General features: G+C 44.9%; 230 protein-coding genes, 8 tRNA genes, 2 other RNA genes and 4 pseudogenes (2 of these 244 cut by a window edge). 105 read left to right on the top strand and 139 right to left on the bottom strand.

Annotated elements, in window-relative coordinates; genetic code table 11:
* The 5 genes from H5T41_02630 to H5T41_02610 form a co-directional block, all read right to left on the bottom strand.
* On the bottom strand, positions 1 to 209 hold the start of the coding sequence (locus tag H5T41_02630) for a hypothetical protein (protein ID MBC7107676.1). 247 nt of this gene lie to the left of the window's left edge; 209 of the gene's 456 nt are visible here — the first part of the coding sequence; it begins with the start codon at positions 207 to 209; its stop codon lies beyond the left edge, outside the window.
* A gap of 317 nt (positions 210 to 526) precedes the next feature.
* Entirely contained in the window at positions 527 to 763 is a 237-nt protein-coding gene (locus H5T41_02625) for a hypothetical protein (GenBank protein ID MBC7107675.1), read from the bottom strand.
* Positions 764 to 1,032: 269 nt separating this feature from the next.
* A complete protein-coding gene (locus H5T41_02620; GenBank protein ID MBC7107674.1) occupies positions 1,033 to 1,251 on the bottom strand; it encodes a hypothetical protein in 219 nt (72 codons plus the stop codon).
* A 267-nt stretch (positions 1,252 to 1,518) separates the two neighbouring features.
* Positions 1,519 to 1,797 (bottom strand): DUF3795 domain-containing protein, encoded by a 279-nt coding sequence (locus H5T41_02615; GenBank protein MBC7107673.1) that lies wholly within the window; start codon positions 1,795 to 1,797, stop codon positions 1,519 to 1,521.
* A 249-nt stretch (positions 1,798 to 2,046) separates the two neighbouring features.
* Entirely contained in the window at positions 2,047 to 3,825 is a 1,779-nt protein-coding gene (locus H5T41_02610; GenBank protein ID MBC7107672.1) for a chloride channel protein, read from the bottom strand.
* Between the two features lie 783 nt (positions 3,826 to 4,608).
* On the opposite strand from H5T41_02610, the gene H5T41_02605 reads away from it, so the two are divergent.
* Both H5T41_02605 and H5T41_02600 read left to right on the top strand, forming a co-directional pair.
* A complete protein-coding gene (locus H5T41_02605; protein ID MBC7107671.1) occupies positions 4,609 to 4,800 on the top strand; it encodes a hypothetical protein in 192 nt (63 codons plus the stop codon).
* Positions 4,801 to 4,939: 139 nt separating this feature from the next.
* Positions 4,940 to 5,203 (top strand): cupin domain-containing protein, encoded by a 264-nt coding sequence (locus tag H5T41_02600; protein ID MBC7107670.1) that lies wholly within the window; start codon positions 4,940 to 4,942, stop codon positions 5,201 to 5,203.
* A 123-nt stretch (positions 5,204 to 5,326) separates the two neighbouring features.
* Here H5T41_02600 and H5T41_02595 read toward each other — a convergent pair whose 3' ends face one another.
* From H5T41_02595 to H5T41_02585, 3 genes are all read right to left on the bottom strand, one after another.
* The gene (locus tag H5T41_02595; protein MBC7107669.1) at positions 5,327 to 5,515 is read right to left on the bottom strand and encodes a hypothetical protein; all 189 of its coding nucleotides are present in this window, start codon (positions 5,513 to 5,515) and stop codon (positions 5,327 to 5,329) included.
* Between the two features lie 555 nt (positions 5,516 to 6,070).
* Positions 6,071 to 6,637 (bottom strand): flavin reductase family protein, encoded by a 567-nt coding sequence (locus H5T41_02590; GenBank protein MBC7107668.1) that lies wholly within the window; start codon positions 6,635 to 6,637, stop codon positions 6,071 to 6,073.
* Between the two features lie 272 nt (positions 6,638 to 6,909).
* Entirely contained in the window at positions 6,910 to 7,128 is a 219-nt protein-coding gene (locus tag H5T41_02585) for a hypothetical protein (protein MBC7107667.1), read from the bottom strand.
* A gap of 514 nt (positions 7,129 to 7,642) precedes the next feature.
* Here H5T41_02585 and H5T41_02580 point away from each other — a divergent pair.
* Positions 7,643 to 8,725: an ATP-binding protein gene (locus H5T41_02580; GenBank protein MBC7107666.1), complete on the top strand. Its 1,083-nt coding sequence runs from the start codon at positions 7,643 to 7,645 to the stop codon at positions 8,723 to 8,725.
* Positions 8,726 to 8,999: 274 nt separating this feature from the next.
* Here H5T41_02580 and H5T41_02575 read toward each other — a convergent pair whose 3' ends face one another.
* The 4 genes from H5T41_02575 to H5T41_02560 form a co-directional block, all read right to left on the bottom strand.
* Positions 9,000 to 10,562 (bottom strand): hypothetical protein, encoded by a 1,563-nt coding sequence (locus tag H5T41_02575; protein MBC7107665.1) that lies wholly within the window; start codon positions 10,560 to 10,562, stop codon positions 9,000 to 9,002.
* A 4-nt stretch (positions 10,563 to 10,566) separates the two neighbouring features.
* On the bottom strand, positions 10,567 to 10,902 hold the full coding sequence (locus tag H5T41_02570; protein ID MBC7107664.1) for a hypothetical protein: 336 nt from the start codon (positions 10,900 to 10,902) through the stop codon (positions 10,567 to 10,569).
* Positions 10,903 to 11,086: 184 nt separating this feature from the next.
* Positions 11,087 to 11,590, bottom strand: coding sequence for a YkgJ family cysteine cluster protein (locus H5T41_02565; GenBank protein MBC7107663.1), 504 nt, complete (start codon positions 11,588 to 11,590; stop codon positions 11,087 to 11,089).
* A gap of 364 nt (positions 11,591 to 11,954) precedes the next feature.
* Positions 11,955 to 12,029 (bottom strand) — tRNA-Ile (locus tag H5T41_02560).
* Between the two features lie 149 nt (positions 12,030 to 12,178).
* Here H5T41_02560 and hmgA point away from each other — a divergent pair.
* The 5 genes from hmgA to H5T41_02535 all read left to right on the top strand — a co-directional run bounded on the left by hmgA (position 12,179) and on the right by H5T41_02535 (position 17,528).
* Entirely contained in the window at positions 12,179 to 13,327 is a 1,149-nt protein-coding gene (gene hmgA / locus H5T41_02555; protein MBC7107662.1) for a hydroxymethylglutaryl-CoA reductase (NADPH), read from the top strand.
* 64 nt (positions 13,328 to 13,391) lie between these two features.
* Entirely contained in the window at positions 13,392 to 14,372 is a 981-nt protein-coding gene (locus tag H5T41_02550) for a D-glycerate dehydrogenase (GenBank protein MBC7107661.1), read from the top strand.
* A gap of 1 nt (position 14,373) precedes the next feature.
* Entirely contained in the window at positions 14,374 to 15,702 is a 1,329-nt protein-coding gene (locus H5T41_02545; GenBank protein MBC7107660.1) for a glycerate kinase, read from the top strand.
* Positions 15,703 to 15,730: 28 nt separating this feature from the next.
* Positions 15,731 to 17,386 (top strand): phenylalanine--tRNA ligase subunit beta, encoded by a 1,656-nt coding sequence (locus H5T41_02540; GenBank protein MBC7107659.1) that lies wholly within the window; start codon positions 15,731 to 15,733, stop codon positions 17,384 to 17,386.
* A gap of 55 nt (positions 17,387 to 17,441) precedes the next feature.
* A tRNA-Ser gene (locus H5T41_02535) sits at positions 17,442 to 17,528 on the top strand.
* 117 nt (positions 17,529 to 17,645) lie between these two features.
* On the opposite strand, the gene H5T41_02530 is transcribed toward H5T41_02535, so the two are convergent.
* Positions 17,646 to 18,647 (bottom strand): arsenic resistance protein, encoded by a 1,002-nt coding sequence (locus tag H5T41_02530; GenBank protein ID MBC7107658.1) that lies wholly within the window; start codon positions 18,645 to 18,647, stop codon positions 17,646 to 17,648.
* A 379-nt stretch (positions 18,648 to 19,026) separates the two neighbouring features.
* On the opposite strand from H5T41_02530, the gene H5T41_02525 reads away from it, so the two are divergent.
* The 3 genes from H5T41_02525 to H5T41_02515 all read left to right on the top strand — a co-directional run bounded on the left by H5T41_02525 (position 19,027) and on the right by H5T41_02515 (position 20,571).
* On the top strand, positions 19,027 to 19,923 hold the full coding sequence (locus H5T41_02525) for a hypothetical protein (GenBank protein ID MBC7107657.1): 897 nt from the start codon (positions 19,027 to 19,029) through the stop codon (positions 19,921 to 19,923).
* A 151-nt stretch (positions 19,924 to 20,074) separates the two neighbouring features.
* Positions 20,075 to 20,338, top strand: coding sequence for a hypothetical protein (locus H5T41_02520; protein MBC7107656.1), 264 nt, complete (start codon positions 20,075 to 20,077; stop codon positions 20,336 to 20,338).
* The gene (locus tag H5T41_02515) at positions 20,335 to 20,571 is read left to right on the top strand and encodes a hypothetical protein (protein MBC7107655.1); all 237 of its coding nucleotides are present in this window, start codon (positions 20,335 to 20,337) and stop codon (positions 20,569 to 20,571) included. Before H5T41_02520 ends, H5T41_02515 begins: the two co-directional genes overlap by 4 nt.
* Here the strand turns inward: H5T41_02515 and yjjX are convergent.
* The 8 genes from yjjX to H5T41_02475 all read right to left on the bottom strand — a co-directional run bounded on the left by yjjX (position 20,556) and on the right by H5T41_02475 (position 27,700).
* Positions 20,556 to 21,521 carry an inosine/xanthosine triphosphatase gene (yjjX, locus tag H5T41_02510; GenBank protein ID MBC7107654.1) on the bottom strand — a complete coding sequence of 322 codons (966 nt, stop codon included), beginning with the start codon at positions 21,519 to 21,521 and terminating at the stop codon, positions 20,556 to 20,558. The genes H5T41_02515 and yjjX overlap by 16 nt on opposite strands.
* Entirely contained in the window at positions 21,518 to 21,715 is a 198-nt protein-coding gene (locus H5T41_02505) for a DUF2116 family Zn-ribbon domain-containing protein (GenBank protein MBC7107653.1), read from the bottom strand. The genes yjjX and H5T41_02505 overlap by 4 nt, the downstream gene beginning before the upstream one ends.
* Positions 21,716 to 21,765: 50 nt before the next feature.
* Positions 21,766 to 22,356, bottom strand: coding sequence for a tRNA (pseudouridine(54)-N(1))-methyltransferase TrmY (gene trmY, locus H5T41_02500; GenBank protein MBC7107652.1), 591 nt, complete (start codon positions 22,354 to 22,356; stop codon positions 21,766 to 21,768).
* Positions 22,353 to 23,693 carry a signal recognition particle protein gene (gene ffh / locus H5T41_02495; GenBank protein ID MBC7107651.1) on the bottom strand — a complete coding sequence of 447 codons (1,341 nt, stop codon included), beginning with the start codon at positions 23,691 to 23,693 and terminating at the stop codon, positions 22,353 to 22,355. The genes trmY and ffh overlap by 4 nt, the downstream gene beginning before the upstream one ends.
* A gap of 283 nt (positions 23,694 to 23,976) precedes the next feature.
* Entirely contained in the window at positions 23,977 to 24,846 is an 870-nt protein-coding gene (locus H5T41_02490) for a coiled-coil protein (GenBank protein ID MBC7107650.1), read from the bottom strand.
* A gap of 324 nt (positions 24,847 to 25,170) precedes the next feature.
* On the bottom strand, positions 25,171 to 25,527 hold the full coding sequence (locus tag H5T41_02485) for a winged helix-turn-helix transcriptional regulator (GenBank protein MBC7107649.1): 357 nt from the start codon (positions 25,525 to 25,527) through the stop codon (positions 25,171 to 25,173).
* Positions 25,528 to 25,647: 120 nt separating this feature from the next.
* Positions 25,648 to 26,004 (bottom strand): helix-turn-helix transcriptional regulator, encoded by a 357-nt coding sequence (locus H5T41_02480; protein MBC7107648.1) that lies wholly within the window; start codon positions 26,002 to 26,004, stop codon positions 25,648 to 25,650.
* Positions 26,005 to 26,098: 94 nt separating this feature from the next.
* Complete coding sequence (locus H5T41_02475; protein ID MBC7107647.1) at positions 26,099 to 27,700, bottom strand: DUF2075 domain-containing protein; 1,602 nt, start codon at positions 27,698 to 27,700, stop codon at positions 26,099 to 26,101.
* Between the two features lie 297 nt (positions 27,701 to 27,997).
* On the opposite strand from H5T41_02475, the gene H5T41_02470 reads away from it, so the two are divergent.
* From H5T41_02470 to H5T41_02460, 3 genes are all read left to right on the top strand, one after another.
* Positions 27,998 to 29,356 carry an adenylosuccinate lyase gene (locus tag H5T41_02470; GenBank protein ID MBC7107646.1) on the top strand — a complete coding sequence of 453 codons (1,359 nt, stop codon included), beginning with the start codon at positions 27,998 to 28,000 and terminating at the stop codon, positions 29,354 to 29,356.
* 93 nt (positions 29,357 to 29,449) lie between these two features.
* Positions 29,450 to 29,542 (top strand) — tRNA-Ala (locus H5T41_02465).
* A gap of 367 nt (positions 29,543 to 29,909) precedes the next feature.
* Complete coding sequence (locus H5T41_02460; GenBank protein ID MBC7107645.1) at positions 29,910 to 31,097, top strand: PQQ-like beta-propeller repeat protein; 1,188 nt, start codon at positions 29,910 to 29,912, stop codon at positions 31,095 to 31,097.
* A 147-nt stretch (positions 31,098 to 31,244) separates the two neighbouring features.
* Here the strand turns inward: H5T41_02460 and H5T41_02455 are convergent, their stop codons facing one another.
* From H5T41_02455 to H5T41_02440, 4 genes are all read right to left on the bottom strand, one after another.
* A complete protein-coding gene (locus H5T41_02455; protein ID MBC7107644.1) occupies positions 31,245 to 31,595 on the bottom strand; it encodes a hypothetical protein in 351 nt (116 codons plus the stop codon).
* A 908-nt stretch (positions 31,596 to 32,503) separates the two neighbouring features.
* Positions 32,504 to 33,205 (bottom strand): class I SAM-dependent methyltransferase, encoded by a 702-nt coding sequence (locus tag H5T41_02450; GenBank protein MBC7107643.1) that lies wholly within the window; start codon positions 33,203 to 33,205, stop codon positions 32,504 to 32,506.
* 173 nt (positions 33,206 to 33,378) lie between these two features.
* The gene (locus H5T41_02445) at positions 33,379 to 33,981 is read right to left on the bottom strand and encodes a MarC family protein (GenBank protein MBC7107642.1); all 603 of its coding nucleotides are present in this window, start codon (positions 33,979 to 33,981) and stop codon (positions 33,379 to 33,381) included.
* Positions 33,982 to 34,424: 443 nt separating this feature from the next.
* The gene (locus H5T41_02440) at positions 34,425 to 34,649 is read right to left on the bottom strand and encodes a transcriptional regulator (GenBank protein MBC7107641.1); all 225 of its coding nucleotides are present in this window, start codon (positions 34,647 to 34,649) and stop codon (positions 34,425 to 34,427) included.
* A gap of 136 nt (positions 34,650 to 34,785) precedes the next feature.
* On the opposite strand from H5T41_02440, the gene H5T41_02435 reads away from it, so the two are divergent.
* The 3 genes from H5T41_02435 to H5T41_02425 are packed head-to-tail and all read left to right on the top strand — an operon-like array spanning position 34,786 to position 35,521.
* Positions 34,786 to 35,031: a hypothetical protein gene (locus H5T41_02435; GenBank protein ID MBC7107640.1), complete on the top strand. Its 246-nt coding sequence runs from the start codon at positions 34,786 to 34,788 to the stop codon at positions 35,029 to 35,031.
* Positions 35,032 to 35,068: 37 nt separating this feature from the next.
* Positions 35,069 to 35,221: a hypothetical protein gene (locus H5T41_02430; GenBank protein ID MBC7107639.1), complete on the top strand. Its 153-nt coding sequence runs from the start codon at positions 35,069 to 35,071 to the stop codon at positions 35,219 to 35,221.
* 6 nt (positions 35,222 to 35,227) lie between these two features.
* A complete protein-coding gene (locus H5T41_02425) occupies positions 35,228 to 35,521 on the top strand; it encodes a hypothetical protein (GenBank protein ID MBC7107638.1) in 294 nt (97 codons plus the stop codon).
* A gap of 253 nt (positions 35,522 to 35,774) precedes the next feature.
* Here H5T41_02425 and H5T41_02420 read toward each other — a convergent pair whose 3' ends face one another.
* Positions 35,775 to 36,467: a cysteine hydrolase gene (locus H5T41_02420; GenBank protein ID MBC7107637.1), complete on the bottom strand. Its 693-nt coding sequence runs from the start codon at positions 36,465 to 36,467 to the stop codon at positions 35,775 to 35,777.
* Positions 36,468 to 36,514: 47 nt separating this feature from the next.
* Between H5T41_02420 and ffs the strand changes: the two genes are divergently transcribed.
* Positions 36,515 to 36,826: signal recognition particle sRNA (ffs, locus tag H5T41_02415), an RNA gene on the top strand.
* Here ffs and H5T41_02410 read toward each other — a convergent pair.
* Together H5T41_02410 and H5T41_02405 are read right to left on the bottom strand one after the other, a co-directional pair.
* On the bottom strand, positions 36,821 to 37,834 hold the full coding sequence (locus H5T41_02410; GenBank protein MBC7107636.1) for a methanogenesis marker 2 protein: 1,014 nt from the start codon (positions 37,832 to 37,834) through the stop codon (positions 36,821 to 36,823). The two genes, ffs and H5T41_02410, sit on opposite strands and share 6 nt — an antisense overlap.
* Before the next feature lie 114 nt (positions 37,835 to 37,948).
* Positions 37,949 to 38,530, bottom strand: coding sequence for a hypothetical protein (locus H5T41_02405; GenBank protein MBC7107635.1), 582 nt, complete (start codon positions 38,528 to 38,530; stop codon positions 37,949 to 37,951).
* 168 nt (positions 38,531 to 38,698) lie between these two features.
* Here H5T41_02405 and nrdD point away from each other — a divergent pair, with 168 nt between their 5' ends.
* Together nrdD and H5T41_02395 are read left to right on the top strand one after the other, a co-directional pair.
* On the top strand, positions 38,699 to 40,804 hold the full coding sequence (gene nrdD, locus H5T41_02400; GenBank protein ID MBC7107634.1) for an anaerobic ribonucleoside-triphosphate reductase: 2,106 nt from the start codon (positions 38,699 to 38,701) through the stop codon (positions 40,802 to 40,804).
* A 151-nt stretch (positions 40,805 to 40,955) separates the two neighbouring features.
* On the top strand, positions 40,956 to 41,231 hold the full coding sequence (locus H5T41_02395; protein ID MBC7107633.1) for a hypothetical protein: 276 nt from the start codon (positions 40,956 to 40,958) through the stop codon (positions 41,229 to 41,231).
* A gap of 9 nt (positions 41,232 to 41,240) precedes the next feature.
* Here H5T41_02395 and H5T41_02390 read toward each other — a convergent pair whose 3' ends face one another.
* The 9 genes from H5T41_02390 to H5T41_02350 all read right to left on the bottom strand — a co-directional run bounded on the left by H5T41_02390 (position 41,241) and on the right by H5T41_02350 (position 51,504).
* Positions 41,241 to 42,848 (bottom strand): site-2 protease family protein, encoded by a 1,608-nt coding sequence (locus H5T41_02390; protein ID MBC7107632.1) that lies wholly within the window; start codon positions 42,846 to 42,848, stop codon positions 41,241 to 41,243.
* Positions 42,849 to 42,927: 79 nt separating this feature from the next.
* Positions 42,928 to 43,305, bottom strand: coding sequence for a hypothetical protein (locus H5T41_02385; protein ID MBC7107631.1), 378 nt, complete (start codon positions 43,303 to 43,305; stop codon positions 42,928 to 42,930).
* A gap of 62 nt (positions 43,306 to 43,367) precedes the next feature.
* Positions 43,368 to 43,964: a DUF1614 domain-containing protein gene (locus H5T41_02380; GenBank protein ID MBC7107630.1), complete on the bottom strand. Its 597-nt coding sequence runs from the start codon at positions 43,962 to 43,964 to the stop codon at positions 43,368 to 43,370.
* Between the two features lie 158 nt (positions 43,965 to 44,122).
* Positions 44,123 to 44,425: a hypothetical protein gene (locus H5T41_02375; protein MBC7107629.1), complete on the bottom strand. Its 303-nt coding sequence runs from the start codon at positions 44,423 to 44,425 to the stop codon at positions 44,123 to 44,125.
* Between the two features lie 10 nt (positions 44,426 to 44,435).
* A complete protein-coding gene (locus H5T41_02370) occupies positions 44,436 to 45,527 on the bottom strand; it encodes an ATP-binding cassette domain-containing protein (GenBank protein ID MBC7107628.1) in 1,092 nt (363 codons plus the stop codon).
* A complete protein-coding gene (locus tag H5T41_02365; protein ID MBC7107627.1) occupies positions 45,527 to 46,846 on the bottom strand; it encodes an ABC transporter ATP-binding protein in 1,320 nt (439 codons plus the stop codon). Before H5T41_02365 ends, H5T41_02370 begins: the two co-directional genes overlap by 1 nt.
* A gap of 4 nt (positions 46,847 to 46,850) precedes the next feature.
* Entirely contained in the window at positions 46,851 to 47,720 is an 870-nt protein-coding gene (locus H5T41_02360; protein ID MBC7107626.1) for an ABC transporter permease, read from the bottom strand.
* 115 nt (positions 47,721 to 47,835) lie between these two features.
* On the bottom strand, positions 47,836 to 48,858 hold the full coding sequence (locus H5T41_02355) for an ABC transporter permease (protein MBC7107625.1): 1,023 nt from the start codon (positions 48,856 to 48,858) through the stop codon (positions 47,836 to 47,838).
* 219 nt (positions 48,859 to 49,077) lie between these two features.
* Entirely contained in the window at positions 49,078 to 51,504 is a 2,427-nt protein-coding gene (locus H5T41_02350) for a PKD domain-containing protein (protein ID MBC7107624.1), read from the bottom strand.
* A 333-nt stretch (positions 51,505 to 51,837) separates the two neighbouring features.
* Here H5T41_02350 and H5T41_02345 point away from each other — a divergent pair, with 333 nt between their 5' ends.
* Complete coding sequence (locus tag H5T41_02345) at positions 51,838 to 52,161, top strand: divalent-cation tolerance protein CutA (GenBank protein ID MBC7107623.1); 324 nt, start codon at positions 51,838 to 51,840, stop codon at positions 52,159 to 52,161.
* On the opposite strand, the gene H5T41_02340 is transcribed toward H5T41_02345, so the two are convergent.
* Positions 52,127 to 52,792, bottom strand: coding sequence for a DUF115 domain-containing protein (locus H5T41_02340; protein MBC7107622.1), 666 nt, complete (start codon positions 52,790 to 52,792; stop codon positions 52,127 to 52,129). The two genes, H5T41_02345 and H5T41_02340, sit on opposite strands and share 35 nt — an antisense overlap.
* An 8-nt stretch (positions 52,793 to 52,800) precedes the next feature.
* Positions 52,801 to 53,943, bottom strand: coding sequence for a DUF373 family protein (locus tag H5T41_02335; protein MBC7107621.1), 1,143 nt, complete (start codon positions 53,941 to 53,943; stop codon positions 52,801 to 52,803).
* A 399-nt stretch (positions 53,944 to 54,342) separates the two neighbouring features.
* Between H5T41_02335 and H5T41_02330 the strand changes: the two genes are divergently transcribed.
* Both H5T41_02330 and H5T41_02325 read left to right on the top strand, forming a co-directional pair.
* Positions 54,343 to 55,353 carry a zinc ribbon domain-containing protein gene (locus H5T41_02330; GenBank protein MBC7107620.1) on the top strand — a complete coding sequence of 337 codons (1,011 nt, stop codon included), beginning with the start codon at positions 54,343 to 54,345 and terminating at the stop codon, positions 55,351 to 55,353.
* A 10-nt stretch (positions 55,354 to 55,363) separates the two neighbouring features.
* Positions 55,364 to 55,999: an MBL fold metallo-hydrolase gene (locus H5T41_02325; GenBank protein MBC7107619.1), complete on the top strand. Its 636-nt coding sequence runs from the start codon at positions 55,364 to 55,366 to the stop codon at positions 55,997 to 55,999.
* 65 nt (positions 56,000 to 56,064) lie between these two features.
* On the opposite strand, the gene H5T41_02320 is transcribed toward H5T41_02325, so the two are convergent.
* Genes H5T41_02320 through H5T41_02300 form a run of 5 tightly spaced genes read right to left on the bottom strand, consistent with a single transcriptional unit; the run spans position 56,065 to position 57,956 of the window.
* Positions 56,065 to 56,724, bottom strand: a complete 660-nt coding sequence (locus H5T41_02320) for a translation initiation factor IF-6 (GenBank protein MBC7107618.1) — start codon at positions 56,722 to 56,724, stop codon at positions 56,065 to 56,067.
* An 18-nt stretch (positions 56,725 to 56,742) separates the two neighbouring features.
* Positions 56,743 to 57,006 carry a 50S ribosomal protein L31e gene (locus H5T41_02315; protein MBC7107617.1) on the bottom strand — a complete coding sequence of 88 codons (264 nt, stop codon included), beginning with the start codon at positions 57,004 to 57,006 and terminating at the stop codon, positions 56,743 to 56,745.
* 7 nt (positions 57,007 to 57,013) lie between these two features.
* Complete coding sequence (locus tag H5T41_02310; protein MBC7107616.1) at positions 57,014 to 57,169, bottom strand: 50S ribosomal protein L39e; 156 nt, start codon at positions 57,167 to 57,169, stop codon at positions 57,014 to 57,016.
* A 2-nt stretch (positions 57,170 to 57,171) separates the two neighbouring features.
* A complete protein-coding gene (locus tag H5T41_02305; GenBank protein ID MBC7107615.1) occupies positions 57,172 to 57,501 on the bottom strand; it encodes a DNA-binding protein in 330 nt (109 codons plus the stop codon).
* A gap of 14 nt (positions 57,502 to 57,515) precedes the next feature.
* Positions 57,516 to 57,956 carry a 30S ribosomal protein S19e gene (locus H5T41_02300; GenBank protein MBC7107614.1) on the bottom strand — a complete coding sequence of 147 codons (441 nt, stop codon included), beginning with the start codon at positions 57,954 to 57,956 and terminating at the stop codon, positions 57,516 to 57,518.
* 248 nt (positions 57,957 to 58,204) lie between these two features.
* On the opposite strand from H5T41_02300, the gene H5T41_02295 reads away from it, so the two are divergent.
* A complete protein-coding gene (locus tag H5T41_02295) occupies positions 58,205 to 58,750 on the top strand; it encodes a UbiX family flavin prenyltransferase (GenBank protein MBC7107613.1) in 546 nt (181 codons plus the stop codon).
* A 95-nt stretch (positions 58,751 to 58,845) separates the two neighbouring features.
* On the opposite strand, the gene H5T41_02290 is transcribed toward H5T41_02295, so the two are convergent.
* Positions 58,846 to 62,103, bottom strand: coding sequence for an MMPL family transporter (locus H5T41_02290; GenBank protein ID MBC7107612.1), 3,258 nt, complete (start codon positions 62,101 to 62,103; stop codon positions 58,846 to 58,848).
* A gap of 225 nt (positions 62,104 to 62,328) precedes the next feature.
* On the bottom strand, positions 62,329 to 65,211 hold the full coding sequence (gene leuS, locus H5T41_02285; GenBank protein MBC7107611.1) for a leucine--tRNA ligase: 2,883 nt from the start codon (positions 65,209 to 65,211) through the stop codon (positions 62,329 to 62,331).
* Positions 65,212 to 65,484: 273 nt separating this feature from the next.
* On the opposite strand from leuS, the gene H5T41_02280 reads away from it, so the two are divergent.
* Both H5T41_02280 and H5T41_02275 read left to right on the top strand, forming a co-directional pair.
* Entirely contained in the window at positions 65,485 to 65,931 is a 447-nt protein-coding gene (locus H5T41_02280; protein MBC7107610.1) for a hypothetical protein, read from the top strand.
* A gap of 92 nt (positions 65,932 to 66,023) precedes the next feature.
* Positions 66,024 to 66,833: a hypothetical protein gene (locus tag H5T41_02275; GenBank protein ID MBC7107609.1), complete on the top strand. Its 810-nt coding sequence runs from the start codon at positions 66,024 to 66,026 to the stop codon at positions 66,831 to 66,833.
* A 210-nt stretch (positions 66,834 to 67,043) separates the two neighbouring features.
* Here H5T41_02275 and H5T41_02270 read toward each other — a convergent pair whose 3' ends face one another.
* From H5T41_02270 to H5T41_02255, 4 genes are read right to left on the bottom strand one after another with little or no spacing between them, the layout of a single operon-like run.
* Positions 67,044 to 67,940 carry a pyruvate synthase subunit beta gene (locus H5T41_02270; protein ID MBC7107608.1) on the bottom strand — a complete coding sequence of 299 codons (897 nt, stop codon included), beginning with the start codon at positions 67,938 to 67,940 and terminating at the stop codon, positions 67,044 to 67,046.
* Between the two features lie 2 nt (positions 67,941 to 67,942).
* A complete protein-coding gene (porA, locus tag H5T41_02265; GenBank protein ID MBC7107607.1) occupies positions 67,943 to 69,130 on the bottom strand; it encodes a pyruvate ferredoxin oxidoreductase in 1,188 nt (395 codons plus the stop codon).
* Positions 69,127 to 69,414, bottom strand: coding sequence for a 4Fe-4S binding protein (locus H5T41_02260; protein MBC7107606.1), 288 nt, complete (start codon positions 69,412 to 69,414; stop codon positions 69,127 to 69,129). Before H5T41_02260 ends, porA begins: the two co-directional genes overlap by 4 nt.
* 2 nt (positions 69,415 to 69,416) lie before the next feature.
* Positions 69,417 to 69,968 (bottom strand): 2-oxoacid:acceptor oxidoreductase family protein, encoded by a 552-nt coding sequence (locus H5T41_02255; GenBank protein ID MBC7107605.1) that lies wholly within the window; start codon positions 69,966 to 69,968, stop codon positions 69,417 to 69,419.
* A gap of 177 nt (positions 69,969 to 70,145) precedes the next feature.
* Between H5T41_02255 and H5T41_02250 the strand changes: the two genes are divergently transcribed.
* Together H5T41_02250 and H5T41_02245 are read left to right on the top strand one after the other, a co-directional pair.
* Positions 70,146 to 70,592, top strand: coding sequence for an exosome subunit (locus tag H5T41_02250; protein ID MBC7107604.1), 447 nt, complete (start codon positions 70,146 to 70,148; stop codon positions 70,590 to 70,592).
* Between the two features lie 145 nt (positions 70,593 to 70,737).
* Positions 70,738 to 70,825: transfer RNA gene (locus tag H5T41_02245), tRNA-Leu, on the top strand.
* A gap of 35 nt (positions 70,826 to 70,860) precedes the next feature.
* On the opposite strand, the gene H5T41_02240 is transcribed toward H5T41_02245, so the two are convergent.
* Positions 70,861 to 70,998, bottom strand: a complete 138-nt coding sequence (locus tag H5T41_02240; GenBank protein MBC7107603.1) for a hypothetical protein — start codon at positions 70,996 to 70,998, stop codon at positions 70,861 to 70,863.
* Positions 70,999 to 71,003: 5 nt separating this feature from the next.
* Positions 71,004 to 71,480, bottom strand: a complete 477-nt coding sequence (locus H5T41_02235) for a hypothetical protein (GenBank protein MBC7107602.1) — start codon at positions 71,478 to 71,480, stop codon at positions 71,004 to 71,006.
* A gap of 46 nt (positions 71,481 to 71,526) precedes the next feature.
* Between H5T41_02235 and H5T41_02230 the strand changes: the two genes are divergently transcribed.
* Complete coding sequence (locus H5T41_02230; GenBank protein ID MBC7107601.1) at positions 71,527 to 72,030, top strand: hypothetical protein; 504 nt, start codon at positions 71,527 to 71,529, stop codon at positions 72,028 to 72,030.
* Between the two features lie 88 nt (positions 72,031 to 72,118).
* Here H5T41_02230 and H5T41_02225 read toward each other — a convergent pair whose 3' ends face one another.
* Positions 72,119 to 72,319 carry a hypothetical protein gene (locus tag H5T41_02225; GenBank protein ID MBC7107600.1) on the bottom strand — a complete coding sequence of 67 codons (201 nt, stop codon included), beginning with the start codon at positions 72,317 to 72,319 and terminating at the stop codon, positions 72,119 to 72,121.
* A gap of 221 nt (positions 72,320 to 72,540) precedes the next feature.
* Here H5T41_02225 and H5T41_02220 point away from each other — a divergent pair, with 221 nt between their 5' ends.
* Complete coding sequence (locus H5T41_02220) at positions 72,541 to 72,696, top strand: hypothetical protein (protein MBC7107599.1); 156 nt, start codon at positions 72,541 to 72,543, stop codon at positions 72,694 to 72,696.
* Positions 72,697 to 73,121: 425 nt separating this feature from the next.
* On the opposite strand, the gene H5T41_02215 is transcribed toward H5T41_02220, so the two are convergent.
* Positions 73,122 to 73,640, bottom strand: a complete 519-nt coding sequence (locus H5T41_02215) for a hypothetical protein (GenBank protein MBC7107598.1) — start codon at positions 73,638 to 73,640, stop codon at positions 73,122 to 73,124.
* On the bottom strand, positions 73,600 to 74,724 hold the full coding sequence (locus H5T41_02210; GenBank protein MBC7107597.1) for a hypothetical protein: 1,125 nt from the start codon (positions 74,722 to 74,724) through the stop codon (positions 73,600 to 73,602). The genes H5T41_02215 and H5T41_02210 overlap by 41 nt, the downstream gene beginning before the upstream one ends.
* Before the next feature lie 330 nt (positions 74,725 to 75,054).
* Here H5T41_02210 and H5T41_02205 point away from each other — a divergent pair, with 330 nt between their 5' ends.
* From H5T41_02205 to H5T41_02185, 5 genes are all read left to right on the top strand, one after another.
* Positions 75,055 to 76,353, top strand: a complete 1,299-nt coding sequence (locus H5T41_02205; protein MBC7107596.1) for a transposase — start codon at positions 75,055 to 75,057, stop codon at positions 76,351 to 76,353.
* 192 nt (positions 76,354 to 76,545) lie between these two features.
* Entirely contained in the window at positions 76,546 to 76,821 is a 276-nt protein-coding gene (locus tag H5T41_02200) for a hypothetical protein (protein MBC7107595.1), read from the top strand.
* Positions 76,822 to 78,047: 1,226 nt separating this feature from the next.
* Positions 78,048 to 78,434, top strand: a complete 387-nt coding sequence (locus tag H5T41_02195; protein MBC7107594.1) for a hypothetical protein — start codon at positions 78,048 to 78,050, stop codon at positions 78,432 to 78,434.
* A 48-nt stretch (positions 78,435 to 78,482) separates the two neighbouring features.
* Complete coding sequence (locus H5T41_02190) at positions 78,483 to 79,715, top strand: 2,3-bisphosphoglycerate-independent phosphoglycerate mutase (GenBank protein ID MBC7107593.1); 1,233 nt, start codon at positions 78,483 to 78,485, stop codon at positions 79,713 to 79,715.
* Between the two features lie 147 nt (positions 79,716 to 79,862).
* Positions 79,863 to 80,204, top strand: coding sequence for a hypothetical protein (locus tag H5T41_02185; protein MBC7107592.1), 342 nt, complete (start codon positions 79,863 to 79,865; stop codon positions 80,202 to 80,204).
* 31 nt (positions 80,205 to 80,235) lie between these two features.
* On the opposite strand, the gene H5T41_02180 is transcribed toward H5T41_02185, so the two are convergent.
* The 3 genes from H5T41_02180 to H5T41_02170 all read right to left on the bottom strand — a co-directional run bounded on the left by H5T41_02180 (position 80,236) and on the right by H5T41_02170 (position 83,276).
* Complete coding sequence (locus H5T41_02180; protein ID MBC7107591.1) at positions 80,236 to 80,676, bottom strand: hypothetical protein; 441 nt, start codon at positions 80,674 to 80,676, stop codon at positions 80,236 to 80,238.
* A gap of 67 nt (positions 80,677 to 80,743) precedes the next feature.
* Entirely contained in the window at positions 80,744 to 81,130 is a 387-nt protein-coding gene (locus H5T41_02175) for a hypothetical protein (GenBank protein MBC7107590.1), read from the bottom strand.
* 217 nt (positions 81,131 to 81,347) lie between these two features.
* Complete coding sequence (locus H5T41_02170; GenBank protein ID MBC7107589.1) at positions 81,348 to 83,276, bottom strand: U32 family peptidase; 1,929 nt, start codon at positions 83,274 to 83,276, stop codon at positions 81,348 to 81,350.
* Between the two features lie 227 nt (positions 83,277 to 83,503).
* Here H5T41_02170 and H5T41_02165 point away from each other — a divergent pair, with 227 nt between their 5' ends.
* The 3 genes from H5T41_02165 to H5T41_02155 are packed head-to-tail and all read left to right on the top strand — an operon-like array spanning position 83,504 to position 87,567.
* Complete coding sequence (locus tag H5T41_02165; protein ID MBC7107588.1) at positions 83,504 to 84,043, top strand: hypothetical protein; 540 nt, start codon at positions 83,504 to 83,506, stop codon at positions 84,041 to 84,043.
* Positions 84,024 to 85,787, top strand: a complete 1,764-nt coding sequence (locus H5T41_02160) for a type II/IV secretion system ATPase subunit (GenBank protein MBC7107587.1) — start codon at positions 84,024 to 84,026, stop codon at positions 85,785 to 85,787. The genes H5T41_02165 and H5T41_02160 overlap by 20 nt, the downstream gene beginning before the upstream one ends.
* Positions 85,774 to 87,567 (top strand): hypothetical protein, encoded by a 1,794-nt coding sequence (locus H5T41_02155; protein MBC7107586.1) that lies wholly within the window; start codon positions 85,774 to 85,776, stop codon positions 87,565 to 87,567. Before H5T41_02160 ends, H5T41_02155 begins: the two co-directional genes overlap by 14 nt.
* Here H5T41_02155 and H5T41_02150 read toward each other — a convergent pair.
* Positions 87,536 to 87,955 (bottom strand): formylmethanofuran dehydrogenase subunit E family protein, encoded by a 420-nt coding sequence (locus H5T41_02150; protein MBC7107585.1) that lies wholly within the window; start codon positions 87,953 to 87,955, stop codon positions 87,536 to 87,538. The genes H5T41_02155 and H5T41_02150 overlap by 32 nt on opposite strands.
* Positions 87,956 to 88,239: 284 nt before the next feature.
* On the opposite strand from H5T41_02150, the gene H5T41_02145 reads away from it, so the two are divergent.
* The 3 genes from H5T41_02145 (at position 88,240) to H5T41_02135 (ending at position 91,704) form a co-directional block, all read left to right on the top strand.
* Entirely contained in the window at positions 88,240 to 88,791 is a 552-nt protein-coding gene (locus H5T41_02145; GenBank protein MBC7107584.1) for a DUF2085 domain-containing protein, read from the top strand.
* 293 nt (positions 88,792 to 89,084) lie between these two features.
* Positions 89,085 to 89,729, top strand: a complete 645-nt coding sequence (gene psmB, locus H5T41_02140) for an archaeal proteasome endopeptidase complex subunit beta (protein MBC7107583.1) — start codon at positions 89,085 to 89,087, stop codon at positions 89,727 to 89,729.
* Between the two features lie 64 nt (positions 89,730 to 89,793).
* Positions 89,794 to 91,704 carry a beta-CASP ribonuclease aCPSF1 gene (locus tag H5T41_02135; protein ID MBC7107582.1) on the top strand — a complete coding sequence of 637 codons (1,911 nt, stop codon included), beginning with the start codon at positions 89,794 to 89,796 and terminating at the stop codon, positions 91,702 to 91,704.
* On the opposite strand, the gene H5T41_02130 is transcribed toward H5T41_02135, so the two are convergent.
* From H5T41_02130 to H5T41_02115, 4 genes are all read right to left on the bottom strand, one after another.
* Positions 91,705 to 92,637, bottom strand: coding sequence for a 4-demethylwyosine synthase TYW1 (locus tag H5T41_02130; protein ID MBC7107581.1), 933 nt, complete (start codon positions 92,635 to 92,637; stop codon positions 91,705 to 91,707).
* Between the two features lie 22 nt (positions 92,638 to 92,659).
* The gene (locus H5T41_02125; protein MBC7107580.1) at positions 92,660 to 94,111 is read right to left on the bottom strand and encodes a replication factor C large subunit; all 1,452 of its coding nucleotides are present in this window, start codon (positions 94,109 to 94,111) and stop codon (positions 92,660 to 92,662) included.
* A 972-nt stretch (positions 94,112 to 95,083) separates the two neighbouring features.
* Positions 95,084 to 95,902, bottom strand: a complete 819-nt coding sequence (locus H5T41_02120) for a recombinase family protein (GenBank protein ID MBC7107579.1) — start codon at positions 95,900 to 95,902, stop codon at positions 95,084 to 95,086.
* Positions 95,895 to 96,737 (bottom strand): recombinase family protein, encoded by an 843-nt coding sequence (locus H5T41_02115; GenBank protein MBC7107578.1) that lies wholly within the window; start codon positions 96,735 to 96,737, stop codon positions 95,895 to 95,897. Before H5T41_02115 ends, H5T41_02120 begins: the two co-directional genes overlap by 8 nt.
* A 237-nt stretch (positions 96,738 to 96,974) precedes the next feature.
* Here H5T41_02115 and H5T41_02110 point away from each other — a divergent pair, with 237 nt between their 5' ends.
* On the top strand, positions 96,975 to 97,400 hold the full coding sequence (locus H5T41_02110) for a hypothetical protein (GenBank protein ID MBC7107577.1): 426 nt from the start codon (positions 96,975 to 96,977) through the stop codon (positions 97,398 to 97,400).
* 178 nt (positions 97,401 to 97,578) lie between these two features.
* Here H5T41_02110 and H5T41_02105 read toward each other — a convergent pair whose 3' ends face one another.
* The 6 genes from H5T41_02105 to larB all read right to left on the bottom strand — a co-directional run bounded on the left by H5T41_02105 (position 97,579) and on the right by larB (position 104,969).
* Positions 97,579 to 98,928: a hypothetical protein gene (locus H5T41_02105; GenBank protein ID MBC7107576.1), complete on the bottom strand. Its 1,350-nt coding sequence runs from the start codon at positions 98,926 to 98,928 to the stop codon at positions 97,579 to 97,581.
* A gap of 118 nt (positions 98,929 to 99,046) precedes the next feature.
* On the bottom strand, positions 99,047 to 100,717 hold the full coding sequence (locus H5T41_02100; GenBank protein ID MBC7107575.1) for a TCP-1/cpn60 chaperonin family protein: 1,671 nt from the start codon (positions 100,715 to 100,717) through the stop codon (positions 99,047 to 99,049).
* A gap of 199 nt (positions 100,718 to 100,916) precedes the next feature.
* Complete coding sequence (locus H5T41_02095; protein MBC7107574.1) at positions 100,917 to 101,765, bottom strand: radical SAM protein; 849 nt, start codon at positions 101,763 to 101,765, stop codon at positions 100,917 to 100,919.
* Entirely contained in the window at positions 101,758 to 103,026 is a 1,269-nt protein-coding gene (locus tag H5T41_02090) for a hypothetical protein (GenBank protein MBC7107573.1), read from the bottom strand. Before H5T41_02090 ends, H5T41_02095 begins: the two co-directional genes overlap by 8 nt.
* Positions 103,027 to 103,124: 98 nt before the next feature.
* A complete protein-coding gene (locus H5T41_02085; GenBank protein MBC7107572.1) occupies positions 103,125 to 104,099 on the bottom strand; it encodes a GNAT family N-acetyltransferase in 975 nt (324 codons plus the stop codon).
* An 84-nt stretch (positions 104,100 to 104,183) separates the two neighbouring features.
* Positions 104,184 to 104,969: a nickel pincer cofactor biosynthesis protein LarB gene (gene larB, locus H5T41_02080; GenBank protein MBC7107571.1), complete on the bottom strand. Its 786-nt coding sequence runs from the start codon at positions 104,967 to 104,969 to the stop codon at positions 104,184 to 104,186.
* Positions 104,970 to 105,116: 147 nt separating this feature from the next.
* On the opposite strand from larB, the gene larE reads away from it, so the two are divergent.
* Complete coding sequence (larE, locus tag H5T41_02075) at positions 105,117 to 105,941, top strand: ATP-dependent sacrificial sulfur transferase LarE (GenBank protein MBC7107570.1); 825 nt, start codon at positions 105,117 to 105,119, stop codon at positions 105,939 to 105,941.
* A gap of 259 nt (positions 105,942 to 106,200) precedes the next feature.
* Here the strand turns inward: larE and H5T41_02070 are convergent, their stop codons facing one another.
* The 3 genes and pseudogenes from H5T41_02070 to H5T41_02060 form a co-directional block, all read right to left on the bottom strand.
* On the bottom strand, positions 106,201 to 107,532 hold the full coding sequence (locus H5T41_02070) for a TldD/PmbA family protein (GenBank protein MBC7107569.1): 1,332 nt from the start codon (positions 107,530 to 107,532) through the stop codon (positions 106,201 to 106,203).
* Complete coding sequence (locus tag H5T41_02065; protein MBC7107568.1) at positions 107,529 to 108,974, bottom strand: TldD/PmbA family protein; 1,446 nt, start codon at positions 108,972 to 108,974, stop codon at positions 107,529 to 107,531. Before H5T41_02065 ends, H5T41_02070 begins: the two co-directional genes overlap by 4 nt.
* A gap of 707 nt (positions 108,975 to 109,681) precedes the next feature.
* Positions 109,682 to 109,795 (bottom strand): annotated as a pseudogene (locus tag H5T41_02060) (hypothetical protein).
* 917 nt (positions 109,796 to 110,712) lie between these two features.
* On the opposite strand from H5T41_02060, the gene H5T41_02055 reads away from it, so the two are divergent.
* Positions 110,713 to 111,198 (top strand): hypothetical protein, encoded by a 486-nt coding sequence (locus tag H5T41_02055; GenBank protein ID MBC7107567.1) that lies wholly within the window; start codon positions 110,713 to 110,715, stop codon positions 111,196 to 111,198.
* A gap of 875 nt (positions 111,199 to 112,073) precedes the next feature.
* Here H5T41_02055 and H5T41_02050 read toward each other — a convergent pair.
* Positions 112,074 to 112,178: transfer RNA gene (locus H5T41_02050), tRNA-Ser, on the bottom strand.
* Between the two features lie 138 nt (positions 112,179 to 112,316).
* Here H5T41_02050 and H5T41_02045 point away from each other — a divergent pair.
* From H5T41_02045 to H5T41_02035, 3 genes are all read left to right on the top strand, one after another.
* A complete protein-coding gene (locus tag H5T41_02045; protein ID MBC7107566.1) occupies positions 112,317 to 112,541 on the top strand; it encodes a MoaD/ThiS family protein in 225 nt (74 codons plus the stop codon).
* A 372-nt stretch (positions 112,542 to 112,913) separates the two neighbouring features.
* Positions 112,914 to 114,191: a DNA primase gene (locus H5T41_02040; protein ID MBC7107565.1), complete on the top strand. Its 1,278-nt coding sequence runs from the start codon at positions 112,914 to 112,916 to the stop codon at positions 114,189 to 114,191.
* Positions 114,188 to 115,726 carry an ATP-binding protein gene (locus H5T41_02035; GenBank protein ID MBC7107564.1) on the top strand — a complete coding sequence of 513 codons (1,539 nt, stop codon included), beginning with the start codon at positions 114,188 to 114,190 and terminating at the stop codon, positions 115,724 to 115,726. The genes H5T41_02040 and H5T41_02035 overlap by 4 nt, the downstream gene beginning before the upstream one ends.
* On the opposite strand, the gene rimI is transcribed toward H5T41_02035, so the two are convergent.
* From rimI to H5T41_02010, 5 genes are all read right to left on the bottom strand, one after another.
* On the bottom strand, positions 115,723 to 116,160 hold the full coding sequence (gene rimI / locus H5T41_02030) for a ribosomal protein S18-alanine N-acetyltransferase (protein MBC7107563.1): 438 nt from the start codon (positions 116,158 to 116,160) through the stop codon (positions 115,723 to 115,725). The two genes, H5T41_02035 and rimI, sit on opposite strands and share 4 nt — an antisense overlap.
* A 10-nt stretch (positions 116,161 to 116,170) precedes the next feature.
* Positions 116,171 to 118,150, bottom strand: coding sequence for a hypothetical protein (locus H5T41_02025; GenBank protein ID MBC7107562.1), 1,980 nt, complete (start codon positions 118,148 to 118,150; stop codon positions 116,171 to 116,173).
* 313 nt (positions 118,151 to 118,463) lie between these two features.
* A complete protein-coding gene (gene tpiA, locus H5T41_02020; GenBank protein MBC7107561.1) occupies positions 118,464 to 119,144 on the bottom strand; it encodes a triose-phosphate isomerase in 681 nt (226 codons plus the stop codon).
* Entirely contained in the window at positions 119,134 to 120,276 is a 1,143-nt protein-coding gene (locus H5T41_02015; GenBank protein MBC7107560.1) for a fructose 1,6-bisphosphatase, read from the bottom strand. Before H5T41_02015 ends, tpiA begins: the two co-directional genes overlap by 11 nt.
* 182 nt (positions 120,277 to 120,458) lie before the next feature.
* Positions 120,459 to 120,689 (bottom strand): ferredoxin, encoded by a 231-nt coding sequence (locus H5T41_02010; GenBank protein ID MBC7107559.1) that lies wholly within the window; start codon positions 120,687 to 120,689, stop codon positions 120,459 to 120,461.
* Between the two features lie 196 nt (positions 120,690 to 120,885).
* Between H5T41_02010 and aspS the strand changes: the two genes are divergently transcribed.
* The 3 genes from aspS (at position 120,886) to H5T41_01995 (ending at position 124,103) form a co-directional block, all read left to right on the top strand.
* Positions 120,886 to 122,190, top strand: coding sequence for an aspartate--tRNA(Asn) ligase (gene aspS, locus H5T41_02005; protein MBC7107558.1), 1,305 nt, complete (start codon positions 120,886 to 120,888; stop codon positions 122,188 to 122,190).
* Between the two features lie 99 nt (positions 122,191 to 122,289).
* Positions 122,290 to 123,510 carry a DUF2029 domain-containing protein gene (locus H5T41_02000; protein ID MBC7107557.1) on the top strand — a complete coding sequence of 407 codons (1,221 nt, stop codon included), beginning with the start codon at positions 122,290 to 122,292 and terminating at the stop codon, positions 123,508 to 123,510.
* A 59-nt stretch (positions 123,511 to 123,569) separates the two neighbouring features.
* Entirely contained in the window at positions 123,570 to 124,103 is a 534-nt protein-coding gene (locus H5T41_01995) for a RusA family crossover junction endodeoxyribonuclease (GenBank protein MBC7107556.1), read from the top strand.
* A 218-nt stretch (positions 124,104 to 124,321) separates the two neighbouring features.
* Here H5T41_01995 and H5T41_01990 read toward each other — a convergent pair whose 3' ends face one another.
* Entirely contained in the window at positions 124,322 to 125,512 is a 1,191-nt protein-coding gene (locus tag H5T41_01990) for a DUF438 domain-containing protein (GenBank protein MBC7107555.1), read from the bottom strand.
* Between the two features lie 265 nt (positions 125,513 to 125,777).
* On the opposite strand from H5T41_01990, the gene H5T41_01985 reads away from it, so the two are divergent.
* The 3 genes from H5T41_01985 (at position 125,778) to H5T41_01975 (ending at position 127,591) form a co-directional block, all read left to right on the top strand.
* Entirely contained in the window at positions 125,778 to 126,017 is a 240-nt protein-coding gene (locus H5T41_01985; protein MBC7107554.1) for an Lrp/AsnC ligand binding domain-containing protein, read from the top strand.
* A 276-nt stretch (positions 126,018 to 126,293) separates the two neighbouring features.
* Positions 126,294 to 126,737: a hypothetical protein gene (locus H5T41_01980; GenBank protein ID MBC7107553.1), complete on the top strand. Its 444-nt coding sequence runs from the start codon at positions 126,294 to 126,296 to the stop codon at positions 126,735 to 126,737.
* A gap of 221 nt (positions 126,738 to 126,958) precedes the next feature.
* Positions 126,959 to 127,591, top strand: coding sequence for a LysE family transporter (locus H5T41_01975; GenBank protein MBC7107552.1), 633 nt, complete (start codon positions 126,959 to 126,961; stop codon positions 127,589 to 127,591).
* A 106-nt stretch (positions 127,592 to 127,697) separates the two neighbouring features.
* Here the strand turns inward: H5T41_01975 and nadA are convergent, their stop codons facing one another.
* Positions 127,698 to 128,606 (bottom strand): quinolinate synthase NadA, encoded by a 909-nt coding sequence (gene nadA / locus H5T41_01970; GenBank protein MBC7107551.1) that lies wholly within the window; start codon positions 128,604 to 128,606, stop codon positions 127,698 to 127,700.
* A gap of 91 nt (positions 128,607 to 128,697) precedes the next feature.
* Positions 128,698 to 129,633: an aldo/keto reductase gene (locus H5T41_01965; protein MBC7107550.1), complete on the bottom strand. Its 936-nt coding sequence runs from the start codon at positions 129,631 to 129,633 to the stop codon at positions 128,698 to 128,700.
* Positions 129,634 to 129,822: 189 nt separating this feature from the next.
* Between H5T41_01965 and H5T41_01960 the strand changes: the two genes are divergently transcribed.
* The 3 genes from H5T41_01960 to H5T41_01950 all read left to right on the top strand — a co-directional run bounded on the left by H5T41_01960 (position 129,823) and on the right by H5T41_01950 (position 132,012).
* Positions 129,823 to 130,071, top strand: a complete 249-nt coding sequence (locus H5T41_01960) for a ferredoxin family protein (GenBank protein MBC7107549.1) — start codon at positions 129,823 to 129,825, stop codon at positions 130,069 to 130,071.
* On the top strand, positions 130,068 to 131,186 hold the full coding sequence (locus H5T41_01955) for a 2-oxoacid:acceptor oxidoreductase subunit alpha (GenBank protein MBC7107548.1): 1,119 nt from the start codon (positions 130,068 to 130,070) through the stop codon (positions 131,184 to 131,186). Before H5T41_01960 ends, H5T41_01955 begins: the two co-directional genes overlap by 4 nt.
* A 79-nt stretch (positions 131,187 to 131,265) precedes the next feature.
* On the top strand, positions 131,266 to 132,012 hold the full coding sequence (locus H5T41_01950; GenBank protein MBC7107547.1) for a 2-oxoacid:ferredoxin oxidoreductase subunit beta: 747 nt from the start codon (positions 131,266 to 131,268) through the stop codon (positions 132,010 to 132,012).
* Between the two features lie 181 nt (positions 132,013 to 132,193).
* Here the strand turns inward: H5T41_01950 and H5T41_01945 are convergent, their stop codons facing one another.
* Complete coding sequence (locus H5T41_01945) at positions 132,194 to 132,805, bottom strand: superoxide dismutase (GenBank protein MBC7107546.1); 612 nt, start codon at positions 132,803 to 132,805, stop codon at positions 132,194 to 132,196.
* Positions 132,806 to 132,924: 119 nt separating this feature from the next.
* On the opposite strand from H5T41_01945, the gene H5T41_01940 reads away from it, so the two are divergent.
* From H5T41_01940 to H5T41_01915, 6 genes are all read left to right on the top strand, one after another.
* A complete protein-coding gene (locus H5T41_01940) occupies positions 132,925 to 133,497 on the top strand; it encodes a 2-oxoacid:acceptor oxidoreductase family protein (protein MBC7107545.1) in 573 nt (190 codons plus the stop codon).
* 147 nt (positions 133,498 to 133,644) lie between these two features.
* Positions 133,645 to 134,304, top strand: coding sequence for an acetate--CoA ligase family protein (locus tag H5T41_01935; GenBank protein ID MBC7107544.1), 660 nt, complete (start codon positions 133,645 to 133,647; stop codon positions 134,302 to 134,304).
* Positions 134,305 to 134,320: 16 nt separating this feature from the next.
* The gene (locus H5T41_01930) at positions 134,321 to 134,734 is read left to right on the top strand and encodes a dihydroneopterin aldolase family protein (GenBank protein MBC7107543.1); all 414 of its coding nucleotides are present in this window, start codon (positions 134,321 to 134,323) and stop codon (positions 134,732 to 134,734) included.
* Between the two features lie 133 nt (positions 134,735 to 134,867).
* A complete protein-coding gene (locus H5T41_01925) occupies positions 134,868 to 135,413 on the top strand; it encodes an NTPase (GenBank protein ID MBC7107542.1) in 546 nt (181 codons plus the stop codon).
* Positions 135,410 to 136,516, top strand: coding sequence for a tRNA (guanine(10)-N(2))-dimethyltransferase (locus H5T41_01920; protein MBC7107541.1), 1,107 nt, complete (start codon positions 135,410 to 135,412; stop codon positions 136,514 to 136,516). Before H5T41_01925 ends, H5T41_01920 begins: the two co-directional genes overlap by 4 nt.
* Before the next feature lie 44 nt (positions 136,517 to 136,560).
* Positions 136,561 to 137,916, top strand: coding sequence for an adenylosuccinate synthase (locus tag H5T41_01915; protein MBC7107540.1), 1,356 nt, complete (start codon positions 136,561 to 136,563; stop codon positions 137,914 to 137,916).
* On the opposite strand, the gene H5T41_01910 is transcribed toward H5T41_01915, so the two are convergent.
* The gene (locus tag H5T41_01910) at positions 137,913 to 139,178 is read right to left on the bottom strand and encodes a UbiD family decarboxylase (protein ID MBC7107539.1); all 1,266 of its coding nucleotides are present in this window, start codon (positions 139,176 to 139,178) and stop codon (positions 137,913 to 137,915) included. The two genes, H5T41_01915 and H5T41_01910, sit on opposite strands and share 4 nt — an antisense overlap.
* Before the next feature lie 167 nt (positions 139,179 to 139,345).
* Between H5T41_01910 and H5T41_01905 the strand changes: the two genes are divergently transcribed.
* Complete coding sequence (locus tag H5T41_01905; GenBank protein ID MBC7107538.1) at positions 139,346 to 141,052, top strand: glutamate--tRNA ligase; 1,707 nt, start codon at positions 139,346 to 139,348, stop codon at positions 141,050 to 141,052.
* A 14-nt stretch (positions 141,053 to 141,066) separates the two neighbouring features.
* On the opposite strand, the gene feoB is transcribed toward H5T41_01905, so the two are convergent.
* The 7 genes from feoB to H5T41_01870 form a co-directional block, all read right to left on the bottom strand.
* On the bottom strand, positions 141,067 to 142,974 hold the full coding sequence (feoB, locus tag H5T41_01900) for a ferrous iron transport protein B (GenBank protein MBC7107537.1): 1,908 nt from the start codon (positions 142,972 to 142,974) through the stop codon (positions 141,067 to 141,069).
* Positions 142,974 to 143,642, bottom strand: a complete 669-nt coding sequence (locus H5T41_01895) for a metal-dependent transcriptional regulator (GenBank protein ID MBC7107536.1) — start codon at positions 143,640 to 143,642, stop codon at positions 142,974 to 142,976. Before H5T41_01895 ends, feoB begins: the two co-directional genes overlap by 1 nt.
* A gap of 99 nt (positions 143,643 to 143,741) precedes the next feature.
* The gene (locus H5T41_01890) at positions 143,742 to 144,785 is read right to left on the bottom strand and encodes a radical SAM protein (GenBank protein MBC7107535.1); all 1,044 of its coding nucleotides are present in this window, start codon (positions 144,783 to 144,785) and stop codon (positions 143,742 to 143,744) included.
* Positions 144,770 to 146,167: a cysteine--tRNA ligase gene (locus tag H5T41_01885; GenBank protein ID MBC7107534.1), complete on the bottom strand. Its 1,398-nt coding sequence runs from the start codon at positions 146,165 to 146,167 to the stop codon at positions 144,770 to 144,772. The genes H5T41_01890 and H5T41_01885 overlap by 16 nt, the downstream gene beginning before the upstream one ends.
* Before the next feature lie 34 nt (positions 146,168 to 146,201).
* A complete protein-coding gene (gene cysE, locus H5T41_01880) occupies positions 146,202 to 146,846 on the bottom strand; it encodes a serine O-acetyltransferase (protein MBC7107533.1) in 645 nt (214 codons plus the stop codon).
* Positions 146,847 to 146,856: 10 nt separating this feature from the next.
* On the bottom strand, positions 146,857 to 147,771 hold the full coding sequence (gene cysK / locus H5T41_01875) for a cysteine synthase A (protein ID MBC7107532.1): 915 nt from the start codon (positions 147,769 to 147,771) through the stop codon (positions 146,857 to 146,859).
* Between the two features lie 147 nt (positions 147,772 to 147,918).
* A tRNA-Cys gene (locus H5T41_01870) sits at positions 147,919 to 148,007 on the bottom strand.
* A 292-nt stretch (positions 148,008 to 148,299) separates the two neighbouring features.
* Between H5T41_01870 and H5T41_01865 the strand changes: the two genes are divergently transcribed.
* The gene (locus H5T41_01865) at positions 148,300 to 149,166 is read left to right on the top strand and encodes a hypothetical protein (protein MBC7107531.1); all 867 of its coding nucleotides are present in this window, start codon (positions 148,300 to 148,302) and stop codon (positions 149,164 to 149,166) included.
* 135 nt (positions 149,167 to 149,301) lie between these two features.
* Entirely contained in the window at positions 149,302 to 150,483 is a 1,182-nt protein-coding gene (gene aksA / locus H5T41_01860) for a homoaconitate hydratase (GenBank protein ID MBC7107530.1), read from the top strand.
* Here the strand turns inward: aksA and H5T41_01855 are convergent.
* Both H5T41_01855 and H5T41_01850 read right to left on the bottom strand, forming a co-directional pair.
* Positions 150,473 to 151,246 carry a dihydroorotate dehydrogenase electron transfer subunit gene (locus H5T41_01855; GenBank protein MBC7107529.1) on the bottom strand — a complete coding sequence of 258 codons (774 nt, stop codon included), beginning with the start codon at positions 151,244 to 151,246 and terminating at the stop codon, positions 150,473 to 150,475. The genes aksA and H5T41_01855 overlap by 11 nt on opposite strands.
* Positions 151,233 to 152,144: a dihydroorotate dehydrogenase gene (locus H5T41_01850; protein ID MBC7107528.1), complete on the bottom strand. Its 912-nt coding sequence runs from the start codon at positions 152,142 to 152,144 to the stop codon at positions 151,233 to 151,235. The genes H5T41_01855 and H5T41_01850 overlap by 14 nt, the downstream gene beginning before the upstream one ends.
* A gap of 118 nt (positions 152,145 to 152,262) precedes the next feature.
* Here H5T41_01850 and H5T41_01845 point away from each other — a divergent pair, with 118 nt between their 5' ends.
* Positions 152,263 to 153,474 carry a cysteine desulfurase gene (locus tag H5T41_01845; GenBank protein MBC7107527.1) on the top strand — a complete coding sequence of 404 codons (1,212 nt, stop codon included), beginning with the start codon at positions 152,263 to 152,265 and terminating at the stop codon, positions 153,472 to 153,474.
* On the opposite strand, the gene H5T41_01840 is transcribed toward H5T41_01845, so the two are convergent.
* From H5T41_01840 to H5T41_01820, 5 genes are all read right to left on the bottom strand, one after another.
* Positions 153,456 to 153,809 carry a hypothetical protein gene (locus tag H5T41_01840; GenBank protein MBC7107526.1) on the bottom strand — a complete coding sequence of 118 codons (354 nt, stop codon included), beginning with the start codon at positions 153,807 to 153,809 and terminating at the stop codon, positions 153,456 to 153,458. The two genes, H5T41_01845 and H5T41_01840, sit on opposite strands and share 19 nt — an antisense overlap.
* Positions 153,810 to 153,885: 76 nt before the next feature.
* Positions 153,886 to 154,365, bottom strand: a complete 480-nt coding sequence (locus H5T41_01835) for a hypothetical protein (protein ID MBC7107525.1) — start codon at positions 154,363 to 154,365, stop codon at positions 153,886 to 153,888.
* Positions 154,366 to 154,371: 6 nt separating this feature from the next.
* Entirely contained in the window at positions 154,372 to 154,851 is a 480-nt protein-coding gene (locus tag H5T41_01830) for a hypothetical protein (protein MBC7107524.1), read from the bottom strand.
* A 126-nt stretch (positions 154,852 to 154,977) separates the two neighbouring features.
* Complete coding sequence (gene thpR / locus H5T41_01825; protein ID MBC7107523.1) at positions 154,978 to 155,535, bottom strand: RNA 2',3'-cyclic phosphodiesterase; 558 nt, start codon at positions 155,533 to 155,535, stop codon at positions 154,978 to 154,980.
* 1 nt (position 155,536) lies between these two features.
* Positions 155,537 to 156,064 carry a macro domain-containing protein gene (locus H5T41_01820; GenBank protein MBC7107522.1) on the bottom strand — a complete coding sequence of 176 codons (528 nt, stop codon included), beginning with the start codon at positions 156,062 to 156,064 and terminating at the stop codon, positions 155,537 to 155,539.
* 121 nt (positions 156,065 to 156,185) lie between these two features.
* Here H5T41_01820 and H5T41_01815 point away from each other — a divergent pair, with 121 nt between their 5' ends.
* A complete protein-coding gene (locus H5T41_01815; protein MBC7107521.1) occupies positions 156,186 to 157,121 on the top strand; it encodes an NAD(P)/FAD-dependent oxidoreductase in 936 nt (311 codons plus the stop codon).
* An 8-nt stretch (positions 157,122 to 157,129) separates the two neighbouring features.
* Here H5T41_01815 and H5T41_01810 read toward each other — a convergent pair whose 3' ends face one another.
* Positions 157,130 to 157,879 carry a PrsW family intramembrane metalloprotease gene (locus H5T41_01810; GenBank protein ID MBC7107520.1) on the bottom strand — a complete coding sequence of 250 codons (750 nt, stop codon included), beginning with the start codon at positions 157,877 to 157,879 and terminating at the stop codon, positions 157,130 to 157,132.
* Between the two features lie 177 nt (positions 157,880 to 158,056).
* Complete coding sequence (locus H5T41_01805) at positions 158,057 to 158,233, bottom strand: 4Fe-4S binding protein (GenBank protein MBC7107519.1); 177 nt, start codon at positions 158,231 to 158,233, stop codon at positions 158,057 to 158,059.
* A gap of 255 nt (positions 158,234 to 158,488) precedes the next feature.
* Between H5T41_01805 and hisD the strand changes: the two genes are divergently transcribed.
* The 3 genes from hisD (at position 158,489) to H5T41_01790 (ending at position 162,306) form a co-directional block, all read left to right on the top strand.
* On the top strand, positions 158,489 to 159,736 hold the full coding sequence (gene hisD, locus H5T41_01800) for a histidinol dehydrogenase (GenBank protein ID MBC7107518.1): 1,248 nt from the start codon (positions 158,489 to 158,491) through the stop codon (positions 159,734 to 159,736).
* Between the two features lie 1,094 nt (positions 159,737 to 160,830).
* Positions 160,831 to 162,036: a glycosyltransferase family 4 protein gene (locus tag H5T41_01795; GenBank protein MBC7107517.1), complete on the top strand. Its 1,206-nt coding sequence runs from the start codon at positions 160,831 to 160,833 to the stop codon at positions 162,034 to 162,036.
* A gap of 33 nt (positions 162,037 to 162,069) precedes the next feature.
* Positions 162,070 to 162,306 (top strand): cytochrome B5, encoded by a 237-nt coding sequence (locus H5T41_01790; GenBank protein MBC7107516.1) that lies wholly within the window; start codon positions 162,070 to 162,072, stop codon positions 162,304 to 162,306.
* A gap of 127 nt (positions 162,307 to 162,433) precedes the next feature.
* On the opposite strand, the gene H5T41_01785 is transcribed toward H5T41_01790, so the two are convergent.
* From H5T41_01785 to H5T41_01755, 7 genes are all read right to left on the bottom strand, one after another.
* On the bottom strand, positions 162,434 to 163,546 hold the full coding sequence (locus H5T41_01785; protein ID MBC7107515.1) for an SPFH/Band 7/PHB domain protein: 1,113 nt from the start codon (positions 163,544 to 163,546) through the stop codon (positions 162,434 to 162,436).
* A gap of 40 nt (positions 163,547 to 163,586) precedes the next feature.
* Positions 163,587 to 164,078, bottom strand: coding sequence for an NfeD family protein (locus tag H5T41_01780; protein ID MBC7107514.1), 492 nt, complete (start codon positions 164,076 to 164,078; stop codon positions 163,587 to 163,589).
* A gap of 119 nt (positions 164,079 to 164,197) precedes the next feature.
* Entirely contained in the window at positions 164,198 to 164,785 is a 588-nt protein-coding gene (locus H5T41_01775) for a hypothetical protein (GenBank protein ID MBC7107513.1), read from the bottom strand.
* The gene (locus H5T41_01770) at positions 164,782 to 165,783 is read right to left on the bottom strand and encodes a hypothetical protein (GenBank protein MBC7107512.1); all 1,002 of its coding nucleotides are present in this window, start codon (positions 165,781 to 165,783) and stop codon (positions 164,782 to 164,784) included. The genes H5T41_01775 and H5T41_01770 overlap by 4 nt, the downstream gene beginning before the upstream one ends.
* Positions 165,784 to 165,785: 2 nt before the next feature.
* Entirely contained in the window at positions 165,786 to 166,529 is a 744-nt protein-coding gene (locus H5T41_01765) for a zinc ribbon domain-containing protein (GenBank protein MBC7107511.1), read from the bottom strand.
* 32 nt (positions 166,530 to 166,561) lie between these two features.
* Positions 166,562 to 167,674 carry an SPFH domain-containing protein gene (locus tag H5T41_01760; protein ID MBC7107510.1) on the bottom strand — a complete coding sequence of 371 codons (1,113 nt, stop codon included), beginning with the start codon at positions 167,672 to 167,674 and terminating at the stop codon, positions 166,562 to 166,564.
* Positions 167,675 to 167,677: 3 nt separating this feature from the next.
* Positions 167,678 to 168,208: a hypothetical protein gene (locus tag H5T41_01755; GenBank protein MBC7107509.1), complete on the bottom strand. Its 531-nt coding sequence runs from the start codon at positions 168,206 to 168,208 to the stop codon at positions 167,678 to 167,680.
* Positions 168,209 to 168,516: 308 nt separating this feature from the next.
* On the opposite strand from H5T41_01755, the gene H5T41_01750 reads away from it, so the two are divergent.
* Positions 168,517 to 169,446: a radical SAM protein gene (locus H5T41_01750; protein ID MBC7107508.1), complete on the top strand. Its 930-nt coding sequence runs from the start codon at positions 168,517 to 168,519 to the stop codon at positions 169,444 to 169,446.
* On the opposite strand, the gene H5T41_01745 is transcribed toward H5T41_01750, so the two are convergent.
* Positions 169,406 to 170,368, bottom strand: a complete 963-nt coding sequence (locus tag H5T41_01745) for a prenyltransferase (protein ID MBC7107507.1) — start codon at positions 170,366 to 170,368, stop codon at positions 169,406 to 169,408. The two genes, H5T41_01750 and H5T41_01745, sit on opposite strands and share 41 nt — an antisense overlap.
* A gap of 497 nt (positions 170,369 to 170,865) precedes the next feature.
* Complete coding sequence (locus tag H5T41_01740) at positions 170,866 to 171,672, bottom strand: site-specific DNA-methyltransferase (GenBank protein ID MBC7107506.1); 807 nt, start codon at positions 171,670 to 171,672, stop codon at positions 170,866 to 170,868.
* A gap of 393 nt (positions 171,673 to 172,065) precedes the next feature.
* Here H5T41_01740 and H5T41_01735 point away from each other — a divergent pair, with 393 nt between their 5' ends.
* The 7 genes from H5T41_01735 (at position 172,066) to H5T41_01705 (ending at position 179,037) form a co-directional block, all read left to right on the top strand.
* Positions 172,066 to 173,658, top strand: coding sequence for an FMN-binding glutamate synthase family protein (locus tag H5T41_01735; protein MBC7107505.1), 1,593 nt, complete (start codon positions 172,066 to 172,068; stop codon positions 173,656 to 173,658).
* Between the two features lie 338 nt (positions 173,659 to 173,996).
* Positions 173,997 to 174,512 (top strand): nitroreductase family protein, encoded by a 516-nt coding sequence (locus H5T41_01730; protein MBC7107504.1) that lies wholly within the window; start codon positions 173,997 to 173,999, stop codon positions 174,510 to 174,512.
* 140 nt (positions 174,513 to 174,652) lie between these two features.
* On the top strand, positions 174,653 to 174,913 hold the full coding sequence (locus tag H5T41_01725) for a sulfurtransferase TusA family protein (protein ID MBC7107503.1): 261 nt from the start codon (positions 174,653 to 174,655) through the stop codon (positions 174,911 to 174,913).
* A gap of 27 nt (positions 174,914 to 174,940) precedes the next feature.
* Positions 174,941 to 175,309 (top strand): DsrE family protein, encoded by a 369-nt coding sequence (locus tag H5T41_01720; protein MBC7107502.1) that lies wholly within the window; start codon positions 174,941 to 174,943, stop codon positions 175,307 to 175,309.
* Between the two features lie 26 nt (positions 175,310 to 175,335).
* A complete protein-coding gene (locus tag H5T41_01715) occupies positions 175,336 to 176,493 on the top strand; it encodes a cysteine desulfurase (protein MBC7107501.1) in 1,158 nt (385 codons plus the stop codon).
* A 2-nt stretch (positions 176,494 to 176,495) separates the two neighbouring features.
* Complete coding sequence (gene nifU / locus H5T41_01710) at positions 176,496 to 176,933, top strand: Fe-S cluster assembly scaffold protein NifU (GenBank protein ID MBC7107500.1); 438 nt, start codon at positions 176,496 to 176,498, stop codon at positions 176,931 to 176,933.
* On the top strand, positions 176,878 to 179,037 hold the full coding sequence (locus tag H5T41_01705) for a thioredoxin domain-containing protein (protein MBC7107499.1): 2,160 nt from the start codon (positions 176,878 to 176,880) through the stop codon (positions 179,035 to 179,037). The genes nifU and H5T41_01705 overlap by 56 nt, the downstream gene beginning before the upstream one ends.
* A gap of 160 nt (positions 179,038 to 179,197) precedes the next feature.
* Here the strand turns inward: H5T41_01705 and H5T41_01700 are convergent, their stop codons facing one another.
* The 7 genes from H5T41_01700 to H5T41_01670 all read right to left on the bottom strand — a co-directional run bounded on the left by H5T41_01700 (position 179,198) and on the right by H5T41_01670 (position 186,378).
* Positions 179,198 to 179,968: an ECF transporter S component gene (locus H5T41_01700; GenBank protein ID MBC7107498.1), complete on the bottom strand. Its 771-nt coding sequence runs from the start codon at positions 179,966 to 179,968 to the stop codon at positions 179,198 to 179,200.
* Positions 179,965 to 181,434, bottom strand: a complete 1,470-nt coding sequence (locus H5T41_01695; protein MBC7107497.1) for an energy-coupling factor ABC transporter ATP-binding protein — start codon at positions 181,432 to 181,434, stop codon at positions 179,965 to 179,967. The genes H5T41_01700 and H5T41_01695 overlap by 4 nt, the downstream gene beginning before the upstream one ends.
* A complete protein-coding gene (locus H5T41_01690; GenBank protein MBC7107496.1) occupies positions 181,431 to 182,297 on the bottom strand; it encodes an energy-coupling factor transporter transmembrane protein EcfT in 867 nt (288 codons plus the stop codon). Before H5T41_01690 ends, H5T41_01695 begins: the two co-directional genes overlap by 4 nt.
* 5 nt (positions 182,298 to 182,302) lie before the next feature.
* A complete protein-coding gene (locus tag H5T41_01685) occupies positions 182,303 to 182,815 on the bottom strand; it encodes a DUF4430 domain-containing protein (protein MBC7107495.1) in 513 nt (170 codons plus the stop codon).
* Positions 182,812 to 184,452, bottom strand: coding sequence for a PQQ-binding-like beta-propeller repeat protein (locus tag H5T41_01680; GenBank protein ID MBC7107494.1), 1,641 nt, complete (start codon positions 184,450 to 184,452; stop codon positions 182,812 to 182,814). Before H5T41_01680 ends, H5T41_01685 begins: the two co-directional genes overlap by 4 nt.
* A gap of 141 nt (positions 184,453 to 184,593) precedes the next feature.
* Positions 184,594 to 185,178 (bottom strand): DUF4443 domain-containing protein, encoded by a 585-nt coding sequence (locus tag H5T41_01675; GenBank protein MBC7107493.1) that lies wholly within the window; start codon positions 185,176 to 185,178, stop codon positions 184,594 to 184,596.
* A 3-nt stretch (positions 185,179 to 185,181) separates the two neighbouring features.
* On the bottom strand, positions 185,182 to 186,378 hold the full coding sequence (locus H5T41_01670; GenBank protein ID MBC7107492.1) for a methionine adenosyltransferase: 1,197 nt from the start codon (positions 186,376 to 186,378) through the stop codon (positions 185,182 to 185,184).
* A gap of 182 nt (positions 186,379 to 186,560) precedes the next feature.
* Between H5T41_01670 and H5T41_01665 the strand changes: the two genes are divergently transcribed.
* Entirely contained in the window at positions 186,561 to 187,091 is a 531-nt protein-coding gene (locus H5T41_01665; protein MBC7107491.1) for a CBS domain-containing protein, read from the top strand.
* Positions 187,092 to 187,099: 8 nt separating this feature from the next.
* On the opposite strand, the gene H5T41_01660 is transcribed toward H5T41_01665, so the two are convergent.
* From H5T41_01660 to H5T41_01645, 4 genes are all read right to left on the bottom strand, one after another.
* Complete coding sequence (locus H5T41_01660; GenBank protein MBC7107490.1) at positions 187,100 to 188,320, bottom strand: hypothetical protein; 1,221 nt, start codon at positions 188,318 to 188,320, stop codon at positions 187,100 to 187,102.
* 118 nt (positions 188,321 to 188,438) lie between these two features.
* Positions 188,439 to 189,368, bottom strand: a complete 930-nt coding sequence (gene rnz, locus H5T41_01655; GenBank protein MBC7107489.1) for a ribonuclease Z — start codon at positions 189,366 to 189,368, stop codon at positions 188,439 to 188,441.
* Between the two features lie 7 nt (positions 189,369 to 189,375).
* On the bottom strand, positions 189,376 to 190,458 hold the full coding sequence (locus H5T41_01650) for an MFS transporter (protein MBC7107488.1): 1,083 nt from the start codon (positions 190,456 to 190,458) through the stop codon (positions 189,376 to 189,378).
* A 60-nt stretch (positions 190,459 to 190,518) separates the two neighbouring features.
* Positions 190,519 to 190,734: a hypothetical protein gene (locus H5T41_01645; protein MBC7107487.1), complete on the bottom strand. Its 216-nt coding sequence runs from the start codon at positions 190,732 to 190,734 to the stop codon at positions 190,519 to 190,521.
* 88 nt (positions 190,735 to 190,822) lie between these two features.
* On the opposite strand from H5T41_01645, the gene H5T41_01640 reads away from it, so the two are divergent.
* From H5T41_01640 to H5T41_01615, 6 genes and pseudogenes are all read left to right on the top strand, one after another.
* Positions 190,823 to 191,479, top strand: a complete 657-nt coding sequence (locus tag H5T41_01640; protein MBC7107486.1) for a ribulose-phosphate 3-epimerase — start codon at positions 190,823 to 190,825, stop codon at positions 191,477 to 191,479.
* An 83-nt stretch (positions 191,480 to 191,562) separates the two neighbouring features.
* Positions 191,563 to 191,742, top strand: coding sequence for a hypothetical protein (locus H5T41_01635; protein MBC7107485.1), 180 nt, complete (start codon positions 191,563 to 191,565; stop codon positions 191,740 to 191,742).
* Between the two features lie 319 nt (positions 191,743 to 192,061).
* Positions 192,062 to 193,096, top strand: coding sequence for a flap endonuclease-1 (locus tag H5T41_01630; GenBank protein ID MBC7107484.1), 1,035 nt, complete (start codon positions 192,062 to 192,064; stop codon positions 193,094 to 193,096).
* A gap of 123 nt (positions 193,097 to 193,219) precedes the next feature.
* A pseudogene (locus tag H5T41_01625) lies at positions 193,220 to 196,561 on the top strand (isoleucine--tRNA ligase).
* Positions 196,535 to 196,645 (top strand): annotated as a pseudogene (locus H5T41_01620) (zinc-ribbon domain-containing protein). Before H5T41_01625 ends, H5T41_01620 begins: the two co-directional pseudogenes overlap by 27 nt.
* Positions 196,646 to 196,738: 93 nt before the next feature.
* A complete protein-coding gene (locus H5T41_01615; GenBank protein ID MBC7107483.1) occupies positions 196,739 to 197,467 on the top strand; it encodes a DUF835 domain-containing protein in 729 nt (242 codons plus the stop codon).
* Here H5T41_01615 and H5T41_01610 read toward each other — a convergent pair.
* From H5T41_01610 to H5T41_01600, 3 genes are all read right to left on the bottom strand, one after another.
* Entirely contained in the window at positions 197,464 to 198,282 is an 819-nt protein-coding gene (locus H5T41_01610; GenBank protein ID MBC7107482.1) for a DUF126 domain-containing protein, read from the bottom strand. The genes H5T41_01615 and H5T41_01610 overlap by 4 nt on opposite strands.
* On the bottom strand, positions 198,279 to 199,448 hold the full coding sequence (locus tag H5T41_01605; protein ID MBC7107481.1) for an aconitase X catalytic domain-containing protein: 1,170 nt from the start codon (positions 199,446 to 199,448) through the stop codon (positions 198,279 to 198,281). The genes H5T41_01610 and H5T41_01605 overlap by 4 nt, the downstream gene beginning before the upstream one ends.
* Positions 199,449 to 199,521: 73 nt before the next feature.
* Positions 199,522 to 199,638 (bottom strand) — tRNA-Arg (locus H5T41_01600).
* Between the two features lie 177 nt (positions 199,639 to 199,815).
* On the opposite strand from H5T41_01600, the gene H5T41_01595 reads away from it, so the two are divergent.
* Positions 199,816 to 201,417: a hypothetical protein gene (locus H5T41_01595; protein MBC7107480.1), complete on the top strand. Its 1,602-nt coding sequence runs from the start codon at positions 199,816 to 199,818 to the stop codon at positions 201,415 to 201,417.
* A gap of 86 nt (positions 201,418 to 201,503) precedes the next feature.
* On the opposite strand, the gene H5T41_01590 is transcribed toward H5T41_01595, so the two are convergent.
* The 8 genes from H5T41_01590 to H5T41_01555 form a co-directional block, all read right to left on the bottom strand.
* Complete coding sequence (locus H5T41_01590; protein ID MBC7107479.1) at positions 201,504 to 201,656, bottom strand: 30S ribosomal protein S27ae; 153 nt, start codon at positions 201,654 to 201,656, stop codon at positions 201,504 to 201,506.
* A 12-nt stretch (positions 201,657 to 201,668) separates the two neighbouring features.
* Positions 201,669 to 202,013, bottom strand: a complete 345-nt coding sequence (gene rps24e / locus H5T41_01585; GenBank protein ID MBC7107478.1) for a 30S ribosomal protein S24e — start codon at positions 202,011 to 202,013, stop codon at positions 201,669 to 201,671.
* Positions 202,004 to 202,498, bottom strand: a complete 495-nt coding sequence (locus H5T41_01580; protein ID MBC7107477.1) for a DUF359 domain-containing protein — start codon at positions 202,496 to 202,498, stop codon at positions 202,004 to 202,006. The genes rps24e and H5T41_01580 overlap by 10 nt, the downstream gene beginning before the upstream one ends.
* A 28-nt stretch (positions 202,499 to 202,526) precedes the next feature.
* Entirely contained in the window at positions 202,527 to 202,712 is a 186-nt protein-coding gene (locus tag H5T41_01575; GenBank protein ID MBC7107476.1) for a DNA-directed RNA polymerase, subunit E'', read from the bottom strand.
* Positions 202,709 to 203,272 (bottom strand): DNA-directed RNA polymerase, encoded by a 564-nt coding sequence (locus H5T41_01570; GenBank protein MBC7107475.1) that lies wholly within the window; start codon positions 203,270 to 203,272, stop codon positions 202,709 to 202,711. Before H5T41_01570 ends, H5T41_01575 begins: the two co-directional genes overlap by 4 nt.
* 118 nt (positions 203,273 to 203,390) lie before the next feature.
* Positions 203,391 to 205,529 carry a sodium-translocating pyrophosphatase gene (locus H5T41_01565; GenBank protein MBC7107474.1) on the bottom strand — a complete coding sequence of 713 codons (2,139 nt, stop codon included), beginning with the start codon at positions 205,527 to 205,529 and terminating at the stop codon, positions 203,391 to 203,393.
* Positions 205,530 to 205,782: 253 nt separating this feature from the next.
* A complete protein-coding gene (locus H5T41_01560) occupies positions 205,783 to 206,472 on the bottom strand; it encodes a KaiA-binding protein (protein ID MBC7107473.1) in 690 nt (229 codons plus the stop codon).
* A 22-nt stretch (positions 206,473 to 206,494) separates the two neighbouring features.
* Entirely contained in the window at positions 206,495 to 207,193 is a 699-nt protein-coding gene (locus H5T41_01555) for a hypothetical protein (protein ID MBC7107472.1), read from the bottom strand.
* A gap of 220 nt (positions 207,194 to 207,413) precedes the next feature.
* Here H5T41_01555 and H5T41_01550 point away from each other — a divergent pair, with 220 nt between their 5' ends.
* Together H5T41_01550 and H5T41_01545 are read left to right on the top strand one after the other, a co-directional pair.
* Positions 207,414 to 208,118: a phosphatidate cytidylyltransferase gene (locus tag H5T41_01550; GenBank protein ID MBC7107471.1), complete on the top strand. Its 705-nt coding sequence runs from the start codon at positions 207,414 to 207,416 to the stop codon at positions 208,116 to 208,118.
* 3 nt (positions 208,119 to 208,121) lie between these two features.
* Positions 208,122 to 208,703, top strand: a complete 582-nt coding sequence (locus tag H5T41_01545) for a thymidylate kinase (protein ID MBC7107470.1) — start codon at positions 208,122 to 208,124, stop codon at positions 208,701 to 208,703.
* Here the strand turns inward: H5T41_01545 and H5T41_01540 are convergent.
* Together H5T41_01540 and H5T41_01535 are read right to left on the bottom strand one after the other, a co-directional pair.
* Positions 208,666 to 209,856 carry an MFS transporter gene (locus H5T41_01540; protein ID MBC7107469.1) on the bottom strand — a complete coding sequence of 397 codons (1,191 nt, stop codon included), beginning with the start codon at positions 209,854 to 209,856 and terminating at the stop codon, positions 208,666 to 208,668. The genes H5T41_01545 and H5T41_01540 overlap by 38 nt on opposite strands.
* Before the next feature lie 165 nt (positions 209,857 to 210,021).
* Positions 210,022 to 210,984: a cation transporter gene (locus tag H5T41_01535; GenBank protein ID MBC7107468.1), complete on the bottom strand. Its 963-nt coding sequence runs from the start codon at positions 210,982 to 210,984 to the stop codon at positions 210,022 to 210,024.
* Positions 210,985 to 211,105: 121 nt separating this feature from the next.
* Between H5T41_01535 and H5T41_01530 the strand changes: the two genes are divergently transcribed.
* Positions 211,106 to 212,050, top strand: coding sequence for a deoxyhypusine synthase (locus H5T41_01530; protein MBC7107467.1), 945 nt, complete (start codon positions 211,106 to 211,108; stop codon positions 212,048 to 212,050).
* The gene (locus H5T41_01525; protein MBC7107466.1) at positions 212,047 to 213,045 is read left to right on the top strand and encodes an isocitrate/isopropylmalate dehydrogenase family protein; all 999 of its coding nucleotides are present in this window, start codon (positions 212,047 to 212,049) and stop codon (positions 213,043 to 213,045) included. The genes H5T41_01530 and H5T41_01525 overlap by 4 nt, the downstream gene beginning before the upstream one ends.
* Here the strand turns inward: H5T41_01525 and H5T41_01520 are convergent.
* Both H5T41_01520 and H5T41_01515 read right to left on the bottom strand, forming a co-directional pair.
* Complete coding sequence (locus tag H5T41_01520) at positions 213,023 to 213,583, bottom strand: hypothetical protein (protein MBC7107465.1); 561 nt, start codon at positions 213,581 to 213,583, stop codon at positions 213,023 to 213,025. The genes H5T41_01525 and H5T41_01520 overlap by 23 nt on opposite strands.
* A 231-nt stretch (positions 213,584 to 213,814) precedes the next feature.
* Complete coding sequence (locus H5T41_01515; GenBank protein ID MBC7107464.1) at positions 213,815 to 214,039, bottom strand: hypothetical protein; 225 nt, start codon at positions 214,037 to 214,039, stop codon at positions 213,815 to 213,817.
* Positions 214,040 to 214,309: 270 nt separating this feature from the next.
* On the opposite strand from H5T41_01515, the gene H5T41_01510 reads away from it, so the two are divergent.
* Complete coding sequence (locus tag H5T41_01510) at positions 214,310 to 215,440, top strand: DUF2117 domain-containing protein (protein MBC7107463.1); 1,131 nt, start codon at positions 214,310 to 214,312, stop codon at positions 215,438 to 215,440.
* Positions 215,441 to 215,516: 76 nt separating this feature from the next.
* Here the strand turns inward: H5T41_01510 and H5T41_01505 are convergent, their stop codons facing one another.
* The 3 genes and pseudogenes from H5T41_01505 to H5T41_01495 all read right to left on the bottom strand — a co-directional run bounded on the left by H5T41_01505 (position 215,517) and on the right by H5T41_01495 (position 216,290).
* Entirely contained in the window at positions 215,517 to 215,711 is a 195-nt protein-coding gene (locus H5T41_01505) for a hypothetical protein (GenBank protein ID MBC7107462.1), read from the bottom strand.
* Between the two features lie 75 nt (positions 215,712 to 215,786).
* A pseudogene (locus H5T41_01500) lies at positions 215,787 to 215,864 on the bottom strand (hypothetical protein).
* Positions 215,865 to 216,205: 341 nt separating this feature from the next.
* A tRNA-Leu gene (locus H5T41_01495) sits at positions 216,206 to 216,290 on the bottom strand.
* Positions 216,291 to 216,423: 133 nt separating this feature from the next.
* Here H5T41_01495 and H5T41_01490 point away from each other — a divergent pair.
* The 8 genes from H5T41_01490 to H5T41_01455 all read left to right on the top strand — a co-directional run bounded on the left by H5T41_01490 (position 216,424) and on the right by H5T41_01455 (position 224,073).
* Positions 216,424 to 217,614 carry a hypothetical protein gene (locus H5T41_01490; GenBank protein ID MBC7107461.1) on the top strand — a complete coding sequence of 397 codons (1,191 nt, stop codon included), beginning with the start codon at positions 216,424 to 216,426 and terminating at the stop codon, positions 217,612 to 217,614.
* On the top strand, positions 217,611 to 218,720 hold the full coding sequence (locus H5T41_01485; protein ID MBC7107460.1) for a hypothetical protein: 1,110 nt from the start codon (positions 217,611 to 217,613) through the stop codon (positions 218,718 to 218,720). The genes H5T41_01490 and H5T41_01485 overlap by 4 nt, the downstream gene beginning before the upstream one ends.
* A 392-nt stretch (positions 218,721 to 219,112) precedes the next feature.
* Positions 219,113 to 219,404, top strand: an RNA gene (rnpB, locus tag H5T41_01480) — RNase P RNA component.
* Positions 219,405 to 219,487: 83 nt separating this feature from the next.
* Positions 219,488 to 219,817: a cupin domain-containing protein gene (locus H5T41_01475; protein ID MBC7107459.1), complete on the top strand. Its 330-nt coding sequence runs from the start codon at positions 219,488 to 219,490 to the stop codon at positions 219,815 to 219,817.
* Positions 219,818 to 219,899: 82 nt separating this feature from the next.
* On the top strand, positions 219,900 to 221,534 hold the full coding sequence (locus tag H5T41_01470) for a phosphoenolpyruvate carboxykinase (protein MBC7107458.1): 1,635 nt from the start codon (positions 219,900 to 219,902) through the stop codon (positions 221,532 to 221,534).
* Between the two features lie 186 nt (positions 221,535 to 221,720).
* Positions 221,721 to 222,191 (top strand): DUF835 domain-containing protein, encoded by a 471-nt coding sequence (locus tag H5T41_01465; protein MBC7107457.1) that lies wholly within the window; start codon positions 221,721 to 221,723, stop codon positions 222,189 to 222,191.
* 56 nt (positions 222,192 to 222,247) lie between these two features.
* Positions 222,248 to 223,309 (top strand): hypothetical protein, encoded by a 1,062-nt coding sequence (locus H5T41_01460; GenBank protein ID MBC7107456.1) that lies wholly within the window; start codon positions 222,248 to 222,250, stop codon positions 223,307 to 223,309.
* 59 nt (positions 223,310 to 223,368) lie between these two features.
* A complete protein-coding gene (locus tag H5T41_01455; GenBank protein MBC7107455.1) occupies positions 223,369 to 224,073 on the top strand; it encodes a radical SAM protein in 705 nt (234 codons plus the stop codon).
* An 84-nt stretch (positions 224,074 to 224,157) separates the two neighbouring features.
* Here the strand turns inward: H5T41_01455 and H5T41_01450 are convergent, their stop codons facing one another.
* Both H5T41_01450 and H5T41_01445 read right to left on the bottom strand, forming a co-directional pair.
* Positions 224,158 to 225,327, bottom strand: coding sequence for a UxaA family hydrolase (locus tag H5T41_01450; protein ID MBC7107454.1), 1,170 nt, complete (start codon positions 225,325 to 225,327; stop codon positions 224,158 to 224,160).
* 56 nt (positions 225,328 to 225,383) lie between these two features.
* A complete protein-coding gene (locus H5T41_01445) occupies positions 225,384 to 225,620 on the bottom strand; it encodes a hypothetical protein (protein MBC7107453.1) in 237 nt (78 codons plus the stop codon).
* Between the two features lie 247 nt (positions 225,621 to 225,867).
* On the opposite strand from H5T41_01445, the gene H5T41_01440 reads away from it, so the two are divergent.
* The 6 genes from H5T41_01440 to H5T41_01415 form a co-directional block, all read left to right on the top strand.
* Entirely contained in the window at positions 225,868 to 227,673 is a 1,806-nt protein-coding gene (locus tag H5T41_01440) for an adenosylcobalamin-dependent ribonucleoside-diphosphate reductase (GenBank protein MBC7107452.1), read from the top strand.
* 504 nt (positions 227,674 to 228,177) lie between these two features.
* Complete coding sequence (locus H5T41_01435) at positions 228,178 to 229,497, top strand: TrpB-like pyridoxal phosphate-dependent enzyme (protein ID MBC7107451.1); 1,320 nt, start codon at positions 228,178 to 228,180, stop codon at positions 229,495 to 229,497.
* A 117-nt stretch (positions 229,498 to 229,614) separates the two neighbouring features.
* A complete protein-coding gene (locus tag H5T41_01430; protein MBC7107450.1) occupies positions 229,615 to 229,818 on the top strand; it encodes a hypothetical protein in 204 nt (67 codons plus the stop codon).
* Positions 229,796 to 229,975 (top strand): isoaspartyl peptidase/L-asparaginase, encoded by a 180-nt coding sequence (locus H5T41_01425; GenBank protein MBC7107449.1) that lies wholly within the window; start codon positions 229,796 to 229,798, stop codon positions 229,973 to 229,975. The genes H5T41_01430 and H5T41_01425 overlap by 23 nt, the downstream gene beginning before the upstream one ends.
* Entirely contained in the window at positions 229,936 to 230,016 is an 81-nt protein-coding gene (locus tag H5T41_01420) for a hypothetical protein (GenBank protein ID MBC7107448.1), read from the top strand. Before H5T41_01425 ends, H5T41_01420 begins: the two co-directional genes overlap by 40 nt.
* A gap of 363 nt (positions 230,017 to 230,379) precedes the next feature.
* A protein-coding gene (locus tag H5T41_01415; GenBank protein ID MBC7107447.1) for a DUF835 domain-containing protein crosses the window boundary here: on the top strand, positions 230,380 to 230,686 show its 5' portion. 233 nt of this gene lie beyond the right edge of the window; the window shows 307 of its 540 coding nt (coding positions 1-307); the start codon lies at positions 230,380 to 230,382; its stop codon lies off the right edge, out of view.

The raw sequence follows: 230,686 nt of genomic DNA, 5'->3' as shown, positions 1-230,686 counted from the left end.
ATGACGTCCGGGTCGATGGTCTGCAGTAATGAGGAGAGATCCGAGAGGACCCTTTTTTCATTCCCTGAGATGACAGTCTTTCCATCACTTTCCAATTCGATCGAGCGTATCTCAGGTGTCTGAATGTTCCTGTCGACGCGCATAGTCAATATTCCCAGCGGAATATCGAAATCTAGCGAATACTTCGATTCTTTAACAAATGTGCACATTGAAAGATTTTTTCCGCAAGAAATCGATGATCCTTCCTCACATCGACATTGAAAAGTTCTGCTTCGTATTTCGTCTGTTTCTCGATCAGCTCAGCAATGGTCATCGGGGCATATACTGCGTATCCTCCCAACATCCCGTAGATTGTTTTGAAACACTGCTCTTCAACTTTATATTTTGAGGCTAGGGCCTCAATCAGTTCACATGCTGAATGATTGTGCTTGAAGTGAACGAAAAAAAAGGAGGGAAATATCCCTCGCAGATTCGCCGGACCTTTTCTTCTTTGATCTACAATTCTACAGATGGACCGCACGATGAATCAAAAACCCACATCGTTCTTCTCCATCTTCTTCATCAGTTCGATGAATAATGCAAAGAGGGAAGCCTCGAGTAGGTCATCGAATCCATAGAAGATCTCGCTCGAATGTCTTTCCATCATCCCAGCAAGACGCTCGGCGTACTTCTTCTCATCATCTTTCAAGGCTCTTCCCGCCCTTTCCCAGCGTTTGGCGATTCTCTTCGCTTCCATTCGTATACTCTCGGTGCTCCTCCCCATCAAAATTCCTCCAGTGTAGATTGAATCTGTGTTGCGACTTTCTTCCTCACTCCCTGATGGTTGAATTCGCTCACGAAAAAACCCGATGAGCTTTTTCGAAATAATCTGAATGAATTGATTGATTCTTGGTGAGTAAAGGAGAACGGTCGCGGTGGACGCGATCTCCCTTAAAAGAAGAGGGATGTAATCGAGGAGCTCCTCATGCTCTGAGAACAGCGTTGGATCGTATTCTATGAAGATGAAAGAATGATGGTGTTCCTTGAGAATTTTCAATAATTGAAAGGCCGTGAACGCTCTCCGCACATCGAATTCCGTAAACTTTCGGCTAGCCTGCTGAGGATTGTCGAATAATTTCCACAGATGTAAAGGATGAGATAATTCTGAAGTTCGAGATGGTCGTTGAAGATTCTTAGCGCTATTTCCTCTGGTGCGATGAGGACGTTGAACGCCCCTTCCTGAATATAGATTGACTGTGTTGCGATTTCCATGATTTATTAATACTAACTCTTTTGGAGATTAAATAGAAAGAGAGGAGGGTGAACCGAAAGTACTTTATCATCTACATTCGTCTTTTCTACCCTACCCATCAGCCCCTGCGAATGAAATCGATGATTCTTAAATCATCACAACACCCGCGGAGATTCGAATCGGAAACATTCTTCGCAAGATTCATTCAAAAATTGATAAGACATGTATTGCAGTACATCTTCTTCATCGACCATGCATTTTTCTATGATAGAATTCTATCGTCAAAATCAATGCGCTGAACTCCACGCTCCCGTCTCGCGACTGAATCGACGCCGCGTCGCCTTAAGCACCATTAGTGGGCAAAGTGCCTGATGCTCACGAACAAGCGTGCACACATCAAATTCGTCGCATTCAAGGCAGGTCTCCAATCCCCTCGAGATCACGCAATCGTACACTTTACAGCGATATCGAGAAGAATGCTTCATTTCTTCCAAGCAACCGTCGCAGTCATCCCCGTAAAAAGGACATTTCTCGCAAGCCCTTCCGCACGCCCCGACGACAACCATCACTTACCCTTTGGTAACATTCAATATAAATATGCATCGGAGCCGGGATCAATATATGGGGGAATTCCTCGAACGCTGGATCTATCTAAAATTGGTGCGCACTCACTTATGTACAGATCTTTCAACGAAGAATGCTAGCAAATGGCGGAAATTAAAATGCGTCCCCTCGTTCGCATTAAGATTATTCCTCAGAGCGCGCAAAAAAGCCCGAGAAAACACAAGTCTTTAGCTCTTAAAAGATCAATCGAATTACTCTTCCTTGCCAATGAGTTCTTCTACACTTGCATGATAAGCTCTTCCAATGTCCTCTCTTGTGATTATACCGATAAGTCTCTTCGTTTCATTCGATTCTATAACTGGGAGCCTGCCGATATTGCTTTTGAACATTTTTTCGAGAACCGAGCCGAGGTTATCATCCGGTAAACAGCAGATCACGCGTCTTGTCATCACTTCGCCGATCATTCTAGTCTTTCTTTCTTCCTCAGGGACCTCGAGAATATCCTCATAGGTGATCATTCCGAGCACTCTGTTATTCTCGTCAACAACTGGAATCCCTTTGATTCCGTTCTTGTTCATAATGTCGAGTGCCGAATCGACGCTTGTTGTGGGAGTAATGGAGATCACATCTTTTGTCATAGCGTTCTTGACCTTCATACCTCTTAACACTTCGACTGAGTATTCTCCCCTGTGTGCCGGCGAATCGGCTTTAGTTGGAACCTGGCTCCGGTAAATCGTATTTTTGCCGGAAATGATATAAGCGATCGACGTGGCGATCATTGCAGGCACAAGGAGAGTATAGGATCCCGTCATTTCTGAGACCATCAAGATTACCGCCAGCGGTGCCTTGCCGGCGGCACCAAAAAACGCCATCATGCCAACGATCACGAAGGGGGCAGAGGCAACACCGAAATTGGGAATCAGGGAGTGGCAAATCATCCAGAATGCCGCTCCAATCATACCACCAATGAAAAGCGCAGGCGCGAAGACACCGCCGCTTCCACCAGATCCTACAGTCAGCGATGTTGCTAGTATTTTCAAAACGATCAACGCAATGATAATTCCGAATGTCAGCGTGATGAATTCACCATCGATGGCCATCTGGAGCCAGCCATAACCCATTCCAAGAACTTGCGGAAGCGCCATTCCTATCAAGCCAACGGCCAGACCACCGATCGCCGGTTTGACGTAATTGGGGATCTGCAAGCGTTTGAAGAGATCCTTGACGCCGTAAAAACTGCGGATATATCCGATTGCCACAATTCCGCAGATAAGCCCAAGGAATGCGTAGAGCGGAAACCAAATAGGATCGTTTGACATGTATTGATTCTGTATTCCAAAGATCGGTGTCCATCCCATCACTGATCCATAAATACTGTAAGCGACTGTCGATGAGATGAGTGCTGGTGGGAGCACCGCGATCTCAAAATCACTGATGTAGAGAATCTCAGCTGCCAGAACCGCACCACCAAACGGCGCCTTGAAAATCGCGCCAATGCCAGCGCCGATCCCTATCGCCATGGCGATGCCACGTTCGTGTGGACGAAGATGCATAGCTTTTCCTATCATCGAGCCAAATCCTGCGCCAATTTGGGCCGACGGCCCTTCACGACCAGCACTTCCTCCAGATCCAATCGTGATGGCGGAGGCAATCAGTTTGATCACGGGCACCTTTGGGGAGATTTCCCCGTTTTTATTGTGAAACGCATCGATCGCTGCATCCGTCCCATGACCTTCTGCCTCGGGCGCGAGTTTGTACACAATGATGCCGCTGAGGAGACCACCAAGAGTGGTGATTACGGGAATTAGAAAAGAATAACGTGGGAAAATAAATGACATTCCTCCCTCGCCAGCCGGCGATGGCGGAACGTATCCAGCCCCTTTTGCGAGGAAAAGAATCGTGCACTGCTCAATCGCAAATGTAAACGCAATCGCGCCGATACCTGCAGTGATTCCAACTAGAACTGCGATCGGAACCCATTTATCCAGATATCTGATTTCCTCGGATAGTCGTAGGCGATTTTTTCTCATAGGCGGTTCCTTGCAACCTTTCTTTCCCCTTTCGAATTGGGCTCGTTATCGGACAAGTGATAATTATGCATTTTTCCAAAAAATACCAATGAAGTAGGACAAGACAACGAGCCGAGCAATGCGCGCTTTCGCGGCTCACCTCTACGCTGTCATCAATTATCTTGAATTTTATATGGTTGTCCCGGATTTTCTTTCGGAGTGGGTGTTGACCAGATCACAATAAGAGTCCAGAGAATCTCGAATAGAAATGGAGTGCTCAAGTTACTTTCATCTATCGTAACATCAGACTACCATTTGGTTGAAACGAAAAAAGAGTAAAGAAGAATCTATCCAGAGTGCCCTTAAATGGGGCGATATTTATACCTTCCAGGCGAGCTGGAGTCCCACACGTGATTATCTAAATATGATCTATCTCGCATACTCACATGATAATGCAGTCGCGGGAGATTGGTACATTTACTGGCTATCTACACCTTCAGGTGAAGCATGGGATCATGCTCAGATGAGATATTGTCATTGATTATGTCCACATTTTCCAGAGTCTGTTTAATCCGACGAGACGGGTTGGAGTAGTGAGAACCACAATTGCGTTAACGGATAAATAGGACTTGGCATATCTTTTCAGGTGCCTGGATATGATCTTTCACCATTCATAGTCTAGAAGTGAACATTTCGATATACGCTTCGAAGACTTCAACACTCCATTTCAGAACAACATTGTGAACAACCTTATGGTGTTTGCTTAAAAGCTAACTTCGCGGAACACCTTAACATACACTGCTGTTGGGAGTGTACGGCAAGACTTACGGCACGAGCAACAGTTGTCAATATTCCGACGTTAATATGCTAGATGATTTTGATGAAAATGCAAGGATCCTTCCGCAGGCCGCAACGGGAATCATCGATGATCTCTTTGTGAGCATTCAATATGAACATCCATCGGGGCCGCAAGAGACAAATGAAAAGATTTTGTAGTGACTGTGTTCTCCTATTTCTTTCACAAAATGCACAGAACAATATCTCAAATCAAGGGACCTTTTGCCACGTGACTTAAGCGGTAGTGGAAAAGGATAAATTGCTGAGCGAATACTGAGGTACCAAGGACGTGAAGTCTATGAAAATAGTCAATGTCGTTGATGCGAAATCTTTTCAGAATGTTCATGGAGTCGAAGCTAAGAAAATATATGATAGCGAGCATGCAGAAGTAATCCATATGGCCCTCGCGCCTGGAGAGTCTTTGAAAAAGCACACCACTCCCGTTGACGTTTTCTTCTACATTCTGGAGGGCAGAGGTGTCGTGGAAATCGGCGATGAGCATCAGAAGGTGGAAAAAGACATGCTTATCGAGAGCCCTAAAGGCGTCCTACTTCTGGAATGATCGATATTGAGAAGCACAAATCGATGATGGCGAGCAACAGCGCGGAGATTCGAATCAAGTTGGTGATCGCCGGAGGATGCGGAGAATGCCAAAGAATGTCGCTGGAACTAGACATGGTGCTCTTCAATTCGTCGATGGGATTGGTGACTTCATATCGAGCACCGTAATCTGAATTCTCTGGGTGGTCTTCTCTTCGATTGTCGGAGTGCTGTATTCAGCCGTTCTTTGTGTAGTTGCATTCGGTCTAATCGCGTGGCTCATACACATTCCGAGATCAGTATGAATGACTGTTGGTTGATTCTCCCTAGTCAAACTCAAGGAAATATCCAATGACCAGGATGTAAAACTTTTTCTGATAGGCACCTCAAGAATGCAAGTTCAATCATCCAACAGCATATCATGGGCTCATTTTTTTTTGAGAGTCTGTCTCAAAACCAGCCACAATTGGAAGTCGTAATTGAATGATAGTGGGTTGGGATTGATTTTTACCATCAGCATAAGAGGATTGACAATTCGACTCCCCAAGATAATTCGTACGGACGATTGGATGCGCATCTAACCCGAGACCGAGCATCGATCTAGCCAAATGGTAAAAATCGGGGATCAATTTCGGCGTAATAGAGTGGGACCAGCTAATGAAACCCTTTTACCCTTTCCTTTTGTTCTCCCCATCTGTCACCAGAACCGTCATACGTTTTCCGGAGTGCCCGAGCATGGCCTACATTCTCTTTCTGATTTCGATTATATGGCATTAACTGGTGAGAGTTGCCTGACCCTAGGTGGGGTTCCTCTCTGCGCCTAATGACCTTTATTCTTTCTGAACGGATCCCGACGGCGACGGCAACATCAATCCGCCGCAGGCTGCGCCTAATGACCTTTATTCTTTCTGAACTCCTTACCAATACTCCATGGCTTTGCGAACCTCTCACCAAGACGATAGTAAGACCGATCAGTCATCGAGAACAAGATCGGCCGAAGTTTCGAGAAGTCCACCGCTGCACCAGTCATAACTTGCTCATCGCAGTAGGTTTCTACGACCTTTCCGATGAACAAATCGTGATCGGGGAAGTCAACCGTAGCGATGAGCTCGCATTCCATACAGACTGGGCACTCTTCAATCATAGGAGCAGTTCCAAGTTTTCCGTAGAAAGTCTTGAAAAGAGCAGACTTATCTTCATCTTTCCCAGATACGATTCCGCAATAATCAGTTACCATTACCAAATCCTCTGTGGGGATGTTGACGCTGAAGCACTTGTTTTCCTTTATACCAATGTTCGTGTAGTGTTTCTTGTTCATGCTTATTGAAACCGAATTAAAATCTGCGATGCCCACGTGGGCTATTGCAATGTAGTTCGGTTTTCCGTTGACTAGTGCACCCACAAGAACTGTGGGCAAGGGATATAGGCAGTTCTTCGCACCGATTTCTCTTTTCATCCAAATGACCTCCTTCTAGGCGTATGTTGCCTAAAGCATATGCTACTTTCCTTCGACAATCCTGTTGTGTTCGTCTTCCAGTCTTTCCCGATCTGCCGTAAGAGGCAAAGAGAAGAGTCGAGCACTATCTATGTAAAATAGAAACCGTTCAAACGGTTTTAAGGGCACACGACGAAGGGGCTACCCGAGCAAGCCCTGATTTTGAATATTGACTTCTTCGTCTCTGCCCGTCCATCGCCACGCCAATTGCCCACCTAGCGCTCATTATATCGTCACATTTCCACATCGATCCCCTTAAACTCTCCGCATCCTGCACCCGCCTTCTTGTACCGGGCTATGAGATACCAGACTTCTCTCTTTGTCGGCACGTTTCTCTTTCCCGAAGAAATGAAGTGCTCGACGACCTCCTTCGCCGTCGCGTCCCCCTCTTCCCTCAAAAACTCGAGGATCTCCCTTCTCAGACTCGGACCGAGCCTCCTCCCCTTGCTCATCGGATCACCTCCGTTCGCCTCCCTCGATCCCTTTTCTAGGCGATTGTTAACCCCGTATATTTCGTTTCGCCCGATTTCGGCCTGAAATGTTTCCGTCCATGTTCGATCCGCCACTTCGTCCCGGTCGGAATGACGGATGGATCGATCATTCCAGGGCCTCGAGGCGCCTCCTCACGCAGGCGAGCCGCTCCTCCAGGTGTCGGACTTTCTCCTCGATTTTTACTGACTCATTGCGACGGTAGACTGCGTGGAAGTGCGTGGAATCTAGGTCGTTGAACTCGGAGATCAATTGCTACAAGGGAAAGAGAGGTTTGACAGGTCGCCCGAGAAGGATTTTGGCCCCCGTAATCATAGTTTTTGTCATACGAACTCATATGTTTCAGGCCATCATGGATAGTCCCAAAATACCTCAAGTCAATGCTCAGCGCTATTAAGTAGTTCGGACAGTACAGACAACAGAAAAGTTAAATTGCAACAGTCACTTATGGGGGGTAAGTACTTACGGGGGTTAAGCGTGCCTCTATTCAACCTCAACCCTAAAGAATCTCTAAGAGAACTTTTTGGACGAGAAAAGGAACTCGAAGAACTTATTCGTCTAGTCAAAGCCAAAAGATGGACAGCCGTCCTCGGTCCGAGAATGGTGGGCAAAACCAGTCTGCTAAGAGTTGCAGGCACCGAGTTAAAAAGAGCCAAAATGAAAGTAGTCTATGTGAACCTCTGGGGAGCAAAAGGAACCAACGGCCTATTGAGGGCCCTTGCACGAGGCCTTAATGATGAAAAAAGTATTCTTCAAAAGATCGAGGACGCTGCCCGGAGAATCGAAGGCGTATCCGTAGGGACCGGCGGAATCTCAATATCGATCTCCAAAAGGCCCATGACAACTGTGTCGGATTTGCTAGAAGCGATAGGAGATCAAGCGGGGGATTGTGTCATCGAACTCGACGAAGTGCAAGAACTTGCAGCAATCTCGGGCCGGTTGCTAAAATTATTGGCCAACATTTTCAACACACACCCAAACATAGTCTTTGTATTCACAGGATCCATGTTCGGCCTCATGAAAACGCTACTCGAACCGGAATCATCATCACCCCTCTACGGACGATCACCTGCAAAACTCTACATCCAACCGTTCACGAGAGAAATTACCTTCAAATTCCTAAAGAAAGGATTTGAAGAATACAATCTAGCTATAAAAGATGAATTAATAGGCGAAGCTGTCGAGAGACTCGATGGTATCCCAGGGTGGCTGACCTTATATGGAAACAACGTGGCCATACGAAAACTTCCCCACCAAAAAGCCCTTGAAGAAACAGTTTCAGAGGGCATTAGAATCGTAAGGGATGAACTTGAGCATTTCCTCGAAGGAAGAGACAGACGGGCTTACTTGGCAGCTCTCAAGGCGGCAGCCACCCCAGCACGCTGGGCCGAAATGAAGGGAGCGGTGGAAATCGCGAAAGCGTCCGCAGTTAACGACGCAACGATTTACCGAATAATAGAAAACCTCAAAGCAGCCATGCTGGTAGAAGAAAAAGAAAACGTCTACAGGATCAGCGACCCCATGCTCCGAACACTTCTGCTGACCTCACAAATAACTTAAGGGGCGTAAGTAATTACGGGGGATAAAAAACCTGATGCCCGTTCACAGCAAATCTTCTGCTATTGAAAATCACCCTTTTGACCGGCATCAGTTCACCGCCACTTCCCCGATTCCCACCTCGACGCATTCATTTCATCCTCGGGCAACCGATTGATCGTTTCTAATCGCTTCTTCAAATATTCCAGTTGCTCCTCGATGCGTTTGATTTTTTCCTTCAGCTTCTGTACGCCACGGCGGGCGCCCTACCAGCACGGCATCTCTCGTACTTGTTTTGTCAAGGGGCAGGGCGAGAGAGCCTGCAGCTTCCGTTCAGATGAATGATGCCTTCCACGATGCACAGGCAGGCGCCGATATACCGAGCCGAACTGCCCGAGCCATTATCCAGATTCCAATCCCAGGCCCCCACATTCGCGCCATCAATCCAATACGAGCCAAGGAGCGCGATTTTGTTACCAGCCGCTTGATAATAGTAATCGCAAAGCTTCGTGGAGCTCGACCCGCCGACTGCCGAAGGAAGGAATTGATAATCGTTGTCTGAGTCGATCGCGATATCCGTCACCCAGCCATCAGTCGCGCAGAGCGTCAGCCCGCTGTCGACATAGGGATGCGCGAACGTATCGGAGGCGAAGTCGTGATCCGCGATCCAAGGATTCCTGTTGGCCTTGACATTGATGCCGTCGATGAACTTCCAGATATTCCCCCAGAAGTTCTCGATGCCGCGATAGCTGACCGAGTTCGCCGCCTGCCCGGTCTGGTAGTGCGTCTGCCCTGTCGCCGCTCCACTCAGGTTGCCGAGCGTCTTCGTCTGACCGGTGTAGACAGCCATGTTTGTCGCGCCGTCGTCCGTCACCGCAGTCACGCCACTTCCGATGTTATTCTGACTGTTGAACGATGCGTATTCGATGAGATGCAGGAGCTGTATGGCGCTCGCAGTGAGGAAGTCCATTATTTCCCAGCCCGCGCCCCTGTTATGCGCGAGCGTCCTTGCGTTGGCAATTGTCAATGGGGTGTTCCATCCGGATATGGGCTTAACGTCCGCCACCGAGGCGAGCTTGTCGCCTGTCCCCGCAGTATTGTCTCGTCCGGCCGGGTCGTTGAGCATGTATCCGCCCGCTCCTGCGACAGTCTTCGCCACCGTTGCCGTGACGCCGGTCGCCCCTCCGCTGAAGGTCGCGGTCGTCTTCAATCCGGACTTTGAGCAGGTCAGAATGCAGTCCGCGCCGCTGCCGGAGGGAATCCATGATTGTTGATAACCATTATATATGGCCGCCCTGAGCTTCGCCGCCACCTGGTCGGCCGTGTCGCCGTTGAGGACTGCGATCGCGAAGGTATTGTTGCCGTCCAATTTGACTGTGACGTTGCCGTCTGCGGTCGCTTCGGCGGTGACAGTGATCGTGTTGACTTCCGTCGCCGGGGCGGTAACGTCGTACGCGCTCGCCTCGTACGCACCGACGAATATCTTCTCCCTGATCACACCGTCCCGAATGAAGGCGGGATGTACCTTGAACCCGGGCACGGCGATCGGAGAGACATACCATCTGTAGCCACTCGCAGTCACTTCGACCCGATAATAGAACTTCGGGATGATGACCATGACCTGCCCATTCGATCCGTCGTCCTTGTAGGCCGGATCGCCGTAATAGGCAGTGATCTCCCCCGCATCTGAGAGGTTGCACCTGCGCATCCCGAGCCACGGAAGGTAATCGTTGAACGAGGCTTGTGTCTTGCCCTCAGCCGCCTTCAGCCGCGTATAGACGTCCGTCGTCTTGTTCCACTCGAGGCCGTAGATCGCCGAGTTGTAGACGCTCAGGTCCTGACCGCCGATGTGCATTCCCATGCGATCACATCCTTGAGAGCCAGTTCAGTACCGCGGTCCCCGCGGACGATTTTGCGTAGAGCAGGTTCACGTTGCTACAGGGGATAACGATATTCTGCCCGGGCCTAAGCTTGACAGGCTGCGTGGTGGCGCTCCCAATCAGCACGTCCGAAGTGTTATCCGGATCGGCCTGACAGAGGACCTCGACGCATGCCTGATCTGCCGCGACCTGCGAGGCCGATGTCGTGCAGCTCTTCGTGCCAGCTGCGACTCCAGCGGAGACCATGGCATTTGTTGCATTGATGACCGACAGGTCCTCCCTCATTAACTTCCCTATGTTGGTGCCTGGATCCCACAACATGATTACCTTTGCTTCCTCAAGAAAAGGGAAAAGAGAGGGTCGATGCCCTCAAATGGCGCTCAGCTTGCAGATCGCGTTGATCTGCTTGATCCTCGGCCTCATGATGCCATAGACGTGTCCGTAGACGGGGGAGATCGCCGGCAGCTTCGAATCCTCGCCGATGACGTTCCGGAAGTCCTGAGCCCTAACGACGCGATGTACAATCCCTCGGGTCGACGGGGCTCAGTATGCCCGTGCTGTCTGTCAGATCGTTCGACATGATCACCTGTCCCTTCAGCATGTCCGGGATGAGGGCCAAGAGCTTCATGACTTCATCGTACTCGATCACGCCGGTGGAGACACTCTTGATCAGCTCGGCATACTGCGTCGGGTGCAGCACGAGGTTGAAGTTGACCTCGTTGACGTTGTCCGCCCAGAGCAGTGTGAGGTCTCCGGTCACCGCCTTCAGTGGATTTCTGAACGTCCCGAAATCGGTGGAGGTGCTGTAGTCGTTGTTGGCGCTCTGATGCAGCCCGCTGATGACGTAGTTCGTGCCGTCCGGTTTCCATCCCTGGATCAGTATGTCGTCGAGGACCTCGGCGCAGCGTTGCGCCGCGGAGAGCATCGCCTTCGCCTTGTCGCAGCGATAGACCCAGCAAATCCTCGGTCGATTCTCATAGATAGCGCAGCTCGCGAGCTTGCCGTCCATTCTCAGATGCGGGCAGTAAGAGGTTTTCGGATCGACGGTATGGTAGAGTGCCTTGAGATCGGGAGAAAGGTCTAAGATCCAGGCCTTTGAAAATCGCTGGGAGTTCATCCCAAGTCGGCAGGAGACAGCACTTTCCGCAGCGCTCGCAGACGAAGGGTTCTGAGAACTCGTTCAAGGATCCGTCCCCTCGAGACGGAGTTCGCGCTCGCCGCGGATGATCACGAGACGGTCGCGCTCTTCCGCGGCCCGCATCCTCTGCGCCTCAGCACCGAACTGCCTCGCATCGGCGAGGAAGTCCTCCATCTCGACGTGTAGGGGACTGTGCCGCGAGAGGGAACATCGGAGCCCTGGCCAGGAGTCGGAGTGGGCCCAAGGAGATTTGGACTCCTGACCTCCCGGTTATCAGCCGGGCGCTCCAACCAGGCTAAGCTATGGGCCCGTTGCGTCTCTGGAAATATGTCATGCCATTAAAAACCTTTCCTCATAATTATTTCGAGAAAATTTTGAACTCTCTCAATATATGCAACTCCTAATTGACAAATGACATAAGTGCTTAATATTGCTCATGCTGTTAACTAGACGATTTGGATGATGTCTGGATTGAAGAACAGAGGTCGAAAAAAGGAGGATGTAGACGATCGGCGAAAAGCTGTTGAAGAGTTCACTGGTGTGAAACTCGCCAGTATTGCTTCATATTCCATCGATCCCCTCCTTGCTGCGAGAAATATCGAGAACATGATTGGTTGTATCCAGGTACCAGTCGGTTTTGTCGGTCCGTTGGCCATCAGAGGAGATCACGCGAACGGGGAGTTTCTTGTACCGATGGCGACGACCGAGGCTGCCCTAGTCGCTTCCGTAAACCGTGGATGCTCTGTGATCACTGCCTCAGGCGGTGCCCGTACTATAATAACAAGGGATGAAATGACGCGTGCCCCAGTGTTCAAAGTGAAGGATGTGCGCCATATGGTTGAGGTTACCCGATGGGTCGCCGATCATTTCGTGGAGATCAAAAAGGAAGCAGAGGCAACGACAAAGCACGGCAAGCTCGTCGGTATTCAGCCATTCGCTGCTGGTCGCAGTCTATTCCTGAGATTTTCTTATGAGACTGGTGATGCAATGGGGATGAACATGGCGACGATTGCGACGGAAGCCGCTGCGAAGTTGATCGAAAAGGAGACAGGAGCTGTCCTCGTTTCCATATCGGGGAATATGTGCACCGATAAAAAGCCGGCGGCGATCAACTTTATTTTAGGTAGGGGGAAGACCGTTCACGTTGATGCGCTAATTCCAAAAGAAATCGTGGATTCTAGATTGCATACAACGCCCGAGTCGATTGCTGAAGCCTCGTTCAGGAAAAATCAGATTGGAAGCGGTCTCGCACTCGCATACGGTTTCAATGCTCACATCGCGAACATCCTTGCGGCGATTTTCATCGCGACAGGGCAGGATCCGGCTCAGGTTGTCGAAGGTAGTATGGGGATGACGACCTGCGAAGTTGTAGATAATTCGTTGTACATTTCAGTGCGATTACCATCGCTTGAAGTTGGCACTGTCGGAGGCGGAACGAGATTGCCATGCCAGCAGGAAGCGCTCGCGATGATGGGATGTTTTGGTGAGAACAAAGCGAAAAAGTTCGCTGAGATTGTGGCAGCGACAGTTCTTGCTGGCGAGTTGTCGACGCTAGCCGCTGAAGCAGCAGGTGAACTTGCAAGTGCTCACAGGACACTCGGGAGATAGAGTTTAGTTTAAATGAGGCAATGTGGCGATAATTGAAATAATGATCTTATGATATTCAGTTGCGATGAAGGAATTTGACGTTTTAGTCACGAGAAAAATTCCAGATGCGGGTCTTGATATTCTCGGCAAGGAAGTCAATCTGGACATTTACGAGGGTGATACACCAATTCCCAGGGGTGAACTGATCCACAGGATCAAAGGGAAGCATGGTTTGCTTTGCCTTCTAAGCGACCGCATCGATCGCGATGTTATGGAGGCCGCGGGCTCTCAACTCAAAATCATATCGAATTACGCGGTCGGATACAACAACATCGATGTTGAAGAAGCCACGAAAAGAGGGATTCTCGTCACAAACACGCCAGGTGTTCTAACCGATGCAACGGCGGATTTAACATGGGCACTCATCATGGCGTGTGCGAGAAGAATTCCCGAATCTGATCGGTTTGTGAGGGAAGGCAAGTTCGTCGGATGGGGTCCAATGCTCATGCTCGGATACGAGGTTTACAGGAGGACGATCGGCATCATTGGGCTTGGTGACATTGGAACGGCAGTTGCGCGTCGGGCCAGGGGATTTGACATGAGAATTCTTTATCACAATAGAAAGCGCAATATTGATGGCGAAAGGGAAGTTGGTGCGGTCTACGTGCCGCTTGACACATTGTTAAAGGAATCGGATTTCGTGACAATTCACGTGCCTCTGACGCAAGAAACATTCCATCTGATCGGAGAGAAGGAAATTGGGCTTATGAAAAAGAATGCAATTCTCATCAATGTGGCGAGGGGTGAGGTTGTCGATGAGAAGGCGCTCATTTCTGCTCTGAAAGAAAAACGAATTGCCTATGCTGGTCTCGATGTATTTGAAAATGAACCGCAAATCAATCCGGAGCTCTTTGCACTCGAGAATGTCGTTCTGACACCTCATACAGGCAGCGCGACATACGAATCACGCAACAGGATGGCGGTGATGGCTGCAGAGAATTTGCTTGCAGGGCTAAAAGGCAAAAGACCGCCGAATCTCGTCAATACACGCGTGTGGAAGGATTGATTTGATAATTGTGAATAGAGAGGAACTCATCGCTTCTGGAGATAAGAAGATTCGGGCTGAGATGCTTGGTATTCTTGATGCTGCAATTGATGCCGTCGATCCATACGGTTGCGTCAAGGGAGCGCTCCGGATCAATGGAAATGAGATGCGCATCGGTAATGAGACATTGAACCTTGGATCGTTCAGCAGGATCTTTGTCGTAGGCGCTGGGAAAGCCTCTGCAAGAATGGCGGCAGCGATCAATGACATGATTGGTGAGAAAATTACAGCGGGAATTGTCAACACGATTGGGGAAGGACGCCTTGGAAAAATCGTTCTTCATAAGGCTACGCATCCCCATCCTGGGATCGAGGGAATGGAGGGAGCGCTAAAGATTAAGCGTATATGCGAGGAAGCTGGCGAAAACGATCTCATCATATGTCTCATTTCTGGCGGCGGATCCGCGATGATGCCCTGTCCCGCGGAAGGCATCACGCTGGAGGAAAAGAAAATGACGGCTGAGATGCTCATGCTTGCGGGTGCAACAATCGAGGAGCTCAACACCGTTCGCCGTCATCTCTCGTGTCTCAAAGGTGGCAACCTTGCTAAGGCAGCATTTCCAGCTACTGTTTTAAGTCTGATTATATCCGATGTCATCAACGATCCACTTGAAAGTATCGCATCGGGACCGACGGCTCCGGACCCGACGACCTTCAACGATGCACGTCAGGTCCTCAGGAAATATGATCTTCTCGATAAAGTCCCGCGATCGGTCAGAGAGAGACTTGAACGCGGTGGTGAAGAAAACCCGAAGCCAGGCGATCTCGTATTCAATAAAGTCAAGAACGTCATTGTCGCGAGCAACAGGATAGCTCTTGAAGCCGCTCTACAAAAGGCGAAAGAATATGGTTACGAGACTCTCATCCTCACATCGTCGATGAGGGGCGAAGCGAGGGATGTTGGCAAGGCGTTTGCACGCCTCGGAAAAGAGATTCTTCATACAATTGGATCTCGAAAAACCAGGAGAATGATCATCGCTGGTGGCGAAACAACGGTGACTGTTAGAGGAAAAGGAAAGGGCGGGAGAAACTGCGAGCTGGTGCTTGGCGCATTGCTTGAGCTAGAGAAAGGCATCACAATCCTATCCTATGGAACTGACGGCATCGATGGGAATAGCGATGCTGGTGGCGCGATTGCCGATTGTCATGTGTTTACGGAGGAAGCAGTTGAGTACCTCGCAAATAACGATTCCTATTCCTATTTTAAGAAACACGGTGGTCTCATTTTCACAGGGCCAACAGGTACTAATGTTGGTGACATCGTTCTTCTGGCCGTTTCAAGAAAAGAATAAATAATGTCATCTCTATGGCATCCCCGCGATGCCAGTTATCAATTTCAAATACGACGATCTCATCAGGCTCATCGGTCGTGAAATTCCACTCGACACGATTTTAGAGAAATTGCCGATGATGGGTGCAGATTTTCATGGATATGATTCTGAAACTAGAGAAATTATGATGGAGTTTTTTCCGAACAGACCAGATTTATACAGCGTTGAAGGCATTGCGAGGGCACTGAGGTCCTTTCTTGGTTTCGAACCTGGTCTTAAAAGATATGAGGTTCGTGAATCGAAAATTGTGATGAAGCATGACAAGAGTACGAAAGAAGTGAGACCATTCTTTGTCGGAGGTGTTGTGAGAAACGTGAAAATGTCCGATGAGCTCATCCGGTCGCTTATGGGGCTTCAAGAAAAGCTCCATCTGACTGTTGGTAGAAAAAGGGCAAAGGTCTCGATTGGTATTCATGATCTAGACCGTGTAGAGCCTCCATTCACATATAAGGCAGTGCGACCCGACGAGATTTCATTTGTTCCTTTGGGAAAGAATGAGATGATGAATCTCCAGGAGATTCTTGAAAAACATGAGAAGGGGATCGAATATCGTTACATACTCGAAGGAAAGGAAAGGTATCCGATTATTGTCGATAGGCGCGGTGAGGTGCTTTCTTTTCCCCCAATCATCAATGGGCAGCTGACTGTTGTGACTGAAAAGACAGAGAACATCTTTATCGATGTGACTGGTACCGACTTCCATGCGATATCAGGAACGCTGAACATCGTTGCAACGGCGCTGGCGGAATGGGGATCGAACATTGAAACAATTGTCGTCGAGGGCGAAGACCGCATCGTCACGCCCGATCTCGAACCTCGAAAGATGATCTTGCGTGCCGAGGATTGCAACAAGCATCTCGGCCTCGATCTTGACGGGAAAGCGATTACGCAGTGTTTAGAAAAAATGGGATACGGTTGCCAGTGTGAAGGCAACGTTATTGAGGTTCTGGTGCCTGCAACGAGGATGGATATCCTTCATCCCGTTGATCTTATTGAAGACGTCGCGATTGGCTACGGATATGAATCGTTTGGAGGAATTCTTCCGCGTTGCCAGACAATTGGCAGTGAGCGACCAGTTGAAAAAGCAAGCTCCCTTCTCAGGGATATAATGATAGGTCATGGATATCTTGAGGTGACGACACTCACACTCTCAAGTCCAAAGGAACAATTCGAAAAGATGAGAATCGAAGCGACGGAGTCCGTTGAAATCCTCAATCCGATTAGCGAGGATCACACCTGTCTAAGAACCCATCTCCTGCCGAGTCTGTTATCTCTGCTGAAAAAAAGTAAGCATCGCGATCTTCCCCAAAGGGTCTTTGAGATCGGCGATGTTGTGACTGGCACGAAGCGTAGAAAACACATTGCAGCAATTTCGCTGCACGCAAAAGCTGGTTTCACCGAGATGAAGTCGATTGTTGAAAGCATCCTCCGGGATTGCCAAATTGAATTCACATTAAAACCTGCCGATCTTGGCATGTACGTTGATGGAAGGCAAGCTTTTGTATTAAACGGCGACGAGACAATAGGCCATTTCGGGGAAATCCATCCCGAAGTTCTGACGAATTTCACGCTTGCCTACCCTGCGGTTGCGATGGAATTTGATCTTGAAACGCTACTAGCTGGAAAACTCGAGAGGGTTATCTAAGACCATCATCGGAAAATCTAATATGGTGGAGTTAATGAAGGAGGTTATCATCGTTGCCGAGGTAGCTAAGCCCGGATCACAGCGCCGGCCTTGAGAGCCGGTGGTGCTCTGCACCACGGGAGTTCAAATCTCCCCCTCGGCGCCTTATTCATAGGATCAATCGTCAATTTTTCGCAGGCATTCTTGCTTTCATGTTTTGACCTGTAGATGAACTCAATTGAGAAATAGTTGAACTTCAAAGCTTTGGTTGCTCACTTTCTTAGCCAGCAGTAGCTGTTTTATTGAAAAATCTCCTCTCGCAGAAGCGAAGTGCCTTGGTGATTGCTACAAGAATTGGCAATTCGATGAGCACTCCTATGATTATAGAAACATAAATCAACGGCTCATTCGGAAAAACACCAAAAGCAATAGCAAGGGACAGCGGAGAATTTCTGGCCGCAGTCGTACATGTCAGAAGAGCACATTCCTTATATTCGAGATGAAAGACTTTGCTCGATATCTGGGCATTAATGAACGATAGTGTGAAAAAGATGAGTAGCGGCACGAACATGAGGAGAAGAGGATCCAGGTTCTCAACAATCACATAGCTCTGCCCATAAAACATCAGGAATATCACCACGACTAGACTCGCGAGTTGCAAAGGAGATGAAATCTTGCCTAGGATCTCTTTTTCTTTGCTTTTACCCTTTGACTTCCCAATGAGGTACCTTGTCAAGGCTGCGAGAGCAAATGGGAACGCTATAAAGATCAATAAAGTCTCGAGGAAAGCACTGATTTGAAAATCTATCATGTGACCTGCGAAAAGATATACGTAGATAGGCATCAGCATTATCTGTAGCGCTAGATTTGTCGGAAGCAGTGCCAATCCCAGCGGGACATCCCCTTTGGACATCGAAGTAAATACAAGAAACCAGTCTGTGCACGGAGTAACCAAATAAAGAATGAAACCAATATATATCGCAGGATATGCATACAAAAAAACCATCGCCAGAAGCCAGGCTATAAGAGGAATTACTGCAAAATTCAATCCCCAAGCGATCAAGAAGAATTTTACTCGTTTGTACGAACGTCCGACCTCGCCTAGGGGAACGCTCAACGCCATGCTATAAATAAGAACGATTATTGCAAGGGACACTAAGAAATCAACATTCGAATCTGAATTGTTTTTCAAGACCCCAAAGACAAGGCCTAGAATCATCGCACCTATTAAGATAAGGGACTGGATTTTTTCTAAAAGACTTAATTTCGCCTCGTCTTCCATCGCCAACGGGATGGACTTTCTTTTATTTTTTTCTCTCTCTCTGTCGCTATGAAGAGCTACATGAATTGTATTCTTTAGGGTGTCAGATCATGTTGGATTCGACTTAAAGAAAAAATAGATCCAGGATTTCCTAGAGATTTGCATGACCGTTGATAAGCGATGATAAGAAATTCAACCAAAAATTTTGAAGAGTAGTGAACCTACGATATCATTTAATGTTCTCTTGCATGCTTGTACCAGGTACATGAAAAGGGTATCTAAGATTGAAAAGACGTTTCCAAATGCGAAATACAGATTGTTAAAGCTACATTTCGCTCGATGCTCTTTTTCGCTGTTGAAAAAGCTTTAATCTATCCTCTCAGTTAGGCCGCCTCCAATCATGGCCATTCGAGATATCCTTCAAAACAACGCGCTAATGATGCTTTTCGCCTTCATACTTGGCTTCGCGATCGGCGGCTTCCCAGCGCACAATGCCGATATCGCGATGGCCTGTCTCGTTATCGTCATGTCCCTGTCCCTTGGCGGTTTGAAAATTCGAGGCATGCGTTTGAGGGAACATACCAAATCGGTTATCGTCGCATTGGTCGCTTGTTTCGGCGTCTCTTCCATCGTGACGATACTTCTTGGTTCTTTATTTAGCGATGCTGAGATAAGAATTGGGTGGGTGATTGTTGCTTCAGTTCCGTCAGCGATCGCCGTCATACCATTCACTTATCTTCTGAAGGGAGACCTGCAATTCTCTCTTGTCGCATCAACGGTGATCTACGTTCTTTCCCTGGTGATCACACCGCTCATGACGCTGCTATTCCTTGGGAAGCCTGTCGATCAATTGACGCTCCTCTGGTATGTCATAGTTCTCATCTTCTTGCCGCTTGCAGCCTCGAGAGCGCTTGTCAAGGTGCCGATGTCCGGACAGATGCGTACGATATTAATTAATATCGCATTCTTTGTCATGTTCTTTGCTATTACGGGATCTAACAGGAATGCATTTTTTGGTGATCCGATTCTTATATTCGCTCTATTCCTTGTCGCAGCCGCGAGAACCTTCTTCGTTGGCGGAACCGTTGAATTTATTGCGAGACGTCTTCGTGTTGAGAAAAAGAAGAGAATACCGATCGTGCTATTCTCAACTTACAAGAACACAGGAATGGCAGCCGCACTTGCATCTGTCTTGATCGGCAATGTAGCTGCAATTCCCGCCACCGTGTGCCTTGCCATAGAAGTCATCTGGTTTGTCGCGCTCACAAAGGCCATTTATCCGATGAAAGAGAAATGATTCTTTTGCTGGCATTGACAATCATGAACAAAATATTATAGAATGAAGAGAGATTTTCCAGCCGCGACGAGGACAAAGCGTTGGATATTTCGTTATATTTAAATTATCGTACGACTATTCAATTTCAAGATTCAGAAGGGATGGGGGTCATTTGTGCAAGTATCGATATCGTCAGGTTTTCTGCGCTAATGCGCTGATTAAAGGAAGGGAATGCATCGGCGAGGAAAAGTGCACGATCAAGTTTTCTTCCGCCCCGACAATTAAGAAAAACGATTGCACTTTTGAGAACTGGCATGGCCTTTATTGTGCTAAATACCAACGTTTCTACTGTGCAGGACTTGAAAACTGTTCAACTGCTGAGTCATACATGGCTCATTTCGCTAAATATAAGCAAAGTATCGGAGGAATCAAATGAAATGCAAGTACCTCGATGAGAATGGCAATTGCACCGGCCTTTATGCTGGATTCAGGTGCATAAAGGAAAAGTGCAGAGCAGATCGGAGCGCGATATGTGAATTCAACGAATTCGACTTTTATTGCAAGAAGTTCCGACGATTCGAATGTATTGGCCTCAACAACTGCGGGACACTCGATGATTATTTTTCATTCCTGAGAAAAAGAAGAGAAAACGCTCAGCGTTCGAAATAGAGATCATATCTGATGCGAGGGACCATTGCTGCCAAAACACATTGTTCTGTAAGCTTCTGTCGTGTCATCAATCCTTTCGTTAAAAAATGTATTGCGCCTTGCTTCCGCCCAATATTCCTCGTCTCGCTGATTTCTTCAAAAATCTTTCCCACAGTCTTTCCGTTCCGAAGATCCTTTTCAATGCATGAAGGGAGCTTAAACCCAGAGCCATGCCCAATTGTGATTCTTCCGATCTTATCGATGATGGCGCAATACTGGACATCGAAAAGCCCATCTTTCATTTCAAAAACTCCTGCCTCGATTCCAACACCAAAGTCAGCATCTTCGATCGCGCGCTTTGCCCTCTCGATCGCCCCTTTCAGCGTATCTTCGCCCCAGGGCTGTTCGCCGACATGATTCTCAACTTTTGAAGCGCTGATAATGACGTTACTGTAAATCTTCTTCATAACGCTTCGAACGGCCCTGATCTTGACAGGATTGTCTGAGCCTACTTTTACCACAATAGGGCGAAGCATTTTGCCTTCTTCATCGATCTCTCCTTTGAGAATTCGTGTAGAACTGATCGGTACACAATCCTCTGCCAAAATTAATGGAATAGCGTGCAGTGCGATTGCGGGCAATCCCTTGGATTCTCTGATTTCGTTGATCCTTTTTCCCATTTCGATCGTTCTCTCTGAGGCAACAAGGATATGGATATCAGGATCGCTTATTGCGCTTCCATAAGGATCGTCTAGGATTTCGATTTCCCAATTCTTATTCTTCGTTGAAAGATATTGCTTGAGACGATCGATCCTCTCTTCAAGCGGGAATACGCTTTCTCGGCTTTGCCTCGCGAATGCATCTGAAGTGATGCCAACGACGATATGATTGCCGAAACTGAAGGCTGTATCAAGTAGAAACCTGTGTCCTCTGTGAAGAACATTAAAGGTACCAGCAACAGCGACTTTCATGGAACCGCCATAATAAGAACGGCAACGGTCAGTATCGCTAGCGTCAATACATAGAGAATGATGAGTTGTCGTTTCCTTTTCTTAAGAATTTCCTCTCCAGCCTTCGTACATTCGGTTGAACAGTACTCGGAGGTACCTATGAACGCTTTGCCGCACTGACGGCAGTGTTTGTGTTGTGGAATCCGCTCGACCATTGAAAAGTAAGTATCGCATCCGCGGTTAAAAGGTTAACCGATAATCCGAATCATCGAACGAAGCGCCTATCGAGTTCGTTATTGACGATCGTGATACAATGATCGGCATGGTAGCTGATAGGCCCCAGGCTGATTTTCAAGGGCGAATAATTCATGAGCAGCTCTTCCTCTTCATAGGTGAGATCCTGATCATCGCCGAGCACGAAACTCACATCCTCAGGAAGTTCCACTTCTCGAATATCCGTTCCATCTTCTTTCAGGTAGACTAATTGGCTGTCTTTCGAAATGATAGTTAAGACATCGCTGTAAGAACGATTCGATGCATAGATTCCTGGCGAACACCGCTCTTCCGTTATAACTTTCTGCATGAGCGCATTTCTGACGAGAGCACCGGTACTCCTCTCGTCGGGATTAAGATATTTGAGTTCGGCGCCGACAAACTTCAACGTCTTCGGTGGATTTGGTGGTCCGAGTAAAATAAGGTAAACCTCCGCATCCCTTCTGATATCATGTGAGAGAAAGAAAGCGGAATTGATGCATCGTAAGAGAATATCAAGTCGACCTGTGCTCCCAGCAAGATCGTCGAGTTTGAATGAACCTGAGGTCGTAGCTTTATGACCAATGATGACGAAACGTCTCATTCCTGCACCTCAAGTCCTCCAGACTGGAGTTGTTTGAGTAGCTGCTTTCTCAACTTGCGGTTGCCGAGGAATCCTTTGACCGCTTTTCTCGAATTGTTGTACTGTCGCAAAAGCTCCCTTACATCTTTAGGGTCTGCGCCAGAACCCCTCGCGATTCTGAGGATTCTTGATGACTTGATGATTCTAGGATTCTCCATTTCCTCTTCCGTCATCGAATCCATAATTACCTTGAATTTCCAGAGACGATGTTGTGACTCCTCCAGATCGACCTTATCAGACAGACCTGGCATTCCCGGGAGCATCGATATCAGCTTCTTGAGAGGTCCCATATTCGTGAGCATTTGTATCTGTTCGTACATTTCCTTTAAGGTGAAGCGACCGCTCATAATCTTCTTCGTTGTCTCGAGCGCCTGCTCTTCTGTGATCGTTTCTTTCGCTCTCTCGATTAGTGCTCTGATATCGCCCATGCCCAAAAGTCTCGATACGAAGCGCGCGGGATCAAAAGGTTCGAGGTCTTCAAGGTGCTCTCCTGTCCCGATGAAAACGATCGGAGCTTTTGTCTGAGAGACGGCACTGAGGGCTCCTCCTCCTTTCGCTGTCCCGTCTAACTTTGTTAGAATGACACTCGTGACACCGACCGCATCGTGAAACGCTTTCGCCTGCGGACCAGCCTGTTGTCCTGTTGCCGCATCGAGCACGAGAATCTTTTCAGTAGGTTTCGCAATTTCGGCAACCTCCTTCAGCTCATCGATCAGATCGCTTTCCAGTGCGTGACGCCCTGATGTATCGATGATGATGACGTTCAAACCTGAAAAGTGCTTCATACCGTCGCGAACGATCTTCGTAGCGTTTTTCTCATTAGGATCTCCGTACACAGGGATCCCGAGTTTGTCACCGATTTGTTTTAGCTGATCGTACGCCGCTGGTCTGTGGACATCGGCGGCGATGAGTCCGACCCTCAACCCCTTTTTATGGAAGTATCTTCCGAGCTTTCCAGCGGTCGTAGTTTTTCCTTGACCATAAAGGCCAACCATCATGATGACCTGATCAGTGAGGGGAATCGCCTTTCCTTCGCCGAGAATCTTGACGAGTTCCTCATAGATAATCTTGATCACGTGCTCCTTTGAACTCATCCCTGCTGCAGGTTTTTCGGTCAGGGCGCGTCTCTCGACTTCCTTCGTGATTTCGAGGACAAGTTTGACATTCACGTCGGCTTGCAGCAATGCTCGCTGGATATCTCTTGTCACCTCTTTGACAAGTTTGCTATCAACGTTGCTTGAATTTGCAATTTTCTTGAGTACATCCCTGAGCGAACGGCCCAGTCCTTCCAAAACCATCGATTCGCACCTGCTGTTATCGAATACCGTAGTTCTATTAATTTTTGTTGGAGGAGTTTGTTAGAGACTAGCTTCATTTTTAAACAAAAAAGGGATGGGAAGGGCTAGCCTTGTCAGAAGGGATGGGATGCACTCTAACAACTAGCCCAGTATTCCCGTTCTCTTTTATGTCCGTATTACTATTTAAGATTTTTGATGATTACTATTTATAATCTTCAATTTTCTTCGAGAAAATCAAAACACTTGTATCGAAATGGTAAGGAGGAATCGGAGATCATGACACTCATAGATATCCCGATTTCTGGAGCGCCATGATATCTTCCGTGCTCAATTTCTCGCCTCTCTTGAAGCGCTCGAATATTTCCTCAGCCTCTTTTAGCGCAGTCGATTCCTCTCTCTTTTTCCTTGCCTTCCGCGCTTTTTGTTTCAATCCTGTAATGATCTTATCGTAATCGTGAACCTGCCTGATGCACTCGATATGTTTCCTGTGTTCTTCGTCGGCCTTCAGCTTTGTCTCGATAAACTTCTCTTGTGCCTCATCCGCCTCTTTCCGGAGTTTATCCGCCTGCTCGTATAATTCGATCATCTTATCATGCTCGGCCTGCGCTTTTTCGGCCAACTCAGCAACCATCTTATGATACATTTCCGCTTTTTCTCGCGCTTCCTTCAACTCTTTAATCGCGTTCTTGATCTCAGCATTCTGTTCGAGAGCCTTTTCTCTCTCTTTAATTTGCAACTGAAGCTGTGAGATCATCTCGATCAGTTCCCTTTCCTTTTCAGGAGTGAGAACTGATGTCATCTGTTTAAATTCAAGATTCTTCAAATCCCTTTTGAGTCTCGAAATGGGAGGTCCATTTTTCGGCAGATTTTCTTTCTTGAGTTTCATCACCTTTTCATTGAGCTCGCTGACCTTCTTATTCCAAAGATCTCTGTTTTCCTTTGCTTCCTTAACCTGGGCATTTAAGGTGTCGCGCATCTCTTTATGTTTCGAAGCCTCCTCGACGAGCTCCCTCACCTTTGCATTTAATTGATCCCGCTTCTCAACCCACTCCTTCGTTTTCTCGTTCAGCTCATCACGAAGGCGTCGATGTCGTTCCGCTTCATTATTCGCGATCTGCCGCTTCTTCTCGAGCTCCTCTAGGAGTTCTGTCATAAAGCCACACTCAACCAATCAGGCACACAAGTGAGATGGGATGGACATAATGACATTCATTTATAATCCTTTCGCCGCGGCAAATATCTGGAACTTGTTGATCAATGCCGTTTTTTATTTTTTTCGAAATCTGGGCGATAGGAAGGGACAAAATTAACTTTCTTCTGAGATGATTAATTTTTCTTATCCGTATCGCAGCAATTTCCTATTTTCTGACAGTGGAATTTCTCTCATACTAATATTCGGAGTGATCGCAGTTTCATCAATTTGGATTCAACATTATTATTAAAATTTGAATGTAAAACTACCAAAAATCGTCTCAATTCACCTCTTGTCTTCTTCTGCGTCCTTTTGCTCCTCATCCGGCTTGAATTCGATATCGTGCCATTGATCGCCAAACTGATCCGTATCACCCGTCTTCAGTTGAAATTTTACTCGTAGCTTTCCATTCTCGAAGAATAAATAAGCATTCTTGAGTGTTGATAGATAATAAGAGATGCGCTTGCCCTGTTGTGAGAGCTTTCTCTCCTTGCATTCCAGAAGGCCAACACTCTGCAGATCTCTTATTCTCCGATAACAGGCAGCAATCGGTATTCCATATTTCTGGGAAATCTCTTGTGCAGACCGGGGCTTTCTCGTCGTCGCCACAAGTATTTTGACCGCATACTCATCGGTAAGCAACTGAGATGTTTTCAGGAGATCGATAGTACTTCCTCCGCGATACGATAAAAATGTGATACATTAGATAAATCCTTTACTTCGGGAAAAAAGAAGCAATAAGTGGGCATTTACACATTGGTTTTAATGTTTTAGCCCTTCTGCGATCGAAGTCTGACCGAATAACTCTTCATCAGGAAGCCAGGCGACTTCAACCATGAACTGCCCATCACAGAAGACGACTTTCACCATCTTGACGGCACACTGGTAATATCTGACCTTCTTTCCGCGGAAGACCTCCTCTTGGCGAACACAGCGCAGCAATCCCGCCTTTTCTAATATTCCAACCCTTCTATAAGCAACTGCGATCGGTATCGAACATTGCTTACTGATCTGCTGCACGGAAAGTGCTCGGCCATAGGTTGCGCGCAGGATTTTGCTCGCGTATCCATCAGCGACGAGCCTTATCAGGGCGTCTTCGGCACAGACCTGTGCTTCCATACGGTTTTTCATTTCTCGCCGCTCTTAAAGAGTTTATTCCCTCAGTATCAACAATGATACTAAATGCGATAGATGCAAAAAAGGTAAAGAGCGATCAGATCATTGGGATGAGTTTGACTTTTGGCAACCCCTCAGTTATTTCGAATTCAACGCCGAAATATGGTGTATATGGCTTTATACCGCAGAACATGACTGTCCCGTCAATGCTCTCGAGCTGAATATGAAGATGGGATTGATGCGCGAGTGCGGCGAATGATGCAGAAATTTCGGTTGCTTCTGCGAGAACGATATTGCCCTCGCGTCTCATGATGTCAATAAAAGCGTGAGTATGTCTGAAAACATCGTTTCCATACTGCGCCTCCATTGCATCATAACCGAAAATCGAAATGAACGGCGTTGATGCTCCTGAAAGCATATAGCTCAGCGAGTCCCACCTGAAATCATTTGAAGCATCATTACCTTCAATCATACTCACGAAGGGATATCCTGCATCGATCCCACTCGTATCGAGGATCCTCAAACATCTTGAAATCCTCTCTTTGGCGACCAACATATTGATTTGTCTATCCAATGTTGGGTAATTGAGGGAACGCAGTGGATACCATACGACGCCTCTTTTCTTCGAAAGAAAATCGGCAATAATGGTAAGTTCGATGCATTCTATTACTTCTTGTGGGATATCTGCTCCAAATTCAAAGAGAACCAACCCTCCCTTTGGCAAACCGCCAATCACACGATCGAAATCTGCGATCCCCGTTGATACCATCGAGTCGCTCGGATCCTCAACAGGTGAATGTCTTTTCATAACTTCTGGAATCGTAACTTGGGTCTGCTCAAAGGTCTTCATTCTTCCGTCCGCAAGGGTAAACAGATACCGCCATTTTTCGATCCGTGATCCTCTCAGTTTTTCCATGACGAGATGTCTGACCCTTCTTCCTCTCCTCTCCTCACTTTTAAGAACGACGACACCATCTCCTAGATAATCGAGATTTGTTTTGCCTCCACTTTCAAGCACATAGATGATATTCGTGCTAGAGTGATCGACCAGATCCTTTTGCAGTGTGTTGATGATCCTATTTGAAAGGATACCATATTTCTCGGAAAGACCGTCGATGCTATCGATGATCACAAGTGTTTTCTTAGGAAGATTTGACTCGGCGAGATCGTATGCGAGTTCAAGCTCTGGTAGAAGGACACCCAGGTCAAGAATGATCGAACCGTCAACAAATTCCGCCCCGTATTGTTCGCTTTCCTCCTCACCAAGTTCTCCAGATTCGATCTGCCCCTCAAGTTTTTGAAGTTCTGATCGGACAACCGTTGCAACAGTTTCGGATTTTGCAAGGACCTTGAGCAGTTCCATTGCTGCTCGAAGCGTTGCGTCCTTCGGAACGCTTTCAGCTTCTTTCGCGTGCGGTGGGCGCGTTTTCTTGAGAAAAGCCTTGCTCGCTCTCAGAATGCTGTCTCTCCTGGATTTCTCTTTTAGCCACGGAAACTGACGGTAGAGTGCCTCGTCCGAGACTCTCGATGAGAGGTAATAGTTCGCTTGTTCTTCCATCAATTCCTCAACAATCTGAAGTGCGAGAGTTGTCTTTCCTGTTCCCGCCTCGCCCTTTATGATTAGTGAGTGTCCGCCCGCACTACGCAGAAAATCTAATATCTCCCCAGGAATCCTTCCAACATGACTTTCCACTTTCAAATCAAACGCCCATAGTATATTCTTAGGCAAACTTTTAATGGTTTTTGCAATCCGCTGGGCAAAAATAAGCTGAGATATCAACAATTTTAACGGCATTATTTGAGAGATCGTATAACCTTCACGATAATGCTTTCACGCGATTAATCGATAGAAGATGGAACAATAATATTTGTATAGTGATCATTCAATGTCATTAGGTGATTGTTACACTGATGGATTTGGATATCATCTATTCATGTCAAACGAGATTGCTAGGATGATGGGATCAATGATTCATTTAAAGTGAGGAATGAGCAAATGCTTCTTTGCCCTCTTGACTACCGTTATGGACGTCCGAAGATAAAGGCAATCTTCAGCGAAGAGAACAAGCTCAAAACGCAATTGCTAGTTGAGGCGGCTCTTGCCAGAGCACACGCTTCTGTCGGGAATATTCCGGACTCTGCCGCAAGGATGATTTCGTCGAAAGCGACACTCGAATTTGTAACGGTGGAGCGGGTTAAAGAGATTGAGGAAGAGACGAAACATGACATCATGGCAATGGTCAAAGCGCTTGCTGAGAAATGCGGAGAAGCCGGAAAATACGTACATCTTGGTGCTACGTCGAATGATATTATTGATACGTCCACTGCAATTCAAATAAAAGAAGCACTCGAGATCATTAGTCGTGACATCACTGACCTTATCGAAGTTTTTGCCAGACTCGCGAAGAAACATCGAACGACTGTTATGGTCGGAAGAACTCATGGTCAGTTCGCTATACCGATGACATTTGGCTTCAAGATTGCTGGTTATACGGCTGAAATGATGAGACACCACGAACGCCTGGAAGAAATCAAAAAGAGGGTTTGCGTTGGAAAGATGTCCGGTGCGGTTGGAACGGGCGCCGCTCTCGGTCCGAAGTTCCTCGAAATTCAGCGAAAAGTCATGGAAGAACTTGGTTTGAAGGCTGAAGACGCGGCGACCCAAATTGTTTGCAGGGACCGGTATGCTGAGCTGATCTGTCTCATGGCTCAGATCTGTACTTCCTGTGAACGCTATGCAACTGAAGTGAGGAATTTGCAGCGTTCGGAAATCCAGGAGGTCTCCGAGGCATTCGATGTCACGAAACAGGTGGGCAGTTCGACAATGGCCCAGAAGAAGAATCCAGTGACATCGGAAAACATCTGCGGTTTGGCAAGGATTGTCAGATCTTTTGTCATGCCTGCGCTTGAAAATATGGTTCTCTGGCATGAGAGAGATCTGACGAACTCAAGTGCCGAGAGATTCATTCTACCGCACGTCCTCGTTCTCACCGATGACATCTTGACAAAGACGATCGACGTCTTTTCAAATCTTTCTGTTAGAGAGGATAAGATGCGCGAGAATCTTGAAAGGGGAAATGGACTTATCATGGCCGAAGCGGTGATGATCGAGCTTGTCCGGCGTGGCATGGGACGTCAGGAAGCGCATGCTTTGGTCAGAAAGTGCAGTTTAGAGGCGGATGAAAAAGGCGTGAATCTGAAAGAGGTCCTTCTCAATTCGAAGGAAATCATGTCGGTTATGAGTGAGAAAGATCTTGATTGGGTCATGGCACCGGAGAATTATCTCGGAAAAGCGCCTGAGATTGTCGATGAAGTGGTCAGGAGGGCTGAGGAACTATTGGGGAAGACGATTTGAAAAACAAAAGGATCGATCGATGTTGACACTGGTTGTTTTGTCTAATTTTTCAACGGGAAAAGGATTAAATCTCCAATCTCATTATCGGTGCCTGGGCCGATAGATCAGTGGATGTGCGTTCGCGCGCCACTAAAGATCGCCGCCTTCGCAAGGCGGAGGCCGTGGGTTCAAATCCCACTCGGTCCACTAACAATACTGGCTTTTTCAAAAAGTGCCCGATTTAGGGCACTCTTAGCCTCTATCCAGTCATTCTTGTGATCAGAAAAAGAACTCGTGTCATAAATCTGTATTTTCAGTCTTGAAAGTAGCTTTCTAATCGCCGCTAAACTCAAGCGAATTTCAATTTACTTGAGATACATTAGTATCGTCTGCGTGCATATGATTTAATTCCGTCGATGAGAAAGCCTTATTTTTTGAAGAAACCCATTAATTCAAAGGTAATTAATATTTCACTGGAGGAATTATTACGGCCAGATCGAGTTTATTGCTCATTGCGTCTGCCACGATTGCTGTCATTGCGCTGATACTTGCTTCGATTTCGGGTGCTCATGCAATGGCTAATCGGGGACCGTGGCCGATGCTTGGCGGCAACGCACAGCACACTGGCCTAGCACCTGTAAGCCTGGATCTAAACTCGGTTTCTGTGAAGTGGAACGCCTTAAGTGAAATTCAACATTCTGTAGGATGGATATCCCCAGCTATCGGAGAAGACGGCACGATATACGCCGGTGATGGGGATGGCGTAATGGCCCTAGATTCATCCGGCAAGCTGAAGTGGAGAGTTTGGATCCATAGATATCCAACGAGCTGGTCCTGGTCACCAGGGATAGGATCAGGAGGAAACATCCACGTGGGGTCGGCGTATGGTCTGGTCACGATTTCCAACACCGGACAGTTCGTCTGGAATTTCACGACTGCTACACCAGTTAAATGTCCACCAACGGTGGATGACGAGGGGCGCGTTTACTTCGGACAGTATTACGGTCCACCTGATGCTCAATATTACCTGTATTGCGTACTGCCCAACGGAACGTTGGCATGGAGGCACGAATTCGGGCCTGTTGGAATCTCTTCCCCAGCCATCGGATACGATGGGATTGTCTACGCTGTAGGCGCCGTGAATTCTTCTTATGATAGTCCGTACAGGCTCGCTGCTTTCAATCCCAATGGGACTCTTTTATGGGAGTTTGACTTGAACTCCTCCGTCAGCTCCTCTCCGGTTGTGACTGAAGATACCATTTACATTGGATGCGACAACGCTCGTTTCTACGCAATCGGCACCAATGGTAGCCTTAAATGGGTATTCGAAGCCACGGCAGGAATAAAAACGACGGCAGCGATTGCCGCCGACGGCACGATATACTTCGGATCGGATGATGGATGCCTGTACTCATTGAGCAAGAACGGATTTCTCAACTGGGCAATCCCTTCTGGGATACTGGATTACACACAACCTGTCATAGGCATGGATGGAACTGTGCTGTTTGGAAATCAGTCCGGCTTAGTTGCCGTCAGCCCCAACGGGACTGTTAAGTGGCATCTCGATCTGGAGACTTGGGTCTACTCGCCTGCGATCGGCGAAGACGGGACGATATATGTCGGCACATGGCAACGCGGGCTCATTGCAATTGGGCCAGCTTCAGGCGTTGGACTCGAGTGGTATGTATTAGGGGTAAGCATCGGCATCGCAATCGTCATTGCTGTTGCTTTCGCGATCGTTAGGTGGAAGCGATCGAAGTGAGGCCATTTGGATGATGAAGAAGGGCTTTGAGATTCTCCAAGAGTGTATTTGACGCAAGCATGGTGCGAGAAGCTCGATCTTCGTGATCCCGTATTCTTGAGAATTCTGTGAATTCTGTACCTCAAGTCAATCTCGTTGCTTGCAGCATTACAGCGGTGCCCCATCGCCCTTAATGTATCCTCCGAACCTCTCGATCCTCGCATTGTACTCCGGCTCGAACTCGTGAACCCAGACGATGTCATCAGGTCTGAAGCCCCTTTGAGGGTGAATCTTCTCCCACTGTTCGATAAACTCTTCCCTGCTCCTGAACCCCTCGAGCTCGTAGTTCCTCGCAACCTCCTCCAGCCTCGCCCTGAACACCCTGACGATTCTGAAGCAGTGATGAAGTACGTCGAAGATGTCGCCCGGCCTTCCCTTTGGCTTATAGCGAGCGATCCACCGCTTGAACACCCTGCGGCCGTCTTTGGTTTCGATGCCTTCGAGGATCGCCTGTTCCATATCGAACGCAAAATTCAAATCGATAGTTCTACCCCCTATTAAGATCACCTTTCATTATCCCTATATTATTATTTGGCGTTATTTTTTCTTGATTTTTGTATTCGCGGGAGGGAGAGCACAGGAAAATTGCTGCATTTCGTACAGTGGCTTATCCTATTTTTTACGAACCTTTTTTTTCAATTTGGACAAATGTCTCCGATTCTGCCTTCGGACTCCTAACATTCGTATCACCTGTTTCGAATATTTCCCCCATTCGATCTAAGAAAAATTCGCTGTTGAATTCATCAATTTCGCAATTTCAGTTGATCAAAAGAAGCCAAGAAGTTAGCAAATGGGTGATATTTTTCTGGATCTTGTCGTTCAAGTACCTAGATCAAACGGAAATTTTCGGTATCGGCACCCCATCAGGTGTACGCGAGAGTTATCCAAAAAAGAATTCCTGTCTCGGCGGTTAGTGTGCCAAGTCAGGGACGTCTGTCCAGTATAGTTCACACCGAGCAAATTTCTCGATCAGTAATGGGCAAAGTGCTTTACTCTCTAGGACTTTTGTGCAGGTATCGAATTCCGTGCACTCTGCGCACTGCTTAATCCCTCTACCTGTTGCACACTGGTACGCCTCGCATATATCTGCGAACGAGGAACTCATTTCTTTAAAACAGCCATCGCAGAGGCTACCGAAGTGGAAGCAATTTTCGCATTCATTTCCACATGCGCCTATTATTATATTCATAATTAATAATTATTCTGTAGGGGCTATATTAAAAGCTTACTTTCTGTGCCAGGAATCTACAAACTTGAGTACCGGACAACACCAACAAGTCAGTTTAGAATTTCATAGCCAGAAATTAAAGGTGAAAGCGCTTTTTCTTGTTTCGTTCGAGATTTTTTTATCAATTTTTAAGATGACTTCAATGAACAATGTAATCGGCGATCACTTTCATGGATAGATTTTTATTCATCGTCGATAAGAAAAAATCGGACGGTTCTCGATTTTCCGCAACCACCTCAATGTATGAACGCTTGACCCGGTGTCCGCCATAATTTTTTTCTTTTTCAACTTTCGATATTCTTTTGATCGTCATACCATCAAGAAGTCTCAGAACCTCATCCTCATTGAAGTAATGAATAATGATCCCTGTTCCTTTGATGAATGTACTATCATCAAGCCTTTCACCAGCACCAAACCTCATGTCTTCCACAGAAAAAACGCGAAGGAGGAGTATCCCATCTGGGATAAGCACTCTTTTCACTTCAGAAACAACAATTGACCTCTCGTTACTTCTTAGATGTTCGAATATGTGGAATGCAATGACGATGTCGAATGATCTGTTTCTGAAAGGAAGAAAAGACACGTCCGCTCGAAGAAAATCAATTTTCTGACTCATGTAAAACCTTCTTCGACAAGTCTTCAATGCATTTGAGGAAAAGTCTACACCAACGAGGTAATTGCCAGAGTTTTCGAGAGCACTCATCGTCTTTCCATCGCCGCAGCCTAGCTCCAGAATACGTTCATCTCCTACTAATCGAATTGGCAATTCAGTCAGACCTTTCCATGCTCTTTTTGTTTTACGATAAAATTCGTCCCAATAACAGGATTGTTCATCTCGCATTTTGGATCATCGCTTCAAACTTGTAAGCGTCAGTCAATCAATTGATAATTTCGATGAACACAAAAGTAACGATGAGAGATAATGAAAAACGAATTATCGTATGAATACGCCGATCGTGTTACGATTGAAATTCCTCTATCTATGGTTCTTTTCTCAAAGTTCTGAAGTAATTTTCAAAAAATTCCCAACCGCATCAAACCGGAAATAAACTCGTAGCTCCCACGCATGATGTATTCGATTCCTATGGCAGCAATGAGGAGTCCGATGATCTTCGAGGTTATTTCGATGACATTATTTCCGACAAGTCTCGTGATAATGACAGCGTTATGCAGCAGGATCCATGTGATTGCCAGTGCGAAGAGCCCGCCAATCAGCGGCACAAGATAACCGTAGTTTGTTGTCAAGATAATTGCTGTCGTGATCACACCTGGTCCAGTGAGAATTGGTGTGGCAATAATGACCCACGCAACGTTCTGATCACTCGTTCTCGTGAGATTGACGCCAAAGATGATCTCAAGGGACATGAGGAGCAATACGAGTCCACCGGCAATTCTGAAGCCAGATGTTGTAACACCGAAAAATGATAGAAGCTCCCGTCCAACAAGGACGAAAACGACGAAAAGAATGCCAGCGACCAGAACAGCCTTATTCGCACTCCTGATCTTATCCTCCTCGCTGAAATTCTTTGTCAGGCTGATGAATATCGGGAGGCTTGCAAAGGGATCGAAGATGAAGAACAGAAGGGTTGAAGCGTAAACGATATCCGATAACTCCATTGCCCATAGATAGGGCGAAACGTATTTTAAGGATTTTGAAGCGGAATTATTTTACAAGGTAACTGGATAAATGATTGATCCGATTAGAATTTTTTGGAAAAGTATCCTCCTTAGTAATTGATGTGACGGAATCTCCCTAGTTTTTCTTGAGATCTCACGAAGGTCATAGTTAAGTGGATTACACTTCCATACCTGGATTTCTTTTTACGTCAAGACTCCCGAAGTGTTATCATCGCGACAAATATGCTTTGATAAATGAGATTTTTGAAAGTGGTGTTTTTTCGGCAGATCTCGCGACAAATGGGAAAGAGTATGAGCAGATGTTTAAAAAACGAGAGAATTTCTCAAGAATTCTGTCAAATAAAAATCACCGAAAAAACCATGGAAAAAGATTGACTTTGTATTCCTTTGAGTTCTAGACCGGTTTCTTATATTGTACCGATCTATTGGGTCTTTATCAGAAAATAGCCGGCGGATTTTTCTCTAGCTCTTCGTTTCACGTATCCCTTCTTTTCAAGTTCTTGAAGGGCTGCCAGGCATTGCGCCTTCGGCAACTTCGACATATTCGTAATCCTCTGGGCGTCAGTCATCTTCTCTTCGCCGATGATACCGGCGTCTTTCATGACCTTAAAGACCTTTTCTGCATTTGGTGAAAGTCCCTCAGGCATAAGGGGGAAGTAGGAAACGGGGTTTATTAATTTTGCGGTTGCTTCGAAATCTGGATAATTTAAATCGATCCATATCAAAAATCCTCGCCTAAGTGGCATTCAATTACTTTATAAGAGTCTCGATTCGTATTGTCACATGATCAAAATGATAGAGAAGAAACTTTGGCGCTGTTACATCTGCAACGATGTTCATTATGGCTTGAAACCGCCGGAAATCTGCCCCACCTGCAAGGCAAAGAACGCGTTTTGCGAAATAGACACTGCCGAGGCGATCGGAATCATCAACGAGTCTCATAGAAAATTCGATACCGTTGATGATCTTGTCGCCGTTTGGTCCAGATTTGCCGAAGGCCAGGATTTCAAAGTCAGTGAAAAAAACTGAAGACGTAATTCTTCTGGCTAGAGGCGAACTCGAAAACATGAGAAAATACGGATTCAAGTACTGTCCCTGCAGGATCACAACAGGGCGCGCTGACGCCGATTTGAAACTCATTTGCCCGTGCAATTTCAAGTCCCAGGAACGCTGGAAGGAAGACGGCGAGTGCTGGTGCGGGCTGTTTATGAGGAGGTAGATTGTCATGACAAATCAAGCAAGTGGCCGGCTGATATGGTTTTACGGCCGGGAGTGCCCTCACTGCCGCGCAGTAAGGTCTTTGGTCAATCTTTTGAAGGAAGAACTCGGTGTTGAGATTGTGGAGCTGGAAGTGTGGCACAACGAGGAGAATGCGCAGTTGATGAGGCGATACAGCGAAGTCATTTCGAAAGCCTGTGGCGGAGATTTGGGGGTTCCGGCTTTTTACAATGAGAAGACCGGTAAGGCGCTATGCGGAAAGGTTACAATCGAGAAACTCAGGAATTGGGCAAGTGAATGAACAATATGAATTAGTCACGGCTGTAGGTCTTAACGAGGACCTTCAATTTCAGGGGTTAAATTGCCAAGATCTGTCGAATTCCACCATTTCAATTGCCAACTCAATCCTGCATTTTTCGAACACTCCAAAATCCATAGTGAAATTCGTTATGCGCTGTAAGAATCTCCAAATGAAATATTGCGCAAGTCCACGCATGTTGTCCACCTGAGAATATCAATAAAAAAGATAAATTTTTTTAAAAAAAGCCAGAAGTTTATTCCAATCTCTTCAGGAACTCATCGTGAGTGAGGACCTCGCCGATAAGCGGGAAGAATTTCGTTTCCACGTACTTTTGCTCCTCCTCAGACATCGCGCACGTGCAGTCTTTGAGGAGGAAGACTTTATATCCCTTGTCGTAAGCGGATCGAGCGGTGCCTTCCACGCATACATTAGTCAGGAAGCCAGCAAAGGCGACATTTTTTATGCCATTCACTCTGAGGACGAAGTCAATATTGCTCGAGTGGAACGCATCGAGCGTTCTCTTTCCTTCAATAACAATATCCTGATCAGTTGGTTTCAATTCGTCGATGATCTCTCCGCCCCACGTGCCCTTTCTAAACGCCTTCGCCTTTGCAGCATTCTGATGGATTGGTCCGAGTACACCAGCGCAGCCAGCATCTCGATAGTCCTGTTCAAAGAGTATTGGGCACAAGATGGTAAGGCAATTGCCTCGAGCCTTCCTGATGCAGTCCGCAGCGTTTTCAATCGTCCTTTGCTTCTTGAGCTGTTCTTTCACGGCCTCGTAAAGGCCGCCTCCAGGCTTGCAGAAGTCGTTCTGGAATTCGATGAAGACAATTGCAGTCTCTTCAGCCTTCGTTAAAATCACCCCCCTAAATAGATAATACAATCGAGGTATGAAATAAAGATTACTAAAAGAATCGATCAACAGAGCGGTTTTCGGACGCATTATCAATCGAGAATAGGTATAAATACGAAAATGGGTTAATGAGCATCCGCTAGGCTCGACCGGGGCGTTCGGCGTGCCCTTATACACCGAAATCGTCGATATGCGGGGGTGACAGCAGGGGACGTCGTAACTGGAACGATGAGGACCCTTACACCAACGATGAGGTCTTGTTCCCCGGGGTCGGTGGCAGCATTGTGATGCAGCTGGAGGGCTGCGTCCTTTGCTCTAATCATGGGGAACGAGTCAGGCCCTGACGGGAGCAGCTTAACCATGAACTACCGACGCTCGGGGGGAAACGGGGCCGAGAAGGTGTCCGGATAATCCTCATCGAACCAGGCGGCAACCCCTGTGGCCTAGCACACGTTTTCGGATCTTTTGCGAATTCTTTCTGTTATGAAGGGCCCTTTGCATCCCGCGATTACATCCTTGTCAAAATCGAAGAGAACGCCTGTATTATTCCCTTGTTTCAGAATAAGTTTACTGCCTGACTGCACATTCCCAACGACTGCCGCGTCTACATTTACAGTGTTAAACAAGTTGATAATTTCTTCAGAATTCTCGGGATTCGCTGTCAGTACAAATCCGAAGCCCTGATAAGCTTTGAGCCATTGTGTTAGATCCTCATTTTCAGGCCTTGGTATCAAATCGATATCAACGATACCCCCTTTCCCGCTGGTTTCGAGCAGCATACCAAGCGTCCCTAGAGATCCTGGATTGCTTATATCCTTTCCAGAATTGGCGAGACCTCTTTTTCCGATTTCATTCATGATGCGCATCTGCCGCCTTACGAATTCTTCGCTCTTCTTTGATGTGGTGTCCCATGCATAAGGCAACTTCTCCGGAAAATAACCGTCTGTGTCCATCGCGAAAATAATATCGTCATCGTTTTCGGCTGTGTGACTGTAAATAACTTCATTCTTTCCCGCAACGCCAAGAATCGCAACATCGATAGCATGATATTCACAATCTGGATGGGTGTGGCCGCCAACTATAGGGACTCCAAATTTTCTTACAGCTGCCTCAACGCCTCTCATCACCTGTGCGCAGATCTTTTCCTCTTTCATCGAAATCACATCGACCATGGCAAGGGGAACCCCACCCATTGCAAGAATGTCATGAATGTTAACGAGAACTGAGTAATAACCCGCGAAGTAGGGATTCGTCTTCATCAGCGGTTCCATGATACCATCCGCGGCGAGCAGAAGAACAGAATCGCCAAATTCGATGACAGCAGCGTCCTCTCCCCATGAGGCCAGGATGTTTTGTTGATCGATTTTTGGGAAGAAGTGAAGAACGTCGGAGATCGTACGTTTTCTCGTAATGCCAGGGTGTTTTCTGATATCTGATATGAGGGCTTCGAGATTCATGCGGCTCTGTATGTGCTTAAGACTAAATATTTTCCACCCCCGAATTCTACAATCAAATGTTCTCTTTTGTGAAAGCGGTTTTTCACTTCCTCTGGGAATAATCTAAATTGAGAGCTAAATTGAGAGTTTAGTCTGAGTTGTTTCCTTTACCATGTGCCATGCGTCAAAAAGGTCCAAAACAATCATCTTTAGGATCTCATCGGACGCTTCCTTGAGCGTTTCATCCTCGATTAAATATGCTTTGACGCTATCGGGGATTTTCCATCCAGCTTTTGAAAGAACCTTCTTTGCCTCCTGTCTTTCTTCCGTTGTCGCGATCCTCCCGGGCATTCGGTCTTCAACCCCTGCTCTTTTTAATTCATCCTGAAATATCGGTCGTTTGAAGAGTTTGCAGAGTGTGTACAAGATCAGGGCATTCGCCTTTTCGCCACTTGCTATCATCCTGGCTTTTTCTCCTACGACAGTATAAATATCCTTCTCCTGAGCTTTCGCAGGAACGTAAAGTTTAGCTGGAGGTACCTCATATTCTCTGAGTAGTCTAATGTCTGCTAATGCTCTGAGATATCCTGTCAATACCAACCGGTGGATTTTAAATCCTCTTTTTTCCAATTCTTTTGAAAGGGCGCTGATAGATTTACCTTCAGTGCCTAGTATTTCGTAAATTGTTCTCCTTAAATCTTCCTCTGGATGGAACAATTGATCACAGATATGGTAAAAGATTTGATAAATAAATAACCTTTCAATAACCGTTAATTTTTATCAAAACGTGTTCCAAAATGCCTTTAAGCAGGCGTGAAAATAGTATTAGTTGCCTTGTAATGGGATGCGTAATATCTGAGCATCACTTTTGAGAAGTGTGATAACATGAAGGCGGTAGAGTATCTTCGCGAACCTGGAGAAGTTTACTCCGACGAAAAAGAGTCGACTGAATTGTCGCTCTTTGTCAGGACATCTGACGAAGAGATAAAGAAATGGGATCGGAGCAAGATCTACGAAGCGCTGATCCGTGAAACAACGATCAGCGAGGACGCTGCTTCGATCGTAGCTCGCGAAGTCGAGAAATTGATATTGAGCCTCGATCTAGATGTAATCACAGCACCTCTAATTAGAGAACTGACGAATGCGAAGCTTGTAGAATACGGGCTGGCGAAGATAAGGAAGCAACACACGAGACTCGGTGTACCACTTTATGACACAAGACAGATCATCATGAATCCAAACAAAGAAAATGCTAATGTTCCGCATGGACCCGAGGCCACAAATCTAACACTTGCTGAGAGGATCAAGAAGGAGTTCGCGTTGCTTGAAGTCTTTTCGCAGGAACTTGCAGACGCGCACATGCGGGGTGACATTCACCTGCATGATCTAGGCATGATAGACAGACCCTATTGCAGCGGACAATCAATTGAATATGTTAAGAAATTCGGTTTAAATCTACCCAATGCGATATCAATTGCAAAACCGGCGAAGCATCCAGAAGTTCTCATTGAGCAAATTATAAAATTCTCAGCAGCTCTCCAAGGTCACTTCGCGGGCGCAATAGGATGGGATGCTGTTAACATATTCCTCGCTCCCTACCTCGAGAATGTTGACGATGTCAGGATGAAGCAGCTTGCACAAATTCTGATTTTTGAGTTTGCACAGCAAGCCGTAGCAAGAGGCGGTCAATCAATCTTCAGCGATCTCAATCTTTACTGGGAAATTCCAGACCACTTCGTTGGCGTTCCCGCAATTGGTCCGAAAGGTGAATTCACGGGGCAGAATTACGAGGATTACATCGAAGAAAGTCAGAGGTTTGTATCGGCACTCTTTGATGTTTATCTCGAAGGCGATGCACTCGGCAGACCATTCTTCTTCCCGAAACCTAATGTCCATATGACTGAAAAGTTCTTCTCAACCGAGGGTCACGAAGAGTTTCTGCAGAAAATATCGCATGTAGCATCCGAGAAAGGAAACACGTATTTCGTGTTTGATCGTGGAAATACTGCAAAAATCAGCGAATGCTGTAGATTGGCATTCAAGCTCGACAAAAATGATCTCGAGGACGCTAAGATGCCTTGGAAGATGAGGTACTCTGCGATGCAAAACGTGACGATCAATCTACCAAGAATTGCTTATGAAGCGCATCAGGATGATGAAAGACTCTTCGAGATACTCCGGGAACGAGTGGAACTCGTCGCACAAGCTCATCTCCAGAAAAGAGAATTCATCATGAAGCTGCTCAAGATGGGTAAACACGGCCCTCTTGCACTTCTGACAATGAATCTCGATGGAGAGCCTTATTTCAGGCTCGAAAAGGCCTCTTATCTTGTCGGAATGGTCGGACTCAACGAGATGGTTCAGTATCACACTGGTGAACAAATGCATGAATCAAAAGATGCGTTGAGGTTCGGTTTAAAAGTGATTGCGGCGATGAAAACTGAGGCCGATCGGCTCGCTGCTGAGCTTGGCATAAGAATGCCTCTCGAGCAGACACCAGCCGAAAGCACCGCATACCGCTTTGCAAGACTCGATATGAAGTATTATCCACTCCAAGCTCCTACGGTCATACGGGGCAATAAGAGCACTGGTGAAATCTATTACACAAACTCGACATATCTCAACGTTGGAGCGCCGGTGAGCGCGATTGAGAGGGTGCGAACAGAAGGGCTCTTCCATCCGTTAATTGAAGCCGGCGCACTCACGCATGTATGGCTCGGTGAACATAAGCCTCCAGCAGAGAGCATAGCTTCGTTCGTCAAAAAGACATTTGAGAACAGTCAAAATGCTCAAATTGCTTTCAGTCCTGAGTTCACCTCCTGCCTGAGTTGCGGTAAGACGAGCAGAGGGTTGAGGTCGACCTGTCCATATTGCTCTTCGCCTGATGTCGAAGGAATCACAAGAGTCACTGGTTTCTTTTCAAAGACAAGCAGCTGGAACAAGGGCAAGATCGGAGAGCTCAAAGATAGGATGAGAAACGACATTGCATAAGATCGCGCGATGAATTTTCCCCATCTTTTCTTTTTTTTATGACTATGTTCACATCGCGACGAAATTAAAGCAAAATGATCGTGATTTGCATTATTTAGATTCAAATACTATAAGGATTAAATAACGTCAAAAGAAATTGCGGTGAAATCTGATGACAAAGGTGAGGGTCGGAGAGCATCTTTGCGTCAATCTCAGTCGCAGGAGTCTGTGTGATAATTGTTGGACTGATTTCTGTCCACACGACAGGGAGGAAGTCGTTGAATATTGCGAGCATTTCCGGCCCCCATTTGCCATCTACAGGAGATGCCCAAATTGCGGGGAGATATACGAGCTCTTTTCAAATTTCAAATCGCTCGATCCTGATCTATGCCCCCGATGCAACGAGTCAGGATTTCGTGTAATTTTCATCTCGTTCGCGAAGAGATAAAAAGGATATCTAGATGATTCGTGGTCCAATAATCTGCCAGAGTATCAGCACTAAAACGAAGAAAGCGAGAGCGTAAGTGATCGCCGCGATGTATTTCTCTCTTTCCTTTTCTGTTGCATTCTTTTTAAACTTCCTGACGAACGAATCGAGCCAATCCTTAAAGAGATATCCACCGTCCAGTGGGACAGCTGGTAAAACATTTGTCAGGCCAACCATGAGATTTATCCAAAAGATCCAGTACATGCAATTGGCAATAACCCAAAAAGTGCTGGTGGGGAGAAATGCCATCGTGCCCCCTGGAACAAAAAGATCGGCCAATGGAGATCTCAACGGCGCGAGACCGAGGAATGGCAGTGAGATATATGTGAGCGTTGATGAAATAAAGCCATCTAAATCGGTAACACCTTCATATGGGTGAGCGAGCCTTTTCAACAGTACATCTGGTGAATTGAGCGTCGCACCGATGTATGCCGTATTGATGCCGAGATATCCTGTGTCCTTGAAATCTGGTCCGATCAGTTCTGGCACCATTTTCTTATAATATTCCAACTTGCTTTCCAGCGTTATCTCCGTTATCTCATCAAACACTTCGAAAGTTCCTGTTGCATCAAAGTACGCAAGTAATGTGATATTCACCGTCTGATATGGTTTTGTCAATGACATAGCTCTCTTAAAATCAAATTCATTACGCACGATGGTATCGTTGATCGAAGCGATGATCATTCCCGGTTTTATTCCAGCCCTGGCTGCGGGCAAACCAGGTGCTATCTGGGTGACCACGACTCCGGATGTGACATTCACTCTATTAATATGACCTGCGTAATAGAATTCAACAGAAACCAACTCGCCAGGGTCAGGAACACTGATGTTCTCGACGTCAGATATATTCACGACTTCTACTCCTTCAATTTTTACAATCTGAGATCCAAAAAGCAATCCTGCATGTTCTGCTGGGCTATCGTTGGCCACATTGATAACAACGGGATTCGGTCTGACTGGAGTTGCCGAAGCGACGAAGAGTGAAGAAAAAATCAGGGCGCAAATAAGTGCAAGTACGATATTCGTCGCAGGACCTGCCGCGTATACACTCGTCCTTTTCTTTTTCTCAGTTTTGACGAGCTCCTCCTCATCAGGTTCGACAAATGCGCCTAATGGAATGACGAGAAATAGGAGGCCAAGAGATTTCACTGCCATATTGCCAACACGTGTCATGATTCCGTGAGCGAATTCATGAGCCACGACGGCGACAATCAATCCAACGATGCCGTAACCGATCGGAATGATCGGGTTGATCCCTGGGATTCCGATAAGCAACTCAGGTCCCGGTGCCCTTTCCGCAGGAATATTTGCGACTATCGTTGCTTCCCAGATCAGCAGGGCCATGATAACGATCATCGCAGCAATACAAATGATCTTGGCAAAAGCGCTGTAGAAATGCCAAAATCTCCTTGGTTTCGATAGCTTTTCTATCAGCAACTTTCCTCTCGATGTCCTCCACATGAGGATTGGCCCGATCATTCGGATTCCGTGTTTTGCAAGGAATCCGAGTTTGTGCAAGGAGTAAACTAAAAAAATGTATGCGATAACGACGATGAGCGCGATAATGTATGGGTTCATCAAATTCTCTGGCTCGTAAAGGAAAAAGAAGTATTAAAGGATTAACAGGCAGAGGACGTGAAAACCATGATTTCAGAGATCATTCCCGACTCCAAACTTCATCAGAAATCTCGTCATAAATTGCCGAGGAATCGTCCTTCTTTTTCTGTTCTTCATCACCTTGTCTAGCGAGACGAAGAATTTGATCGCTCTTCAAAATCCAGTAATGGATTCTCCAAAGCTTTCCTTTTTTTAAATGCACTTCTTCCTGCGTTGTTGTCAGCAATCCTTCCTCTTCGAGCATGTAGAAAACATCTCTATCTTCAGATGTGAGACGATTGTCGATGACTTCATTCGTATAGCCAAAAAAGCTCATCAGATATTCTGCTAGGCGTTTAATATCATTCTCGGCCATTCCTTTCTTTCCCAGCGTATTTTTCAACGCCATTACAACGTCATCCATGCTTACAACTGTCAAACTTTCCCCAAAAACCCGAATCGTTTTTCAAATTAAAGAAAGTATTGGCATATTCGTTTCGATCAAATTTCCCTGTTTGATCGTTTATGATTTAAAGCAATGATTATTTTTTTCATGCAAGAAGCAAAACTCGTTGCGGTCCACAGGACCGCAATGGCAATGATCCCTGCGAGAAAGACGAAATCAATGATACCGCCCGCTCCAAAAATGAATTCTCTCGTCTCATTGCCCCATAGCGAGGCCAGTTGCAAAACGTCGAGGCCAATAAATGTACCGAGACTTGCCGTTGCATACGAAATCGCGGAGGCTTGTAACAAATCCTTTTCACCTGCAAGAATATAAGCGCACAAGGCTGCAACCGCAGAAACGACGAGCCAGAAAGGAAAATCGATCACGACTTGGCCATTCCTGATATCGGTGAAGGCGTATGATAGAAGTATCGTGATGGATACTGAAATGATTAAGTGAACGATTTTGATTTTTCGAAATATAATGATTAGACACGAGATGAGTAGAGGAACAAGGGCGCCAGTGATGTTGATACTGACAGGTGGGAAACCATCGACGATTTTGAGATTGATGAAAGAAAAAAAAAGATTGCTGCAATTGCGACGAGAGCGGCGTACGCGATCGTCTCCAACAAGGAATCCTCCACCCAAAGATCGGTGAGGCCAGCCGAGGTGTAATGTGCAACGAGCAACACGATGGTGATGAAAATCATCAGCGATGCGATGACTGATGCGAGAATCACCGCAACAGACGACATCGCTTTTTACATGGAAATCATGCTATAATAAGATTCCAGTGCTTTTTTTGTTTATCCAATCTTTCCGCTTTTGTTCGACTCGCGCTTCCAGATTTTGCTGTAGAGGAAGACTTCGCCGAGAATTAGCAAAACAAGCGCAAATGCGATTAAGGGAGCAGTCGCGCCAGCGCCATAGATTCTGATGATTTCGAGAATAAGAAATGAATCGAGGAACATGCATCCAACTGCATACCAGTACTTTAGATAGGTTTTTTTAATCCACAAAGACCAAGGCATCTCTGGTTCTTTGACTTCCTCGGTCTTTTCCTGTGCATTCTCCTTTTCTTGAATTCTAATTATGCGTTTTTTTGCCATGATCTATTTCTCATCGGAAATGGCAGGCGACAAGATGCCCTCCGCCTTTATCAACGAGGGGCGGCTCCTTCTGTTCGCATATTGCCTCACGATATCTGCACCTCGTATGGAACCGGCAACCTGATGGCGGGTTGGCCGGGCTTGGAATATCGCCAGCGAGGATGATCCTGTCTCTTCGAAGATCGGGATCTGGAATCGGAATGACCGAAAGGAGTGCCTCGGTGTAAGGGTGAAGTGGTTTTCTAAAGAGTTCATCTTTGCTCGCCGTTTCAACAATCTTTCCCAAATACATGACATTGATTGTGTCGCACATGTACTTGATCGTGCTGAGATCGTGGGATATGAAAAGATAGGAAAGCCCGAACTCCGCCTGAAGATCATTGAGTAAGTTCAAGATTTGTGCTTGAACAGAAACGTCTAACGCGGAAGTTGGCTCATCTAACACAACGAAATCTGGATTGAGTGCAAATGCGCGTGCAATGCCGATCCTTTGTCTCTGCCCGCCGCTGAATTCGTGAGGATATCTATAAAGATGTTCTGGGTTGAGACCAACTCTCTCAAGAAGAGCTGTAACCCGCTCTCTCAACTCCTCTCCTTTCGCGACACCGTGGACGAGGAGCGGCTCGCCAACGATATCCTTGATGAGCATTCTTGGGTTAAGGGAGGAAAATGGATCTTGGAAAACAATCTGCATGTAGCGCCGGAGTTTTCTCATTTCCTCCTCTTCCTTCATGTCCAGTGCGTAAGCCTTCTGGATCTCAAGCAATTCGTTTTCCAGCTTGACCTTCTCCTTTTCATCAAATTGATTCTTCTCATCCAGTTGACACAACTTCTCTTCGATTTCGATGAGCCTTTTTCTTACTTCCGAAGGCATTCGATAATACACATGACCTTCCGTTGGCGGGATCAGGTTGAGCATGCAGCGGCCTGCCGTTGTTTTGCCACACCCACTTTCCCCTACGAGACCCACAGTTTCGCCCTTCTTTATGGCGATGTTGACACCATCGACAGCCTTCACACTACCGAGCTCTCTCCTGAACAGCCCTGCGCGTATCGGGAAATGTTTCTTCAACCCGCGGGCCTCGACGAGGTACTCTTCCATCAGCTCGCCCCCCTCGTGTACAGATGACAAGCGACGAAATGCTCTGGTCTCACTTCAAGCATTGGAGGTTTCTCTCTCTTACAAATCTCCATTGCAAACTGACATCGTGGGTGAAAACGGCATCCTGGTGGCGGATGGACGAGATTCGGTACATTTCCCGGAATGATGTCAAGTCTTGTGCCCTCAGTCGTCAGTTTTGGAATTGAATTCATCAGCCCCTGCGTGTAAGGGTGAAGTGGCTCCTTGAAAATCGATCGTACAGGGCCAATCTCAGCCATCACACCTGCATACATGACACCAACCCTTTCGCATGTTTCCGCCACGACACCAAGATTGTGAGTAATGAGGAGGATTGAAGTGCCCGTCTGCAGTTGCAGATCCTTCATCAGTTTGAGGATCTGTGCCTGTATCGTGACATCGAGCGCTGTCGTCGGTTCATCGGCAATCAACAACCGTGGTTTGCATGCAAGTGCCATCGCGATCGTTACGCGTTGTTGCATTCCACCGCTCAACTCATGCGGATAAGATTTCAAAACGTTCTTTGGATCAGGGATTCTCACCAGCTTCAGCATATCCTCAGCTCGGCGGAGCGCTTCTTGTTTGAGAGGTTTCTGGAATCGCCTAAGGAGCGGAATTCTCGCAAGGAATCTGATGGCATAAGTATCGGGTTTTTTGCTCATCATTTTAAGTATCTTTCTGTAATAGAGAAGGCTCGGCAGTCTGAGTAAGCCGAGACTTGATTTCTTCGACTTAATTTCTTCAATTTCATTTTCAATGTTCTTCAAAACAGCCTTCGAAAGTTCCTGCTTTTCATGAAGCAGAAAGTTTTCGGCGATTTGCTCCCCCGCAGTAAAAACTGGGTTGAGCGAACTCATAGGCTCCTGGAAAATCATCGAGATGTACTTTCCACGGATCTTCTGCATGTAAGTAATACTCTTCGATAGCAGATCGTATTCTTTCCGGATCTTTTCAAGTTCCTTTTTTGCATCCTCCAACTCCTTTTTCCTTCCATTCTCCTTTTCAGAGGATTGAATCTCAGCGACCTTGCGGAGAAGTTCGATTCTTCTCTGCCTGACCTCTGGAGGCATCATAAAGAAGATACTTCCCCTCTCGATTTTTCCGGGTGGGGAGGGAATGAGACGAAGGATGCAATTTGCTGTCACACTTTTCCCACAACCTGTTTCACCGACAAGGCCAAACGTCTCGCCTTTTCTGATCGTGAGATTGATGCCGTCGAGCGCCTTGACGACTCCTTGGTAGGTGTAGAAATTCGTATATAGGTTTTCAATTTCCAGAAGCACTTCGTTGTTTTGCCCCATGAAGTCATCTCCTCAGACGTGGATCGAGTATGTCCCTTAAGCCATCACCCAGTAGGTTAAATCCGAGGACGAATATAAAGATCATCAGACCGGGGAAGGTCACCATCCACCATGGGTTGTATCTCGGACCATCCGGGTAGGGATATGGTATCTCGCTGAGGAAGTATTCCTGCCCATCAGAAACCATCTTTCCCCATTCCGCATAGCCCGTCGGTGGCCCAAAACCGATGTAACTGAGGCCTGCTGCGACGAGGACAACGACGCCGAGATCCATCGTAGCCGAAACCAGCATCGGCGCCAGTGAGTTCGGCACGATATGTCTGAAAAGGACTCTGCTCCTCTTTGCACCAACAGCTCTCGCCGCCTCAACGTAGGTGTTTTCTTTAATAGATAATACCTGGCCGCGTATCAGTCGGGCATAGGGTGGCCACCACACGATTATCAAGGCGAGCATAGTGTTCTCGAGATTTTTGCTCAATACCGCGGCGACTGCCATCGCCAATATCAGCGCTGGAATTGAAAGAAAGATGTCAGTGATTCTCATTATGGCCTCATCGATCGCACCGCCGAAGTAGCCGGCTATGGCACCGAGAACGATGCCAATGATAGATGCGACGAACACGACATAGAGAGCAATATAAATGGATGTCCTAGCACCCCAAATGATGCCGTAATAAATATCCGCTCCAAATTTGCCTGTTCCTAAAATATATCCTTCAGCACCCGGCGGCTTCGGAGGCTTGTAATCTTTTGGGATATCCATGGGATCTGTTTGGCCGGGTTTAATCGGTGCCAGCACTGGTGCTAGTATGGCGATCACCACGATTGTCAGTACAAGTATTAAGCCAACTATCGCCAATAAACTCTTCCTCATAAGAAAGAGTGAGTAGCGGAATTCTCTAATTCGCGGTGATAGTGATTTCTTAATGTAGTTGATGCGTGATTTCTGATTCTCCTTTTTCCCTCGATAAGCATCAAGTGTTATCGTATCACCCCAGCCTTACTCTTGGATCGAGAAATGCGTATAGGATGTCTACAACAAGATTTGCAATAACATAAATGAGAGCGGTGACCAAGACGAATCCCATTATCGAGGCCCAATCATTCATCGTGATCGCGGCTGTGGACCACTGCCCCATACCAGGCCACGAGAAAATCGTTTCAGTGAGAACCGCGCCACCAAGTAATCCGCCAAATGACAGTCCCACGATCGTCGTGGTTGGGATGAGAGCGTTCTTTCTTGCGTGCTTTTTAATGACAGTCTTTTCAGGTAATCCCTTTGATCTTGCAGTTTTTATATAATCCTGATTGAGGACTTCCAGCATGCTAGACCGCATAATCCTCGTAATGATTGCGATTGTCCCAAATGAAAGTGTAATAGCAGGAAGGGCAAGATGCATGAGCGCGTCGCCAAACAAAGTGAGATTTCCACTCAACAGCGTATCTATCGTCCAAAAGCCTGTATACCTTTGAATAGGTCCTTCCCGCAGATACAATAATGCATCATATCTTCCGCCGGAAGGAAACCATTGAAGTTTATAAAAAAAGACGTATTGGAGTATTAGACCAAGCCAGAAAATCGGTAATGAAACGCCAGAAAGTGCAATAACTCTCGTTGCATGATCGACAGGTGTGTCTCTTTTCACAGCGGAGATTGTGCCAAGGGCGATTCCCACTACAACGGCAATGATCATGCTAATAATGGCTAATTCAGCAGTAGCCGGAAAATACCAACCTATGGCTGTTGTTACAGGGGCTCTTGCTACCTTCGAATACCCCCAATCCCCATGCAAGATGCCATCCAACCAATACCAATACTGTACATATATCGGTTCGTTGAGATGGAATTTCTCGTAGATTTGGGCAACTTGTTCGGGAGTCATTCTCTCGCTCATATATGCTGCAGCTGGGTTTCCTCCAATTCTGGTCAAGGTAAATATGAAAACCGAGACACCGAGTAAAACAGGAAGGAGCAGCAGAAGCCTTCTAATTATATAGGCTCCCAGTTTCAAAGCAGCGACACCTCAATTCCTGGAAAGAGATTTTGCTATAAAGCATTTTCCGACAACCTGACTAATGTGACTAATGGTGGTTTACGGCGTCGACTCTCGGCCAGCTTGAGAGATCGTACAATAGCGGTATCAGGGTCTTGGATTCCGATCCAAAAGTTGGGGTTGACGGCATGAGAAAATATAAAAAATAATAAAAAGGGACGAAAAGAGTTTGGAATGTCAGGCCTTATATATCGGGTAATAATACAGGCCAGCGAACATCGGGTTGTAATAATAGCCTTGTGTCCAGTCGCGTTCGACGTGGAAGTTCGTTGCCTGTGCTAGCCACAGGTAATACGCATTTTCGTATACCGCCATCTCGATCTCATAATACAGCTCTGCTCTTCTCGTTTCGTTGAATTCTTTTGCCGCTTCTTCAACTTTTAGTGTCAGCGTGTGGTTGTTGATGCCAGCAAAGTAAGCGTAGGTTCCGTTTTCGTGATAGAACGGGAATGTGTAGTCATCTGGATCGGCGTAATCAGGTGCCCATCCAAGGACGAAAATAGGTAACTGGCGATCGAATAACCTCGGTAAATATTCTCCGGACCAGTCGAGTTGTTCTACCTTTACTTTTATGGTTCCTATGGTTATTCCACCTATTTCTCTCCCACTCAGAGATTCAAGTCCTTTCTTGAGAAGCCCGCAAGCTGCTTCTCTGACTGTGTTACCCGCATTATAGTACAACACTATTTCAAAGCCCTTTTCCGCCCAGCTTTTGTTTGTTGTGGGATCAATTGCCTGTGTCAGGTAATAAGCGGCCTTTGTCAGGTTGTATTCGAAGAGCGGCACGGATTCGTTATAACCAAACATGTCCTTCGGAATTGCCCCTCTTGCCTGTATGCCAGTACCAAAGAGCGTACTCTCGATGAAAGTTTCATAGTCAAATGCATGCACAAATGCCTTTCTTATATTGATATCCGAGAAGAACGTTGCTGGGATAGTTCCTATATCAAGTCCAGGCTGTATGTTCTGGTTGAAGCCGATGAAGTCGATGTTAAATGTCGGGAGTCCTTCTACGATACGCAGTCCGGGCTTGCCTCTAACATCGGACGTATGCTGGCGCGGGATGTAGACACTGTCAGCGTCTCCTGAGAATAGCATCATTTCTCTTGTATTGACATCCTGGACCTTCTTGATGATGACGTATTTGAGTTTTGCAGGCTCTCTCCAGTAGTCATCGAATCTCTCAAGCATGATGTATTGGTTCGATACCCATTCCTTCAGCTTGAAAGGCCCAGTGCCACATGCGTCTTTATCTAGCAGAGCTGTATCGCTTTCCAAGTGTTCCTCAAAATACTCCATTGAGACGATCGAAGCCACCGTGTATGCCATTATTTTGATAAATGCCGGGTAGGGCTGAATGAGGTGTATGACGATCGTGTATTCATCCACAACTTCCACAGAGGCATTAATGGCATCGGGATCGAGCGTTCCAGGTCCATAATCTGGAATCATCACCTGTCCCATCATCCAGGCTGGACCGCTTGGGTCATTGATCCTCAGCACGCGTTCAAGTGAATATTCAACGTCGTATGCGTTCATAGTCGTGCCATCGTGGAATTTAACGCCTTGTCGGATGTGGAAGGTATAATTCAGTCCGTCTTGTGAAACGCCTCCATTTTCGATTGTCGGTACATTAGTGGCTAGCATTGGAATCAGTTTATCTGCAGATCCAGAGGTATAATCATACCACACCAGCGTCTCGTAGACGTTCTGTAAAATCTCCCCTCCAGCTGTCTCGTAATCATAGGCCGGATCTAGTGATTGAGGTTCTCCGATTGTCGCAACGATGTATGTGTCAGGGTTTTTGATTGCAACTGGTACTGTAACTTCCTCTGGCAACACGATGATGGTCATGTAGTACATCTGTGCCGCACCACGGATGCTTGTCACTGCCAGCCACGAGGCGTAAACACTTCCGTTGCCGACATAAGTGTGGTTGACGATCGCTAGATCTTCGAAGTTGCCTGCTAAAACATTACCATCACCGAAGCTCCATACAACGGAGGCAATTAATCCGCTATCCATAGCTGCTATCCATTCCTCAGCATCCTCGTCCCAGATCACCGCATATGCTGCCGAAGAATTCGCATCAAAGTCAACCTTGGTTCCGCTCTCAACGATATCATCGCTGCTTGCTACGACCACATACGGCTGCGTTTCATTTGTTACTTCTTCCACAGTTGGGTGCAGAACTTCGACACGGATTGGCGCATTCCAGTTCGTCGTTCTTCCGCCCTTGTCATCCACCACAGTCACGGTGACAAGGTACTTGCCTGGAAATGCATAAGTGTGGGTGACAACAGCACCAGCGACGTTATCTGTAGCACCGTCACCAAAATTCCAGATATATTGAACGATTTCACCGTCTGGATCCGTACTATCTGATGCGTCAAAGGTGACAGATTCGCCTGCAATAATGGTGGTTGCATCCGCTGTTGCACTGACTGTTGGGCTCTTGTTTTCAACGACTTTTCCTCCCATGAGAAGAACAGCACCAGCGATGGCTGCGACGACAATGATGATTACAATGACCGCGGCGATAATTTTCGTCATCGAGCCTTTAGGTGCCCCCTCCCTGGGAAGTCTTTCGCCTTCGCCTTCCATTTCTGATTTCCTCCTTATCCCCCCACAAAGAAATCAAATAGGGGACTGGATATTTGATAAAGCCTTGTTGCTATAAATAGGTTTTGAAATGATATCATAATAGCCAGACGGTATCACAGCAATCCTTGATTGTTATAAGTGCTTTCAATGCCTGTTTTAGCATTGCCGGCGAATTCTGATTTTAATCGTGTCTGAAAGGAGGAAGCAATCTCAACCATATTTTTTTGAATGGTTCCGTTCTTCTAATGTGCTTTCAATGTCAGCTTACTAGATAGATTCAAATCAACTTAGCAACACCGTAAATTTAAATAGAGAATCTTTCTATGAACTTTAGTGTATTCCACCGTTTTAATCACCACACCAGATCATAGGTCGGCAAAGAGCATTGCACAAGCCGTGCTCGAGAGGAGACTTGCTGCCTGTGCGAATTATTTTCCAATTAAGTCTTTGTATTGGTGGAAAGAACGCATTGAGGAAGCTGACGAATTTATTCTGCTATTGAAAATCAGGACAGAAGACTTCGAAGGGCTCAAACAGCTGGTGCTAAAAATACATCCTTATGAAATTCCGTGCATCGTGAGATACGATATTGTTGAGGGGCATGAGAACTACCTCAATTGGATCAAGGAATCAACAGCGAGACGGACGGCGGATTGAGTTCAAAAATGATTCGCCTTGCCCACCTCAGTTTTCTTGCCTTTATTATCGAATCCTTACCCTCTTGCTCTCTCACCGATTCAAAGTCGAATCCGACAAGATAAATCTGAGATGCACCAAAGTGTCTCGCAAGGGTGACAGCTCTGTCTCCGTCCGTAAAACCACCGAAATTGTAAACATTCCCGAACGGCTCGGACTGGGTCGTTGGCGTGACCCAGCCTTCAAAAAAAGGCAAAGCATTTCTAATCCTTTCAATATTGTCACCATGTGCATGGATCACAGCGATTGAACCGCAAAAATTTGCTTCAATCTGCGCCTTAATATCTCCATCGAGATCGGTAACGATAATATCTGGTATGATTCCTTTTTTCATAAGAACGGAAGTCGCACCATCTGCTGATATGAGGGTTCCAACTGGCCTGATATCCTCTATTTCAGTTTCAAGGTTTGGCCCATAGCCGTAAACAGTAACTCTGCGTTGCATAATTTTTTCTAGACACTCAGGCTTGCAGATTCTCTTACCTTCGATCATCGTATTGAGTAATCGTGCGGAGAGTTCATCATCGATGCGCGAGAATTTGAATTCTTCAAGTATCTTACAATACAATGGCTCCCACTCGCGAAAATCCACCGAACCACCTACTCAATTGATTCTGCAGCTTCTTTCTTTTCTGGCACTTTCTTTTCGGCGGTATTTCTCATGATTGTGTTCAATAGACCGCCGAAGACCGCGAGCAAGAATCCACAAATGACCTCTAATAGGATGATAAGCTCCTCATACGTCCGATATCCAAGGAAGAACTGCGTCGCATCGATCGCGCCCTGGATAATGAAGCCAATCGCAAAAATTGTGATTGAAACGACAAGATAAGTCCAGTAAATCTTTCCCTCCGAAAGGAAATGATTGACAAAGCGCCCCGTCTCGTAGGAAAGAACTGCAAAGATCCAGACCCAAATAGTACCACTCAAAAACAGAAGCGCCTGCACGAGAATTCCCGCTTCTGCGTTCGCGTTGGCGGCATCAAACCCATAAACAAAACCCAGAAAAATAAGTGCGACCGATAGTATAGCAAATGGAATCATTTGGCTTCCCGATCTGATCGCCCTTCCTGCCTTTCTCGAGAATTCTTTGAGCCTTTCACCAGTTCTGTAAGCATAGAGAATCAAGTAAAGCCCGAGAACAACAGCAATCGTTCCAGCAACCATTCCAGGCACAAGGGCTATGTCCCATTCGCTCACGAGTTGAATGATCTTTGGAACGAGAGAGAAAAATCCAAAGACCGCAAGAACCAGACCGATCGGAGTAATTAATCTCCTCCTGATCTTATCATCCTGTAACATTTTGATCAAAATGTAGTAAGCGCCTTCGACGGTCGGCGCCTGCTTGACGAAAACCCTTCTGACGGAATCGATCTTCACTCTCGAAGAGACCATCGGGTAAATGTACTCATCTTCGGCACCATCACTGACAAGAATCACCCTATCAGGCTTAATCATTTCAAGAACATTCTCGAGCTGGGTTGCGAGAACGAGATCCGATTGATAGCCCACTTTAACATCGCCGCAGATCGTTGCTATTTCGGCGTCGATTCCAGATTTGACCATTTCGTCATAGATGCTGATGGCGGCAAGAAGAGTATTCGTGTCAGAATCTTCAGGATCCTTAAGTCCCAATGCTAGGGCAGCATTGAGGTTCTCCTCCCTTCCTATAAAAGGGCTATTGAGGCCTGTCTTAACTCCGAAATCGTCGTCACGGTCCACACATAGAACCATGATTTTCATTCACTAAACTCATCCAGTTTCAACATATTTGTATTTTGTCATTCATTGACCAACAATGCGCCCCCCTCAGGAAAATTGTTATCCATGGTTATCAAGTGGTCAGGTTATTCTGGCGGCTCTCCCCTCAATGATTTAATTCTAATCAAAAACACCTTTCTTTTCTGGAATTCTTACGAATCCTTGGCTATTCAATTCCTATCTGGGTACGTGGGTTATCATTATCTTTCATTTTTGATATTTCGTCATTTATATTTTTCATGTTTATATAATCCTCCGTGTCTATGATGTCGTCTTAAGAGGAGGCAATGTTAAAACTTAATTGAGGCTCAGGAGAGGATCTACAGCAAAAATTCTTTCCGTAAAAAGAATTATAAGCGATGATTCTCATGCAAACATAGAATGGAAAAAAAGTCTGGATTCAAAGAATGCCCCAGATGCGGTTTGCGCAACAAGATTTCAGCCACTGAGTGCGACTTCTGCGGATGGAAGTTCAGCGATGTCAAGGATGAGTGGACCGATCACCTTTTGGAGCTTGAGCGGATTGCACTACAAAAACCTGAAAAAACTGTGGAAAAAGAAGAATCCAGAATCGTAGAAGCAACACTGGTTAGAGTGAGAGATCTCACATATGATGAAAAGGAAAGACCGTTGGCGGGATATCCACGGCAAGCGAAAACATCAGAAATTTCCGAAACGCCATACAGCATTACAGAGACGCGGAGTTCCCGTGAGTTCGAGGGGTCATTTGCAGAGGATCGACCTGCAACGCTTTCATCTTCAGCTGAAACCACGCAACCATCTGTTCTTCCGATTGCTGAAAAAGAAGAGGTTGAACCGCCGAGGTTAGATCAAGAAACGACAGGAGTCGAAGCTGAAGTCGAAAAATTCGTGGAAACGATGGTGGAAGGCGAGGATTTGTCCGATCGCGTGGCCGTTGAAAAAGTCTCCCCCAAGAGTGCTTCAGCAATCAGAAAACTTATTGTTAGGCGTGGCGAGATCCGAGGCGAAGAATCCACTGAAGCAGAATCTTACGCCAAGCCAGTGAGTCTGTTATCACTGGAAATCAAAGCAACACTATTCACTGCTGGATTTGTGATCGTTGGCTTTTCAGTTTACCTGGCGATTCTTCTTATCTCATCGACTTTCACAGTCAATTGGGTTCTTGGATGGACTGTATCGATAGCTGGGGCAATGATGATCGTTTTTGGTTTTACGCAAATTATTGGTATAAAACGTGTCGGTGAAGGAGCATCAAAATGTGATAGTAAATCAAGTGACACGAATAATGGTGAATTGGAGGTTCTGATCTGCCCTGTGTGTCACGAAGTTGTTTCATTGGACGATCAATTCTGTCCCGCTTGCGGCGCTATTTTTAAATCATCGGAACAGGAAGGCGTCGAAGTGATGTGAGGTGTTTGATATGAAAATCAAATGGCATGGTCATGCGTGCTTTGAGATTAAGAACGCTGTGACTATCATCACAGATCCACATGATGGTAAATCGTTAGGGATCAAGCCTCCCCACGTAAAGGCGGACATTGTCTTAGTCAGTCACGATCATTTCGATCACAATGCGCTGAGAATTGTCAAGGGAGACTATGTGGCCGTAAAGGAACCTGGTGAACGGGTTGTCAGAGGTGTGAGAATTCTTGGAATTGTCACAGCTCATGACGAAGTCAATGGGGCCAAGCGTGGAAAGAATGTCGTTTTCAGCTTTGAATTGGATGGAATAAAGTTTTGTCATTGCGGAGATCTCGGTCATCGACTTAATCCAGATCAGATTCGTACGCTTGGATCAGTCGACATTTTGTTTCTGCCTGTTGGTGGTATTCCGACAATTGACATTGAATCGGCACGAGAAGTTGTTAACGACATTAATCCTAGAATCGTCATACCGATGCATTTCAGAGTGGCCGGTCTCTCGCTTTCAATCCAGCCGGTCGATGTGTTTTTAACGGGAATCCAGGAGGAAAAGATTCTCCGAGTCGGCAATGAAATCGAGTTCGCAAAGGAAGACCTTCCCCCAGAGACGGAGTATTGGATTTTCTCACCTTGACAACGAACAAACTTCTATTCTCGACCGATTTCTTTCTTTTTTTACTCGGTCATCTTATAAAAATTCTAGAGAAGCCCTAGCGCGTCTTCCACGCGCCCTAACTCAATAGGCGTACTCTTATATCCTACGGCAGCTCCTTTTGAATTAGCAACAAGGCATGCTCTTACGATTGGAGTGCCGTAATTAAGCGTTCCAATCGAGGCAGGAACCTTGAAAAGCGAGCGGATCATTTCGAGTTCTTCTTTTCGGGTATTTGGATGACAGAGAACGCCTTTATTTGTTGCGATGCAAACGGACCCCACAGTTTTATGTCCTGCCAGAGCCCCCTGAACAACTTCGACTTGTAGAACCTTCTCAATCTTTTTTAGAACTTTCTTTCCGATTTCGGGGTGCACAAGGGCAGCATTGTCGTTGACGAGAATATTATTACCAGTTGCATTCAGTTTGTCTTCAATTCGGTAGACTGGAATTCGTTTCGAAATGGCTTTGATTTCCTCTTGCGAGGCCATATTGGTGACAACTGCACCGTATGAATTCATCGCAACAAGAGATCCCAAGATGTTCGTACCAGCGATCGAGCATCGCTCAACCTGAACGCCAAGTGCCTCCTCAATATCACGTTCAAGCGATTTTGATGAATCAAAGGGAATTAAAGAAAAAAACTCATTTGCGACACAATACACACCGATATACGGGTTTCCGTTGTAATTTGAAAGTTTCATCATGCCAAACGCACCGATTGATCAGTCCTCTGGGAGGGAAACTTCGACAAGTCCGTCTTCGAATTTGACCGCCTTGACCCTGATGCGGAACGGCGGTTTGCTGATTCCCCTGCTCCAGATCGCCTCATTCAATCGGTTGTCGATCCAAACATCCTCCTCATCAGCTTTGAAATGCCTTACGATGTATTCACGGATCTCTTTAATCGCACGCTCAGCTCTTTGAGTCCGAGGCACCTTTTTAGTATTTTTCAAAGGAATGTTGAGAATCTTCTCCTCCTGTTCCATTGAATCCCTACTCCTTCAAGTTGTGTGTTCGCCAATTCCGGCGCTTTGGATGTCGCAAGAAGTTCCTATTCGTTCTGATCATTACCCATGCGGGGACCCTCCGATTCTGTTTCGTCGCCTTCATGAGACGAGACTTCATTGCCGACGGCTTGTTTCGAGTCATAGTCACTTCCTCTCGATCGTAATTTCCCTTCTTCTCGGCGCGACGCGCCTCAATATCTGTTTTAGAGTCGCATCATCAATCTGCCTGTCCAATCTCCCACTTTGAACAAGCATGATGAGTTGATCTTCGACCAGCCTTGCAATATCAGGATATGCCATTCTAACCGTACCTAATCTTTCCCTTGCTTCTGGTGTGAGAATCTGTCTAAGGAGGGCCTGTCGCTCTGCCTCGATTTGCTTCGCCTGTTCTTCAGCGAGCAACTGCTGTTCTCTTTGCCTCTGAAGTTCGGCGAGTTTTCTTCTCCTTAGTTCCTCGAGCTCAGCATCCTCCATAAGATCACAACCATTCAACCTGTCGTTGATTTAGTCATTTCATCATGAATCTCTTTAGCAATTCTGTCAAGAAGAGATCGCCCTTTAGGGGTGACGATCCTTCCTTTTTTCTTATCTTTCATGACAAGACCCGATGCTTCCAGTTGCATCAGGCATTTCCTCGTGATCGATCCGCTTCCCTTGACCGCCCTGTTTGGCTTAGACCCACGATCGGCGAAGCCACCATACTCCGCAGCAAGTCTCGATGTGCCGATGGGACCCATAATATACACCTTTCTGAGGATCGATGCGGCTCTCGTGTACCACCAGTCTGCTTGAACTGGTGATTTTTCTGTATGCCGACCGGTCCGCACATAATCTGCCCATTCTGGCGGCTTGATTGTCTCGTAGGTCTTGAGGATTTTTGCTGTCTTTTCGATTACCTTGTCAGCAGGGACATCAAAGACTGTAACCATTGTATTCAACCTCAGGAAGATCTTTAATCTTGCTCATTCAATGATGACGCTTGCGGCATTAATAGACTGCCTATATAAAAGTGTTTTGGACAGCGTGAAAATATGGCTTTAACTCACTCCTATCATAAAGTTCCCTTTGATTTTTCTTATTTCATAGTGATCCTCGATAAAAATCTTTGTAATCTTTCAAAATCAGGAAGATTCATGCGTTGAGAGAATTAAAATACCATTCGCCCTAATTCGTGCATGTGAAATCTGTCATTGCAATCACGGGAGCTTCTGGCGCGATTTACGGGAAGCGTCTTCTGGAAACGCTTAGCGGCGAGAAAACTCTTATCGTTTCAGATACGGCCAGGGAAATTGTCAGGTTTGAACTGGGGATTGACATTGAAGACCTTGAACGACTCGCGGATTATTCCTATCGAAATGACGATCTTTTCGCCCCGATTTCTTCAGGAAGTCAATTTTTCGATGCTATGATCATCGCACCATGTTCTGAGGGCACGATCGCGAAGATTGCGTCAGGCATCGCAGATACGCTGATTACAAGGGTAGCCTCGGTTGCCATGAAAGAGGGTAGAACGCTCATTCTCGTGCCGAGGGAGACGCCTGTCAATGCTGTGATGCTAGAAAACCAGCTCAAATTATGCAGGCTCGGCGTTAAAATCCTCCCGGCAAGTCCGGCTTTCTATCACAATCCGAAAACCGTTGATGATCTTGTCGACTTCGTCGTCGGAAAGATCCTGGATCAGATCGGCGAGACGCACAACCTATTTAGGCGCTGGCGTGCATGATTTGAAATTAAAAAATAAGTCGACGATGATCAGGGGTTTTGATTTCTCGAAGCAATTTCACGATCCCTACTCGGTCGAATTGAAGCACAGACCGTCTATTTTTTCTTCTCTCTCTTCACTCTTTGAAGCTTTCCAGGCGCGTACCAGTTCCATTTACCCAATAGCGACATCGCAGCTGGTACGAGGTAGATGCGGACAATCGTCGAATCGAGTAGGATTGCAAAGGCGAGTGCAAATCCGAATTCCTTCAGCAACGCACCCTCGGACAGCATCATCGTTCCGAATGCACCAGCCATGATGATACCGCATGCTGTAATGATGCCGCCCGTTCGTTCCATTGCATGGACGATCGCGTCTGTATCACTCTTTCCTTTTTGTGCCTCTTCCCTGATCCTTGTCGTGATGAAAATGTCATAATCCATGCCGAGACCGAGGCAGACGACTGTGAGGACCATTGGCATCAGCCACAGTATCGGAACGCCCTGCAGGAAGTTGAAGAGAAGCATCGTAACTGCAATTGTCCAGGAAATGCTCAGTAAGATCGTGATGATCGATCGGAGTGGGCTTATCAACGAACCCAAGACGATCATCAAAACGATGTAAATGCCTATGATTGCAAAGACTTCCATGGCTTTGAAGTCCTCCCAGACGAGCGTTGAAATATCATACATGATCGCCGTAGAACCAGCAACGTAAATCGCTGAGACATTGTCATTCTCAGTTGTGAATCTCGAAGCGAGTGATCGAATGACATCGATGCTATCGATCGATTCCTTCGCAAAAGGATCTTCCTTGAAGCTGACGGTGACCAGTACGACCTTCGAATCATTTTCGCTGATCATTCCTCTCATGAGCGCCATGTACTGCGTGGCTTGTTCTTCTGGATATGACGATAGATTTGCATAGTTGATTGGCTCGTGCTCGCCAAGCGGCCGAGTTGGACTGATGATTTCCGCTACACTTGACAGGTTCGAAAGTTCCTTGCATAAGTCTTCAATGGCATCAAGAGCACTCACATCAATCGAATCATTAACTATGACGGGATTTTTCATCTCGACAGCAATGAGTGTCGGCATCATTTTACCAGCACCAAAGCTCTCACCGAGAACTTTGATTCCAAGTTTGCTCTCATTGTCTGGCATCGCTTCAATATAGTCATAACTCGTTTCAAGTGTCAAAACCAGATAAGTGGCGGGAATCGAAATAACAAGCGCGACAAGGACGATCGCCTTCGCATGTTTAATGGCAAACTTGGCGCTCTTTGTAAAGTATCCTTCTTTATTTTTCTGTCCGTTGTTTTTCTTCACGGCCGTCATCTTTGAGGGCCAGAATATTCTGTCCCCGAGGAGCATGAGAGCCGACGGGAGTAAAGTTAGTGCCGCAATGAGCGCGATTGCGATTCCAAGGGCAAGGCCGATACCCATCGATTTCAGCATTTCAAAGCGCCCGAGTGACAGAACGCCAAACCCAATAATCACAGTCGCGCCGCTCGTTGCGATCGATTCACCGGCCCATGTTACAGCTGTCTTAACGCTTTCTTCCTTTGATAAGCCATTTCGCCGTTCCTCTCTATACCTTGAAAGGATGAAAATACAATAGTCACAGCCCGCCCCCATCATCGATGTGACCATGAGTGTTGGAACACTGTAGTGTATTGGAAGGAAATAGGAACCGATGGCGTATACAACCGCAAAGCTCACACCCATCGCGATCCCGATGATCGTCGGTGGAATGGACGATGCGATGAAGGATCTGAAGAAAAGTCCGATCAGAATAAGGACGAGGACGACGGTGATCGGATCAATTCTTTCGATGTCCTCGTTCGTCGATTTTTCGAGATCGAGGGAAATTGCATCCGATCCTGTTACGTAAGTAGTAATGCCCTGCGCTCCAGCTGTTGAAGACCTGACAATTTCACGAATGATGTTCACTGATTCTTTCCCAAGCGAAACATTCTCGTCGTTACTTTCGAATGTTAATGAGATGATCATTGTATCGTTTTTCGGAGTATTGACGAACGATGAGAGAAGCGCAGGGATGATCGGCAGTGGGAAATTATCAATTGTGCGGTTAACAACAATCTGATGAGAGAGTTGCTGGAACGTAAAGATCGACGCATCGGCAGAAATTTTTCCAACTTCAACCACAAGCCAGAGATCTACTGAAGCTAATTGTGCAATATTTGTTGCCGTAAACAGTGAAATGAGTGAATCGTTGTTCCATCCGTTCCAGCCGAGATTTGAATAGACTGCTGTTATAAGCGCTCCTTCTTCTCCACCAACTGTATGAGTGAGCACATCGACTGAGGTTTCCACGATGCCTCTGAAATGCAGGTCATCAGGTACGGATGATGACGAGTTCCATAGCGAATAGAAGGTCTCGAAATAAATGGAGAACAATTGAACATATGAGGCTGGAACCTGAGAAGTCATCGACTGCATTTGAGATAGGAATAACTCCTTGCAGAACGCATTAATACCGTGATAATCATTCCAATTTGTCAAATCAAAATTCGAGTAAATCGAGGAGAGGAAGGTCTCGAAATCGGATGGCAAGGTAGCAGCAAGAAGGAAATCTTCAAAGCTCAACAAAGCTCTCGATGCTCTTTCTGAAGGCATAGATTCTAAAGGTGTTCCTCTCGTAGCATTCCATGCCATGACATAGGTCGAGTACCATCCAATTGCGAGCGATCTTTCTGATTCATTCAATCCCTGCGCTTCGAGACTTGTCATCAACAAATTCTTTGTTTGTTCATAGGCGACTGAATCAACTGTGCTTACATTCCACGACGGATAAGTCATATTGATTTGCATCCAGGTTGCTAGATGCATCGCAGGGATACCAAAAACCAGGAAACAGCTCTTGTTCGTTTCTTGCCAGAGCGTTCGGAACTCAAAGGGGATACCAAAAATCGCGTAAGCCGTGAGATTTACCATTTCTTTTGTTTGGTGATATCTCTGATTAATATTTTTCAGCACACCAGTGCTGTAAATCTCTAGGGCATCATATAATGTATCAACCCTCACCTCACCATCGATTCTGCCACCATGTGTTTCATTAAAGATGCCATTCTTGATCCTGAAAACTGTCTTTTTCATTTCCTCGTTGAGAACATTTTCATTCGTGAGAACAATGATCGTGGTCCCCTCTCGACCTGCTGAGGGGAAATGTTGATTGATGAAATCCTGCGCAATGATCGACTCAACATCCTTCGGAGCCATTTCCGTTTCTTCGTATTTGACTATGTTGAAAACCTGTGGCGCGATGGGAAGGGCAATAATTAACACAATTATCCATGCTGCAATGATCCCTTTATAATGATGAGCGATGAAATTCGCGATTCTTGCAAACATCAGTATCCCCTCGCAGAGCGTTAAGATCGGGAAAAGAGAGTTTCTATAAAAAAATTGTCATACAAACTGTTCTAGTCTCAAATCGCTGAACGACAACGGATTTTTATTATCGAGGCGCGTCACGACACTCATTTCAGAGAACATAATTTGGAAGAAGTCTAGCTAACACGATAGAATGGAACTCCAATGCCGGCAAAACTCATTCAATCTTTAGCGATTTAAGGTCTACTCGACATAGATCGCTGGTCTTCGCGGAATTGCGAGTTTTGCTTTATTCTGAGGATCTGGCGCGTTCGGATCGTCAGCTGAGTGAACTGAAATCTCGCAACCGAACTCATTCTTGAGGAATTGGGCAGCCTCGCTGAGGAAATCGAATTCATCGAATTTAGCTTCAAATCGACTCAGATCATCATTTGAGCACTTGAGGAGTGCTTCCGCGGTTTTTCGTGCGAAATCGGAAGCCTCTTTCCCATAGGTTTTCAAAACTTGATCCTTCATGACCATTTTGGTTAACCCTGGAATTGTAAGTTCTTTTCTCCTTGCAAGGTCTATCGCCATAGAGAACACTTGCATCTTCCATTTCGGTGATGTGTATAGTCGAATATGTTTAGGTGCAATTCCAGTCACATTGAGTATTTCGTTGATATCTGACACTATCGATTTGAGAAATTCCTCAGCTTCTTCGACATCAAGTCTAATTTCTTCTTCGATGACATTTGGAAAATTCGATGTCGAGACAAAACATTCTTTACCGAGATACTCCCACAGTTCCTCCGCAATATGCGGGGTGATCGGAGCCATCATCCTTATCCAAGCATCCAAAACTCGATTGATGAGTTTTCGATTATTCCCTCCCCTCCGAAGATACCATCGAATGTCGTTGATCATTTCGAAATAGACTTCGTTGGCTAGCTGTCGCAGATCATAATCCTTCATCCCTTCTCGCACGGCTCTGATCCTCGAATTCAATCTCGATAGCATCCATCGATCAATGTGTTTAAACTCCCCTATTCCGTCAAGATTTCTTAATTCCTCAATTGTTTTGAAAATTCGATCGATCCTGCTCTTATAATTCTCGAGCGCCTCCTCATCCCACTCGACGTCTGCAAATGGCGAGGCAATGTGCGCATAATATAGTCTCATCGTATCGACACCGAATCGTTCCGCTGCACCGGGAATCGGCTCTGCGCCGCCCTTCGATTTTGATATTTTGCCAAGTTTTCCTGTGATATACCAATTGACGAATATGCCCCGTGGCCAGTATTTTTCCTGAAGAATTCCGACATGATTCATTAGAAACGCCGGAAAATGAACAGTCATGTGTTCCTTTCCGCCTAGATTAATATCAAGAGGATACCAATACTCGACATCTTCTCTAATTCTTCTAAGAAGCTCTAGGTCGACTCCAATCTTTTTAGCAACGCTCTCGGCATCGCCCTCACCAAGAAAAACATAATCGAAAAACTCCTCGGTCAATTGTTCTGTCTTCAACGATCCTTCGTTAACATACTTTGAAACGAGATAATAGATTGGATAGAGTGTCGAGTCGGAAATCGCCTCAATTATCCATTTTTCATCAAATGGGAATTTTGTACCTAGCCAATTACCTTGTCTGACGCATGCTCTCTCTCGGAACCAGTCGAGGACATTTTGTATATTGGCATAGTATTCTGGCGGAAGAATATGCATGGTTCTCGCGTGCCTCTTGCTATCCTCCGTTAATGACTTGTTACCATAATCAATAAACCATTGGTCTGGAACCTTCTTGATCACAACAGGTTTTCCGCATCTGCAGATGACTTCTTCAGACAGGTCGTAAAACAGTTCGGCCTCACCCTTTGAAATCATTTCATCGCGCATGAGCTCTTTTGCTTTCTGAACCGGTATTCCAGCGTATTGGCCACAATTGCTATTCATCTTTCCTTTGTGAAATCCGTCACGATACACGATCTTCTTTGCCTCTTCAAGCCTGGAGTCGCCGCTTCTCTCGATGCCCATCTTCTCAACAATCTCGACCGCAGGTAGAGGTCCCCAGCCATCGATATCGATGATTGGGATTGGCTTGATTTTTCGAATTTCAGCCGGATCAAGATTGTATTCCGATAGCATGGTTTCATTTTCCTGTAATTCTTTTAACGCGATCCAGTCATCCGGTGCGTCCGATGGAACACTCGTGACGAGACCTGTACCGACTGAGGGATCGCAGAACTTTGCTGGAAGTACAATAATTTCCCTGTGGATCATTGGAGCAATGCATTTCTTCCCAACGAGTTCTTTTCCGGTGATCATACCAATAATCTCAAGCCCTTCTTTTTGGTACTTCATCTTTTCAAAAGATGGCCTACTTATAACCCAGATCTCACTGTTATTCTTGACTTTCACGTATTCGACATCTGGATTGACCCAAAAATTAGTTTGACCGAAAACAGTTTCAGGGCGAAGCGTTGCTGCAACGAGAAATAGATTTTCACATTTGAACTTAAGAAGTGTATATTCAACGATCTCTGCTCTTCCACCTTTTTGGAGATCTGTCTCGGAGGGGTCAACAGCCACCGGGCCGCATTCGATGCACGCTGGAGCGAAATAAGGCTTCTGGATCAAGAGCCCTTTCGCCATGAGTTTACGGAACTGCCACTGGATGAATTTTTGATAATCGGGGTATATCGTGCATGTAAAACGACGCCAGTCAGCAAGAAACCCAAATCTTTTCCAGTATTGATTAACATAAACATCGTTAAAGAAGTGAACGACATTGATTGGATCTTCCAGATTTTTGATCTCGGACTCTGGGCATCCGTTGGCAAACATGTACTCAAGTGTCGCCCTGTCGCGTGCTTTTATCCTCCTCGCTAGACTAATCGCTCCGTTGCCTGTCGCATGGGTCCCAACGGGAAACAAGACATTATATCCATTCATTCGCATGTAGCGCGCGATCGCATCCACATAAGTGTAGCCTCGCAAATGCCCTACATGTAGATATCCAGTTACTCCAGGATAAGCAAAGATGATCATGAATTTCGGCCGGTTGTCAGGTTCTGATTCATTGATGCCGACGTCATACCATCTTTCCTGCCATTTTCGCTCGATATCTGTCAGTTTGTTGGTCATGTTATACCTTTGGCACGGTATATGGGAGGATTTAAAAGATATTTTCGATAATATATCTTGAGAAGTTTTTTTGAAACTGGAAGTTTGATATTTAATTGAAGGATTATCAGGGTCCAGAATCTAAATATCGAAATTCAATTCAGATCGAAAGACAGTTTGATTTCTTCTGATTCACAAAAACTGGTGAGGCGAAGTTGGTTGCGGACTTTTAGGGATGCTCGGTATGACGAAATATGACTTTTGCAATAAACTATAAATAGAGTTTTTGTCATAATGTATGACGCCCGTGGTGGGACAGAGGACTGGCGTTCAATGAATGAGGAAAGGATCTCGCTCAGGCTCGGCTCAGAAGAACTCAAAATCCTGGATGAGTTCCTTGAGACGCATCCTGAATATACAAGTAGATCGCAACTAGCAAGAATCGCACTGAGATCATTCATTCAGGGCAAACATGATGATAGGAGACTGGAATCTCAAGGAACGGAGATAACGATTAGAGTTCCCCGCTTGGCACTTCGTGTCATCGAAGGGCTTGTTCGGGCGGGTGTATACAACTCCGTGTCCGATGCAATAGAGGAATGTGTGAGAAAGGAGTTTGTTTCAAAGTCGCTCCTCGAAGAAATCAAGAAGAGACTGGACGAAAACGAATGCGAGACCTTAGAAATCGTTCCAGACTCTGGACCAGTCGCGGGAAAATCAAATCAAGCTGGGGATGAATAGACTAGAAGGGATGGGATGCACGGCTTTGTTACAACAAAGTCGTTGGATCAGTCTGAATCGTCCTCAGATTCCGGGAAGGAGGCCGATTAGATATGGATAAGACAATGAAAACTGAGCAAATAATGGCGATGCTCAGCAAGGGGATGATTGAGCCAAAGATTTCAGTCGTGGGATGTGGTGGGGCAGGGAATAACATTGTAAACAGTGTATACTGGAACTGCAAAAATAGTGTTGAAACCATTGCGGTTAACACCGATGAAAAAAAGCTACAGTCAATTGATGCGCACAAGAAAATTCTCATCGGAAAAGATGTAACATATGGCAAAGGAGCCGGCGGTTTCCCGGAAGTCGGAGAATACTGCGCAGAATGTGCTCGGGAGACCCTACGGGAAGTATTAAAGGGCAGCGACATCGTGTTTATCATAGCTGGGATGGGGGGTGGAACCGGCACTGGTGCTGCACCTGTTGTCGCCGAGGTGGCAAAGGAACTCGACGCTGTGACATTTGCTATCGCAATCAATCCGTTTTCCCATGAAAAGGAATGCCGGAGAAAAGCAGCAGAGGGTATCAAGAGGCTTAAAGAGGTTGCTGAAACCACACTGGTTCTAGATAATGACAAACTCCTCGAAATTGCTGGTGACATACCTGTATGGGAAAGCTTTTCTATCATGGAGCGAAGCATCATCAAGATCATTGAATCAGTATGCACAAAAATCACCGAATCATTCATAACCCAGATCGCATCAGACATTGAGGAAATGCTTGAGGATATTGATGAGGAAGAAGCCGAAGAACTCTCCCAAAAAAAGATCCCAGAAGCCGAACTGATTCACGCCGCTGTTGGACACGGATCTAATACCGACCCATTTGGCGACTCGAACGCGAAATTCATTCCGAATTGATCGTGCTATTTGACCAATTCATGCGTGATTAGCATGCACGAGATAGCAGTGGACGAGTCATTACTAATGCGATCAGCTAAAATATTTAAGGTTAAGAAATGAGTGAGCAAGCGTTTCAGAGATCACCATCTTGAATCGAATCGAGATTTAGCAAATGGATAAATGCAAGAAAGGAAAGAAGAAAAAATAATATAGATACTGACATGCGATTTATTCATTTGTCTCCTTGATTTTCTTGAGGAGACGCGCGTATTCTTCATCAACGAGTCTTTGTATTTCGTTGATCGCCTCTTCCGGGAGATGTCTGAATCTTCCCTGGAGTCTCAGGTACTCTCGAACTGGTTTTCTGTTCTTGATCTCTTTTGTTAATGAATATTTTCCATTTTCCACTTTATAAAGCGGGAAGATTCCAGTCTGTGTTGCGAGTCTTGCGACTTCGATGCTCTTCCTTGGATCAATACGCCAGCCCGGTGTGCACGGAGCCAAAGCATGAATGAATTTTGTGCCTTTGATGTCTTTCGCTTCTCTCAGCCTCGCAATAAAGTCCTCTGGATACGCAACATTGACGGTTGCCCCATAAGCGATCCCGTTAGCAACTAGCATTTCCATGATCCTCTTCTTCGGGGATGTGTTCCAGCCTTTTCCATTGGCGACCGGGGTTGTTGTCGTCCACGCGCCGATCGGAGTGCATCCACTTTTCTGAATTCCTGTGTTCATATATGCTTCGTTGTCCAGCATGACATAGATGATGTTTGCATTGCGATCAACGGCGGCGGAAAGCGCCTGAAGACCGATGTCAACGGTTCCACCGTCGCCAGCCCAGCCGACGACATACGCATCTTTAACGCCGAGCACATCAAATCCAGCCCTTATGCCATCTGCGATGGCCGCTGTGCACTCAAATGCATTGTCAACAACTGGGACTTTCAGGGCATAACTTGGCCAGACACCAAGTATGACGCCACCGCAACCCGCAGGGATATTCAATACCGTTCGCTTGCCAAGGGCCTTTAGAGTATAACGGAGGGCAAGCGGCGTCCCGCAACCTGGGCATGCACTGTGTCCCTTGCAAACATATTCTTCCTTTGGAATCGTGAATTTGGGGATATTTACCACCTCCCCGTTCCATCTTTTATATTAATCCATTCGACCATTCTGTCCACTTTACCTTCCTTCTTGATCCTGAGAAGATCTTCAAAGATAAATTCCATGTTCTTCGGCGTGAAATCCTTCCCGCCCATTCCACCGACGTAGTTTTTGACGAGGGCCCCTCCACCGGGGACGTAAATCCCGTTCCTCACTTCGGAATACAATGCACCGCCGTATCCGAATGTATAGCTCCGATCAAACACGCCAACCACAGGCACCATATCATTAAGCTTTTTTAATTCCTCGGCTGGAAAAGGTCTAAAGGTCTTGAGTTTAACAACACCGACCTTCTTCCCTCTCTCGCGCATCTTATCGGAAACTTCTTTTGCTGTACCGACTGCAGACCCGGCGAGAACAAGTGCCACCTCTGCATCATCACAGTTATAGAATTCCACAAGACCACCGTAACTCCTGCCGAATCTTCTTTCGAATTCTTTGTCGACTTCCACGATTTTCTTTTTCGCAACCTCTTGATCTAGTGCGATGCGATATCTAAATTCTGACCACCAATCTGGCATTGTGAGACCACCGAATCTCCTCGGATCGTCGAAGTCGATTTTCCATTCTGGATCGAATGGCGGCAGAAAATCATCCACGTCATCCTGATCAGGAATGTCAACCGCTTCATACGTGTGGGAAAGGATGAAGCCATCTTCAATCACCATTGACGGCAACATCACTGACCGATCTTCCGAGATCTTATAAGCCATGAGAATTGTGTCGAGTGTCTCTTGATTGTTTTCGCAAAAGAACTGCATCCAACCTGTATCTCGCTCGCTCATCACATCCATGTGATCCCCCCATATGTTCCACGGGGGAGCGAGCGCTCGCGCGACTACAGCCATAACGATCGGTCTCCGAGCACCAACCGCCCAGAACAGCATTTCGTGCATCAGGGCGAGACCGTGTGAAGATGTCGCAGTGAATGTTCTCGCCCCAGCGTATGAAGCACCGATGAGCATTGACATTGCACTGTGCTCGCTTTCGACCAAAAAATACTTGCCGTAAAGCTCTCCCTTAACATACATTTCCGCTAATTTCTCGGAAATGCTGCTTTGAGGCGTAATTGGATATGCAGCAATCACTCCAACTCGGGCTAGCTTAACCGCGTACGCAGCCGCATAATTGGCTGTCATCACTTCCATCATTTTCCCATCTCCTTCTCCATCGCAATCGCGCCAGAAGGACATTCATTGGCGCAAATCCCACATCCTTTGCAGTGATCGTAATCGACATTCGGATAATCGCCTTCTTCTTCAACTTCGATGCTTAAATCAGGGCAGAATTTCCAGCAAATGTAGCACCTGGTGCATTTCTCCTTATCGATAACTGGTCTGATCGTTCGCCAGGTACCGGTCTTGTTGTCCTCTGTTGTGAAAAATGTGATCGGCGTGGAAGGTAGGTCCTTGTAAGTCTTGGGTACTTCGACCATTATTACGCCTCCTTGACCATGTGATAAGCTTCCTTCGCAGCAGCGACATTTGCGTCTTTCTTAGTTGGAGCAGCTTCTTCGATGCTCTTCAATACGGAATCAAGTGATATCTTTGGAAAGATTTTCACAAATGCCCCAACGATCGCAGTGTTGACAATCGGAGCGGTTTCGCTCCCGAGTCCGTGTTTTAATGCGATGCCCGTGGCATCCACGGTCCACGTCCTATTGGGCTTGTTGATTCCGAGCTCTTGTTTACTTCGTGTCGTATTCATCAATATCTCGCCATTTGGTTTCAATCCCTGACATACATCGACGAATTCCATGAGTTTTGGATCAAGAACGATCACATAATCTGGTTCATAGATGCCAGCATGAATTCTGATCGGCTTATCATCAATTCTGCAAAAAGCTGTTACTGGCGCTCCTCGCCTCTCCACCCCAAAAAATGGAAAGGCTGCGACTCGCATGCCATCTTTGACGGCAGCGCGGGCGAGAATCTCGGAAGCCACAACGGCTCCCTGACCGCCTCGTCCATGAATGCGGATCTCGATCATTTATGACACCAAAGCGGTCAAGTTGCTTTGTGATTATAAGCATTTTCCACATTTTTCATATCCGTGCCATTTTTTAGCACTTGGTTTCCGTTGATGTCGATGCGGTTTTCATTTCTCATATAAAATACTCCTAGCTTATCAAAAAGAAATAATACTCTCTTAACAAATGTGGAGGCAATGGTATTCCACAACCTTTTCTTCAGAGTTTTCGTAAACGCGACGGAGGATGAGAATAAAGTCATTAAGGCTTTGCAATTTGTCGCTGGGATAAACGAATTCAAACGGTCATTGTCAACTGGCTATCACGGCAATCCAATTACAATCCTCGAAACAATTCTGAGAAAGAAAACGGAAATTGATGCGTTTTTTAGTAGAGTGAGTTCAAATGATTTGAAAAAGATTGTTGATACCTTGGAACGAAGAACGGACGACGAGGGATTCGTTTATTTCAGATTTGATAAGCAGCTCGCGTATCTTGAAAAGCTTGTGCTGACGGATGGTGAGGATGTGATCGCTGTCAAAGGGAAAGTCAAGGCTTACCCCAGTACATACGATCGTGCAATCGATAAATCCAAGGAATACTTTGAGTCATTGATTAAGAAGAAATCATCAAATCTGGGTTAGGTATTTCAACAGATATTCTATTTTAATATCTCATAGATAATTAAAAGATGGTCAAAGATTTGGTGGTGGGCGATGGAGTTTCGATCCAATCTTCAACCCTTTGCCGCTAAGAACTTATATACTTATGAGCGCATCCAGCCGTGGCGCAGGGGTAGCCAAGCCTGGCCAACGGCGCAAGGCTTAGGACCTTGTCCCGAAGGGGTCCGTGCGTTCAAATCGCACCCCCTGCACCATCAAGCATATCCAGACGGCTCGAAGCGTTTTTCAATCAAGGGTGAATTGCCCGGCATAGACGGCTGCTCGTCTGGCCTGTTGCTCCAGCCTTTTGGGCAACCGCGATCGCCGAGTCATTGGTCCTTCGGCAGTAGTACGTTTCCGTAGTCTTTGTCGTCTTGTGGCCGAGCATGCGGCTCACCGCGTCGATAGGGACTCCTTCATCGATGGCAAGCTGCCCGTAGGTCCGCCAGCAAGCCCAGCCATCGAACTCGACACCGGTGTCCTTCCTTTCCTGACCATCCTGCGCAGCTCCGAAAGTCCCTGCTGCAAGTAGTAGCCGTCGCCGTCCCCCAGCGCCGGGAAAAGGAAGTCGTTTGTCGTTGCTTTCTCCGCTATGGCTTTTACACGGACCTGGCAGTATCTCTTCAGGAATGGAAGCCCGTCGGGATGGATCGCCGCGTGACGCGGCTCTCCGTAACGATCCTTACCCTTGACCTCCTCTGCGTGCAAGATCCCTCGCTTCAGATCCAGGTCACTTACACGCGCCTTCCTGAGTTCCCCTGGCCGGAGCCCCGTGCATATCCCGGCAACGGCAAAGCCATAGGCAACCATCTTGCGAAAGTCGCCGTCGGCGATTTTTTTCGGTTGCCTTAATGATTGCCTTCCGGTCATTGGTGGCTATCGGGTCGAGCCGGCTTCGAGCATACTTGGGGAAGTGTTGCGGACTCTTCAGCCGCGCCTTCTCCAAGGCGCCATTGCCGACATAGCGCAGAAGGGCGGCGAGGGCGTCGACGTTGTGAGCCACCCCGCTATCCTTCATGCCCCGAGCTCTCAGGGATTGAAGGTACATCAGGATGTCCTTCTCGTCAATCTTCTTGGGGTTGATGTGCCTCACCTTACCCTCTTCATGCAGTGCCAGGAGGTCTCTGTGCATGCGCCTATATCTGCGATCATATTCCTTCCAGGTCGTTGCTTTAAGGACGCTCTGCATGGAGTCCAGGTACTCGTTGACCGCCATCACGAACGGAAAGCGGCCCAACGACCTCGCCTCCCTCTTCCTGCCCGGTCTGCCTTTTTTTCCACTGACGAAGGGCCTACTGCCGCTACGACTCTCCGTAGCATCAAAGCCCTCGGAAACGACATCGGCGGCAGGAGTATTAAGTTTCATCTCGCCGCTCTTACTGACCAGATTCCAACCTCGGAATTTCCAGCCAACGCTTGATTGCTGTCATTTTAGTCTTCTCTCCCTGCTTAGAAAAAGTAGCGAGGACATTGGGTTCCCTCGCGTTGATAGGTTTGATTCTCTGGCGTTACTGGTCCTCTCCATCGCCTAGCTCTGAGTCCTCACTGGACTCAACTTCCTCAAGCTCCTGTTCTACCTCTTCCAGAAGGCTTCGAAGCTCTTCTTCAAACTCATCAAAGAGCTCTTCTACCACGTCCGGATCCACGCCCGCCTCTATAATGGCTTTCTCAAGGTCAGTCGCCTTGGTCCAAATTTCCCGTTGAGACATTTATTGCCTCCATATATTGTAAAACAATCTTTATATTAATTATATTTATATTAATTATAATCTATTTAAGTAAGCTTAAGCAAGGCTCTATTTAGATTAACCAGTATAAATATTGAAATGAAAAATATCGGAAATAAAATTGTTATTTCCCCGATATTAACAATGTAATAAAAGCATAAATATAAAGATATCCAACGAATATTATTCAAGAAGGTGGCGAAATGGCAAAATTACTGGAGATGGGGCCGAAGCGGGCGAAGGGGTGGCTGAATGAGATGAAGGCCATCATAACCCTCGCTGCACAGAATCGGCCAATGATTATTACAGAGATCTGCGCGGTCGGCCCTAAGATCACATTTTTTTTCTACCGGCGATAGGAAGAAGTTCAATCTGCCAGGGATCACAGCCGGATGTGAGCGCCTGGTTGGCCGGGGCATATTGGAGATTGCGCACGATGTAGTTGGGTGACAGGCGAGCCGAATCCATTACAGGATAATACCGAAACTAGAAACAATGTCAAAAATTAATGAGGATTTGGTTGGGATCGATTTCGACCCCATTTTTCCGATTCTACGCCATTGATTTCCCATCGCAGGAAACCTGCCTAGCTTTCGTCCTCCTCGCTTCTTCTTCGTTGATAACACAGATGCAATATAGAAAGCAATAAATAATTCACACATCAGGACCCCTTCTAGAGCTAGCAACAAGCCCATACTTGATTCTTAACTCCATATAAAATAAAATTAGGTGCACTGAGGACCTATTGCGGCTTTTTATTTTTTATTCGACTCTATCTGTTAGCTTATCCAGAATCCTCCTTATGAAAAGTTGTACGATCAGTATAGCTAACTAATGTTAGCCAAACGGTTAGCAGACCAGCACCGGTTAAAGCAAGGCTAATGAATTCCATTGGTTCTCCAGGCACGGTGAACAGTTTGAGCGATATCACACCAGCCCCTATCATAATTAGGCCAAGAAGTGCTAGCGCCAAGCGCATTCTTCTGCTTATAATTTTGCGATTGGCCATTAGATCTGATCTAGCAATGCTATAGAGAAGAATGATGCTCGCCACAATAAAAAGGATGACGGCGAAAGGCAGAGCAATTTCCAATCCTGCCGCCATTAAGAAGAAGCTTCCAAAAACTACTAAAAGAAGTGCCACAAACGCCCATGCATACTTGAATCTGCCCTCTTCAGAGAAGACATCTTTCTTCCAAAGGATTACGAAGATGATTGCCAATGCTAGTATCCCTATACATCCAATGAACCCGAGTAACAGACTATCCGTCTTCGTCCCCCCATGGCGTCTTGCTATCCACAAGAATCCCGTTGGCTATGTAGTTGTCTGGCCCAGACGTCTTGATTTCCTGTACCCAGAATGACCCGAACTCATATTCGATATTCGTTATAGGTCTCCATAACTGCAGGAGGGGGCAATAAATCTGCCAACCTATGGTTAAATTCAGAGGATCCTTGACCCAACCAGTGAAATTCTCATTCTTTGCATATATGGGTTGATCCCAAGGTGTAACGGTCAATAACCCGTCATTTATAACCTCAACGACATCTACTTGAGTTCTGATGTTCTGTTCCACTGTTTCTGTAATTATGCAACCCGTATCTAAGTCGTATGACCAAATCGAGTCTCCAGGCTGAACATTCTTGGCTAGCTTAATGTTATGAGGACCAGCGTTGACCAATGAGTTCTCGTAAATGCATCCCCCTCCACCAGGAGAGTACGTCCCCACTTCGACATAGTTGTAGTATGCACCCTGTGTACCTGTAAAGTACCCCCCATCGCCCGCGGCATCCACAATTGCAGACCCAATAACCCCTGTTGTCCAGGCTTTGGCGTATAGTTCTAATCCATACTGATGGCCGCTCTGGCCATACCAGATAATGCTGTTGTAGAAATTATTCTGTACATTGATGGCATCCAAAACACTGATTGACCGTGCATAGATCATTGTAGAAGCTGTGATTGCGCCAGTTGACAGGTCTCGGATTCGCATTTGAAATTCAATATTTGCTGTAGCCCCACCAGCCACGGACATAACAACCCAATAATTGCCTAGCATATTGGTAAAGAAGTTACCACTTTGTGTGCATTCAACTGTTTTCCAGACCTCTGCCCAGCCGGTGGCTCCATATCCTACTCCGATGCAAGTCGAATAAGCTTCTACTCGTCTAGTGGATACTGTAAAGCGACCATCACTAAAAAGACCATGGTCGCTATCCATTCCTCCATCTGCAGTAGTAAAATGGTACCAACAAGCACCATTAATAGGTTCGTATGCAGAAACGCATGGACAGATGACCACAAATCCTGCTGCGAGAAGTAGTACTATGCAACAAGCGACTTTGGATGTCCTTAGAATTTCCCTTTTCGTTCCTCTTTCTTCCAATCAATCAACCTCATGATGGAATATGATAAGTGAGGAAGGCGATGCTTGATATGCTTTCTAATTCTCCAACCTCATTAATAGAATTCTTATCATTTTCCCCATTAAATAATTGCAATGGAATGTTGATATATTTAACTCTAACTCTTCATTTTAGGGAATAACTTCATTTTGCTGATGGCCTTGAAAGGTCGATCACTGGACTGTATCCAGAGCTGGTTCGATTAGGTTCATATACATTTAGGTTCATACACATTATTCCCTATTACCATATCAATGGAAGGGTGGGCTCGGGAATGGCTCCTGGCACAGCGTGCCAGGGGCGAGAAGGGCTTGGAAGTCAAGAAGCTCAACAACTCCTTCTACGTGTACCGCTCCACGACGATCTGGCTCAAGGACGAGAAGCACTTTGAAAGGGTCCGCGTCACCTCGATCAAGGAGCAGGGGAACGCCCTGCTCCTGGACCGCTTGTTCGAGAACATCCGACCGAATCTGGAGGAGGGGTTCCCCTCCTACTGGCGGGAGATGTACGCCCTGGCGGTGCTGAGGGCGATCGCTCCTACCCCGCTTAGCTGGGCCGAGGGCAGGTGGGAGAAGCTGGACGACGTGCGTGGTCTCCGCCCTGACCTCGATCCCCGAAGGCTCTCGGATATACTCAGGGCGGTTGGCCTGGACCGGGCGGGCCAGGCCGACCTCTTCCGCAGGCTGTCGGTGAACGGGGAGGAACTCGTCTACGACCTCAGCTGCTTCTTCTCCCGCTCCGACGAGGTGAGCCTCGCGGAGAAGGGGCAGAACAAGGATCACATGCACCTGCCGCAGGTTAACCTGGCCCTGCTCTGCTCCGCCGAGCAGGGCCTGCCGACGATGATCAGGGCGTTGCCTGGCAGCGTCCGGGACGTGGCGACGATCTACGCCAGCATGAGGGAGGTGGGGCTCGAGAACAAGGTCCTCATACTGGACCGGGGGTTCTTCGGCGAGGAGGCTCTCCAGTTCTTGGAGCGACGTTCATTGAGCTACGTTCTTCCAGCAAGACGCAACAGCCCCCTCTACGAGGAGGTGGGCGTGGGAGAGGACGAGTTCCTCTACCACGACCGCCTGATCCACTTCGGGAAGGCTCGTGACGGCGAACGTTGGCTCTACCGCTACGAGGACACGCAGATGCCATGGACGAGGAGAGGAACCTGGCGAAGATGGTCAAAGGAAGGGACTTTGAGCAAACAGGAGAAGCTAGATAAGATGGACTGGGCCGGGCACGTCCTCATCGTCTCCGACCTGGACCGCGGTTCCGAGGGCATCTTCCAGCTGTACAAGCGGAAGGACAAGGTGGAGAAGCAGTTCGAAACGTGGAAGGGGACGCTGCACACCGACAGGACGTGGCTGCGGGACGATGCCAGCGTCTTCGGGCACGTGTTCATGTCGTTCCTATCACTCTACCTGCTGGCGAGGTCGGAGCAGGCCCTGCGGGACGCGGGCCTGCTCTCGAGGTACTCCGCCAGGCACGTGCTGGACGAGTACTCGACGGCCTATGTCGTAAGAAGCGGGGAGAGGACGCTGGAGTTCGAGGTGCCGAAGAAGGTCAGGGAGCTCGATCGAAGGCTGGGGTTCGACTTATTCCCTAAAGTGCAGAGTTGAAGATTTAAATAAAATGCATTATATTATTCTAAATGTCATATTTAAATAATCGATATTGCTACTGGAGCTAGCGATTCTTTAAGGTTTCACTTCCCTAAAGCTGAAATTCTACTGTTCAATATAAGGAACAATAGAGGTGTTTGACATATCAGCGAGGATATAAGCCCCAATCTGATAGACTCTGCTCTAGTTATGTCGATTGCAGACTGGATCATGGCTGAGACAGTCAGGATTCACTGCGACAGCAGTCCAGAAGAGACTCAAAGAATGGTTGATGGCCTGGTTCAAAGGAAGATACCCTTAGTCTTTGATACGAATGGATTGAGTCGGATTCTTAATCCTAGATTATCGTCTCATGAACAGACCCTATTACTGCTGGCAAGAATCTACCCGCTGGGAATGAAGGATGCTGCGCTTTTCAAGTCGGTTGGGCACTCTAATTCAGCGTCTTCAAGGATGGTACTTTGAGAAAGCTCATGGAAAGGAGGTTAATCGAATATCGTAATCAGACTTGCACTATCCTTCCGCCAGGATTGGACTACGTGGCGGAACACTATTCGGGATTGGCTGATTTTAAGCCATCAATAAAATGAGCGATGTATTGGCTCTTCAGGCGTAGAAAATCGTTGGTGTTGGCCTATCCACATAATCAGCAGGTGGCTGCCTACTTTTATCTGCATCTACTACCAGATTGTCGACGTTCTTTTCTTATGGATGGTAATTGACCATCATTTACTATCTTATTGAAATGCTTGGGGTTGTCCGTAGAATATCTCTAGCACAAATCCCTGAGCTCATCCTTTGGTATCTTTTATTTGCCCTCAATGACTAATGACCTGGGACCAACAAAGCGGCAGATGCTCTTTCCTTGTCTGTGGCATTCTTCTGAGGTAGCTTGGCGGGATGAGTGATCTGTGATCCCGATTGACGCGAAACCTGCCATGAAAATAAATATAAAACAGATTAGATTCTAGGAAAAAGAATGTGGAAAGGGTTTACCAATTCCCCCTTGATTGATTCTCGGATATTGCCTACTGGCCGCAGGGTCATGTAAATCGCACCTGCACCTTTCCGATGAAACGAAATTATCTGCAAGAATTCGATGCTTTCATTCTTTCTAGTTTGCTACCATGAGTGAAAACCCCGCTCTTACTCTCATCAACAGATTATGGCTCCAGGATCTGAGACAATTTCTTATGATTCATTAATTGTGTGGTAGCTTTATGCGACACACAAATAAAAGTGAATGTAGCAAGAATTGCGGTTGTATGTATCATTTTATCTACTATTTACAACGGCAAACAAACTGACTATGAATTATCAACACATAGCGACAACATTTTTATGGCAACCTTAGGGAATTTATGACAACTCTATACAATGATGGATTGTTTTCTGATATTACCTAAGGGGATTAAGTTTCTTCAGAAATTTGTGCATTTTGAAAAAGATATTTTAGAAGACATTTCAGGCATTACTAAAAATATTAAAAATCGAGTCGGCTAGCGCAACCTATCTGTCGTCATTGACCATAGTTAATCCACCTTTGTGTCATGACGATAAAATAATTTCTTCCTTTGTTTTAAGAGAGACTGGCGTCTATTCTTCTTCAGATCCAGATTAATTTGATCGACAAAATTGTTCCGAGACAATCTATTTATATTAGAAACTGAAAAATATTTTTGATTATAGATATGACCGAAAACACTCCCCTTGACCCTGAGGTATTGGCAAAGGTCATCGCGAATAAGATCGGCGTGAACGGGCAGATGGCGAAAGAGCTAGCGCTACGTATCCTGAATTACTTCGGTTATGGGGACCTGGTCATCGACAATATCCTCGATCAGGAAGATCGCCGCCTATTTTACTTCCTACAAGATCTCAAATTATTGAAGACAAATTGGGAGGAAACGATTCTTCCAAATGGCAGAAGCTGGAGAATTTTCTATTGGGAACTCAATACCGAAGAGATTCTCCGTGAAGCTCAGAAGCTGACTTCAACGAAAGATGAAATTGCCAATATCTACGAAACGCTTCCAGATGCAGTTTGGTCTCGAGAACGACCAGAAGTCGTTGTCTAATGATCGGTGAGGTTTTTCTATATCCCAGTGAATACCCTATCGATAATAATGCATCCTCAGAGGAAGATTCTCATTGTGGTTATTGATGGCATGGGTGACAGGGCGGTCAGAGAACTCGATTGGAAAACGCCTTTGCAATGCGCGAAGCGGCCGAATCTGAATTGGTATGCTGAAAACGGTGTAAATGGTCTCATGGACGTCATCGCTCCAGGTATCAGGCCAGGTAGTGATACATCCCATTTAGCAATACTCGGATACGATCCGTATGAGGTTTACACGGGAAGAGGTCCCTTCGAAGCTGCAGGAATCGGACTGATGGGACAAAAAGGGGATGTTGCATTCCGCTGCAACTTTGCCACGATTGATGAACGGGGGAACATCATCGATAGGCGGGCGGGAAGGATTAAGCGGCCAGAAACGACAGAACTGGTCTCCTCTCTCTCAAATCTAAAAATCGGGGATGTCGAAATCATTGTCAAGGAGGCGACGGAGCACAGGGCCGTCTTGCTCTTGAGGGGAGAAGGGCTATCGCCATTTGTAACAGATGTGGATCCGCACGAAAGCTCAACGATTCAAAAATGTAAGCCGCTCGTTCCAGAGGCGACAAAAACCGCAGAGATCGTGAATACATTTGTTGAAGAATCTCGCAGGATACTGAGCACTCATCCTATCAATTTGAGGAGGAAAAAAGAAGGAAAACCTGAAGCCAACGTTATTTTGCCTCGAGGAGCCGGTACTTTCCCTGAGATTCAACCGCTGGAGGAGAAATATGGACTTTCAGCAGCCTGTGTTGCGGGGGTTTCACTCGTAAAGGGGATATGCAGGATCTGCGGCATGGAAGTGGCGAATGTTCCCGGTGCCACAGGGGGAATTGATACGGACATGATAGCAAAGGCTGAGCGCGTTGTCCAGCTCCTTGAATCAAAGGACCTCGTACTTCTCAACGTTAAGGCGACTGATATCGCTTCCCACGATGGAGATCCCCGTAAAAAAATCGAAGTAATCGAGCGAGTTGACTCAATGATTGGTTATCTGAGGACATCGATTCCATCGGAAACTGTGGTTGCGATCCTTGCGGATCATTGCTCTCCTATTGAAGTTAGAGATCACAGCGGAGATCCAGTTCCTGTGACGATCTATTGTGAATCGGGAATCAGAGATGCTGTTGAGCAGTTCGACGAACCCTCCTTCCTTAGGGGAGGATTGGGGAGGATCCGTGGAAAAGATCTGATGCCGATTCTTCTTGACAAGGCTAATCGATCGAAGAAGTTCGGCGCATGATGGTGACTTGACTAATGCTTTAAGAATATTGAAACGTGATTTTTCCGCCAAGAAAATGAATGGATCATATTCAAAAACTATATCATTGTCCCTAAAAGAAGCAAAAATGGAAAATACAAAATCATTGATTGACATGATTGTGCAATCATGAAATTCTGTTACTGCCCTGATTGCAAGATCCTTAGGCCTAAAAACTGGTACTCAAGGGAAAAATGCGAGATTTGCGGTGCGCATTGCAAAGTAATTCGTGTCAAGACCACAGTTTTCGGTTGGCTATCTTATCTTTTCAGTCTAGTTGCTATTCTTTTTCTAGTCGATTTCATCGCGCAGGATCACGCTTTTTTGAAGTTTCTCGATTTTATAAAGGCAATCCCATCGGAGCTATTGGTAGCATCGATTTTCATCTCGATTTTCATTGCTTTTATCTTTCAATATCTTGAATTGACCAAGGCGACAAAGACAGCTAGAGGAATGATCAAGGGGAAATAGCTCGTCAAATTGCTGGCTTATCTTGACCTACTTATTTGCGCATCCAGGTAAAGAGGTAAAAAGAGACAAGGTTCGATCCTCCGTTTGCTGAGACCTCTATAAACGATGCAAACTTGCTTGTTTTCATGTCATCAATGGAATCTGATGACACGACTAATGAGTAGTTGCCGCATTTCACACTCCATTGATAACCTAGACATGCGGGTAGCAACCGATCAAGAAGGTAAAGAGTAATCGATTTGAAATAGATCATTCTCGAATCATTTTCTTCGAGTCCGTTCATCAGAAAATAGGCAGAAATATGAGCGATGCTTAGGGACTTATTCCTGGCAAGTTCAGATTCTTCAAAACCCGAAAGATCGACGGTCGTTTTCAGCAACACGTGGTGCGCGTTCTCGGTGTGTTTCTGTAAGTAATCAGATTGTTCCTCTTCAATCCTGAATGTAAAATTGGATATTGAGAGGGAAATCATCGTGCATATCACAAGAAAAAGCAGGGCGTCGAAGATTAATGCTTGTGCCTCATCTTTGCGCCTAATGCTACCACACTCCAATTATTATGAGACCAGCACCAACCATTCCAGATGAGTATAAAAGGTTTACAGGGTAAGTGGCACTGAACAGCGAGCCGGGTTCTTCGGGCACATCACCATGTTTCAATAGAGTCAGAGCTTTCTCTTGATTCGTTATATCGATAAGAATAATGCTGCAACCGTTGACTCCATCGAAATCGTAAATCGTTGAAGAGACATTGTAAAGTGGGGGAATAATCAGCATTCCATTTTGGGTGAAGAATCGATCATCTGAAAAGAATTGCTTGACAATTCTCTCCAATGCCCTTTCTAGATTATTTTCCGATTTAGCAATATCTTGGCTTGCTGACATAATGACACCGGATAGAATGACGATTCCGACCGTTACGATCATCAGAGTTAGAATGACTTCGAAAAAACTTCCAATTGCTTGAGAATCCTTGTTTAATCTGCGTTTATATTGGTTTTTAATCGAATAGAAATGAGAGTCCTTTGATGACCGTTCCATTTTTCTCGACCGTTTGGCGATTAAGATCTCTCTTCTTTTCCTTATACATTACAATTAGATCTCGCTAGTATCTGAGGGCTCAAAGATTCGACTGGAACTTGGGTTATAAAACACCCCTCAAGTAATGACCATGAGTGATCGATTTGCATCTCTTTTTGATCTCGCCTTTTAATTCCACTTTTTTTTCGTAGAACGCTTTGGCGACAAGTTCACAAAGTTCAGCATCTCTCCTTCTCAGATCAATTCCGATCGAGTTGATTCCCATTTCTGAAATTTCATCCAGGTGATCTAGAAGCAATAGGTCAGCCGAATTGAGAATGTGCACAAGACCGTGATTGTCCCGGTAGACTTCAAATTTCTTCCCTCGCTCGTCGATTAGTATTCCCTCAGGAATTGTGGGATCTTTCGTCACCATAAGTTCGATTTTTCCGAATGCAAGAATCTCAAGTCTTCCATTATAATGTTCTGTAATTTCCTTCATCTCGTCCCTATTGAGCTCAACGGAGAGCGTGTATTGATACAATTTTGGAATCGTTAGGCTGTTAAAGAAATTCAGGGAATAATGACCATAGAGCTTTCTATCTGAGTACTTCTGGATCTGACCCAATGTGCACACCATCAGAGATTCCTCGTGTGTTTCTGGCACTTTTGTTGAAATTCTCGGCATCATCAAAACGATTTCAATCCCTTGATTTTCGCAAAGTCGCTTCGCTTCATCGAATTGTTTATTCCATTCAAAATAAATCCTCGTTGCATATGGAAGTATCTTCTGGAGAGATTTAATGGATGAAATGTAAAACGATAATTCACACTCAGACTTTTGTCTCTTTTTGGAAGGTAATTCTAGCTTCGTAATTCTTTCTTCCGCTTTTGTCGTTCGGAACGGGAACGCATCTATCATTTCCTGAATTTTTAAAAATTCCCAGTCTTTTGTTTTATACACAAAATACTTCCCATCTTGAAGACTGAATGGCGGGATTAGGATGTGTTCACTATCATTTTTCCTGATCACCTCTACCTCGAAACCACCGATTTTCTCTCCGTCCCTGTATAAGGTGATGCCGTCACCATTCCGAATCGATTTAGATTTGATTCGGAGGGCGCCTCCTCTTACCGTGCCTGTGCCAAGCGGTAAACCCCGCGACTCAGGGAATTCTCTCTGCATGATTTGTTCTTTATCGAGGTACCCAGAGGTGAACCCTCGATTGAAAACCGTTTCAAGTAGTTCTCTTTCCCTTACTGTAATGATCTCTTCTTCTCCTTTTTTCACCCGGGCGATTGCGTTTGAGTAAATTCTTGATGCGAGATAAACATAAATTGGACTTCTCATCCTACCCTCGATTTTGAAAGCATCGATTCCGATTTTCACCAAACGTGGCAAATTGTCGATCGCGCACAGGTCTGCGGTACTTAACATATAACTCTCCTTGTTGCCAAATTTGTACAATTTTCGGCAGGGTTGCGCGCACATGCCCCTGTTACCGCTCCGCCCACCAAGTAAACTGGAAAACAAGCATTGACCCGAATACGAATAACACAAAGCGCCATGCACAAAAATCTCAAGCTCGATGTCCGTTTCTTTCCTCAGTTTCTTCAGTTCAGAGAATGTCAATTCTCTAGCCAAAATCGCTCTCTTAATTCCGTTGGCTTCGGCCCAAGCAGCACATTCAGGCGAATGAATCCCCATCTGTGTTGAGGCGTGGATAGGTATCGAAAAATTATCGTTAATCAGCTTCAGAAGTCCCCTATCTTGGACGATAATTGCGTCAATGTCGATAGACACGAGAAAGTCAACATGGGAAAGGGCAGCTGAGAGCTCTTTCTCTTTGACCAGGGTATTCACAGTCGCAAAGACCTTAACATCATGGTCATGGGCAATTCGGACCGCAGCTTTCAGTTCTCCAGGAGTGAAGTTTTCTGCCAATCTCCTAGCACCAAATCGCTTTCCGCCGAGATAGACTGCATCCGCACCTCCGAGGATTGCTGCCTTAAGTGCATCCTTTGAACCGGCAGGTGCTACGAGCTCGACCACGGTCTCACGTATGTCGTTATTTTATAATTCTCTTCCTCTGCCACGAAGGCTTCACATGTTGAATGACACTGATTGCTTGATCCAATAACGTTTCGCAAGCGCTATTTTACAACTCAAAGAATCGCATTCTTAGTTAATTAGCTTCATTGTAGTGGATAAATGAATGGACTATTGAACTAAATCAGTGTACGAGGAGTATGAGACGAGGTGGACAGTCATTTCTACGCATGAGAGACAAATTCTCCCAACAGAATGAGGATGCTATTCTCTGTCAGTACACGAAATCTGAAGGTAGACTCGAAATCAATTGCAGCAAATGCCAAGGTAAGCAGGATTTGAGAGATCCTAGATGTTTCGAGTCTGTTCTCAAAATTCTTTCGACTGAAGCAAGCATCAGTGAAATTCTTCTAATGGGTGATCAAGACGTTTCATACGATAAAACGGTCATTAAAATTCTTCAACATGCTTCGAAAATTGAAAGTTCATTCTTTTCTGCATTTGCGAATTTTGACTTTAATAAGCACTGTACATCATGCCCTTCAAATCCACGGTCCGTACTGGATCTTGTTATTGATCGCTTGTCTGTTAAAGACCTGAGACTCCTTTTGAATGACCAATTTGACAATCGATCTGAAAAATGCCAGAATTGTTCAGAAAAGCTTGGATTTTGGCTCAAATACGCAAGTACGGAAATTGAAGCGATTGAGCGAATTGTTGCTAGAGAAGTCTTCATGGTGGTGACAACTGATGGCGAAAGTCGTAATTAGAACTCCCATTTCAAGCCAACCAATGAATACTGATCAACGAAGTATTGCAAAGAAGGGATTCGATAAACTCGTCGCTGAAAGAAGCACTCACAGGCCACATTATTCTGGATGTTGGCTGGTCAAGAATATTCCTCGGAACGCTAAAAAGATTGAAGAATACGACATCAAAGATGCACATGTCCAGATTTTCTATTTAAATGAAGGGATCGAATACCTTTATCATATTGCGCCGTGGGAATATGAGCTTTCGAACGAATTAACGCGAATTGTTCGAAAGACGATCGAGCACTTAGGACAAAATCCGCCAAGAGAATTCTCCCTCTCCTTCGATGAGCTGAGTTCATATGTTCAATCAACCTCACTCCAATTGATCACATCGCTCACCAATAATAAAATTGCACTCGTACGACGTGAATATGGTGTGGCCAACGAACAATTACAAGAAAGGCTGGCGAGAATAGTAGCGAGATATACAGTAGGGCTAGGAATTCTTGAAACGATGTTATCGGACGATCACATCGAAGATATTTACATCGATGCGCCAGCCCCTGAAAATCCGATCTACGTTACCCTTAATGGGATTTCTGGGTCAAACAGCATCGTGAGATGCGCCACGAATGTTGTTGCAACCAACTCCGAAATTGAGGGGCTCGTCTCAAGATTTAGACAATATAGCAGGAGACCTTTTTCCGAGGCTTTTCCTGTCATGGAGATCGATGTCGCAAGTTTTGATACCCGTGCGACTGTGATTGGTCCCCCGTTGAGCCCCATGGGCACAGCAATAGCCTTGAGAAGACATTCTCGATTTCCATGGACGCTGCTGAAACTGGCGTTCAATGAAACCATTGATTGTTTTATCGCTGCTCTCATTTCTTTTCTGATAGATGGCCGTGCCACGATATTGATTTGCGGGCCTCGAGGAGCAGGGAAGTCCGCATTGTTGGGGGCAACGCTATTCGAATTTCCAAGAACTCAGAGGATTCTCGCGATTGAGGATACCTCAGAATTGCCAATAAGAAAGCTTCAGCAGCTCGGCTACAAGATTCAGTCAATACTTGTCGAAAACGAAATCGGTGTTGAGAGGGAAGAAAAAACAGACGAAGCGCTCCGGGTCTCGTTGAGACTCGGTGAATCCGCTATTGTTCTGGGAGAGGTGCGGGGAAAAGAGGCTATTACACTTTACGAAAGTATGCGGACTGGAAAAGCAGGATCTTCCGTGCTCGGAACGATACACGGCGATTCCGCTAGGTCTGTCTATGAGCGTGTCGTTCATGATATGGGCATTCCAAAGGAAGCGTTTGGGGCAACAGATATCGTTATCACGCTCGGTTTGTACAGACCTCATGGATCTCCGAAGCAGATGCGTAAAATCATCGAATTGACTGAACTCAAGAAGGATAGCAACCCTGGTGAATTTCGACCGCTCGTTGAATTCGATCATCACACTGGTAAATTCAACTTGCATTCCATCAAAGATTCCGGCATTATTGAGAGAATAGCAAAGTCATGGAATCTTAATTGTGAAGAGGCGTGGATGAACATTTTGACGAGAGCGAAAATGCGGGAGGTCCTTCTCGCAATTGCTCAAAAAGGACGAAAGGAATGCCTCGAACCCGAGTGGATTGCGAAAACTAATGAATTTCTTTGGCAACGGATGGATGTGGGGAAGGTCGATCACGAACTAATTCTAAATGAATTTGAAAGCTGGGTTCAGAGGAGGTTGGGACTTGGTGAATTCGCTTGAAAATACTTACTTAACATTCATCAAAAGTGTACACAAAGTACAACCTCCTCGATATCTCAAAAAGTATTTTGGACGTTTAGTCCTAAATCAATCGAAACGTTGGCTTGAGCTTCGTGGGATAGATGAGAATGACGTCATTTCTGCTTCTTGGACGATACTCATCGTTTCTTCAGCACTCATCCTGTCGATTTCCGTACCGCTATTTTTTCTGATAGGAAGCATGAGAATGATCCCAATCTTACTTGCTTCGTTTCTTTTCCCAGTTGTTCTCGCTTCCTTAATTCTTAACGTACCAAACTGGTTCATTACCCGTGAGGAAAGAATGCTGTTTCGAGACTCACCAGCAGTCATCGGCTGTATGTCGATGAGCATCCAATTCGACCCCTCCATTGAACATGCCATCATCTTCACATCGAAGCACATAGAGGGTCCGCTTTCTGAGAAGCTCTTCTCTGCGTTGTGGGGAGTGGTGACAAGGTCGAGGACAAACGCGGTTTCTGGTTTACTCCAAATTGCTTCATCACTTTCAAATATGAACGATGGATTGCGACAGGCACTCCATTTGATTATTTCTTCTACATGCGAAAAAACAAAAGATGGCATAAGTCGCGTTCTCGATAAGGCTAATTCCATAGTCATCAGCGGAATCAAAGAGGGTGTTGAGAAATATGTTGTCTCTCTGACGGTGCCAACCTTGGTTCTTTTCGCGCTCGGTGTCTTGTTGCCAGTCATGATTCTATCTTTTTTCCCGCTATTAATTTTCCAAAGTTATTTTTCGATGGCGTCTTCTGATGGCATCAATGGAATCACTCCATCAATGGAACCCACAAGCGCTTATGTTTTGTTGTTGATCATTTTGCCTGCGATGACTTTTCTTTTCGCAAATTCAATCCTTTCAAGAAATCCAATGAACGATCAACAAAAGAGTCGAATTGAACTCGGACGATATGAGTTATCCGTATTAGCTTTCGTTGTCGCCACCACCTTTGTCTTCCTCCTTTCGGGTCTCGCTGAAGATCAACCGTATGTAGTCTTATTGATGTTATCGATTCCAGTGCCGATCCTATTCGCTTTAAAATTAAGAAGCGATCATTTATCAAGAAATCGCAACAGGGAAAACGAAAAAGAATTCATCACGGCCCTCTACCAGATGGGAAACAGAATGATTGCTGGTGGGAGCTTCGAGATCTCATTGAAAGAATGCACAGAATCGAGATTCGGCTCGCCATTTGCTGATTTTGCGAAAAGAGTTATTCACAAATCAAGAATGATGAGGAAAAACATCGAACATGTGGTTGTGGAGGAAATTGTAATACTATCGATTTCGCCGTTGATCAAAGGAGCGATGCAGATCGTTGCAAGATGTGCAAATCGCGACACGCAGGGAGCGGGCCGGCTAGCAGTGAATCTTGCACAGCACCTCAGCGATCTAAAATCGTGTGAATTGAAAATTGAGGAGCGACTGCGTGGGGTCGTCGACATGATGAGGTCCACATGCATCTTTTTTGCGCCAGTCGTTTTAGGTATGACCTGTAGTATTTTCTCTGTGGTGAATGTTTATGGATCGATCGCGACGCCTGTGCTTAATTCAAATATTTTAGTCGCTGGAATTTATCTGATCGAGCTGACTTTTATCATTACGTACTTTACGGTTTTTCTTCTCGGTGATAGAAGTTGGAATGAAGTTCTCTTTCAATTTGGCAGGAGGATGCCTCTTTCAATGGTTGTGTTTATCGGAACATCACTCCTCACCCAGATGTGGTTGATTCGATTTCTCTAACGATAAATAATTCATCATCATCTTTGTGGAAAAGATCAAGGGCAATTTTCTCTTCCGTGTCTGACGACATTGTAGAATCGATTAGCTTCTTGATCTCGTCGCGTAGCATGACATCGATGATCAGTCCAGATCCCGTAAATGTGGCACATGCTTTTCCGTCATCGACAATCGAAATATTTCCTTTGCCAAGGGTGCATGACGATGAGAATTGGATTCCATCAATAATACATGAGAGAGGTCTTCTGGTGCCAGTACGGACGATAGCAGATACCTTACCATTAATCTTCTGCCGACCGATCTTACCCATTTTGTATCCTACTACAACGTAAGGCCCCAGATGTCCGTGAAATCTTTTTAGAATCTGCAGATCCTCTGGAAGTTCAATCATCGAACCTGAGTAACCATACTAATTTATCAAGTTTCCTCTCGCTTAGTCTTTCATTTGATTTTTTCGTTTTTCACGCAATTACTGCAAAATTTCAAGCGCAAACGATTACTAAGCTTAAGAAAAGGCTGAGAAAGTCAATTAAACTCTGCGGGAAGCTCAAGAATGGGCAGGGGAATAGGATTTTCGTCAGGAATTATAGATTATTCAATTTAATGAGATCTATTTTGATCAATTCCGGTAAGGGTCAATCATCATATCCCTATTCCTTGATATCCCTTTGGTCAATGAATTTCAGATATCTAAGCGCAAGAAAAATCGAAACTGCCGTTTTTATTCTATTCTCAATTTGGTTTCTTGTCATCCTTACCTCGCCGTTTCTCGTGCCAAGCGACACCGTGAATGATTTGAGCGGATTTGTCGGCCAGATCGATAATGCCGAGATCGTTGAAAGGATGAATCCTCTTCCGCGGATCATATACACAATTGGTGATATCTACTGCCATCAGAAATCTGATCGATCGTATTTCATAAATGGAAATCAAATGCCCTTTTGCGCAAGAGACTTTGGGATTTTTGCGGGTCTCACGCTCGGGATGCTTATTGCCTTATTGGCTCCGAAAATAAGGATTAATGCTATCACTTTCGTCTTGATGTTCATTCCGCTTGTGATAGATGGTGCGCTGCAGCTCCTCACATCCTATGAATCGACGAACCCGCTGAGGCTATTCACAGGGATTTTAGCAGGAATTGCTGTCGCCATGCTTTTATCATCATTAATACGAGAAATATTTGCCGATCAAAGAAAAAATGAAATCAAATTGAATGAGAATCCGTAAGAGGACGATATTCATTGAACCCCTCCAGATTTAGAGTTAGTGCATGAATGATTCGCCGTCGGAACCTCGATTCGTTTGAACTTGCAAAAGTCAATTCGTGAACAACCAATAATATCTATATCCAAGATATCCAAGCCAAGGAGTAAGCTTTGTTTAACATAGATCACAGTGCGATCGCGGTTTTTTGCTGAAGGAGTTATGAAAAGTAATAAAATATATATATGGGCGGTTTCATTCGAGACATCGAGAAAAGCCCCATCTTTTGAAGAATTGATTTTGGAAGGTGCAGTTCGATGGAAAATGAACAACTTAAGAAAGGTACAACAACCATTGGAATCGTTAACGCCGAAGGAGTCGTATTGGCATCTGAACACAGAGCGACAATGGGCAACATGATCGCTCACAAAGAAGTTCAAAAGGTTTTCAAGATTGATGATAATTTGGGTTTAACAGTCGCTGGTCTTGTCGGTGATGCTCAGCTACTAGCAAGATTTCTCCGTGCAGAGGTTGAACTCTATAAGCTGAAGAGGGGGGTTCCCATATCAGTGAAGTCCGCTGCGACGCTTCTTTCAAACATTCTGAGGAGTGGAGGAGGTATCGCTGGCTATTATTATGTGGGCTTAATTGTTGGCGGCGTCGATAGGACTGGTGGGCATGTATTCGGGATCGACGCTGCGGGCGGTTCGATCAGAGATGATTATGTCTCTGTTGGATCGGGATCTCCTTTTGCCTATGGCGTTCTCGAGGATTACTATCGAAAAAACCTTTCGATGACTGAGTCGATTGATCTCGTCATCAGAGCACTCAATGCAGCGATGAAGCGTGACTCGGCTAGTGGCGATGGTATGACGATCGTGACGATCGGAAAGGAAGGATACAAAGAAGTGCCCGCCGAGGAAGTGAAGAACCGGATGAAACGGATGGGCATCGAGGCCTGATTGTTGTAGCGTTAGCGTCTGCCTACTCACTTTCAAACCCAGCAATTCGAAGTGTGACATGATCATGAGCATGGATAGGATACTTGAGGAAATAAGAGAGCAGGTCAGGAAAATTGTTCCTCCAGAGATCAACATCACCTCCATCGACTTTGAGGGGCCAGTTGTCGTTGTTTACACGAGAGACATGGAGGCTTTTGCCTCGAATAATGAAATAGTGAAACAACTCGCTCAAGCGTTGCGTAGACGGGTTGCCATTAGACCGGATCCAACGATGCTGGCCGATCCCGAGAGCGTGGAGCAAAGAATTCGACAGATCATCCCTCCGGAAGCTCAAGTTACTGATATCTATTTTGAGCATGATACTGGCGAAGTCACCATCGAAGCGGGTGCGCCAGGTCTCGTTATTGGAAAACATGGTGCATTACTTAACGAAATAAAGAAAGAAGTTGGTTGGGCGCCGAAGGTTGTTAGAGCTCCACCGATTCCCTCGAAGACTGTCTCTGAAATCCGATATTACCTTCGTCATATCCACGATCAGCGAAAGGAATTTCTCAAGAAAGTTGGAAGACGGCTGATGAGGACTCGTTTGGAAGGGGATACATGGATCCGAATTACGGCGCTAGGAGGATTCAGGGAAGTCGGAAGGAGTGCCATTCTTCTTTCAACGAAGGAAAGTAAGATTCTCATCGATTGCGGTGTCGATGTCTCCGATCCGAACAACGGTTCTCCATACTTTAACGTGCCAGAAATTCAGCCACTGGAATCAATTGATTGCGTAGTGATCACGCACGCCCACCTTGATCACTGTGGCTTGCTTCCAGCACTCTATAAGTATGGCTACGACGGACCGGTCTATTGCACCCCACCAACACGGGATTTAATGTCGCTTCTGCAACTCGACTATATCAAAGTCTCGTTTGGGGAAGGGAAAAAGAGTCCTTATGATTCCTCTCACATCCGGGATGTCGTTGCACACTGCATTCCTTTAAAATACGGTGAAACAACTGATATCGCGCCGGATGTAAGATTAACATTCCAAAACGCTGGGCATATTCTTGGTTCTGCGGTTTCACATTTCCACATTGGTGATGGATTGTACAACATTGCCTTCACTGGCGATATGAAGTTTGAACGTACATGGCTGTTCAACGCAACCGTAAACAAATTTCCTAGACTCGAAACGCTGGTCATCGAATCGACATACGGAGGCCACCATGATATGCAGCCGTCTAGAGCAGAGGCGGCAAATCAGCTGAAAGGGATTGTCGAGCGCACATTGTCTAAAGGCGGTAAAGTTCTCATTCCAGTATTCGCTGTCGGTCGTTCTCAGGAAGTCATGCTCGTATTGGAAGAACTGATGAGAACTTCAAAGGTGCCAACTGTACCGGTCTATCTCGATGGAATGATATGGGAAGCGACCGCCATACACACAGCATATCCCGAATACCTCAACAGCCAGCTACGTACGCAGATATTCCAAATGGGTCAGAATCCATTTCTTTCAGACATTTTCAAGCGGGTTGATAGCAATGAGATGCGAGAAAAGATCAGTCATGATCCAGATCCCTGTATTGTGCTCGCGACGGGAGGTATGATGAACGGTGGCCCGGTCATCGAGTATTTCAAGGCATGGGCTGATGACCCAAGAAGTTCATTAGTCTTTGTAGGTTATCAAGCAGAGGGTACCCTGGGAAGGAAGATTCAAAAAGGATGGACAGACCTAACTTTAACGGAAAGAGGAAAGCCGATCAATCTCCAACTGAAGATGGCCGTTGAAACGGTTGATGGCTTTTCTGGGCACTCTGATCGAAGACAGCTGATTAACTACATCTCCTCGCTAGAACCCAAGCCTGAAAGAATCATCATCTGCCATGGCGAAGAACACAAATGTATTGATCTAGCTAGTGCATTATATAAGAAGTTCAATGTCGAGACGAGAGCTCCGATGAATCTGGAAACAGTCAGGTTGAAATGATCACTCGACTCCGGGAATTATTGTTTCTCTCTCCTTTTCCCCAAGTAAAACAACTCTGCTATCTTCCTTCTCTTTGAGAATTTCAAGACCAAGCAGATTTCCGAGTCTCATCCCGAAATCCCTTATCGATGCATGGGAAGGCATGTTTGTGAGACTCATCCTTTCTCTCGATTGCCCCACAAACACGTATCCTTTTGGTTCGATGAATGTCGGATCAGCAATTTCATCGAGTCTTGCGTATTCCTCTTCCCATCCTAGATTCCAGTCCTGCACAAGCGTATGGCGAATGACTGTCCGTGTGTTCAATGACGGAAGTAATTTAAGCGTCGCCATGAGTCGCTCCCACCCGTCAGGAATCTTTGGGACACAGAGTTTTCTGTAGATCTCTTCGTTTGGTGCTGCGACCGTTACATATAGCTGCGTCGGCAAAGGATCCAGTTTCTCGAGAACTTCGGGTTTTGTCCCATTTGTGACAAGAAATGTCGTCAGTCCCCTTTTGTGACATACTTCGATGAATTCGCTGAGGAAAGGATACAGTGTGGGCTCACCAGCAAGGGAAATTGCAATATGTTTAGGTTCGCGTGCTTCCTGCCATCGATTGATTTCGCATCGCTTGTCGCCCTTGAATCCTGATACCAAAAATCTCTGCTGTTCGATCAAAGCGTCAAGCATTTCTTCTGGATCGCACCACGAAGCTGGGAACGATTCGAAACCCTGAACGCGCCAGCAGAACAGACAGCTCTGAGTACACATGTTCACGACTGGTGTCATTTGCAGACACCGGTGAGATTTGATTCCGTAAAATTCCTGTTTATAACAAAACCTGTTGCGCAATAAGCTCTCTCTCACCCAGTGGCATAGCTTTACAGCAGCATGCTCGCGGAATACTTTGTATTGTTGTTTTTCGAGAATCGCAAGAAGTTCCGATCTCATCTCCTTCAAACAACTGATGTTCTCAATATTCAAAAAGGCTACGCTGCCGCGTCGACTGATCTTCAGTGGATTGCTCATCCTCAATCGAACGATCGTCAGCAACACCTGAGGATTCAATTTCAATTTCTCTGATCGGCCTCTTCTCAAAATCAGTAACCTTTTGAATCTCCGCCAATAAATGTTTGATCTGATGCGAGTCGATTTTCTCGTTCAAGAGGAACGCCAATTCCTCAGCGTCGAGTCCCAGCTCGATAGCGATTCTTATTTTGAAGTCTCTATCGTTCTGAAAAATGTATTGGAAATAAGGCAATAGTTCATCCCTTGCCGTTGATATGGAACAATGACACATGGACCCTAATTTCGCAGATATGTTGTCTCTTACCGTTCGTAAGCCCCTCGATCGAGACATTTTCATTAAATAAAGTGGAAATCGATATTTTGCGAATTCTTTGTATTTTTTCTTTTTTGCGGCGCAAACACCATAACTCATTAGATCGATTGCATATGACCAGAAGCCATAGTACTGCCTTTTTCTGACCCTTCCCAGAAAAACGTCTGATCTTGCCAAAATATGATATGCAAGATAGAGATCGTTCTGATCTTTGTATTCGAGTGGAATATTTTCATCGATCCAAAGCAATACGTAGTCGGGGGCTTCATTTACTTCCATAAAAATCGATCTTGCTCTATCAGGATTTGTACCATGAAGCACCTCGATCAAAAGATCGTACATCGACTTCATGATTTGTCTTTCATTTAGGATGGTAACATCCTTTTCTGTGACTTCCGCTCTACCAAGGGTGATCGCCTGTAGATCTCTAATCGCGGATCTAAGATCCCCGTTTGCATTGTCCGCTATTAACTCAAGTGCTCTTTCACTGATTTTCAATCCCTGATCCTTCGAGATTTTCTTAAGCACTGCTTTTATTGAATTTGGATGAAGACGAGTAAATTTGATCTGTTTCGTTCCCGATTTGATGACTTCGCTTTTTTTACTTAACGCGTAAAAATCGTTGACAATGAGGATGACTGGCTGTTTGGTCACTTTGATTAGCTCAACGATCGCAGGTATTCCGCCATAGTCTTCCTTGCCAAAAATATTGTCTGCCTCGTCGAGGACGATAAGTTTTAAACATCCTTCTTTGGACGAGAGAAATTCCCCCTCATCTGTAAAAGTATCCGCCATTGCACCTCTGAGCGCAATTTTTCGAATTGCTTCGGCATTGCGCTGGTCTGATGCGTTCATTTCAATGAGTCCCCAACCAAAATCATTCGCAACGGCGAGAGCAGCGCTCGTCTTTCCGGTCCCTGGGCTACCGATCAGCACCGCGGCTTTCTTTTTTGGATGGCCGTTCTCCCATGCAAGTGCCCATTCTTTCAATTCTTGTATTGCCTTCGGGTTGCCGACGATATCATTCAGTGTTTTTGGCCTGTAGATCTCGGTCCAATCGGCACTTTCTTTATTGGTACTCATGACAAGTCAATAAAAAGTAGGTAAATAGTATTTAATAAACATCATCGGGAAATTAAAAGTACCCTTTATCATAATGTAATTCGTCTATCGTTTGATTAAGTTTTAAACTAAAATAAATTCGTTGATAACGTAACAGATTAAATAAATTTAGATTAAGTCATACTATGCAATCCGAATTACCACATAGCGATCCCATTGTAGAACAAGTGCAATACAAGGCCATAAAGAAAATAGGATGATCCGGTGCTTCTTCACATAGAATTAAATCTAATCAAGATCTCTTTTGTGATTAAGGAATGGATCTGTGCGTTCTTTCAAAACCTCTGATAATTCTTCTTGGACTTATTCTAGATATGATATCTCATTGTCTATCCAAATTCGTTAAGAAAACATCGGTTCAATAATTATAAATACAGTTGCGTTATTGTTTTAACTATTATTGCATAATACATAATCATTGATTCATTATCATTATTCCTACACATTAAACGAAGCAAGAAATAAGATGCAGCACATCCAGACTAGCTCTACACAAGAAGTTTCAACGACTCTCCGTTTTATAAAAAAATTATTTACTCGATTTTTTTTCTAGGTCGCATACAATCCGATATTTACGTCAATTTTAGCATCCCTGAGTGGGACTATGAGCAAAGAACCACAGGCCTTCCTTTCGACTCAAAGGAATTGATGTGAAAATCTTATCGCTTTAAACGGCGTTAATCATCAACCTGATCTATACGGGAGTTAAGTATCGATCTCAAACGATAACGAACGCACAAAGGGTATATCGTAAGGAGGGTCGGAAATAGATGTTGAACAAAAATGTGCATTTTAGTCAACGACGGTCTCCCGAATATCAACTAAAAATGATGATTTTTTGTTCAACCCCCCTTCTCATGACAACATAAAGAATGTAAGGAAACAAGATCAAGGAAGGTAAAAAGGCAAAATGATGATATATTGCGCAAAAAATCATTGAGGAAGCTTGCAAACTTGTCGCTTGCTTCTCGCAAAGCTGCGATTGTCGATAATCTCCTGAACGGCGTTAAAAAGATTCACAGGGACAATAGGAGTGTGCGACCCCTTCATCAATCGCCCATCCCATTTTAAGAAACCGGCATATATGGGATTTCTAAGTATCCGACTGATCGACCAAACCGTCCAACGGCCGCCTCGTCTCGTTGCAATTTCATACCTATTGAGACGCCATGCAATTTCGCGCATTTTCTCCCCACGAAGATAACTTTGGAAGATATCAAGAACAATTCCTGCCTCATCATCTACAACAGTTAACTGACCGTTGACAAATCTATAACCAAAAGGAGGATAAAAACCGAGCAAACCTTTGCCGGACTCCGCTTTCTGTACCATACCCATATAAGTTCTTTCTCCGATCTGTTCGCTTTCCAATTGAGCGATTCTCTGGATGATATCGACAACAAATCGTCCAACGGCATTTGATGTATCAAAGGATTCTTGCATACTAGCGAACTTCTTACCCCATTTCTCAAGAGTTTCCATCATAATCATGAAATTCTTGCTGTTTCGATGAATTCGGTCCATTTTCAAAACAAGAATCGTATCCCATTTGTCCTTTTCTTGCATCATTCTCTGATAAGCTGGTCTGCGCGTGTTTCTTCCGCTATGTCCGTCATCGCAATAAATATCTGCAATTTCCCATCCCTGAGCTTCGCAATACGCGATTAGCCTTTCTTTTTGAGCATCGAGTGAAAACCCTTCCTTTGCCTGGTCTTCTGTGGAAACTCTTATGTAAATCGCCACTCTAGTCAATTACTATCCCCGCCTCTTCAAGGTAGACAATCTTATCACCATTTTTCAAATCGGTAGTTCTTCTTCGAATCCGTTTCATCTCCTGAGCGGCATTGAAGAGCTCAACAGAGATACTTGCTTGGTGTGGTGCCTTGACAATGAAATTATCCCATTTTATAAATCCGCAATACAAGGGATTCGAAAGAATTCTCCCAACCGTCCCCTTCTTCCATCTTCTTCCTTTTTTCGTAGGAATGCCCATGGCATTTAGTCGTTCCGAAATATCGTTCAGACTTAATCCAGCCAAATACCACTCAAAAATTTTTCTAATTACTTGTTGCTCTGTTTCAATTGGGACCAGTCGTCCATCCTGATAATCATACCCGTAGGGTATTCCAAAGCCAAGATACCCTTTCCCTTTCCTTGCTTTTTGGGTCATCCCTATTTTTACTCTTTCTCCGATCTGTTCGCTTTCCAGCTGTGCAATCCGCTGGATGATATCCATGACAAATCGTCCCATGGCACTCGTCGTGTCAAAGGATTCTTGCATCGAATTAAACTCTTTCCCCCATCTCCTGAGATCCTCCATCATTGTGGCAAAATTCTTGCTGTTGCGGTGGATTCTATCCATTTTTAGAACAACAATGACGTCCCAATTATCCTTTTCCTGCATCATCTTTTGGTATGCGGGTCGTTTGACGTCTCGGCCACTATAGCCACTATCAATATATTCACCAGCAATCTCCCAGCCGCGAGCTTTGCAATAAGAATGCAGTCGCTTGAGCTGAGCGGGTATGCTAAACCCTTCCTTTGCTTGATCCTCTGTTGATACCCTAACATAGAGTGCCGCTCTCAGGTACATCCTCTCCAGTATTGTCCAATTCAATATCCGGCTCGGATGCTCCCATCCACAGTATCTGACAATTGTCAGACATATTCCTTTGGATAGTATAAGAATTTGTCGCAATAGCTTGTATCCTCATTTGATCCGTTAGATTGTTATTATTTTTTAATTTATTTCGTTACTAGATTTAATAATTTAAACGAACGCAAGAGACCTCGTTAAATAATCATTGAACAATTCCTACGATCGTTGAATGAAGAAGAACTCAATGCCAGAATTGCAATTCTAAGACACGAGTTTGGTAATTTGTTAGATGACGATGCCCTTCGAAAATTGATTCTCGATGAAGAAGGGCTCTTAATCACGAATATGAAATGTATTTCCAATCTGAAAGATCGTGAAGAAGTGTCAGTTGAAGCAATTGTCACCAGAATCTTTGGAATAAGGGAATTTAAAAAATTAGATGGCACATCTGGTAGAGTAAGAAATATTGAGATTGAAGACGGAACTGGTGGAGCTCGTCTCGTGCTATGGGATGAGGATGTTGAGCTACCAGAAAGAATTCAGATGAAAGTGGGTACAAAGTTGAGATTGATTAATTGCTTCGTCAAGTTCACGGATTTTGGAATCGACATTATGCGCGGAAAGAGAGGAAGAATCGAAATCGTAAATTAATCACTAAGCGAAAATTGTATTGCAAATAACGATACTAGCTAAACAAAATTCAATTCCTTCATTTCATAAGGGCAGCAGAAGATTTCCTTGTGTAAAACATAAGAATTGTGAGCGAATCTCTTCCAAACTCTTAAAAAAAATTATTATGGTGGAAAAAGAAAGATTTTAAGATGCCTGCTTAGCGTTTCTTCTTGTGAGTGAATGCAAGAATGATAACGATGATAACGACTGCTATCACTATCGCAATCACAAGAAGCGTGACCCAGTTAGACAAGCCGCCTGCATTTCCCCCACCAATCGCTTCTTCAGAAATCGAGGCCTGGTAACTAGCAATTTGCTCAAGTTGCGACTCGGCAACATCAGGATCAGCAAGAGTTATTTCAACTTCTGTCCCCTGGAATGGATCGTAAGGAATTTCTGATGGAAGCTCGATAAACCCGAGGTCTGTAGTTGCCTTGGTGAGGAATTTGGTTTCATTGGAATAATAAATCCTTTCGTGACTATCGTCAATCTGAATGACATATACTTCAATCGTTCCAAGATCGCCTAACTGGATGCTTCTTTTTTCGATACAGTGTAGCTCTGCATGGATCGGGACTTCAAAGGTCTCAATGATTCCGTCATGAATATTGACGTTTTCATCGTGAATTGTGATCTTATCAAATTCTATTGGGAAATCTGTGATACCTGTTGCCTCTACGAATTCATCGGAAAAGATCTCTTCTTCAACGTTATCCGGCAGGCCTTTGATATCGAGGAACCCGCTTACTGTTCCAGAAACTGTTGCATTTGAGTCAACCAACCAGCTATCACCTACATCGAATGGGAACTGGTAGATATCGAGATATGGTTCGAATGCAACATTGATATTCACATTTAGGTCAAAGCGTAGTGAGATATCATAATCGGTGTAGGTGATGGTGATGTTGCTGCCCTGTGTCTCCAGAGAAGGAATGTTCTTGGCCTCGAAGTCAATGGTGGAACTGCTTTTCATTTGCCAATCGATGCTCCTGATCGCCAGTGTTTCCTTTTCAAGAATTAACTTTCCGCTAGCAAAAATGGCAAAATCCTCGTCTAGATCAATACTGATTTCTTTTTGTTGCTTAGGTACACCAGGCATACCAGACATGAGCCAGATCAATGGATTGCCAACATTGTAAGTACCGGCCGATGGCATGGCCCCCTCAACAGTGATATGCAGTTCTGCCGCTATTTTGACGCCGGCTTTTGTTGTAACTTCGTATTCGGTGTCGGTGACATCAGTCACTTCCCCTAGAATCCATGAACCTCCATTGCCTTCTAAATCAAATCTCGTCAGCGTCACATTAGCCTTCTCTAGAAACTCTTCGAGCTCCGATTGAGTCTCTTGCAAGTTCGGAGCGAGATCGAAGTTCGACCCGATTGCCCACCTATCTCCTTCTTTCCATTCCGGTGCTTCGGCTTGCGCAGAAACGACCGAGGGTACTGACATGGAAAGAACGCAGGCAAGAGCCATAAGAATTGAAATAGGCACAAACCATTGTTTCATGAAGCTCCTCCCAGTTTTAATTGATTGAATCATTTTGGTTTGTATTAGAATCTTTCGGATTTGTTGAAAAAAAACAAAGATCAAGAAAAAGAAATAAAAAAATGTGAGAATTATTCCCTCACATCATCCCTGGGCCCATCGGTCCACCCGGCATTTCTCCGTATTGGCCTCCCGGTCCTGCCTCGGATGGCGTAGTCCTCTTTGCCGCGATGACGTCATCGATCCTCAAGATCATGCCTGCAACTTCAGCCGACGATTTAATCGCCTGTGTCTTGACCCTTAGTGGCTCAATGACGTTTTGATCGAGCATGTTCACAGGTTCAGTGCTGTTCAAATCGACGCCGTAGTACTGCGCTCCTTTTTTGTTGCTCTTGTGCACACTCTTGAGCTTGAGAACAACATCAATTGCATCGTGACCAGCGTTTTCCGCTAGCACCCAAGGAATGACTTCTAGGGCTCCAGCGAAAGCTTCAATAGCCAACTGCTCTCGCCCTCCAACGGAGGAAGCGTAATTGGCAAGATGCAATGCAACTTCGATTTCAGGAGCGCCACCACCGGCGACAGCTTTTCCATCTTCGAGTGTCACCCCGACAACACGAAGCGCATCGTGCAAGGATCTTTCTACTTCATCGATAACATGTTCCGTACCGCCGCGAATGATGATCGAGACAGACTTTGGATTCTTACAGCCAGTGATGAAAGTCATGTCCTCTTCGCCGACCTTTCTCTGCTCAACAAGTTCAGCTGTTCCAAGATCAGAGACCTCCAGTTGATCAAGGTTGCCGACAATATTCCCACCGGTTGCCTTCGCGAGTTTGTCCATATCAGACTCTTTGACTCTTCGAACTGCGTAGATTTCCGCTTTGGCAAGATAGTGCTGAACGAGATCGTCGATTCCTTTCTGGCAGAAAACCACGTTCGCACCTGATGCTTTGATCTTCTCGACCATTTTCTTCAGCGTTGCCTCTTCTTCGTCAAGGAATTTTTGCATCGATGTGGGATCGCTGATCTGGATTTTTGCTTCGACCTCAGTCTTCTTGATCTCCAGAGCTGCGCTTAGCAACGCGATCTTCGGATTCTTAACGGATTTTGGCATCCGTGGGTGAACGCGTTCTTTATCGATGACGATTCCCCTGATCAATTCGGTGTCGGCAATCGAACCACCGACTTTCTTAGCGACCTTGATGTTATCAATATCGACAACGGTCTTTCCATCACGATTTTCGGCAACCGATTTGACGGCCTGAACGGCCAATTGAGCGAGTTTTTCCTTTTGGCCACCAACGCTCTTTCCCATCATTGCGGTGCTTGCAATCTTTTTGAGTAGATCTTCATTATCGGCTTTTACATCGATTGCAATCTTCTCTAGTGTCTTCACAGCCTCTGCGGCAGCCATCCTATATCCGTTGACGACGATCGTTGGATGAACTTTCTGATCGAGGAGTGCTTCTGCCTTTTTCAACAGTTCACCAGCGAGGATGACTGAGGTTGTTGTGCCATCCCCACACTCCGAATCCTGCGTTTTCGCAACCTCAACGACCATTTTCGCAGCTGGATGCTGGACGTCCATTTCCTTCAGAATCGTCACACCATCGTTGGTGACGACGATATCGCCCATCGAGTCAACGAGCATTTTATCCATGCCTTTCGGCCCCAGGGTCGACCGAACTGAATCGGCAACGGCGCGCGCGGCAGCAATATTATTTGACTGTGCTTCACGGTTCCGACTTCTTTCCGTACCTTCTCGAAGTACGATAATCGGTTGACCCTGCCCTATAGAATATGCCATTATGTAGCCTCCTGTGCGGCGGTATTTTGGTACTTCTATATGAAGTATTGCATTGGCAGATGATTTTCTGGGATTATGTCAAACAGAGTGCGAGGGCTTTAGACTCAGCACAGGGTAGTTGACCCAGCATGTTTTTTATCAATGTTGATTCATCGCCATATTTAACTCACATATGTCAAGAATCAATCAAAGTCCCTCTCTAGAATGCTTTTTCAAAACTTATTTGATATTTCTTGCATAGTTTGAAAATTTCTCCTTGAATCCTTTGATAAAAAGAATCTGAATGCATCTTATTGAAGAATTCCTCTCGAAAACGAGGGTCGTTCATTACTTCACATGAAATGAGTGTTTTCGTCATATCGGGCCTCAACCGCAATTTGTCAATCATAATACGTTTAGTGCCTGTCGACGCAATCTCCGAGATGAGAGTATCCAATTGATCTTCTGTGACGATAGGTAATATCGGTCCTACCATCGCATAAGTATCGATCCCCACATCTGAGAGTTTTTTCAAGGTTTCAATTCTTTTGGATGGGGGAGGAGCATGCGGTTCGAATTGACCTGCAAAATCATCATTGAGTGTTGTAATCGTGATCCCCGCCTCGGCGCCGCCCATCCCGGCAATAAAATCTGCGTCTCTAATAATAAGATCAGATTTGGTGAGTATACTCGCTCTCAAATTCGAACGTGAAATGATCTCGAGACTTTTCTTTGTAATGCAGTATCTGCGTTCAATTGGTTGATATGGATCAGTCACAGTTCCAATTCCGACAACGCCGGTCTTATTGATAACTTCTCGTTCTAGAATGTCTGGTAAATTGATTTTGACTTCAATTTTAGCTGACCATGATTCCCTTCTGACTTTAAGCACAGATGGTCCGTAACAATAAAGGCAGCCATGCGCACATCCTCTGTAGGGATTTAGCGCATAATTCAAGCCAGGGAGTTTCGATGGAACAAGAGATGATTTGCATACTCTCTCCCTTATTACGAGAGATTTGACCTCACGATTCGGATTTCCATTTTCGAACGAATAAAGGTCATACATATTCTTCGATTCTCCGCTGATGCAGCGTGTCTCTGAGAATTACGCTGTGTCTCATCCAGACGTCGATCGGAATGTCCATTCGAGAAGCAACATATCTGAGAGCATCGTTAAGTGTGCTGAATCTAAATGGTTGCTGTTTCAGAGCCATTCTAACGTTCTCCCTCACATTCCAGACACCAACAGGCATGATGTAACCCGGATGAGCTTCTCTAAATATTACAGCTCCAGCTTGTCTCCTTTCCTTCTCGAGTAGTTCATTGACAGCAAGACGCGCTGCATAATAGCAACCGCCGATTTGTGCGTATTCTTTCCTCCCGTTGTAAAATTCGTGATCACTGATGATCTCAATCTGCTTTCCGGAGGGATTCCATGCGGTATTTGGATACCATGCTTCAATTAATTCGTATTTCCAAGTGGTAGGAAGTAGCAGTACGATCCAGCGATTGTCGAGCTGTTCCCAATCATAAATTCTGAATTCGTCAATCAATGGGTAGGTTCTTGTTTTTTCGAGAAGAGCTCTTCCTATTAAGTCATCAACAGCAGTGATGCTCCAGCGGGTTGGAACAAACTTTCTATTCCTTCCAATTCCAAAAGCCCCGACGCTAAATGCCTTTTGTATTCGAGATATCATAACCCCTTGCTGATATAGACCAACTACTGCCTCCACAGCGCTCAAATCCGTATCATAGAATGCCTTTTCAATCTTCTGATCGAATTTTGGATTTTCAATGCTGAGTTTCTTCAGCTTTCCAGATGGTCCGAACGGCTGAACCTCATCATCCAGCACGATTTTACCCGATGGTGGTTTTTCGAATTTAGCTTCCACACCGATTGGATTGATCGCAAGAGCAAGCTCCCTTGTTTGATCAACGATTCTTGCAGGTGAACTCGTATTTGTAACATCGATTTTATATTTCCCCCTCACAAGGGAAAATCGAAAATCAACAATCTCGTCAATCGTTTTTCCAACCCATAGCTCAGGAGTATCCATGACAGATGTATCACCGAACAGCGGAGGGACGAGGGGACCAATGTCCACTTTTGGATATCCATGTCGACCGACAAATACGCCTGGTGGTGAATCACCAAATAAATCGAGGCCATCGATGAGTCTCCTGGTTTTTGCGTGCGAGTAGAATTTGAGCATCAATGGGCATCGCTCTTTCCCGCAGAGCAATTTTGATCCTTTGCACAAGACGCAGAGGGACCCTGATGATTTTTTCCCGATGGAAAAAACTGGATCTTCGAATAGACTCGGCATAATTAGTTTCTGCCCAATCATGAATACTCACTATTTAACTCACATCCGACTTATTTTACTCTTGCGACGAGGTCTGTGAAAATTGTTTAATTATCGACTCAGCCAGCGAGTGAAAGAATGAAATAATCACCTCTCTGACTGAAAGAATGACCCTTGAACATTCTGATATTCGCCCCTTTAATCGCATAACCATTCATTGCCATTTTCTTGTAAATTATGTTATTGAGTACAGGAAATCTCGCAAAAACCCTCTTCTTACCAGATATAAATGATTCGTTTTCACATGCTCTGAGAAGCGCATCGAAGGCTCTCTCAGATTCAGAATAGTCTGGATCAATAAGAACAAGTCTAATTGATGCGTAGTCGCCCTCTTCCTCTTTCAAATACGTGTGGAGCAAAGCGAAGCCCAGGATCTGTCGTTTCATGCGCCATACAAAAACCGAGCCCAATTTCTTTTCGACGATCATGTCGATATCCTTAAACGGGTCAAGGCCAGCAAATATTTTCGATCCAATCGTCCTGACCGCTTCTTTAATACTCATTGGATCGTTTCTGACCTCTTCAATTTCACAATCTTCTCCCAAGTTCAGTGGTTGCTTTTCAACAATGGGTTTTTCGGCGATGAGGGTCAAAGCATCTGGGCGATATCCTTGGGATAAATAGAAGTGAAGATTCTTCGGAATATGTGACATCGTTTCAACACCTATAACCTCGCAGCCAGACCTTCTCAGAAAGTTCTCACATTCCGAGAGCAAGGCGCGCCCTATCCCGCGATTCTGAAATTCCGGTAAGACTTCAAGCGGACCTATCCATCCCATTCCACCCCATGCATGCGAATAGGCTGCGCCGACAATTCCTCCACAAACTTCGGCAACAAAACATCCATGTGGTTCCTTCCAGATGTAAGCTTCGATGATCTTCTCGGATCTCATTGGATAGATGACTTTTCGTCCCACATCTCTTGTTGCCATATCGGACCATGCATCTTGTGCAATCTCTCTCGCCTTTTCGATATCCTGCGATTTCATCTCTCGAATTCTGAATTTTTCCTTTCTCAAGGACCAGCTAAACATGCTAAATCATGTCCCCTTGTCTGTGCGGCTTTGCGAGATTTCATCCGATCAATTGACAATCGGCATTCTAATTTCAATTTAATATTATCGAACTGATCTTTCGCTCCTTAAACGTCTTGACCGGAGGCTGATCAGAGCGGCAGTAGCACCAGCTCCAACTCCGTTGTCGATATTGACGACCACCAATCCAGGAGAACATGTCTGCAGCATTGAAAGAAGTGCGGCCTCGCCTCTTCCTCCCATCCCATAGCCCACTGATGTAGGAACACCGATTACAGGAACATCGCTGAGACTTGAAACGACAGACGCAAGGGCTCCTTCCATTCCTGCGACGACGACAATCGCATCACAGCCATTTTTCAACATCGATTCCAATGGATCAACAAAACGATGAAAAGCGGCAATCCCAACATCATATGCAGTCATGACATGGCATCCCATCGTCTCAGCTACGATCCGAGCTTCCTCGGCGACAGAAATATCGGACGTTCCTGCGGCGAGTATTCCTATCAACCCTTCCCTTGCGCAGAACCCGTTTCGATTAATTACGATCATTTTTGCTCTTTCTTCCCATCTGACTCCTTCTGATCCTATTGCATCGACGACCGCATCAAAGTGTGCTCTGGACGCCCTCGAGACGATGATGATCCTTTTGTTTTCCATCACCTTGCGAATAATCTCCGACACAATCTCGGGAGGTTTACTTTCGCCTAAGATGATCTCTGGAATACCGCGACGCGCTTCGCGAGCATGATCGAAGATCGTATGATCGCCAATTCGTTCAAGAAAATCCAATTTGAGTAATCTCTCTGCCTCTTCGATGCTGATTTCTCCTTTCTTGAATTGTGCCAGTATTTCACGAATTTTCATCAGTTGTCATTATTCCCGATCATCTTCTTTTTCTTTTCCATTGAAAACATCTCATGCTGATCGATTCGAAAGATCCACAAAGAATTCAATCTATTGACTGATTGGTCATTAACAACGTTCATATTTCATTAATGTTTTTTAACTATCGTGACAAACAAAGAAGCAAAGCTCAAATTATTAAAAGAGACGCTTGAGAGATTCGGAAGTGTCGCGGTCGCTTTTTCAGGTGGGGTCGATAGCACATTTCTCCTAAAGGTTGCATCGGAGGTCCTGGGTGATCGTGTGCTGGCGATTACGAACATCTCACCGCTCACCCCCTCATGCGACAGGAGCAGTGTCGTTAAAATAGCAGAGGAATTTAGAGTAAGACTGAAGCTGATTAATGTCGATCCGCTTAATGATCCTCAATTCGTTTCAAATCCTGTTGATCGTTGCTACATCTGTAAACGCAATCTTTTCGAAGTCATCAAGAGAATAGCTCAAGAAGAGGGGTTCTCAACGGTGATCGATGGAAACAATGCGGATGATTTAGTATCTCACAAATGGGGGCTGAAGGCAGCGAAGGAAATCGGTGTCAGGAGTCCATTGGCCGAAGTTGGATTGACAAAAGAGGAGATAAGAGCGATCTCACGAGAAATGGGATTGGCCACTGCTGATAAGCCATCAAATGCATGCCTCGTAACGAGAATCCCCTTTAACGAGAGAATCACACTCGAAAAACTCAGGATGATTGATGACGCAGAAACTTTTATCAGGGATTTGGGGGCCAGACAGGTGCGCGTGAGACATCATGATCTAACAGCACGGATTGAGGTTGAACCAGATGACATGGAAATCATTGTCAAAAGAAGACTTGAGTTGGTAAGGAGACTCAAAGAACTTGGATTTGCTTTTGTAGCCATGGATTTGGAGGGATTCAGGAGCGGTAGCTTGTCCCTCTTGCTTGACTATCAAATGAATCCTCATGATTGATCCAGATGATCTAACATACAACTGGCTTTTTGTTCAAGTGCATTCAGACAATCTATGATTTGAATTTCATTTCTTGAGGTCATCAGGTATCGTGCTTATTTTTCTGAGGTATCAGTAGAGCATTTCTGGTGCATCATCGGTTAGGTGTAAGATCTCAAGAGATACGTTTCCACAATTCCCGTGAGATTCTTCGATTCGATCATCGGGACTCTGGCTGCGAGTTATCTTGTATCACTTTTTTTTGATTCTAATTGAAAAATTAATCGGTCGATTTTGTAAAACGGACTGATTCGACGAGCGCGGCTGGCGTAAGAGTCGGCACGTCGACCTCCCACCATTTAACCCATTTTCTTTCGCGCGACAGTTCTCGCACATTTTTGAGAATTCGCAAAATATTATCACTGATTCTCAATTCTCTTACGGCTTTATCGATCTCTCCTTTTCTGATTAGAAACATGGCATCTCTGGGAATTGTCGAGAAGTCTCCAGTTTTATAATTTTGATACCTTAGGTACCAATCATTTGTCAAGTAGAGACCGGTATCGATCGAATTGATCATTTTTTCAATGCTTGAGTTACCTGGTTCAACGATCAAGTTGAAGGGATGAGGTACGATTAAACCCGCATTGGCCGTGCTCTCAGTATTAAATTTTTTGGCTGTCGTACTATTATGCAGGTAATTCTTAAGGATACCTCTTTCTACGATTGGCGTTCGTCTAGTTGGCAACCCTTCTGCATCAAACGGAAATGCGCCATAGGTTCCAGCGGCAGACGGATCATCGGATATGCTGACAATTTCTGATGCGACTATACTATCAATCTTATCGCCGAGAAACGATATGCCTGCATCTACATAGAATGCGGATGCGAATCTTCCAACTTGGCTTGCGAGATCCGCGAAAACCAAGGGGCCAAGAATCGCGGTGAATTCCCCGGGATTGCCTTGTATAGGATTCATCGATAGCTTGGCCAATGTTCCTGCTTCAGCACCTGCTGATTTTGGGTTGAAATCCTCCGGTTTTGCCGCGATTGACAGTGAATGTCCAGAGGCATGCTCGTTTACAAAAGCCCTAACAGAGAGTTCAAGAGTCGATTTATTCGCTCTCGCGAACACGTCACCACTTGTCATGATCGTGACATGTGCGTTCCTTCCGATAAGAGAGCCAGCAATTCTCTTGCCACCTTCCCTTAATGCCGCATCGATTGCCTCTTGTACGTTACCCACGAGTTCTTCCGTATCGAGTGATATCTTCCCCTGGTTCATCAATCGATCATCGTACTTGAATGGACCTTTGGGAAGCGGCGCATAAACATCACCAGGCTGGCTTTTGACCGCAGTCTCAACGGCTTTCTTTACTGCCGCTTTTAATTTCGTCTTTGAAAGATCATAAACATTTATTCCCACTTTTCTCTCTTTTATCTGGACAAAAATGCTTGCAGAAGTCTCATCTAGATTCTTTACAACCGTAATCTGGTTGTTTGAGAAACGGATCATCTTTTCTTCATTCTCTATCACCATAACCACAACGTCGGTGGCCCCCTCGTTTCGACATAGGTCGAGCACGAATTGGCAGATATCTTCATCTTTCACGCTGATCCCCCCACGTAGATGCCTCGCAGTCTGACATGAGGTCCACCTGTCCAAACAGGAATCCCTTGCATCGGATCGCCTTTCCCACAGGTCGCGGCAGAAAATTCGAGATCTTTTCCGACCGCATCAACCGCCGACCACAAGCCAGGTGTTGTAATTTCGATGACTGGATTTCTGACCCTCTTTGCCAGGGTACCGTTTTCAATTTTATAAGCTTCCAGGCCAACATATTTCTGATTGTAACGGCGATCGTCGATGTTCCATTCCATAAAATTCTTGATATATATCCCATTCGCGATTTCTTCGATCAATTCTTCGAACGAGTAGTCGCCAGGTTCAACGAATGTATTTGACATGCGCACGATCGGTTCTCTGTCGTATGAAACGGAGCGTGAAGAAGCATTGCTGGCCGTTCCAAATTCATAAGCCGTCTCCCTATTATGCAAGAATTCGTGAATTCTGCCATTTTTTATCAGATACCTTCTTCTCGCTTTAACGCCTTCGTCATCATAGAGATAATATCCAAAAGAGTGTGGTATTGTTGGATCATCAACAACGTTGACGACCTCCGAACCGATCTTGACGCCAACTGACTCCTTGTTAAGATAGGTTTCACCCGCTTGCGCCGCTTCTCTTCCCAAAATTCTATCAGCTTCCGCTGGATGACCCGCAGATTCGTGGCTAACGATGCCTACAACCTCAGGGCCGAGAACAACATCATACCGTCCGCTTTCAAAAGACTCGGCGTGTAACAGCGTTTGTCCGAGATTAATCGATTCATTTTTCAGTCTAACTGGTAAATTCCAGCGTTCGACCGCTTCCCAGCCAGATGATTCACCAAGAGAAATGGTTCTCTGTGCATAACCTTTCTGCGGGTCAAAAGCTGTCAGCATCGAATCGATCGAGACTCGGGGAATGTAGCTGCGAATATCTGCTCCATCCGATGTCATAATGATCTTTGTAGTGATTGCGGTGTCCAATGAAATATACCTGCCAGGTAGAGCTACGCCGATTTGTCGCGCGGCTTCAATTGCAGCAGCATCCGCTTCCTTTAGAAGCTCGATCCTCGATTCCGTTGAAACTGATTCAAACTTGATTCTCGGTCTGATTTCGAATTTTTCTTTTCCTATAGTTGCCTCTTCGAATTGAATCTTTGATTTTCGCATTCTTGAGGCTTCTTTGGCGGATGAGACCACTTTTATCACGAGATTTCTGACATCTTTCTTATTCATCCTGTTCGTCGCACCAAAGCCCATGGCACCATCAACGATGACGCGAATCGAAATTCCTCTCTTCGTGTCGAAGGATGTCACTTCTGGTGCACCGTTTTTCAGAAGATTAGATTCAAAAGTGTCTTCTTGGAACCTTGCTTCCGCATAAGATGCCCCTTTTTTGGATGCAAGTTCAATGACCATTTTCAAATAATCTTCAAAGTCCACCATATTTTTCGTTAACTCTCGTGCAGGATATTAAGGATTTATTTAATAAATCGGTCGATGGATAGAGCTCAATATCCTGATTTTTTGTCTAAGATTAGCGATTGTTGATCGTTCCAAATGAGAATTGATGTAATTGCTTTCACTGGTCATTTGGAAAAATAAATCATAGAGTGAGTTCGATCGCACCTCATATATTGATTGGATAGGTTTGTCGCGTCGGAAAGGAGAATCTCGCAAATGATCGTCGATACACGATAACATGATTCTCATTAGCCGAACTAAAACCAATGAGACTGTTCGTAAAAAAAAGAGGAGGTAGGCACAGGACAAAAAAAGGCGAGTGATTTAGTTAAGGATATACCTAAAACCATGATAATTCTTGCATATGGATTCTCCTCACGCGTGGGCGTCTCGCCCAAGGATTCGCTTTTGCAGCTCGATCGCCATGGCAGTAGAGTGAATCGAATATGAGTCAGCTTCTCACGAGATGCCAAAATTGAGACATTTCATACATAGGAGGAACTCGTAACGGCCTAACCATGGGGGCACTAGCGAACGTGGTCTCTTTCTCCATAGCTCCTTTTCTGCACCTAGCGAAACAGCAAGCTCGATAATGAGTACACCCATCTTATATGGAAATGATATCATGTCAGCGTACAACTAAATAGCTAGGAAATAGCTAGGTAACCCCGCGAAAAAGGATCTATTAATCACACGCATCTTTCGGACCTACGGAAGACCTCTAAGTTTTTCCTCGTCTCTTCTTCTGCCTTATTAGAAGCACCGCTCCGCTCAACGCCAAAACACTCAGCACTAACACGGTTATAGTCCCAACGCCTACCTTGGTCTTTCCGTGGTCATCGTAGAACCAGAGCGTGTCCAAATAGATATAAAAGTACTCGGACTTGGTGAAAGTGAAATCGCCACTTGAGTATGTCGCCCTAATCCAGAAATCGTTCCGGCCCGGAGAAAGAGAAAGATTCGCTGTCCAGCTCGTAGTCTCGTTGATGAAATCCCACTTGGTTTTCAGAGCGACGAAGCTTGTGTTATCCCTGCTTATCATGACTAACGGGGTAGCTCCATTACATATGCCGTGAACTTCCTGTTCAACGCTCCTAACGGTGCTACCTGATGCTGGTGATATCAACTGGGTCTGGGGTAAAACGGTGTAGATAATGAAAAAAATCGTTACAGGAAGGCAATCATCTTCATTCCACCAGCAAAAAGTGTAAATCCCTGTCTGACGCGCCAGCAAACCGTATGCCTGAGGAATGCCATAGGATTCAGAGTTGAATGCATAAGTGCTATTATCTGGAGTTTCAATCCAAAACATGATGGAAACATTCAAATTAGCATCCCAAAACCACAGGATCAGACTCTCAGAATCCTCGATAGTCATATTTACTGAGAAGACCTCTCCTGGCTCCAAACGAGATGAAGTACCCGAGACTTCGTTCATTTGGGCATTTGTTGGCGAGGAAACCGAAATTATAGACCCAAGCAGCATTACGAAGAATAAAGTTAACGCAAGCCCGCGTTGTGAGGATTCCGACATTTCGACAATAATTGGAGGCTCCAGGTATATACGATTTGCTTCTGGCGTTCCAAGAAAACCTCATATAGTGCTAACAATAGAAAGTCAAGGAGTATACTTGGGGTCCAGATGGAGGAGAGAATTGCCGACCATACTGTGGTCTTTGTTCGAGATTCGTACTTGCAATAGATATATGCTCTGGATGTGATGGAGAAGGAAAACATGAGCAGAAAAGCGACTGGCACCTTTGCTTTGGTCTTGTGTGGGCTATTCATTTCAATGGTTCTTCCCACTTCTGCTGCAGTTGAACCAATATATTCCACAGGTGAAGATGCTATTTGGGTAGAGGAGGGACTGTTTTTATTGTATGATGAAAACCTTCGTACCTATATTTATATAAAGATAGGATACACTCATTGGGATCGCAGCCAGATGAGCATTTCGTTGTTGACTCCTGTTGTGCCCCAAGCACCGCCGTACTTCGTGATGGTATTGCCCAGCGCAGGATGGAATCCTTCCTACAATTACGACGACTATGGTTATATCGAGTACACCTTCTATCCCGATGAATCAGTGAGCTATTGGCAAGCGAAAGGGATATTTGTAAGTCCTTCCTCCCATTTGAGAGTTCACATGGAATCAACTACAACAGGGGTCATGAACATTGACCTAGCTCCTTTCTGGTGGGAATAGAGGCCGGAGACAATTTCTTGATCTTTCTGTCGCCTCCCCGTATTCCGGAGGCCTGAGATTTCTCATCCCGCGTCAGTAGTTCCTGAGTAAAAGGCTCTTGCTAATTGGAGATGCTGATGGTCATTGTGCCGGCAGGATTGAGCGCCTGTCTACTTGATCCGCTCTCTAGTTTTTGCATCCTCATTTAGCTTATTAGGAATGACGAAGCAATCGGTCTTGTCATCAATCCTCCCTTGAATCAGAAAGTGAATATAGCCACGCATTGCCTTCTCGCGGTCTTCTTGGCCTCTTCTACCCTGTTCCAATCCCGTACCTCAGTTCTTCGAACTCCCACTCGATTAGCATACCTTCATCAATAATCGATGCTTGTCCGCAGCTTGCCGATCGCTTCTGCATCAGCTATTTCGATGGCCAGGGCAGTGGGACGTCATCAGACTTCCAGACCAAACAGCCCGATAAGACCGCTCCCCATTGTCCCTTGCGAAGCCTCGGCCAGCGCATAACGCGATTCTCTGTAAACCGCCATATACTCTCAGTCTGGGTCAAATTGGCCAGCATGGCTGATTTTTCTCCTGGAGAGATGCCATTTCCGGATGAAGTCTTCCCTGGCTCTGTTTGTATCCCTTCTTTGGACGTGATACCATCTAGATTCATTCGTATATCGTTGTCTACGACTTCCAAGAGGAATCGAAAAAGCGAGAATCTCTGTTTTTCCGCCTCTCTCTTCAATTTAACCACATCTCAGACGAAAAAGCGTAGAGTCAGATAGCGCGGTCTTTGTTCTTTTTCGACTTCTCGAAGTACGGCTTCCCAGCAGATCTAGCCATAAAAGTGTCCAGGGAGTCTGGGTAGATAGAGTTCACCAGCATTTGAAGCGCCGAGGAGGAGATTTGAACTCCCGAGGCGGTGACCGCCAGTAGCTTACCCGGCGATCCGAGGACACTCGAGGCTACCGCCTTTCCGGACTAGGCTACCTCGGCATTACTAAAGCGCCAATACGCTTCTCTTATTTTTATCTTTACTCGGTCCATTGGGAAATGATTCCAGCAGAGAATCACACTGCCTTAGGAAAGCAGGAAAGATTTATACGAAGCTGATCAAATCTTGGCTTAGATTCCATGCATCAAAGAATATCAATTACGATTGAATTGGGAAGAAATGGGCAAAAGGACACACAAATAGTAGAGATCGAGAAAGATTCGACTGTTGAACAACTGTTGAGGTCTTTTGGATTTGTTCCAGACGAGTGCATCGTTCTCAAATCACGAACCCCAATTCCCATCACTGAGACCTTGAAAGATGGTGATAGAGTCCAAATCATTCGAGTTGCCTCGGGTGGCTGAGAGTTCAATCGAACCCCTTTTCTCGACAGTTGACAATTTATTCGTAGTCGATCGGAAAGTGTCCAGCTTTCGATGCCCATACTAGAAAATGTATAATTTTCGAATTCAAATTGTCATCCGCTATAAACAAATTCGAAAAATATTTAAGCTATCATGATTTGTAGAGGGCTGGAAAAACGGGCAGGGCCTGTTGACTCTAATGATCACTATCATCCATTCATCATATCCTTTAATAGGATACTTCAAAGGATGGTTAATGTGGGTGTTAAGACCCGATCGGAAAAGCTCAACTACGCTAATAGGTAGTGAATGCTAAGAGTGTTAAAAGAATTGTGCCCGCTGTTTTTCCAGATTAATCAAGAGGTGAACAAAATGAACATCGATCCCAGCACCACTAAGTATCTTATAAAAGCTAAATTACAGGCTGATGGCATCGTTGAGAAACCTGATGTGGTGGGGGCTATTTTCGGTCAAACAGAGGGATTGCTTGGTGATGAACTGGATTTACGCGATCTCCAGAAAAGCGGCCGAATTGGTCGCATCGAGGTGGAAGTGAGTTCCAGGCAAGGAAAATCCGAAGGAGAGATCCTTATTCCATCTAGTCTAGATCAAGTCGAAACGGTCATTCTCGCTGCAGCTTTGGAAACAATTGACCGGGTCGGACCCTGCAAAGCCAGAATCAATGTCGAGTCAATCGAAGATGTCCGCATCACGAAAAGGGCAAAGATCATCGAGAGAGCAAAGGAATTATTATCCGATCTTATCAGGCAGTCGAAGAGCACTGGAATCGATCTTACCGAAAGCGTTCGTCAGTCTGTTCAAACTGAGGAGGTCATATACTACGGCAAGGAACGATTGACCGCCGGTCCAAACGTACCAGACTCCGACGCGATCATCGTCGTGGAGGGTCGATCCGATGTTCTCAATCTTTTGAGGGCCGGTATTAAAAACGCGATCGCAGTCGAGGGGACAAATATCCCCAAAACGATCAGTGACCTGTCAAAGGAACGCATTGTTACAGCATTCGTTGACGGCGACCGTGGCGGGGAGCTGATCCTAAGGGAACTTTTCCAAGTTGCTGAGGTCGACTTTGTTGCAAGAGCTCCCAGAGGTCAAGAAGTTGAGGAATTGACTCAAAAACAGATCATGAAGTGTTTAAGAAATAAAATCCCAGCCGAGCAGTACATTGAGATGTATGGTCTCGGTGGAGAAGTTGCTCAATCAAACAGCGCTTATCATCCTCAGAGCAGGACCGAGCGGTTCGAGAAAATCGAGCGGGTTGAGAAGCCAGAAATTCTTGCGGAGCGCGATGATTTTGATGAGAGGAAGACGCAGAATACCAAGAAGCTTTCTCCGATCCAGCAAAAGTATAAAGAAATGCTGGCAGAACTTTCGTCAACCTTGAATGCTCGCCTTATCGATGATAAGGGGGGTGTAATCAAAGAAGTCCCGAGCAAGGACCTTGTCAACGTTTTAAAGGAAGATATAAAAGATGTTGCTGCGATTGTTTTTGATGGTGTCATCACACAAAGAATCCTCGATCTTGCTGCAGAAAAGAAGATTCAAACGGTGGTTGGCACGAAAATGGCCAACGTAACGAAACAGCCAGTATCGATAGAAGTGTGGACGAAGGAAGATCTGAGCGGATGATAGAGGAAAAGGTTGATCTGAGGCGTGAGCCTGATCTCAATTCGATACAGTCAACATACGATATAGCGATTCCAAACGATCCCTTAATGAGAGTGATCGGCCAGGAAGAGGCGGTCAAGCTTTCGAGGATAGCGGCCAAACAGCGGAGACATTTACTACTCGTCGGTCCGCCTGGCACTGGCAAATCGATGATCGCCCAGGCACTCGCGCTTCATCTGCCTCGGCCGACCGAGGAGATCCGCGTTGTTCACAACCCAGAAAATCCTGAGAGACCGTTTGTTGAAGTAAAAAAGGCAGAGGATGTCCGTCGGGAATTAGAGTCGAGGGAGTTTGCAGAAGGCGAACTCATTGATCCCAAGGACGCGCCAATCAACGTCGCTGAGAAGCTCGGCTATCGCTGCAAGAATTGCGGCACTTATTCATCACCAAAAGATCGTTATTGTCCCAAGTGCCAGCGACTCAAGATCGGCGAAATCTCGAGCACAAATCCGTTCGGGGATCTCATCGGCGGACTATTCGAGGTGACAATTGGCGCAGCGGGAATATCTGGTCTTCCCGGAATGAACGATAGGGTGACAACAACGAGGAAGCGCCTCGGGAAGGAAGAAGTGATTGTGTTTGAGCGATGCGGTGAAATGATCCGCGTTCTTGATCAAGAAGCGTTGGAAAAAAGGCGAGAATTTGAGAAGATAAGTCCGCGAAAAGTCCTCGTTCCGCTGGAGAGAAATCCGTTTGTCCTTGCGACAGGTGCGAGTGAAACCGAACTTCTTGGCGATGTGAGGCACGATCCGTATGGTGGACATCCATCTCTGGGAACCCCGCCTTACGAGAGGGTCGTTCCAGGCGCGATCCATGAGGCTCATGAGGGTGTTCTTTTCCTGGATGAATTACCACACCTCGGACACCTGCAGAGATTCATCCTCACAGCTATGCAAGAAAAGCGCTTCCCGATCTCCGGTCGAAATCCTCAAAGTGCGGGAGCAAGTGTCAGGGTTGACAACGTGCCATGCGATTTCATTTTCGTCGGTGCTTGCAATATTCAGGATCTGGAACAAATACTTTCGCCGCTCCGATCGAGGATCAGTGGAAATGGATACGAGATACTCATGGAAACGACCATGGAGGACAACGAGACAAACAGGGCACTCCTCGCGCAATTTGTTGCGCAGGAAATATCGATCGACGGTAGGATTCCGCATGCATCACGTTCAGCCATTGATGCAATCATCAACGAGGCACGAAGGCGAGCAAAGATCATTGATGGAAAGACCAATGCACTCACGTTGAGATTAAGAGAACTTGGAGGTTTAATTCGTTCCGCGGGCGATCTTGCAATCATCAACGGCGATAAGCTCATTGAGGAGAAGCACATCAAAGCGGCGTTGAAACACTGCAGACCTGTTGAAGAACAAATCAAAGATCGATACGGTTCGTATCAAAGAGGATTGTCTGCGGATATCACGACTTCTCAGAAGGAACGTTCACCATATTATTTCTGGAATGAACATCATGATCAAGATCAGATGTTCTATTAAAGAAATAAATGCATCCGGTACGCGCTTTCGCCGTCCGAATAGTAATGATCGATTTCGCCCGCGATCTCGAATCCCAGTTTTTTGTAAAAATTGATCGCAGGAAGATTGCTTTTTCTCACTTCTAATGTAATATAGCGAATCCCTCTCATCGCGCACTTTGAACAGAATTCTCGAAAAAGAATGGTACCGAGTCCTCTTCTCTTCACTTCGTCTTTAACTGCCAACATAAGGATTCTTGCTTCTCTTTTTGAAATTGTTATGCCGAGAATGAATCCCTGAATCCGTCTGTTATCCTCAATTACGATGAAACCATCAGACCAGCAAGAAAAGACATTGAGAAAAAGCTCTGGTGTGTATCTTTCCTTCAGCTCGGTGCATGCGAGGTCATAAACCTGAGGAAGATCGGTGATGTTGAAGCGTCTCAATATCAACATCTCATTTATCTCATCTGGCGGACTTAATCTTTTTGTATATGAAATATAAAGTAGTTCCGCATCCTGCAGTTATCATTGCGCCAATCGCTGCGCTTGAACATCTTTCCTGATCGACTGCCTTTACATTTACGTGTAAAAGGATGCTGGCGGTGTTGTTATAGGCATCGACCAATGTGAGAACGACAACTTTTCTTCCCGGGTCGAGCGTCGTTAGCCATTTTGTCCCGTTCCACTCAACGACCCCGTCGCCCCCCAAATCCCATAGATACTTGAGAATTCTGGAATTGTCGTGCGAATCCGATGCATCAAAAACGATAAGGGTTCCTGCTGCGACATTGATCGATTTCCAGGGCACATTTATAACTGGAGGATATGGATCGATACTCCAATCTTTCCAGAACAAGAGGGCGAAGTATTCAGCAACTTCTTGCGATTCGATTTCCAAACCAACTTCTCTATTATCCCAAAATGAAGTATCTACCCAGTTCATGCTCGAAACAACAACGGTGTCGTCAACAATGATCCCTTTGTTGTGGAGAATCCTAAATGGTTGATACTGCGAGACAAGTCTAGTCTCGAAGTCAGTCGATGATAGTTTTGCGATTTCATTCAACTTCTGGGCAACTGCGACATTATCCTTCCCACTCTGTGTGTTGAACCAAGAAGAATCGAGCAAGAACCGCACGGTAACGCCACGATTTGCGGCGTTAAGAATTGAAGACATGATTTCACTGTGATTTATCCAGCAAGGATCGCAGTAAAATTGTTCGATAAGAATTCTTGATTTAGCACCGTTAATGAGGTCAATCAAACGCTCATAAGAGAAATCAGGCGAAACAATTGGTCTTACGATTCCGCGAAACACCGAGATATCGTCCAAGGACTCATAACAATTCATTTGACACGCGTCTTCCGCCATTCTGTGAATTTCGGGTTTTCCAGAAATTGAAAGATATTCTTGAGCAGTGCAGATATCTGCCATTGAGAGACGAAAATCCTCTTTGAACATTTCGGAGAAATATGACGCGAGGGTTCGATCCTCGACGGTCACTCCCCAACCCCTGTTAAACTCGAGCCCTTCCGATACCCAATTCTCAGACATGATGATGATCCTTCGATCGTCTAAAATGGCATACTTGCTATGAAGATATCTATATCGTTTGAATCCATCATGTGAACTCATAAAATGGACCTGAACTCCGTTGCTGTGCAATTTCATAACGCTTTCTCTTGTATCTCTTGATAAACCGCCGACAGGTTGTCCTTCGAGCAAAACACGGACATCCAAGCCTCTCTTTGAACAGTTGCAAAGCTCTTCAACAATCAGGTTATCATTTAATTCGTAAAGGGACACCTTCACTGATCGAGTGGCATATTTCAATTCCCGATTAATCCTTGTTCTTGCTTCTTCAGGCGCCGAAAATGGCTCGATTACTCCAGAACTTTCGATCTCAAAAAGATGTGATCGCCCAGGTGGCTCAACTCGCCAATCAGCAGATGTGTTTGTATCTCGCCAGGGCTGATATCTAATCGCGGCCTCTCTTTTTCCTATTTTAGCAACTGGATCACCATTCCACTCAATTCCTGCATATGCAGAATTTCCATATGTGATAGCATCAACGGCATGTCCTTCTTGATCAAGAAGAAAAACTTCATCGCCTGTGTCAGCCAGTTGAAATCGACCGGACTTTTTGAAATAGGTGCTATTAATTTCAATAACTCTTTTTTGGGGGTAGATGTTTTCAACCGAGGACTTATTCCAGGTTACAATGATTTCTTCATTTCTTCCGATGATGATGTCGATTGCAAATTTCAATTGACCTTCTCGATCTGAGATTGACCAGTTCAGGAGAGAAATCTCACCATCGAGGGGATTACCAATAACAAGATATTCAGAAAGAAAGGAAGGAGCAATCTCCGTAATGAGTAAACAAGAAGAATTTCTCGAATCAAACGGAGTATCATTTGTTTTTTCTCTGTTCTCGTACATCCCTGCAACTACCTGAGAGAATTCTGAGTAAACTTTATTGTCATCTCTCTCAAAAATCAGATCATTGTATAAACCCAACAATTGAGAGGATGAGAGGCCAAGAATTAGGAGGGGGAGGAGGACTGAGGTGAATGACAAATTTTGGCCTCTCATCATTGATCTGAAGCAAGGAGCCAGATTTTAATTAAGACGTATACAGTTAATTTAGATCAGTTTCTATGGTTTCGATCCAAAAGTCATTCATAGCACTTTTTTTTTTCGACATTGGAAGGTAAGACGAAGAAAATGGCCCCCACCTAGAAGGGAATTATTTTCAAAGATACCTAATCAGACTCTCAAGCGCGCTTCTCACATCAGAGGATTTAACAATACCAGAGGCTAGTAGTACTCCATCTGCCCCAAGTTCGATCGCCTGTTTAACGTCTTCTCCCGTTTTGACGCCCGCACCACAAAGAACGGGTATTTTTTCGTCAACTTTTCTTACTGAGTTAATGGCATTCGTAACGACCTCAGGTTTAGCCGTCGTAACCGATATATCTCCGCCGATAAGTTCCGGGGGCTCCACCGCGATAAAATCTGGTTTAAAGAATGCAATCGCGCCCGCCGCATCCGCTGTGTCCGCACAGGCCACGGTCTGAAGACCAGTTTTTCTGCACATAGAAATTGCCTTTGCGATATCTGAAAAGATCATTCTTCTCTCTGAGTGATTCAATAAGGTTCCGGCTGCTCCTGTCGCCTTAACGCCTGATGGGGTAATCCAGCCCGTTTGTGCCCCAGCATCAATAGGATCCACATGTTGAGATAGAACGGGGATATTTACTGAAGAAGCGACCAATGAGAGCTCGACGATAGGCGGGCACACCGAGATGCAGACATCCATGCTCTTTGAGATTTCCTGACAGATTCTTGCGATTGAAAGAGATCGGTAACCCTCCACCTCTTTGTACGTTTTGAAGTTGACGATGATCGCTGGTGTCGAGATTTTAGTCGACATCGACCATCCTTTCCTTGAGCTTCTTAAGAACGGACGGCTTCGTGGTATATTCCATTTCCTCTGGAGATAAAATACCTGGCATGAATGGTCCATGTCCTCTCATGTAGATGCTTACCCTGACGGCTCTTCTTCTTGCCTCATCCCACACGCTTCCAGCGAAATAGTCAACGGGCGTGTGGACACCGGCGGGTGATCCTGGCTCTTCCACACCTTGAAATCGTCCATTACTTATTTGGAAGCCGAGGCAAACGATTCGTGGTGGTCCATCAAAAAATGAGGGATCAGAATCTTCAACTGAACATGGATACCATGCACCGTAATGGGAACCGCGCATCCATCCAGCTACGAGCTGCGGGAACATGAATGGCTGTAAAACTTCTCCCACAGCTGGCAATCCGCTTTGGCAGCGAACGATCATAACAGGATCGTCCTTCCCAACATATTTTCCGGCTGCGAAATTGAGTTTCTCTGTGCTGACGACAGCTGCTATCCCGATCTCATCGATCTTGCTGTAAACTCTCTTGATCGCGTATCTAGTAGTATCGCCGAGAAGACTCAATATGTCATAACTCTCCTCAGGCGCGCTCATAATAATCTTCTTCGATTCGTACACATCTACAATTTCGAATTTGAACCCAAGATGTACGCGGGGATCGATAACGAGGCCCGTTGTGGTAAAAGGATCCATGAAAATCCTTGTCAGGGGGAGCGAAAACGAGGAGGGTTCAGTTTTATCAGCCATAAAAAACAGCACTGGCTCAGATGGTCTTTCAGTGAATTCCATCTCAGCAGCGCCAGGACCTGCCCCTCTGACATTGCCGCTGAACGCGTCCTTTAAAATATCCTGGCCGGCAGCATATAATCTCATATCCTTTGCAATCTTTGCAGCCTCCTGAAACGCTTCCCAGGCCAGATGATGGACTTCTTTGTTGTTTTCTCCTCTTCGATGGGACATGAAGAGATTGATATCATCGCCAACCCTTGTAACATAAAAATCCTCGATCACTCCAGCCTTAACACCGTTCATCAACGTCTCTCTGCATTTCTCCATCATCTTCGGATGAGGACGTGAGTGTCCAGCAACCGATCCGACATCCGCCTTTATAACAGAAACAGTGACCTTGTTCGCCATTTCCAATCCCAATCCTCTGCAATCCGAAAATACAACTGTCTGTATAAAACATTTACATTGTGCCACGGAATTACGATGGGGAACAATAAAAACCGTTTGCCCAGGGTAAATGGTTTAACAAAGAGTTTACCGTCCAGATATTACCATTATAAAATTATAAAAATGGTCAATTATGCGATAATTTAATCTTCCAGCACCGTGATTGCGCTAACAGGACAAGCATCTGCTGCTCTTTTTGCGCACTCTTTTAACTCTTCTGGAATCTGACCCTGCCCTGGCTCACCTGCGCGATATTTTTCCTGGACATCTGAAAGACCATCATCACCTTCAACGAAAACTTCTGGACACTCGTCGTTATAGCAGAGGCCACATCCAGTGCATTCTTCCCTATCAATATCTACTTTCGGAGACATGAGGTTTGGTATGGAGCGAAAGGATATTATTGTTTTCGGTTTTTTGTTCAAATTGTGATTTAAATCTGGCATTGTGAAGTTCTCCGGGAAATCATGTCTTTCAATCCAAGATTTCTTTGATCTTTCCCGCAGACTTTACCATTTATATATTCCGGGAACACATTTCCGGCAAGGTATTGAGATGAACGGACAATCGATGTTGAGGAATTCAAGATCGATCAACACTAGTGATTTAGGGAAAGAAGTCGTTGTCAAGGGATGGGTACAGGAAATCAGAAATCTCGGCGGGATTTCATTTATCATATTGAGGGATAGGTATGGTGTTATTCAGATTGCCATGCGAAAGAAGGACACTCCTCCAGATTTGTACGAAACACTCACAGGAATTTCGAGGGAATCTGTAATATCACTCTCCGGTATTGTAAAAGAAAGTAAACAAGCGAAAATGGGGTTTGAAATTATTCCAAAAAGCTGTGAGATTCTCAGCAAAGCGATGACGCCCCTACCGATGGGAGTGGTCGATAAAGTTGGCGTTGAAATGGAGACAAGATTCAATAACAGATTCCTTGATCTGAGAAAACCGGAAATAAGAGCTATTTTCCAGATCAAGTCAGTTGTAATGCAGCTTATCGACAAATATCTGGTGGATAAGGATTTCGTTGAAGTTTTCACACCGAAAATCGTTGCATCAGGGGCGGAAGGAGGTGCAACACTATTCCCCATACAGTATTTCGATAAGAATGCCTACCTTGCGCAGAGTCCGCAACTCTACAAGCAAATGCTTATGTCAACGGGCCTCGATCGTGTTTACGAAATTGCGCCAGCATTTCGTGCCGAGCCTTCTGACACAGTGAGGCATGTCTCTGAATTCATCAGTTTTGACGGAGAAATGGCATTTATTGACTCCCAACGCGATGTTTTGGAAGTAATCGAGGGGTGCATGCAATATGTGATCAAACATGTTGCTGATTCTTGCAAGGACCTCATCGAATTGATCGGAGCTCCAGTCAGTATTCCCAAATCTCCTTATCCCGTACTAACATATAGCGAGGTGCTGGATATTTTATCATCCGAGGGTGTAGACATTGAGGAAGGGGAGGATCTCGGTACGGAAGAGGAGAAGTTGCTTGGTGAGGTGATGATGTCTAAAGGTTATGAGATGTATTGGATAATCGAATATCCAGAGAAATTGAAGCCTTTTTATATTATGGAAAAAGACGGCACAGTTTTCTCTCATTCATTTGACCTTGACTACAAGGGTCAGGAAATCGCGTCAGGAGGTCAGCGAGAGCACCGGTACGATCGACTCGTTGAGAGAATGAAGAAAAAAGGACTGAATATCGCATCCTTTGAATTTTACTTGAATGCATTTGCGTATGGAATGCCACCTCATGGAGGATGGGGGATTGGACTAGAACGGTTCATTCAAAAAATGCTGAACCTTCCAAATATCAGGGAAACGATTCTCTTCCCCCGAGACAGAAACCGTCTTTCTCCGTGACAACCAAAACAGATTGTTGAAATGGGCCGCGGTGATCGCCAAATGGTGTATAGCAGATCGAAAAGCAATCATCTAAGTAAAAAGGAAAGGTGTAGAATCGTGTCATATAAGCAAGAATGGGATAAAAAACTGGCCGCCCTTCAGGAGAAATTGCGCTCGATCAAACCTGAGAAAAGAGCATTCGTGATCCTTTTGGTCGGTATCCTTTATCTTGGTGGCCTTATCACCGCGGATCAGCTAATCGTCAGGAAGCCACTAACGGAGATCGTCGGACCTACACCAGACGTACCTTATTACAGAGAACGAACGCAGACTGTGCTCGACGGGGGATGGCTTTATCGCGACATCAGATGCGAGTCTCCACCTCTTATTGTTTATCTAATGCTCCCCGCTCAGTTATTTGGTGGCGAAGACTGGATCTACGAAATCTATTTTTCTACGTTTCAGATTTTAACTGCACTTTTGTTTTATTATGGATTGAGAAAATGGGATGATTACAAAGCTTTTGCCGTCGCGCTTCTCTTTTATGCAGTACCGTTTGAAACAGTTGAATCAACTTTTGGAATACAGGATGAGTCGATCGTCGTTTTTCTTTTCTTCCTTTCAGCGATTCTGGCTCTTCACGGGCGTTTTAAACTATCAGCAGCGCTGATCGCAATCGGCATCTGGACTAAGGTGTTTTCAGCGATGCTTTATCCAAGTTTGTTCTTTTCGGTAAGAAAGTGGCGAGAGCGTTTGATCCATCTTGCAATCATCGCCCTCGTTTCGATTATCGTTTCCATCCCTTTCTTGATTGTTGTACCAGATGAATTCTTGGCCTTTCCCAGTTACTATTTTCTTGAGGGAGGGACTGGTCCAGCAGGTGGGGATAGTTTATGGGGGTTTCTGGCGATGGGCGGTCTTTCCATTCCTCGTAGTGTTCTTCTAGTCACGCTCGCTATCGCGCTGTCAATCTCGATTCTTTACGTTGCAAAGAAAAAACTCGGTTTTTGGAGCGGGGCTTTAGTTATTGTCGTCGCATTTCTCCTTTTTTATCCAAGGACTGCTATGGGATATTACATCTTCCCGATTTCGATGTTGATCGTGTGGGCGGTTGAAAATAGAAAGATAGCAGTTCGTTGTTTTACCACCTACGTGCCTTTTTTTGCAGCTCTTGCATTCAGCAAAAATAATGTCAATGGGGTTCCTTTATTCGATTATTCTTGGAGCTGGATTGCAGGGTTTATTCTCGTGCTCATCGGAACGGTTATGCTCCTCGATACCGTGAGGCTTGCTCTCAAGACAACACCTTTCATTGAAAGAAACGTCAAAGATGAATAGTTTTAAAGGATCAATTTAATAGAAAATTTAATGAATCGATAAACTGAGTGTCCTTCACGATGGCTGGCCGTGAAGAGGAAAATGAACAGGAAGATCGGGATTATGAGGCGAGTCCAGCAGAAGACATCGATCATTATTTGCGTCCAGGTGAAAATGAGGATTTCATCGAATTCTTCGTTTGCGGAGACCCCAAGCCTCAGGGAAGTACCCGATCCTATTATCTGAAAAAAATTGACAGGGTTGTCACAATACATGGCAACAAGGATACAAAGAAATGGCAGCTGAGGATCGCAACAGAAGCGCAGCACGCGAATGAAAAGAGAGCGATATCATTTTATTCACCCGATCCACGTTTTGGATACGAGGTCGAAGCTGAATTTGTTTTCCAGAGACCCAAGAGTCTCCCGAAGAAGATAAATCTCAATACAAAAAGGCCTGATGTTGACAAGCTCGTCAGGACAGTTTTGGATGGATTAGCTAAGGTATTGATTCCTGACGACTCTCAGGTTGTATCGATCATTACAAAAAAGCGATACGCGGTTGAAAACGAGTCACCAGGTGTGCGCATCGCAGTGAGGCGACTCCGACAATAATTAGCGAGGCCGGATGAGAGGCCCGATGATCTGCACTCATAGGGTTCATCATGTCCTAAAGGGGATCAGCTGACCCTCTTCTCTTCATCCTAAACTATCGGGCCTCGTGTATCTTTTTACATGCATCACTGTATTTAGAAATATCGCTCATTAATGACGACATTTCTCAATAGTCCAGCCGACACCTCAATCTAGTTCATTTTTAATTATTGAAGACATCAATCAAGGAGTCTTTTTTCACCCTCTATTTTTCTGAGAGGCGCGATGTCCTGTGTAACCTCGAGGCAACCGAGATATTTGTTATCCTTGCCCCTCACGGCAAGGTATTGAATGAGGACGTATTTATCGCCAAGATGAATCCAGAATTTCGCTGAGTCCCTTGTCCCCGTCCTGAAGTCGTTAAGAATTCTTTCAACAACTTCGACACTCTTCCGGGGATGGCATTTTTGCACCTTACGGCCTATGATCGCCTTTGTCCTCGGAAATATCCTTTCGCGGGTCTGATTGAAAAATCGAACTGAGTCTTTGTCATCGACGAATGTGATATCGATAGGTAAGTGACTAAAAATAGCTTCTAGTTGCTCGAGCGTGAGAGTACCGGTCTCGAGTGTGACCTCAGCACCTTTGACCTCTTTGACAACTGTTACCTCCTCAACAGCTCCAATGGCTTGGTTCGGGGTGAAGTAACAATATCCCAGATCGTCCATCGATTCCTTGATCTGTTTCCACTCGCCCTCATCAATGAGTTTCAACGCAGTTGGAAAGAGAATGTTTTCTTCCTTGTAAAAATGAGTCATGACCATTTCCGAGATAGAACGAAGCGCAGATGCAAGTTCCTCTATATTTTTTGAGAATACATCCCTTTGTTCGAGCAGCGCAGCAATCTTCTTTATGAGAGCTCTCTGCTGATCGTGTTCCGACCACATGACGGCAGGCGGCTGGGTCACACCATGTTTCTCAATCACGGGGAAGAGCGCATTCTCTTCCCTGACCTTATGCTTGTTGTATTCTTTGAGGTGTTCCACAAGTTCTGCGAGACGTTCAACTGTTTCCTCCGCTTCTTCTTTTTTTGATAGTGAAGGAAGCAGTCTAACAATTTCGTCAGCAACGTCTTTCACATACTTGTGTTCTTCTAGTAGAATAAAAATTGGGTGACCCGGGCCAACCATTTGCTTTTGACCTGATATTTCACTGGAGACTGCCACGTGCACTTCGCACAATCTCTCGATATCTTCGATCGGTACGCCTTCTTTAACAAGCGCATCTTCAATGATTGAAATATCGCCTTCATCAATCTGAGACAAAACCTGTTTGAATCGTTCTTTGACTTCCACTACCTTCTTTCCGCGCTTTAAATCTTCGAGGATCTCTCTGACTATTCTCTTCGCTTCATTATTTTGTCCACCCATCCCATTAGCCTCCAACTTTGATGGTTGAATAACAATTATCGAATGATGCACTGGTGTTCTCCATATTGCATCCTAAACGGTGATTTATGGCTCTCCCAGTACTTCAACATTTTGCAATTTTCCAAGACGTTTAGATGATTATCAATTTCACTCATATACGATAAATTGTGTATTTAAATCTCAAATGGGCCAGCCGGATTTCTTACTCATTAAAAGCCGGCAAGAAAATAAATAATGCGAGGAGAGCAATATATTTGCGATAAAAATGCCAACTGCAATCGTACTGATCAACACAGAAATCGGAAAAGAGGGTGAAGTCATCGATTCACTTTCAAAACTCTCCGAAGTCAAGGAGATTTATCTGGTTTATGGTGTATATGACATTGTCGCAAAACTCGATTCCGAAACGATGGAAAGTCTTGAGGGACTCATCACTCAGAAAATAAGACATGTAGGTGCGATTCGATCAACTCTCACGCTGATAGTCAGCAGACGGGGAAAATGAAAGATATTAGAATGATGATTACCGCCCTGTATCTATGGCTCTATCAGGTTTCGCAGATCTATTTAATCGATCGACGGTGATGCCCTGAACGAGTTTGAGAAGGACCTTGAAGTTCTCTTTAAACGTCTTGTGACTAATGCTCCAGTTGATGCAAAAGATAAACTTCTCAGTCTTGTCACTCGATTAATCGAGCTCAGAAATCAGAACATGTTGAAAATCAACCATTCTGTCCTCGAGCTGGTGGTTGCAAAAAACCTTATTTTGAATGGATATGAAGTGAAGCTTGAATATGATATCAGAGAGAATCTAGCTTGCGATGTTTGGGCAATCAAAGGATTAGGAACCCTGATTGTTGAAATAGAGACGGGATATGTGCCACCATCACACGCCCTTGACCCGACCGATTACATCAAAGCAAGGATTGCCAGTAAAATTGCGAGATACAGCAACTATTGCAACAAGTTCTCGCTTGGCGCTCCTCCTCACTATATTCTTCCAATACCAGAGTGTTTTATAAGGCCACCGCGATTCAGAACAGAAGAAGAAGTTCTCGAGATTAAAAGATATTGCGATATGTATTATTCAAACCCACCTGTCAGTATCGAAGAGATTTATAACTCCAGAATCCACAGTGTTTTCATCATCGATGTGGAAAATGCCGCGGTCAAGGAAACTGATCCGATAGATTACATCAACCGATGCAGACAATGGTATTTATGAACGCTCGCTATGAATAATATCATTGAAAATTACCGAGCCCAGAGTGTTTTGCCTGGTTTTCGTGCTCTGTAATCATTTGATAATTGAGAGTGTGATCGAGGAGATATCGAAGTGGAATCTTGCGCACTACGTGTATAGTTTTCCAGCAGCATCGGTTGCTTCGTCTTTTACTCGCTTGCCATAAAAAGATTTATACTATTATCCGATTGCTTGCTTTCTGTATGATGCCAACGGACTCGCCTATTATCTTCCTGGCGACAGTCGTCCTTATTAGCTTGTCCGGTGTCATCATGCCCGGTCCTGTATTTGCGGTAACGATTGCAAAGGGTTACGAGGATCTGAAGGCTGGTATAAAAATTGCCAGCGGTCACGCGGCGGTGGAATTCCCTCTGATTGCTGCAATTTTCCTCGGTCTGGATACCGTTTTCAAAGATGATCTGGTGTTTACAGCTATCGGTCTTCTTGGTGGTCTCCTTCTTTTTTATATGAGCAAAGATATGTTGTTTCCACCGAAGAAGATCACACTCGGAGAAAAGAAAAGCCCCGCCTATGGCTCATTTATCTCGGGGATGATTACCACTGCCATCAATCCTTATTTTCTGCTATGGTGGGCTACGGTTGGTGCAGCACTCATCATTGGTGCGATGCAATTCGGTCTCCTTATGCTGCCGATTTTTGCAATTGTTCATGTCACATGCGATTTTGCGTGGTATCAGCTCGTATCGACCTTCACATACAAATCGAAAAAGCTCTGGAATGAGAAAAAGCATCGATATTTATTCATTTTTTCGGGACTTATTATGTTATTCTTTGGCATCTATTTCATACTCAGTTCGATCGCAAGAATCGTCTGAGAAAGAATCGTGCAAAAGCTTAAGCAGAATTAGCAGAATTATATAAAACGCATTTTCAAAACTCAAAATAACAACGTCAAAATCAGCCTTGCTCTTTGAAAGAGCCTCAGTCCCCTCGACCTATTTCCATCATCCTTTCGAGAGGAAATTTTGCTTTTCTTATTGTTTCTTCATCAAGCTCCACCCGCGGTGCGAGATTCTCCAGTGCCCTTAAGACTGATGATAAGGTGATCATTTTCATCGTTGGGCAAACTGCGCCAGGAATGCTGTAAAAGATCTTTTCAGGATTCTCCTTTTTCAATCGATAAATGAGCTCTTTCTCTGTTCCGATAATAAATTCTCTTTTACCAGAAGCCTTCACGAATTTGACCATCCCCTCCGTCGATTTCACTGCGTCTGCAAGATCGATGACTTCGGGACGACACTCGGGATGCACAATAACGACGGCGTCAGGATGCGCTTCTTTCGCTTTCTTTATTTGATCAGGTGTGATCGCATTATGCGTTGGACAGAATCCTGGCCATAAGATGATGTTCTTATCCTTTACGAATCTTTGCACGTATTTTCCAAGATTCTCATCCGGTACAAAGATGATTTCTTTATCAGGCAACGAGCTAACGACTTTCACAGCATTCGATGATGTGCAACAGACATCCATTTCTGTCTTACAGGCGGCCGTTGTATTCACATATCCCACAACTTTCGCATATGGATATTTTCTCTTAAGTTCGGTCAACCCTTCCACTTCGCACATCGCTGCCATTGGGCATTTTGCCTTCGGCTCAGGATGCACCACGATCTTTTGCGGGTTGAGGATTTTCGCACTTTCCGCCATGAAATCGACACCACAAAAGACGATCACCTCAGCTTCGACTTTGGAGGCCTGCATAGAGAGTCCGAGCGAATCTCCGACAAAATCAGCGAGGTCTTGAATTTCTGGTCTCTGGTAGTTATGTGCGAGGATTACGGCATTCTTTTCTTTCTTCAGTTCACGGATGCGTTCACGCTCGGACATCTTTTCTCGGATACGAGGCATCGTATAAAAAGTTGCTTGCCTGTGAACAAAAAACGTTTCATTTTTGTGCTTTTTCATAAAGAATATTCAATTAGCTCTGCAAGCTAGCGTACCGCTGATAGGCCCTTTCGATCGATAGCAATTCCTCTTCAGTAAAGCTCCAGCCAACGGCTCCACAATTCGATTCAATCTGTTGCGCGTTTCTTGCGCCAGGAATCGTAACGATATTTTTATCCCGAATGACCCAGTTAAGCGCTGCCTGTGCGATCGATTTGGAATGAGCGGATGCTGCGAGTTCCAAAGTTGCGATCAAAGGTTTCAGCCTGTTTAGATTCCTTTGAGAAAACGAGGGCTTAAGGCGCCTTAATCCAGTGATCTTTTCGCCAGTGAGATATTTTTCCGACAAGAGCCCTTGCTCGAGGGGACTGTAAGCGATAACGCCAATCTTATTTTTCCTGCAATAATCAAGCAATCCATTTGTCTCTGGATCTCTGTGAATTAAGCTGTAATGGATTTGATTTGAGACGATATCGCTGAAAGAGAGCGCTTCTTGAGCTTTTTCCAGCCATTTTATTCCATAATTGCTCACACCAATATACCGAATTTTCCCCTGCTTAATCAACCGCTCCATATTTTTCATGAGTCTTGACACAGATTGAAGCGGGTTAGGAAAATGAACTTGGTATAGATCAATAACATCAATTCTCAATCGTCGTAGACTCTTTTCCACCGCTCGAAATACGGCATCTGAAGTGGGCCTGAAAGGAAAGAACTTCGTGGCGATAAACATCTCATCTTTCCTTGAAAGGATTTCACCAATAATCCTTTCCGAGGTCCCCCATCCGTAAACTTCCGCAGTGTCGATAAAATTGACTCCCAATTCAACCGCTTTTTCTTTCGCGAGAAGTATATCGTCTTTTTTAAGTGTCTTTTTGTAGCCCCAGTACATCCCCATACCCCATTGCCATGCCCCCAGACTGACCGCGGAGATTTTAAGATCACTTTTTCCAAGCTGTCTGTACTCCACAAGGAAGGAATATGTCACTATTTATTAAAAAAACCGTTTCTTGTCTTTCCGTTACAATGGTATGAATTAGAAATCTCTGAATGCTTAAAATCCGTGAAAAAAACGCGTGGATGAACGAAAAACCAGGTTTTATGCCACATGTAAATGTATAAATTGTACGAGGATGATTGGTAGATCAGAGCGGAAACCATGCAGGTCCGAGTCAATCCTGAGTACTGCAAAGGATGTGGGCTTTGTATATTGGTTTGCCCTCGAGGTGTTTTTAAACAAGGATCTTCATTGAGCGAAAGAGGGTATTTTCTTCCAATTGTTAATTCCCCTGAAAAATGCGCGAACTGGAAGCGAAAGGACAAGAAGAGAGCGGTATGCGAGATGTGTATTTTGACCTGCCCTGATCACGCGCTCGATTGGGACGCGTCAGGAGGAAAAGATCGATGAGATTGCCTGAGGGGACATATTTCCTGCAGGGAAACGAGGCGTGTGCCGAGGGCGCCATTGTCGCGGGTCTCCGATTCTTCGCTGGGTATCCTATTACTCCTTCGACAGAAATTGCAGAAAGGTTAGCACTCAGACTTCCTGAGGAGGGTGGAATCTTTATACAGATGGAGGATGAAATCGCTTCCATTTCCGCGGTCATCGGCGCTTCGTGGGTCGGCGCGAAGGCGATGACCGCTACTTCAGGTCCTGGCTTTAGCCTCATGCAGGAGAGTATCGGATACGCGGCAATGACCGAAACGCCGCTTGTTATCGTTGATGTGATGCGAGGCGGACCATCAACAGGATTGCCGACCCTTCCATCGCAGGGAGATGTCATGCAGGCAAAATTTGGATCGCATGGTGACTACGAGATCATTGCGCTTGCTCCGGCTACGGTTCAAGATATGTTCGATATGACGATTCAGGCGTTCAATCTCTCAGAGGAATATCGCGTACCTGTTATTATCCTGTCAGATGCGGAAGTCGGTCATATGCGTGGAAAGGTCAAGGTTCCTGAGAAACTCGAAGTCAACAACCGAAAAATTCGAACGGATAAGGTGTGGCATGATGGATTTGCCTATGGTGAGTCCCTGGTCCCGAATTTTCCAGTTTTTGGCAGAGGATTCCGTGTACACGTAACGGGTCTTTCCCATGACATAGCTGGATATCCGAGAAATGATCCCGAAGTTCACCAGGAACTTGTTATGAGGCTCTCCGAAAAGATTCTGAAAAACAGAGATAGAATCTGCAGCACTCAAATTTTCAATGAGAACGCCGAAAGATTCATTGTGGCATATGGGTCACCAGCCCTTGCGGCGAGAGAGGTGATCAGAAGCAACGGCTCCATCGGGCTACTCCAACTTAAGACCATATGGCCAACTCCTGAAAAGCAAATTATGGAAATTGCCAGACAAGCAGCAGAAATCATTGTTCTCGAAATGAATTTGGGACAAATCTATCGCGAGATTCAGAGAATTGCGTGTACAGCAGGGTGCGCGAAGGTAAGGCTATTCTCGAAATTGGGAGGGGAAGTACATACTCCAAGGGAAATCGCAATGTTTCTCAAGGGTGGTTGAATTGGAAGACTTTTTTGATCTATATAGAAAGGATCGCTGGCCAACGATATTTTGTCCTGGATGTGGGATCGGCACAGTCATGAATTGTTTCTATCGGGCATTCTCAGAACTGAATTTGGATCAGGATCGAGTTGTATTCGTGTCTGGTGTTGGCTGCAGTTCGAGAGTTCCGGGATATATTCGCGCAGACTCAATACACACGACGCATGGCCGAGCGCTTGCTGTCGCGACAGGAATCAATCTAGCAAACCCCGATCTGAAAGTAATTGTTTTCACCGGGGATGGAGATCTCGGTGCGATAGGAGGAAATCACTTTATTAACGCCAGCAGAAGGAATGCAGAAATGACAGTCTTTTGCATCAACAATAATATATACGGTATGACTGGTGGCCAAGCATCAACGACTACGCCGTATAATGCACTCAGCAGTACCACACCTTATGGCAATAAAGAATATCCGTTCGATCTTGCCGAACTTGCTGTCACCGCAGGTGCGAATTTTGTCGCAAGGTGGACTGTCAGAAATGTGAAAGAAATTATAGGTTCGATGAAAAAAGCACTCACGAAGAAGGGATTCTCATTTGTTGAAATCGTTTCCCCCTGTCCCACTGGTTTCGGTAGAAGGAACAAGATGGGGGATCCAAAACAGATGTATGAATGGTTGAAAATCAAGACAGTTAGGCGAGAAAAAACGAAATCATGGGATATTGATCCAGTCGATTTGAATATTGAAGGACAAATCACTGTCGGAGAATTTGTCGAACGGAATCGACCTTCGCTCGCTGAGATCTTGAGATCAGTGAAACCAAATATCGCACAAACATGATATTCCTCAGCGATGGTCTTTTGGATTCTCGCATTATGAGTCTGCAATCAATATTACAAGTCTTCATACCAACCATAACCTCATTCGAAATCGGGCGTCGCGCTCCCTTAAAACAGCACTGGTGATTAGGCTTTGTGCTCGTACGGGGCAGAAGACCTTTGAATAATTTCTTCGATCTCATTTAGAAAACTTCGGACAGTCTTTTTTCAACTTCATCCCAGTTGACGACGTTCCAGAACGCATCGACGAATTTGGGTCGGACATTTCTGTAATCTATGTAATAAGCATGCTCCCAAAGGTCAAGCACCATCAGAATCCTAAATCCGGGATAAAGGTTGACGTTATGTTTCTCGATTTGCATGATGAGGGGACGTTTCGTCGATCTGCAAAAGACGAGTGCTGCCCATCCAGATCCTTCCACGCTATTCGCCGCTTGTGAAAACTCCTTTTTAAAACGTTCGATATTACCAAATTCTTTTGTGAGGACATCGGCCAAGCGCCCACCTGGTGATCCCCCTCCTTTCGAGGCCGGGGCCATATTATCCCAGAACAACGAATGGAGAACGTGTCCGCCGATGTGAAAAGATAATTCCTTCAGCGTTGATTTCATATCGATCTCAACATTTTCCTTTCTTGCTTTATCCAGCTTTTCAAGAATTGCGTTTGCACCAGCGACATAAGCCTGATGATGTTTGTCGTGGTGTATTGTTAACTGTTCTTCCGAAATATTCGGCGCCAGCTCGTGATATCCATATTTTAATTTTGGAAGCGTGTAAAACCTATCGTCCTCCATAAGACCGCCATTCCTGATAATGTATACGGAAACTGCTCCTATTTCATCGTTTTGGCTTTTCGTTGTGTTCATTCAATTTCAGTGACCTATATGAATCCGATTGAGAATTTCACGTTAAGATGTTGATTTCTGTACGATTTGCGGGCATAGGGGGCCAAGGGATTATTTTCTCTGGTATTGCGCTCGCTAGAGCAGCCTCCCTTTACGAAAAGAAAGGAGGAAATGAGCTGTTTGCCGTGCAGACCCAATCTTATGGGCCTGAAGCACGAGGTGGGACTTCAAAATGCGATGTCAAAATTTCAGATCGAGCCGAATTTTACCCTTTTATCGAAAAACCTGATTACCTGGTCTTGATGTCACAACCAGCGTATGAGCAATTCATCCAGGATACAAAATCAGATACGATTGTGGTCCTTGACACCGATGCGGTGGAGTCGAGACCCGATCTTCGATATTACGAGGTACCTGCCATCAGAAAAGCAAAGGAATTACAAAAACCCATCATTGCCAACATCATTATGCTCGGTGCGTTTATTCATCTTTCTAAAATCATCAGCAAAAAATCGGTGATTCGGGCATTACAAGATATTTCACCGCAGGGAACGTTTGAATTGAACAAGGATGCTTTCGAGGTTGGTTTCAAGCTTGGAAAGGCTCTGACACTGCAGCACCGAGAAACGGGAATCGTTTGAAATCAACATTGTCATTCATTTTTCATCATTGCGATATTCAAATTTTTCATTTTTTCACAGGGTTTTTGGTTTTCTTCGAAGTTGCCACAAAACAGGCCGGGTAAAAGATAATATCCATGAAGTTGTTGCCCGTGGCTGGGGAATAATATGGATATAGCACAACTAAGGCGGCAGGGACGAAAATACCTCTCAGAAAGTGAGGTAAAAACGATACTGAAAGATTACGGAATAAAGACTACCAACTTTACTCTCATCAACCGAGATCAAATTGAATCGATCGAAATCAATTTTCCTGTAGCAGTGAAAGTCTGTTCCTCCGACATCATGCACAAGACCGATGTTGGCGGTGTTTTTTTAAATGTGAAGAGCCGAGAGGAACTTCGCGAGTGTCATGATCTCATCACGTCACGGTTTCCTGGTGCATCCGTCCTAGTCGAACCGATGGAAAAGCCAGGAGTTGAGGTCATTGTAGGACTCATCAAGGACAGAACCTTTGGAATGAGTATCATGTTTGGAATCGGCGGAGTGCTGACGGAATTGTACAATGACGTTTCTTTTAGACTTGTACCCCTTGATAGATTCGATGCAGAAGAAATGATCGATGAAATCAAAGCACAGAAGCTCTTCCGTGGCTTCAGAAATATTAAAACAGACAGAGATTCGCTTATCGATCTTTTAGTAAAGGTTGCAAGATTCGGTGATGAATTCAAGGAGCATATTAATCAACTTGATCTCAATCCAGTTTTCGTGAGAGAAAACGACACGATTGTGATTGATGCAAAACTAGTATTGGAACCCTTTAATTAATATATTTGATAGTGGGATGATTCCTCGGAAATCGTGGGGCGATTCTTTGACAAAAAGAGACGAACTCGCGTCGAAGTACTTCAAGTGTTCGAAGAGAGAGCGGGCTGCCTTCGAAGCGGGAATCAAGCTTGGGACGATTTACCATCAATTCGTCGGAACACCCATCAGTTCATCGAATGTTGAGAGTCTAGAAAGGGCTATTGAAGATGGTGTTCGTGTCCAGCCATTTGTCGAAGACGTGAGTGTGAAGATCGATCGAAAGAGTTTGAGGAAGAAGCGCAATGAGTATGATTATCAAACCCTAACCGGGCAGATGCTGGAAGTAAGTGTCATAATCAGAATTGATGAGGTAAAAGTCGTTGCCCAGATGAAATACATCGAAGAGTTGAATTATCCGCTTATGTTCATCAAGGAGATCGTTGAAACCTAATGAAAGTACGCTTATGCTGACGTTTCGTCCTTTTTTTAATTAAACAAAAAGATAATAAACATAGAATTGCCATACGGATCGTCACATTTATCGTATGATTATATAGAGTACTGTTGAGATTTCGGTGGAAATAATGAGCAAGGGAATAAAAATTGGTATTACTGGATTACCTGGCGCTGGTAAAACACATGCTCTTCTCAAAGTCATCGAGATGCTGGAAGCGGACGAGATGAAAGTTGGAGGAATGATCACCGAACCAATCATTGAAGATAACAAAAGGCTTGGCTTTTATGTGATCGACTGGCAAACGAAACGGAAAGCCATTCTCGCGAGTACGGAGATCCGTAGCAAATTCATGGTTGGGAAATTCGGTGTTGATCTCAGCGCGCTGGAGGAGGTCGGTGTTGAAGCGATCCTGAAAGCATGCGAGACAGCTGATGTCGTTGTAATTGATGAGGTCGGAAAAATGGAGGTCGAAAGCGAAAAATTCGTGAGTGCTGTCAAAGCGGCACTAGAAATCGAAAAACCTCTATTGCTGACCTTACACAAAAAATCTAGAAATCCGCTTCTCCAAGATATACGGAGAAGGGATGATGTAAGGATTCTTGAAGTAACGCCGATCAATCGGAATCTATTGCCTTATAAGATCATGAAATTGATGAAAGGAGAACTCCTGTGAGTGAGATTCCATCTGCAGTCGAAATCGTGGAAGGGAGCACAAGGGTTCTCGTTCCGAAACAACATACGCTGAAAGGCCCTGGTAAGCGCCTCGGCGGGGTGTTCTATAATCAGCAAACAGCTTTCAGCAGGGACGTAAGCGTCATGTTCTTCGGCGCTTTGAAATTCGAGGGAAAGGCGCTTGATGGACTGGCAGGGACGGGAGTTAGAGCGGTCAGAATAGCTAATGAATCACCAGGGGATTTTGAATTTATTATCAATGATAGAAGCAAGGAAGCTTTCGAATACATCAAGAGAAATATCGATCTCAACGGCCTGGAAAATTGTATTCCGTGCCACTCCGATGTGAGAATCCTATTGTGTGAACAGACTTTTGACTATATCGACATCGACCCGTTTGGCTCACCAGTACCTTTTGTTCAGTTAGGGATCGAAGGATGCAAACGACGAGGCATTCTTGGCATAACCGCGACAGATACGGCGCCGCTTGCTGGTACGTATCCAGATAAATGCTTGAGAAGATATGGAGCGAAACCGTTCCGTTGTGCGTTCGGTCATGAAATAGGCTTGCGAATTTTGATAGGTTATCTTGCCAGAGAAGCCGCGAAATTTGAGAGAGGAATCAAGCCAGTGCTCTGCTTTTACGCGGATCATTATTTCAGGGTTCATATTCAATTACTTGAAGGCGCTCAATACGCTGACCAATCGTTGCGCACATTAGGGTCAATCGGTTATGATGAAAATTCAAAGGAGCGAAAGTTTCCAGCAACTGACGATCTCGAGCAGATCGGTCCGCTCTGGCTTGGTAGACTTTTCGACAAGGAGCTCCTCGTTCGAATGATTCCTTATGATTTTCTTCATTGCAAGAATCGTTGTGCTAAGTATCTTAAGATCTGGAAAGAAGAGCTCGATGAGCTCCCGTATTTCTACGACGTAGATGAGATCTCGTCGATCTTGAAGATTTCACCGCCTCCTTTGAATGATATCCTAGAAGAATTGAGGAAATCTGGAAAAGCATCAAGAACGCATTTTTCTCCAAGAGGCTTCAAGACGGATCTAACGTTAAAGGAGGTTTTAGAAAGAGTTGAGGAAATTGCGAAATGACATAGATATCGCTACTTGTTGACGCAATTGTAGAGAGTTCACAAATGTTTTTTACCAAGATCAGCATCCTTTATGATGGTGAGAGTCTGTCAACGCTCGCAGTGATCGGGACTCAATGGGGAGATGAGGGAAAGGGCAAGATTACGGATTACCTGGCCGAAAAGGCGGATTTCGTCGTGAGATTTCAGGGCGGCACGAATGCGGGCCACACTATAACGTTGGATCATGAGATTTTTAAACTCCATTTGCTTCCGTCGGGAATTATTAGGGAAAATACGATTTCAGTTATTGGCAATGGTGTCGTCATCGACCCGGAAGAATTGATCGAAGAGATGAAAACCGTTGAAAAGAGCGGTCGTAGTATCGGAGGTCTGAGAATTTCAGATAGGGCACATGTGATCATGCCATATCACAAAATACTCGATAGAGCGGAAGAGAGTCATCGTGGATCGAAAGGTGTCGGTACAACAGGTCGCGGAATTGGACCGTGTTACTCAGACAAGATTTCGCGTTACGGTATCAGGGTTTGTGATCTTCTAGATGAAGAATCGCTGAAAGAAAAATTGGAAGTGATATATCCCATCAAAGAAAGGATTCTTGACATATATGGTGGATCTGATCTGCCATCAATTGAGGAAATGATGAAAAAATTAATCGAATATGGGTCCTATCTTGAGAAATATATTACCGATACTTCTGTTCTTATCAATGAGGCGATCAGGAATGGCAAAAAAGTTCTCTTTGAAGGTGCTCAAGGTACCATGCTAGACATTGATCACGGAACGTATCCGTATGTCACTTCTTCGAATTGTGTTGCTGGCGGAATATGCACTGGTGCTGGCGTTCCGCCAACCTGTATCAATGAGATTCTCGGCGTTGTGAAAGCGTATACGACGCGTGTAGGTTCAGGTCCATTTCCCACAGAGCTCAAAGATGAGTTAGGTTCTCGCTTGCTTGAAAGGGGAGGGGAGTTTGGTACGACAACGGGGAGACCGCGACGATGTGGATGGCTGGATCTTGTCGTCGTCAAATACGCTATCAGACTGAGTGGCATCACATCACTTGCGATAACAAAAATTGATGTGCTGAGCGGTATGAAGAAAATTAAGATAGCAGTCGCTTATGAGATTGATGGTCAGATTGTAAAGGAGTTTCCATCGAGCATCTCAAAAATCAAGAAAGCAAAGCCAGTTTACAAAGAGTTTGATGGCTGGGAGGAATGGCCGAAAAATGAAACCGTTGAAATTTGCCGCAAGGGTTACGATGCACTTCCGAAGGAAATGAAAGAGTATCTGAATTTCATCTCGTCGTTCACTGGCGTACCAATCAGCATCGTTAGTATAGGCCCAAAGAGAGATGAAACGATCGATACGGGATTGCTTAAATGGATGAAGGATTAATCGATCGACGCCTTATCAAATCCCTCGGCGGAGTATGGTTTGGTGGCATCGATCCCGATCTTTGAAGTGACGCCGTCGGCACTCGGATCAAGCGTAGAGCCAGCCGCATTTCTAATAACGACAAGCCCACGATCGGCCTGGAATCGCGTCGCAACAGCCCATTCAACCTGCCTATCATCAAATACATCGATGTCGTCATCCACAATAATGACCTTTTTCATTGAAGGATGACCAGAAAATGCTGCCAATATTGCGTTGATTCCATCGCCCTCTCGATTCTTTGTGATGGAAACAACACCGTGTAGCCAGCAGCAACCACCTTCTGTGAGCCTAACTGCATGAACGCGGGGTACCACCTGGCTGACCGCTCTATAAATTAATGGCTCTCTCGGAAGACCCATTAGCATGTAGTGTTCCAGACCGCCTGGAAGGATCAGATGAAAAATTGGTTTTTCTGTCATGTAAATTTTGTCAATTTCGACTACTGGCTGGATTCTCTTTCTGTCGTAAGTTCCCGTGATATCGACAAACGGCCCTTCCTCAACGGTCTCCGCCGTGATTCTGCCTTCAAGGATAATTTCCGAATACGCGGGCACAACGATCCCGCTATCGGTTCTTGCGACTTCTGCCGGCTGACCTAGACATATTTTCCTTAGCGAACTTGCAATCGTCATTTCGTCCTGAGCGTATTCTAGCGAGGTTGCGGCGGCGAGAAGAACAGCTGGACATACACCTATGCAGAATGCAACGGGCAATTCTCTTCCTTCTTTTAAACTCGATTCATACATCGTGAAAAGGTGTCTTGGAACAAGCCGTATCGCCAAGCGTCTCCGATCCAGAAGCATCAATCGATGAAACGAGAGATTTCTTTTTCCTTTGTACTCGGAAGCAGCAATTGCTGATGTGATATATCTTCCCCCATCTCCTGGATACCATTTCGGAATCGGAAGGACTCGAAGATCAACGTCCTCGATGATTTTTTGTCTGAAAGGAGGATCCTTGATCTCGATTGGAGGGCATGGATTATTGATCGCGTGTAACAGTTTCCCTGCGATCTCCCCCTTTTTGATGTTGAAATATCTCGCTATTCTTTCCCTTGTGGTCCACAAATTGCCAACAGCCTCGAATCCATTGAGATTTTTGAACCTAATTGGCACATCTGGATGCTTTAGCAACCATCTTGTGATTTCATATTCGAGCGGTACATCATCATCGACAGAAATCGCATCCTCAACGCGAGAAAGTATGCCTCGTAGAGACATAAACGTGTAATTGCTCTGGACCGATATAATACTCATCCGATCGTTTTGGCAAGGATGCACGAGATCCTTTGGAAGATGGCTTCCTCTTGCATCGGAATCGAATTAAAAATCATTCTGCAAATTTGAAATACAGTTAAAATACGAAAGATAAAATAGATCGTCTGTGCATGCCAGGCCTCATGGATCTCGATCGAATCGGCGAGCTCATCCGGAAATACGCGCTGCAGAATGCGGTTCTGTATGGTGGAAAGGCCGATGTTAAAGCGGTGATGGGGAAAGTTCTCGCGGAACAACCAGAGTTGAGGTCGAGAGCAAAAGAGATCTCGGCTATCGTAGCGGATCAAGTTCGAAAGATCAATGAGATGTCGATCGAGATCCAGCGGAAGGAGCTTGAGTTGATTGATTCCTCGCTTCTGCAGAAAAAAGTGAAAATCGAAAGAGAACATCCTCTCCCGGAATTGCCAGGGGCGGAAAAAGGAAAAGTCGTCATGCGTTTCGCGCCCGGCCCCTCAGGCCCTTTGCATATCGGTCATACAAGAGTTGCAATTCTTAATGATGAATATGTGAAACGTTACGATGGGATATTTATAAACAGGATTGAGGACACAAATCCCGAGAAAATTGATCCTGAGGCATACGATACGATCCCAGAAGATCTCGAATGGCTCGGCGTAAAAGTTCACCAAACCGTGATACAAAGCTCTCGTATGGAATTGTATTACGACATCGCGAGAAAACTCATCGATATGGGAAAGGCCTATGTTTGCACATGTCCGGTGGAGGAATGGCGAAAACTGAAAGAACATGGTAAGGCCTGCCCTCACAGAGAACTTCCGAAAGAGACCCAGCATGAAGAGTTCGATCGAATGCTTTCTGGTTATTACCCAGAAGAAAGTGCCGTTCTGGTTGTGAAAACGGATCTAAAACATCCAAATCCTGCTATTAGAGATTTCGTTGGCCTACGCATTGTCGACTCAGTTCCTCATCCGCGTACTGGTGCCCGATACAGGGTCTATCCGATGATGAATTTTAGTGTTGCAATTGACGATCATTTTCTAGGCATGACCCATGTCCTCCGAGGAAAGGACCATCTAAACAACACACAGCGCCAAGAGTACATTTTTAGATATTTCGGATGGAAAATTCCGTGGTATCATCACTATGGTCTGGTGTCAGTTCCAGAATCAATCCTCAAGACATCGATTGTGGCGCAGGGGATTAAGGCTGGCGAGTATTCGGGGTGGGATGATGTACGTCTTGGCACGGTGAGGGCGTTGAAGAGGCGGGGAATCACCCCCGAGGCGATTCGCGATTACTGGATTGATTGCGGAATCAAGGATGTTGATATCCAGTTTTCGTGGGAAACGCTCTATGCATTCAATAAACAACGGGTTGATCACTTGGCGAACAGGTATTTCTTCGTTTGGGATCCTGTGCTCATCAGCATCGAGGGCGTTGAAGCGCTCGAATCACATGCTCCACTTCATCCCAATCATCCAGAACGAGGCATGAGACGATTAAGACTGCAAGGTAGGCCTATTAAGGTTTATCTGAATAGAAATGACCTCGAGTCCATCGGATTAAGAGGAAAACTCCGACTCAAAGATCTGTGTAATATTGAAGTTGAAGGAAATCTCGCAACATATGCTGGTAACGATCTTTCAGTAGTGAGAGAGGGAATCAGAATTGTTCATTGGGTTCCTGAGTATGGCATTAAAACAGTTGTGGAGATGCCAGATGGTTCAAGGAAGGAGGGTTTTTCGGAGCCAATTCCTCCCAGTGAAATCGGGAATGTGATTCAATTTGAGCGATTTGCGTTTGTGAGAATCGAAACAGTCACTCCGGTGGTTAGGGCCGTCTTCACACATGCCTAGTCGAGATGATACCATTAAATAAGGCTGAAAATGAGATTTGCAATACTGCCAAGCGTTAATGAAAGCATGAGTGAGCTGATGGTGATAGCGACTGTGTCCTTCAAGCCAAACTCCTTCAGGAGAACGGCGAATGCAGATAAGCAGGGCATATATGTTGCCATCACGAGCCCAAAGACGAAAAGTTGAGCAGGTGTAAAAACCATGGCGAGGTTCGTTGTCCCAAATAACACGACCAAAAGCTGAAAAGCCATTTCTTTTCGTAATACACCGAAAATCAATGCAATAATTGTTATTGCTGGCAAGCCTAGAAAACCTACTGTGAAAAACGAAAGAGGTTCGACAAGATTGTTGAGAATACCGAATTCTATCAATACTTCCAACAGGAGGCTTCCAACAAACAGGATCGGAAATGCAATGATGAAAAAATCCTTGACACGTATGTAGGTCTTAAATAAAATATTCCTAGGACTTGGAATAGCAAGGTCAGGTATCTCAATCGCGATTGTGGATGGTTCAAATTTAAGGAGAACGTGAAGCAAGCGTCCGAGCAAAAGTAGAATGGAGAAAAGAATAACAAATATCATTACCGCATAAATAAGTCCTCCGAAATGCCCTACAACGCCAAAAATGATCGCCAATTGTGCTGAGCATGGGATAGCCATAATCGTAAGAGTTGCGAGAATGAATCTTTCTCGTCTTGATTCCAATACCCTTGTAGCAAGTATCGCTGGAACATTGCAACCGACACCTACAATCATGGGAATAATTGCTCGCCCGTGAAGTCCGATTTTATGCATGACGCCATCGAGAAGAGCGACAGCTCTTGGCAGATATCCTGAGTCTTCTAGTATGCCCAGTATAAGATAAAAAACAAGGATGTACGGTATCACGATCGAGAGGATCGCTTGGAGACTGAGATCAATGCCTCTCGATATGGCAATGCCTGCACGGCCGCCGATAAATTCTGCGAGTCTCTCAAAAGAATCACCTACCACGTATTGATATGCATCTCCAAGGCTTGATTCAATCGCACCGCCTATATAGACAATTGTGAAAAAAACGAGTGCAAGAATAAAGAGCATAATAGCAATTCCTGGCAAAGGCCTCAGCGTTAATTGTGAAATTTTATCACCGAGCGATTCATGTGTTTCAAGCTTTCCGATAACTTCTGATACAATTCTCCCGGCTTCGCCGTATCGATCACGAGCGATATGGACGTCGATACTCTCATGATGTTCCTCACTGAACTTTTTTCTAAATTCCTCAGCGCTTTCCTTGATTTGATGTGTGAACAGTTGTATAAAGTGTTCATTTCCTTCCAGTAATTTCAATAGCGCTCCTCTTAACAGAAAAGGATGTCGCCATTCTGCAATTTGGCTGCTGAGTTTTTCAACGATGTTTTCAATATGAGCGTCGTATCTTATCACGAAACCGGATCTGGAGAACTCGCGTTTGGCGATGACTTCGATCAGTTCATCGACGCCCTCACCTGTGATCGCAACGGTGGGTATGACTGGAACCTCGAGAATTTTGGCGAGTTGTTCAACGTCTAGACGATAACGCTTGCGTGCTACGTCCATAAAATTTAATGCGACAACAACACGATATCCCAGCTCAATTAGTTGGAGGATTAAAACAAGACTCTGTATTAGTCTCGTTGCATCCGCCACGGCCACGACAACATCTAACTTTTTTTCCGCGAGGAGTTTGGTGGCAACCAATTCATCTTCAGATATTCCCGATAGAGAATACGTCCCAGGAAGATCATAAAAAACAATAGTTTCGCCGCGATAAATGATACGGCCTTCTTCAAATTCCACTGTTGTCCCCGGATAATTTGAAGAGATGACACCGATCCCGGTAATCCGACTAAAAAGAACGGACTTTCCGACATTCGGGTTGCCCATCAACGCAACACGCATCAGGCGCACCTTTTAACATGCACAAGTGATGCATATTCCCGTCCGATGGCGATGCGGCATTCATCGAGTCTGACAATTAGAGGGCCTCCGGCGGGAACACCCTCTTCTAAGATTACGTTTCTTCCTGGAACGAATCCCATGGAGATGAGTCGCCTGATTTTCGATGGATTCTCGTCGCACTTGAGATGCGTAATGATACCCGTATCGCCGATGTCGAGCTTCGTGAGCGGTATCGAAGGCTCACTTGTGCAGAGCTTGCATTCCTCCTCGCACTGGGGAATGGGCTCTCCATCAGGGCAGAATTGAGGATTGTTCATCATCTGGCATATCCTTTTTTCTGATTCGTCAGACAGCATGTGCTCAAGCTTGCAAGCCTCTGTATGGCTCTCATCCCTTTTCATGCCGAGAATTCTAACGAGGAATGATTCAAGAAGGCGGTGTTTTCTCTTGAGTTTTAAAGCAATGTTCATGCCCTTGTTAGTAAGAGAAGCCCCCCGATATTTTTCATACTCAATGTACCCTTCATCAGAAAGTCTGCGGAGCATCTCTGTAACAGATGCTGGCGAGACCTTCATGCATCGTGCAATGTGATTTGTCTTTGCGGGTTTCCCGTTCCTCGTAATCTCATAAATACATTCGAGATACTCCTCGATTTTCTTGCTCACCATCGAAATAGGAATCGTTTTAACTATATTGAAGGTTTCGGATTCCCTAAAAATTTTAACCAAAGTGTTCGATAAATCAATATCGTTACAGATCATCATATTTCAAATGTCTCGAAATGGCACGATGTCACAGCACGTGCATGCATGGCACATTGTTTTGAAGCTCAACGTCGAAAGCTGGTATAATTCGAGGATCATTTTCTGTTCCGTTGCAAGTCGGAGAAGTCTATCTGGCGATACGGGTTTCAAGGGATAGCCAAGGGCCTCCTCCAATCCTTTCCTATTCAAATCGTTGATCTTTAAGGGTCTTATCGTTGCAACACATCCCAGCCTCGCCAGATACTCCACACCCTCGAGTACGTTTTCATCAGTTTCACCTAATCCAACAATAATATTCGAGCAGACTTTTCCGACCCCGAAAACCCTTACCGCATATTGTATCATACGAATTATCGTATCGAACTCAAGCTTATTGCAGACTTTTTTGAAGATATCCCTATCAAAAGTTTCGATGTTGATCTTAATCTCATCCGCACCAGCAGCTTTGAGCATTTCGATATGCTCATAATTATCTACGTATGGCTCTACACCGATTGGAATTTTTGGATCGAGTTGTTCCCTCACTCTTGAAACAATATAGGTCATTTTTTGTACAGTTTCGCTCGGAGACCCAACGACGGCACTCGTTAATGCAACAGCCTTGAAATCGTTGCACTTTGAGGCATCGAGAATCATTTCTATGATTTTTTCTGGGTTGAGGCCTTTCGTAATACGAGGATCAAGTTTCTTCGATACGCAGAACTTGCAGTCGTAAATGCATGAGGTTTCGATGTTAAAAAATGCCTGCTCAGGTGAATGATACAGCGTCGGCTGGATCTCAACCGAGTCGAGAAAAGGCTCCCCATTTCTTGTGAGTACAAACTTGCCATCCTTTTGAATAAGCTCGAATTCGCCCTGGTCCCTTGATATCGCCTTTTTGACTCTTAACCCTTGAAAGGACAAAACTACTGCAGGCGCGCCTGCGCCCGGTCCGGCCGTTGACCTGCTTAGGCGAAACGGAAGCTTGAGATCGTGCGGAATCTTTACCGCACCGCCAGTGATCAGTATCGCTTTTTTCTTCGCAAGCTCATTCAAACGCGCTTCCACTTAACTCCCTCGCTCGTATCCTCTAGTTTAATTCCTTTTTCTGCCAACCTTTCTCTAATCCTATCCGCCAAATCGAAGATCTTTCTCTTTCTGAGCTCCTGGCGAACATCAATAAGGATCTGAATCAGATCATCAGTTGATTCCATTGTCATTGAAATTTTTGGCAAGATTCCAAGAACCTCATCCACTTCTTCTAGGAAAGAAATCGCGCCATGCGCCCCTTCGTTGCTTAGCAAACCGTCCGAAAGCAATTTGTTGATCTCCCTGATGAAATCAAAGAGGACCGCAATTGCGCCACGAGTATTGAAATCGTCATCCATTTGCCTGATAAAATTCTCCCTCGCGCTCGAAATCAATTCCCGCGCATCATTATTCCCCTTCAAGTTCCCAGCTACCGATTTCAGTTCAATATAGGCATTGTGCAACCTTTTCAAACTCGTGGCAGCCTCCTTCAAGGCTGAATCGCTATAAGAAAGGGGACCTCTGTAATGCGTATTCAGAATGAAAAAGCGGATCTCCTCTTTCGTATGATTTTCAAGAACTTGTCTCACAGTGAAAAAATTCTTGAGAGATTTTGACATCTTTTCCTCTTGAACCTGGAGCATCCCATTATGTAACCAGTATTTTGCTGGAATTCTCCCCGTCACCACCCTTGACTGCAGAATCTCATTTTCATGGTGAGGAAAGATCAAATCGTTACCGCCACCGTGAATATCGATAATCTCTCCAAGCAGATTCAGACACATGGCCGAACACTCTATGTGCCAACCAGGCCTACCGTGGCCCCACGGACTTGGCCATGAGATCTCGCCTGGTTTTGCCCCCTTCCATAAAGCGAAATCGGCAGGGTTGCGCTTCATCTCATCAATATTAATTCGTGCACCGGCCACAAGTTCCTCCGTTTTCGCACCCGAAAGAATTCCGTACTCCTTTACCTTGTCCATGCTGAAATAAACGCTACCATCGTCTGTCCTATACGCATAACCGGCATCCTCGATCTTTTGTATCATGTCAATGATTTGTGGTATGAATTCGCTCGCACGGGGATAGAAATCGGCCCTTTTCACACCGAGCGCCTCGATCTCCTTGAAATATCGCTCGATATACATATTAGATAACTGAAGCGGCGGGATTCCGAGTTCCTTCGCTCGATTGATGATTTTATCATCGACGTCGGTAAAATTAGTCACATGGATAACCTGGTAGCCACGGTACCTCAGATACCTTACGATCATATCGAACACAATGATATGTCTTGCGTGGCCCATATGAAGATCATCATATACAGTCACACCACACACATACATTTTGACCTTGTTGTTTTCAATCGGAACGAACACCTCTTTTTTCTTTGTCAATGTATTAAAAACCTTTAAAGCCATGGTCTTCTGCCTCGAATCGCGATGGAAGTCACCATTATTTTTCCTTTTTCACCAACTTTTCCAATTCGGCAACTCTGTGTTCCAACTCTGCGATGCTGTTCGAAATATTCATGAATGCATCCACAACCGGATCTGGCAACAGATCGTGTCTCAAATCAAGTTTCGTCATGCCGTCTTTCTTGACGACTTTGCCAGGCACGCCAACAACCGTTGAATTCGGTGGCACATCCTTTACGACGACAGATCCAGCGCCTATCTTAACATTGTCACCGATCTTGATATTGCCGAGAATCGTTGCGTTCGCACCAATCACGACATTGTTGCCAATAGTAGGATGTCTCTTTCCCTTTTCAGTGCTAACGCCGCCAAGGGTTACGCCCTGAAAGATGCAAACATTGTCGCCGATTTCGGCAGTCTCGCCGATCACCACCCCAGTTGCATGATCGATGAAAAAACCCTTACCGATCTTCGCGCCCGGATGGATATCCGCACCTGTTAAAATCCGCGCAAAATAGTTGATAGCTCTAGCCAAAAGATACTGACCTTTGAGATATAGTCTGTGCGAAATTCGATGAAGAAGGATTGCATGAAGCCCCGGGCTGAATAAAAGGGCTTCCTTGAACGATTTCGGCGCAGGATCGCGTTCGAGGACTGTATAAACATCGTCTTTCCAGCTCATGTATACGCGCTCACTCGGAAAACATGTCAGTACTCAAATATCTTTCTCCTGTATCTGGGAGAATCACCACAACTTTTTTTCCTGGGCCTAATTCTTTGCCTATCTTTACTGCACCGTGCAGAGCAGCACCCGATGAAATACCTGCTAGAATTCCCTCCCTTCGAACAAGCTCTCTTGCCATTGATTTTGCTTCTTCGTCTGTCACGGTGATGATGCGATCGACGACAGACAAATCTAACACCTTCGGTATGAAGCCAGCGCCTATTCCCTGTATTTGATGTGGTCCCGGTTTACCCCCAGATAATACTGGGGATCTGGAAGGCTCCACCGCGACGATCTTCACATTTGGGTTCACTGTTTTGAGCACTTTCCCAACACCAGTGATAGTTCCGCCAGTTCCGACTCCGGCAACAAATGCGTCAAGATCTGGGACATCATTTAGTATTTCCCTGGCTGTGGTTTTCATATGAACCTCTGGATTTGATGGGTTTTCGAATTGTTGGGGCATGAAGCAATTACTGTTTTGTTTGGAAATTTCCAGAGCGCGAGCGACAGCTCCTTTCATTCCTTCCGCTGCTGGTGTGAGAATTAATTCCGCCCCAAATGCTTTCAGTAACCTTCTCCTTTCAATGCTCATCGACTCTGGCATCGTGAGGATGAGCCTGTATCCCTTTACAGCGCAGACCATCGCAAGACCAATACCAGTATTTCCGGATGTTGGCTCAACAACGATCATCCCTTTTTTTAGACGCCCTGACTTTTCCGCATCCTCGATCATTGCCAAGGCAATCCTGTCTTTGACAGAAGACATTGGATTGAATGATTCGAGTTTGCAGTAGATTTCCGCAGAATCTTCTGCGATGAGATTGTGCAATTTGACGATCGGTGTTTTACCAATTGTTTCGAGAATACTGTTATATATCATCGGATTTCACCATTGTTAATACTAGATCAACAGATATCATTGTCCTACAGATGAATATTACGGTTTCTCACCAAATAAGAATTCATTATCTCTTGAATTAGCAAAGATGTCGACGCCACCAGCGATATTCCACAAGAATTAACATACTGGAGCCGGGATCGAGATTTGAACTCGAGTCTGCGGATCTCTGCGGCGATTGACTGCAGTCCGCCACATGGCCGCTCTGTCATCCCGGCGCTTCAAAGTAATTCAGTTAATCTATATTTCTATTTTATGTCCCAGTATACGGACAAGAATACCAATCCGAAATACTTGCCGCATCAAATAGATCAATTTATTCGGTTGCATGGCAATCGGAGATTTATTATTGATAACGCATCCGCATTTTAATTGGATCTGTTAGTAGCGAAAGGTTTGTAGAAAGAATTGTGGTTGGAGATCATTTATTATGATATCCATTATCGGAGCCCGTCTGTTTGCATCCCATAAATCAGAAAAATATCTGAACTTTGAACATATTCCGTAAGCATGATGATGCCTGAGCATTGCAAAGAGGTATCCGTACGTACTGTCAATTTCCCACTAACGCCTACCAACATTGCAGAGGTCGTTAAGGGTAAGAAGGCATATACGAGAACGAGATACTACGTTTTAAGAAATAGGAATGATTCCGCCGTCATTTCTGTAGAAAAGGAAGATGGAAATGAACTTTTTCGCAACATAAAATCATTCGAAATTCTATCGTTGCCCGATGAAACAGTTTTTGTCGAAGATCGCACAATCGATGTCATCAATCGTACCCAAATGGCAAAACTCTCTCAAAAATACAAGGGAAAACTTGTCGTTGTTCGGGGAATGTTTAATCATGTTTCATTCGTAAAAGATGAGGATCTGATCAGGATCAATGTTATCGATACAGTGCCACCAAGACCATCGAAACTGTCAGTGATAGTCGAGAAGATCATATCAATGGGTTTGATCAACGCGCCGATTATAGCTAACCATATTGAGATTGATCTGGAATCTATTGCGTCTACATTGAAAACAAAAGGCGTTATTTTTCCATGCAGGGCATCGGGGATCTCTTGCGACAAAGTTGTGTATTTCCTCGACGAAACGCCGGAAATAAGTGTTGAATCAACACTCGTTGGTTGCGACCTTTCGAGAAGAATTTTCAAATCTTTATACAAAAAAGAAGTAGATTTTATTGATATCTGCCCTCGCAATCACGTCCGCCTTGATGGATCGCCGACACTTGTAAAGTGTTGTAAGGTAAAATCTGGATATGAGCTGAAGAATCAAGTAGCTGCTGTCCCGTGGGGCACGACAATTGAAGAAGTGAAGGATGCACTACTAGCGCTTCTCAAGGCTTCTGGTAATAGTAATGGTTCTTGATAGCAGAACAATCTTTTAAAACGGTTATTGAGTGTAAACGAATACGACACCAGACCGTGATTCATTTGAAAGAAACCGCAGTGCGCTCTCTGTTTCTTCAAAAATTACATATTGTCATCCGAGAATGTATCGGGCATGGTCTCGAACACAGAATTCATCGCACTCAGTCCATACAATATTAAATACAATTTCAACAACATTACCGTTTACGATTCGACGTTGCGGGACGGAGAACAGATGCCTGGCGTTGCATTCAACGCTGAACAGAAGATTACAATCGCAAAGCTGCTCGATGATGCACACGTTCCGCAGATTGAGGCAGGTTTTCCAGCAGTATCCGAATCCGAGCGTCAAATCATCAAGGAGATCACATCACTTGGTCTGAAAGCAAAAATTCTCGCACTTTCCCGGATTCTGAAAAGCGATATCGACGCAGCAATCGATGCAGGTGTCGATCTCGTATTACTTTTTATTGCAACTTCAGATATCCATCTCAAGTATAAATTGAAAATGAATAAGGAACAAGTACTCAGCAAAGTTGTCGATGCACTTGATTATTGCAGAGAACGGGGCGTTCCAGCTAGCGTTAGCTCCGAGGACAGCATGAGAACAGACCTCAATTTCTTGATCGAATTCATGAGGACTGCCGAAGAAGCTGGTGCTGTAAGATTAGGTATTACAGATACCGTTGGCTGCGCTTCGCCGGAGGCTGTTTCTTTCGTCGTATCTTCAATCGCTTCAAACGTGAAAAAACCTATCTCAATACATCTCCACAACGATTTCGGTCTCGCGCTCGCCAATGCGATTGCTGCCGTTAAAGCTGGAGCGTCGGCCGTAACAACAACCGTGAATGGAATCGGTGAGAGATCGGGTAATGTTCCGCTGGAACAGTTCGTTGCAGTCATGAAATTCATTTATGGCTACGATCTCGGCATCGATTGTACACGGCTCAAGGAACTATCGGACACTGTTGCAAGGTTTTCGAGATGTCAGCTGTCACCGCATCATCCCCTTGTCGGTGAAAATGCCTTTGCGCATGAATCTGGGATTCATGTCGCCGCAATCCTCAACTGCCCTATGACTTATGAATGTATTCCTCCGGAGACTGTCGGGAATCGGAGACGCCTTCTCATGGGCAAACATACAGGGATGACATATGTGAAAAAGCGCCTCGAAGAATTGAAGATCAATGCTACCAATGAGCAAATTCAAAGAATTCTTCAACTCGTTAAAATGATAGGGGAGCAGAAAGGTCGCGTGACCGATGCGGAGTTTGCTCAATTAGTCGAGAAGGTCATCAATGAGGTCAAAATGTAATTCGCACGCCTGATGCATCCCTTCTGAATCTGCCAAATTCCATGAGTGATTCAAGTTCTCTTCTGGAAAAAACAGGCCCTTCTCTACATACCCTTATACCGTTGATCGCGCACGATCCGCATATCCCGATACCACACTTCATGAATCTTTCCAATGAAAACTGGCAATCAACATCATATTTCTTGCAGAGATCGAATAATTGAAAAAGCATCGGTTCGGGACCACATGCCAACACTGAATCATACTTCTTCTTATCCATCATCCTTGCAGCCAGCTCGACGACAGTTCCTTTGAATCCCTTCGTTCCATCATCCGTTGAAATTGCGACATAATTCGAGCATTTCTTTGCTCTTTCTACGAAAACCAGTTCCGTCTCAGTTTTGGCGCCGATTGCGAAATCGACTAAATCTCGTTTCAACGCTTCTGCGGCAGGCATTAGCGACGCGATCCCGTTTCCTCCGCCGACACATAAAACACTCCCCCTGCCGAGTGAAAAACCCCTGCCGTAAGGGCCTCGTACACCTAGCTGGTCGCCAGGACGAAGCGAGCATAGCGCCCTCGTCGCCTCACCAACCTCCTTAACCGTAATGCCCTTGAGACTTCCTATATAAGAAAGGGACATTGGGATCTCGTCAATACCTGGGATCCAAATCATGAGAAACTGACCGGGAAGACATTTTCTTCTCAGAAAGAATCTCAATGTCTTAACGCCATTGGCTTCCGCCACGACTTCCTTAATAGTGACCGCTTTATGAAAACTCATGCGCGACCCCCACGATTTCGCTAATTGCGCTGTATCCCTCCTTTTCTAAGAATCTTCTTAGACCATTGTTTATGTTCCTAAAAACACCCAAACCTCTTTTTCGAACGGCACTACCAATCTGCAATGCGGTCGCCCCTGCCATAAGATATTCAACCGCATCTTTCCACGTTTCTATCCCTCCGACCCCGATAATAGGAATATCAAGGGCATCGTAAAGCTCGTAGACACATCTAATACCGATTGGCTTGATAGCCGGTCCAGATAACCCTCCATATCGATTTGCCAGAACTGGTCGTTTGAAATCGATTGAGATCGACATTGCTTTAACTGTGTTGATCGCGACAACACCGTCACCACCAGCTTCCTCCACAGCCTTTGCGACTTCAATCAATCGATGTGTATTAGGTGTCAATTTTGCGAAAACAGGAATCCGAATTTCATCTTTGATCATCGAGACAATTTTTCTTACAATTTCTGGATCGACCCCAATCTCCATCCCGTAACCCTTTGCATGAGGGCAACTGAGATTGAGCTCAAGCGCTGCAACGCCGTATTCCTCCATTTTCTTGCTCAGATATGCGAATTCTTTTTCATCCGATGCAAAAATGCTTCCGATGATCGGAACGCCGCACCCAAGTGAATCCTTCACCTCCTTTCCAAATTCGTCGATGCCTGGATTTGGTAGGCCCATTGCGTTGATGTAGCCAAACTCCAGCTCGACCACAGTTGGATTAGGATACCCCTCTCTTGGCACACTTCCAATCGACTTCGTCACGACAGCGCCAGCACCAGATTTTGCCGCAGCAATGATGCAACCAGAAGTCTCACTGAGAATACCAGATGCGAGCATTGTGGGATTCGAAAGAACAAGACTTTTTAATTTCGTCTGCAACGAAATCATTCAATTGGGTTATGTTGATCTTGAGATATTAAAATTCATCAATGAATCGAATACAATTCGATTGTTGTCTTTTTAACAATCAAAATATAGGGCAAAGGCGATTGAAGGCAGAAATATGGATGTTTACAAGATACGCAGGGACTTTCCCGTTTACACAGGCAGGGACAACGACCCAATTTATTTCGATAACGCATGTCAAACTCTTCGTCCGAGACAGGTGATTGAAGCCTCAAACGAGTATTATTTGAAGTACCCTGCTTGCGCTGGTCGCAGTGTACATCGCTTCGCGACGGAGGTCTCAATCAAAATCGACGAATCTCGCGAAAAAATTGCAGGGTTCATCAATTCCTCTTCTCCAAAGGAAATTATCTTTACAAAGAATTGCACAGAAGCGCTCAACCTCGTTGCAAAGGGTCTTGACCTGAAAAAAGGCGATATAGTACTAACGACGGACATCGAGCACAACAGTAATCACATTCCCTGGATGCAGGTTGCTAGATCCAAAGGCATCAGGCGTAAATTTGTTGAGACTTCAAAGGATGGGATTTTTGATCTCGAAACATTTAAGGCAATGATGTCAAGAGATGTCAAGGTTGTTAGCTTTGCTCATGCAAATAATGTCGTTGGAACGAGTATTCCAGCGAAAGATGTGACCGAGATAGCGCATGATTATGGGGCAATCGTCATGCTAGATGGAGCACAAGCAGCGCCCCACATGCGAGTCAATGTTAAGGAATTGGATGTGGACTTTTACGCATTCTCGATGCACAAAATGCTTGGCCCAGCGGGCGTCGGTGTACTTTATGGTAAGGAAGATCTTCTTGAAAAGCTCGATCCATTGATCACGGGAGGTGGAGCTGTTAGCACAGCTTCTCTGAATGAGGTTGAGTTTTTGCCTTTGCCAGACAAACTTGAATCAGGCCTCTTGAATTACTCTGGCATAATAGGATCGTCTGTGGCAATCGATTATATCAGTCAAATTGGCCTTGAATCGATTTCAGAGCACGTTTGCAGACTTAACTGCAAAGTAACCGAGGGGCTGCGCAATGATCAAGCAATTGAAATTCTCGGGCCTCTTGATTGCAAGCTGAGAGGTAACATCTTTTCTTTCAACATTAAAGGGCTGAGTTCACATGATGTCGCAATGATGCTTGATCAAATGAAGGGAATCATGATTAGATCCGGCATGCATTGTGCGCATCCATTCTTCTTAAAACGGGGGAGCAGCGGTTGTGCTCGTGCCTCTTTTTACATATACAATACGCTAGAAGAATGCCAGATCTTTGTGGAGACCGTTCAAGAAATTGCTCAAATCTTTTCCAACTGAACGACCAATGTATTTCCATTTTCCCCTGCCATAGTTTTTAGAATGAGAATATCTCCGTAACCGAATCGAAGCATGTCAACAAAATAATCATCTGAGTTTTCATCTTGATCGCCTTTTAAAATAATATTGTCTGGTATGGCCGAAGCAAACTCCATCTCACCAGCAATTAGCTTAATGTACCCTTTCTTGACGATGAGAACGCAATCCGCAGATGGCAATATATTTTTCATGTAGATTTTCTGCTCTGCATATGGATAATTCCTGATATTATAAAACACATCGCATATTTCAGCCAAAGAGTCTTTGATGCTCATCTTTTCCACTTCGGAGTTCATTGAATTGAACATCGAGAGAAAAGAACAGATGATTAAAAAACTGCACAAGCCAACCGCAAAACGCGAAAGCATGAATTCAATCAAGTGATATCACCTCAGCTTGAACAAACCTCGACCGATCGATCTCGACGCAAGAAAGTGACAACTTAATACTGTCGTTCTCGATCACGATTGGTTGACCAGAATTTGAAACAATGGAAATCCTCGGATTGTCGAGAATTATTGTGCCGCAGAGATCGTCATTGATGAAACATTTGATCATCAATGAAGCACTATCGTTTATGCCGCCACCAAATTCCAACCTGCAAACTTGGCCAAAAGTTCCCTTCGGGATTTCAACATTGATTGTTCTCAGGTTTTCTGGCCCAGAAAGATACACTGAATATGCTCCCTTGCGAATCTTTTCCGCTTCAATAATCAGATTTTTCTTAATGACAAGGGTATCGTAGTATTCCGCGTTTTCGATAAGAATAGGCATAGTGAGGGAGAGAATAAGAAAAATAATCATGAGTTTAAGAGGTAGTCCCTCCAGTCCCTTCTTATCGAAGTGTCTCATATCCCTTCACTCAGATATGACAGGTATCGTTAGGCTCGAATCTGTCCCATATCCGCTTTTCGTCACCGTCACAGTTACAAATCCGATTGTCGTACCTCTCTGCGAAAGCGAGAGATCACTGAATTTGACCTTTCCCGAAGCATCCGTCATACCGTGGGCTGTTCTTCCATCTTCAAAGGCAATATTCGTACCTTGCAGGACTACCGATGCGCCTGAAACTGGATCTCCATTTTGATCGACGACGGTGATTGTGAGCGTCAAGTCGCTCTTTTCGTACAATCCGTCGGAATTCTCGTCTGTCAGAATAATTTCACTGGGTGTTGCATAAACAGCGCCGATGCTTTTAGGTGCTTCGAGTCCTGTCATCCAACCAAGGATCACTGTCATCCCGATACCAGCAATGACCACCATCAGGATCAGCTGTAACGGGAGACCCTCAATACCTCCTTCTGCATCATTTCTGATATTTCTGCCCCTGAGTTTCATATTGTTTCACAGAAAGTTGGAGGGGCAGAGAGAATAATAATCGCATCAATACTTTTAATATAACTCCATCAAAGTTCGCAAATCGCTGCTGTCGAAAATCCTGCCAATACATCATGCCGGATTGATTCAACCCAATATCACTTCATCCACTGTGCTGTATATCGATCCCTTTGGTGTCAACACCGATTTCTTCAATCTGATTGACTGTACCACTTCCTTCCCAAATTCTTCTTCACTGTATTGATCGATGAGCTTCTCGATTTTCGTTGATGAAATGATCTCTCGCGCCCTTGCAAGAGTCAAATGTGGACTGAATTCCCTCTTTTCCCTTTCAAATCCAAGTGAGTGCAATTCTTCATCGAGTTTTTTCGCGATAATCGAGAGTTGCTCAGCATTTCTGATTCCAATCCAGATCACACGAATTTTCGTTTTTGATGGGAAAGCACCAGTCCCGATCAGCGAAATTGTGAATGGGCTTAATCCAACTGTTGCTCTTTCAATAATTTTTTTGATGTCTGGAATCAGCGATTCATCAGTATCTCCAAGGAATTTCAAAGTAATATGCACATTTGCTTGATCAACGAGTTTGAGCGATGGTAGTGCGTTCTTCAGTTCTTCAAGAACTTTCGCTATTTTTTCGTTAGCCTTCAGATCGACCGCAATGAAGGCCCTGAATCTCGCCACATCAATCCCCTACGCGCTCGAGAACATTTTCGAAAGCTTTCTTTGTATCCTCATCAAATAACGTGAATTGAATCAACTGCAGACCCGTACCTCTTTTGATGTAATCAATTATCGTGTTTATCATCACCTCGGCAGCCTCATCAATTGAAAAACCACCTACGCCAGTTCCTATGGCAGGAAATGATATGCTCTTGATTCCAAGTTCGTCCGCTCTCTTGAGACTTGCCAACGTACAGGAGGCAATCTTTTTGGCATCTGTTTTCAAATCCTGACCCATACTGGCAGCATGAATCACATACTTGGCCTTTAGCCGGCCTGCCCCAGTAACAATTGCCTCGCCAACTGGAATTGGTCCTTTTGACAATGCTTCCTCCTCAATTTCTTTTCCGCCTTTTTTCTTGATCGCACCAGCTACTCCAGCACCCATCCATAGCATGTTGTTTGCAGCATTGACGATCGCCTCCGTCTCCATCTCGGTGATATCACCTCTCAGTACCCTTACAGTAATCCCATTGATCGTCTTTTGCATGAAAACCTCTATTTTCACCGAAATATGTAAGTGTATCTTTCGCAAAAGACTAGAGGATTTTAATAACTTCCTCTTGAAAGAAAAGAAATGCTTATGTTGAGAAAGTCAATCACAATCAGAGATGACCTACGACCTGATTGTCATTGGAGCAGGACCTGCTGGGTTGACGGCTGGAATTTACGCGCGCTCTCGCAAGTTAAAGACACTGATTCTTGAAGCGGGCAACGCCGGCGGACAGCTAGTTTCTCTTTATCCGGATAAAGGGATCGAGAATTATCCAGGTTGCGTCCTAACACAAGCTGAAAAGCTCGCAAAGAGAATGATAACCCATGCCTTGAGTATGGGCTGTGAGCTTCATGAGAATGAGATGGCTCTTGATATTCTTGAGAAAGACTCACGACTTCTCGTTGTCACGGACAAACGGAAGTACGAAACCAAGGCGGTCATTATCGCCGTTGGTATCGGGCTTTTCAAGCCAAAAAAACTCGGTATTCCGGGAGAGGATCAATTCGAGAATAAAGGGGTTTTTTACAAAATTCCTCATAAGGAAAGCCTCGTCGATAAGCGTGTTCTTTTTGTCGGCGGTGGTAATAGTGCCCTAGAAATGGCTCTCATCGCATCTGAGGTGGCCGAGACATATATTGTGCACCGACGAAATGAGTTCAGAGCTGATGAAGGCGTAGTAGAAAAAGTGAAGCGTTCAAGGATAAAGACAATACTCAACGCCGAACTCGAAGAAATTAAAGGGGATCAAACGGTGAACAGCGTCACTATTAAGGTCGGGGGCGACCAAAAGATGAACCTTGATGTCGACGTAGTTGTCATCAATATTGGCTATACTCCCGATCTTAAAGATATTCAGAGATGGAATGTGGAACTGGAAGATAATCTAATCAAGGTGGACACAGCCATGCGTACCTCGCGGCCAGGAGTATTCGCATGCGGGGATGTCGTTACCTACAGCGGAAAATACAAGCAGATCATCACGGCTTGCGGGGAAGCGGCAACGGCCGCAAACAGCGCATATAAGTATATCATGAAGCCCTATTGGTCATAACTCGTTCTTCAGAGTTTTTTATTTAATTTTGAGTTAATGAATTTAATCGCAAAGAGAACGAGAATAAAAGAAAGAAGCAGACCAAAACCACTTGCAATAATTGAGCTATCGCCGTCGAAGAGTCCTCCTAGGGAAGCGAGCAGGTTAAAGGTCCCATGCATCATCACAGCAAATAGGTAATATGGAATTACCAATTTGCCTTCGAATCTCTTTTTTGCGACGCCATAACCAACAATTGATGTTGCAGAGCCATGCAGGAGTGCTGAAGAGTAGCTGCGCAATAGAGCAACGATCAGGAACATTAAAACTCCTCCCTCAGCCATCGCAACGCTCTCGTAAAGGAGATTTTCTGTCGCGGCAAATCCCAATCCTGTTGCTGCGCCAAAAACGAATCCACTCCTCATTCGCCGCAATTTCATCGACGATTTCAGTACGCCGAGCATTTTTGCAAATTCCTCAGCGAATGGAGCAATGATCACCACTATGACGAGTGACCAGAGTGATGGATTTCTGGAAAAAAATTCGTATTCTCTGAAGACTGGGCTGAGAAGTAAAGTAATGGCGAGGAATTCAATGAAAATGGCGATAACAACGGCTACAATTGCGCCATAGAAAAATAGAATCAAAAGTTGGAGCCAAGATTCCTTTCTACCAGTGCCTGCAGATCTAAACCATGAAAGGAAAATCAGGGAGGGGACGACGGCTGCGAGTGCCAGTATGATCAATTGAAGAATGCCTGTTAATGACACTACTAGCAAAATTACGATCAGATATTTATATGTTAATCATTAAAAAATATGGGAAATGATCTTGGAGAATGATTGAGAATTTTAGCATCGAGAGTTTATGGAATAAATAAAGAAATGGAGGCCTGTAAGGGTCGCTTTGATTTTCAGAGGAAAATTGATTTTACGGCGGCGTGATGGATGATCTCCTTATTTCTTTTCAATTGTGATACAATTGTTGGGGCATTCATCGGCGCAAGAGCCACAATCAAGGCACTTTGACTCGTCAACGATCGCTACATCCTCGACTTCGATGCATTCCTGTGGGCAAACATCAGCGCAGGCTCCACATCCAACACATTCATCCGTGTTCACTTTTGCAACCATAGTGATACCTCTGCGCCCTGTACTCGAAAAGTAGTATAAATTCCTTTTCGTCTGGTCATGTCATGACTACGAGTTGACGTATAGTGATAGATCAGGGAGGACTAACTTTTATTCATAAAGAAAAGAATAAATCCTCTTTAGGACCATTACAACTCTCACTCGTGCGATGACCGGAGACCATTTTTTGTTCTCTTTTAATATGGTTAACATGCTTCTGAGAAAAATCAGAAGTACACGTTAGTTGTTCTGTGATCTATGTGGCAGCCCCTTGATTTAGACACTTGGCTTGAAAGGAGATCTGAAAAATTTGAAGCAGTAAAGACATCCGTGATGGAAATCCTCGAGGCTGTGAAGAACAGGGGCGATAGAGCTCTCATCGAATTCACTGAGAAATTTGATAGAATTAAGATTGATTCGATTGAGGTCAGTAGGCAAGAGCGGAAAAGAGCCCTCGAAAATATTTCACCATCACTGAGGCGAGCACTAGAGATTGCAAAATTACGCATTGAACGATTTCATCAAATGCAGTTGGAATGTCAATCCTGGTTCAAAGAAGTGGATAAGGGGATCTCTCTTGGAGTGAGACTCACTCCATTGAAACGTATCGGTGCATATATCCCAGGTGGAAAAGCGTCTTATCCTTCAACAGCTTTGATGTGCGTCGTTCCTGCAAAAGTTGCTGGTGTGAATGAAATTTGTTGCTGTACACCTCCGCCTGGAAGCGACGCAACGCTCGCTGCGTTTGAAATCGCTGGCGTCGACGAGGTGTATAGAATTGGTGGGGCTCAGGCTATCGCCGCGATGGCATTTGGAACCGAGAGCATAAGGCCGGTTCAAAAGATTGTAGGTCCAGGGAACATTTTTGTAACGGCTGCTAAGCTCCTCGTCATGGATCGAGTTGGAATCGATTTCCCAGCAGGTCCGAGCGACATAGTCGTGGTTGCAGATGAGACCGCAGTTCCACAATTTGTCGCCACTGACCTTATGGCTCAGGCGGAACACGATCCAAATGCAATGTGCATGCTCATTTCGCTCGATAGCGAATTGCCTTCGAATGTAGAACACGCGATGATTGAAATGATCCGAAGTGCGAAGAGAAGGAATATCATTGAGAGTTCCCTTAGGAATATGGGTTTGGTCGTTGTTGGGAATATGGAAGAAGCAGCAATTATTATTGATCGAATCGCTCCCGAGCACCTTTCAATTCAGACGAAGGACCCGATGGCGTTAGTCGGACTGATCCATAATGCTGGCTCTATTTTTATCGGCTCTTATTCTCCAGTTGCTTGTGGTGACTATGCGGCTGGACCGAATCACGTCCTTCCAACAGCTGGTTACGCAAGTTTATACTCCGGTCTTGATGTTCGTCATTTTTGCAAAGCATCATTCATACAGGCCCTTTCTAAAGAGGGCCTAAGCTTGATTGGAGGTGTTGTTGAAGAACTTGCGAAAGCAGAAGGTCTCTATGCGCATGCCGATTCGATCAGGATAAGACTCCGTTGATGCGGCGAAAGAAGAGCCGAGCGATATAGCATGATGCTAGTGGCTTACTACGGCATCGTCGCTAGTTCGTTGGTAGGGTATTTTAAGAAAAATCACTTCTAGGGTTTTATGGTTTATGAAAAATGAATCAAAAACCGAGATGTCAGCTGTTTTAAATCGACCACAGAGAAGCGAAATCACCGAGCACTGTGTTTATATAACGCTCGCTAGAACTTGCAAGAATGAGAATAATCGAAGTATTTTGAGAGAATCGCAAACGATGAATTGACTCATTACAATTTTTTGAGAAAAATACTTAGTAAAGACGCTAATCCAACTAAACTCCTTATCGCAAAGTATTGGTTTCCAGCCAGACTATTCGGTTTAACATTCGCCTTAAAACTGATGGAGAGGAATGAGCGTAGCGCTGAGGAAATTTATAAGGAACTGTGAAGTTCGCTACCTGAGGTCAAAAATATCATCGAAGATGAAGATCGCCACGAAAGCCCTTTGATTTCACTCCTCGACGAAGAGCGATTGAAATATACAGATTCCATTGTTTTGGGTTGGAACGACGCTCTAGTTGAACTCATGGGAACGCTTGCTTGATTCACGCTTGTGTCCGAGAATGCAAGGATCATTGAAATGGCGGACTGATCGCAGGAATTGTCGCTTCCTTTTTGATGGGAATTTCTGAATATCTTTCGACGAAGGCTGAGAGTGATGGTAAAAGTCCAATGAAAGTATAAGGTTATACAACGGTCACCTACATGATGATGGTTTCCTTTCTCATTATTCCATTTCTATTTGTTGACGATATCCTCATGGCACTTTCCGTCACAATTCTTAATGCGGTCATTGTGATTTTCGTTTTTACTTTCGTTCTTACATATTATTTCTTACATCTATATCTCAATCGCAAAAGATCTTCCCTTCAAGAAACGATTTGTTGAGGTGGCTGAATTAAGTCTAGGAATCGCTGCACTCACATTTGCTATCGGCTTCGTTGTGAGAGAATTATTTAACATCAATCTGTAACTAGAGCGACTTTTTTTATACCTTTTTTCAATCTATTCATTAAAATACCTCCAGTCCCATCATTCTGAAGGAAAAGGATGACGATTGGGTTGTTATCATTTGGAACACGAGCAGACCGTGGCTGGGGGGTGAGAGTTCGCTCTCTCATCCAGATGATTTCATCCTTTTCACCGGTGGAAATTTTTCATATTGAAGATGATACAATTGAAACAATGGGAAATAAAAAACTGCCGTCGATTCTTGATGGTATCGAGAATGTTCGTTCGACGCACATTGAGGCACTCGAAGGTGTAAGGACCAAGATCTCGAGGTTATTTAATTATTATAGAAATGATTGTGTAAAGATTTCCCCGAGAGTGTTAAAGAAAATAGAAGCGGTTGGAACCTTTCAAGTCGAGAGCTTGGATCTGTTTTTTCTTGCGAACTCATTAAATAAGCGTAAAAAACCAGTAATATTGGACGAACACAATGTATATTGGAATCTCCTAAGGTACGGAATGTTCGATTCGCCATTTTTCAGAGGGATGATTGGCAGAAGTCGATCGGTCCGAAAAGTAATGGCGTCCTGGCTACTAGACAGAGCAAAGGGATTTGAACTTCGATGTCTAAATGCGGCAGACGCCGTTTTTGTGACGTCCGAGGTCGATAAAGGGTACATGATTTCTGCAAATCCTGAGTTGGAAGGAAAGATAACAGTGATACCCAATTGTATCGATGTTTCCGAATACCCCTTTTGTGATTCTGAGGAAACGGGTGAAGAAACCAAGAATGTCGTTTTCATCGGCAGATTGGATTATTCTCCAAACCTTGATGCCATTTCGACAATTCTAAATGAAATAGCACCGCGATTTGATCGGACCATTCGATTCCAGATTGTCGGAGGTCCGGTTCCAAAAACAGAGCATAATCAAGAAAATGTTGATTTCTTGGGAATCGTTCCGGATATCAAACAAGTTTTGAGAAATGCGGATGTTTGTATCGCACCTCTTCGTTTCGGGAGCGGAACTCGTATAAAGATCCTGGAATACTTCGCAATGGGCAAGCCTGTTGTTTCAACTTCGATTGGGTGCGAAGGCTTAATGGTGGAAAACCGTCGTAATATTATGATTGCGGACGACATCAATACGTTTGTTGACTCAATTAGAGAATTGCTCGAAAATCGTCAGCTTGCTCGCGGCCTTGGCAGGGAGGGAAGACGTCTCGTCAAGGAAAAATATGATTGGCGATTGTTTGTACCTTCTGTACGATCCATTTATCAGTCGCTCGGGGTTCTGGGACAATAAATTTAAGATTCTCTCCCTCAATATACTTGTATCATGAAAGTTTTCACGCAAGATGAGTTAAAGGAATTCAATGGCAAAAATGGAAAGCCGGCATACGTCGCCGTTAAAGGTAAGGTTTATGACGTTACGAAGAGCACATTGTGGGAAGACGGAGAACATCAATTTGAACATTATGCTGGCAAAGATCTCACGAACGAGATTGGCGATGCACCCCACGATGAGGATGTTCTTGAACGTTTTCCTATTGTGGGCACATTAAAGGAAGACTGATCATATCTGCGGACTTTCGGAAATGAAGATGTCGAAGTCGCCATATCTAAAAGGAGAATTTCCAATGATTAATCGAGAACTAATCAACTCAAATGAGGGGAATTTCCCCTTCATTCCCTATCAGATTTTAATCGATCTGAATGCTTCGACCTTTGTCCTTTTTAGTGGCCTCTGCAATTGATTCGACTTCTTTTTTCTCCTTTTCCATCGCCTCTTCAAGTGATCTCAATTCCTTTTTGAGTTCCTCTGGTGTCGGTATCGGACCGAGGATATCGTCCACCTTCCCGACTGCCTTTTCTATATCCTCAATTTTGCTCGCATCTCTTGGCGGCGTTTGTCTTGCCATACCCAGATATTCAGACGCGCCTTCGACGAGTCTTGTCAGCTCAAACGGCAGGATGAATTTTGTCGCAGGTCCGCTCCCTAACGCCTTCAGTGTATCGAGAGAAAGAACAGTCAACGCTTTTGAATCAAGTGGTGTCGCTCCTAGAGACAGAATTCGAAGCTTTTGGGCTTCTCCCTGGCTTCGTAGAATCGTTGCGAGCCTCTCCCCTTCCGCCTCAAGAATTTTCGCCTGCCTGAGACCTTCTGCCTGCAGAATCCTCGCTCGCTTTTCTCCTTCAGCGTTGAGGATGGCTGCCTTTTTTTGACCATCTGCTTTCAAAATGGCAGCCCGTCTCAGTCTCTCGGCCGACGTTTGCTCTTCCATTGCCTCTTTGACTTTACCAGCCGGATCGACTTCCCTAATCTCGACTGCTTCGACCTTTACGCCCCATTTGTCCGTTGCCTCATCGAGAACGTCTCTCAGGTGGAGATTGATCTTCTCTCTGTTCGAAAGGATCTCATCAAGTTCCATGTCTCCGATGATCGATCTCAATGTCGTCTGTGCGAGATAGATCGTTGCCATTCGGTAGTTAGTCACCTGGAAGAACGCTTTGGTAGGATCAATGACCTTGATGTAAATGATAGCATCGACGTTTGTAGGGGAGTTGTCTTTCGTAATAACCTCTTGCCTGGGAACATCCAATACCTGTGTTCTCAGATCGATCTTGACAACTTCATTAATCAGTGGAGTCACATAATTAAAACCCTGGTTGAGCACCCTCACGAACCGACCGAGCCTCATGTAAATGGCCTGTTCATAAGGTCTCACAATTTTGATGCCACTTGCAAGAATTCCTATCGCCGTAAAAATCGCGAGCAACAAAAGCGACAGTATCACCGCGCTCATTACATCCATTTTGCTTGCCCCCAATTCTTGAATTTCTCAAAAATCTCCATCAGGTCACCTTCTTTCCTGTCTCATTGATTGATGCCTTTTCATCGACCAATTCCTCAACAAATACATGAACTCCTTCGCTGTTCTTAACAATGACGCGCGTCCCGACAGGTATAGTTTTTGATGCGGTCGCACTCCAAATATCATTTTGGATTCGTACCTTTCCTCGTAGATTATCTGGTGTAACCTCTCTCACGACGATACCAGTCGCACCAATTAGCGAAGTCGCAACCGTCGTTTCGGGAGGTGCTGGGGGAGCCAATTTCTGATAGAGTTTGATTGTGACAAGCGTTGTGGGAATGAGAACGATGACTGCTGCAACAGGTGCCCACCAGCTCAGCAACCATTCCGGAGACACCAAACCGATCCCGCCGAGAACGATCAGGACAGTGGCTGGAACGAGGATGAAAGACCCTGGAGAAGCAGCTTCGGCAATTAGCATAATGATGCCGATAATAATAAATGCAAGTGCCAGTATGGTGCCTAGAGACATCAACATTATAATTGCGGTTGATGTATTTGGACTTATGTCTGATCAGTAATTTGGAATTTAATTGGAATGAATTACATCGAATTCCAAATTTCTTTTCATGGATTTATGTCTCACTCACTTCAGATAGCGAGGACAGGACCAGAAGAAGTTTTAACGAATGGAAGATAAATGATCCTTTCGTCTTTCACAGAAAGAGAATAATCGAGATACTGAAGAACCCCTGGTTTTTCGGCTTCAATCGTCACGACGACAAAATCTGCAAGTTCGCGCGCCTCTTCTTTCGTCAAAAGTACAGGAATTCGCGCAACACCGCCAAAATTCATTGTTGTTCGATAATGAGGTGGATTTAGCGTGAGGCGTGTGGAGAGTATTTTAAAATCTTCTAGACTAATATCGAAGGCAGGAATAAACACGAAGAGCGCTCCTGAATCTCTATCGCCCTTAATCCATTGGGCAAGACGGAAGAAAGACCCTCCTTCAACATTCTTTGATCTGATAGAGAAATCGCAGTAAAGCCGCCAAAAGGGCATATACATTCTCTCGCCTGCGCCGCCCGAAGCGAACTCAGCAATCTCGTAATCGATTCTCTCGATACCATGATTCCTCGTATGCATCATTCCACAGTTATCGCAGAGAAAAACACTTTCTTTGTTTTTCATGCGGATTGGCGTCCCGCACGAGGGGCATTTGACCTGCACGATTTTCATCTGTACACCCTCTGAAATTTCCTCGTGACTTCGGAAATCTCCTTCATCACTTCGCCTGGTGAATACGACCTCTCGCTAAAATCGCCGACAATGATCTCAGAACCTCGCCTGAAGAAACGATAGAATGCATAAAGAATGGCGAGACCTGCTCCAATCGCAGCGAGCGCGATGCCGGGGTCCGCCTGTGAAATCAAGATTCCCGCTGCCGCGATCAAACCCCCAATGGATGCCCCGGCAGTCGCGGCGAGACTTTGAAATATCGGATCACCTGGTGCCCTGCCAGAAATGATTCTACCAGTCACACCGTCAATCGTGCAAACATACATGCGATCTCGATATTCGTAACGAACAACCCAAATTGGATAATAAACAAGAAAAATTCTCTTCGGGAGAACATGAAGCCGTTCAAAGGTGATTTCTGTCAATCGAGTGCTATCACGCGCCCTAGAGAAGGCATCTTCCTTTGCGTGCTGCAATGCATCATCTTTGCTCGTTGTTGATTCAAAAGTTGGTATCATTTCGAAATCCTCAAAACTCGTCTCACCAGACAAATTCTTCATATTTCGTATGCCCAAATCTCCCGGATCGCAGGCGATCTCGGTGAAAGCGTATTCTTTCAGGATCATGATTTCCCTTGGAATTCGCTCTCTATGCACATTTCCCTTTGAATCAGTGTGAATATGCTCCTCATATCCACAAATCCATCCTGCGATCTTCAGATCAATATTCCAGAAAGGAAGATAAATTGCGTAGCATTCAACGATCTTGCCCAATTTTTTCAGATCTCTTGCTTTGAATCCTTCAGACCACCAGCGTTTCGATTCTACTAGGGCACCGTCTTTTGTGATTTTATTTTTAAAAGCGATAGTATAAACGCCGCTATCGCCTTCGACAAAGAGCGTCGAACCACAGTACTCACAAATCACAACATTTCCGCCTTCGCCGATGCTGATTGCCCCGCCGCAGGCCGGACAATTAAGGCTAATCGTGATGTCCATAATCACATTCTCCTTGCCACTACCAATGCAGCAAGAAATACACCGATAAGAGTGGCTCCCATCAACATGAGTGCGATCGGAAGATTGAATGCCGCGAGAAGCCCCTCACCGACAAATGCGACAAACCCTGCTATTGCAACAAGCATGTAACCCATCGAACTTCGAGCCGGGAAAATCGACGAAAAGACCTCACCAGATGACCCGTCTATTACTACATCATATTTCTTTCCATCAAAGATGTAATCGATTTTCCATATTGGAAAGAAAACAAGCGCTTGTTCCACACGCTCTCCGGGAAGGTTATTGAGATACGACAACATTTCAATATCTGGATTGATCAATTCTGCGCCTCCCTTGTCGAACGACGAATCGAAAATTTTCAGATCCCCTGCAGGGATTTTTAACCGATGTAATCCTGGCAATGTTGTGGATGCAGCTGGCTCAACAAACACCTGCTCCCTGCCATTAATTTTTCTTTTAAACATGTAAACGGGGAAATATGCGTTTTTAACCGACGCGATCTCCGCTTTTCTGTCGAGATCCTTGGCTCTCGAAGGCCCTGCAGCCCACCGTCTGAAAATGCCGATCGCATCATTTTCCCTGACTGCGAAGGGAATGATATAATAAAATCCTGCGCCAGACCTGTCAATATATATTTCCGATCTGCAAAAAGCGCATTTCGTGAATTTTGTTCCAGCGTCGATCGCAACCGCAGCGCCACACTTCGGACACTTGACTGATGCCATTGATGTCGCCCTTATAATTTGATTTTAACTGTTCATAACGGCTTGCCACATTCTGGGCAGAACTTCGAGGTAACAGGAACGTCAGCGCCACAGTTCCCGCATTTCTTCGTCGATGAAATGTTAGCGCCGCATGAGGGGCAGAACTTGGAACCAGGAGGTACATCAGCTCTGCAATTAGGACACTTTGAAGTCCGAGCTCCCGTTAACGGCGATCCACATTCGGCGCAAAATTTGTTAGTGGCAAGGTTTTGAGCGCCACATCTCGGACATTGGATGGTAGCTTGCGGAGGTGCAGCAGGTGGAACCTGTTGTGCCTGGCGCATCGAGTCAAGCATCGTCCATCCCATCCCAATCCCCGCTCCCACGCCTACTCCCGCTCCAGCCGCGCCGCCAGAGGGATTCTGCGCAGCCTCGCGCATCGCCTGTCCGGTCTGATATTGAATATAATTAGCACCGAGCACTTGCATAGAGGATCTCGTATCGACGGCTTTCTGCACTTCTTCTGGTAGCGAAATATAAAGTCCCGATATTTTATCGATGAGAATGCCATAGAGATCGAAATGATCCTTCGATCTGGAAAGGATGACTTGTTCAATTGTCGTCAGGTTGCTTGCAATATCGGCGACGCCCAAACCCTGGTTTTTCATATCGCCCAGAACATCGTATACGAGGATGACAACTTGTTCCTTAATTCTCTCTTCAACCTCGGCACTCGTTGCAAAGTTGAGCGTACCTACAAACTGATTCACGAAATTCGCGGGTGATGATATTTTGTACCGAAACTCCCCAAAAACCCTGAGATTGACAAGACCGAATTCTTTATCTCTGAATGGGTACGGCTGTTTGCTTCCGAATTTACCATCGAAAACTCTCTTCTGAAGATAAATGACCTCAGCTTGCTGCTGTACACCTGAAAGAAGTTTCACGATCGGCCCTACGACGGGCGCGTTGATCGATGTGAGCGCGTACCGATCGGGGCGATCAATATACGCGAGTACTTTTCCGTCTCGGAAGAAAACTGCTATTTCATCTTCCCTCACAACGATGTTGTCGTTAAATCGGATGTTTCTGGGCATCCTGAACATGATATTATTTCTCTTGTCGGCGTCTTCCCACTTGAATGTTTCAGCACCGATGATACTCATTGATTACACCTCAGTACCCTCAACGATTCTAAGGCGCCTGCGAAATTGATCTTCAAAATCGCCAGCCTTGAACTTAATATCCGCGATCATTTTTCCAACCTTCTGCGTGTCTCCATTCGCCGCTCCCTCTCTCAAATCATCAATATCAGCAGATATCGATGATTGCAATTCTAGCATCCTCAAATCGTATTCGTAAAGCATGTTGAGTTCCTCTTCGTGTATTGTGACGTCCGAGACAAGACCTGAATATCCTGTTTCCGCATGAGAAATCAATCCTTCGAGCTTCTTGAAGTGGTTAATAAGCCCTCCAATTCCATCAAGTATCTCAAAAGATTGGTGTTGCGCGAGAATCGATCTGCATTCTTCGAGCTGTTTTCGCTGCTTGGCGAACTTGTCGGCCAGCTGTGCCCTCAACATCCTGTCCGCGTCTCTGAGATCTTCCCGAAATCTGTAGCCTCTAAAGCCCGGAATATAGCTTTGAATTCTTTTGAGGAGGCCGCGATCTTCTTCAACCTTCCTCCGGATGTCAGTCATCTTTTTTTCTCCTGTATAATAAGCAAATTATCGAAGTTTTAGCTTAAATATGTTATTAGGTGCATTGAAGAACAGCCAATCGATTATCTACATCTAATGCTCTGAAGATTAAACACTTGCATATCAGCCCAGGAAAAGATGTAGATAACACAAAAAAATCCAAATGATCGATAAAGAGAATAATCAAGATAGTTCCAAGAGGGTCGATCCGTGCTTAATTGCAAATTCGGGAGACTTTACATGATTTCGGAAAATGCCGAGAATTTAAATAGAGAAATTAAATAGAGTTTCGAGGTTAAGTAAGCACAATGAATCGCGTCGGGAAGCTCCGCCAAGTGGCCTACTATGGATTCTGGCTTTTAAAGTCAAGGTTGGGATTAAAAAAGCCACTCGTCAATACAATGATCATCAATTATGAATGCAATCTTCGATGCAAACATTGCAGTATAGTGGCTCACGCTGAAGAACTGCCCGGTCCAAAATCGATGAGCTACGAACTCGCGGTTAGAGAGATGAAAGAGCACTATGAAAATGGTGCCAGAATTTTGTTTTTTGAGGGCGGAGAACCGACATTATGGCGGAATGGTTCAAAAGAATTGAAAGACCTTATCGCTGCAGGGAAAGAAATTGGCTATTTTGTCGTTGGTTACACAACTAACGGAACGCGCGAAATCGTTGAGACAAGCGATGTGATTTCAGTCAGCCTTGATGGGCCCAAAGAGGTCCATGAAGAGGTCCGCGGACACGGAACATTTGATTCTCTTATGAAGAACCTGGAAAGAACAAATCATCCAAACATTTTCGCCAATATGGTCATTACGAAGATGAATGTGAATTCTGTTAAAGAAACAATTGAACTCGTTTCCGAAAATCACAAAATTCGTGGTATTATGATCAATTTTCTCACTCCGCCACCTAACTCAATTGCCCTTGACATTCAAGAGAAGAGAAAGGTGGTCGATCTCGTTTTGACGATGAAAAGACAGGGGTATCCGATCCTCAATACTGACAGAGCCCTGAAGGAATTGCTCGAGGAGGATTATTCGCAGAAGTGCCCTTATTGGGTATCGGCGTTTGTTTTGCCGGATGGTTCCAAGTATTTTGGATGTCCACTCCAAAATACAATTTCGTGTAAGCAGTGTGGCTTTAACGCCGTGAGAGAGTATCGTCTGATCACCGTGGGTAATCTGCAAACTATTACCCAGATGTCACGAAGATTCGCGCTATCGACGCAATGATTATCAACAATTGAAATGAAAATGATAACTTGAATGCTAAAGGGGCGGATCGCACATATCTGAAACGATCACTCTCATTAAAGAGCGTTTTTGTGATTTTGTATGAAAAAGGAATTGAGAGGAATACTAATAAGTAGAAAATGCTTGAGAGCGCAACGATAATCGCTGAGATGAAATAAACGAGGACCATGATGACAACTACCAACTTTGACGCGTTTTTCAGGCCAAGACGAACACAGAGATCCTTTTCCCCTGCTTCAATATGCGCTTCGTACCCCGACATCTCATCAACTATTCGCATATTCATTACAAGGAGACCGACCGATAATGCGATGAGGAAGGCATCATGACTAAAAAAACCAGTGATAACAAAAAAGGAAAAGAAAGAAATCATACAGAATGAAAGAAAAACGTCGAACTCACCAAGACCACGCGCTCCAAGATTCAGAGGCGGAGCGGTATAAAAATAACTCAGAAAAAATGCGATGAGACCGAGAAGAATGACAACGAGACCTCCATAGATGATGATCGGAATTGAGAGGAGGATCGCTAATCCCACCAGAACAGCCATCAGCATTTTCCCCTGGGATTCTGTGATATAACCGAGGTCGAACGCATTTCCTGACCAGTATAACTTGCTACTCAGTATCTCCCTTGCTCCCCTTTCAAATTCCTTGTCTCTCGAAAAAAATCTTGTGGAATCGGCGCCACTTTTATGATCAAAGTAATCATTTGAAAGATTAACAAATAAGGCGAGTACAAAAACATCGAGTACGATGAAAGCGCCGATTATTATTTGAGAGGTATGAACTAAAGCAGTAAAGACACCTGTAAGCGAGGCAAGAACAAATGGCAAAGTATACGTGAATCGGAAGACGTTTTTAATCCATTCCCATTTTGTGATCGAAGATGTCCCTTCCATATTCATTCCCCAGTTTTTGCGCATTGATGTTGTCAGATTTTCTCATTGGGTTTCGATGAAGTTTGAAAGGCATTTCGTGGTAATAAACAATAGCTCAAACAACTGTGAAACACAATCAAAATTATCTTTTTCCATTAGAACACTTTGATTTTTTGGAAGAATACCAAGGTATATAAATCGACTATGGGAAATTGGTCATCAATTCATTGTAAAACCCGTTCTCATGATACCAAGCCACTGTTTCTCTCAAGCCAGCTTTCGGATCATATTTCGGCGTATGGCCGAGCAATCCTTTTGCAATTTTGAATCTTGTGTGGGTTATAAACATTTAGCAACTGCACGAGATCGTTTGTGATTCTTTAAGCACATCATAAAAACTCATTATGCAAGAATGGAAATCGGATAAAGGAAGTACAGGCTTCCATAAACCAGAGTTGGGTCCATTTCGTCTTTTCATCATTTTGTGAGCGGACTTAGCGCTGTGCATAGGTCATGATTTATTTTTTAAAGATTAGTATGTATTCATGATCGTTTTTCGGAAAATACGCAACGGGGTAACCATACACAAGGCGACCACCAGTGCTGTAGTTGAGAATGTAAATGTTTATGTTAATGAGTTCAAAACCAATTTTTCTTGCAATCTGTATATAATCTGAATGGATCGGACATTTAGCATCCTTTTTAAAAAGGTCTTGTGTGTTCACGATCGCGTATTTTCCGGGTTTTAAGACGCGCATCATTCCTTCAAATGCCTTCTCCATCTCACTGAGGAATTTTGCATAGTCGTGAATATTCCCTAGCTGATTAGGATGCTCATGATTATAATTCACGACATCAAAATAAGGAGGAGATGTTACAATAAGATCGATCGATTCCTCAGGCATTTCTTCCATAGTCTTTCTGCAATCGCCTTCAAGAACCATATGGATGGTATCAATCGATGAATTCTTTTGGGCTTCCCTTAGACGTTCAATTGTAGTCATTACAGAAAACGGGTTGATATCAATACCGATGCTGTTTCGCCCCAATTGGAGTGCGACGACATTCGTGGTTCCAGATCCGCAGAAAGGATCAAGAACCGTTTCCCCGGCATGGGAAAACAATTTGATGTATTTTTCTGGGAGTTCAGGGATGAATCGTGCCGGATGAGAATCCTTCCAGACATGTCTCTTGTTCACATTAAGAACAGTTGAGCCAAGCTGACTTATTTCTTTACGACTGAGACAGTTCAATCGCGTCGGCTTGCAAGAACATGTTCGCTCTGTTGGGAGCCAGCTGTAATTCTGATCTGTAAGAATCGTCATAATCTGATCAAATTGATGATTGAGATGGCGAATTTGTCTTTTTCGGTTACGCCTACGGAGATCGAATTTCAATTTGATAGGAATAAAAAAAATAATCATAAGGGGTATAGTTGTTTGAATTTCCTTCTATTACTTTTCAATGAAACTTCTCTTTAACCTTCGAATTCGAAAAAATTCAAAAAAACCGCAAGAAATCGAATTCTTTCACCCTTCCTTAACTATCCCCCTTCAAAATCTACAAATATGATTACGATATTTTCCGTTCCCATATCATTGATATGATAAAACATGACACGGTGATTGATCAGAGGTGAAAGCTTGAGCGTGATCGAAAATGCTAGATCGACGACTGGAACACGAACACGTGTTTCCGATGTGAGCCCGTTAAGTGGAATGTGTCCATTATGCATCGAAGAATGCCAGACTCTTTGCGAGGTTGGAAAATCGGCCTTTAGAGGCAGAGAAGTGCTCTATCCGAGTCCTGAGTACTTCGGCGTCAGTACGGCGGCTTCGAACAAGGATTTTATGCTCGACTGGTCGCATTTTCAAATATTATCAGAGCTCATTGGTGCCTGGGGAATTGATCCCATACCGGACAAGGCATTCTTTGAGAACGCGGATGTTTCGACCGCTGTTGCCACGCATTCCAAGAAACCGATCAAGTTGAAGATACCAGTTACAATCGCAGGACTCGGGTCAACAGCTGTCGCAAAGAGAAACTGGGACGGCCTTGCAAAGGGCGCTGCACTCTCTGGTACCATACTTGTTATAGGGGAAAACGTGTGTGGCATGGATCCCGAAGCGACCTACGCCAATGGGAAGGTTGTTGAATCGCCCGATCTTAGTAACAGAGTGAAAGCATATAGGGAGCTTTGGGACGGCAAACATGGAGAAATCGCGGTGCAGACGAATGTGGAAGACCAGAGGGGGGGCGTCGATGACTACGCGCTCTCAAAGCTTGAAGTTAATGTCATTGAGAGAAAATGGGGTCAGGGCGCAAAGTCTATCGGTGGTGAGGTGAGGCTCTCGTCGATCGAGCGAGCAATCGAACTCAAGAAAAGAGGCTACATTGTTGTTCCTGACCCAGAGGATAAGGCCGTGCAGGAAGCTTTCAAATCCGGTGCTTTCAAGACGTTTGAAAGACACAGCAGAGTGGGATTTCCCGATGCAAGGGCGTTCGTTGAGGACGTTGAAAAGCTGAGAGAGAAGGGCGCAAAGTATGTGTTTTTGAAGACCGGAGCTTACAGACCAGAGGTTGTCGCATTCACGATGAAAGCCGCATCTGAGGCAAAGATCGATCTGATCACATTCGACGGTGCTGGTGGGGGTACAGGGATGAGTCCTGTTCCGATGATGAATGAGTCAAGCACTCCTACAATTCACCTGGAAGCTCAGGTTCTCAAGTGCGTTCAGATTCTCAAGGAGCAGGGCAGATTTGTTCCTGACATCGCCATCGCGGGCGGATTTGTCAACGAGACCCAGATTTTCAAGTCAATTGCGATGAGCAATCTTGGCGACGGACCTGTTGTAAAGGCGATCGCAATGGCACGAGCTCCACTGCTTGCCGTCATGAAGTCGAATTATTTCACGCGCCTTGCGGAATTGAAGAAGTTGCCGAAGAATTTCGCTGAAGAATACGGTGATAACCCAGAAAACTTTTTCATTGCCGCTCGAGATATTGAAAGGAAGTTCCCTGATCTCAAGCTAGGCAAAGATATCCCATGGGGTGCCGTCGGACTATATACGTATTTCGTAGACAGATTGGGTGAAGGACTGAAACAGCTGATGGCGGGCTCAAGGAAATTCAAACTTCAGTATCTGAGCAGAGACGACATCGTCTCGTTGACGGAGAAGGCCACGAAAGTCACTGGTATCGAAACACTCGAAGGAATGGCCGAAAGAGTCATCCCGATGATACTTGAGAACTGGGAGGATGTAAGCACCAAAGATATGATCAGAATTAGCGCCCAAGCGATGCGACACTAATCATATCAGAAGGCAAAGGCTGTTTTTTTTATCCTTTTTTATCATCTCTTCTTATACTTTTAAGTGATAGATTTTCAAAGGGTTTTCATTAATCCCAGACGACCCGCAATTCTCCTATCATCAAATGCAGGAACAATTGGTTAATCGAAAAAATTATTATTCCAAATTCTGATTCCGAACTACAGTGTTAGTCTTCCCTAAACAGCAGAAAGGCGTATCAACAAAGTTTTCCGAGAAATTTCTAGATAAATTGGTTTTTATCACTATTTTTGATCCAAGCATTATTGGTGCGGAGAGGTTTTGTGAGGTAATCTGCGCATGATAGGGAGTGATTTTCCGTGGATGTGTATGAAGCGATCAAAATGAGACGAAGTATAAGGAAATACAGAGGTGATATTGTTCCAGAGGATGTCCTCAAAAGAGTCCTCAATGCAGCGAGGTTGGCACCAACTACCGAGAATTTTCAGCCATGGAGGATCGTCGTTGTAACAGATGAGGATATAAAAAGAAAACTGGTATCGGCTTGTAATAATCAAAAATTTATTGCAGAAGCTCCGCTCGTTCTCGTTGCATGCGGTCTCCCAGACGAAGCTTATCCAATGCTCGGTGGATACATGAATAGCTACCCCGTTGATGTCGCGATCGCAATGACCCATCTCACCCTAGCTGCAACTGCGGAAGGTCTCGGGACTTGTTGGATCGGGTCATTTAAGGAAGAAAAGGTGGCAGAAGCGATTGGTGCACCTCCAGAGGCTAGAGTGGTCGCGTTAACCCCGCTGGGATATCCTGCAGAAGAAGGTGAAAAAACTGAAAGGAAAAATCTGGACGAACTTGTATCATATAACAAATACTGATTAGATTTGCTGTCAGAAATCCTTATAGTCAGCTTTGAGAAATTTCAAAGAGCAATTCTCAAATTGCTGTGGACCGAAAATGTTCGGGAAATTAATAATAAATGCCATGCTTAATTTAAACGATAGTTAATTGAGGAGAAATGACAACTACTTCTGGTAAAGACGCAGGTAAGTTTAAGGTCGATAAGACGGTTGACTGTATAGGCCTCTATTGTCCAGTCCCTATCCTGAAGACAAGAGAGGAAATCGAAGAATTGACGAGCGGACAGATTTTGGAAATCTTGGCAGACGATCCTGCTGTAGAAGAAGACATTTCAAGGTGGAGCAAGAGAACAGGAAACGAAATTGTGTGCCTCGAAAGGAGAGACAGTGTTTTGAGGATTCTCGTTAGAAAAAAATAGAAGGAGCGTGCGTGGATGGTTACTAAGATGGTTACTAACAAAAAGATATTATATGTGCAGACATCGGGAATAGATAGACCGGAAAGGCTTTATGCACCCTTCATACTAGCCACAACAGCTGCCGCAATGGACATCGACACAACGATCTATTTCTTGATCAAGGGTGTTGAGAGTGTGAAGAAAGGAGAAGCTGAGAAAATTAAGATTGGAGATTTTCCATCATTGAAAGAAGTCATGGATCAAGCCCATAAAAGTGGCGTAAAAATGTTCGTCTGTGATCAGAGTACGCAGCTTCTCGGTCTATCAAGAGGAGATTTCGTTGAGTACGCGAAGGTCGTAGGTGCGGCTACACTCAACGATCTTCTGTTGGAAGCGGATGCTGTTATCACATTCTGAGAGGTTTTGCCTTGAATGTAGTCTACATGGATTATGCGAGTTCATCACCAGTAGATCCCCGTGTCATTGAAGCTATGATGCCATATTTTTCTGAAAAACACGGCAACCCTTCATCAGTTCACCAAATCGGTAGAGAGTCATTCGAGGCAATCGAAGATGCTAGGAGAAAAATCGCGAGTTTGATTAATGCGGAACGTGCTGAGGAAATCATCTTTACATCTGGTGCAACCGAATCAATCAATCTCGCAATTAAAGGAATCGCGTTTCGCCAATCCGATAAAGGAAAACATATTATAACAAGCACGATAGAACACATATCGACAATGAATACTGTGAAATTTCTCTCTACTAGAGGATTCAAGATTACATATCTACCGGTTGATGAATTTGGATTTGTCGATCCTGTTGCTGTTAACGACGCAATCACAAAAGAAACAATACTCATTTCGATTAGTTATGCTAATGGCGAAGTCGGAACTATTCAGAATGTTGGTGAAATCGGTAAAATTGCAAGAGACCAAGGCATCAGTTTTCATGTTGACGCAGTAGCGGCCGTTGGGAAACTGAACATCGATGTGCGCAAGGATCATATCGATCTCTTATCACTTTCCTCCAATGATCTTTATGGTCCGAAAGGAGTTGGCGCCCTCTATATTAGAAAAGGGACAAAGATTGAACCGATTATTCATGGGGGCGGTCAGGAACGAGGGTTGAGATCGGGATCTGAGAACCTCTCTGGCATCGTCGGATTTGGGAAAGCGGCGGAGATTGCAGTGAAGGAAATGGAGGTAGAAGCGAGTCGATTGACACAGCTCAGAGATAAACTGATTAAGGGAATTCTTGAAAAAACCGAGAAAGCATGGCTTAACGGACATCCATCAAGAAGAATACCCAATAATGCGAATTTCAGATTCAAATATATTGAAGGTGAGTCTCTTGTGCTGCGTCTCAGCGACTTTGGAATCGCTACCGCTACGAGCTCCGCCTGCACCTCGAAGACCCTCGAACCCTCGCATGTGCTGCTGGCGATGGGCATTCCAGCGGCAGATGCCCAAGGAAGCTTGTTGTTGACGATGGGTCGATGGACGCGAGATGAAGATGTCGAATATGTTATTGAAAAGGTACCACCGGCAGTCGATTTCCTGAGAAAACTGTCTCCATTGGTTCCCCAAGAGGAGGTATAAAGATGTATAGTCAAAAATGTATGGAACATTTTAGAAACCCAAGAAACGTTGGGACGATTGAGAATCCGGATGGAGTTGGGCGCGTTGGAAATCCGGTGTGCGGAGATCTAATGGAAATTCAGATAAAGGTCGAAAATGGTATTCTCACCGACGTAAAATTCAGAACCTTCGGCTGCGGAGCTGCAATTGCAACGAGTAGTATGATCACAGAACTGGCCAAAGGGAAAACACTCGAAGAAGCACTCAAGATCACGAGAGGGGATGTCGCAGACGCACTTGAGGGGCTTCCGCCGATCAAAATGCACTGTTCGAATTTGGCAGCAGATGCATTACACGCTGCAATTAAAGATTACTACAAGAGACAGGGCAAAGCGCTCGAAGGGGATGATGAACGCAGAGAAGAAGGCTTACATGATGGAGAAGAATCAACAAAAACTTAATCGCTTAGCAGGATCGAGCAGTCCATATCTAAGACGCCATGCGACCAATCCCGTTGATTGGTATCCATGGGGTGATGAGGCTTTTGAGAGAGCGCGGATGGAAAACAAACCGATTTTTCTCTCTATAGGATACAGCGCTTGTCACTGGTGTCACGTAATGGAAAAGGAGTCATTCGAAGACATCGAGATCGCTCAATTGATGAATGATTCATTCGTTTGCGTTAAGGTTGACAGGGAGGAGCGACCAGATATCGATAACATCTACATGAGTGCATGTCAATTGATGGGAGGAGGTGGTGGTTGGCCTCTCACCATCGTTATGACTCCAGACCTCAAGCCTTTTTTTGCCGCAACATACATTCCAAAGGAAAGTGCGTACGGGCGAATCGGTTTAAAAGACTTGATCCCTGCGCTTAACCGAGTCTGGGAAACGGAAAGAAATAGGGCCGAAGAAGTCGGCGATATGCTTGTGGATATGCTGAAGACCGTTTCGAGAGGGGTGCCGCCATTGGATCTCTCCGAAAACGTGCTTCACGAGGCATACGAATCGTTTCAGATCTCATTCGACGATGAGTATGGAGGATTTGGAACAGCCCCAAAATTTCCTACCCCTCACAAATTGATGTTCCTCATGCGTTATTACGTAAGGACCGGAGAAAAAGAAGCGTTAGAAATGGTTCGTAAGACGCTCAAGAATATGAGATACGGCGGATTGTACGATCATCTCGGCTTTGGATTTCATAGGTATTCAACAGATAGAAAATGGCGAATTCCTCATTTTGAAAAGATGTTGTATGATCAGGCATTACTTGCGCTTACCTATCTAGAAGCGTTTCAGATTACAGGGGAAAAGGAATTCGAAAGAACCGCTAAAGAAATTTTAGATTACGTGGTTAGAGAATTACGTTCGCCGGATGGTGCATTTTTTTCATCGGAGGACGCAGATAGTAACGGCATCGAAGGTGGTTTTTATCTATGGAGACTGGAAGAGATAGAGCGGATACTTGGCGAAGAGGAACTCACCATCCTCAAGCGAATTTTCGACATTTCGAACGAAGGTAACTTTACTTTGCATGATAGCGAAATGATTGCTGGTGCGAATATTCTTTACATGATTGAGCCTTTTGATAGAGCGGCCATCTCTTTGAATATCACACCTGAGGAATTCAATAGAATTTTCGAAAGTGCCCGTCAAAGACTTCTTGAAGAGAGAAGCAAGAGAGTAAGACCGAAGAAAGATGAAAAAATCCTCGCCGATTGGAACGCTCTAATGATCGTCGCACTGGCTAGGGCCGCATCAATCTTCGGCGATGAAACAATGGGATCCGTAGCCAAGGAAGCGGCTGAATTTATCATCAAAAGAATGATCGATGGCGATGGTAGGTTACATCACTCATATGTCAAAGGCTTGCTGTCAGACGTGTGCTTCCTCGATGATTATGCATTCTTCACATGGGCGCTCGTCGAATTGTATGAACTCACTTTCGAACCACGATTTTTGAGATTGGCAAATAACCTCGCAAGGGAAATGAAAAATCTCTTCTGGGACGAAGAAAATGGCGGATTTTTTACGACTATAGCTCATGCGCCGAATATCATTGTAAGACAGAAGGAAGGATACGATGGATCAATTCCATCTGGAAATTCTGTTGCATCATTCGTTCTTCTGAAGCTCGCACAATTGTTGGATAATGATGAATATGCAGAGCTTGCGAGGCGCACCATCTCAGCGTTTTCATCGCAGATTATGACTGCACCTGATGGCTTTTCCATGATGCTTTCTGCCTTGGAATTGCTTTTAGGGCCGCGGTTCAGAGTTATGATCATCGAATCTGAAAAAGATGCATCTCAGTCTGAAAGAATCATTACAATGCTCAAGAAAGAATTCCTGCCGAATGTCGATATTCTTTACTGCTATTCACGTACACCATTGCGCGATGAATTGGCAGAAATGATCCCGGCAGTGAGAGATGCTATCTTGCTTGGAAACAAAACAACAGTTCATGTCTGTTCAGAAAAGTCTTGCTTTGCTCCAACAACGGATCTAATTGCAGTTTTAGATCTTGTTGGGAAAAGAAAAGATGTTACTGGCATCGAGAAATGATGCCGATATGGATTTCAAGAACCACTTCTTTTTATTTGATAGATCATTTAAGCTAGAAATATATTGGCCTCATAATGACGATTTGATCTGTTCATGAATTATAATTCACGGATCGACGTTTTTGATCGATTAAAAAGGCAATCCAAATAGCCAGAAACGATCATCTCGCATAAACGGCTTCTGTGCGCTCGTTTATATCGATTTCCGTGATATTTTCATTTGCACTTGTATTGCCAGCGAAAATCACCCGGAATCTCTTCTTGAATCTCCTGAAGGAGAAAAGAACGGGAGGCCCAAGGACAATGGCAAAAATCACATTGCCAATTGAATGCAAGATCCCAAATGGTAACCCTAGTGAGAAGACAAGAAGGAATTTCGTCGTATCCAGACTATAAAGCCATATCCAGCTACTGAAGTCGAGCAGTGTATTATAAAGAATTCCGAAAACAACTCCGAGACCTGCAAGACCCCCCACACCGACATTTGGAAAACGTTCTCCGATCAGACCAGCGATCAATCCCACTATCCCCCACCCGACCATCTGCCAAACCGTCCATGGCCCCTGCCCAAGGAACATATTTGAAACAACGGCAGTCATGCTGCCAACCATGACGCCTGCGAGTGGGCCGAAGACGATGCCAGTTGCAGCGATCAAAAAAGTACAAGGTTGAACACTTGGCAACGCTGCAAAAGGAATTCTCGACGCCGCGGTAATTGCCGATAGAATACCTATTAACGCGATCTCTTTCGAGGAGACCGATGATTCTTCAAATTTAATGAAAACGAGAAGAATCATAAAGAAAATAAATAGTGTGGTTAGAAAAGTTGCATACAGCCGGAGATCCGTGGGATCATAGACTGTTAAAAGAATCAACGAAGCAAGACTTGCTATTGCCCCGGTGATAACAAATGACTTTACAACTCGTCTCATGATACGGCTATCCCTCCATCATTCCCTGCAATCGCTGGATAGATACGATCAAAAGGAATTTCGTACAAGCGTCCTTCATGCAATCTCAGAACTCTATTTGCGTATTCCGCAATGAACCTATAGTCGTGCGTTACGATGATCGTCGTGAAACCCTCTTTTTGCAGTGATTGTAGGATTTGCCCAAGCTTTGCCTTATTCCATTGATCCAAGCCCCGCGTAGGCTCATCAAGCACCAGTATCCTCGGTTTTGCGACGAGTATTGAAGCCAAAGCTGCCCGTTCCCTTTCTCCACAGCTCAGATCCCTCGGAAATGTTCTGCGATACTTCGACAGATCGAGAATGGAGAGAGCCCACGAAATCCTTTCTTCCCATTCAGCTTTTGCGATCTTAAGATTTGTAAGCGTAAATTCGAGTTCCTTCTGCAAATTCCTCTCGAATAAATAGTCATTTGGATTTTGGCTTAGGTATCCAATTTCAGCAGCCAATTCCGCAGTTGAACGCCCTGAAATATCCTTTCCGAAAATGGTAACAGTGCCTTCCTCTGGCTTTAGAAGACCATTGAGATTTTTCAAAAGCGTTGACTTTCCACTTCCGTTCGCGCCAGTGATCGCCAATATTTCGCCTTTCTTAACGGAAAGATTCAGGCCTTTAAGAATATGAGAGTTTCCATAGGAAAACCAAATATTATTCGCTTCTAGGATTATTTCTTGATGATGGTTAACTTGATTCGCTTTTCTTGAAAACGTTTGAATCAGATTCTCGCTTTTCAGGTACGGTATGGCTTCTTCCCTTCTTCCATCGAATTCGACCTTGCCATTTTTCATGAATATGAGCCGATCGGCATATTGAAGGCAGCGTTCCAGCCTGTGCTCAACGAGGATGATTGTAATACCCATCGAAACGTTGAGATTTCTAATCGATTCCAAAAAAGTCCGGGTATTTTCTCCATCGAGTTGAGATGTCGGTTCATCAAGAACGAGATATTTCGGTTGCATCGCGAGAATCGATGCTAGTGCAACTTTTTGTTTCTCCCCGCCGGATAGCTCAGGGATAAAACGATGAATCAAGTTTTTCAATCCAAAATAGGAGCTATATCGCTCGATCCTTTCCCTTATTTTCTCAATCGGCAAAGCGATATTTTCCAGTCCGAAGGCAAGTTCATTTTCAACATTTGTCATGACGAGCTGATTTTCCGGATCCTGGAATATCATGCCGATTGTCCCAGCGAGTTTTGATGGTGAAGCCCTTCTTGTATCGATTCCATCAATTGTAACCCTGCCAGAAAAAGTACCACCGTAAAAGTGCGGTACCAGGCCATTAAGTGCCCTGCACAGTGTGGATTTTCCGCATCCCGATTTTCCTACGATGAGTATGAATTCGCCTTCGCGGATCTCAATAGAAATATCTTTGAGCGCTGGTTCAGCAGAATCTGGATATGAAAAAGTGACGTTTTCAATCCGTATCATTGGCGACCTCCGAACATAATCGGTGATAAGGTTCCGATTAGAAGGGCAAGAGCAACGATATCGTCAAAAGAATAGCCGAGTGCGGCACCATTGAGATAATCCGCGTTCCCGTAACCGAGAACAAATAAAAAAATTCCAAGGATCATTGAAACGCAAAACGAAGAGGCCATAAATAATTCGTGTCTCATCATTTTTCGCTCGCCAAAATTTGTTCTCTTTGTTACTCCAAATCCTCTCGTCTCCATCGCCTCAGCAACTGAGATCGATCGTTCTAAAGAATTCAGCAATAAGGGCATCACGACCGCAGCACGAGACTTGACTTTATCGACGAATTTTCCCTTTTCGAACTCCATACCACGGGCTTTCATTGAATCAATTATATTATTCGCATCTGCCGCGATCGTTGGGTACATTCGCAGTGAGAGAGAAAGACTAGATGTGGTCTTATAACCGAATTTTGATATCGCTCGAAGAACTTCATCAGGATGAATGGCATATGTGAGAATTGAAAATGCAAAAACAGCGAGAAACAATCTCAGGCACATGCTAATCGCAAACAACATCGATTCAGTTGTTACAACAATCGGCCCGATAACGAGGATTTTATTGGAACCGCTTGAGATCAATATGTTGAAAAGAAGAACAAAAAAAGCAACATAACCAGCGTACTTAAGAATGCTAAGCGTCGATTTCAATATTCTTGCCATATATGTAACAAGAATAACAAAAGCGAGAAACAGAACAAGATAGACGATATCTGAGATGAGGATTGAAAAGATGAATATTACTGCGACAAATAACAGTTTCGGCCTTGCGTCAAGACGGTGAATCCTCGAGTCAACGGACTTGTAGGGAAAAATCATGTTATCTACCACGAAGCTTCAGCAAATTTCCATCGTACAACATCGCCATTTTTGAGGTACCACTGGTCGCAGGCTTTCATAGCATATTCATCATTCACCCAATATTGCCAGCCACGACCTGGCTTCTCATTCTCGACGCCAGCAATCGCCTCAATGAAATAGCCCATTCCCAAATAATGATGAACATCGAGCGTGAAGTTACCTATTTGTGCGGCCCTCTGTGTCAATTCGAAGACATTTGAAACATTGGAAACATTTCTGAAAATCCAAACCGTTTTTCCTGCATTTTCATTTGATTCGACAATCTTCCATTGTCCATTAATTTCCTGCCATACCGTCATATTTCCTGGTTTAATCGTTCCCTCGGGTCCGTTAAAATCGATGATCAACGTTGCCGTAACCTTTTCTGCAGCTCTTTCACCTCCAAGACAACCAGAAAATAGAAAAATCGCCGCGATAGCGGCGATTATAATGACCTTGCAAATAAGCCGGTTTTCCATGACGACTCCTAGCCTCATTTCCTCCTTTTCATCGCCACAACAATGGCAATTACCACTATTGCAATTAGCACAATCGCAATCGGCAAAATGAGGTTCTGGCCGCTACCCTTTTCTGTTGGAATTGAAAATGCGTAGACATGGCCATTATCAGAAGCGATGAATACCATGTTGTCTGTTACTGTGGGCGAACACATCGAATACTGAGAAGGTCGAAGAGATTCATGCCACATGACACTCCCCTGCTCGTTGAGTGCGTAGACTTCACTGTTGTTATAAGATACGACATAAATTGTGTTACGGCCAACTGAGGGAGAGCCCTTCAGCAGAACACCAAGATCTTTATTCCAGAGGATCTCCCCATCTTTTGATATCATTGTGACACCGTCACTCGATGTAACTACGATTCCATTAGAACTAAGTGCTGGCGAGCTCGATGTAGCGTTGATATCAACACGCCACTGTATTGTACCATTGTACAGGATTGCGGCAACTCCTCCATCTACTGGCACATACGTCTCATAAATCGCGTAGGTCACAATAATCATCTGATCCGTCAACAGTGGCGCGGATCTTACCTTTCCCCCGATTGTGACATTCCACAATTCACCAGATCCGTCAGATGCGACTGCATGCAACTTGCCATCATCTGATCCAATATAGATTGTACCGTTGTGGGCGGACGGTGATGAAAAGTAAATCGAGGACGCGATTTTAACGTCCCACAGGAGGGAGCCGTTTTCGGCAAAGGCGTAGACTTTGCCATCACCACCGCCCACTATGATTTGATTGCGATAGAAGATCGGTGATGAGGTTATACCCGCAGAGGGATTTGCAATCTCCGCGCTCCACTGGAGCGACCCGTTGAAACGATTCAGAGCGTATATCTTGCCATCTGTTGATGGAACCACAATCAAATTGCCCGCGACTACTGGCGTTGATATCTGATAACCCGCTGCATTGATATCGGTTTCCCAGAGGATATTCCCAGAGAAATCAATACAAGTGACTTTCGGTGGAGATGTGTATTCGAAATTTGTCCAATCAAAAATGCCTCCTGTTACAACGAATATTCGATCCTCGCAGGTGACAATTGAACTCGAAATTCCACCATTCGACAAATTTAGATCCCATACAATTTCGCTTTTGTCGAGAGAAATTCCGTCTGAGTATCCTGTATTCAGCAAATCATGCCTGAAGCTCGTCCAGGGATAACGATTATCAGGTGTTGCAATAGGCGATATACAGGAATAGTCAGCTCGATCCATTACGTAGCTCCATGCAACAGCTTCAACCTGCGAGGCAAGCAAATCACTTGCTCCAAGCGTCGGCATCTGCCAACTATTTGTGGTTGAATTCCAAATCCATAAATGCCACCATTCATAAGGCCAATTCATAAGTACCCCATCAAAACCAGTGACAAAAACTCCATATGAGGATTCTGTGTAATCCATTTCGATTTGCAGTCTATCAGCAGCCTCCTTCGTCAAATTGAAAACAGTCATCCCTTCAGACACAGGCACATCTGCCCAAAGAATACGCCCATTTCCAAAATCAATCAGAACAGGACATTCATCCGTCCCATCTGTTGCCTGTGCAATAGAAATGCCCACTCCAGACAAAACAAGCAATGCGACGATAGCCAGTTCCCACTTCATACAGTCACCTTTTTAATTCTGGATGATCTTAATTGGATGTATCATCCCACTAACTACCTCAATTCTATTCTCATATTTAGTCGTTTCTAATTTAAACCGTAACAATTGAAAAGGAAATAAAAAGTAAAACCCAGATAAAAATCATAAAAGATCAAATGCCGCTGCCAATGCGCCCTTCTCCGCTAGTAGAGGATCTGCCGATCTTCCGACGATGATAACATCTCCGTCGCTAAGATCAAAGGTGCTCCGCAATAATCTCGCGATATCTGGTCGTTTCGCATCGAGATCGTAATCATTTGGTATGATGAGGCGTCCCTCCCTGATCACGATTGTTGTAGCCCCGTCCGCTCCTGCCTTCACAGCTGAATCACGCTGTTCAATGCCAGATTTCACTTCTTGACTCTTTCCGCTGACTTTTACAGCGACGCCATGCTGTCCCATAGTAATGTCTGTTGGTTCTAGATGCCTAATCTCAATCGGTATTTTCGTCAAAAACTGAAGTCCCTTCGATGTGATCTTGACGCCCGCATGTCTAACATCTACAAACTTCTTCTCTCTGAGATATTCGATGATTGTTCGCATGCTCCCCTCACCTACGCCAACTATTTGCGCCAGCTGCCTTCTCCCTCGTCGTTCCCCATCGGATAGCACCTGCAGTGTTTTAAAGACGTGAAAGTCGGAGAAACGATGAATAGGTCCGTATTTCGGAGCGGCAATGATCTTCATCGACTAGAATACAGAGATTTGACCATTTACTATTTTTTCTGTGATCTTTCCGATGTTCTCTAGCCAATATGAAGTGATACTCTCAGCCTCTTTCTTCAATTTCTCGAAATTCGCATTATTGTCAAGTATAAGCTGCACACTTGCGGTATGAGGGTCAAAAATCGGCCGCCCTATCTGAGAGAGAAGGCGAACTCTCGCCTCGAGAATGTCTCCGCCTCCCATCTGCGCAATTTCTTCTGCGATTTGTTTTGCAAGAATGTTATACAGCTTTCCCACGTGCGTTACAGGATTCTTACCTGCAGATGCTTCCATACTCATCGGCCGATAGGGAGTTATAAGTCCGTTGACTCTATTGCCACGTCCTACTGAGCCATCATCACCATTCTCCATCGAAAGACCAGTAACCGTGAGATAATATATTCCTTCCTTGTAGTTGTCCGCTGCGTTGATCGTGACCTCGACCTCATTCTTGGTGAATTTAACAGCATGGTCCGCTACCATCTCAGTCAATTCTTCAATCACGTTTTGATAATGACTAGAGTCATCAATATATTTATCAACCATCGCGCAGGCAATCGTCAGCGAAATCTTGCTATTGATTCGTGACGCCATGACCTTCACGTCCTCGCCCGTTTCCTTCAATTTTTTCTTGACAGAACCGTTGATAAATTTCTCCGTTTCAAGAACCACACGCTCCGTCTCACTCAGCGGTGCATATCCGACGCCGAAAGATGTATCATTTGCAAGGAGTTTCCTTGTTTCGTAAACGCTTGTTAGGTCGATGCTCCCCTTTCCAATTCTGCAATCGAGCATGACATCGGTTGTTATATCCAGATTCGGGAAATGTTCTTTCAAATAATCTGAAGCAGCCTTAATCGCAGTGTGCCTGATCGGCAACCGATCGCCATTGACTTCTGTTGTGGCTCTACCAACAAGCAGGATGTATATTGGCTCAAGAATCACTCCGCCACCAAATTTCGGGGCTGATTGCCCACCGACAATTTGTGTTTCATCAGTGTTGTGGTGAAGAATTCTTCCGTAGCGCTCGATGTACATTTTGCACAACGCTCTACTCACCGATTCGGCGAGACCATCCGCCACACTATCTGGGTGGCCAATTCCCTTTCTCTCGACGAGTTCAACTCTTTGTCTTGATACAGGCGTATAGTCAATTTGCTCAACAACGATGTTTGCTGCCATTAACCACCACCTTTCATTGATTGTTTGCATACGCGATTTGCCATCAACATTTCATGTCAATCGCGAAGTTAACGCGGCAAAATGATTTCGTATTTAAATACATGTTTGATGCAATTATTCAAATAGGAATAATCTCATTTTCATCCCATATGAAATTTCCCGATGCATCTGAGATCAAACAGTTGCGAAAATCGCTCGATCTCACACAATCGGAGCTCGCACTCCTTTCAAATGTCAGCCAATCAACAATAGCCAAGATTGAGAAAGGAATAATATCTGGTAGTTACGAAATAATGGTCAGGATATTCAATGCTCTTTATGAGGAGATGAATAAACGCAGACAAGGTAAGGTCGCCAAGGACGTGGCGTCAAAAAATGTCGTAGGAATAAATCTCGGAGAAAAAGTTAGGAAAGCATCGGAGATCATGAGGGAAAAAGGATTTTCACAACTTCCTGTATTTGATGGGGACAGACCGATTGGGAGTATAAGCGAATTCGGAATCCTTCGTCTTCTTAAAGAAGGTGCGAGCATGAAAGATCTTGCGGAGAGATCCGTTGAGTCCATCATGGATGAAAGTTTTCCCATCGTGAGTGAGGAAACACCTCTCGAAATCGTAACATCGCTTTTATCATTTTCAAAAGCAGTGTTAGTTGCAAGAAGGGGAAAAGTCACTGGTATTATCACGAGCTCAGATGTACTGAAACTCATTTAATTAGAGAGTTAGCTCAATTGAAAGTCACGAGCAACCGTATACATGGCAATGATATTCTCAGGCGGGGTGTCAGGCTGAATATTATGAGCCGGAGCAAATATCCAACCACCACCTGGTGAAAGAATTTTCATCGTTTTGCGAACGCTTTCCCTCACCTCATCCACAGACCCAAATGGCAGAAGTCTTTGAACATCGATCCCTCCATGGAAACAGATTCGAGATCCAAATTCTCTTTTGAGTAATTCGGGCGCCATATTCTTTGCAAGAGGCTGTATCGGATTTAGAATGTCGATTCCTATTTCAATAAAATCATTCACATAGGAATAAACAGAGCCACAGGTGTGGTAGAATACTTTTGCCTTTGTTATCTTCTTTATTTCTTTGACATAACGGGCTGTATAAGGTTTGATGAATTTGCGATAGTCTTCCAGCGAGACAAAACCGCCAGTTTGCATACCCATATCGTCATAATAAACCGCCACATCTATGTAATCTCCCACTTCATTATAGAACGATTTACATACATCAATTGCCACATCGGTGATTTTCGTCGCGAAGGCGTCGTAAAACTCAGGGTTAATTCTCATATCGAGCAACCATTTGTCAAATCCTCGAAGTCCTGCATACATATGAAAAATTCGACCCGCATATCCTGGATGCGCAAATATCGCGTAATCCGTTCTGTCGTATAATTCCTTCGCTTCCTTTCTCTTTCCTTTGATAAAAACTGGATCATCTGGGTCTGGCCAAAATGAATAATTCTCAATATCCTCAATGGTCTTGGCATTTCTCAATGGTGCCAGTTCATCTGGAATACTCTTATAGACCCCAGATGGTTTTAAAATCAATCCCCATGCATCCCTGTAAAGACCGTTAGGAAGCTCCTGCAGTGGTTTGCCCCCGATGTTGATGTGACGGATATCGATATCCATTCGTTTCAAAATCCTCTCGTCAATGTTCTGCACGCAACTTAATCTTGTATTGATTTGTGGTTCGATTGGATCGGTGACTCCTATCGCACGACAAAGCGCTTCGTACCCGTACGGCGAACCCATAACGATTCCAGACACGACACCGCCAAAATCCAATGGTACCCGATCTGGTTCCTTCAAATTGATAGCGGCCAAAACCCTCTCTCTTGGTGTCATCTGAACCATCGATATCAACCTGCCCTTATACAATCTGAATGTTGTTTGATTACATCCAATTTTCTGAAGAACCAATGCCATTATATCAACACCATACAAAAATATTCCACGTTTTTTAACAATGAGAGGTACGCTTATGTCGATCAAAAAAAGTGATACACCATATTATCGCGCCAGAATCTTTTTTTTCACGTAGAATTTATTCCTTTCGGTGCCTGAGTGTAACTTCCATCAGATCCTCGGTAATGAAACTATTTGGAAAAATCATTCGGGCTTCGTTCTCAAGGATCGATGCATCTTCATATCTGTTGCTAATGTGGTTCAAATAAAGAGCGCCAGCATGCGCTCTCAGTGCAATCATTGCCGCCTCCTTTGCGGTGGAGTGACCGTATTCGGTTGCCTGCTCACGAAGCGACGAATCCAGAGTCGCTTCGTGTATGATCAGATCCGAATTTTCCGCCGCCTCAGCAAATCTGTCGCAAGGTCTCGTGTCGCCTGATATCGCAATCTTGATGCCTGGTCGTGGAGGACCGGTGACCATTTCTGGTGTTATCAACTTCCCGTTGACCTCTACGTTATGACCTTTTTGTAACGCTCGGAAAAGAGGTCCTTCTTCCAAGCCTAATATCTTGGCTTTTTCAGGGAGAAAACGTCCAGGTCTCGCCACTTCTTTCAGAATATAACCAAAAGCGGGCACAAGATGATCAACTTCGATCGCAAGTACGTCATATCCGTCAAAATGTAAGGACTCACCGGGTTTCAATTCCATCGTTGATATTTCAAATCCTGGTGAGAAGTACCCCAAGTTCACTATTTTGTGAACGATCTCAACGATGCCCGGCGGACCGTAAATCTCGAGTTTCTTTTTACGACCAACGAAATTCATCGATTGAATGAGACCAGGAAGACCGAGGAAATGATCGCCGTGAAAATGAGTGATAAAAATCTTCTGAATCTTCATGAACGACGCGTTTGATGACATAAACTGTCTCTGTGTTCCCTCTCCGCAATCGAACAGAATAATTTCAGATCCGATCTGCAATGCCGTTGCCGGTAGATTTCTCTTCGGTGTTGGCAAGCCACCGCCAGTACCAAGGAATATGATTCGCACGAATGCCCTATTAGTCAGGGCGAAATTAATCCTTTGCAGGAGGTTTCATTCGATTGGTAGCTACAAACATTACAAGTCCGCTGATGGCGAGCATTGTCGCAAGATACATCGAACCGTGGTAGCCGAATTTGAATGAAACGACACCTCCGAGTGCCGCCCCAATAATTGCCGAAATTGAGAGGAATGATTGTAGCATACCAGCGCTTGTTCCTTTTTCCTCATTCCTTTCCATAACGTATTTCAGCGATCCAACATATAGACACGACCAAGCTGATGCGAGTAAGATTTGCGCCGGGATTATTTGCCAATAGACCGTGGCAAGCGTATATGATGGGAAAGTTACTGCGGAGAGAACGAAACCGGCGATGACCAATTTCGTCGAACCGTAACGGTCTAGGAATTGCATGAAGACGAATTGTCCGATTGAATTCACCGCGTAAATCGCCCCGATGAAGAGTGGATCTGCCCCCAAATCCTCCAGAAAAATGGGATAGGTTACCCATATCATGTTCGCACCTATATGCCTGAGCATGACCGAAAAGCATACGGGAAGATTCCGCTTGATGACCGCCAATGGAAAAAGCGGTACCTTATGCAATGACTGTTTCCCAAACGGTAAATATAATGATAATGCGAATGACGCGGCTAAAAGAGCCGCACTTGCGAGGAAAATTTCATAATATACGCCGATGACTCCCGCAACAAAAACCCCAAGTCCAAAACCCAGGCTGCCATATGCACTGAATTTCCCGATTTTCTTCCCCGATTCATAGACATAGGCAATAAGTGCAGAAGGAAACATCCCAGCACAAATGCCAACAAAGATCCTGACCATAATCAGAGATAAGGTATTCGTTGCAAAGATTTGGATCGCGCATGCTATCGAAGAAAGCAAAAGACCAGAAATGAGGATAAAACGCCTACCGTAGACATCAGAAGCCCTTCCAAAGAAATATGAAGACAAAAAGACTGATGCGTTATATGATGCCACGATTATGCCTATCTCAGCATTTGTTGACCCAAATTCATTCCTTGCCAGATTTGGAATGAATAGGGATGCGGCGGAGAGCCCTGCGCTGGATAGCATTTGGATTGTTGAGGGCTTCATTATCGGTGTGAATTCCTTTTTATAATTAACTCTTTCGCTGGTTATTATCGATCTTTAATTTCAACGGCCCAGCAGTTCAAGTTCCCGATCACGTTTCGTCGCCCTTTTGAATTGCTTATAGTGATCTTTGCAGAGATGCACCCTTCTGCTCTCCGCCTTGAGATTGAGCCCAGCCTTTTCTGCGAGTTTTGAGGAGACGGAACGCTCTCCTGATTTTGTGCAGCCCTCCACACCACATATCTTGGGCTCGTTAGCTGCCTTTTCTCGTACTGTCATCGATGCGGCATCTGCAGGGCCGTAAAAAGACTTTTTGAAAGAAAGGAGGTGACAAATATTATTATCAGGGTCGTTAATACAAAACTGGATGATAAAGATCGCTCCTTCAATCCTGTCAGCGGATTTTTCCAGGTTGGGGAAAGAGTTGAAAAGAGCGGAAGATGCCGGTGCTGATTGGATCCACATAGATGTAATGGATGGTCATTTTGTTCCCAACATCACGATAGGCCCTGTTGTCATTAGATCCGCTCGTCCCTGGTGTTCTCTTCCATTCGATGTCCACCTCATGGTCGCCTCTCCAGAAAGATTCATTGACGAATTTGCAAGAGCTGGAGCCGATCTCATCACCATTCATATTGAGTCGACCAAATCTATCGAAAAAACTCTGGAAAAAATCAAGTCGTTGGGTAAGAAGGCTGGATTATCGTTAAATCCAGCAACGCCGTTTGAGGCGGTCAAACCTTACATGGATTTCATCGACCTGATCCTTGTCATGACAGTTCAACCCGGTTTCGCAGGTCAGAAATTTATGTATGAGGTCGTTCCAAAACTTAAAGAGATCCGTCAGTTTATCGATCGCTCGCGCCTTGATATCGAAGTGGAAGTAGATGGGGGGATTAACAGAGAAACATGTAACATCGCGGTCGACGCCGGTGCGACTGTCCTTGCGGCAGGGAGCGCACTTTTCGGTGCAGCAGATATGAAAGAAGAGATCAGGATTTGGAGAAAACTTGTAACACAATAAGCCTTCATGTAATTATTTTTAATTGAATTCACTTGGAAAGTTTTCAGAAAGATAGATAAAGAGGCCTTTCTATCCTCCCACGGATGTCTGAATCGAATGGCTTTACGAGCAAGGGCTTTCTCATATTGCTCATTGTTGTTTTTCCATTACTCCTTCTTGCAGCGGCAGTTTATTTAGGCTCAAACATTTGCGTGACAATCGCAATCATAACATGGATTGGGATTGGATTGACGATCCTCTACTTACCGCACTCAAGAGATTAGGAGTGAACATTAACCCTCTTACTATTCCTTTGTGAGCACTAAAAGAAAATTTAGAAAAACTTACATGTTTTGAAAACCTGCATTAATAATCGGGAAAAGATTCCTGACCAAAGGAAATATTTTCTAGGATAGGGATTTCTTAAATCGGCACAGCACATCATAAAACACAAGCAAAGTGAGCATTTTTTCTCAAAAGAAGCTATCGAGAAGTTGAAACACGTATGGATGCGCTCGTTCCATTGGTTATAAAGCGTAATTCAAAAGATATATGTTCAAATGAACCTATATTATAAACCGATATTCAGAAGAGTCGGGTAATATGGGTGTCAATCTTTCAGAGATCGTTCCAACTGATGTATTGGCTCTCGAATCTCTATCTGGGAAACGAATAGCGATTGATGCATATAATGCGATTTATCAGTTCCTCTCGGTCATACGACAGCCTGATGGCACACCACTGATGGATTCAAAAGGAAGGATCACTTCTCATCTTGCTGGCTTACTCTATCGAAATGCGAACCTTCTCGAGGTAGGTATTCTTCCGATATATGTATTTGATGGCGTTCCGCCCGAAATGAAAAGCCAGACGATCTTGGAAAGAAGTGAGAGGAGGAATAGGGCAAGAAAAGAATGGGAGGATGCATTGCGAAGTGGCGATTATGCAACGGCTTTCTCAAAAGCTACTCAGTCCACGAGGATCACAAATGAAATTGTTGCATCATCTCGAGTTTTGCTCACGTATCTTGGAATTCCAATCGTTCAGGCACCGGAAGAAGGAGAAGCGCAAGCGGCTTATATGGCCTCGAAGGGAGATGTATGGGCTGCGTCGTCTCAGGATTTCGACTCGCTGCTATTTGGTGCACCCCGGCTTGTGCGAAATTTGACGCTTACCTCTAAAAGAAAATTGCCCGGTAGGGAAGATTTCAAGGAGGTCAATATCGAACTCATTGAATTACAAAAAACGCTCGGACACCTCGGCATTTCTAGAGATCAACTCATCGATTTGTGCATCTTGATGGGTACAGATTATAATGAAGGCTTGTTCGGTATCGGCCCTAAGAAAGCGTTGAAGTTGATCAAAGATTACGGAAATTTAGAGACCGTGTTGAAAACAATTGATGCAGACATTCCTAAGTACGAGGCCATAAGAAGGATATTTAAAGATTTTGAAAAAACCGATCAATATTCTATCGAAGGTAAGGAGGCAGAGAAAGTAAAGGTGATCGAATTCTTATGCGAGGAGCATGATTTTTCGAGGACTCGAGTTGAAAATGCTCTCTCAAAGATTGAAGCAGCTTGGACAAGAATCAAAGGTCAACAACACCGACAGCAGAGCCTTGATCTATGGAGTTGAATACGTTTTTAAATATGCATACACGCCACCTTTCACATGGGAAAGAATTAATTGGGATATCATATTTCCAGTTTACTTAATTTTAAAAAGGACAAAGGATATTTGGTGACTGAAGGGACGGCGATGATCAAGCAAGTTCAACAGAATTACAATCCAGCAGAAATTGAAAAGAGAGTGAAGGAGCACTGGGAGCACACAAACGCGTATAAGAAAACGAAGGAGCTTCGATCAAGCGGTACGGATTTTTATTTTGTTGATGGTCCCCCATATACAACTGGATCGATCCATCTCGGAACCGCATGGAATAAAATCATCAAAGACACGTTGATCAGGTTCAGAAGGATGCAAAAATACAACGTGAGGGATCAGCCTGGATACGATATGCACGGACTTCCCATTGAGGTGAAGGTCGAGCAGTCGATCGGGATTAAAAGCAAGAAAGAAATTGAGGAATATGGAATCGATAAATTCGTCAGCACCTGCAAAGAATTTGCCCTTGATTTTCAGAAGAGGATGACCGAGCAATTCAAGGAGCTCGGAGTGTGGCTTGATTGGGAAAATCCTTACATGACGATCAAACCAGAGTATATAGAAGCAGCTTGGTGGACACTCAAGAGGGCATATGATCAGGGTCTTTTAATGACCGCAAACAGAGTCTTGTCCTGGTGTCCGCGATGTGAAACAGCGCTCGCCGAAGCAGAAATTGAGTATTGGGATGAAAAGGATCCATCAATTTATGTCAAATTTCCCCTGCGTGACGAAGAGGATGTCGCACTACTCGTGTGGACCACGACCCCCTGGACTTTGCCTGCAAACATGGCAGTCGCGATACATCCGGATTTTACATATGCTAAGGTCAAGTGTTTCGGGCCTGATGGTAAAAGTCAAACGATTATCGTTCTTGAGAGTTTAATTGAAGAAGTCGTCACCCTCTCTGATTGTGAAGAATTCGAAGTATTGGGGACTATTGAAGGTGACGATCTTATCGGAAAGGAATACATTCCTCCGTTTTATGAAGAAGTCCCATATCAGAAGAACGCAACGGGTAAATGGGTCCACAGAGTAGTGCCTTCGAAGACTGTGGCGGCCGAGAATACTGGTCTCGTTCATATCGCTCCAGGTCATGGTCCTGAAGACTTTGAGATTGGACAGGAATTTGGTCTTGAAGCATTCTGCCCCGTTGATGAAACTGGCAGATTCACGAAGGATGCAGGGGACTGGCTCGCTGGAATGAATGTTAAAAAGTCAAACGCGTTGATCATTGAACGTCTTAAGGAAAAAGGTCTGATTTACTATGAAGGTACGATCGACCACCGTTACGGCCATTGCTGGAGGTGTGATTCTCCAATTATATATAGAACGACGAGTCAATGGTTCCTTCGAGTGACTCAAATCAAGGAGCTGATGCTCGAAGAGATCGAGAAGATAAGATGGACACCGGACTGGGCTGGGTCATCAAGGGAGTACGATTGGACCCTGAATGCAAGAGATTGGTGCATCTCGAGACAAAGATATTGGGGTATTCCACTACCTGTATGGAAATGCACGTGTGGGGAGATGAAAATCATCGGAATGATCTCCGATCTCAAGGGTGCGAAGGGTTACAGAGAGGGGATGGAGCTTCATCGTCCATGGATCGATGCCGTAATTTTAACATGTGAGAAATGCGGCGGAGAAATGAGGCGTGTTCCTGACGTTCTCGATGTCTGGTTCGATTCAGGTGTATCGACATGGGCACAACTCGGTTTTCCCGGGAATCGAAAAGACTTCGATAGATGGTGGCCAGCAAAATGGATCACCGAGGCGCACGATCAGACGAGGGGTTGGTTTTATTCGCAGCTCGCTGCGAGCTGCATCTGTTTTCAGAGGGCGCCATATGAGTCCGTCCTTATGCACGGGTGGGTCCTTGACCCAACTGGACAACCAATGTCGAAGAGCAGGGGAAATGTCATAGAACCCTCGGCTGTCATCAAGGAATACGGCGCAGATGCTTTGAGATTCTATATGATGAGGACAAACGCGCCATGGGAAGATATTGCGTTTCAGTTTGAAGGAGTCAAGAATGCGAGAAGAACACTCAACATCCTGTGGAATGTCTGCAATTTCGCCATATCCTATATGGTCATCGATAAATTCGATCCCTCGTCGGTAAGTAATGAAATGTTGAAGAATTCTCTGAGAATGGAAGACCTCTGGCTTATCTCGAAATGCGAAAAACTGAAAAACGACGTGACCCGCTATCTCAATTCATACGAATTGCATAAGGCATGCAGGGCACTCGAAGATTTCATTTTAGAGGATGTCAGCAGGTGGTACGTACGACTTGTTCGAGATAGAATGTGGAAAGAGGAAGGCGATCTCGACAAACTCGCAGCATATAAAACACTCTACGATGCGTTGATGACTATTGTTAAACTGATTGCACCATTCTGTCCACATATTGCAGAGGAAATTTACCAGCACCTCGACGGTTCATTGGAATCGGTTCACATGCTGGAGTGGCCAGTTCCGGATATGACAAAGACAAACGATCGATTGGAAACGGCAATGAGAACAGTTCAGGAAATCGTCGAGATTGTGACAAGAGAAAGACAAAGCAAAGGCGTTAAACTACGCTGGCCTTTAAGACGGTTGATTATCAAACCAGTGAATAAAGAAGTAATGGATTCAATCAAATCCCTCGAGGGCGTGCTCCTTTCGCAAGCGAATGTTAAGACAGTAGAATACGTCAATCCAGATCAGGAATGGAACGAGCTAATCCTCAACGTGGTTCCGAATCCTCACGCAATTGGAAAGGTCTATCGACAATGGTCAAGTAAGATCGCCGTGCTTTTGAAGAGCAGACCTGCAAAACAAGTGAAAGAGAGCATTGAGAAGGGGGAGTATTGCTTAGGCATCGAAGGGCAACTCATCAAAATCGAGCCGAATATGGTCTCATTTACTGTGTCACTTCCGCCCGATGTGACGAGCGCTAAATTCTCTGAAGGAGAATTGTATATCGATTTCAAGATCACGCAGGATATCGAGGCAGAGGGATTTTCGCGTGAACTGATTAGAAGAATTCAGCAAATGAGAAAGGATGCCAAACTCGATATCGAAGAGTACATTAAGGTCCAAGTAAGAGCGCCGACGAAACTTATTGAGTTTTTCAAGATTCACATGAAATATATTATGGGCGAAACGAGAGCCCAAGAACTCGAATTTGTCGATGAGCCGAAGGGAGAGCTCGTCAGAGAATGGGATATCGAAGGGGAGAATGTTGTCATTAGCATCACGTCGATGCATATAAGGGACGCGATGAAGGAATTCATGAAGATCCCTGGACTCACGAGGGAAACGGCAATTGCACTCGCGGAAAGTGGTTTTAGGAATTTGGAGGACCTGAAAAAAGCGGGCGAGGAGCGTCTTTCAAGCGTCAAAGGGTTGAACAAGAACGATATGAGGAAGATCCTCCATTTCTTCGCGAAAAAGGAAACTGCCGAAGGTGAATCTTGCCCAAGCTGCGGCGCACCGATTAAACCCGGAGTAACGGTTTGTCCCTCATGCGGCCGATCGATCAGCGCGAAAGAAGAAGTGATGCCAAAAGAGCGGTTTATCGCCTATTTGCTTAGGATTCCGAGGATGAATTCACTGAAGGCTGAAATGCTGTATGATGCAGGATTCAACAGCATTGAGAAGATCAAGAAAGCGAGGAGGGAAGACCTCAGATCATTGAAGGGCATCGGTACGAAAACGGCGGATACGATTTACCAATATGCACAGTCAGGCGGATTTGAAAAGATCATCACATGCAGTACATGTGGATCGGAGATCATGCCTGACGCGCTTGCATGCCCCTCGTGCGGAACGAGTGTTCCGATCGAGGGAGAAGAAATCGAAGAAGTTGAAAAAGCTGAGGCCCAGGAAATCGAGGAGCTTGCACTTGAGAAGACTTTCACGTATCTTATCAAAGAAGAAAAGTCGGAGCGGTCGTATGAACTATTCATGAAGGCACTTTCGAAAGGTTTTAAAGGATTCTGTGTGACGAGAAATTATCCATTGAAGATCAAAACGAAGTATGACCTCGGTGATACGCCGATTATCTGGCTTTCTAATGTAGGGAAGGAGAACAGTCTAAGGCCGAAGGATCTGGAAAAGTTAAGTGTCTCACTGGAACAATTCCTTTCATCAACAAGTAATAGCATCATACTTCTCGACGGGCTTGAATACTTAATCACAAACAACAATTTCCTAACCGTGCTGAGATTCGTTCAATCTCTCAGAGATCAGGTCGCGATTAAGGAAGCAATACTCTTAATTGCGCTTAATCCCTCAACACTTGAACAGCATGAATTGAATCTATTAGAGAAAGAAGTCGATGTGACGATCTAACGCTTGGAGGCGTTCTGACTTTTCACATTTCCGTCGCTCGCAAGAAGTGATGATATGACTTTGTCGAGACCAGGGACTATCTCGTATGAAGCTAGCTCGCTTGGAAGGATCCACCGATATTCAGTATGCTCCCAATCAGTGGTTACCCTCGATTCATCGACATCAAACAAATAGGGATGGATCGTCCACAGGATATCCCCAGATCTGATCATTAGAGGCGTGCCAGTCTTTACGAGTTTAGCGTTGTTGATACCCAGTTCTTCCAATATTTCTTTGAATGCTGTTTCCAAAGGCATCTCGCCTTTCTCGACGAAACCGCTAACACCTGCCCAGTGTCCTCTAAAAGTTCCCACCTTCTCACTGCGTTTTAATATCAAGATACGATTTCCTTTTTTCAAAACACAGGAAACGACGTGTTTCTCAGCAACCCCAGGAATCTCTACGGTACCCTCATTCCCGTCGACAAGTGCGTAATCCCCGTCTCTCAACAGAGATAAATCGATCTTATCCACAAGGGGGAGACCTGCCATGACAGCACCGGTTGCCACGATCGGTTCTGCTTTTTCATTAACAATGGCAACTGGAGAATTACCTGCCCTTTTTAATTCCAGAATTGTGTAAGAGCCAACAGTGCTGCCCTTTCCTACCGGAAAAACCAATACCCTACCAGCGATTTGCCTTCCTTTCAATTCTTCAGGAGCCAGTAAAGAACCCGTCTTGGTGTCAACCCCACCGAGAAAACTGAATGGGGAATGAATGAGGATGAGATTTCCCTCTGCTCTGCCCCTTGAGACACCTCTACCCTTCAGAATCAAGTTATCATCCTCAGGAGTTCAATTGAATCAGCGCAAACTACTTTTTGCGAACATAACGTCGGCAGATAATTGCACGCCTTTGCTGAGTTAGTCGCGGTGCACGAATACATAGCTTCGATTGGAGCAACTACCATGCATGTGTCACAAATAACCCTTCCGAATTTCTCGAGAATCTCGACTTCCTTCTCGCACCTTTCCTTAACATACCGCGATGTACAAAACCACACATCGATATCTTTCTTCTTTCTCTTCGAACGCAGGAATTTTGCAAGAACCTTCACTTCTTTAATGGACAGATGGGGACACCCCAGCGCAATGAGCTCTGGTTCCTCGCCAGTGTTCAATGATTCACATACATCTTGAATCTCTCTCTTGCCGATTTCAATCTTTTCGAGTTTATTTAGATCATAGCGATCTGCACCAGGTGTGATCCCTTCGATATGGAAAATACCGATGGAACCAGACGCCGCCATAGCAGCCGCGAGTGTCTTGATTTCGTCTTGAGATGGTCGTATTCCTCTAAAGTAGGGAACACCATTTGATACAATTTTTCCAACGGCGTGGCCAAGCAAAGAGTGATCGAAGACCCCCTCTCTAATATCTGCCTTGATAATTACCGTGGGCTTTCTATTTTCATCGAGATGAAGTCCATAATGTGGCGTCTTTCCGATGATTGCTGCCGCAAGAGCGCCAGGTCCGCCTTCTCTGTTTGTTCTCGCCCCGATGACAGAATTAACATAAGAAAGTGCTGATGATTCAGCCCATGCTACAGTATCACCCGGCTGTGGCACATTCGTTGTTAAGTACGGCGTACAAGTACAACTGATTTCAACTCCCATTCTTCGATAGGATTCGACAATATCGAGCTGTTTTTGTGCAAATGAGTTCGAAATCCCCATTTCTTTCCATCGCGTCAAATCCATTCCCGCGGGATTAAGAGTCGCGTGCACACTCACACTTGTGTCACTGGAAATCTCTAACAGAAAATCAAGACCCCCATCACCTATTGTCTTATATGAGACGCCTGATAGATGCGCCGAAGAGATAGGCACTAACCGATCTGCGTCGTACACGGTACCAATCGCGACAAGCAACTCCATTGCCTTCTGAAGGCCGTATCCCTTCTCTCCATTCAGAATAGCTTCTTCCTCTTTCGTAAGGTACATGCAATCAATGCGTAGAGATCTGCGTTTTAAAACATTTTGCGCCGATCAACCAGCAGTAATCTCAAAAACAACATGGCGGGCCTGCCGGGAGTTTCATCCCCTTCAAGGAGATTTTGAACCCGAGTCTGAGGCTCTCTCCGTTGAAAAACCACCGGAGGCCTCTGTGATATCCAAGCTACACTACAGGCCCGCTGATGCACCGATAGACCAGACCAAACAATAAATCTTTTGAAGAGATGAATAAAGTATTGCAAAGTTAACAAGAATCTCTGCGACTTAATCCAGATCTCCGGAGTTTGCCGAAAAAAAAAGCATGGCGATGCATAATCATTATTATAGACGACATTGATTGGCCCAATTGGAGCACATGAAATTCTCAAGCAAATTGTTGAAAGACGAGGATCGTCGCAATATCGTAATCATTGTTTCATTGCTCATAATTGTAGATTTTCTCTTAATTTATTTCAACGTCGATTCAGCGATAGAGAACAGGATTGTTGAGATTAAGAATACACCATCGGATATCCTAGATGTTCAACGAATCAACAAAGATAATATTTTGATCAGAACAGAGTCTTCGGTTTTTCAGGCAGGAACTAGTGGTCTCGTCGAATACAATGTTTCGGGAATCCCACTTGACTGTGTAGCTGGAAGTACGACTGGCGCCGTGGCGATCGCAAACGATAAAGGCGAAGTCTACTATTACAAGCCAGGAGAGTTCGAGCCACTCTTTCATGTTAACCTCAGAGGCGATGTTGATCTGTTGGGAATTTCAGAGAAATATGTGATGCAAGTCTACAGCCCCTCACAGATTGCATGTCTTGTAAGGAATGAATCAGGAACCTATCTTTTGCAGCTTTCCATTTCTTCTGGCGGAGGGGTTCTTTGGAACTATAAGTTCGATGAAGATGTTGTTACTATATCAATTTCTGAGTTGGGTAGAGGAATTGCGGTCGGGCTCAATAACAGCACAGTTTACTTGTTCAAGAGCACGGATAATAGAATTCGCGCAATTTTTCATTTTTCTGAGAAAATCCATGAACTCGTAATCTCTTCGACGGATCTTCACCTCGGGGTTCTGTATGGAAATGTTAAAAAATACTTGGCAAGCGTAGATCTCTATAAAGAGAAAATTATCTGGACGACGGAGGTACCGACCGATTCCAAAGACCTTCAGATTCATGCTGATGGGGAATGGTATGCATTAAAATCCGGTAACACGATTTTAGCGATTAATGATACAGTCATCAGACCATTGCTGCAATCATCACCTTTCAAGGATTTTGCATTACCCTCTATCGCTGACGAGATTTTTATATCGAAAGAGGAGAAGATCGAAAAGTATCGACCCGGGAGAAACAATCCTATCTGGCGAGCTGATATTACAGGAATGAAGAATTTGAGCTTGTTAACTGATGCTGCTGGATCAATGCTTGTCTCATGGGCTGGGAATCAATATGTTATCATCAATGATTCGACAGGCATTTATGGTAACAGCATGCTATGGCGCGTCATTGGCTTTCTCCTGATTGGTGAGGCAATCGCTATTCCGCTTTTTGTTTGGCGAAGAAAAATTGCCAAATTAAACAGACACGCAATTTTCGTTATACTGATGGGCGCATTCGGCGGTGCTGTTGCTGGAACAATTATCTCAGATCCTGATCCAATCGCGTTTTTCGGAGGAGAGAATTCATATCTAGTAATCGCCGCTTCAATCGCTGCTTTCTCTTCATTTATCTCGTGGAACGCCGAGGGTGGAATCGGGAGTATCGTTTACGGAGTTGCGATCGGGCTAATGATGTCGATTCCGATCGCAATCACCGCATCGTTTGTTTTATGGGTATTTGGTGTTGAATTCAGCAGTGGCGAGATTTTCTTCTCAGCCGCACTCAATGGCTTCATTATGGGATTCAAAATGGCGCTGGTTGGAGCGATTATTGGCTTTGCTTACCATTATTTTACCAAGTAATTGAAAAAAAATGCAAAAGAGAGGACCACTTAAGCACAACCTAGATTTTTCAAAATCACATTTATCGTTTTAAAGAGGAATTATGATCATTTTTTCTTGAATTCCGTATAACCGCATTTCCCGCAAGATATTCTATCCGCATGTTCCGCGAGGAAAACCCCTGGACCGCACTTTGGACAATGCCGTTTCTTCCGTTCCAATTTTCCACCGCCAATCTGATAATAATCTTTCTTTGACATCGTTCAATCCTCCTATTTCTTCGCTGCAGCAGCGGGCCTCGCTGCCTGCGTTTTCTTCTTTTCTTCTTTTTGAATGAGTTTGTTTCGCACGAGAACGTATTTGCTTTCATGCTTTTTTGCCGCGTCAACAGAATCGTACACCTTCGCGTAACCTCTTGTCTCAGATTTTCCGAATTCGGTTCTAGCGCTCGCGACGATGACCCGTTCTTTCTGAACATTGAGCAATTCGGCGAGCTTCGATTTAATCACATCCCTTGACGGTGTTGGCTCTCCCTGGTGATCGACTCTGAAATACATTTCCACCCGTTCCTGCAAAATATTCTCTTTCTTGCTTTCAATTTCGACCTTCAATTCCATTCCTCCATCGCGCAAATAAGTGCCCTTGCCTTTTTAGATATTTGATTATTGATCCTTACGAGAACCACTCCCTTATCAGGGAGCCCATACAAAAGACATGCTCCTTCTGGTGCGTAGGCGGCGCAAACCAAAGCAGCAAGATCCTCCTCACCATCAACAAAAATCTTGGTTCTCTTCTCCTTGAGCATCGCCTCCTTTATTTCGCTGATTAGCTCAGAACTGATATGCGCAGGTGGATTCTTTACACTCACAGTGTCTCCATCGAGTGCCTTGATTAAGTCCTTGAGAATCATCACCTCTTCTCTCTTCGTTTTGAAATCAAATATTAGCAAATCCGGTTTAATCCCTTTATTCAAGAGGGTAAGGGTCACAATATCACCTACAGTGATGATCTTACAACATCCCTTGGCTTCGACGACAAGAGATTCCTCATCAACGATCTCTCCAAACGGCATGTGTAGCTGTTCTCGCATCGCTTCCGGCAAGATCCACCCCCTTCTAGGTACCCGCAGTTCATCGGACCCTGAGGGCGAATTTTCCATTGACATTGATGCCCATCCTCTTCGCGATCTCAGACCTCGTATGATCGATGATGATCACATAGCCCTGCCATTCTTCTGATGTAGGATTCCCGCACAAAGGACAGGTCTCTTCTTCTGTGATATAATTACAGTGTTTACATGCGCGTTGAACCTTCATGAGGCACCTCCCTTCTTCTTTCGATCCTCCTCAATCCACTCGAATTTTCCCAGACCAGGTTGTCTCATGGTCAAGCCGATCTTGCTCTCTCTTGGAGATCTTTCGTTGAGACTGAGCGCTACGATTCTCGCTCGAACTTTATCATTGAGTCTTAAATCTCTTTTCGTATCCTTTCCGATCAAGCGCTGATTGTCAGTATCAACATCAATCCGATCGTCTGTGATCTGACTGATGTGAAGTAACCCGTCTAATGGACCAAATCGAATAAAAGCGCCGAACTTCATAACTTCACAGACGAATCCCTCGACAACTTCGTGAAGCTGTGGTCTAAAAATAAGAGCTTCAAATCTGACTTTTTGATAGACAGCACCATCTCCGTGAACTACCCGTCCAAGTCCCACAGGTTCAATATTTTTTATAAGCACAGTGAACGAATCGTTGCCTTCGATCTTCCCCTCGAAGGACTCGCATGTTAATTCCTTGATGACCTTATCCAAATCTTCACCAAGTCGATGCGGTGGAATCCTGACCACTTTTTCTCGAGTTGTTAGCAAATACATTATAAGTCCCTCTTGGCTAGTTCGGCATGACTCATCCCTTATTTAAATCTTGAGCCATTATCAATGAAACATCATCAATCTGGATAAGAATTGAAAGAAAAGGGAAAAGGTTTTGCTCTCAAACGACAAAGAGCGCGGCGAAAACCAGAGTGATCGTTGAGAGCAACTTTACCAGCACGTGCAAGGAAGGTCCCGCGGTGTCCTTGAAGGGGTCACCGACTGTGTCTCCGACGACAGCAGCTGCATGAGCAGGTGTGCCCTTACCACCGTGATGCCCAGATTCGATGTACTTCTTAGCATTGTCCCAGGCACCACCACCATTGTTCATCAGTGTTGCCATGAGTACACCTGCGATTGTTCCGACCATGAGCAATGCTCCAACGGCCTGAACTGTCTCCGAATATCCGAGGAATCTCAGGATTAGACCAAAAGCAACAGGAACTACAACTGGAAGTATGCCTGGGAGAACCATCGCCTTCAATGCACCCTTTGTACTGATATCGACGCACCTCGCGTAGTCCGGTTTCGCTTTTCCTTCCAGTAGACCGGGTATTTCCCTAAACTGCCTGCGAACTTCGTTGATCATATCGTAAGCAGCCTTACCAACAGCGCGGATTGCCAGCGACGCGAAGAGGAAGACAAGCATCGCACCAACAAACGCACCGACGAACACAGGCGGGCTTGCGATATCAACATGGAAGACGTCTGCTAGAGTCAAAGTCCCAGAGCCTGGCACGACTGCATTCATTTTATCATTCATCAGTTTTGCAACTTCCTCGAAATAAGCTGCAAAGAGCAAGAACGCAGCAAGGGCGGCGGAGCCCATTGCGTAACCCTTTGTGAGCGCCTTGGTTGTGTTACCAACGGCATCGAGTTTGTCCGTCCTCCTCCTAATGTCCTCAGGCTGATCAGACATCTCAACAATTCCGCCGGCGTTGTCAGTGATTGGTCCGAATGTGTCTTCGGCAAGGATGAACGCACAGGTCGCAAGCATACCCATTGTCGCTACAGCAGTGCCATAGAGTCCATAAATAAAGGATTCAGAGCCATCAGGGGCAGCCATCATCCCGAGCTGATACGCGGCGAGTAACGAAATGCCAATTGCGATCACTGGCATAGCGGTCGTTTCAAGTGCGACTGAGAACCCTGTGATAATATTCGTTGCCGGTCCAGTTTCCGATGACTTCGCGATCTCCCTCACAGGCCTCCATTCACCTGCAGTATAATACTGGGTGATGTAAACGATGATAATGCTGAGAGCAATGCCGACAAGTCCACAGTAGAAGTACATGATATTTCCAAGCATCTGATCGACGGCGATATAGAAGAAAATCGCTGCAAGCACACAAGTGAGGTAATACCCTCGATTGAGCGCGCTCATCGGCCTTTCATCTTCATTCCTTAGCCTGACGGCCATGATACCGATGATTGCCGCGAAGACACCAAATGCACGAACAACGAGGGGGAAGAAAATCCAGCCATATTGTTGCTGCCCGGTTGTCTGCTCTATGAACAGAAAGATTGACAGACCAAGGATCATTGCACCAATGTTCTCTGCCGCAGTTGATTCAAAGAGATCCGCACCACGACCAGCGCAATCGCCGACGTTATCTCCAACGAGATCTGCTATGACTGCTGGATTTCTTGGGTCGTCCTCAGGAATACCAGCCTCGACCTTCCCGACAAGATCGGCACCAACATCCGCTGCCTTTGTGTAAATACCACCGCCAAGCTGAGCGAAAAGAGCCGCAAAACTCGCACCGAATGCGTATCCCACTGCATAGAATAGGGCCTCTTTAAGACCAAAGAAAGCATCATAAAGGAAAACAACGCCCGCAACGCCAAGTAGACTCAACGATACGACTGCCAGTCCAGATACTGCTCCTCCACGGAATGAAATGATCAGCGCTTCGTTAAGTGACCTTCTGGCACCGCTCGCCGTTCTGATGTTTGAATTGACTGATACGTACATGCCGATGTAACCAGAGAGAGCGGAAAAGAAAGCACCAAGAAGAAACGCAATTCCAACTTCGAGTCTGATGCCTAGCGATATAATGATGGCTAGGATGACACTGATAATCGCGATCGTCTTGTATTGCCTTGCAAGGTACGCCATCGCTCCGACCCTGATCGCTTCCCCGATTTCTTGCATTTCTGGAGTCCCTTTGTCCTTTCTGAATATGCTCCAGGTGAGGTAACCTGCGAATAGGAGTCCAATAATGCCTGCTAGCGGAATAATGTATAGCAACGGATCCATAAACAAACCTTCCTGGTTAATTTTGGCGGGTAATTTTTGTTCTCCTATAAATCGTTTATTCTTTTGATAACGATTTACAACGATCCTCCAATAATATGGTTTTTGATGGATTCCAAGTATTTAAATGTCGAGACAGTATTTCTTTTTTGCAGATTATAAATATAGTTTTCATTATATATTAAATAAACATTCCGCCAAAAATCCCAAAGCAAACTCATGATCGCAAGCGTTCACACTCAAGGTGATTTTCCTTTCAGAATCTTGCTTTGAGAACGACGATCCCCTCTGACCTCGTAATGTCAATTGATTGCCTTCCAGTCAGGTGATTAGTTCCCCTCATTTTTAAGACTTCAAGATACTTCCTTCGCGCGCCAGCTTCCTCTGAAAACATCAAGAGAATAATCCCATCGACTGCATAAGCAATTTCAGGCGGGTACAGCTCGTCTGGATTGACTTCTCCCGTGACTACTGTTGTTGCATTCCAATTCTTCAACATGTTCGCCATATCGAAAAGGAATGTCCTGTAATCGCTTTTAATCATACTGCCAACAACAGTGACGGGATCGATAACAATTCTCTGTGGGATAACTTCCGCAATCTTGTTCTCAATCGTATCCAGAATCTGATTGCCGTCCATCTCTCTGAGAATCGCACCGAGATCCATATAAACAATCTCGTTTCCGAAATACTCTGGTCTCACGAAATCGAACTGAGCAGCAAACCTCAGCATCCACTGAGTTGGCTCACTCAGAGTTGTTATGTAAAGCCCGCGTTCTCCGAGTTCTGCGCCTTTACAAAGGAATTTCAGAGCAAAGGTCGTCTTACCAGTACCAGCAGTGCCTGAAACAAGTATCACGGATGGGAACGGAAATCCTCCTTCGATCATTTCATCAAGACCAGGTATTCCAGTTGGAATTCTTGATAGACTTTGTAGTTTCTTCATCGGATTCTCGACAACATTCATTTCATAATCCCCCAAGTTCCGTTTCATGTTCGATTAGCTCATCATTCTTTCCACACGTGCCAACCTGCGTTTTAACCGACAACTGATAATTCTCGATCTTCAGTTCCCTTTTACAAAGAGATTTCGCGGTTTCATAAAGAAGTGGATACTTTTCACTATCTAGCACGATTGGAAAGAAGATATTGTTCATTATTGACGTCAGGTGAACAAAATTCCTCAGAAAATTTTCAACGACTGGATATCCGTTATAGTTGATGAGCGTTGCGATGTTGTCAATGAGCGCAAATCCGTAGGATTTCAGATCGACGGCGCCTGATCGACCGATTCCGGAGGAATTTGTAATGATATCTGGTAAGGCATCGATCCTGAAAGGCTCTCCGATCAGATTGATACCTGCTGTCAAAACCTTTCGATCGGCAGAAAAATTGCCGATGACATCGATGAAGGTCAGACCATCAGTGTTGATCTTATGCATTTTGAGGAGATAGACGATATACTGATATGGTCTGTCAACGGAAATAATGAAGCCACGCATTTTCATAATGTCAGCCAGCGCTTTAATCAAGATGAGATTAATCCTCATAAGCTGGGTGAATTTTGCATCAATGAGAATTGGTGTATATTTCCTCGGATCGTCAATTTCCATAACGAAGGATCGGGCAAGCGATAAATCTTTTTCATTCATTACTATCGCAAGCATTATACAATTTTCACTGGTTTAAAAAGATTCTTAAACAATTATCTATTGTGATAAAGAATATCCTTTTTGAAATCAACAATTATCGAGTTATTTGTAATAACACCTCTTTTGCTGGCTAGCTCGCAAAGCGAAATCGATGTTTTTCAGCACCCCTTTACACTTAGAAAATCATCACCCAGATGCGAAATTGATCTATATATGTAAAGCTTTTTTCTTTTGAATGCAATTAAACGGCGACCTGTTTGGACTTGCCCTTGTTTACGGGTATGTTCTTCTGGTTGTTGTAATTTCTTTTATCATGAAGAAAAGATGGAACGGAGACGCGAGAAGAAAATTCGTGCATATCGCTGTAGGAAACATCGTTTTCTTCTGGTGGATCTTCGATAATGCGTGGGTTATGGCCTTTCTCGCAGCTGCCCCTTTCATCCCATTGTTGCTACTTGTCTCTCCCTATTCCCCAATTCCAAGGTTGCGGGAATCGATTTTAGGTCAAACCTCAGAAGAAGGACACGGCCTTGGTCTCGTCATGTATGCAATTTCTTGGACAATTCTTGCATACGTATTTTTTGAGGATAGGATAATAGCATCGATCGGGATTGTCGCGATGTCGTATGGTGATGGATTTGGAGGATACGTCGGGAAAAGATACGGAAAACGAAGGATTCTCAGAAATAAGAGTCTTGAAGGATCCTTTGCTGTTTTTCTCGCCACAACGATCTCAGCGTTTTTGATAACGGAGTATTACAGATTCTTACACCAGAATGGCTTCTTCAGCGCTACTATTCCGGCTCTGATGATCACGACTCAGATTTCACTTACCACCGGGATATTCGTTTCTATTATTGAGTTGATCACACCTGGAGACATCGACAATCTTGTGATTCCGCTTCTCACCTCAGGAATGCTTTACCTTCTGGGGATATAGTCAATGCGATGGATTGTTGTCGATGGAATTGATGGCTCTGGAAAAACCACACATGCCTTATGGATTAAGGAATATTATCAGAAAAAGGGTGAATCAACATTGATCTATTTTCACCCGTCAGAAAAGATCCCTGGTAAGATTTCAAAAGTCGCCCTCAAGAAATCGGGAAGGATGATGCAACTCGTCGCTGCTGTCTTTTTCATCTTCGATGTTCTATGCTCCCTAAAATCAATGAAAAGGGAATCGAAACGTTACGACAACATCGTTTTTGTCAGATATCTTATGGCCACGGCATATCTTCCAGAACGATTCGTAGATTCAGGCTACAACTTTTTCAGAAAACTTCTGCCGATTCCCGAGAGATTATTGCTTATCGATATCGATCCCGTAATTGCTTACACAAGAATTACAGCACGTCAGGAAGAAATAGAGATGTTCGAAGCTCTTGACCAGCTCGAAAAAATCCGCAAACGAATGCTAGCGCTTGCGAAAAATAACTGGTGCGTCATTGACAACAGCTGCTGCGACGAAGAATCTGTGAAACAGCTCACTGAGATCTTGGAGCGCTGGGATCGAGAGAAGTAGCTTTTGCAAAAAGTCTAACAAACCAAACCGCTATTGTAGCGAGTACTGCAAGAACAATAGTGAAAATGTATATCGCTTCAATTCCATTCGCAATATACATCGGAGCGGCAACAAGCGGAGCGAGTGAGTAACCAAAAAACCTTGCCCCATTGAAAAGCGATGAGGTCGTGCCTCTCTGCGCTGGTCTTATCTCGACGGAAAGTGTTAGTAGCGGCGCCCAGACAATCGCTGTTCCCGTTCCGAGAACAATCAACGATGCAACGATGAGATAGACCGATTCTGCATAATTCAGCATGATCATTGAAAATATGACGAACGTATAACCGATTGTCGGCGTGGCAAATCTTCCAATTTTGTCAGTGAGCTTTCCTCCGATCGGCGCTGCCAGGATTCCAGCGATTCCCGTTGTAGCCATGACAGTTCCAATTTCACTTTCAGAAAGCCCCAGCGGAGGAAGCGATAAATGGTCGGACATGAAGGAAATTGTGCTGATGTATCCCAGAAACGTCAGGAAGCCAGCGGCGGAAAGAATGAAAACACCTTTGTCGCTCATTCCCTTTCTCAAATTTCTCAGAATTTCTCTCGGCGCACGAGAGCCTTTACTGAAAATAACATTTCTAAACTGCCTGTCGAAGAAAATTGCCACGCACATCACGAGAATCGCGATGAAAACGAATACCGCCCGCCAACTGATCAGTACAATGAAACCCGCAATAAACGGACCTAGAGCAATTCCCGCAGTCGTAGCTGCACCGAGATATCCCATCGCCTTTCCTCGCTCTTCATACGGCACGATATCACCGAGAATCGCAACGAGCACTGGGTTGACAAATCCGTAACCAAAGCCTTGAACCGTTCGCGAGAAGAGAAAAACGGCGAGATTTGGGCTTAACGCGCACATCACACTACCAATCGCGTAAAATGAAAAACCAATCGCGACGGTCTTCTTTCTATCATAAACATCTGAGATCGTACCTGACAGGAGAGTAAAAAATGCAAAAGGAATCATAAAGAATGAAATCGAAAGGAGTACGGATGGTGCCGATGCATTGAATTCGTTTTTCAGCGTCGGAACAAGCGCTAATACAGCGTTTCCCGAAACGGGACCGATGAATGAACCCAGATAGACAGCAAGCCTCTTCAGATCGGCCACTTTCATGAAATTCGATTTCTCATATATCAACAAAGCGAGCAGATTCGAGCGCAAAATTCCAATATGATTAATCATCCCGACGGGGATTAAGGAGTCAATACTCCGGACCGAGAAAAAACCAAAAGGATAGAAATTAATGAGATTTACCTGAGTTCTCCGGTTTTCCTAAATCTCTCCTTTTTCGTTTACTGTAGGTGAACTACGCCAGTCTTGCGGTTCGACGTGAATAAGAACACTTGTATTTGGTAATCTCTTCGCGATTTCCTGTTCAAGATGATCGACAATCTTATGTGAATCCTCCACGCTCATTTCAGGATTTACGACGACGTGCATGTCGATGAATCTCTGGTTCCCTGCTTTCCTCGTCCTCAGCGAATGAAATTCTATGTAGCTCGGCATGTGTTCGAGTAACACATTTCTAATGACCATTTCTTCCTCTGCAGGTAGCTTCTCATCGACGAGACCTCGACTCGACTCCCTGAAGAGATTATATGCAGCTCTGAGGATAAGAAAGGCAATTCCAATCGCGATCAATGGGTCGAGGATAGCTAATTTTGTTACTGACATCGCAATCAAACCGAGAAAAACTCCTAATGAGGTGAAAACGTCCGTCTTCAGGTGAAGAGAATCAGCCTTTAATGCAATTGAGTCTTCATCCTCCGCCACTTCCCATAAGTAACGCGAAACAAAAAAGTTGACAACGACCGAGATGCCCATGATGACGATACCAATTTCAATAAATTCTACACCCGTGCCACTAATGATCTTCATTCCAGATTCATAGACAATGATCGCCGATGCGAAAAAAATCAGCAGAGCTTCAACGACGCCTGCCACATTCTCATACTTGCCATGACCGTACGCATGATCGGAATCGGCTGGCTGTATAGCTTTTCTGACGGAATAATTTGCGACGATTGCGGCAATCAAATCCATAATCGAGTGCAAGGCTTCAGAAATAATGCTGATAGAAAACATCAGGGTACCTGCTATTAATTTCAGGCACACGAGCGAGGCATTGCTGATGATCGAAACTCTTGCTGCCTTGACTCTTTTCAAGACTATCAGAGAGCTGAGAAAACTAAACGTACTTAGGTTTTTTCTTGATGATGAGTGGCTGATTTTCATTATTATTTGATAGAATGTTAACAATGAATGTACCTCTTCTTTCCGAACTTATTTCTACATGATATTTGTTGAATGGACGTCGGTACCAATACAAACCTATCACAGACGGAGCGTTCGGACCATGTCAAAGGATAGACCTGTCAAGGATATGAGGCTTAAAATACCAATGACCGTCGATGAATTGATTCGCGAAATGAAAGATTCTGGCGGATTTACAGCGAGGAAACTATCGGACGCAGTTGATATTGTTGAAAAAATGTTAAAGGATGAGGAGTGTACTGTATTTCTATCATTTCCCGCGTGTATAATGGCCACCGGCACAAGGGGAGTTATTGTTGAGCTGGCAAAGAGGAAACTCATTGATGTGATTATAACGACGTGCGGAACCCTCGATCACGACCTTGCCAGATGCTGGAAAAATTATTACCATGGGGATTTCTTCATGGATGACGCTGAGTTAAGAAAGAGAGGTATCAGCAGACTGGGAAATGTACTCGTTCCAGATGAAAGCTACGGTTTGATCCTTGAAGAAAAACTTGCTCCGCTCTTTGAAGAAATATTCAGCAAGAAGAACTCGCTTTCGACGAGAGAAATTATCGATGCCGTCGGGGAACGATTGGATAACACCGATTCATTGATTTACTGGTGTCATCAGAACAGCATTCCGATTTTTGTCCCAGGAATTACAGACGGCGCCTTCGGAACACAGCTTTGGATGTACTGGCAGACGCACAGAAAAATGTCAATTGATTTGTTTAAGGATGAGCAGGATCTCTCCGATATCGTATTCGAGGCGAAGGAAACAGGGGCGATTATCATAGGTGGCGGTATCTCAAAGCATCACACGATCTGGTGGAATCAATTCCGTGGCGGACTGGATTCTGTTGTGTATTTGACAACAGCTCAGGAATACGATGGTAGTTTATCTGGTGCAAGAGTTCGTGAGGCGGTATCTTGGGGAAAGGTGAAGGAGACGGCTGACGAAGTCACGGTCGAGGGCGATGCAACGATTACCTTTCCGATCATCGTTGCAAGTGTTCTTGAGAGACTGGAGGGTCGAAATTGAAAAAAGTCGTCGTCATTGGTGGCGATGGCATCGGCCCAGATGTCGTTTCTTCAGCAGTGACTGTTCTCAAGTCACTCGATCTCCCGATCGAATTCGTAGACGGAGAGATGGGATACGAATGTTTTCGGAGAAGAGGCACCTATCTGCCTCAATCAACGCTCGATTTACTTGAGGAATCGGATGCCTGTCTTTTTGGTGCCCTAACGACCCCTTCCGATCCTGGTTATAAGTCCCCGTTGCTATTCATAAGGCAATATTTCGATTTGTACGCGAATGTCCGCCCGTTCAAGCGACTCGTTCCCTCAATTGGACTTGTCGATATGGATCTTGTGATTGTCCGTGAGAACACGGAAGATGTCTACACAGGTATAGAAAGAGAAGATAACGATGGTGTCGTTCTCGAACGAAGGATTACCGAGAGAGCCTGCAGGCGAATTGTCAGGTTTGCAATCGGTCTTTGTGAAAAGGAAAGAAGACAGAGAATCACATGCGTCCACAAGGCCAATGTCATGAGGAAATCCGACGGTCTTTTTAGAAGGGTCTTTTTTGAGGAAGTCAGGAACACAAAACTCCTTGCAAATGAAATGCATGTTGACGCGATGGCTGCCGCCCTCATCATGAGACCATACGCATACGATTGCCTTGTAACCCTCAATCTCTACGGCGACATTCTTTCCGATGAAGCCGCAGCGCTTGTAGGAGGTCTCGGACTCGCGCCGTCTGCAAACATCGGAGAGACATTTGGCCTGTTTGAGCCATGTCATGGATCCGCACCAGATATCGCGGGCAAAGGTATTGCTAATCCGACCGCTGCGATTCTTTCATCCGCGCTCATGCTGAGATTTCTCGGCGAATGCGCATCCGCTGAAAAGATAGAGAGCGCTGTTTCTGCGGCGATCGAACGCGGTATCAGAACACCAGATATCGGAGGATCCTACACCACGAAGATGTTTACCGAGGCGCTGCTACAAATCATGGAGGAGATTGGTGATTGACATCAACCTTTGATCTCTCAACCCCTCTTGTCTTTGCGAAAAGCGATTGTGAGAAGAAGGAACTCATCTTTTCGAGTTCCCATGAAAAGAATCCGGAAATGCTTGCCTTCTTTTCAACCTGTGTTATCTGGAAATTTCGGATTTCCATCACGAACAAAATGCCCAACAACATCAGCATAAAAAGAATCTCAACAAGAGATGCAACGCCCAAACACTCGACCTGGATCGCATCCATAGCTATATGGATCCCCCACGCAAAGAGAGGAATCGCAAATCTGAATGACGCAGATGATGGCGCAACGACGAGGATCGCCATGGGGTTATGGAAGGCCGATTTCCATTGAATCGGGGAGGAGAGGAGCATTTCCTTGTTGGTGATGTTGAGAATACCGTTCTTGCTGACAAAGTCCGGAATACCGAAGATATGATCGATGTCGATAAAAACTCCGAAAAGAAGCGCTACAAATGCCTCGTTCCTATCGAGATCGAGAAGATGAATCATCAGGAGAACAACCAGAAGGTGCGTGATCATTAACATGTGTTTCCCTTTGCTCACTTTATGACAACGAAATCATTCGAAGGGATGATTTATTGTTGAGCAATATAAAAACTATAAAGCTACGATTATCAGAGATGATATTAAGAGTCTCTATTCTGAAGCACCATATATTCCGAGGAATATATCCGCGGAATCGCGACTGTCGCCGAGTTTCTCAAGCCTGATTCCTGATCTCTGAAAAAAAACAATGTGCGTTTTCAAAAATGAATCTCAGTACCGAAGGATAATGAGCCGGCACTTCCTGCAACGATAACCTTGGAGAGTGAAAGCGAGTTCCTTTTCGCTGATTTCGAGTTGCTCAACATTCGTCCTGACAAAGCGCCACTGGATACCGCACTGCACGAGAGGATAACATGAAGAAGAAAAGACCGTTGAGCGATACCCTGAGGTAATGTAGCCTCGCTCCATCTCCTCGTCGCATTTCGGACACTTCATATTTGCGTATTTTATCGAAGGATTATATCTTGATTTTTCTTCTACAATCTCGACTTTAATCGCATCTCAATTTGCTCATAAACTCTGATTTAAAGGAAGTGCAAGAACTGGAATTATCAATTATCGCATGTGTATACAACAAACTGTTCTGTTGACATGAAATAAATTTAAAGGAAACATTATTCATTTTGAATATTCCCACTAAAACAACAAATAGCTTTTGCAAAGGCAGAAGATTCATTTTTCTCATTCTGTTAACTGCGATGTCAAATGAAGCAAGCAGGAAACGAGGCGAGGAAAGTTCTCATTCCTTATAACGAATTAGCCGACGTGATGAGAATAGGCATCGTCGTTCACGGACCCGAGGCTATCGATACAGGATTACTCCAGAAAGTGATGAAGATCGCGAAGGAAAAATCAGCGACGGTGAAGACGATCATGAGCGGTTATACTGGTATAGCTGCCGTCATCGATGCTGGCCTCGAAAATCTTATCGATATCGATCAGCGCGTCGTTCCATCTGAAGCGCTTTTGATGCTCGACAAAGAAACAGACGTTCTCATTCTTGTTAACTATGGCAAAAATAGAGAATCGATCATCCGCTTTGGAGAGATTGTTTATTCAAAAGTCAAAGACAAACTTGAGAAACCTCTGAGCCAGATCGATAATGGGGTCATGATTGAATGGAAGCACGCGGAGATACCGATTATTATCGAGATTGCAGAGAGACTCGGTCTTGAAAGGATTGAGGCTCCAAAGATTTCGACTTCTACCAAAGATGAAAAGTGGAGAACGATCAGGGGCATCGTTCCAGGTGAAAACATTTGGATAAACGGAATCGTCGTCGGAAGGGCAATCTCATCGGAAGTCGCAATCGCAAGAAATGAAAAAGGACGATTAATAGCAAGAGGAATCCAGCTAAAGCAGAGTGGCGTCGAACGCTTGGGGACTTTCGATCCGTTTACAGCCCGAGTGAGAAGCGGCGTTGTTAGACGCACAAAGGCAACGCCGCGTAGTCTCGCAAAGAAGGAAAGAAAGGGAATTTATTTGATTGATCATGCAACCGAAGACGCGATTTATTCATGCAGAAATGCAAGATTCGTGATCACCGTTGGTGATGATACCAGTAAAACAGCGGCGAATGTCCTTTATCGTTTTGGTGTTCCGACTATAGCTATCACAGATGGCGATGAAGATGGTATTTGCGACGAGAGAATATTTTACCCAGGATCGATTGTGATGAGGTTAAAGAGTGGATTCGACGACTTGATCGGAAACGAATTGAAGAATCTTATTTTCAAAAATAGCAACATGATCGATGATGATATATCGCTGGAAAGAATTGCTCGTGTAATTCGAAAACTCGCGGGTGATTCACTTATTACGGAGGAAAGATACTGATTTGTCAAATAGATACGACATGTCACGTCATATTTTCTTCAAAATGGAACAAAAAACAATCCCTGAGGGTGGTGATCTAATGAACGTTTGAATTCAAGATCAGATTTCTTTCTTGATTGATTTTTGCAAGTTCTCTCTCGATAAAAGGTTTATAATTGCGGGAGCAACATCGTCCTGCAGGGTTTGTAAATTTGCAGAAGCCGCCACCGCCAATTCCAGTTGCTTTTTTAATCTCCTCGAAACTCCTTGCACCATTCGCAATCGCTCGCAAGACGTCCTCCTCGGTCACTTGCTTGCAATAGCAAAGAGGGCGTGGTGAATTCTTTTCTTTGAATGTCACCCTTGTCTTGACATCGTCCTTATTGAGAACCTTACTGGATGACTGGTTAAAATAAACGACATCACATTCGGGGTTTTCACATATAAAGAATTTCTCTTCACCGAGTGGCTAGATGGTCTCCTTCGCATGAATGATGACTGTGATCTTTTCGACTTCTAGCCCTTCCTTTGCACAATTTGGACAAGTAGCCATCCAAAGGAGCATAGAAAATTTGATATTTAATACCAGTGACTTTTGTCAAAACCATCTTTACACTCGAGTAAACTTTTCAAAATACACGAATAATTTGAACAAATAGGCACATAATTCCATAAATCTAAAAATCGGCCAGCATCAAATATTTAGAAGAAGCTCTTTCAAGACTCACTCAAAAGTTACTCTCATAAATCTTGAAAACACAAATCATCTCCATCCTAATGAAACAGTGCGGGGGAAGGGATTTGAACCCTTGGACCCCTACGAGACAAGACCCTCAATCTTGCGCCTTTGGCCAGGCTTGGCTACCCCCGCTATCGAGTTCCGAATAACTGGGCTCCCTATTAATTCTTTTCCGAAAAGGAATCGCTCAGAAAGTACTCCATTCGCTAAATTACGCAACTTATAAGTAGAAATGAAAAAAATAAGCAATTATCATATAGACAACTTGATCTTGATTCCTTTAAAGGAATTTCAAAAAATTGGCTATATATTCAAGGAGGGATTTTCAATTACAAAAGGGCAATATACGAAGAGAATTACCCAGGGCAAGGGAGCTTATTCACTTTACATTCCAAAGAAGTGGATTGAAAAATGGAAAGATGAGCAATCTAAAGAGAGAAATGTCAACCTCCTTCTCCTTGATGACTATCTCATCATTAGCCCTGTACACAAAGTTTCCTCGATTTCATCAAGAACCTCGAGCCAATCAGTTGATGATGTCAAGCGATTCTTACTTTCATCCTATGTGAGGGGCTTTGAGTCGGCGGAGCTCATCGCAGAAGACCGATTTTCGGATGAGCAGATCATGGGCGCGAGGGATTTTATGCGATTTCTTGACGAGCGCATTTCTCTCAGCGCTGATGAGAAGAGAATCGTTTTCAGCCGAAGCATCGCACTAACTTCCATTCCCTCAAGCGCTCTCCAAATGAGGGCGTTGATCTTCGACAAGCTAACGGATGCGATCAAGCTGACAATCGAATTGATTGAATATTTTGATAGGAATAAAAGACGAGCACTGCATCTTATGCAAATGCTCAGACTTCTTGAAGAAGATGTTGATAGATTCGCATTCCAGATCTTAAGGCAGGCATCGCGGATCGAGGTACCGATCGAGAGCATCTCCGATCTTTACTTTATCGTATTAACAACGAGCCTGCTTGAGAGTATTAGCGACAGTATCTTCGGAACCGTGAGAGATATATGTAAAATCTATGGTATTGATCACAATCGTCTTTCTTTTCCTACGGACGTGTTGCTCGGCGAGATCAAAGTCTCGCCGATCAGAGTGAGTGAGGATCTTGAAAATATCCGTAAACTTTACAGTTCTCAGTTTGAAATGTGCAGGAAATATCTCCAGAAAATTCGAAGTTTCATGCTTGCGGACGGATCTGAAAAGGCATATACGACAAAGGAGGAACTAGTGAAACTTCGTGATGATTTAGGGAATTTGTTGAGTAATGCCGTCAATGATCTCCTCGCGAAGAAATCGAAAAGTGAGATCGAATCTAACATCGCTGAGATCCTCAGAATTGGCTACAGAATTGCAGATATCATCACTAAAATGGAAGAATTGGCAAAGTTATCAGTCACATTTTATTTTCCAAAAGCGAGCGAAAAAGAAGAGGTTGATCGATGACGAATTATGAGACGATCAAGACGAGAAAACGCGTTACGCGCGCAGGCTCTGGTGGTTTCTCAATCTACCTACCGAAAAAATGGATAAAGAGTTGGAGTGGCGAGCAGGTAAAGGACAGGGAGGTCGACATGTTCAATATCGAAAATCATCTCATCCTCACCCCGAAGCTCTCGCGAAAAAAAATCGAGATCTCTGTTGAACATATCGACAGAGAGGACCTCAAAGAATACATCGTCTCATCGTATATAAATGGAGCAGATGAATTCAAGTTGCACTCCTCGCTTCTTACAGATGCCCTTATCGGCGAATCAAGAAGTCTCATTAGAATGCTCGATGAAAACCTCGAGCCGACATCTAATAATAACATGGTTTCATATATCAACAGATCATCGATTGCCCACGAAACTCATGCGCTGATCTCTCTGCTTTTTGACAAACTCAGCGATGGCGAAAACCTTGTTTGGGAACTGATCCAGAGTTTCGATTCAAATCCAGAAAAAGGCATTCATCTATTAAGACTTCTTTATACGCTAGAAGAGGAGGACATCGACCGAATCGCTTTCCAGATTATGCGCAATATATCAAAATTAGATATTTCATCTCGTTCGATTACCGAGCTCAATTTGATATGGGCTATGGCCGATGCGCTTGAAAGGATCGGCGACACACTTTATTCGATCACTGGCCTCATCTGTGATTTTTATGGTCTTGAAAGGGAAGAATTGAGATATCCAGTCGAATATCTTCAGCAGCATATTGTTTCAAAGAATTTTGCCTTACCTGACTGTGTGAAACATCTCAAGGACGACATTTCGTCCGATATGAGGAGTTGTTATTCATTTCTCTTGAGGACGAAAAAATCGATACTTGAAAGGAACGGGAGAGAGTCTCTCAGGTGCGCACGTGACATTGCCTGTTATATGAAGCGGGCAGAGCGCGAATACTGGGATAAAGTCGCCAAAATTGCGAGACCTTTGGCCATTAGAGAGTACAACTCGTTTCTTTTGTGCAATGGCCTCGCATTGAATGTGTGGAATCTGTTACTCTTAACCGAAGGGCTAGCTAAAAGATCTGCATTGGTTTATTATGTCGAACAACCAATCTGATTCATTAGAACTAATAATCTCAGAGATCGCTGAGTTTCAATTAGTCGATTATCATATTCCTGAAGTCATACAAAAGTGCTATCAAATATTAACATAGTGAGACTTGCGAGAACCGAATTGACAACAATATCAGCAAGAGAATTGCAAGGAGAACCGATTTCACAACATCAAATGATATAGACTATCTGCTTTATCAATTAATTAGTGACAACTGAAAGGCAGATCATCAACAGGTAATTCTCAGGCCCATCTCAAATCCAAACGACGCAAGATGTAATTCGACTGTCAGTAGTAACAAAAATCCTTACCTCTTTTAAAGCCTCTCTTGACAACCCATTAATTGCAATTGGATGAACAAAAATAAATATTAGAAATCTTCTCGTTAATGTGCCAGGAGAGGGAGGGCAGCTGACGGTGAGGGCTTGACCCTCGCTGAGGAAGGTCCCCCCTCCGTGAGAAGGTGGGCCACGCAAGTGGCTGGGCGAGAGCCCAGGCAAGGGCACAGAAACGACACAGCTCTGACCGAGGATGATTCGCTCGGCGATGACGTTGGTCAGAGATCTGGTGAAACGGCGACTCCCCACCGGAGCAAGCCCAAACAGCCGGGATGACCTCTCAGGACTGGCGGGTAGGGCGCTCAGTTGAATGCTGCCTGAAACAGAAGGGGGCCTACTACCCTCACCTGGCATCCACACCTGGTGAGCACTTAGACCGGAAAATCAAAGAGTAAATCGATCATGAGGAACCGACTTCATGGAGAGATTAAAATGAAGATTTTTAGGTATCAGGAAGCGACAGAATTCGAGCCTATTGCCGGTGTGAGGAGACGAATGCTTGCCTGTGGTGAGAAGGCACAAATCGTTGAATACTTCCTCCCAAAGGGCACAATCTTTCCGCTTCACATGCATCCTCACGAACAGACAGGCTTCGTAGAACGAGGCGTACTCCGTGTCTCTATCGGGGGTCAGGAGTATATTCTTGGCGCAGGAGATGGTTATTATATTCCACCGAATGTTGAACATTCAACGACGGCACTCGAGGACTGCATTAATGTAGATGTTTTTTCTCCACCGCGGGATGAGTACAAAGATCGTTGAATTTCTGTTTCATTATCAAACAGTTAAAATCCTGCAAGCCATTTAGTGCAGAGTAATGTTTTAGAGAGATGGAGGCAGAGGATTGAGCGAAATTCAAATTATTGAATTTATGAAGTTGATCAAGAAATTGCCTGAGATGCCGAATGTGCAGATACCTACAGCGGAGCAACTAAGGCGGTTAAGTGAGAGTTACGGGAATCTCACCGAATTCGGAAACTACAACTTCTGCTCGGCTGTGAGAAATCGTAGCGCGGGTCTCACGGTTTATATAGGAAACGAGAGAGTCCGTCAGAAAGGGTTGACTAGAGAGCAGCAAGAAATCCTGAAAAAGTGGCCGAAGACGATGAGACTGGTTGCAAGGTATCTTCAGAAAGCACCGCTTTATTACATCCCGCTAACGATGGGACATAATGATACTTTTAATCCGCACTGCAATCTGATTATCTCAAGATACCGTGCTGATTATGTAAGACTCGCATACATGGTTTACAAGACCTTGTTCGAACGATCTGATAGACCTGGACCTGAGATTTATCTGGTAGATCTTCCCGAATGGCAGGAAAAGGATCGCCAAATCCTCGTGTTTCCAGAGGAACATCTCACGATCGTCCTTGGTAGCGATTACTATGGCGAAATAAAGAAAGGATTTCTGCGCATGGGAATGTATCTCGCAAAGGAACACAACATGCTAGGCCTCCACGCAGGTGCAAAAATGATTTGGGCGAGAGGCGGTGATGGAAGAATCAAGAAACTCGGCATGATCATTTTCGGGCTTACGGCGACGGGGAAGACAACACACTCTTGCCATCACCACGGGCTTCTCGAGCCCGGTGAAAAAGTCAGAATCGTCCAAGATGATGTTATCTTTCTGAAAAAATCTGGTGAGACTTTCGGTACGGAAAGAGGCTTTTACATAAAAACCGAAGGCTTGAATCCAGACGTACATCCACTTCTCTATAAGGCGGCAACCAGTAAAAACGCGATCTTGGAAAACGTCATGGTCGATTACACGGGAAAGGTCTACTTCGATGATGATGTTCTCACTGGAAACGGAAGGGGCATTATCCAGTTTGACGATCTGGGAGAATGGAGGAACGAGGAAATCAATCTTCCTCCAATTCGCGATTTAGATAAACTGATCATCGCATTCATCACACGTCGTAACACTGTGCTGCCAATTGTTACAAAACTTAATAAAGCACAGGCAGCAGGTGCATTCATGCTCGGCGAATCCGTTGAATCGAGTGGCGGTGATCCTAGGCGAGCGGGGGAATCAATCAGAGTCGTTGGTATGAACCCTTTCATCGTGGGCGATGAAGCGGATGAAGGAAACTGGTTTTATGATTTTCTCGAAGAGAATGAAAATAGTGTGGAATGCTATCAGCTCAACACCGGTGGTGTTGGAGAACTCGCGGTCACCGAAAGCGATGGGACGAAAAGAATTGTTAGAAAGGCAACAAGGGTAGAAATCCACGAAATGGCATCGATCATCAGGAACATCTGCAGAGGAACGATTAGGTGGAGGAAAGAGGCATACTTTAACACACTGGTACCCGAAGAGGTTGAAGGCGTGGACATGAAAAGATTCGAACTGAGGAATTACTATTCGGAGGAGGAGATTTTCGCACTTGTCGAAAATCTTAAACGAGAAAGAAGAGAATATCTACTGCGTTTCAAGAATCTTTATCCTGAAATCCTGGAAGAGTTCAGTTTCTGATGAAACAAAATTTTTGAGACGGTGCTGATCTGTCACAATTTACGCATACGCTAGTTATTCTTCCTTAACGGCGTGAAATCGAATATTCCGCTTTTTTATCATTAAACAGGGGCTGAAATTGATGCTTTATCGAGAAACGCGTATCAATAGAGATCACTTGACATAATTAATTGGAGGAGCATCAAAATGATTACAAAAGGAAAACTATACCTTTTTATCGAGAGAGTCCCTCTGAGAACCCATCAGATTCTGAGAAAGGAGCTTGCTGAAGGTAAAAAGGTTCTTTACATATCGAAAAATGCTCCGGAGTTACTGCGGTCTCAGCTAAACTTCGATCCCGAAAGATTGCAGATTAAATGGTTGAATCCGCGACCCAGGAATGATTGCATCCCGCCTATGAATCTAACCCTGTTCGAGCACTATGTCGACAATTTCATCAAGGAGAATAAGGCCAGTATTGTTGTTTTGAACGGCATCGAAGTTCTCCAGATGTGGAACGGATTCGTCCCTGTGTTGAAGATTTTAAAAAATGTTCAGAATAAGATCAGTACGAACGGCAATAGTATGCTGATCAGCATTGATCCGAAAACTCAGTTTGAAAACCAGTTAAATTTGCTTCAAAATATTTCCGATGAGGTTATTTCCAGTTATATGTGAGCCGCCGTATTTTCGTTCGAAAGTTTCATCATAGAGCCATTCAATAAAGCTGACGAATGATATCGAGGGATTTTCCGGAGCGAGTCAGGAAACGGACAGAGCAATTGAGAGAAATTGAGGGAGCTTGCGGGATCTGTCATGGCACGCTTGAGGCCATTACTAGCGAAGGTGGTTTGGTTTCTGCATATGAAGAACCAAATGGAATCTTAGCGATCATTAAAGATGATCAGGGGAATGAAATCGGCAAAGGATTTGATATTGTTTGGTCACCTGCCGTCTTGGCAGCTGAGATTGATGCCGACCTTGTCCCGAGAAATTTGAAAGAGAATTTAAGAAGGGACGCCCTCACCGAGGACTCGGAAATAAATGCGGTTGCAGATCTTTTTGGCTATGGTCGCGTTTTGACGCCTTCAGTCATCGCGCTCCAGTACATTAATGACATGGGAGGGCGTACGCTCATTAGGAGGGAAGGGCTCGGCGTCGTTGCACGGATGTTTGACAGGAATGACCAGCTCATTGTGACCTCATCCGTTTCATATTGTCCTACTTGCGCAATCGCGAAGGCAGCGGCTAGAAGCGATGCGATCTCCGCGTATGTTAAAGAAAAGCTAAGTAAAGCTAGAAATACGGGAAGATTGAAATTCGAACGCAAGGTGGAAAATCGATACGAGGCAAAGGGCGGCGCTGTCAGAACAAGCATTTACGAGGGGGGCCACCTATTGGCCGACAGAGTGCTTGGTTGCTGCATTGCGTACAGCACGACAAAAGCGGAAATTGCCGCGGGATTCATTCCACCAGAAGGTGCCAAGCGCTTCAAAGCATACTGCAATCTCTGCCCAATGAAGCATTGCTGGATGGAGAAGTCGATGGGCGCGATGGGCAACATTGTTCTTCATAGACTCAGTGAAATCGGCACGGAGATTGAGGTTTCAGCGAATGGCCTCATAGTAGCAAGGATTCCAGGAAAAGAGACAATTCAGGGACGTGGAACACTTTGCTCCTTGAGCGCTCTTACGAACATGCTTATTACGACGGATGGAAGCAAAGTGCTTAAGCCTTCTCCTGCCAGAAGATTTCCCGGCTTCAAGGATGAAAGGGAAAATCAAAAAATTGATTGATCTAACGATTAATGAAGCAACGATAAATTAGTTATTGATTGCAGTCCGTATTCCATTCAATGAGGCTGATAGGACTCAAAAAAGCAGGCGACCGTGCGAAAATCGAGTTTTACGGATGTCCTCTTCGATGTCCATACTGTACGCACATAAAAGAACCAAAAAAAGAGTTTGAACTAGAAGCAGTCCTTGAATTTGTCTCTGAACCGAAGATCTCAGAAATTTACATCGGCGGCGCTGAGCCAACAATTCAAAAGAAGCAACTAATCGAATTGCTCCAGCGACTGAAGCGTATGAATAAAAGAGTAATACTCAAAACAAGCGGTTACGATCCAGATTTTCTCATTGAAACGAAAGGATTGATTAAGAAATATGTTGTTGAAATCAAGTGCCCACTTGATGACCTCCGCTGCACAACCGAACTCACAAATCTCCCTGAGGATCGTGCGCGAAAATACCTAGAAGCTTTGAAAAGATCACTGGAGATCCTCAGAGGGGAAAGTGTAAGGATCTGGATCAGAGTCGTTCCAGGATACGTAACTAAGAAAGCAATCGACCGCATAGGAAAGCAGATCGCTGGGATAGCATCTGAAGTTTTACTTTACCAATTTTTAAGCAATCCAGAAAACGACGCTCCATTTGCAGGTATTACAGAGCCAACGCCCTCTGAATCTGAGATGATAGAAATGGCACGTATCATGCTCGAACATGTTCCAAAAGTTATTGTCCAGGGAAAAGGTTTTGCAAATGAGTTTATGGCAAATTGAGGTGAAAGGGCAATCTAGTGAACGAGGGTGATGGATAGCCTATATGTTAAAAAGAGAAATCGCGACATATTCTTCATCAATACGTCAAAGAATTGGACCAGTAATGTAAATGTTCATTGACTCATCGTATCGCAACTTTTCTGCCTTGACGGGCTTTCCAGACGACACCGCCAGAATCTCCTGAAGAATAATGTCAGCCGCATCATTCAAATCTAAATCACCAGATAGAATGCCGCTAACGTCAATATCTATATGGTCTGCCAACATTTTTGCCGTTTTTGGATTACCAGTGATCTTTATCGTAGGAACAAACGGAAAGCCTTGAGGTGCGCCCCTTCCAGTCGTGAAGGCGATAGTCGTTGCACCAGCAGCCGCCAACGCAGTTAAAAGTTCTGGCTCTCTTCCGGGCGAATCGACGAAAAATAACCCCTTTCCTGAGATTTTCTCACCGTATTGAAGTACCCCATCGATTCCTCTGCTTCCAGTCTTGATAGCAGCACCGAGGGACTTTTCTTCGATTGTGGAGAGCCCACCTTTAATGTTCCCTTTGGTCGGCTGCCCTCCGCGCATATCGACACCCGTTGCCTTTGCCCTCTCCTCAATATGAAGTACCGTTTTCAAAATCAGATCCTTCAAATCAGGTGTCTTTCCACGCGCAGCCAGAAGTTCCTCGACTCCGATGAACTCCGTCGTTTCGCCGAAAACGCAGGTCGCACCGAGATCGATTAGCTGATCGACTGCGAGCCCAAGCGCGGGATTTGCAGCGATACCTGACGTTGTATCGGAACCACCACACTTGAGACCGACAGCGAGATTCATGATGTCGGTGTCCTTTCTTTTCATCGTCGAGTATTCCTCGTAAAATCTCGACGAGAGTCTCTTGCCGAGTTCAACAGCGCGCTTTGCCCCGCCCACGTCCTGTATCACAATCGTCTCAACAGGTTTATTAGAATGCGATATTCCGTCAGCAACCTTCTGAATATCAATACTCTCGCAACCAAGCCCGACGAGGATGATCGCGGCTAGATTCGGGTTCTGTCCCAGAGAAGAAAGGGTTTTCTCGACTGTTTTCAAATCGATCGAGACTTGCGCGCATCCCTGCCCGTGAGTGAAGTATTTTATTCCTTTTTTTGCCAATGAGATTCGCTTCGAGACCTCATTTGCGCATACAACCGTGGATATTATGCCAATGAAATTTCTCGTTCCAAAGGTTCCATCCGGCCTTTCATATCCCTTGAATGTCTTCTTTTTGATTGTCAATATCTCACGTCCACTGAATATGAATTCAAATTAAATATGACCTCGCTAATTCACTCGGAGATCCGCTGTATGAATTGCTTTACGTGATAATCCCATTCTTCCGATATGATGTCAACATCCGTTGTACCGTCTTTGCATGCAATGACCCTCACATGACCTCCTCCACCCTGCAGTAGAGCAGAATTCTCCCCGCGTTCTACGATAGTGAGTCCCAATTTTCCGAAATAATCGATAGCCTTCTCAATGACTTGAGCAGGAGACAATCGCGTGTTAACTCCAAATCTCATCATTAAACTCCCTTCTTAAATCTGAATGTTTGTAACCCTATTAATATCATCTTTCGACCATTAGCTTTGATGTGAATCGTTAAAACCTAATCGATCTCAATTCACCTTTCTTGACCGATTGCGCATCTTCGAACTAAAAGGCATGATTGAAATGCTATTAAACTAGATTAAATTCAAAAGATTTCAATCTCTAATTTTTTCTATAAAGAAAGATTAAATAAGCCGCTAATCGAATTGATAAAGTTATATGACTCGCCGCGAATTTCCAGAACTTACCACGAATGCGTTGAGAGTGTTAGAAAGACGATATCTGAGGAAGGATGAAACTGGCAAGGTCATTGAAACCCCTGATGAAATGTTCCGAAGGGTCGCTGATAATATCGCCTCCGTCAACAGGCTCTATCGCGATGGAAGGAGCGTCGAGGCGGAGGCTGACGAATTTTACCTCATGATGAGAAAACTCGAATTTCTGCCTAATTCACCCGCTCTTATGAATGCTGGGACTGAGATTCAACAACTTGCGGCTTGTTTCGTTATTCCCGTTGAAGATTCGATCGAGAGCATTTATGATGCTGTCAAATACGCTGCCCTCATTCATCAGAGCGGAGGCGGTACAGGATTCTCCTTTTCCAAGTTAAGGCCAGAGGGAGACATCGTCAAATCAACAGGTGGAATTGCATCTGGACCTGTTTCCTTCATGAAAGTCTTCGATGCTGCCACTGAAGCGATCAAACAAGGCGGTCGGCGACGGGGTGCCTCGATGGGCGTCCTCAGAATCGACCATCCAGATATCAGAAAATTCATCCGGGCAAAGGAAGATCTGCGTTCTCTATCGAATTTCAATATTTCGGTGAGTGTAACGGATGAATTCATGAAAAAAGCGGAACTTGGAGAAGATTTCGATCTTATCAATCCCCGCAATGGCAAGGTGATGAGCACAGTCAACGCATCAGAATTGCTTGATGAAATCTGTTACTATGCGTGGAAGACCGGTGATCCAGGGATGATTTTTTATGATACGATTAATGCGGCGAACCCCACGCCTGGCCTTGGATCTATCGAAGCAACGAATCCCTGCGGCGAAGTACCACTCTTACCGTTCGAGGCCTGCAACCTTGGATCGATAAACCTCTCGCGCCTAATTAGGGAGAGTAGGGGAGATTGTGAACTCGACTGGGCGAGACTTGAGGAGCTTGTTGACGCTGGTATCCGATTTCTTGATAATGTGATTGATGCAAGCAGATATCCGCTTCCCCAGATAAGCGAAATCGCAAGGGGTAACAGAAAGATTGGACTGGGAGTGATGGGTTTTGCTGATGCCTTGCTAAAATTGAGGATTCCTTATGGCTCGGATGAGTCGATGAGATTTGCTGAGAAGGTGATCAGCTTCATCAGGAAAAAGGGTGAGGAGACGACTAAGAGAATCGGTGAGGAACGCGGGAGCTTTCCGAACATTGACAAAAGCATTTACAAGCATCCAAGGCGCAACGCGACGATCCTGAGCATCGCACCAACTGGGACAATCAGCATCATCGCAGATTGCTCGAGTGGTATTGAGCCGCTGTACGCGATTTACTATGTTCGACATGTTCTCGAGGGTGAGCATCTGAGGGAAATACACCCAGAATTTATCCGGATTGCTAAAGAGAGAGGATTTTATAGCGCTGAGCTCATCGATTCTCTCTCTTCGACAACCTCAATTCAGCATCTCGACTCAATTCCGGAGGATGTGAGAAGACTTTTCCTAACTTCACACGATGTGCCCCCAGAGCGGCAAGTTCGGATGCAATCTGTTTTTCAAAAATACGTCGATAACGCGGTTTCAAAAACGATCAATATGCCGTCGACGAGTACAGTAAGGGAAGTGAGGGAGATTTTCGAACTCGCATTTACTTTGAAATGCAAAGGGATTACCGTTTATCGCGAGGGATCTAAGCCAGGACAGGTCCTCACGACCGCGAGGGGCGGTCTGACTTGTCCTGATTGTGGAGGTATTCTCAGGGTAGAAGAGGGAACATTCGTTTGCAGCGTGTGCGGTCTATCGAATCTGTAATTTCAAGAATATAGGCATTAAGAAAAGACCCAACCAGAAAGAAACCAATTTCGCCGGCGGTTTCCAAGAAGCCGATTTTTAATAAATATTTCTATCCTCATTCTAGTCATTCTTCGACAAATATCGAACCCCTCTTTTCTAAAAATCTTGGGTGCTTTTCGGGAAAGATATTATCAAAAATGATAAAGGTTGCACTATATTTATATTTAGCTAAATCAAAAAACTCCACGCAGATTGCTCCCGAACAATTACTGAAAAAAGATTAACGATGAGCCCCCGGTGCCGGCTTCACCTATCTTTCCGAACCCCAACTAGCCAGCCTTCCTACGGCAGTTTCCTCCCCCTAAGATTGGTGTGAGGTCGGCATTTCTTCTTTTCTGATTACTAGCGTTTTCGCCTGACTGGTGATTATTTTGCGTTCAACGATTAATCTTAAATATAGCACATATGTGTACATCATTTCACACAAATGTTATATATTCCTGGAATATTACCAACACCCCAATGACCCATGTATCGAATGATTCAAGAGTTATTCTTGGAACAGAAGATATTCCGAGGAAATGGTACAATATCGTTGCGGACCTCCCGGAGCCTTTGCCGCCTCCACTTCATCCAGCAACCATGGAACCTGTAAAACCCGATGATCTGAAGGCCATCTTTCCAATCAGCTTGATCCGGCAGGAGATTTCGCAAGAAAGGTATATCGATATCCCTGACGAAGTCAGAGAAGCGTTCATCCTTCTGGGAAGACCAACTCCCCTGCAAAGAGCTAGACGCCTGGAAAAATACCTGAAGACGCCAGCGAAGATTTATTTCAAGCGCGAAGACGTGAGCCCATGCGGCAGCCATAAACCCAATACAGCTGTTGCCCAAGCTTACTATAACATGAAGGACGGCACGGAAAACTTAACGACTGAGACGGGGGCAGGCCAGTGGGGCTCGGCATTAAGCCTCGCGTGTTCGATCTTCAATCTCAACTGCACGGTGTTCATGGTTCGCGTAAGCTACGAACAGAAGCCGTATCGTAGACATGTGATGGAAACCTATGGTGCACGTGTCTTCCCCTCGCCCAGCATGGAAACGGAATATGGTAAAAAGCTCAACCAGACATCTCCAAATCACCCAGGTTCCCTCGGTATTGCGATATCTGAGGCGATTGAAGCAGCCGTCAAAGGAAAAAATACGAAATATAGTCTTGGAAGCGTGCTGAACCATGTCATGCTCCATCAAACAGTTATTGGACTTGAAGTGATGCAGCAACTAAGAATGCTCGATATTGTCCCAGACTACATGATCGGATGCGTCGGGGGCGGTAGCAATTTCGCCGGATTTGCTTTTCCGATGATTGGCGAAAAGCTGAAAGGAAAGATCGATACTGAATTCATCGCCGTTGAGCCGAAATCAGTTCCGTCATTAACTGGTGGAAAATACGAATATGATTTTGGCGACACAGCTGGAATGACACCTCTTCTAAAGATGTATACGCTAGGACACGAGTTCATGCCATCACCAATCCATGCAGGTGGATTGAGATACCATGGAATGGCCCCAACGGTCAGCCTCCTGACGAAGATGGGAGTGATCAAACCAGTAGCGTATGATCAAAAAGAAACGTTCGCTGCAGGCGTCACCTTCGCACGCGCAGAGGGAATCATCCCTGCTCCAGAAACGAATCATGCTATCAAGGCTGCGATCGATCTTGCGCTCGAGGCGAAGGAGAAAAAGGAAGAGAAGGTCATCGTTTTCAATTTGTCTGGTCACGGGCTTTTAGATCTCGGCGGATATGCGACATTTCTCAGCGGAAAAATGAACAGCTCATAACGCTGAAAAGCTCTTCGCCTTCTCTTGAGGTGCCTTTGCATCAGATGCAAAGGTTCTTTTTTATTTCTACGCACAAACTCAAGTCTTTAAAAGACTCTTGGAACCTCACCACATCATATGCTCCTTGGTGATGGAACATTGAAATTTGCAGGATCGATTGGAATAGAAATGGTTTCAACGGACGAGTTACTGATGGATTCGGAACCCAAACGGTGGCAGATCATCAGATCCCGGCGAGATTACGATCAGAGTGAATTATTTGAAAATGAAAAAAACAAAGAAGTGAGAATGGGGGACGGTGGGCGCAGTCGCAATCGATAGCAATAGATTGATCTTTGCGGCGACTTCCACTGGTGCGACACCAAAGAAAATGGCTGGGCGAGACGGTGATTCTTCCATAGTCGGGACGGTACCTACGCTGATAATAAAAGCGGTGGTATTTCAGCTACGGGTCCTGGCGAGACGATCATGTGTGTAGCTCTGGTAAGGCGAGTCTGCGAACTCCTAGGACAGGATTAAATCCTATGAATACAGCAAGGAATACTATTGATTTTCTTGAGTCGCGAGCTCATTGGCTCGGAGGATTGATCGTTTTGGATAAAGAGAGACAAATCGGATTTCCATATAACACACGATATATGGCTTTTGCTTACATCAATGAGAAAGGAGAAGTTCCTGGAATAAGTCAATGAAGCCGATAGATCATTTTTGATAGGCGAGGTACCATGAAGTCGAGAACATGATAACCATGAAAGGACAAGGCGAATGCGATTACTGGCCATATTATATTTGTACGATAAAATCAAATCACCTGCAATCGTCCTCAAATAAATGATTAAATAGAGGGAAATTGTTAATAGAAAAATAGTCAAAACAAGGTTGGTGCCGAAACTGCAAAGCGCCGCGTCGATGGGATTTAGCCAGGGAAGAATCGGATTCATCACGATTTGCCTTAAAAATAAGAGTATTACGCTGGATTGTTGCAGAACATATCTTGTTGTCGACGAGAGGCAAACAAAAATTCTTGAAGTAGCGGAATCGGTTTCAAATTCACAAGAAAAAATATTGTTCATTTCTCGTCTTCATCCTGATCTTATTAGAGAGAAAATTATCGGGGAGATCACAGAAGCAATATGGTTAAGTGAAAGACCAAGCGAAAGAAGTGTTTCGCCACAGCAACTTGGAAAAT

The organism is Methanomassiliicoccales archaeon, from assembly GCA_014361295.1.
In the GTDB taxonomy this organism is placed as follows: domain Archaea; phylum Thermoplasmatota; class Thermoplasmata; order Methanomassiliicoccales; family JACIVX01; genus JACIVX01.
The sequence above is the reverse complement of the archived record's forward strand: the minus strand, read 5'-3'. Positions and strand labels throughout refer to the sequence as shown.

Bases quoted from the DNA above. Each gene is read 5' to 3' on its own strand.
- H5T41_02625 (MBC7107675.1), bottom strand. From the start codon at position 763: ATGGGGAGGAGCACCGAGAGTATACGAATGGAAGCGAAGAGAATCGCC.
- H5T41_02620 (MBC7107674.1), bottom strand. From the start codon at position 1,251: ATGGAAATCGCAACACAGTCAATCTATATTCAGGAAGGGGCGTTCAAC.
- H5T41_02615 (MBC7107673.1), bottom strand. From the start codon at position 1,797: ATGGTTGTCGTCGGGGCGTGCGGAAGGGCTTGCGAGAAATGTCCTTTT.
- H5T41_02610 (MBC7107672.1), bottom strand. From the start codon at position 3,825: ATGAGAAAAAATCGCCTACGACTATCCGAGGAAATCAGATATCTGGAT.
- H5T41_02600 (MBC7107670.1), top strand. From the start codon at position 4,940: ATGAAAATAGTCAATGTCGTTGATGCGAAATCTTTTCAGAATGTTCAT.
- H5T41_02590 (MBC7107668.1), bottom strand. From the start codon at position 6,637: ATGAAAAGAGAAATCGGTGCGAAGAACTGCCTATATCCCTTGCCCACA.
- H5T41_02585 (MBC7107667.1), bottom strand. From the start codon at position 7,128: ATGAGCAAGGGGAGGAGGCTCGGTCCGAGTCTGAGAAGGGAGATCCTC.
- H5T41_02575 (MBC7107665.1), bottom strand. From the start codon at position 10,562: ATGGGAATGCACATCGGCGGTCAGGACCTGAGCGTCTACAACTCGGCG.
- H5T41_02570 (MBC7107664.1), bottom strand. From the start codon at position 10,902: ATGTTGTGGGATCCAGGCACCAACATAGGGAAGTTAATGAGGGAGGAC.
- H5T41_02565 (MBC7107663.1), bottom strand. From the start codon at position 11,590: ATGGACGGCAAGCTCGCGAGCTGCGCTATCTATGAGAATCGACCGAGG.
- hmgA (MBC7107662.1), top strand. From the start codon at position 12,179: ATGATGTCTGGATTGAAGAACAGAGGTCGAAAAAAGGAGGATGTAGAC.
- H5T41_02550 (MBC7107661.1), top strand. From the start codon at position 13,392: ATGAAGGAATTTGACGTTTTAGTCACGAGAAAAATTCCAGATGCGGGT.
- H5T41_02540 (MBC7107659.1), top strand. From the start codon at position 15,731: ATGCCAGTTATCAATTTCAAATACGACGATCTCATCAGGCTCATCGGT.
- H5T41_02530 (MBC7107658.1), bottom strand. From the start codon at position 18,647: ATGGAAGACGAGGCGAAATTAAGTCTTTTAGAAAAAATCCAGTCCCTT.
- H5T41_02525 (MBC7107657.1), top strand. From the start codon at position 19,027: ATGGCCATTCGAGATATCCTTCAAAACAACGCGCTAATGATGCTTTTC.
- H5T41_02515 (MBC7107655.1), top strand. From the start codon at position 20,335: ATGAAATGCAAGTACCTCGATGAGAATGGCAATTGCACCGGCCTTTAT.
- yjjX (MBC7107654.1), bottom strand. From the start codon at position 21,521: ATGAAAGTCGCTGTTGCTGGTACCTTTAATGTTCTTCACAGAGGACAC.
- H5T41_02505 (MBC7107653.1), bottom strand. From the start codon at position 21,715: ATGGTCGAGCGGATTCCACAACACAAACACTGCCGTCAGTGCGGCAAA.
- trmY (MBC7107652.1), bottom strand. From the start codon at position 22,356: ATGAGACGTTTCGTCATCATTGGTCATAAAGCTACGACCTCAGGTTCA.
- ffh (MBC7107651.1), bottom strand. From the start codon at position 23,693: ATGGTTTTGGAAGGACTGGGCCGTTCGCTCAGGGATGTACTCAAGAAA.
- H5T41_02490 (MBC7107650.1), bottom strand. From the start codon at position 24,846: ATGACAGAACTCCTAGAGGAGCTCGAGAAGAAGCGGCAGATCGCGAAT.
- H5T41_02480 (MBC7107648.1), bottom strand. From the start codon at position 26,004: ATGGAAGCACAGGTCTGTGCCGAAGACGCCCTGATAAGGCTCGTCGCT.
- H5T41_02470 (MBC7107646.1), top strand. From the start codon at position 27,998: ATGCTTCTTTGCCCTCTTGACTACCGTTATGGACGTCCGAAGATAAAG.
- H5T41_02460 (MBC7107645.1), top strand. From the start codon at position 29,910: ATGGCTAATCGGGGACCGTGGCCGATGCTTGGCGGCAACGCACAGCAC.
- H5T41_02455 (MBC7107644.1), bottom strand. From the start codon at position 31,595: ATGGAACAGGCGATCCTCGAAGGCATCGAAACCAAAGACGGCCGCAGG.
- H5T41_02450 (MBC7107643.1), bottom strand. From the start codon at position 33,205: ATGCGAGATGAACAATCCTGTTATTGGGACGAATTTTATCGTAAAACA.
- H5T41_02445 (MBC7107642.1), bottom strand. From the start codon at position 33,981: ATGGAGTTATCGGATATCGTTTACGCTTCAACCCTTCTGTTCTTCATC.
- H5T41_02440 (MBC7107641.1), bottom strand. From the start codon at position 34,649: ATGCCTGAGGGACTTTCACCAAATGCAGAAAAGGTCTTTAAGGTCATG.
- H5T41_02435 (MBC7107640.1), top strand. From the start codon at position 34,786: ATGATCAAAATGATAGAGAAGAAACTTTGGCGCTGTTACATCTGCAAC.
- H5T41_02430 (MBC7107639.1), top strand. From the start codon at position 35,069: ATGAGAAAATACGGATTCAAGTACTGTCCCTGCAGGATCACAACAGGG.
- H5T41_02425 (MBC7107638.1), top strand. From the start codon at position 35,228: ATGACAAATCAAGCAAGTGGCCGGCTGATATGGTTTTACGGCCGGGAG.
- H5T41_02420 (MBC7107637.1), bottom strand. From the start codon at position 36,467: ATGCGTCCGAAAACCGCTCTGTTGATCGATTCTTTTAGTAATCTTTAT.
- H5T41_02410 (MBC7107636.1), bottom strand. From the start codon at position 37,834: ATGAATCTCGAAGCCCTCATATCAGATATCAGAAAACACCCTGGCATT.
- nrdD (MBC7107634.1), top strand. From the start codon at position 38,699: ATGAAGGCGGTAGAGTATCTTCGCGAACCTGGAGAAGTTTACTCCGAC.
- H5T41_02395 (MBC7107633.1), top strand. From the start codon at position 40,956: ATGACAAAGGTGAGGGTCGGAGAGCATCTTTGCGTCAATCTCAGTCGC.
- H5T41_02390 (MBC7107632.1), bottom strand. From the start codon at position 42,848: ATGAACCCATACATTATCGCGCTCATCGTCGTTATCGCATACATTTTT.
- H5T41_02375 (MBC7107629.1), bottom strand. From the start codon at position 44,425: ATGGCAAAAAAACGCATAATTAGAATTCAAGAAAAGGAGAATGCACAG.
- H5T41_02370 (MBC7107628.1), bottom strand. From the start codon at position 45,527: ATGGAAGAGTACCTCGTCGAGGCCCGCGGGTTGAAGAAACATTTCCCG.
- H5T41_02365 (MBC7107627.1), bottom strand. From the start codon at position 46,846: ATGGGGCAAAACAACGAAGTGCTTCTGGAAATTGAAAACCTATATACG.
- H5T41_02360 (MBC7107626.1), bottom strand. From the start codon at position 47,720: ATGAGGAAGAGTTTATTGGCGATAGTTGGCTTAATACTTGTACTGACA.
- H5T41_02350 (MBC7107624.1), bottom strand. From the start codon at position 51,504: ATGGAAGGCGAAGGCGAAAGACTTCCCAGGGAGGGGGCACCTAAAGGC.
- H5T41_02335 (MBC7107621.1), bottom strand. From the start codon at position 53,943: ATGAAAATCATGGTTCTATGTGTGGACCGTGACGACGATTTCGGAGTT.
- H5T41_02330 (MBC7107620.1), top strand. From the start codon at position 54,343: ATGGAAAAAAAGTCTGGATTCAAAGAATGCCCCAGATGCGGTTTGCGC.
- H5T41_02325 (MBC7107619.1), top strand. From the start codon at position 55,364: ATGAAAATCAAATGGCATGGTCATGCGTGCTTTGAGATTAAGAACGCT.
- H5T41_02320 (MBC7107618.1), bottom strand. From the start codon at position 56,724: ATGATGAAACTTTCAAATTACAACGGAAACCCGTATATCGGTGTGTAT.
- H5T41_02315 (MBC7107617.1), bottom strand. From the start codon at position 57,006: ATGGAACAGGAGGAGAAGATTCTCAACATTCCTTTGAAAAATACTAAA.
- H5T41_02310 (MBC7107616.1), bottom strand. From the start codon at position 57,169: ATGACTCGAAACAAGCCGTCGGCAATGAAGTCTCGTCTCATGAAGGCG.
- H5T41_02305 (MBC7107615.1), bottom strand. From the start codon at position 57,501: ATGGAGGATGCTGAGCTCGAGGAACTAAGGAGAAGAAAACTCGCCGAA.
- H5T41_02300 (MBC7107614.1), bottom strand. From the start codon at position 57,956: ATGGTTACAGTCTTTGATGTCCCTGCTGACAAGGTAATCGAAAAGACA.
- H5T41_02290 (MBC7107612.1), bottom strand. From the start codon at position 62,103: ATGTTTGCAAGAATCGCGAATTTCATCGCTCATCATTATAAAGGGATC.
- leuS (MBC7107611.1), bottom strand. From the start codon at position 65,211: ATGACCAACAAACTGACAGATATCGAGCGAAAATGGCAGGAAAGATGG.
- H5T41_02280 (MBC7107610.1), top strand. From the start codon at position 65,485: ATGTATGACGCCCGTGGTGGGACAGAGGACTGGCGTTCAATGAATGAG.
- H5T41_02275 (MBC7107609.1), top strand. From the start codon at position 66,024: ATGGATAAGACAATGAAAACTGAGCAAATAATGGCGATGCTCAGCAAG.
- porA (MBC7107607.1), bottom strand. From the start codon at position 69,130: ATGATGGAAGTGATGACAGCCAATTATGCGGCTGCGTACGCGGTTAAG.
- H5T41_02260 (MBC7107606.1), bottom strand. From the start codon at position 69,414: ATGGTCGAAGTACCCAAGACTTACAAGGACCTACCTTCCACGCCGATC.
- H5T41_02255 (MBC7107605.1), bottom strand. From the start codon at position 69,968: ATGATCGAGATCCGCATTCATGGACGAGGCGGTCAGGGAGCCGTTGTG.
- H5T41_02250 (MBC7107604.1), top strand. From the start codon at position 70,146: ATGGTATTCCACAACCTTTTCTTCAGAGTTTTCGTAAACGCGACGGAG.
- H5T41_02240 (MBC7107603.1), bottom strand. From the start codon at position 70,998: ATGCTCGGCCACAAGACGACAAAGACTACGGAAACGTACTACTGCCGA.
- H5T41_02235 (MBC7107602.1), bottom strand. From the start codon at position 71,480: ATGACCGGAAGGCAATCATTAAGGCAACCGAAAAAAATCGCCGACGGC.
- H5T41_02225 (MBC7107600.1), bottom strand. From the start codon at position 72,319: ATGTCTCAACGGGAAATTTGGACCAAGGCGACTGACCTTGAGAAAGCC.
- H5T41_02220 (MBC7107599.1), top strand. From the start codon at position 72,541: ATGGCAAAATTACTGGAGATGGGGCCGAAGCGGGCGAAGGGGTGGCTG.
- H5T41_02200 (MBC7107595.1), top strand. From the start codon at position 76,546: ATGTCGATTGCAGACTGGATCATGGCTGAGACAGTCAGGATTCACTGC.
- H5T41_02195 (MBC7107594.1), top strand. From the start codon at position 78,048: ATGACCGAAAACACTCCCCTTGACCCTGAGGTATTGGCAAAGGTCATC.
- H5T41_02190 (MBC7107593.1), top strand. From the start codon at position 78,483: ATGCATCCTCAGAGGAAGATTCTCATTGTGGTTATTGATGGCATGGGT.
- H5T41_02185 (MBC7107592.1), top strand. From the start codon at position 79,863: ATGAAATTCTGTTACTGCCCTGATTGCAAGATCCTTAGGCCTAAAAAC.
- H5T41_02180 (MBC7107591.1), bottom strand. From the start codon at position 80,676: ATGATTTCCCTCTCAATATCCAATTTTACATTCAGGATTGAAGAGGAA.
- H5T41_02175 (MBC7107590.1), bottom strand. From the start codon at position 81,130: ATGATCGTAACGGTCGGAATCGTCATTCTATCCGGTGTCATTATGTCA.
- H5T41_02165 (MBC7107588.1), top strand. From the start codon at position 83,504: ATGAGAGACAAATTCTCCCAACAGAATGAGGATGCTATTCTCTGTCAG.
- H5T41_02160 (MBC7107587.1), top strand. From the start codon at position 84,024: ATGGCGAAAGTCGTAATTAGAACTCCCATTTCAAGCCAACCAATGAAT.
- H5T41_02150 (MBC7107585.1), bottom strand. From the start codon at position 87,955: ATGATTGAACTTCCAGAGGATCTGCAGATTCTAAAAAGATTTCACGGA.
- H5T41_02145 (MBC7107584.1), top strand. From the start codon at position 88,240: ATGAATTTCAGATATCTAAGCGCAAGAAAAATCGAAACTGCCGTTTTT.
- psmB (MBC7107583.1), top strand. From the start codon at position 89,085: ATGGAAAATGAACAACTTAAGAAAGGTACAACAACCATTGGAATCGTT.
- H5T41_02135 (MBC7107582.1), top strand. From the start codon at position 89,794: ATGAGCATGGATAGGATACTTGAGGAAATAAGAGAGCAGGTCAGGAAA.
- H5T41_02130 (MBC7107581.1), bottom strand. From the start codon at position 92,637: ATGAGATCGGAACTTCTTGCGATTCTCGAAAAACAACAATACAAAGTA.
- H5T41_02125 (MBC7107580.1), bottom strand. From the start codon at position 94,111: ATGAGTACCAATAAAGAAAGTGCCGATTGGACCGAGATCTACAGGCCA.
- H5T41_02105 (MBC7107576.1), bottom strand. From the start codon at position 98,928: ATGAAACAATGGTTTGTGCCTATTTCAATTCTTATGGCTCTTGCCTGC.
- H5T41_02100 (MBC7107575.1), bottom strand. From the start codon at position 100,717: ATGGCATATTCTATAGGGCAGGGTCAACCGATTATCGTACTTCGAGAA.
- H5T41_02095 (MBC7107574.1), bottom strand. From the start codon at position 101,765: ATGTATGACCTTTATTCGTTCGAAAATGGAAATCCGAATCGTGAGGTC.
- H5T41_02090 (MBC7107573.1), bottom strand. From the start codon at position 103,026: ATGCCGAGTCTATTCGAAGATCCAGTTTTTTCCATCGGGAAAAAATCA.
- H5T41_02085 (MBC7107572.1), bottom strand. From the start codon at position 104,099: ATGTTTAGCTGGTCCTTGAGAAAGGAAAAATTCAGAATTCGAGAGATG.
- larB (MBC7107571.1), bottom strand. From the start codon at position 104,969: ATGAAAATTCGTGAAATACTGGCACAATTCAAGAAAGGAGAAATCAGC.
- H5T41_02065 (MBC7107568.1), bottom strand. From the start codon at position 108,974: ATGGTGGACTTTGAAGATTATTTGAAAATGGTCATTGAACTTGCATCC.
- H5T41_02055 (MBC7107567.1), top strand. From the start codon at position 110,713: ATGGAGAAGGAAAACATGAGCAGAAAAGCGACTGGCACCTTTGCTTTG.
- H5T41_02045 (MBC7107566.1), top strand. From the start codon at position 112,317: ATGCATCAAAGAATATCAATTACGATTGAATTGGGAAGAAATGGGCAA.
- H5T41_02040 (MBC7107565.1), top strand. From the start codon at position 112,914: ATGAACATCGATCCCAGCACCACTAAGTATCTTATAAAAGCTAAATTA.
- H5T41_02035 (MBC7107564.1), top strand. From the start codon at position 114,188: ATGATAGAGGAAAAGGTTGATCTGAGGCGTGAGCCTGATCTCAATTCG.
- rimI (MBC7107563.1), bottom strand. From the start codon at position 116,160: ATGTTGATATTGAGACGCTTCAACATCACCGATCTTCCTCAGGTTTAT.
- H5T41_02025 (MBC7107562.1), bottom strand. From the start codon at position 118,150: ATGTACGAGAACAGAGAAAAAACAAATGATACTCCGTTTGATTCGAGA.
- tpiA (MBC7107561.1), bottom strand. From the start codon at position 119,144: ATGTCGACTAAAATCTCGACACCAGCGATCATCGTCAACTTCAAAACG.
- H5T41_02015 (MBC7107560.1), bottom strand. From the start codon at position 120,276: ATGGCGAACAAGGTCACTGTTTCTGTTATAAAGGCGGATGTCGGATCG.
- H5T41_02010 (MBC7107559.1), bottom strand. From the start codon at position 120,689: ATGTCTCCGAAAGTAGATATTGATAGGGAAGAATGCACTGGATGTGGC.
- aspS (MBC7107558.1), top strand. From the start codon at position 120,886: ATGTTGAGGAATTCAAGATCGATCAACACTAGTGATTTAGGGAAAGAA.
- H5T41_01995 (MBC7107556.1), top strand. From the start codon at position 123,570: ATGGCTGGCCGTGAAGAGGAAAATGAACAGGAAGATCGGGATTATGAG.
- H5T41_01990 (MBC7107555.1), bottom strand. From the start codon at position 125,512: ATGGGTGGACAAAATAATGAAGCGAAGAGAATAGTCAGAGAGATCCTC.
- H5T41_01985 (MBC7107554.1), top strand. From the start codon at position 125,778: ATGCCAACTGCAATCGTACTGATCAACACAGAAATCGGAAAAGAGGGT.
- H5T41_01975 (MBC7107552.1), top strand. From the start codon at position 126,959: ATGATGCCAACGGACTCGCCTATTATCTTCCTGGCGACAGTCGTCCTT.
- nadA (MBC7107551.1), bottom strand. From the start codon at position 128,606: ATGTCCGAGCGTGAACGCATCCGTGAACTGAAGAAAGAAAAGAATGCC.
- H5T41_01960 (MBC7107549.1), top strand. From the start codon at position 129,823: ATGCAGGTCCGAGTCAATCCTGAGTACTGCAAAGGATGTGGGCTTTGT.
- H5T41_01955 (MBC7107548.1), top strand. From the start codon at position 130,068: ATGAGATTGCCTGAGGGGACATATTTCCTGCAGGGAAACGAGGCGTGT.
- H5T41_01950 (MBC7107547.1), top strand. From the start codon at position 131,266: ATGAATTGTTTCTATCGGGCATTCTCAGAACTGAATTTGGATCAGGAT.
- H5T41_01945 (MBC7107546.1), bottom strand. From the start codon at position 132,805: ATGGAGGACGATAGGTTTTACACGCTTCCAAAATTAAAATATGGATAT.
- H5T41_01940 (MBC7107545.1), top strand. From the start codon at position 132,925: ATGTTGATTTCTGTACGATTTGCGGGCATAGGGGGCCAAGGGATTATT.
- H5T41_01935 (MBC7107544.1), top strand. From the start codon at position 133,645: ATGGATATAGCACAACTAAGGCGGCAGGGACGAAAATACCTCTCAGAA.
- H5T41_01930 (MBC7107543.1), top strand. From the start codon at position 134,321: ATGATTCCTCGGAAATCGTGGGGCGATTCTTTGACAAAAAGAGACGAA.
- H5T41_01925 (MBC7107542.1), top strand. From the start codon at position 134,868: ATGAGCAAGGGAATAAAAATTGGTATTACTGGATTACCTGGCGCTGGT.
- H5T41_01915 (MBC7107540.1), top strand. From the start codon at position 136,561: ATGTTTTTTACCAAGATCAGCATCCTTTATGATGGTGAGAGTCTGTCA.
- H5T41_01910 (MBC7107539.1), bottom strand. From the start codon at position 139,178: ATGTCTCTACGAGGCATACTTTCTCGCGTTGAGGATGCGATTTCTGTC.
- H5T41_01905 (MBC7107538.1), top strand. From the start codon at position 139,346: ATGCCAGGCCTCATGGATCTCGATCGAATCGGCGAGCTCATCCGGAAA.
- feoB (MBC7107537.1), bottom strand. From the start codon at position 142,974: ATGCGTGTTGCGTTGATGGGCAACCCGAATGTCGGAAAGTCCGTTCTT.
- H5T41_01895 (MBC7107536.1), bottom strand. From the start codon at position 143,642: ATGGTGAGCAAGAAAATCGAGGAGTATCTCGAATGTATTTATGAGATT.
- H5T41_01885 (MBC7107534.1), bottom strand. From the start codon at position 146,167: ATGGCTTTAAAGGTTTTTAATACATTGACAAAGAAAAAAGAGGTGTTC.
- cysE (MBC7107533.1), bottom strand. From the start codon at position 146,846: ATGAGCTGGAAAGACGATGTTTATACAGTCCTCGAACGCGATCCTGCG.
- cysK (MBC7107532.1), bottom strand. From the start codon at position 147,771: ATGATATATAACAGTATTCTCGAAACAATTGGTAAAACACCGATCGTC.
- H5T41_01865 (MBC7107531.1), top strand. From the start codon at position 148,300: ATGATGATGCCTGAGCATTGCAAAGAGGTATCCGTACGTACTGTCAAT.
- aksA (MBC7107530.1), top strand. From the start codon at position 149,302: ATGGTCTCGAACACAGAATTCATCGCACTCAGTCCATACAATATTAAA.
- H5T41_01855 (MBC7107529.1), bottom strand. From the start codon at position 151,246: ATGAGTTTTCATAAAGCGGTCACTATTAAGGAAGTCGTGGCGGAAGCC.
- H5T41_01845 (MBC7107527.1), top strand. From the start codon at position 152,263: ATGGATGTTTACAAGATACGCAGGGACTTTCCCGTTTACACAGGCAGG.
- H5T41_01840 (MBC7107526.1), bottom strand. From the start codon at position 153,809: ATGAACTCCGAAGTGGAAAAGATGAGCATCAAAGACTCTTTGGCTGAA.
- H5T41_01835 (MBC7107525.1), bottom strand. From the start codon at position 154,365: ATGAGACACTTCGATAAGAAGGGACTGGAGGGACTACCTCTTAAACTC.
- H5T41_01830 (MBC7107524.1), bottom strand. From the start codon at position 154,851: ATGAAACTCAGGGGCAGAAATATCAGAAATGATGCAGAAGGAGGTATT.
- H5T41_01820 (MBC7107522.1), bottom strand. From the start codon at position 156,064: ATGCAAAAGACGATCAATGGGATTACTGTAAGGGTACTGAGAGGTGAT.
- H5T41_01815 (MBC7107521.1), top strand. From the start codon at position 156,186: ATGACCTACGACCTGATTGTCATTGGAGCAGGACCTGCTGGGTTGACG.
- H5T41_01805 (MBC7107519.1), bottom strand. From the start codon at position 158,233: ATGGTTGCAAAAGTGAACACGGATGAATGTGTTGGATGTGGAGCCTGC.
- hisD (MBC7107518.1), top strand. From the start codon at position 158,489: ATGTGGCAGCCCCTTGATTTAGACACTTGGCTTGAAAGGAGATCTGAA.
- H5T41_01795 (MBC7107517.1), top strand. From the start codon at position 160,831: ATGACGATTGGGTTGTTATCATTTGGAACACGAGCAGACCGTGGCTGG.
- H5T41_01790 (MBC7107516.1), top strand. From the start codon at position 162,070: ATGAAAGTTTTCACGCAAGATGAGTTAAAGGAATTCAATGGCAAAAAT.
- H5T41_01785 (MBC7107515.1), bottom strand. From the start codon at position 163,546: ATGGATGTAATGAGCGCGGTGATACTGTCGCTTTTGTTGCTCGCGATT.
- H5T41_01780 (MBC7107514.1), bottom strand. From the start codon at position 164,078: ATGTCTCTAGGCACCATACTGGCACTTGCATTTATTATTATCGGCATC.
- H5T41_01775 (MBC7107513.1), bottom strand. From the start codon at position 164,785: ATGAAAATCGTGCAGGTCAAATGCCCCTCGTGCGGGACGCCAATCCGC.
- H5T41_01770 (MBC7107512.1), bottom strand. From the start codon at position 165,783: ATGGACATCACGATTAGCCTTAATTGTCCGGCCTGCGGCGGGGCAATC.
- H5T41_01765 (MBC7107511.1), bottom strand. From the start codon at position 166,529: ATGGCATCAGTCAAGTGTCCGAAGTGTGGCGCTGCGGTTGCGATCGAC.
- H5T41_01760 (MBC7107510.1), bottom strand. From the start codon at position 167,674: ATGAGTATCATCGGTGCTGAAACATTCAAGTGGGAAGACGCCGACAAG.
- H5T41_01755 (MBC7107509.1), bottom strand. From the start codon at position 168,208: ATGACTGACATCCGGAGGAAGGTTGAAGAAGATCGCGGCCTCCTCAAA.
- H5T41_01750 (MBC7107508.1), top strand. From the start codon at position 168,517: ATGAATCGCGTCGGGAAGCTCCGCCAAGTGGCCTACTATGGATTCTGG.
- H5T41_01745 (MBC7107507.1), bottom strand. From the start codon at position 170,368: ATGGAAGGGACATCTTCGATCACAAAATGGGAATGGATTAAAAACGTC.
- H5T41_01740 (MBC7107506.1), bottom strand. From the start codon at position 171,672: ATGACGATTCTTACAGATCAGAATTACAGCTGGCTCCCAACAGAGCGA.
- H5T41_01735 (MBC7107505.1), top strand. From the start codon at position 172,066: ATGTGTCCATTATGCATCGAAGAATGCCAGACTCTTTGCGAGGTTGGA.
- H5T41_01725 (MBC7107503.1), top strand. From the start codon at position 174,653: ATGACAACTACTTCTGGTAAAGACGCAGGTAAGTTTAAGGTCGATAAG.
- H5T41_01720 (MBC7107502.1), top strand. From the start codon at position 174,941: ATGGTTACTAACAAAAAGATATTATATGTGCAGACATCGGGAATAGAT.
- H5T41_01715 (MBC7107501.1), top strand. From the start codon at position 175,336: ATGGATTATGCGAGTTCATCACCAGTAGATCCCCGTGTCATTGAAGCT.
- nifU (MBC7107500.1), top strand. From the start codon at position 176,496: ATGTATAGTCAAAAATGTATGGAACATTTTAGAAACCCAAGAAACGTT.
- H5T41_01705 (MBC7107499.1), top strand. From the start codon at position 176,878: ATGATGAACGCAGAGAAGAAGGCTTACATGATGGAGAAGAATCAACAA.
- H5T41_01700 (MBC7107498.1), bottom strand. From the start codon at position 179,968: ATGAGACGAGTTGTAAAGTCATTTGTTATCACCGGGGCAATAGCAAGT.
- H5T41_01695 (MBC7107497.1), bottom strand. From the start codon at position 181,434: ATGATACGGATTGAAAACGTCACTTTTTCATATCCAGATTCTGCTGAA.
- H5T41_01690 (MBC7107496.1), bottom strand. From the start codon at position 182,297: ATGATTTTTCCCTACAAGTCCGTTGACTCGAGGATTCACCGTCTTGAC.
- H5T41_01685 (MBC7107495.1), bottom strand. From the start codon at position 182,815: ATGAGGCTAGGAGTCGTCATGGAAAACCGGCTTATTTGCAAGGTCATT.
- H5T41_01680 (MBC7107494.1), bottom strand. From the start codon at position 184,452: ATGAAGTGGGAACTGGCTATCGTCGCATTGCTTGTTTTGTCTGGAGTG.
- H5T41_01675 (MBC7107493.1), bottom strand. From the start codon at position 185,178: ATGAAGATCATTGCCGCTCCGAAATACGGACCTATTCATCGTTTCTCC.
- H5T41_01670 (MBC7107492.1), bottom strand. From the start codon at position 186,378: ATGGCAGCAAACATCGTTGTTGAGCAAATTGACTATACGCCTGTATCA.
- H5T41_01660 (MBC7107490.1), bottom strand. From the start codon at position 188,320: ATGGCATTGGTTCTTCAGAAAATTGGATGTAATCAAACAACATTCAGA.
- H5T41_01650 (MBC7107488.1), bottom strand. From the start codon at position 190,458: ATGAAGCCCTCAACAATCCAAATGCTATCCAGCGCAGGGCTCTCCGCC.
- H5T41_01645 (MBC7107487.1), bottom strand. From the start codon at position 190,734: ATGACAGTACGAGAAAAGGCAGCTAACGAGCCCAAGATATGTGGTGTG.
- H5T41_01640 (MBC7107486.1), top strand. From the start codon at position 190,823: ATGATAAAGATCGCTCCTTCAATCCTGTCAGCGGATTTTTCCAGGTTG.
- H5T41_01635 (MBC7107485.1), top strand. From the start codon at position 191,563: ATGTCTGAATCGAATGGCTTTACGAGCAAGGGCTTTCTCATATTGCTC.
- H5T41_01630 (MBC7107484.1), top strand. From the start codon at position 192,062: ATGGGTGTCAATCTTTCAGAGATCGTTCCAACTGATGTATTGGCTCTC.
- H5T41_01615 (MBC7107483.1), top strand. From the start codon at position 196,739: ATGCTGTATGATGCAGGATTCAACAGCATTGAGAAGATCAAGAAAGCG.
- H5T41_01605 (MBC7107481.1), bottom strand. From the start codon at position 199,448: ATGTACCTTACGAAAGAGGAAGAAGCTATTCTGAATGGAGAGAAGGGA.
- H5T41_01595 (MBC7107480.1), top strand. From the start codon at position 199,816: ATGAAATTCTCAAGCAAATTGTTGAAAGACGAGGATCGTCGCAATATC.
- H5T41_01590 (MBC7107479.1), bottom strand. From the start codon at position 201,656: ATGTCAAAGAAAGATTATTATCAGATTGGCGGTGGAAAATTGGAACGG.
- rps24e (MBC7107478.1), bottom strand. From the start codon at position 202,013: ATGGAATTGAAGGTCGAAATTGAAAGCAAGAAAGAGAATATTTTGCAG.
- H5T41_01575 (MBC7107476.1), bottom strand. From the start codon at position 202,712: ATGAAGGTTCAACGCGCATGTAAACACTGTAATTATATCACAGAAGAA.
- H5T41_01570 (MBC7107475.1), bottom strand. From the start codon at position 203,272: ATGTATTTGCTAACAACTCGAGAAAAAGTGGTCAGGATTCCACCGCAT.
- H5T41_01565 (MBC7107474.1), bottom strand. From the start codon at position 205,529: ATGGATCCGTTGCTATACATTATTCCGCTAGCAGGCATTATTGGACTC.
- H5T41_01560 (MBC7107473.1), bottom strand. From the start codon at position 206,472: ATGAAGAAACTACAAAGTCTATCAAGAATTCCAACTGGAATACCTGGT.
- H5T41_01555 (MBC7107472.1), bottom strand. From the start codon at position 207,193: ATGCTTGCGATAGTAATGAATGAAAAAGATTTATCGCTTGCCCGATCC.
- H5T41_01550 (MBC7107471.1), top strand. From the start codon at position 207,414: ATGCAATTAAACGGCGACCTGTTTGGACTTGCCCTTGTTTACGGGTAT.
- H5T41_01545 (MBC7107470.1), top strand. From the start codon at position 208,122: ATGCGATGGATTGTTGTCGATGGAATTGATGGCTCTGGAAAAACCACA.
- H5T41_01535 (MBC7107468.1), bottom strand. From the start codon at position 210,984: ATGAAAATCAGCCACTCATCATCAAGAAAAAACCTAAGTACGTTTAGT.
- H5T41_01530 (MBC7107467.1), top strand. From the start codon at position 211,106: ATGTCAAAGGATAGACCTGTCAAGGATATGAGGCTTAAAATACCAATG.
- H5T41_01520 (MBC7107465.1), bottom strand. From the start codon at position 213,583: ATGTTAATGATCACGCACCTTCTGGTTGTTCTCCTGATGATTCATCTT.
- H5T41_01515 (MBC7107464.1), bottom strand. From the start codon at position 214,039: ATGAAGTGTCCGAAATGCGACGAGGAGATGGAGCGAGGCTACATTACC.
- H5T41_01510 (MBC7107463.1), top strand. From the start codon at position 214,310: ATGAAGCAAGCAGGAAACGAGGCGAGGAAAGTTCTCATTCCTTATAAC.
- H5T41_01485 (MBC7107460.1), top strand. From the start codon at position 217,611: ATGACGAATTATGAGACGATCAAGACGAGAAAACGCGTTACGCGCGCA.
- H5T41_01475 (MBC7107459.1), top strand. From the start codon at position 219,488: ATGAAGATTTTTAGGTATCAGGAAGCGACAGAATTCGAGCCTATTGCC.
- H5T41_01465 (MBC7107457.1), top strand. From the start codon at position 221,721: ATGATTACAAAAGGAAAACTATACCTTTTTATCGAGAGAGTCCCTCTG.
- H5T41_01460 (MBC7107456.1), top strand. From the start codon at position 222,248: ATGATATCGAGGGATTTTCCGGAGCGAGTCAGGAAACGGACAGAGCAA.
- H5T41_01455 (MBC7107455.1), top strand. From the start codon at position 223,369: ATGAGGCTGATAGGACTCAAAAAAGCAGGCGACCGTGCGAAAATCGAG.
- H5T41_01445 (MBC7107453.1), bottom strand. From the start codon at position 225,620: ATGAGATTTGGAGTTAACACGCGATTGTCTCCTGCTCAAGTCATTGAG.
- H5T41_01440 (MBC7107452.1), top strand. From the start codon at position 225,868: ATGACTCGCCGCGAATTTCCAGAACTTACCACGAATGCGTTGAGAGTG.
- H5T41_01435 (MBC7107451.1), top strand. From the start codon at position 228,178: ATGACCCATGTATCGAATGATTCAAGAGTTATTCTTGGAACAGAAGAT.
- H5T41_01430 (MBC7107450.1), top strand. From the start codon at position 229,615: ATGCTCCTTGGTGATGGAACATTGAAATTTGCAGGATCGATTGGAATA.